Origin of the sequence: Candidatus Bealeia paramacronuclearis, from assembly GCF_035607555.1 — a bacterium.
Lineage (GTDB): Bacteria > Pseudomonadota > Alphaproteobacteria > UBA9655 > UBA9655 > Bealeia > Bealeia paramacronuclearis.
Map to the genome: position 1 here is coordinate 1 of NZ_JAVHWZ010000001.1, position 230,686 is coordinate 230,686.

224 protein-coding genes, 2 tRNA genes, 1 other RNA gene and 10 pseudogenes (1 of these 237 cut by a window edge) are annotated in these 230,686 nt (G+C 43.2%); 132 read left to right on the top strand and 105 right to left on the bottom strand.

Annotation, left to right across the window (positions count from 1 at the left end; genetic code table 11):
* Positions 1–58 precede the first annotated feature (58 nt).
* Positions 59–283, bottom strand: coding sequence for a hypothetical protein (locus Bealeia2_RS00005; RefSeq protein WP_331255129.1), 225 nt, complete (start codon positions 281–283; stop codon positions 59–61).
* A 183-nt stretch (positions 284–466) separates the two neighbouring features.
* On the opposite strand from Bealeia2_RS00005, the gene Bealeia2_RS00010 reads away from it, so the two are divergent.
* The 7 genes from Bealeia2_RS00010 to Bealeia2_RS00040 all read left to right on the top strand — a co-directional run bounded on the left by Bealeia2_RS00010 (position 467) and on the right by Bealeia2_RS00040 (position 5,762).
* Positions 467–1,474 carry an integrase core domain-containing protein gene (locus tag Bealeia2_RS00010; RefSeq protein ID WP_462346299.1) on the top strand — a complete coding sequence of 336 codons (1,008 nt, stop codon included), beginning with the start codon at positions 467–469 and terminating at the stop codon, positions 1,472–1,474.
* 70 nt (positions 1,475–1,544) lie between these two features.
* Complete coding sequence (meaB, locus tag Bealeia2_RS00015) at positions 1,545–2,540, top strand: methylmalonyl Co-A mutase-associated GTPase MeaB (RefSeq protein ID WP_331255131.1); 996 nt, start codon at positions 1,545–1,547, stop codon at positions 2,538–2,540.
* Between the two features lie 109 nt (positions 2,541–2,649).
* Entirely contained in the window at positions 2,650–3,630 is a 981-nt protein-coding gene (locus Bealeia2_RS00020; RefSeq protein WP_331255132.1) for a sensor histidine kinase, read from the top strand.
* A gap of 64 nt (positions 3,631–3,694) precedes the next feature.
* Positions 3,695–3,791, top strand: an RNA gene (ffs, locus tag Bealeia2_RS00025) — signal recognition particle sRNA small type.
* A 22-nt stretch (positions 3,792–3,813) separates the two neighbouring features.
* Positions 3,814–5,061: a DNA polymerase III subunit gamma/tau gene (gene dnaX / locus Bealeia2_RS00030; RefSeq protein ID WP_331255133.1), complete on the top strand. Its 1,248-nt coding sequence runs from the start codon at positions 3,814–3,816 to the stop codon at positions 5,059–5,061.
* Positions 5,062–5,066: 5 nt separating this feature from the next.
* The gene (locus Bealeia2_RS00035; RefSeq protein ID WP_331255949.1) at positions 5,067–5,435 is read left to right on the top strand and encodes a hypothetical protein; all 369 of its coding nucleotides are present in this window, start codon (positions 5,067–5,069) and stop codon (positions 5,433–5,435) included.
* Positions 5,436–5,762, top strand: coding sequence for a YbaB/EbfC family nucleoid-associated protein (locus tag Bealeia2_RS00040; RefSeq protein WP_331255134.1), 327 nt, complete (start codon positions 5,436–5,438; stop codon positions 5,760–5,762).
* 197 nt (positions 5,763–5,959) lie between these two features.
* On the opposite strand, the gene Bealeia2_RS00045 is transcribed toward Bealeia2_RS00040, so the two are convergent.
* Positions 5,960–6,319, bottom strand: a complete 360-nt coding sequence (locus Bealeia2_RS00045; protein ID WP_331255135.1) for a hypothetical protein — start codon at positions 6,317–6,319, stop codon at positions 5,960–5,962.
* Between the two features lie 123 nt (positions 6,320–6,442).
* On the opposite strand from Bealeia2_RS00045, the gene Bealeia2_RS00050 reads away from it, so the two are divergent.
* From Bealeia2_RS00050 to trxA, 10 genes and pseudogenes are all read left to right on the top strand, one after another.
* Positions 6,443–7,414 carry an IS701 family transposase gene (locus Bealeia2_RS00050; RefSeq protein WP_422388038.1) on the top strand — a complete coding sequence of 324 codons (972 nt, stop codon included), beginning with the start codon at positions 6,443–6,445 and terminating at the stop codon, positions 7,412–7,414.
* Positions 7,415–7,584: 170 nt separating this feature from the next.
* Entirely contained in the window at positions 7,585–7,797 is a 213-nt protein-coding gene (locus Bealeia2_RS00055) for a helix-turn-helix domain-containing protein (RefSeq protein WP_331255137.1), read from the top strand.
* A gap of 66 nt (positions 7,798–7,863) precedes the next feature.
* Positions 7,864–8,214, top strand: coding sequence for a transposase (locus tag Bealeia2_RS00060; protein ID WP_331255138.1), 351 nt, complete (start codon positions 7,864–7,866; stop codon positions 8,212–8,214).
* A gap of 205 nt (positions 8,215–8,419) precedes the next feature.
* A pseudogene (gene tnpA, locus Bealeia2_RS00065) lies at positions 8,420–8,827 on the top strand (IS200/IS605 family transposase); the annotation flags it as partial.
* A gap of 63 nt (positions 8,828–8,890) precedes the next feature.
* Positions 8,891–9,346 carry a tRNA (adenosine(37)-N6)-threonylcarbamoyltransferase complex ATPase subunit type 1 TsaE gene (gene tsaE, locus Bealeia2_RS00070; RefSeq protein WP_331255139.1) on the top strand — a complete coding sequence of 152 codons (456 nt, stop codon included), beginning with the start codon at positions 8,891–8,893 and terminating at the stop codon, positions 9,344–9,346.
* Positions 9,310–10,311 (top strand): aminoglycoside phosphotransferase family protein, encoded by a 1,002-nt coding sequence (locus Bealeia2_RS00075; protein ID WP_331255140.1) that lies wholly within the window; start codon positions 9,310–9,312, stop codon positions 10,309–10,311. The genes tsaE and Bealeia2_RS00075 overlap by 37 nt, the downstream gene beginning before the upstream one ends.
* Entirely contained in the window at positions 10,308–11,033 is a 726-nt protein-coding gene (locus Bealeia2_RS00080) for a nucleotidyltransferase family protein (RefSeq protein WP_331255141.1), read from the top strand. The genes Bealeia2_RS00075 and Bealeia2_RS00080 overlap by 4 nt, the downstream gene beginning before the upstream one ends.
* Positions 11,026–13,866: a PD-(D/E)XK nuclease family protein gene (locus Bealeia2_RS00085; RefSeq protein WP_331255142.1), complete on the top strand. Its 2,841-nt coding sequence runs from the start codon at positions 11,026–11,028 to the stop codon at positions 13,864–13,866. The genes Bealeia2_RS00080 and Bealeia2_RS00085 overlap by 8 nt, the downstream gene beginning before the upstream one ends.
* The gene (gene addA, locus Bealeia2_RS00090; protein ID WP_331255143.1) at positions 13,863–17,195 is read left to right on the top strand and encodes a double-strand break repair helicase AddA; all 3,333 of its coding nucleotides are present in this window, start codon (positions 13,863–13,865) and stop codon (positions 17,193–17,195) included. Before Bealeia2_RS00085 ends, addA begins: the two co-directional genes overlap by 4 nt.
* A gap of 81 nt (positions 17,196–17,276) precedes the next feature.
* Positions 17,277–17,597, top strand: coding sequence for a thioredoxin (trxA, locus tag Bealeia2_RS00095; RefSeq protein WP_331255144.1), 321 nt, complete (start codon positions 17,277–17,279; stop codon positions 17,595–17,597).
* A gap of 165 nt (positions 17,598–17,762) precedes the next feature.
* Here the strand turns inward: trxA and Bealeia2_RS00100 are convergent, their stop codons facing one another.
* The 4 genes from Bealeia2_RS00100 to Bealeia2_RS00110 all read right to left on the bottom strand — a co-directional run bounded on the left by Bealeia2_RS00100 (position 17,763) and on the right by Bealeia2_RS00110 (position 20,412).
* Positions 17,763–18,185 carry a hypothetical protein gene (locus tag Bealeia2_RS00100; protein WP_331255145.1) on the bottom strand — a complete coding sequence of 141 codons (423 nt, stop codon included), beginning with the start codon at positions 18,183–18,185 and terminating at the stop codon, positions 17,763–17,765.
* Complete coding sequence (locus Bealeia2_RS00105) at positions 18,178–18,357, bottom strand: hypothetical protein (protein ID WP_331255146.1); 180 nt, start codon at positions 18,355–18,357, stop codon at positions 18,178–18,180. The genes Bealeia2_RS00100 and Bealeia2_RS00105 overlap by 8 nt, the downstream gene beginning before the upstream one ends.
* Before the next feature lie 993 nt (positions 18,358–19,350).
* Positions 19,351–19,479, bottom strand: a complete 129-nt coding sequence (locus tag Bealeia2_RS10455) for a transposase (protein ID WP_414437812.1) — start codon at positions 19,477–19,479, stop codon at positions 19,351–19,353.
* 207 nt (positions 19,480–19,686) lie between these two features.
* Positions 19,687–20,412 (bottom strand): IS5 family transposase, encoded by a 726-nt coding sequence (locus Bealeia2_RS00110; RefSeq protein ID WP_331255147.1) that lies wholly within the window; start codon positions 20,410–20,412, stop codon positions 19,687–19,689.
* A 218-nt stretch (positions 20,413–20,630) separates the two neighbouring features.
* Between Bealeia2_RS00110 and Bealeia2_RS00115 the strand changes: the two genes are divergently transcribed.
* Positions 20,631–20,960: a hypothetical protein gene (locus Bealeia2_RS00115; RefSeq protein WP_331255148.1), complete on the top strand. Its 330-nt coding sequence runs from the start codon at positions 20,631–20,633 to the stop codon at positions 20,958–20,960.
* 199 nt (positions 20,961–21,159) lie between these two features.
* Here Bealeia2_RS00115 and tnpA (Bealeia2_RS00120) read toward each other — a convergent pair whose 3' ends face one another.
* On the bottom strand, positions 21,160–21,612 hold the full coding sequence (gene tnpA / locus Bealeia2_RS00120; RefSeq protein ID WP_331255149.1) for an IS200/IS605 family transposase: 453 nt from the start codon (positions 21,610–21,612) through the stop codon (positions 21,160–21,162).
* A 255-nt stretch (positions 21,613–21,867) separates the two neighbouring features.
* On the bottom strand, positions 21,868–23,397 hold the full coding sequence (locus tag Bealeia2_RS00125; protein ID WP_331255150.1) for an AMP-binding protein: 1,530 nt from the start codon (positions 23,395–23,397) through the stop codon (positions 21,868–21,870).
* A gap of 160 nt (positions 23,398–23,557) precedes the next feature.
* Between Bealeia2_RS00125 and rpmG the strand changes: the two genes are divergently transcribed.
* Both rpmG and Bealeia2_RS00135 read left to right on the top strand, forming a co-directional pair.
* Positions 23,558–23,725 (top strand): 50S ribosomal protein L33, encoded by a 168-nt coding sequence (gene rpmG / locus Bealeia2_RS00130; RefSeq protein WP_331255151.1) that lies wholly within the window; start codon positions 23,558–23,560, stop codon positions 23,723–23,725.
* A gap of 211 nt (positions 23,726–23,936) precedes the next feature.
* Positions 23,937–24,242, top strand: coding sequence for a hypothetical protein (locus Bealeia2_RS00135; protein ID WP_331255152.1), 306 nt, complete (start codon positions 23,937–23,939; stop codon positions 24,240–24,242).
* A 51-nt stretch (positions 24,243–24,293) separates the two neighbouring features.
* Here Bealeia2_RS00135 and rpsD read toward each other — a convergent pair whose 3' ends face one another.
* From rpsD to Bealeia2_RS00150, 3 genes are all read right to left on the bottom strand, one after another.
* Entirely contained in the window at positions 24,294–24,911 is a 618-nt protein-coding gene (gene rpsD / locus Bealeia2_RS00140; RefSeq protein ID WP_331255153.1) for a 30S ribosomal protein S4, read from the bottom strand.
* Between the two features lie 90 nt (positions 24,912–25,001).
* A complete protein-coding gene (locus Bealeia2_RS00145) occupies positions 25,002–26,270 on the bottom strand; it encodes an MFS transporter (protein WP_331255154.1) in 1,269 nt (422 codons plus the stop codon).
* Positions 26,267–26,998 (bottom strand): RNA methyltransferase, encoded by a 732-nt coding sequence (locus Bealeia2_RS00150; protein ID WP_331255155.1) that lies wholly within the window; start codon positions 26,996–26,998, stop codon positions 26,267–26,269. The genes Bealeia2_RS00145 and Bealeia2_RS00150 overlap by 4 nt, the downstream gene beginning before the upstream one ends.
* 192 nt (positions 26,999–27,190) lie before the next feature.
* Here Bealeia2_RS00150 and Bealeia2_RS00155 point away from each other — a divergent pair, with 192 nt between their 5' ends.
* Positions 27,191–27,895: a hypothetical protein gene (locus tag Bealeia2_RS00155; RefSeq protein ID WP_331255156.1), complete on the top strand. Its 705-nt coding sequence runs from the start codon at positions 27,191–27,193 to the stop codon at positions 27,893–27,895.
* A 42-nt stretch (positions 27,896–27,937) separates the two neighbouring features.
* Here the strand turns inward: Bealeia2_RS00155 and Bealeia2_RS00160 are convergent, their stop codons facing one another.
* A complete protein-coding gene (locus Bealeia2_RS00160) occupies positions 27,938–28,267 on the bottom strand; it encodes a hypothetical protein (protein WP_331255157.1) in 330 nt (109 codons plus the stop codon).
* 87 nt (positions 28,268–28,354) lie between these two features.
* Positions 28,355–28,822, bottom strand: a complete 468-nt coding sequence (locus tag Bealeia2_RS00165; protein ID WP_331255158.1) for an RT0821/Lpp0805 family surface protein — start codon at positions 28,820–28,822, stop codon at positions 28,355–28,357.
* 108 nt (positions 28,823–28,930) lie between these two features.
* On the opposite strand from Bealeia2_RS00165, the gene Bealeia2_RS00170 reads away from it, so the two are divergent.
* The 4 genes from Bealeia2_RS00170 to Bealeia2_RS00185 all read left to right on the top strand — a co-directional run bounded on the left by Bealeia2_RS00170 (position 28,931) and on the right by Bealeia2_RS00185 (position 34,443).
* Positions 28,931–29,800, top strand: a complete 870-nt coding sequence (locus tag Bealeia2_RS00170) for a cation diffusion facilitator family transporter (RefSeq protein WP_331255159.1) — start codon at positions 28,931–28,933, stop codon at positions 29,798–29,800.
* A 126-nt stretch (positions 29,801–29,926) separates the two neighbouring features.
* Positions 29,927–31,264: a hypothetical protein gene (locus Bealeia2_RS00175; RefSeq protein ID WP_331255160.1), complete on the top strand. Its 1,338-nt coding sequence runs from the start codon at positions 29,927–29,929 to the stop codon at positions 31,262–31,264.
* A 35-nt stretch (positions 31,265–31,299) separates the two neighbouring features.
* The gene (locus Bealeia2_RS00180; RefSeq protein WP_422388038.1) at positions 31,300–32,271 is read left to right on the top strand and encodes an IS701 family transposase; all 972 of its coding nucleotides are present in this window, start codon (positions 31,300–31,302) and stop codon (positions 32,269–32,271) included.
* A 33-nt stretch (positions 32,272–32,304) separates the two neighbouring features.
* Positions 32,305–34,443, top strand: a complete 2,139-nt coding sequence (locus Bealeia2_RS00185; protein ID WP_331255161.1) for an indolepyruvate ferredoxin oxidoreductase family protein — start codon at positions 32,305–32,307, stop codon at positions 34,441–34,443.
* Here Bealeia2_RS00185 and Bealeia2_RS00190 read toward each other — a convergent pair.
* The gene (locus Bealeia2_RS00190; RefSeq protein WP_422388038.1) at positions 34,440–35,411 is read right to left on the bottom strand and encodes an IS701 family transposase; all 972 of its coding nucleotides are present in this window, start codon (positions 35,409–35,411) and stop codon (positions 34,440–34,442) included. The genes Bealeia2_RS00185 and Bealeia2_RS00190 overlap by 4 nt on opposite strands.
* 436 nt (positions 35,412–35,847) lie before the next feature.
* Between Bealeia2_RS00190 and Bealeia2_RS00200 the strand changes: the two are divergent.
* Positions 35,848–36,857: pseudogene (locus Bealeia2_RS00200) on the top strand (integrase core domain-containing protein).
* A 137-nt stretch (positions 36,858–36,994) separates the two neighbouring features.
* The gene (locus Bealeia2_RS00205) at positions 36,995–37,687 is read left to right on the top strand and encodes a hypothetical protein (RefSeq protein ID WP_331255164.1); all 693 of its coding nucleotides are present in this window, start codon (positions 36,995–36,997) and stop codon (positions 37,685–37,687) included.
* Positions 37,688–37,963: 276 nt separating this feature from the next.
* Here Bealeia2_RS00205 and alaS read toward each other — a convergent pair whose 3' ends face one another.
* The 8 genes from alaS to tgt form a co-directional block, all read right to left on the bottom strand.
* Positions 37,964–40,600, bottom strand: a complete 2,637-nt coding sequence (alaS, locus tag Bealeia2_RS00210; protein ID WP_414437831.1) for an alanine--tRNA ligase — start codon at positions 40,598–40,600, stop codon at positions 37,964–37,966.
* 147 nt (positions 40,601–40,747) lie between these two features.
* Complete coding sequence (gene recA, locus Bealeia2_RS00215; protein ID WP_331255166.1) at positions 40,748–41,779, bottom strand: recombinase RecA; 1,032 nt, start codon at positions 41,777–41,779, stop codon at positions 40,748–40,750.
* Between the two features lie 625 nt (positions 41,780–42,404).
* Positions 42,405–43,403: a tryptophan--tRNA ligase gene (gene trpS / locus Bealeia2_RS00220; RefSeq protein ID WP_414437832.1), complete on the bottom strand. Its 999-nt coding sequence runs from the start codon at positions 43,401–43,403 to the stop codon at positions 42,405–42,407.
* Positions 43,404–43,414: 11 nt separating this feature from the next.
* Positions 43,415–44,956: a murein biosynthesis integral membrane protein MurJ gene (gene murJ / locus Bealeia2_RS00225; protein WP_331255168.1), complete on the bottom strand. Its 1,542-nt coding sequence runs from the start codon at positions 44,954–44,956 to the stop codon at positions 43,415–43,417.
* Between the two features lie 72 nt (positions 44,957–45,028).
* Positions 45,029–46,576, bottom strand: coding sequence for a murein biosynthesis integral membrane protein MurJ (gene murJ / locus Bealeia2_RS00230; RefSeq protein ID WP_331255169.1), 1,548 nt, complete (start codon positions 46,574–46,576; stop codon positions 45,029–45,031).
* On the bottom strand, positions 46,573–47,334 hold the full coding sequence (locus Bealeia2_RS00235; protein WP_331255170.1) for a hypothetical protein: 762 nt from the start codon (positions 47,332–47,334) through the stop codon (positions 46,573–46,575). Before Bealeia2_RS00235 ends, murJ (Bealeia2_RS00230) begins: the two co-directional genes overlap by 4 nt.
* On the bottom strand, positions 47,334–47,885 hold the full coding sequence (locus tag Bealeia2_RS00240; protein WP_331255171.1) for a hypothetical protein: 552 nt from the start codon (positions 47,883–47,885) through the stop codon (positions 47,334–47,336). Before Bealeia2_RS00240 ends, Bealeia2_RS00235 begins: the two co-directional genes overlap by 1 nt.
* A gap of 467 nt (positions 47,886–48,352) precedes the next feature.
* Positions 48,353–49,549 (bottom strand): tRNA guanosine(34) transglycosylase Tgt, encoded by a 1,197-nt coding sequence (gene tgt, locus Bealeia2_RS00245; protein WP_331255172.1) that lies wholly within the window; start codon positions 49,547–49,549, stop codon positions 48,353–48,355.
* 176 nt (positions 49,550–49,725) lie between these two features.
* Between tgt and Bealeia2_RS00250 the strand changes: the two genes are divergently transcribed.
* The gene (locus Bealeia2_RS00250; protein WP_331255173.1) at positions 49,726–51,414 is read left to right on the top strand and encodes a hypothetical protein; all 1,689 of its coding nucleotides are present in this window, start codon (positions 49,726–49,728) and stop codon (positions 51,412–51,414) included.
* Positions 51,415–51,515: 101 nt separating this feature from the next.
* Here Bealeia2_RS00250 and Bealeia2_RS00255 read toward each other — a convergent pair whose 3' ends face one another.
* The 10 genes from Bealeia2_RS00255 to tnpA (Bealeia2_RS10460) all read right to left on the bottom strand — a co-directional run bounded on the left by Bealeia2_RS00255 (position 51,516) and on the right by tnpA (Bealeia2_RS10460) (position 58,380).
* On the bottom strand, positions 51,516–52,211 hold the full coding sequence (locus Bealeia2_RS00255; RefSeq protein WP_331255174.1) for a DUF2497 domain-containing protein: 696 nt from the start codon (positions 52,209–52,211) through the stop codon (positions 51,516–51,518).
* Positions 52,208–53,629, bottom strand: coding sequence for a TolC family outer membrane protein (locus tag Bealeia2_RS00260; protein WP_331255175.1), 1,422 nt, complete (start codon positions 53,627–53,629; stop codon positions 52,208–52,210). The genes Bealeia2_RS00255 and Bealeia2_RS00260 overlap by 4 nt, the downstream gene beginning before the upstream one ends.
* 101 nt (positions 53,630–53,730) lie before the next feature.
* Positions 53,731–54,402, bottom strand: a complete 672-nt coding sequence (locus Bealeia2_RS00265) for a protein-L-isoaspartate O-methyltransferase family protein (RefSeq protein ID WP_331255176.1) — start codon at positions 54,400–54,402, stop codon at positions 53,731–53,733.
* Between the two features lie 70 nt (positions 54,403–54,472).
* Complete coding sequence (locus Bealeia2_RS00270; protein WP_331255177.1) at positions 54,473–54,889, bottom strand: VOC family protein; 417 nt, start codon at positions 54,887–54,889, stop codon at positions 54,473–54,475.
* Positions 54,886–55,809, bottom strand: coding sequence for an SAM-dependent methyltransferase (locus Bealeia2_RS00275; RefSeq protein WP_331255178.1), 924 nt, complete (start codon positions 55,807–55,809; stop codon positions 54,886–54,888). Before Bealeia2_RS00275 ends, Bealeia2_RS00270 begins: the two co-directional genes overlap by 4 nt.
* Before the next feature lie 34 nt (positions 55,810–55,843).
* Entirely contained in the window at positions 55,844–56,458 is a 615-nt protein-coding gene (gene nudC / locus Bealeia2_RS00280) for an NAD(+) diphosphatase (RefSeq protein ID WP_331255179.1), read from the bottom strand.
* Positions 56,459–56,707: 249 nt separating this feature from the next.
* Entirely contained in the window at positions 56,708–56,968 is a 261-nt protein-coding gene (locus tag Bealeia2_RS00285) for a Txe/YoeB family addiction module toxin (protein WP_331255180.1), read from the bottom strand.
* Between the two features lies 1 nt (position 56,969).
* On the bottom strand, positions 56,970–57,215 hold the full coding sequence (locus tag Bealeia2_RS00290; protein ID WP_331255181.1) for a type II toxin-antitoxin system Phd/YefM family antitoxin: 246 nt from the start codon (positions 57,213–57,215) through the stop codon (positions 56,970–56,972).
* A 66-nt stretch (positions 57,216–57,281) separates the two neighbouring features.
* On the bottom strand, positions 57,282–57,944 hold the full coding sequence (gene cmk / locus Bealeia2_RS00295; protein ID WP_331255182.1) for a (d)CMP kinase: 663 nt from the start codon (positions 57,942–57,944) through the stop codon (positions 57,282–57,284).
* Positions 57,945–58,179: 235 nt separating this feature from the next.
* Positions 58,180–58,380, bottom strand: a complete 201-nt coding sequence (gene tnpA / locus Bealeia2_RS10460; RefSeq protein WP_414437813.1) for an IS200/IS605 family transposase — start codon at positions 58,378–58,380, stop codon at positions 58,180–58,182.
* Positions 58,381–58,448: 68 nt separating this feature from the next.
* Between tnpA (Bealeia2_RS10460) and Bealeia2_RS00300 the strand changes: the two genes are divergently transcribed.
* On the top strand, positions 58,449–59,582 hold the full coding sequence (locus Bealeia2_RS00300; RefSeq protein ID WP_331255183.1) for an ISAs1 family transposase: 1,134 nt from the start codon (positions 58,449–58,451) through the stop codon (positions 59,580–59,582).
* On the opposite strand, the pseudogene Bealeia2_RS10465 reads toward Bealeia2_RS00300, so the two are convergent.
* Positions 59,567–59,689, bottom strand: a pseudogene (locus tag Bealeia2_RS10465) (transposase); the annotation flags it as partial. The gene Bealeia2_RS00300 and the pseudogene Bealeia2_RS10465 overlap by 16 nt on opposite strands.
* 393 nt (positions 59,690–60,082) lie before the next feature.
* On the opposite strand from Bealeia2_RS10465, the gene Bealeia2_RS00305 reads away from it, so the two are divergent.
* From Bealeia2_RS00305 to Bealeia2_RS00320, 4 genes are all read left to right on the top strand, one after another.
* Positions 60,083–61,312 (top strand): hypothetical protein, encoded by a 1,230-nt coding sequence (locus tag Bealeia2_RS00305; RefSeq protein ID WP_331255184.1) that lies wholly within the window; start codon positions 60,083–60,085, stop codon positions 61,310–61,312.
* Between the two features lie 59 nt (positions 61,313–61,371).
* The gene (locus tag Bealeia2_RS00310) at positions 61,372–61,584 is read left to right on the top strand and encodes an IS630 transposase-related protein (protein WP_331255185.1); all 213 of its coding nucleotides are present in this window, start codon (positions 61,372–61,374) and stop codon (positions 61,582–61,584) included.
* A 12-nt stretch (positions 61,585–61,596) separates the two neighbouring features.
* Positions 61,597–62,634: an IS630 family transposase gene (locus Bealeia2_RS00315; RefSeq protein WP_331255186.1), complete on the top strand. Its 1,038-nt coding sequence runs from the start codon at positions 61,597–61,599 to the stop codon at positions 62,632–62,634.
* A 217-nt stretch (positions 62,635–62,851) separates the two neighbouring features.
* Entirely contained in the window at positions 62,852–63,667 is an 816-nt protein-coding gene (locus Bealeia2_RS00320) for a hypothetical protein (protein WP_331255187.1), read from the top strand.
* A gap of 50 nt (positions 63,668–63,717) precedes the next feature.
* Here the strand turns inward: Bealeia2_RS00320 and Bealeia2_RS00325 are convergent, their stop codons facing one another.
* The 11 genes from Bealeia2_RS00325 to glmU form a co-directional block, all read right to left on the bottom strand.
* Positions 63,718–65,937: a cytochrome c-type biogenesis CcmF C-terminal domain-containing protein gene (locus tag Bealeia2_RS00325; protein ID WP_331255188.1), complete on the bottom strand. Its 2,220-nt coding sequence runs from the start codon at positions 65,935–65,937 to the stop codon at positions 63,718–63,720.
* Complete coding sequence (gene ccmE / locus Bealeia2_RS00330; protein WP_331255189.1) at positions 65,927–66,358, bottom strand: cytochrome c maturation protein CcmE; 432 nt, start codon at positions 66,356–66,358, stop codon at positions 65,927–65,929. Before ccmE ends, Bealeia2_RS00325 begins: the two co-directional genes overlap by 11 nt.
* Positions 66,355–66,477, bottom strand: a complete 123-nt coding sequence (gene ccmD, locus Bealeia2_RS00335) for a heme exporter protein CcmD (RefSeq protein WP_331255190.1) — start codon at positions 66,475–66,477, stop codon at positions 66,355–66,357. The genes ccmE and ccmD overlap by 4 nt, the downstream gene beginning before the upstream one ends.
* Positions 66,467–67,177: a heme ABC transporter permease gene (locus Bealeia2_RS00340; RefSeq protein ID WP_331255191.1), complete on the bottom strand. Its 711-nt coding sequence runs from the start codon at positions 67,175–67,177 to the stop codon at positions 66,467–66,469. The genes ccmD and Bealeia2_RS00340 overlap by 11 nt, the downstream gene beginning before the upstream one ends.
* The gene (locus tag Bealeia2_RS00345) at positions 67,174–67,830 is read right to left on the bottom strand and encodes a heme exporter protein CcmB (protein ID WP_331255192.1); all 657 of its coding nucleotides are present in this window, start codon (positions 67,828–67,830) and stop codon (positions 67,174–67,176) included. Before Bealeia2_RS00345 ends, Bealeia2_RS00340 begins: the two co-directional genes overlap by 4 nt.
* A complete protein-coding gene (gene ccmA / locus Bealeia2_RS00350; RefSeq protein WP_331255193.1) occupies positions 67,802–68,401 on the bottom strand; it encodes a heme ABC exporter ATP-binding protein CcmA in 600 nt (199 codons plus the stop codon). Before ccmA ends, Bealeia2_RS00345 begins: the two co-directional genes overlap by 29 nt.
* 24 nt (positions 68,402–68,425) lie before the next feature.
* The gene (locus Bealeia2_RS00355) at positions 68,426–69,454 is read right to left on the bottom strand and encodes a hypothetical protein (protein ID WP_331255194.1); all 1,029 of its coding nucleotides are present in this window, start codon (positions 69,452–69,454) and stop codon (positions 68,426–68,428) included.
* A gap of 115 nt (positions 69,455–69,569) precedes the next feature.
* Positions 69,570–70,937 carry a cysteine--tRNA ligase gene (gene cysS / locus Bealeia2_RS00360; RefSeq protein WP_331255195.1) on the bottom strand — a complete coding sequence of 456 codons (1,368 nt, stop codon included), beginning with the start codon at positions 70,935–70,937 and terminating at the stop codon, positions 69,570–69,572.
* A gap of 10 nt (positions 70,938–70,947) precedes the next feature.
* The gene (gene gltX, locus Bealeia2_RS00365; RefSeq protein ID WP_331255196.1) at positions 70,948–72,294 is read right to left on the bottom strand and encodes a glutamate--tRNA ligase; all 1,347 of its coding nucleotides are present in this window, start codon (positions 72,292–72,294) and stop codon (positions 70,948–70,950) included.
* A gap of 9 nt (positions 72,295–72,303) precedes the next feature.
* Positions 72,304–74,112, bottom strand: coding sequence for a glutamine--fructose-6-phosphate transaminase (isomerizing) (gene glmS / locus Bealeia2_RS00370; RefSeq protein WP_331255197.1), 1,809 nt, complete (start codon positions 74,110–74,112; stop codon positions 72,304–72,306).
* Positions 74,113–74,115: 3 nt separating this feature from the next.
* Complete coding sequence (glmU, locus tag Bealeia2_RS00375; protein ID WP_331255198.1) at positions 74,116–75,447, bottom strand: bifunctional UDP-N-acetylglucosamine diphosphorylase/glucosamine-1-phosphate N-acetyltransferase GlmU; 1,332 nt, start codon at positions 75,445–75,447, stop codon at positions 74,116–74,118.
* A gap of 208 nt (positions 75,448–75,655) precedes the next feature.
* On the opposite strand from glmU, the gene secB reads away from it, so the two are divergent.
* Positions 75,656–76,201, top strand: a complete 546-nt coding sequence (gene secB, locus Bealeia2_RS00380) for a protein-export chaperone SecB (protein ID WP_331255199.1) — start codon at positions 75,656–75,658, stop codon at positions 76,199–76,201.
* Positions 76,202–76,343: 142 nt separating this feature from the next.
* Here secB and dnaQ read toward each other — a convergent pair whose 3' ends face one another.
* The 3 genes from dnaQ to coaE all read right to left on the bottom strand — a co-directional run bounded on the left by dnaQ (position 76,344) and on the right by coaE (position 78,812).
* The gene (dnaQ, locus tag Bealeia2_RS00385) at positions 76,344–77,039 is read right to left on the bottom strand and encodes a DNA polymerase III subunit epsilon (RefSeq protein WP_331255200.1); all 696 of its coding nucleotides are present in this window, start codon (positions 77,037–77,039) and stop codon (positions 76,344–76,346) included.
* 132 nt (positions 77,040–77,171) lie between these two features.
* Positions 77,172–78,143: a hypothetical protein gene (locus tag Bealeia2_RS00390; RefSeq protein WP_331255201.1), complete on the bottom strand. Its 972-nt coding sequence runs from the start codon at positions 78,141–78,143 to the stop codon at positions 77,172–77,174.
* A gap of 33 nt (positions 78,144–78,176) precedes the next feature.
* A complete protein-coding gene (gene coaE / locus Bealeia2_RS00395) occupies positions 78,177–78,812 on the bottom strand; it encodes a dephospho-CoA kinase (RefSeq protein WP_331255202.1) in 636 nt (211 codons plus the stop codon).
* Between the two features lie 228 nt (positions 78,813–79,040).
* On the opposite strand from coaE, the gene Bealeia2_RS00400 reads away from it, so the two are divergent.
* From Bealeia2_RS00400 to Bealeia2_RS00435, 8 genes are all read left to right on the top strand, one after another.
* Positions 79,041–80,213 carry a hypothetical protein gene (locus tag Bealeia2_RS00400; protein WP_331255203.1) on the top strand — a complete coding sequence of 391 codons (1,173 nt, stop codon included), beginning with the start codon at positions 79,041–79,043 and terminating at the stop codon, positions 80,211–80,213.
* Between the two features lie 705 nt (positions 80,214–80,918).
* The gene (gene hemE / locus Bealeia2_RS00405; protein WP_331255204.1) at positions 80,919–81,944 is read left to right on the top strand and encodes a uroporphyrinogen decarboxylase; all 1,026 of its coding nucleotides are present in this window, start codon (positions 80,919–80,921) and stop codon (positions 81,942–81,944) included.
* Positions 81,923–82,957 carry a ferrochelatase gene (gene hemH / locus Bealeia2_RS00410; RefSeq protein ID WP_331255205.1) on the top strand — a complete coding sequence of 345 codons (1,035 nt, stop codon included), beginning with the start codon at positions 81,923–81,925 and terminating at the stop codon, positions 82,955–82,957. Before hemE ends, hemH begins: the two co-directional genes overlap by 22 nt.
* A 4-nt stretch (positions 82,958–82,961) precedes the next feature.
* The gene (locus tag Bealeia2_RS00415) at positions 82,962–83,414 is read left to right on the top strand and encodes a CopD family protein (protein ID WP_331255206.1); all 453 of its coding nucleotides are present in this window, start codon (positions 82,962–82,964) and stop codon (positions 83,412–83,414) included.
* 81 nt (positions 83,415–83,495) lie between these two features.
* Positions 83,496–84,752 carry a transcription termination factor Rho gene (rho, locus tag Bealeia2_RS00420; RefSeq protein WP_331255950.1) on the top strand — a complete coding sequence of 419 codons (1,257 nt, stop codon included), beginning with the start codon at positions 83,496–83,498 and terminating at the stop codon, positions 84,750–84,752.
* Between the two features lie 26 nt (positions 84,753–84,778).
* On the top strand, positions 84,779–85,348 hold the full coding sequence (rsmG, locus tag Bealeia2_RS00425; RefSeq protein ID WP_331255207.1) for a 16S rRNA (guanine(527)-N(7))-methyltransferase RsmG: 570 nt from the start codon (positions 84,779–84,781) through the stop codon (positions 85,346–85,348).
* Positions 85,349–85,351: 3 nt separating this feature from the next.
* On the top strand, positions 85,352–86,125 hold the full coding sequence (locus Bealeia2_RS00430; protein ID WP_331255208.1) for a ParA family protein: 774 nt from the start codon (positions 85,352–85,354) through the stop codon (positions 86,123–86,125).
* Positions 86,122–87,036, top strand: coding sequence for a ParB/RepB/Spo0J family partition protein (locus Bealeia2_RS00435; protein ID WP_331255209.1), 915 nt, complete (start codon positions 86,122–86,124; stop codon positions 87,034–87,036). The genes Bealeia2_RS00430 and Bealeia2_RS00435 overlap by 4 nt, the downstream gene beginning before the upstream one ends.
* Here the strand turns inward: Bealeia2_RS00435 and Bealeia2_RS00440 are convergent.
* From Bealeia2_RS00440 to rnhA, 11 genes are all read right to left on the bottom strand, one after another.
* The gene (locus Bealeia2_RS00440; protein WP_331255210.1) at positions 86,990–87,907 is read right to left on the bottom strand and encodes a DNA polymerase III subunit delta; all 918 of its coding nucleotides are present in this window, start codon (positions 87,905–87,907) and stop codon (positions 86,990–86,992) included. The two genes, Bealeia2_RS00435 and Bealeia2_RS00440, sit on opposite strands and share 47 nt — an antisense overlap.
* Entirely contained in the window at positions 87,904–88,410 is a 507-nt protein-coding gene (locus tag Bealeia2_RS00445; protein WP_331255211.1) for a hypothetical protein, read from the bottom strand. The genes Bealeia2_RS00440 and Bealeia2_RS00445 overlap by 4 nt, the downstream gene beginning before the upstream one ends.
* Positions 88,397–90,970 carry a leucine--tRNA ligase gene (gene leuS / locus Bealeia2_RS00450; RefSeq protein WP_331255212.1) on the bottom strand — a complete coding sequence of 858 codons (2,574 nt, stop codon included), beginning with the start codon at positions 90,968–90,970 and terminating at the stop codon, positions 88,397–88,399. The genes Bealeia2_RS00445 and leuS overlap by 14 nt, the downstream gene beginning before the upstream one ends.
* Before the next feature lie 24 nt (positions 90,971–90,994).
* On the bottom strand, positions 90,995–91,501 hold the full coding sequence (locus tag Bealeia2_RS00455) for a DUF3576 domain-containing protein (RefSeq protein ID WP_414437833.1): 507 nt from the start codon (positions 91,499–91,501) through the stop codon (positions 90,995–90,997).
* A gap of 85 nt (positions 91,502–91,586) precedes the next feature.
* Positions 91,587–92,234, bottom strand: coding sequence for a ribulose-phosphate 3-epimerase (rpe, locus tag Bealeia2_RS00460; protein ID WP_331255214.1), 648 nt, complete (start codon positions 92,232–92,234; stop codon positions 91,587–91,589).
* Entirely contained in the window at positions 92,231–92,653 is a 423-nt protein-coding gene (locus Bealeia2_RS00465) for a flagellar assembly protein FliX (RefSeq protein WP_331255215.1), read from the bottom strand. The genes rpe and Bealeia2_RS00465 overlap by 4 nt, the downstream gene beginning before the upstream one ends.
* 132 nt (positions 92,654–92,785) lie before the next feature.
* Entirely contained in the window at positions 92,786–93,586 is an 801-nt protein-coding gene (locus tag Bealeia2_RS00470; protein WP_331255216.1) for a hypothetical protein, read from the bottom strand.
* A 95-nt stretch (positions 93,587–93,681) separates the two neighbouring features.
* Positions 93,682–95,406, bottom strand: a complete 1,725-nt coding sequence (locus tag Bealeia2_RS00475) for an ABCB family ABC transporter ATP-binding protein/permease (RefSeq protein WP_331255217.1) — start codon at positions 95,404–95,406, stop codon at positions 93,682–93,684.
* A gap of 99 nt (positions 95,407–95,505) precedes the next feature.
* Positions 95,506–95,952, bottom strand: coding sequence for a xanthine phosphoribosyltransferase (gene gpt, locus Bealeia2_RS00480; RefSeq protein WP_331255218.1), 447 nt, complete (start codon positions 95,950–95,952; stop codon positions 95,506–95,508).
* 40 nt (positions 95,953–95,992) lie between these two features.
* Positions 95,993–96,547, bottom strand: a complete 555-nt coding sequence (locus tag Bealeia2_RS00485; protein WP_331255219.1) for a DedA family protein — start codon at positions 96,545–96,547, stop codon at positions 95,993–95,995.
* 93 nt (positions 96,548–96,640) lie between these two features.
* Positions 96,641–97,111 carry a ribonuclease HI gene (rnhA, locus tag Bealeia2_RS00490; protein ID WP_331255220.1) on the bottom strand — a complete coding sequence of 157 codons (471 nt, stop codon included), beginning with the start codon at positions 97,109–97,111 and terminating at the stop codon, positions 96,641–96,643.
* Positions 97,112–97,195: 84 nt separating this feature from the next.
* On the opposite strand from rnhA, the gene Bealeia2_RS00495 reads away from it, so the two are divergent.
* The 11 genes from Bealeia2_RS00495 to Bealeia2_RS00545 all read left to right on the top strand — a co-directional run bounded on the left by Bealeia2_RS00495 (position 97,196) and on the right by Bealeia2_RS00545 (position 106,676).
* Positions 97,196–97,441: a CDGSH iron-sulfur domain-containing protein gene (locus tag Bealeia2_RS00495; RefSeq protein ID WP_331255221.1), complete on the top strand. Its 246-nt coding sequence runs from the start codon at positions 97,196–97,198 to the stop codon at positions 97,439–97,441.
* 3 nt (positions 97,442–97,444) lie between these two features.
* Complete coding sequence (locus Bealeia2_RS00500; protein ID WP_331255222.1) at positions 97,445–97,951, top strand: hypothetical protein; 507 nt, start codon at positions 97,445–97,447, stop codon at positions 97,949–97,951.
* A gap of 365 nt (positions 97,952–98,316) precedes the next feature.
* Positions 98,317–99,309, top strand: a complete 993-nt coding sequence (dusB, locus tag Bealeia2_RS00505) for a tRNA dihydrouridine synthase DusB (RefSeq protein ID WP_331255223.1) — start codon at positions 98,317–98,319, stop codon at positions 99,307–99,309.
* Positions 99,306–99,590 (top strand): helix-turn-helix domain-containing protein, encoded by a 285-nt coding sequence (locus tag Bealeia2_RS00510; RefSeq protein WP_331255224.1) that lies wholly within the window; start codon positions 99,306–99,308, stop codon positions 99,588–99,590. The genes dusB and Bealeia2_RS00510 overlap by 4 nt, the downstream gene beginning before the upstream one ends.
* A gap of 171 nt (positions 99,591–99,761) precedes the next feature.
* Positions 99,762–100,034: a hypothetical protein gene (locus Bealeia2_RS00515; protein ID WP_331255225.1), complete on the top strand. Its 273-nt coding sequence runs from the start codon at positions 99,762–99,764 to the stop codon at positions 100,032–100,034.
* A 99-nt stretch (positions 100,035–100,133) separates the two neighbouring features.
* On the top strand, positions 100,134–100,334 hold the full coding sequence (gene rpmF, locus Bealeia2_RS00520) for a 50S ribosomal protein L32 (RefSeq protein ID WP_331255226.1): 201 nt from the start codon (positions 100,134–100,136) through the stop codon (positions 100,332–100,334).
* A 35-nt stretch (positions 100,335–100,369) separates the two neighbouring features.
* The gene (gene plsX, locus Bealeia2_RS00525) at positions 100,370–101,404 is read left to right on the top strand and encodes a phosphate acyltransferase PlsX (RefSeq protein WP_331255227.1); all 1,035 of its coding nucleotides are present in this window, start codon (positions 100,370–100,372) and stop codon (positions 101,402–101,404) included.
* Positions 101,401–102,363, top strand: a complete 963-nt coding sequence (locus Bealeia2_RS00530) for a beta-ketoacyl-ACP synthase III (RefSeq protein WP_331255228.1) — start codon at positions 101,401–101,403, stop codon at positions 102,361–102,363. Before plsX ends, Bealeia2_RS00530 begins: the two co-directional genes overlap by 4 nt.
* 11 nt (positions 102,364–102,374) lie before the next feature.
* Positions 102,375–103,370, top strand: a complete 996-nt coding sequence (locus Bealeia2_RS00535) for an aspartate-semialdehyde dehydrogenase (RefSeq protein WP_331255229.1) — start codon at positions 102,375–102,377, stop codon at positions 103,368–103,370.
* Between the two features lie 198 nt (positions 103,371–103,568).
* Positions 103,569–106,235, top strand: coding sequence for a valine--tRNA ligase (locus tag Bealeia2_RS00540; RefSeq protein WP_331255230.1), 2,667 nt, complete (start codon positions 103,569–103,571; stop codon positions 106,233–106,235).
* A gap of 6 nt (positions 106,236–106,241) precedes the next feature.
* A complete protein-coding gene (locus Bealeia2_RS00545; RefSeq protein ID WP_331255231.1) occupies positions 106,242–106,676 on the top strand; it encodes a GNAT family N-acetyltransferase in 435 nt (144 codons plus the stop codon).
* On the opposite strand, the gene xth is transcribed toward Bealeia2_RS00545, so the two are convergent.
* Positions 106,665–107,438: an exodeoxyribonuclease III gene (xth, locus tag Bealeia2_RS00550; protein ID WP_331255232.1), complete on the bottom strand. Its 774-nt coding sequence runs from the start codon at positions 107,436–107,438 to the stop codon at positions 106,665–106,667. The two genes, Bealeia2_RS00545 and xth, sit on opposite strands and share 12 nt — an antisense overlap.
* 108 nt (positions 107,439–107,546) lie before the next feature.
* Between xth and Bealeia2_RS00555 the strand changes: the two genes are divergently transcribed.
* Positions 107,547–108,371, top strand: a complete 825-nt coding sequence (locus tag Bealeia2_RS00555) for a hypothetical protein (protein WP_331255233.1) — start codon at positions 107,547–107,549, stop codon at positions 108,369–108,371.
* A 72-nt stretch (positions 108,372–108,443) separates the two neighbouring features.
* Here the strand turns inward: Bealeia2_RS00555 and Bealeia2_RS00560 are convergent, their stop codons facing one another.
* From Bealeia2_RS00560 to Bealeia2_RS00575, 4 genes and pseudogenes are all read right to left on the bottom strand, one after another.
* Complete coding sequence (locus tag Bealeia2_RS00560) at positions 108,444–108,944, bottom strand: IS630 family transposase (protein WP_331255951.1); 501 nt, start codon at positions 108,942–108,944, stop codon at positions 108,444–108,446.
* 22 nt (positions 108,945–108,966) lie between these two features.
* Positions 108,967–109,305 (bottom strand): IS630 transposase-related protein, encoded by a 339-nt coding sequence (locus Bealeia2_RS00565; protein ID WP_331255234.1) that lies wholly within the window; start codon positions 109,303–109,305, stop codon positions 108,967–108,969.
* 167 nt (positions 109,306–109,472) lie between these two features.
* Positions 109,473–110,096 (bottom strand): annotated as a pseudogene (locus Bealeia2_RS00570) (IS30 family transposase); the annotation flags it as partial.
* Between the two features lie 140 nt (positions 110,097–110,236).
* Positions 110,237–111,220: an IS5 family transposase gene (locus tag Bealeia2_RS00575; protein ID WP_331255236.1), complete on the bottom strand. Its 984-nt coding sequence runs from the start codon at positions 111,218–111,220 to the stop codon at positions 110,237–110,239.
* Between the two features lie 73 nt (positions 111,221–111,293).
* Between Bealeia2_RS00575 and Bealeia2_RS00580 the strand changes: the two are divergent.
* Positions 111,294–111,602: pseudogene (locus Bealeia2_RS00580) on the top strand (integrase core domain-containing protein); the annotation flags it as partial.
* A 138-nt stretch (positions 111,603–111,740) separates the two neighbouring features.
* Positions 111,741–113,819: a sodium-translocating pyrophosphatase gene (locus Bealeia2_RS00585; RefSeq protein ID WP_331255238.1), complete on the top strand. Its 2,079-nt coding sequence runs from the start codon at positions 111,741–111,743 to the stop codon at positions 113,817–113,819.
* 146 nt (positions 113,820–113,965) lie between these two features.
* Here Bealeia2_RS00585 and Bealeia2_RS00590 read toward each other — a convergent pair whose 3' ends face one another.
* From Bealeia2_RS00590 to Bealeia2_RS00600, 3 genes are all read right to left on the bottom strand, one after another.
* Complete coding sequence (locus tag Bealeia2_RS00590) at positions 113,966–114,754, bottom strand: type II secretion system protein (protein ID WP_331255239.1); 789 nt, start codon at positions 114,752–114,754, stop codon at positions 113,966–113,968.
* A gap of 7 nt (positions 114,755–114,761) precedes the next feature.
* The gene (locus tag Bealeia2_RS00595; protein WP_331255240.1) at positions 114,762–115,460 is read right to left on the bottom strand and encodes a prepilin-type N-terminal cleavage/methylation domain-containing protein; all 699 of its coding nucleotides are present in this window, start codon (positions 115,458–115,460) and stop codon (positions 114,762–114,764) included.
* 88 nt (positions 115,461–115,548) lie between these two features.
* Positions 115,549–116,682 carry an ISAs1 family transposase gene (locus Bealeia2_RS00600; protein ID WP_331255183.1) on the bottom strand — a complete coding sequence of 378 codons (1,134 nt, stop codon included), beginning with the start codon at positions 116,680–116,682 and terminating at the stop codon, positions 115,549–115,551.
* A 150-nt stretch (positions 116,683–116,832) separates the two neighbouring features.
* Here Bealeia2_RS00600 and Bealeia2_RS00605 point away from each other — a divergent pair, with 150 nt between their 5' ends.
* The 5 genes and pseudogenes from Bealeia2_RS00605 to Bealeia2_RS00620 all read left to right on the top strand — a co-directional run.
* Positions 116,833–117,240, top strand: a complete 408-nt coding sequence (locus tag Bealeia2_RS00605) for a hypothetical protein (protein WP_331255241.1) — start codon at positions 116,833–116,835, stop codon at positions 117,238–117,240.
* Positions 117,241–117,285: 45 nt separating this feature from the next.
* Positions 117,286–117,708 (top strand): IS1/IS1595 family N-terminal zinc-binding domain-containing protein, encoded by a 423-nt coding sequence (locus tag Bealeia2_RS00610; RefSeq protein WP_331255242.1) that lies wholly within the window; start codon positions 117,286–117,288, stop codon positions 117,706–117,708.
* Positions 117,645–117,992: an IS1 family transposase gene (locus Bealeia2_RS10470; protein WP_414437814.1), complete on the top strand. Its 348-nt coding sequence runs from the start codon at positions 117,645–117,647 to the stop codon at positions 117,990–117,992. The genes Bealeia2_RS00610 and Bealeia2_RS10470 overlap by 64 nt, the downstream gene beginning before the upstream one ends.
* A gap of 39 nt (positions 117,993–118,031) precedes the next feature.
* A complete protein-coding gene (locus tag Bealeia2_RS00615; protein ID WP_331255243.1) occupies positions 118,032–118,610 on the top strand; it encodes a hypothetical protein in 579 nt (192 codons plus the stop codon).
* Positions 118,611–118,652: 42 nt separating this feature from the next.
* A pseudogene (locus tag Bealeia2_RS00620) lies at positions 118,653–118,817 on the top strand (IS6 family transposase); the annotation flags it as partial.
* Positions 118,818–118,892: 75 nt separating this feature from the next.
* Here Bealeia2_RS00620 and accD read toward each other — a convergent pair.
* A complete protein-coding gene (accD, locus tag Bealeia2_RS00625; protein WP_331255244.1) occupies positions 118,893–119,747 on the bottom strand; it encodes an acetyl-CoA carboxylase, carboxyltransferase subunit beta in 855 nt (284 codons plus the stop codon).
* An 80-nt stretch (positions 119,748–119,827) separates the two neighbouring features.
* Positions 119,828–120,109, bottom strand: a complete 282-nt coding sequence (locus tag Bealeia2_RS00630; protein WP_331255245.1) for an integration host factor subunit beta — start codon at positions 120,107–120,109, stop codon at positions 119,828–119,830.
* Between the two features lie 256 nt (positions 120,110–120,365).
* Here Bealeia2_RS00630 and Bealeia2_RS00635 point away from each other — a divergent pair, with 256 nt between their 5' ends.
* A complete protein-coding gene (locus Bealeia2_RS00635) occupies positions 120,366–121,688 on the top strand; it encodes a sodium:proton antiporter (protein ID WP_331255246.1) in 1,323 nt (440 codons plus the stop codon).
* Positions 121,689–121,729: 41 nt separating this feature from the next.
* On the opposite strand, the gene Bealeia2_RS00640 is transcribed toward Bealeia2_RS00635, so the two are convergent.
* Entirely contained in the window at positions 121,730–122,737 is a 1,008-nt protein-coding gene (locus Bealeia2_RS00640; RefSeq protein ID WP_331255247.1) for an IS30 family transposase, read from the bottom strand.
* A 136-nt stretch (positions 122,738–122,873) separates the two neighbouring features.
* Between Bealeia2_RS00640 and Bealeia2_RS00645 the strand changes: the two genes are divergently transcribed.
* From Bealeia2_RS00645 to Bealeia2_RS00660, 4 genes are all read left to right on the top strand, one after another.
* The gene (locus Bealeia2_RS00645) at positions 122,874–123,251 is read left to right on the top strand and encodes a transposase (protein ID WP_331255248.1); all 378 of its coding nucleotides are present in this window, start codon (positions 122,874–122,876) and stop codon (positions 123,249–123,251) included.
* 54 nt (positions 123,252–123,305) lie between these two features.
* Positions 123,306–123,518, top strand: a complete 213-nt coding sequence (locus Bealeia2_RS00650; RefSeq protein WP_331255249.1) for an IS630 transposase-related protein — start codon at positions 123,306–123,308, stop codon at positions 123,516–123,518.
* Between the two features lie 12 nt (positions 123,519–123,530).
* Positions 123,531–124,568, top strand: coding sequence for an IS630 family transposase (locus tag Bealeia2_RS00655; protein ID WP_331255250.1), 1,038 nt, complete (start codon positions 123,531–123,533; stop codon positions 124,566–124,568).
* Between the two features lie 180 nt (positions 124,569–124,748).
* A complete protein-coding gene (locus Bealeia2_RS00660; RefSeq protein WP_331255251.1) occupies positions 124,749–126,902 on the top strand; it encodes a hypothetical protein in 2,154 nt (717 codons plus the stop codon).
* Positions 126,903–126,912: 10 nt separating this feature from the next.
* Here Bealeia2_RS00660 and mltG read toward each other — a convergent pair whose 3' ends face one another.
* The 5 genes from mltG to fabD all read right to left on the bottom strand — a co-directional run bounded on the left by mltG (position 126,913) and on the right by fabD (position 131,270).
* The gene (mltG, locus tag Bealeia2_RS00665) at positions 126,913–127,878 is read right to left on the bottom strand and encodes an endolytic transglycosylase MltG (protein ID WP_331255252.1); all 966 of its coding nucleotides are present in this window, start codon (positions 127,876–127,878) and stop codon (positions 126,913–126,915) included.
* A 20-nt stretch (positions 127,879–127,898) separates the two neighbouring features.
* On the bottom strand, positions 127,899–129,161 hold the full coding sequence (fabF, locus tag Bealeia2_RS00670) for a beta-ketoacyl-ACP synthase II (protein ID WP_331255253.1): 1,263 nt from the start codon (positions 129,159–129,161) through the stop codon (positions 127,899–127,901).
* A gap of 33 nt (positions 129,162–129,194) precedes the next feature.
* Positions 129,195–129,443 (bottom strand): acyl carrier protein, encoded by a 249-nt coding sequence (locus Bealeia2_RS00675; RefSeq protein ID WP_331255254.1) that lies wholly within the window; start codon positions 129,441–129,443, stop codon positions 129,195–129,197.
* Between the two features lie 141 nt (positions 129,444–129,584).
* Entirely contained in the window at positions 129,585–130,322 is a 738-nt protein-coding gene (fabG, locus tag Bealeia2_RS00680; protein WP_331255255.1) for a 3-oxoacyl-[acyl-carrier-protein] reductase, read from the bottom strand.
* A gap of 3 nt (positions 130,323–130,325) precedes the next feature.
* Positions 130,326–131,270, bottom strand: coding sequence for an ACP S-malonyltransferase (gene fabD / locus Bealeia2_RS00685; protein ID WP_414437815.1), 945 nt, complete (start codon positions 131,268–131,270; stop codon positions 130,326–130,328).
* A gap of 130 nt (positions 131,271–131,400) precedes the next feature.
* On the opposite strand from fabD, the gene Bealeia2_RS00690 reads away from it, so the two are divergent.
* The 7 genes from Bealeia2_RS00690 (at position 131,401) to Bealeia2_RS00720 (ending at position 135,736) form a co-directional block, all read left to right on the top strand.
* Positions 131,401–131,475, top strand: a tRNA-Val gene (locus tag Bealeia2_RS00690).
* A gap of 75 nt (positions 131,476–131,550) precedes the next feature.
* Entirely contained in the window at positions 131,551–131,715 is a 165-nt protein-coding gene (locus Bealeia2_RS00695) for a hypothetical protein (protein WP_331255257.1), read from the top strand.
* A gap of 42 nt (positions 131,716–131,757) precedes the next feature.
* On the top strand, positions 131,758–132,303 hold the full coding sequence (locus Bealeia2_RS00700; RefSeq protein ID WP_331255258.1) for a carbonic anhydrase: 546 nt from the start codon (positions 131,758–131,760) through the stop codon (positions 132,301–132,303).
* Positions 132,304–132,491: 188 nt separating this feature from the next.
* Positions 132,492–132,713: a hypothetical protein gene (locus Bealeia2_RS00705; protein WP_331255259.1), complete on the top strand. Its 222-nt coding sequence runs from the start codon at positions 132,492–132,494 to the stop codon at positions 132,711–132,713.
* Positions 132,714–132,745: 32 nt separating this feature from the next.
* Positions 132,746–133,084 (top strand): IS630 transposase-related protein, encoded by a 339-nt coding sequence (locus Bealeia2_RS00710; protein ID WP_331255234.1) that lies wholly within the window; start codon positions 132,746–132,748, stop codon positions 133,082–133,084.
* Positions 133,085–133,106: 22 nt separating this feature from the next.
* Entirely contained in the window at positions 133,107–133,607 is a 501-nt protein-coding gene (locus Bealeia2_RS00715; RefSeq protein WP_331255951.1) for an IS630 family transposase, read from the top strand.
* Positions 133,608–133,948: 341 nt separating this feature from the next.
* Positions 133,949–135,736, top strand: a complete 1,788-nt coding sequence (locus Bealeia2_RS00720) for a hypothetical protein (protein WP_331255260.1) — start codon at positions 133,949–133,951, stop codon at positions 135,734–135,736.
* Positions 135,737–136,009: 273 nt separating this feature from the next.
* Here the strand turns inward: Bealeia2_RS00720 and Bealeia2_RS00725 are convergent, their stop codons facing one another.
* Both Bealeia2_RS00725 and Bealeia2_RS00730 read right to left on the bottom strand, forming a co-directional pair.
* Positions 136,010–136,138, bottom strand: a complete 129-nt coding sequence (locus tag Bealeia2_RS00725) for a hypothetical protein (RefSeq protein ID WP_331255261.1) — start codon at positions 136,136–136,138, stop codon at positions 136,010–136,012.
* A gap of 102 nt (positions 136,139–136,240) precedes the next feature.
* On the bottom strand, positions 136,241–136,501 hold the full coding sequence (locus Bealeia2_RS00730) for a hypothetical protein (protein ID WP_331255262.1): 261 nt from the start codon (positions 136,499–136,501) through the stop codon (positions 136,241–136,243).
* Positions 136,502–136,675: 174 nt separating this feature from the next.
* Here Bealeia2_RS00730 and Bealeia2_RS00735 point away from each other — a divergent pair, with 174 nt between their 5' ends.
* The 12 genes and pseudogenes from Bealeia2_RS00735 to Bealeia2_RS00790 all read left to right on the top strand — a co-directional run bounded on the left by Bealeia2_RS00735 (position 136,676) and on the right by Bealeia2_RS00790 (position 146,844).
* Positions 136,676–138,238, top strand: coding sequence for an MFS transporter (locus tag Bealeia2_RS00735; protein WP_331255263.1), 1,563 nt, complete (start codon positions 136,676–136,678; stop codon positions 138,236–138,238).
* A gap of 233 nt (positions 138,239–138,471) precedes the next feature.
* Positions 138,472–139,479, top strand: coding sequence for an integrase core domain-containing protein (locus Bealeia2_RS00740; RefSeq protein WP_422388039.1), 1,008 nt, complete (start codon positions 138,472–138,474; stop codon positions 139,477–139,479).
* A 70-nt stretch (positions 139,480–139,549) separates the two neighbouring features.
* Positions 139,550–140,527: a methylmalonyl Co-A mutase-associated GTPase MeaB gene (meaB, locus tag Bealeia2_RS00745; RefSeq protein WP_331255265.1), complete on the top strand. Its 978-nt coding sequence runs from the start codon at positions 139,550–139,552 to the stop codon at positions 140,525–140,527.
* Between the two features lie 647 nt (positions 140,528–141,174).
* On the top strand, positions 141,175–141,513 hold the full coding sequence (locus Bealeia2_RS00750; RefSeq protein ID WP_331255234.1) for an IS630 transposase-related protein: 339 nt from the start codon (positions 141,175–141,177) through the stop codon (positions 141,511–141,513).
* 58 nt (positions 141,514–141,571) lie between these two features.
* A pseudogene (locus Bealeia2_RS00755) lies at positions 141,572–142,036 on the top strand (IS630 family transposase).
* 135 nt (positions 142,037–142,171) lie between these two features.
* Entirely contained in the window at positions 142,172–142,669 is a 498-nt protein-coding gene (ruvC, locus tag Bealeia2_RS00760; RefSeq protein ID WP_331255266.1) for a crossover junction endodeoxyribonuclease RuvC, read from the top strand.
* Positions 142,666–143,286: a Holliday junction branch migration protein RuvA gene (gene ruvA / locus Bealeia2_RS00765; protein ID WP_331255267.1), complete on the top strand. Its 621-nt coding sequence runs from the start codon at positions 142,666–142,668 to the stop codon at positions 143,284–143,286. The genes ruvC and ruvA overlap by 4 nt, the downstream gene beginning before the upstream one ends.
* Complete coding sequence (ruvB, locus tag Bealeia2_RS00770; RefSeq protein WP_331255268.1) at positions 143,287–144,318, top strand: Holliday junction branch migration DNA helicase RuvB; 1,032 nt, start codon at positions 143,287–143,289, stop codon at positions 144,316–144,318.
* Entirely contained in the window at positions 144,311–144,751 is a 441-nt protein-coding gene (locus Bealeia2_RS00775) for a YbgC/FadM family acyl-CoA thioesterase (RefSeq protein ID WP_331255269.1), read from the top strand. Before ruvB ends, Bealeia2_RS00775 begins: the two co-directional genes overlap by 8 nt.
* 12 nt (positions 144,752–144,763) lie before the next feature.
* Positions 144,764–145,495: a protein TolQ gene (tolQ, locus tag Bealeia2_RS00780; RefSeq protein WP_331255270.1), complete on the top strand. Its 732-nt coding sequence runs from the start codon at positions 144,764–144,766 to the stop codon at positions 145,493–145,495.
* Positions 145,496–145,498: 3 nt separating this feature from the next.
* Positions 145,499–145,972 carry a protein TolR gene (gene tolR, locus Bealeia2_RS00785; protein WP_331255271.1) on the top strand — a complete coding sequence of 158 codons (474 nt, stop codon included), beginning with the start codon at positions 145,499–145,501 and terminating at the stop codon, positions 145,970–145,972.
* 14 nt (positions 145,973–145,986) lie between these two features.
* A complete protein-coding gene (locus Bealeia2_RS00790) occupies positions 145,987–146,844 on the top strand; it encodes a cell envelope integrity TolA family protein (protein ID WP_331255272.1) in 858 nt (285 codons plus the stop codon).
* Positions 146,845–146,906: 62 nt separating this feature from the next.
* On the opposite strand, the gene Bealeia2_RS00795 is transcribed toward Bealeia2_RS00790, so the two are convergent.
* Genes Bealeia2_RS00795 through Bealeia2_RS00800 form a run of 3 tightly spaced genes read right to left on the bottom strand, consistent with a single transcriptional unit; the run spans position 146,907 to position 147,514 of the window.
* Positions 146,907–147,221 carry a transposase gene (locus tag Bealeia2_RS00795; protein ID WP_414437816.1) on the bottom strand — a complete coding sequence of 105 codons (315 nt, stop codon included), beginning with the start codon at positions 147,219–147,221 and terminating at the stop codon, positions 146,907–146,909.
* Positions 147,133–147,342: a hypothetical protein gene (locus Bealeia2_RS10475; protein ID WP_414437817.1), complete on the bottom strand. Its 210-nt coding sequence runs from the start codon at positions 147,340–147,342 to the stop codon at positions 147,133–147,135. Before Bealeia2_RS10475 ends, Bealeia2_RS00795 begins: the two co-directional genes overlap by 89 nt.
* Before the next feature lie 13 nt (positions 147,343–147,355).
* A complete protein-coding gene (locus Bealeia2_RS00800) occupies positions 147,356–147,514 on the bottom strand; it encodes a helix-turn-helix domain-containing protein (RefSeq protein WP_331255273.1) in 159 nt (52 codons plus the stop codon).
* Positions 147,515–147,883: 369 nt separating this feature from the next.
* Here Bealeia2_RS00800 and Bealeia2_RS00805 point away from each other — a divergent pair, with 369 nt between their 5' ends.
* Complete coding sequence (locus tag Bealeia2_RS00805; RefSeq protein ID WP_331255274.1) at positions 147,884–148,042, top strand: hypothetical protein; 159 nt, start codon at positions 147,884–147,886, stop codon at positions 148,040–148,042.
* 151 nt (positions 148,043–148,193) lie between these two features.
* Here the strand turns inward: Bealeia2_RS00805 and Bealeia2_RS00810 are convergent, their stop codons facing one another.
* A complete protein-coding gene (locus Bealeia2_RS00810; RefSeq protein ID WP_331255275.1) occupies positions 148,194–149,606 on the bottom strand; it encodes an FAD-dependent oxidoreductase in 1,413 nt (470 codons plus the stop codon).
* 180 nt (positions 149,607–149,786) lie between these two features.
* On the opposite strand from Bealeia2_RS00810, the gene Bealeia2_RS00815 reads away from it, so the two are divergent.
* Together Bealeia2_RS00815 and Bealeia2_RS00820 are read left to right on the top strand one after the other, a co-directional pair.
* The gene (locus tag Bealeia2_RS00815) at positions 149,787–150,113 is read left to right on the top strand and encodes a YggT family protein (protein WP_331255276.1); all 327 of its coding nucleotides are present in this window, start codon (positions 149,787–149,789) and stop codon (positions 150,111–150,113) included.
* Positions 150,114–150,127: 14 nt separating this feature from the next.
* Complete coding sequence (locus Bealeia2_RS00820; RefSeq protein WP_331255277.1) at positions 150,128–150,997, top strand: bifunctional 5,10-methylenetetrahydrofolate dehydrogenase/5,10-methenyltetrahydrofolate cyclohydrolase; 870 nt, start codon at positions 150,128–150,130, stop codon at positions 150,995–150,997.
* Here the strand turns inward: Bealeia2_RS00820 and ptsP are convergent.
* The gene (gene ptsP, locus Bealeia2_RS00825) at positions 150,994–152,787 is read right to left on the bottom strand and encodes a phosphoenolpyruvate--protein phosphotransferase (RefSeq protein WP_331255278.1); all 1,794 of its coding nucleotides are present in this window, start codon (positions 152,785–152,787) and stop codon (positions 150,994–150,996) included. The two genes, Bealeia2_RS00820 and ptsP, sit on opposite strands and share 4 nt — an antisense overlap.
* Positions 152,788–152,906: 119 nt before the next feature.
* On the opposite strand from ptsP, the gene Bealeia2_RS00830 reads away from it, so the two are divergent.
* On the top strand, positions 152,907–153,530 hold the full coding sequence (locus Bealeia2_RS00830) for an IS607 family transposase (protein WP_331255279.1): 624 nt from the start codon (positions 152,907–152,909) through the stop codon (positions 153,528–153,530).
* Entirely contained in the window at positions 153,514–154,710 is a 1,197-nt protein-coding gene (locus tag Bealeia2_RS00835) for an RNA-guided endonuclease InsQ/TnpB family protein (protein ID WP_331255280.1), read from the top strand. The genes Bealeia2_RS00830 and Bealeia2_RS00835 overlap by 17 nt, the downstream gene beginning before the upstream one ends.
* Here the strand turns inward: Bealeia2_RS00835 and Bealeia2_RS00840 are convergent.
* The 4 genes from Bealeia2_RS00840 to Bealeia2_RS00855 all read right to left on the bottom strand — a co-directional run bounded on the left by Bealeia2_RS00840 (position 154,687) and on the right by Bealeia2_RS00855 (position 157,683).
* Complete coding sequence (locus tag Bealeia2_RS00840; protein WP_331255281.1) at positions 154,687–155,154, bottom strand: GAF domain-containing protein; 468 nt, start codon at positions 155,152–155,154, stop codon at positions 154,687–154,689. The two genes, Bealeia2_RS00835 and Bealeia2_RS00840, sit on opposite strands and share 24 nt — an antisense overlap.
* Positions 155,151–156,176: an NAD(P)H-dependent flavin oxidoreductase gene (locus Bealeia2_RS00845; RefSeq protein ID WP_331255282.1), complete on the bottom strand. Its 1,026-nt coding sequence runs from the start codon at positions 156,174–156,176 to the stop codon at positions 155,151–155,153. The genes Bealeia2_RS00840 and Bealeia2_RS00845 overlap by 4 nt, the downstream gene beginning before the upstream one ends.
* A 15-nt stretch (positions 156,177–156,191) precedes the next feature.
* A complete protein-coding gene (locus tag Bealeia2_RS00850; protein ID WP_331255283.1) occupies positions 156,192–157,427 on the bottom strand; it encodes an aspartate kinase in 1,236 nt (411 codons plus the stop codon).
* A gap of 181 nt (positions 157,428–157,608) precedes the next feature.
* A tRNA-Gly gene (locus tag Bealeia2_RS00855) sits at positions 157,609–157,683 on the bottom strand.
* Positions 157,684–157,828: 145 nt separating this feature from the next.
* Between Bealeia2_RS00855 and Bealeia2_RS00860 the strand changes: the two genes are divergently transcribed.
* Entirely contained in the window at positions 157,829–158,962 is a 1,134-nt protein-coding gene (locus Bealeia2_RS00860; protein ID WP_331255284.1) for a hypothetical protein, read from the top strand.
* A gap of 486 nt (positions 158,963–159,448) precedes the next feature.
* Here Bealeia2_RS00860 and Bealeia2_RS00865 read toward each other — a convergent pair whose 3' ends face one another.
* Positions 159,449–160,174 carry a methyltransferase domain-containing protein gene (locus Bealeia2_RS00865; RefSeq protein ID WP_331255285.1) on the bottom strand — a complete coding sequence of 242 codons (726 nt, stop codon included), beginning with the start codon at positions 160,172–160,174 and terminating at the stop codon, positions 159,449–159,451.
* 119 nt (positions 160,175–160,293) lie between these two features.
* Here Bealeia2_RS00865 and mdh point away from each other — a divergent pair, with 119 nt between their 5' ends.
* From mdh to Bealeia2_RS00915, 10 genes and pseudogenes are all read left to right on the top strand, one after another.
* The gene (mdh, locus tag Bealeia2_RS00870) at positions 160,294–161,268 is read left to right on the top strand and encodes a malate dehydrogenase (RefSeq protein ID WP_331255286.1); all 975 of its coding nucleotides are present in this window, start codon (positions 160,294–160,296) and stop codon (positions 161,266–161,268) included.
* A gap of 23 nt (positions 161,269–161,291) precedes the next feature.
* Positions 161,292–162,461: an ADP-forming succinate--CoA ligase subunit beta gene (sucC, locus tag Bealeia2_RS00875; protein WP_331255287.1), complete on the top strand. Its 1,170-nt coding sequence runs from the start codon at positions 161,292–161,294 to the stop codon at positions 162,459–162,461.
* Positions 162,461–163,366 (top strand): succinate--CoA ligase subunit alpha, encoded by a 906-nt coding sequence (sucD, locus tag Bealeia2_RS00880; protein WP_331255288.1) that lies wholly within the window; start codon positions 162,461–162,463, stop codon positions 163,364–163,366. Before sucC ends, sucD begins: the two co-directional genes overlap by 1 nt.
* Before the next feature lie 10 nt (positions 163,367–163,376).
* Positions 163,377–166,244: a 2-oxoglutarate dehydrogenase E1 component gene (locus tag Bealeia2_RS00885; RefSeq protein ID WP_331255289.1), complete on the top strand. Its 2,868-nt coding sequence runs from the start codon at positions 163,377–163,379 to the stop codon at positions 166,242–166,244.
* Between the two features lie 12 nt (positions 166,245–166,256).
* Entirely contained in the window at positions 166,257–167,471 is a 1,215-nt protein-coding gene (gene odhB, locus Bealeia2_RS00890; RefSeq protein ID WP_331255290.1) for a 2-oxoglutarate dehydrogenase complex dihydrolipoyllysine-residue succinyltransferase, read from the top strand.
* Positions 167,472–167,476: 5 nt separating this feature from the next.
* Positions 167,477–168,886: a dihydrolipoyl dehydrogenase gene (lpdA, locus tag Bealeia2_RS00895; RefSeq protein ID WP_331255291.1), complete on the top strand. Its 1,410-nt coding sequence runs from the start codon at positions 167,477–167,479 to the stop codon at positions 168,884–168,886.
* A 118-nt stretch (positions 168,887–169,004) separates the two neighbouring features.
* Positions 169,005–169,340, top strand: coding sequence for a hypothetical protein (locus Bealeia2_RS00900; RefSeq protein WP_331255292.1), 336 nt, complete (start codon positions 169,005–169,007; stop codon positions 169,338–169,340).
* A 21-nt stretch (positions 169,341–169,361) separates the two neighbouring features.
* Positions 169,362–169,583: pseudogene (locus tag Bealeia2_RS00905) on the top strand (helix-turn-helix domain-containing protein); the annotation flags it as partial.
* Positions 169,576–169,851 (top strand): annotated as a pseudogene (locus Bealeia2_RS00910) (integrase core domain-containing protein); the annotation flags it as partial. The pseudogenes Bealeia2_RS00905 and Bealeia2_RS00910, both read left to right, overlap by 8 nt.
* A gap of 111 nt (positions 169,852–169,962) precedes the next feature.
* Entirely contained in the window at positions 169,963–170,439 is a 477-nt protein-coding gene (locus tag Bealeia2_RS00915) for a hypothetical protein (RefSeq protein ID WP_331255294.1), read from the top strand.
* A gap of 18 nt (positions 170,440–170,457) precedes the next feature.
* Here the strand turns inward: Bealeia2_RS00915 and Bealeia2_RS00920 are convergent, their stop codons facing one another.
* The gene (locus Bealeia2_RS00920) at positions 170,458–171,546 is read right to left on the bottom strand and encodes a substrate-binding periplasmic protein (RefSeq protein WP_331255295.1); all 1,089 of its coding nucleotides are present in this window, start codon (positions 171,544–171,546) and stop codon (positions 170,458–170,460) included.
* Positions 171,547–171,624: 78 nt separating this feature from the next.
* A complete protein-coding gene (locus Bealeia2_RS00925) occupies positions 171,625–172,698 on the bottom strand; it encodes a Glu/Leu/Phe/Val family dehydrogenase (protein WP_331255296.1) in 1,074 nt (357 codons plus the stop codon).
* 154 nt (positions 172,699–172,852) lie between these two features.
* Between Bealeia2_RS00925 and Bealeia2_RS00930 the strand changes: the two genes are divergently transcribed.
* The 4 genes from Bealeia2_RS00930 (at position 172,853) to Bealeia2_RS00945 (ending at position 176,605) form a co-directional block, all read left to right on the top strand.
* A complete protein-coding gene (locus Bealeia2_RS00930; RefSeq protein WP_331255297.1) occupies positions 172,853–173,830 on the top strand; it encodes a nucleoside hydrolase in 978 nt (325 codons plus the stop codon).
* A gap of 11 nt (positions 173,831–173,841) precedes the next feature.
* Positions 173,842–174,840, top strand: a complete 999-nt coding sequence (locus Bealeia2_RS00935; protein ID WP_331255298.1) for a nucleoside hydrolase — start codon at positions 173,842–173,844, stop codon at positions 174,838–174,840.
* Positions 174,841–174,939: 99 nt separating this feature from the next.
* Complete coding sequence (gene greA, locus Bealeia2_RS00940) at positions 174,940–175,416, top strand: transcription elongation factor GreA (protein WP_331255299.1); 477 nt, start codon at positions 174,940–174,942, stop codon at positions 175,414–175,416.
* Positions 175,403–176,605 carry an MFS transporter gene (locus Bealeia2_RS00945; protein ID WP_331255300.1) on the top strand — a complete coding sequence of 401 codons (1,203 nt, stop codon included), beginning with the start codon at positions 175,403–175,405 and terminating at the stop codon, positions 176,603–176,605. Before greA ends, Bealeia2_RS00945 begins: the two co-directional genes overlap by 14 nt.
* On the opposite strand, the gene Bealeia2_RS00950 is transcribed toward Bealeia2_RS00945, so the two are convergent.
* The 3 genes and pseudogenes from Bealeia2_RS00950 to Bealeia2_RS00960 all read right to left on the bottom strand — a co-directional run bounded on the left by Bealeia2_RS00950 (position 176,597) and on the right by Bealeia2_RS00960 (position 177,206).
* On the bottom strand, positions 176,597–176,755 hold the full coding sequence (locus tag Bealeia2_RS00950) for a hypothetical protein (protein ID WP_331255301.1): 159 nt from the start codon (positions 176,753–176,755) through the stop codon (positions 176,597–176,599). The genes Bealeia2_RS00945 and Bealeia2_RS00950 overlap by 9 nt on opposite strands.
* 9 nt (positions 176,756–176,764) lie before the next feature.
* Positions 176,765–177,050: pseudogene (locus Bealeia2_RS00955) on the bottom strand (transposase); the annotation flags it as partial.
* A 21-nt stretch (positions 177,051–177,071) separates the two neighbouring features.
* Positions 177,072–177,206, bottom strand: a complete 135-nt coding sequence (locus tag Bealeia2_RS00960; RefSeq protein WP_331255302.1) for a hypothetical protein — start codon at positions 177,204–177,206, stop codon at positions 177,072–177,074.
* 408 nt (positions 177,207–177,614) lie between these two features.
* On the opposite strand from Bealeia2_RS00960, the gene Bealeia2_RS00965 reads away from it, so the two are divergent.
* Positions 177,615–185,528: a calcium-binding protein gene (locus Bealeia2_RS00965; RefSeq protein ID WP_331255303.1), complete on the top strand. Its 7,914-nt coding sequence runs from the start codon at positions 177,615–177,617 to the stop codon at positions 185,526–185,528.
* Between the two features lie 245 nt (positions 185,529–185,773).
* A complete protein-coding gene (locus tag Bealeia2_RS00970) occupies positions 185,774–186,631 on the top strand; it encodes a hypothetical protein (RefSeq protein WP_331255304.1) in 858 nt (285 codons plus the stop codon).
* On the opposite strand, the gene Bealeia2_RS00975 is transcribed toward Bealeia2_RS00970, so the two are convergent.
* Positions 186,615–187,586, bottom strand: a complete 972-nt coding sequence (locus Bealeia2_RS00975) for an IS701 family transposase (protein ID WP_422388038.1) — start codon at positions 187,584–187,586, stop codon at positions 186,615–186,617. The genes Bealeia2_RS00970 and Bealeia2_RS00975 overlap by 17 nt on opposite strands.
* Between Bealeia2_RS00975 and Bealeia2_RS00980 the strand changes: the two genes are divergently transcribed.
* The 8 genes from Bealeia2_RS00980 (at position 187,567) to Bealeia2_RS01015 (ending at position 201,071) form a co-directional block, all read left to right on the top strand.
* Positions 187,567–190,989, top strand: a complete 3,423-nt coding sequence (locus tag Bealeia2_RS00980) for a VCBS domain-containing protein (protein ID WP_331255305.1) — start codon at positions 187,567–187,569, stop codon at positions 190,987–190,989. The two genes, Bealeia2_RS00975 and Bealeia2_RS00980, sit on opposite strands and share 20 nt — an antisense overlap.
* Positions 190,990–191,363: 374 nt before the next feature.
* Positions 191,364–194,567, top strand: coding sequence for a S41 family peptidase (locus Bealeia2_RS00985; RefSeq protein ID WP_331255306.1), 3,204 nt, complete (start codon positions 191,364–191,366; stop codon positions 194,565–194,567).
* 351 nt (positions 194,568–194,918) lie between these two features.
* The gene (locus Bealeia2_RS00990) at positions 194,919–195,467 is read left to right on the top strand and encodes a TlpA disulfide reductase family protein (RefSeq protein ID WP_331255307.1); all 549 of its coding nucleotides are present in this window, start codon (positions 194,919–194,921) and stop codon (positions 195,465–195,467) included.
* Between the two features lie 25 nt (positions 195,468–195,492).
* Entirely contained in the window at positions 195,493–196,092 is a 600-nt protein-coding gene (locus Bealeia2_RS00995) for a superoxide dismutase (protein WP_414437834.1), read from the top strand.
* Positions 196,093–196,410: 318 nt separating this feature from the next.
* Positions 196,411–197,094 (top strand): transposase, encoded by a 684-nt coding sequence (locus Bealeia2_RS01000; RefSeq protein ID WP_331255309.1) that lies wholly within the window; start codon positions 196,411–196,413, stop codon positions 197,092–197,094.
* Positions 197,095–197,134: 40 nt separating this feature from the next.
* A complete protein-coding gene (locus Bealeia2_RS01005; RefSeq protein WP_331255186.1) occupies positions 197,135–198,172 on the top strand; it encodes an IS630 family transposase in 1,038 nt (345 codons plus the stop codon).
* Between the two features lie 469 nt (positions 198,173–198,641).
* The gene (locus Bealeia2_RS01010; protein WP_422388038.1) at positions 198,642–199,613 is read left to right on the top strand and encodes an IS701 family transposase; all 972 of its coding nucleotides are present in this window, start codon (positions 198,642–198,644) and stop codon (positions 199,611–199,613) included.
* Positions 199,614–199,805: 192 nt separating this feature from the next.
* Positions 199,806–201,071, top strand: a complete 1,266-nt coding sequence (locus tag Bealeia2_RS01015; protein ID WP_331255310.1) for a glycosyltransferase — start codon at positions 199,806–199,808, stop codon at positions 201,069–201,071.
* Between the two features lie 201 nt (positions 201,072–201,272).
* Here Bealeia2_RS01015 and Bealeia2_RS01020 read toward each other — a convergent pair whose 3' ends face one another.
* Positions 201,273–201,896: a transposase gene (locus tag Bealeia2_RS01020; RefSeq protein ID WP_331255311.1), complete on the bottom strand. Its 624-nt coding sequence runs from the start codon at positions 201,894–201,896 to the stop codon at positions 201,273–201,275.
* A gap of 62 nt (positions 201,897–201,958) precedes the next feature.
* Between Bealeia2_RS01020 and upp the strand changes: the two genes are divergently transcribed.
* Positions 201,959–202,603 carry a uracil phosphoribosyltransferase gene (gene upp, locus Bealeia2_RS01025; protein ID WP_331255312.1) on the top strand — a complete coding sequence of 215 codons (645 nt, stop codon included), beginning with the start codon at positions 201,959–201,961 and terminating at the stop codon, positions 202,601–202,603.
* Here upp and Bealeia2_RS01030 read toward each other — a convergent pair.
* From Bealeia2_RS01030 to Bealeia2_RS01040, 3 genes are read right to left on the bottom strand one after another with little or no spacing between them, the layout of a single operon-like run.
* Positions 202,549–204,186 (bottom strand): cobaltochelatase CobT-related protein, encoded by a 1,638-nt coding sequence (locus tag Bealeia2_RS01030; RefSeq protein ID WP_331255313.1) that lies wholly within the window; start codon positions 204,184–204,186, stop codon positions 202,549–202,551. The two genes, upp and Bealeia2_RS01030, sit on opposite strands and share 55 nt — an antisense overlap.
* On the bottom strand, positions 204,177–205,115 hold the full coding sequence (locus tag Bealeia2_RS01035) for a MoxR family ATPase (RefSeq protein WP_331255314.1): 939 nt from the start codon (positions 205,113–205,115) through the stop codon (positions 204,177–204,179). The genes Bealeia2_RS01030 and Bealeia2_RS01035 overlap by 10 nt, the downstream gene beginning before the upstream one ends.
* Positions 205,112–205,414: a J domain-containing protein gene (locus tag Bealeia2_RS01040; RefSeq protein WP_331255315.1), complete on the bottom strand. Its 303-nt coding sequence runs from the start codon at positions 205,412–205,414 to the stop codon at positions 205,112–205,114. The genes Bealeia2_RS01035 and Bealeia2_RS01040 overlap by 4 nt, the downstream gene beginning before the upstream one ends.
* Positions 205,415–205,512: 98 nt before the next feature.
* On the opposite strand from Bealeia2_RS01040, the gene Bealeia2_RS01045 reads away from it, so the two are divergent.
* Positions 205,513–206,484, top strand: a complete 972-nt coding sequence (locus tag Bealeia2_RS01045) for an IS701 family transposase (RefSeq protein ID WP_422388038.1) — start codon at positions 205,513–205,515, stop codon at positions 206,482–206,484.
* Here the strand turns inward: Bealeia2_RS01045 and Bealeia2_RS01050 are convergent.
* The 3 genes from Bealeia2_RS01050 to Bealeia2_RS01060 form a co-directional block, all read right to left on the bottom strand.
* Positions 206,481–206,738, bottom strand: a complete 258-nt coding sequence (locus Bealeia2_RS01050) for a hypothetical protein (RefSeq protein WP_331255316.1) — start codon at positions 206,736–206,738, stop codon at positions 206,481–206,483. The two genes, Bealeia2_RS01045 and Bealeia2_RS01050, sit on opposite strands and share 4 nt — an antisense overlap.
* 31 nt (positions 206,739–206,769) lie before the next feature.
* Entirely contained in the window at positions 206,770–206,946 is a 177-nt protein-coding gene (locus tag Bealeia2_RS01055; RefSeq protein ID WP_331255317.1) for a hypothetical protein, read from the bottom strand.
* 100 nt (positions 206,947–207,046) lie between these two features.
* Positions 207,047–208,156 (bottom strand): leucine-rich repeat domain-containing protein, encoded by a 1,110-nt coding sequence (locus tag Bealeia2_RS01060; protein ID WP_331255318.1) that lies wholly within the window; start codon positions 208,154–208,156, stop codon positions 207,047–207,049.
* A 550-nt stretch (positions 208,157–208,706) separates the two neighbouring features.
* Between Bealeia2_RS01060 and Bealeia2_RS01065 the strand changes: the two genes are divergently transcribed.
* The 5 genes from Bealeia2_RS01065 (at position 208,707) to Bealeia2_RS01085 (ending at position 215,184) form a co-directional block, all read left to right on the top strand.
* Positions 208,707–208,883: a hypothetical protein gene (locus tag Bealeia2_RS01065; protein WP_331255319.1), complete on the top strand. Its 177-nt coding sequence runs from the start codon at positions 208,707–208,709 to the stop codon at positions 208,881–208,883.
* A 184-nt stretch (positions 208,884–209,067) separates the two neighbouring features.
* Positions 209,068–209,964, top strand: a complete 897-nt coding sequence (locus tag Bealeia2_RS01070) for a glycine--tRNA ligase subunit alpha (protein WP_331255320.1) — start codon at positions 209,068–209,070, stop codon at positions 209,962–209,964.
* On the top strand, positions 209,957–212,035 hold the full coding sequence (glyS, locus tag Bealeia2_RS01075) for a glycine--tRNA ligase subunit beta (RefSeq protein WP_331255321.1): 2,079 nt from the start codon (positions 209,957–209,959) through the stop codon (positions 212,033–212,035). The genes Bealeia2_RS01070 and glyS overlap by 8 nt, the downstream gene beginning before the upstream one ends.
* Before the next feature lie 2 nt (positions 212,036–212,037).
* Positions 212,038–214,728 (top strand): pyruvate, phosphate dikinase, encoded by a 2,691-nt coding sequence (gene ppdK, locus Bealeia2_RS01080; protein ID WP_331255322.1) that lies wholly within the window; start codon positions 212,038–212,040, stop codon positions 214,726–214,728.
* Between the two features lie 15 nt (positions 214,729–214,743).
* Positions 214,744–215,184, top strand: coding sequence for a cytidine deaminase (locus tag Bealeia2_RS01085; protein ID WP_331255323.1), 441 nt, complete (start codon positions 214,744–214,746; stop codon positions 215,182–215,184).
* Here the strand turns inward: Bealeia2_RS01085 and ygfZ are convergent.
* Complete coding sequence (ygfZ, locus tag Bealeia2_RS01090) at positions 215,109–215,987, bottom strand: CAF17-like 4Fe-4S cluster assembly/insertion protein YgfZ (RefSeq protein WP_331255324.1); 879 nt, start codon at positions 215,985–215,987, stop codon at positions 215,109–215,111. The genes Bealeia2_RS01085 and ygfZ overlap by 76 nt on opposite strands.
* Before the next feature lie 36 nt (positions 215,988–216,023).
* Between ygfZ and Bealeia2_RS01095 the strand changes: the two genes are divergently transcribed.
* From Bealeia2_RS01095 to hslU, 9 genes are all read left to right on the top strand, one after another.
* The gene (locus Bealeia2_RS01095; RefSeq protein ID WP_331255325.1) at positions 216,024–217,151 is read left to right on the top strand and encodes a glycosyltransferase; all 1,128 of its coding nucleotides are present in this window, start codon (positions 216,024–216,026) and stop codon (positions 217,149–217,151) included.
* Positions 217,139–218,896: an asparagine synthase (glutamine-hydrolyzing) gene (gene asnB / locus Bealeia2_RS01100; RefSeq protein ID WP_331255326.1), complete on the top strand. Its 1,758-nt coding sequence runs from the start codon at positions 217,139–217,141 to the stop codon at positions 218,894–218,896. Before Bealeia2_RS01095 ends, asnB begins: the two co-directional genes overlap by 13 nt.
* Positions 218,897–219,089: 193 nt before the next feature.
* Positions 219,090–220,616 (top strand): methionine--tRNA ligase, encoded by a 1,527-nt coding sequence (metG, locus tag Bealeia2_RS01105; RefSeq protein ID WP_331255327.1) that lies wholly within the window; start codon positions 219,090–219,092, stop codon positions 220,614–220,616.
* Positions 220,613–221,398, top strand: a complete 786-nt coding sequence (locus Bealeia2_RS01110) for a TatD family hydrolase (RefSeq protein ID WP_331255328.1) — start codon at positions 220,613–220,615, stop codon at positions 221,396–221,398. The genes metG and Bealeia2_RS01110 overlap by 4 nt, the downstream gene beginning before the upstream one ends.
* A complete protein-coding gene (locus Bealeia2_RS01115) occupies positions 221,395–222,159 on the top strand; it encodes an MBL fold metallo-hydrolase (RefSeq protein ID WP_331255329.1) in 765 nt (254 codons plus the stop codon). Before Bealeia2_RS01110 ends, Bealeia2_RS01115 begins: the two co-directional genes overlap by 4 nt.
* Before the next feature lie 122 nt (positions 222,160–222,281).
* Entirely contained in the window at positions 222,282–222,941 is a 660-nt protein-coding gene (locus Bealeia2_RS01120) for a zinc-ribbon domain-containing protein (RefSeq protein ID WP_331255330.1), read from the top strand.
* Positions 222,942–223,190: 249 nt separating this feature from the next.
* Positions 223,191–223,895 carry a response regulator gene (locus tag Bealeia2_RS01125; RefSeq protein ID WP_331255331.1) on the top strand — a complete coding sequence of 235 codons (705 nt, stop codon included), beginning with the start codon at positions 223,191–223,193 and terminating at the stop codon, positions 223,893–223,895.
* A 77-nt stretch (positions 223,896–223,972) separates the two neighbouring features.
* Positions 223,973–224,521 carry an ATP-dependent protease subunit HslV gene (hslV, locus tag Bealeia2_RS01130; RefSeq protein ID WP_331255332.1) on the top strand — a complete coding sequence of 183 codons (549 nt, stop codon included), beginning with the start codon at positions 223,973–223,975 and terminating at the stop codon, positions 224,519–224,521.
* A gap of 2 nt (positions 224,522–224,523) precedes the next feature.
* Positions 224,524–225,840 carry an ATP-dependent protease ATPase subunit HslU gene (hslU, locus tag Bealeia2_RS01135; RefSeq protein ID WP_331255333.1) on the top strand — a complete coding sequence of 439 codons (1,317 nt, stop codon included), beginning with the start codon at positions 224,524–224,526 and terminating at the stop codon, positions 225,838–225,840.
* A gap of 40 nt (positions 225,841–225,880) precedes the next feature.
* Here hslU and Bealeia2_RS01140 read toward each other — a convergent pair whose 3' ends face one another.
* The 5 genes from Bealeia2_RS01140 to Bealeia2_RS01155 all read right to left on the bottom strand — a co-directional run bounded on the left by Bealeia2_RS01140 (position 225,881) and on the right by Bealeia2_RS01155 (position 229,572).
* Positions 225,881–226,657, bottom strand: a complete 777-nt coding sequence (locus tag Bealeia2_RS01140) for an inositol monophosphatase family protein (RefSeq protein ID WP_414437818.1) — start codon at positions 226,655–226,657, stop codon at positions 225,881–225,883.
* Positions 226,658–226,776: 119 nt separating this feature from the next.
* A complete protein-coding gene (gene efp, locus Bealeia2_RS01145) occupies positions 226,777–227,343 on the bottom strand; it encodes an elongation factor P (RefSeq protein WP_331255335.1) in 567 nt (188 codons plus the stop codon).
* 11 nt (positions 227,344–227,354) lie between these two features.
* Complete coding sequence (locus Bealeia2_RS01150; RefSeq protein ID WP_331255336.1) at positions 227,355–228,281, bottom strand: class I fructose-bisphosphate aldolase; 927 nt, start codon at positions 228,279–228,281, stop codon at positions 227,355–227,357.
* 209 nt (positions 228,282–228,490) lie between these two features.
* Entirely contained in the window at positions 228,491–228,721 is a 231-nt protein-coding gene (locus Bealeia2_RS10480) for a transposase (RefSeq protein ID WP_414437819.1), read from the bottom strand.
* Positions 228,722–228,807: 86 nt separating this feature from the next.
* On the bottom strand, positions 228,808–229,572 hold the full coding sequence (locus tag Bealeia2_RS01155) for a 3-deoxy-manno-octulosonate cytidylyltransferase (protein ID WP_331255337.1): 765 nt from the start codon (positions 229,570–229,572) through the stop codon (positions 228,808–228,810).
* Between the two features lie 83 nt (positions 229,573–229,655).
* On the opposite strand from Bealeia2_RS01155, the gene Bealeia2_RS01160 reads away from it, so the two are divergent.
* On the top strand, positions 229,656–230,686 hold the 5' portion of the coding sequence (locus Bealeia2_RS01160; RefSeq protein WP_331255338.1) for a glycosyltransferase family protein. 130 nt of this gene lie beyond the right edge of the window; the window shows 1,031 of its 1,161 coding nt (coding positions 1–1,031); it begins with the start codon at positions 229,656–229,658; its stop codon lies off the right edge, out of view.

The following is a 230,686-nucleotide window of genomic DNA, read 5'->3' on the forward strand; positions in this document are numbered from 1 at the left end:
TGGCTGTGGTGCATAAATCAGAGATAAAGGCGAGTTTAGGTGAGGTGTGAAAAAACGATCAAGTTGAGGGTCTGGCTTTGGGCATGCCAAGGGACGCCATGCGATTGAGGATCTGCACGACGATCTGAACTTCGACTTCTTGGCTTTGAAAATGTTTGGCTCTGAGTTTTCCTCCGGTGAGTGATTTGTAAGGGTGCATACTGTTCTCAGCCCCAGCCCAGCGACCGTAACCGGTGAGCTCTTGCCACTTGTGTTTTCCTTTGTCTTCTATACCGCTCGGCAATGAAGAAGCCTTGTTAATCAGAGGAGTTGCCCGAGTTCAGATAGAAGTGAGACAAAATTGGGAGGGATGGAGATGAGCTGAGCGCGCCCCCAAATTGCGCTGTAGCGAGGCTCATCTCCATTGCCACACCCAAACCAGGCCTCAAGAATAGGAAATGTAAAAAACCTATTGATGGAGGACTGGATGAGGATCCACGGATTACATAAAAATATGCATAGGCTTTATGCATACGCGCTTACACAAGACTGTTTGGACGTCTATCGCAAACGCTATGAAGGAGGTGTAAGGCTCTGGGAAAAGTTGAAAGCTGAAAACGTTTGCGATTCCACGTGCCAAGAAATTTGCGACATGTCCCGCGCAACTTATTATCGCCACAAGAAGATCCTGAAGGACCTTAACAAAGGGAGTGTTCCCCCTTCAAAAAAGCCACGAAATCTCAACAAACCGCGCTGGGGAGAGGCAGAACTTCAGCTTGTGAGAGTGTGCCGCGAAAATCCCACCTATGGCAAAGAGAAAATCGCCATCATTCTCAAGCGAGACCATGGGCAAATCCTGAGTGAAAGCACCGTCGGCCGTATCCTGACCTCCCTCAAAAACAAGGGGCTTGTGCAAAAATCACCCTCCGCCCTGAGAACAAAAAGAAAAAGACAATTTAAAAGCCATGCAAAGCCCTGGACATTTAAGGATTATAAAACGATGACGCTTGGTGAGCGGGTGCAGATTGACCACATGACAGTCACCAAAAATGGTATCTGTTTCAAGCGCTTACAGACTTGGGAAAGAGGCTCGAAATTTATCTATGCGAGTGTGTATGCCCCTACCAAGAGCTCAAGCGCCAAACGCTTCTTGCTTGAGTTTGTAAAGCAGGCCCCCTTTAAAATTCAATCCATTCAAGTTGAGGGAAGATCTGAATTTATGGCGGAATTTGAGGAAGCCTGTGAAGAACTTGGAATTTCGCTGATTGTTCTGCCCCCCAAAAAGCCCACCTGCAACGGAGGTGTTGATCGGGGAAATCGCATATTCCGGGAGGAATTTTACAACCAAAACAACCTCCTGGCTGATTCCATAGCTTCTATGCGCTTTGAGCTCTCTCAAGCTGTCTCAAAGTATAATTCTTATCGGCCTCATCGCGCCGCGAAAGGCCTCACTCCTATGCACTATATTCACTCTCATATTCTCGAGGCCTCTTGAGTCTCATTCTATATGAACTCCTACAAAAAAGATTATACCCCTCATTTTAGGTTCGTGATAAATTAAGTGCATGATTATTTCAGAGCTCAAAGATAATCTCGTGAAAGGGGATAGGCGCGCTATTGCACAAGCCATGACTCTTGTAGAGTCCTCGCGTCCTGAGCATCAACACAACGCCCAAGCACTCCTTGCAATGATTTTGCCCCTTACGGAAAAATCTTTTCGTATTGGGATTTCGGGTGCGCCGGGGGTTGGAAAATCCACATTTATTGAGAGCTTTGGCCGTGATCTCCTCCAAAAAGGGCATCGCGTGGCAGTTTTGGCTATTGATCCCTCGTCTACCCTTTCTAAAGGATCGATTCTTGCGGACAAAACCCGCATGGTGACACTTTCCCAAAGTCCCGACGCATTTATTCGCCCCAGCCCTTCTGGTGGAATTTTAGGCGGCACTGCGCAACGCACAACAGATGTTATTCGTATCGCAGAAGCGGCAGGTTTTGATATAATTTTGATTGAAACCGTGGGCGTGGGCCAATCAGAGCTTGCCGTTTATGATCTTTCAGATATGGTTCTGTTGCTTTTGGGACCGGCTTTGGGGGACGAACTCCAAGGGATCAAAAAAGGTATTGTGGAGATTGCTGATTTGATTGTCATCAACAAGGCAGACTCAGGTCTTGAGGAAAGATGCCTCCAGACAGCACAAGCCTATCGTGGTGCCCTAGAGATGAGTCGCCCACGTCTTCAATCCTGGACACCTAAAGTTGAGGTAATTTCTGCGATAGAATCCAAGGGGTTCCAAGCTCTTTTCAAAGATATTGAAGATTATAAAGTGGTTACCCAAACATCTGGGGAGTGGCAGACACGAAGGCAATCCCAAGCGCAGCATTGGCTTGAGGAGGAAATGAAAGCACTATTGTGGCAAAAAATTCAAACGGCGTGGGATGCTGAAATTCAAAAATCCCTTACGTTAATCAAAGACAAAAAATCCACCCCCTCTCAAGAGGCGCAAAGAATTATTTGTGAAAATGAGGGGGCACATTCAAGTATGAAGTCCAACACGGTATAAATTTTCCTTGAAGGTATCGAGAGGAGCGAGCCACTTGAGGAATTTTTGAGGGATCGTGTTTTTCTTTTCTTAATGGATTTTTAACCATTTTTGTGTAAGAATTGCTATCATGATTAAAAAAATGCTCAATAACGAATTTTTACTTATTGCGACAAAAATTGCAGCAATAATTCTGATTATCGAATTATTAATTATGTATGTTTTGTCATTTTTCGAAGGGCAACTCAGCCCCACTTTTGAGATGCTGGTGGATCCTTTTACTCTCGTCCTCACTTCAACTCCCATTATCACTTACTATGTAATTTTGCCCTATATTCGCTATCGGGATAAGGTTGAAGTAACATTGAGTCATTTGAGTGAGGAGGCTTTGGCCGCTAATAAGGCCAAATCTGAATTTTTGGCAATGATGAGCCACGAACTACGGACACCCTTAAATGCCATTATTGGGTATAGTGAATTCCTCTCAGAGCAAGCTGAAGAAGACAATTTTCCAATATCGAGGGAGTTAAATCAAATTAATTCGGCAGGAAAGCATCTTTTGGCCCTCATTAATAATATTCTCGATCTCTCAAAGTTAGAAGCAGGAAAGACCGAAGTCTTTAAAGAAACATTTTCCCTTCAAGATATGGTTGTTAATGTGGCAAGCATGGTCGAAGCTTTAATGAAAATGAATCAGAATCAGCTTATTTTAGAAATCGATAAGAATCTGGGACTCATGCATTCAGATTTTGTCAAAATTCGACAAAACCTTCTTAATCTTCTCAGCAACGCTGCAAAATTTACGGAGAATGGAAAAATTGTTTTGACCGTCAAAGTTGAACCCAACGATTGGATCCTTTTTTCCGTTCAGGACTCAGGATGCGGGATCACATCCGAACAATTGGAAAAACTATTTAATCCCTTTATCCAAGCGGATTCTTCCACCACACGGAAACATGGAGGCACTGGATTGGGATTGTCTTTGTTCAAGCGCTACACTGAGCTATTGGACGGAACAACTTCCGTTGAAAGTATTCCAAATCAAGGCTCAACCTTTTCCATGCGGCTTCCCAGAGGGGACGTTGATGATATTTTGTTGAGCGAGGCTTGAGATTTTCCGGTTGTCCAATTAATTGTCTTGCCTTCCCCCCGGTGAAGTTTGCTATAAGGAGTGTGAGGAGTCGCTATGGGCGCTTTTCTCGCCAACCCGGTCAGATTCGGAAGAAAGCAGCCGTAACGAGTTCAAGGCGGGTCGTGGTCGGGCTCCTCACCTAACATTTAAGGATGATTTTCTGTGAGTCAGTCACAAACGCAAGAATCAACAGCATTGTTTCCTATAGAGGATGCGGCTCAGCCTTACCAAGTTCTTGCGCGCAAATACCGTCCAACAAAACTCAGTGAACTCATAGGTCAGGAGCTTCTGGCCACAGTCCTTCGCAAAGGTATTGAAAGCGGCCGTTTGGGTCATGCTTTTATTTTAACCGGAATTCGAGGAACGGGAAAAACCACAACGGCACGGATTATGGCGCGAGCACTTAACTGCACAGGCCCCGATGGAAAAAGCGGTCCCACGCCTGAGCCTTGCGGTATTTGTCCATCTTGTGTGGCGATTGCAACTGATCGCCATATGGACGTAATTGAAATTGATGCAGCCTCCCGCACCAGCGTTGAAGATATCCGGGAAATTATTGAAGCAGCACGTTATAAAGCCATTTCTGCACGCTATAAAATTTATATTATTGATGAAGTTCACATGCTTTCAAAAAGTGCATTCAATGCGCTTTTAAAAACGCTCGAAGAACCCCCTTCTCATGTGAAATTTATTTTTGCTACAACCGAAATTCACAAAGTCCCTCAGACAATTCTTTCGCGCTGTTTGCGATTTGATCTAAGACGCATTGATATTGAAACCCTCAAAACGCATTTTGCAGCTATTTGCCAAAAAGAAGGAATTGCCTTTGAGGAGGTGGCCCTTTTTCTAATCGCTCGCGCTGCTGAAGGCTCCGCCCGGGATGGTCTTTCCTTACTCGATCAAGCCATTACGCGTGCAACCAATGGAGAAACCCAGGCATATCTCAAAGCATCCGATGTGCAAGAAATGCTGGGACTTATGGATTTTGGACCGCTCTATGCACTTTTTGAAAATCTGGCGCAAGGTGAGATTCAAAAGGCCATCTCCCAATTACGCGAAATGATAGGACAGGGGGCAGACCCCGTGGCTCTTCTCAAAGATTTTATGAACATTGTACATCATTTAACACTTTTAAAAGCCACACCTGATTTAGAGCTTTTGAACGTACCTTTTGCAGAAGAAAAAGAGCGCCTAAGGGGTTTGTCACAAAATCTGGCGGTGCCCGCTTTGACACGCCTTTGGCAAGCTCTTTTAAAGGGTTATCAGGAGATTCTGAGCTCCCCCCATCCTATCCAGGCCCTTGAGATGCTTTTGGTGCGCATTTCGTATTTGTCGTCCTTGCCGCCTTTGGAATCCCTTATCAAAAATGTAGGCGGGCTTGAACCCGATGGCTCAAAAAAAAAGTCCTAAAACCCATTCAGACAACAACGTCCCTTGAAGATATTTGTAAGATTTTACATATTGCCCGCGAGCCTTTGCTGGAAGCGCATCTTGTCCATGATGTACATTTAGTTGACCTTCAAGACCATCACTTGATTTTACGTCTGACATCTAAGGCACCTTCTGATTTTACGCAACGGCTTGGAAAAATTCTTAACCATGCCACAGGTGCTATTTGGAAGATTGAAATTTCCAGCGAGATCGGTCAACTTACATTAGGTGAATTACGCGCGATTGCCCGTCAAAAGCGGATTGAGGACGCAAAATCATTACCCTTGGTTTCACAAGCGCTCAAGCTTTTTCCGGGGGCACACATTGATGACGTTATAGAAATGGAGAATTAAATGTTTGGAAATATTGGCGATTTAATGAAAAAAGCGCAAAAAATGCAAAAAGATATGGCAGACGTTCAAGACAAATTAGGTGAACTCACCGTTGAAGGATCCGCAGGCGGAGGCATGGTGAAGGTTGTGCTTTCGGGTAAGGGTGATTTGAAATCGCTTAAAATTGATCCCACTTTGGTGGATCCGAGCGAGATTGAAATGTTGGAAGATCTCATTATCGCAGCGGTTAATGATGGCAAGTCCAAAGCAGAAGCTTTGGGGGCTGAGGAAATGAAAAAAATAACAGGCGGGCTCAAGCTTCCCGGCGGCATGTCCCTTCCTTTTTGAGAGCTAGTTTCTTCTATTTGTGTTCCGCTCTTAACCTTTAGTCCCGGACTTGATCCGGGTCGCTTCAGGTTTTTTTGAAAAAGCTGTCATCAAAAAATGGCAAGAAAAATATCTTGGATATTAGATGGTTAGCATACATGCCCTTGCATCTCATCCTTGAATCCACGAACCATGTATTGAATGCAATAAATTTCTCTCTATCGGAGAAAATCACAGTCAAATCCTGGATAACTCTCACTCCCTTTAGAGGTGTCAAGCGTGGCTCCCTCTCCGGCGACGTATCCACATGCGTAATTTCCATCTGCGGTAGTTACTTTGCTTCTTCCAATTGTGCAACGTAACACACCACAATCGCAATTAATTTTTGCATTAACTCTCTGAAGGTCCCTCTGTGTGTTAGTACCTCCATAATTCATACCCCAGTGCCCTGTTTTCCCATCCGGGGTTTTACAGTAAACTATTTTGATCCCATCACATTTCCCTGCAGAGGTCATCCCCAGCTGAATCACGCATACAAGTGCAACTGCCGCGATATTTTTCATTGTTTCCTTTTTCATCAACCTGTCCCTTTCTTTTTTAATTTTTGATAAAGTTTAATTCTCATACACGAGTTACGCAGTTTGCAGGAGAAGAGAGAAGAGATAAGGTGAGAGGGAATATTTATTAAATGAGAAGAAATGATGTCTCGACACAAATGCACAAAATCACTTTATCGTTCATTTTTACAAGCCAGCAGTGTGCGCTATTCAGGGTTGGCACTTTCGGAGGTGTCACCGATTCCATTGTCGCATGACAGCGTCAATCGATGGTTGAGTTCTAGTGCATTGCGTCCGAGCGGAGTGTGGAATCTTACTCAATCTCTTATTAACAAGAAAGAACCTTGTTTTTTAGTATGTGACGATACAATTTTGGATAAAAATCGGAGCGAGAAGATAGAGCTTGTGCATTATCAGTATTCTGGGAATGCCCATGATGTTATTGCGGGGATAGGTCTTGTCAATTTGGTATGGCATGGCCTGAGGAGTCATGACTCTATTCCTGTTGATTATCGTATTTATGATAAAGCCAGCGATGGCAAAAGCAAGAATGACCATTTCAGGGAAATGTTAAAGCTGGCTCAAGACAGAGGGATAAATCCGGATGACGTGGTTGCAGACGCTTGGTACTCGAGCTTGAATAATCTGAAGGCCATTGAATCCATAGGCTGGACATGGGTGATGGGGTTGAAGAAAAACAGGAAAGTGAATCGTGGAGAAACTCTTGAAAAGCTGGACATTCCAGATGAAGGACTGAAAGTTCACTTACGCGGATATGGATGGATTACTGTTTTCCGGTTTGTTGCCAAAAACGGTCGCACGGATTATATCGGAACCAATAGGGATAATCCCTCTCGTGATCATATTGAACTGGTCATGAAATCGCGTTGGAAAATCGAAGTTTATCATCGGGAATTAAAGCAAACATGCGGTCTTGAACGCTGTCAGTCTCGCACGGGACGAGCCCAAAGAAATCATATATTTCTTGCCATTTCGGCTTGGATTCAAAGATTTAAAAGACGACTTGCTGGAGGCTTCTCTTTTTATCAGCAGCAGTGGGATGTTATTAAGCATGATATCTCTAGAGAAATAACAAAACTCATGTCTTTCGCTTAGATTCCCACCCTTTTGCTGCAAACTGCGTAACTCGTGTCATAATATACTGCACCAAATTTCTTTAAAATAAGTTAATTTTTTTCATTTTCAGAACTATACCGCTCGGCAATGAAGAAGCCTTATTAATCAGAGGAGTGAACGAAACAACCGTTGCGATTCAATAAAATTTTATGTATAAACAAGGCATGAAAATTGAACTGACAATTAAAGAAAAACAAGATCTAGAATTTCAGCACAGTAAAGAAAGAGATCGCCGTGTGGCTGATCGCATCAAAGCGGTTTTGCTAAATGCAGAAGGTTGGACTCAAAAACAAATCGCCCAAGCTTTGCGGATTCCCTATGAAACTGTTCAAGACCATCTCACTTCTCAAAACCCTCCTTGAGGATGAGCCGGTTGAGTTTACGGATGCCGTTCAATTTAGAAACCAGGAATGTTACCATTGCAGCCCATGAAACCATTGATAACAAAGCCATGGAAAAGCATTTTGCGGCTTTACGTAAGAAATATCCGAAGGCCCCAAAAATTCCCTTATACTATCAGCAAAGAAACAAAGCAGGCTGCCGAGGACTATGAAATTGTCCTGTATTATCTCCCTCCTTACAGCCTCAATTTGAATCCGATTGAGAGGTTATGGAAAGTGATGAATGAGTGCGTACGCAATAATTGTGTCTTTAAAAGTGCCACTGAATTTAGGAAAGCCCTTGACGAATTCTTTGCCAAATGGTCAAAAATCGCCAGCTCCAGGATAGACTGCATTAATGATAACTTTCAAATCCTCAATAAGGCACCTTCAAGTTAAAGGAGTAGATTGATTTACGAAAAGATTTGAAGCAATAAGTCATCCTCATGCTGAAATAAATTCAGCATGACGGTTTTGCGAATCGGGCCCCTCATTTATACGCGCGAAAAAACCACGGGGCTAGCCCCGTGGATGTAGCGCTCCCCCAAGCCTTCTTGCTATGATGCGAAGTATGCAGATAAGGAAGTAAGGACACTGCGCCTACCAATGTGAGTATCACCTGGTGATTGTGAGCAAATATCGACGGAAGATATTGAATGAAGGTAGTTTTGCGTATTTCACAGAAGTGATGAATCAGATAAGGGAGAAGATGCCTGAAGTCATCATCCTAACGATGAATCATGATAAGGATCATATTCACTTACACTTACACCTATCTATTCCCCCTAAGATAAGAGTTAGCGATGCAGTTCGAACCATAAAGTCCATGAGCGGCAAATTGTTGAAGAAAAAATTCGAGTATATGAGAAAAGCTTATTGGGGCGTGGATGGTATTTGGTCAGATGGTTATTTTGTATCCACAGTTGGGGTAAATGAGTACGCGATCAAGCGCTATATAGAGCATCAAGGGCAAGAAGACTTGGGGCAAGCGCAGCTTGTACTCGGCCTATAGGCCGACCGGGATACCACGGGGCTTGCCCCGTGGAGTGTTCACTTGAGAGTTGAAAGAAAACGAATGATCATAAATCTAACTACCGAAAATGAAACGGAAAACTTGGCAAAAGCGCTTGCCGAATGTGCGCACGTGGGCGAAGTTATTCTTCTTTTTGGAGATTTGGGCGTTGGGAAATCTACTTTTGCACGGGCATTTATTCGGGCTCTTACAAGCGAAAATGAGGATGTCCCCAGTCCTACATTTACACTAGTGCAAACCTATACTGCGCTAAGATTTCCGTTGTGGCATTTTGATCTTTATCGTTTGGAATCCCCCGAAGAAATTTGGGAATTGGGACTTGAGGAAATTTCTGAAGGTGTCGCCTTGATTGAATGGCCAGAGAAGATGGGACACCATATTCCAAAGGAATCCTTGCATCTTACCTTTGAGTATGGTGAAAAGGAGGGTGAACGACGACTTCAAATTGAGGCCCCTCTCTCATGGCACAAACGCATCGAGACATTGACTCAAACTTAAATACATTTTTAAAATTAAATGGCTGTAGCACGGCACTTTCCTTTGTAGCAGGCGATGCCTCACCTCGGACATATTATCGGGTTTCTTCCGAGGCGGAATCCCGGATCCTCATGATTTCAGAAGACGAGAAATCCAAAAATGATAGCTTTCTCAAAATTGCAAAAATTTTAAAGGCTGAGGGATTCCGTGCCCCTCAAATTTATGCTGAGGATTTTCAAAATGGATTTTATCTTCTTGAAGATTTAGGCGATCTGACTTTCAACCGAGCCCTTCAAGAGGGTATTTCAGAAAAAGATCTTTATCAATTGGGCATAAAAGGTCTCATTGAAATTCACAATAAATTTCAAGATAATTCTCATGAAATTCCTTCCTATAATTTTGATAAGTTTTATGAAGAAGCATCACTTCTGATTGATTGGTATGCGCCAGAAGTTTTGAAAAAACCCGTGCCTGAGGAAGCGCGAAACTCTTACAAAAGTCTTTGGAAGAATTTATATGACGCCCAACCGCACCTGCCTCAGACGCTTGTGTTGAGAGATTATATGGTCGACAATTTGATGTGGATCCCTGAAGAAATTGACATTCAAAAGCTGGGGATTCTTGATTTTCAAGACGCCTTGTGGGGGCCCATCACCTATGATTTGGTTTCCCTTTTAGAAGAAGTCCGAAGGGATGTGGATCCCCACATTGTCCAAAAGATGTTGGAAATTTATCTCACCGCCTATCCTTACTTCAATGTGGATGATTTTTATCACAGCTATTATTTATGGGGTGCCCAACGGAATTCCAAAATTATCGGAATTTTTATGCGTCTTGCCAAACGGGATGGAAAAACCAGATACATCGATTTTATTCCTCGCGTTTGGAGACTTTTAGAAAACGATCTCAACCATCCGGCATTAACTACAATGAAGAATTGGTTTGAGGAGAATCTTCCTACGCATTTGAGAGTGAGACCCTTATGACACCCTCTTCCGCCATGATTTTAGCCGCAGGAAAGGGTGAGCGCATGCGCCCTTTAACAAGCACGTGTCCCAAGCCTCTCATTGAGGTGGCTGGGAAAACAATGCTCGCGCGTGCTTACAAGCATGTTCAAAATGCCCACATTTTCAATTGCGTCGTTAATGCCCATTACCTAGGATCTCAAATTGAATCCGCCGCTCAAGGGTTTGCCAAAATCTCCCATGAAGTTGAACTTTTGGACACCGCAGGAGGCGTTCTTAAAGCCCTTCCATTGCTCGAGTCCGATCCGATTTTTGTATTAAATGGCGATGTCGTTTGGATCGATGCAACATCCTCCTACCTGCAAAAGATGTCATTAGCTTGGACAACTGAGATGAAGTCCCTTTTAATGCTTGTGCCTAAAAATGAAGCTTATGGATACGAAGGTCGGGGTGATTTTTTCTTAGATGAGGCAGGTCGATTGCGACGCCCTCAAGTGGGAGAAGATGCCCCTTACATTTATGGCGGCGTTCAGATTATTTCCAAATCAGCTTTTGAAGGTTATGCAATCGCACCTTTCTCTTTTAATAAAATTTGGAATCAGCTGATGGAAAAAGGCCAACTTTATGGAGCCCCTTTTGAAGGTCCTTGGTTTCACATCGGGACACCAGAAGCTCTTGACTCCTATGAGCCCATTATTCGGCAACTCGAGGAGGATCTTCAAAGGCAAAGAGCCCATGGGTAAACTTTACAATATACCTTTAGGTCATCATTTTTTAAAAACGTTGGCTCGTGGTGTTTTAGAGGAATTTTCTTGTGATCCTTTGGCACTTTCCCAAGTTCAAATTTTATTACCAACACGGCGGGCTTGCCAAGAAATCAAAAATTGCTTTTATGAAATTCAAAGCGGAAAGGCGCTTCTTCTGCCTCGGATTTCGCCTTTGGGAGAAGTGGGGAGCGAGCCCAACCCGCTACTCTACCCCGACCTTCCTTCACCTGGGGATCTGCGTGTCATCCCTCCTCTCATGCGTCAAGGACTTTTGCTCCAATTGGTAGAACGTTTTCAAAAAGAATCTTTAAAAGGGGTCCTTCCTAAATCGCTCTCTTTAAAGCTGACGCAAGATCTCATCAGCCTCATTGATCAATCCCAAATTGAGCGCGTCCCTTTGGAGCGCTTACACGATATTGTGCCCGAAACTTACGCAAGTCATTGGCAAATCACCCTTGATTTCCTCAAAATTCTATTTGAGTCCTGGCCCCAGATTTTGCGAGAAAATCACTATATCGAACCTTATGCCCACCACTGGGAATCCACCGATCATTTGGTGCGTTTTTGGGCGTCAAATCCGCCAGCATTTCCCATTATTGCAGCAGGTTCTACAGGAACCATGCCCGCAACACGTCTTCTTCTTAAATCCATTTTGTCTTTTGAAAAAGGTCGAGTAGTTCTTCCCGCTTATGACAATGAACTCGATCCTGAGGTTCAAGTGGAAAATACCCATCCGCAAGTATCCCTAAGACGATTAACCCAAGAATTGGATCAAGAGATTTTGCTTTGGCCATGGCTGGAAGCTTTGGATCCTCTAACGGAAGCCCGTGCCACCCTTTTTCGCAAAATGGTGAATCCAAAGAATAACGCGTCTTCTTTCCAGAATGACAATTTAAATGCCCTTCAAAATCTCAATCTTGTGGAATGCAAAACGCTTTCAGAGGAGGCGCTCACCATTGCGGTTATTTTGCGGGAAGTTTTGGAAGACCCGGAAAAAGCCGCCGTTGTGATTACTGCAGATCAAGAGCTTGAACTCCGCATTCGTGCGGAATTAGAACGCTGGGGCATTGAGCTTCCTCTTTCAAAAATGCTCCGGACGGAGCCTGAGGGAATTCTCGTCAATCTCATCGGTGCTATTTCAAATGATCATTTTGATCCTATCGATCTTTTGGGATTTTTAAAACATCCTCATGTCCGATGTGAAGGGGATATCACAGCGCTTGAGAAAAATGTTTTCCGAACGATTCAACGTGATTGGACGTGGGAGATGTTGCTACAAGTTCAGGATGACAAGGGGGAGATCTTCCCGAGGGCCCTCACTGAAATCCTTTCGCCGCTTCTCAATTCCCAAAAGGAAATACACCCCCTTCAGAGATGGACACAGAAATTAAAATCCGTACTTGAAAAAATCGCGCCCGAATTTGAAGAGTCCACAGATTTCCAAAGGCTCTCCTTCTTTTTAAATCAGTTAGAGGCGGCGTCTTCTGGATTTTCAAATCTTTCTATGAAAGATTATTTTGAAATTTTGGATGAATTGATGGGGCGGCAAAGTCATCAGGAAAAAGGAGAAGGGCCTGCTCGCATTCAAATTTTGGGTGTCCTTGAGGCGCGTTTTACTAAATGTGAACTTATGATTTTAGCAGGATTAAATGAGGGCAGTTGGCCCCCCGAAATTCATGAAGATCCCTGGCTCAGCCGTCCCATGCGTGCCTCCATGGAATTTCCCTCGCCTGAAAGGCGAATTGGCCTTTCTGCCCATGATTTTGGAAGTGCTTTTTCCTCCCCTCAAGTCATACTGACACGCAGTCTCAGAAAAGGGGGAACCCCCACTGTTCCCTCTCGGTTTTTAAATCGCCTTGAAGTTACTTTGAAAGGCGAAGAATTAAGGATGCCACGGGATGAGTTTTATAAAACGTTGGCCCAGGAATTGGACTCTTCACACACTGCAATTCCACTTGAAGCAGGGGCGCCAACACCACCTTTGGCAGCCCGTCCCACCCAATTTTATGTGACTCATGTAGAGATGTTGAGGAGAGATCCTTATGCCTATTATGCCAGACATATTTTGAAATTAAGGCCATTTGATCCCATTAATTATCCTCCAAGAGCTGCAGATCGGGGAAATTTATTTCACAAAATTTTAGAGACTATTTTTACGTCGTCCCTCGATCTTTTGGATATGGGGGCGTGGGATCACATTCAAAATTTAGCAAAAGGGGAATTCGATAAAATCTCTCTCGATTCGACAACACGCCTTTTTTGGTGGAATCGTTTTTTACGATTTGGCGTCTGGTTTTTAAAAACAGAACGGGAGTTGCGCACACACTATCCCGAGCTCAGGACGCATGTGGAAGCCGAAGGTTCTATTACCTTTAAAACGCCTTTGCGGAGTTATACCTTAAAAGCCAAAGCTGATCGTTTGGATCTTTATCCTGAAGGACGGGTGGCTGTGATTGATTACAAAACGGGAGTTCCCCCCACATCACAAGATGTAGAATTAGGATTTGCGCCCCAACTTCCTCTTGAGGCCGCCATTCTTCAAGAAGGGGGGTTTGAAACTTTGGGTGTGCGGGAACCTTTATCTTTGGCGTTTTGGTGGCTCAAAAACACAGGGGCTGGAGGCGAGATTAAACATATTAAGGAAGATGCACCACTTTTGGCCATCCAAGCTTTTGATGGATTTTTCAATTTGCTTGAGTTTTATGAAGATCCCAATCAGGGCTATGCCGCAGAACCTTTACCTGAAAAAGCATTGCAATATAACGACTACGAAGGCGTTTCTCGCGCCAAAGAATGGAGGCGTGGATGAATCGACTCGCACTCAAAGCCCAAGAATCCCAACGCCAAGCTTCCCATCCTGAGGCCAATGTGTGGGTTTCTGCTTCCGCAGGATCAGGCAAAACGAAGGTTTTGTGCGATCGTATTTTGAATTTGCTTTTGGATGGGGTGCCCCCTCAACGCATTTTGTGCCTGACGTTTACGAATGCGGCTGCGGCCGAAATGGCCAATCGTTTGCAAGCGCGCGTTGGTGAGTGGGCAGTTGCCGGCGAAGAAAAACTCAAATGCGATATAGAGGCCCTTCGCGATGGCACTATTTTGCCCGATCATCTCATCCGTGCACGCACCCTTTTTGATGTTGTTCTTGAAAGTCCGGGAGGACTTAAAATTCAAACCCTTCATGGATTTTGTCAATCTCTTTTGAAACGTTTTCCTTTGGAATCAGAACTTCCTCCTCATTTTCAAGTCATTGATGAAATGGAGTCGACGCTTTTGTTGAAAGAAGCTCAACGTCATTTGTTTGAGAATCCTCCTCATAGTGATTTCAAAAACGCCCTTGCGTTTTTGCTAGAAGAAATTTCAGAAGTTTCCTTTCTCAATTTGTCCGAAGATATTCTTTCGGAACGCGGATTGTGGGAAAAATTCTTCCAAAAATTTCCCGATGTTCTGTCTCAAGAAGAGTCTTTTCAAACTTTACTAGGCATTCAAAATGAATCTCAGTTTTATGTTTCTTCTTTTTGGGCAAGGTGCGAAGACTGTAAAATCCGGGAAATAACGCATCATTTAAGTCAGGGGAGTGCCACCGAAACCAAACTGGCAGGCCACATTTTACAAGGGTTTGAATCAAAAGATTTCGATCTCTATCAAAGTGGGTTTCTAACCCAAAAAGGCGAAATTCGTGCCCGCCTTTACACAAAGGCATTTTCAATTGCACATCCCGATGCAGCCCAGTTTTTAGAAGATGAAGCACGACGTGTTTTAGGATTTCAAGAAAGCCAAAAGGTTTTCCAAACTTATAGACGCTCCAAAGCCCTTGCCATTTATGCCCAAGGACTGCTTGAGGCTTACCAAAGGGCCAAGAAAAAGAAATGTGTTCTTGATTATGGTGATCTCATTTTAGAAACTCTTGCCCTTCTCGAAGCCCCGGGCAGCGCTCCTTGGGTCCTTTATAAATTTGATGGTGGTGTGGATCACATCATGATTGATGAAGCTCAAGACACAAGCCCCTCTCAGTGGGAGGTCATCAAAGCCCTGACAGAAGAATTTTTTTCCTCCTCCCTCAACAAAACCCTTTTTGTGGTGGGCGATGAAAAGCAATCGATTTATAGTTTTCAGGGCGCCGATCCTGAGACGTTTTCCAGGATGAAATCCTTTTTCAAAGCGCGCGCACTTGAAAAAGAGAGGAACTGGACCAAGGTGGGGCTTGGAATTTCTTTCCGGTCAGCGCCCGCCATTTTGGAGGCTGTTGATGCCGTATTTCAAAATATGCCTCTCTTACCAACAGAGGCTTTAGAAGAAATTCGCCATGAGGCATTCCGCTCTCATATCCCAGGACATGTGGAAATTTGGCCGCTTGCACCTCAGGGAGAAAAAAGCGAATTTGAACCGTGGGATATTGGCGAAGATCGCGAAAAGTCACTTTTACCCCGTACGAAATTGGCGCAAAAACTTGCTCGAACCATTAAAAACTGGCTACAAAACAATCGTTGGATGGAAGGGCAAAATCGAGCCATACGCCCTGGTGACATTCTCATTTTAGTTCGCAAACGCGGTGCTTTTGTTGAGGACATGATACACTTTCTCAAGAAAGAAAGTGTGCCCGTTGCGGGAATCGATCGCCTAAAACTGCATGAACATATTGTGACGCAAGATGTCATCGCTCTTTTGGAATTTATGCTTTTGCCTGAAAATGATTTGGCACTTGCAACTGTTTTGCGCTCCCCCTTCGTGGGAATGAATGACGAGGATTTATTCGAACTGGCATGGAATCGCGGCAAGGCATCCTTGTGGGAGCGTTTGCAAATACCAAAATTTGAGTCTCTCTTTCAGACTCTCTCTTTCATTCGGGCACAATCTCAAAAGCGAACGCCTTATACATTTTTGATATGGCTTTTTGGCCCTTACAAAATGAGGAAAAAATTCGTAGCGCGCATTGGGCTCGAATCTCAAGATGCCTTTGAGGAAATCCTGGCCTTATCTTTGCGCCATGAAAAAGATCAAATTCCCACATTTCAAGGATTTTTAAATTGGCTTCAGGCTGGAGAACTTGAAATCAAACGAGACCTTGAGGAACAGAATGAAGTCCGCGTAATGACTGTTCATGGCTCAAAAGGCCTCCAAGCTCCCATCGTCATTTTGCCCGATACCACGCAAATGCCCTCCGATTATCCGCCCTTTTCCTTTGAAGAGAGCTGTGGTCTTCCTCTCTGGCTCTCCCCTCAAACCGAGATTTGTTCAACAGCCGCAAATGTAAAAGCTCACATTCAAGAAAAACAGTCTCAAGAATACCGGCGTCTTTTGTATGTTGCCATGACTCGTGCTCAAGATGAACTTTATGTGGCGGGTTGGGAGACGGGGCGCACGACTCCAGAAACTTGCTGGTATAATCTCATTCAAAAGGGCGTAGCGCCGTTGTCCGAGATGTTTCCTTTTGAAGGGGATGCACATTGGAAAGGTGACAGAAGCGTTATTTCAGGAACGCTTAGCGAAAAAAGAGGAGAAACCGTTTTCCATCTTCCCAAACCACAAATTCCCAATTGGCTATTTGAAAATTATGAAACACAAGAAAAGGGGTCTAAAACTCTGAGGCCATCCCTCGTGAAATCCTCAGAAATTACCTCCTCAAAAGCCATTCAAAAAGGAATTTTGGTCCATTCTCTTCTCGAGCGATTGCCTGAATTATCCCCCGAAAATCGAATCTCTCACATTGAGACTGTACTTATTCAAGAGGGCTATGCGGAAAAAGATCGCGCAAAACTTTCCTCACAACTTTTAGGAGTTTTAGAAAACTATCCTGATCTTTTTGGCAAAAATTCTCGAGGGGAAGTCCCTCTTTTTGGCCAAATAGGTGACTGTAAAATTTCAGGACAAATTGATCGCCTGATTATCAACCCTGATCATATTCAAATTATTGATTATAAAACGGCAACCACACTACAAACTCTTCCTGAAAATTATGTTGTCCAATTAGCAATTTATGCGCGACTAATCCAAGATATTTACCCAAGTGCTCAAATTCAATGCGGTATTTTATGGATAGAAATTCCAAGGTTAGATTGGGTTTCTCCTGAACTTTTACGTCAAAAACAAGCTGAAATTTTGGCACAAACTTCCGTTGACGAATGGTCCCTTGCGTCCTAAATTGTTAACACTTTTTTAATACATTTTTTATATGTTGGGCACTTGAAAGGCTAAGTGCCAAAATTCAAACGAGGGGTCATTATGTCTATTATCAAATCATCCGATGCTACTTTTAAAAGAGATGTTCTCGAATCTGCAAAGCCCGTTCTCGTTGATTTTTGGGCGGAGTGGTGTGGCCCTTGCCGAATGATTGCCCCCATTTTGGAAGAAGTTTCCACAGAACTGGGAGATCAAGCCAGCATCGTCAAAATCAATATCGATGATAATCCCGACACACCAGCGATGTTGGGCGTCCGCAGCATCCCCACATTAATGCTTTTCAAAGGTGGGCAAATGGTGGGCATGAAAGTGGGCGTTCAAAGCAAAACTGCTTTGACAGAATGGATCCAAGCCAGCGCCTGAGACGTCTTTTTCGATCGGTTCTGTCGCATCTTTTAAAAATGAGTGATAAATTTTTTCCTTTTTAAAAGTGATTGTTTTGGATTTATGAAGGCAGAAAATAAAAAAGCCCTGAAATCTGACTTCCAAGGCTTTTTTGGGTTATTTAGTCGACTCTGAAGAATTGTTTTAAACGCAGGCTAACGACCTAACCTGATGATTGTCCGGCTGAGTTATCCGCATTGAGATTGCTAACCAAAGCATAAAAAAGGATATGATCTTTCTCAGGATCATCCTCAAATTATGGCCAACGGCACACAACAGGGCGTTGAAGGCATCCACAAGGATTGCTTTGAGGAAATTTCGACGTAGGTTTCCATCAGCTTTCATGTGCCCAATATGATGTTCAATGGCCGATCTGCGTTTTAGGCGTTTCTTGATGGCTTTGGTGACACCTCTGTTTTGGCCAGACATGTAGATCTTTGTATCCATGACACGATGGCCCTTGTATCCTTTGTCCACAAACTCCTCAACAATCTTGGCTCCCCAGATTTCCTCTGCTTTTCTGAGGCTCTTGTTAAGCGTGTGTCCATCAAATTCATTCTCAGGCAATGCCAGATGACAATGCCAATCCTTGTTTGTGCGTTAAAACCAATGACACCTTACACCCAAACTCATAAGGTTTGGCGGCCTTGCCCTTTGCGATACAATAGGTTTCAGGAGCATGCAGACTGTAGAGTTTGTTGGAGCTGTCTTTCTTTTGGACAAGAAGTCGATTTGCCATGCCCAATAAATCTGCAAAGGTCTCCTTTAACTCCAGAGATCCCTCAGAGGAATTGCATGAAATAAGTGTTGTATTCTCTGGGTTTTCTATTGCCTTTCGACTAAAATCTGAGGTTTATAGTGGCAAAACAGATCATTTAGTATGGAATCTGCAAAGTCTGAAAACCTTGTAAGTCCTATAAAAATAGGAAAAAATTTTCATGCAATTCCCCTGATGACCACATAGGAAGCATCTCGATTTTTGACTTATCTTTATAGGGATGGATTTTATTCATGACTTGCACTCAACCCTAACGATTGATAAGACATTATCACTTCCTTACCAATCTGTTAAGACGCTGTTTCAGTTATTATTGGCAACAATCGAGATGCTTCCGCTATGGAATTTTAAAACCGGAGTCTCTTTTTCAACGTCTCTTCCTTGATCTGCAGGGCTTCAAACGCTATGCTTAACTCTCATCAACTAAAAAGGGGAAAGAGCCAAAATTCTTTCATTCTTTTTTAAGAATTTATGTGATACATTTCTTTGCAAAGGGAAACAGGGATCCCTTTAACAATATAAAAAACAAAAGGAAAAATTATGACTTACAAAAAAATAATTTCGATATTCGTATTCACAGGATTTGCGGCTTTTGCAGGCTCTCTTTCTGCAGGGACAACTCTTGATTGCAAAAGTGGTTGTGGGCAGTGTCCGGGGCTTTTAACGTGTGAAAGCGGGACGTTGGAACCTGCTGGCATTCTTGCAACGCTTGATCCAGTGTGTGTTAACGCATGCCGTTGCAAATGTAAATAATTGGCTCTTTGCCCTTTCTAGTTGATGTGGTGTTGAGGGAGAATAACAGGGGAATTGCATGAAAATTTTTGAGAAAGAAAGGGTGCAATAAAGGATGATAGTGATATCAACTACTACCGGCTAAAGCCGGTAGTTTGATAAACGCTTGCAAAGCAGAACAACGCGTAAACGCTAGAATTCTGAAATTCTGAAATTCTAAAGTCACTCTCGTATCAGTTCTCTTGTCCGAGTCGCCACTAGCCCTGTCAGTACCCTAAACCGGTATTTTGTACAGAATAGAACGTGATACTTTAAATCGTATAGACTATGCGATCCTCTTCGATATTCCACCTCTTGATTATACTAAAGTCTTCGCCTAAAGGCGAGGGTGTTTACCCTATCCCCCAGGGCCACCTCATGAAAATTTTTTCCTATTTTTATAGGACTTACAAGGTCTTCAGACTTTTCAGATTCCATACTAAATGATCTGTTTTGCCACTATAAACCTCAGATTTTAGTCGAAAGGCAATAGAAAACCCAGAGAATACAACACTTATTTCATGCAATTCCCCTGAGAGATCCCTTGATCTTGCGCTCAATATCTCGGGTCACCCTCCCCAGATAGTTTTTCAGTTTTTTGACTTCTTTTCTCATTCTTTTAAATTGTTTCGCATGCGCATATTTGCCAGCATTGATGGCAGCCGTTCGCTCCGTTCTCTTGTAGGTTTGGCGCAGCTTCAAGCCATTTTTGGCGGCCATTGTCGTGAGATGTTCCCTTGCCCGATTCAGTAATTTTGAGTCCGTCGGAAAAGCAATGTTTTTCTCCATCACCGTTGTGTCAGTAATCACGGTTTGCAAATCCTTTGACAATACGGTTTCAGTTCTTAAAGCGACAACGATGGTTTGTGCTAAAATCTTTTCTAAACCTTCTTTCCCAATGCGTTTTCTCCACCTTGTCATGGAGCTCCCATCGGCAGGTATCTTCCACTGAAAATAATCAAAGCCACAAAAGTATTGCCAGTAAGGGCTCTGAACCCACTGCTTCACAACCTCTTCATCCGACAAAGCATTCATGTGTTGCAACATCATGAGCCCTAACATTAATCGAATGGGCTTGGGAGGTTGGCCAGGACCATCTGTAAATTCTGCGCCAAAGGATTCTTCAAATAATGACCAGTTGATTTGCCCCGCGAGAATAAACAATGGCTCTTGCGGGTTTAACTGATTGGACAGGCGTTCTCTAAAAAGTTCAGTTTGAGATGTATCTGTTTTTGACGGTTTCATATTGCAAGCTTTCGATCCGTTGATCCTCATTTCTTGCAATTATACTATCAAATTTTCAGCATAAAATTAATTTGATTCAACGTGTTAGGCAATATTTCAGGGGCGACTATTTAAATAAATTTTGGAAGGTCTTGAAATCAAATTCAGTGATTACTATATGTGGGAAAGGAGCCAATTGGTTTTTTTTAATTTTAACTTTATATTTTGAGGTGATGTTTATGAAAAAATTATCTTTAATGACAAAATTATCCACGTTAGTAATCGCAGTATCTCTATTGCCGCTTGCCCCACAAGTAGCACAAGCCAGTTCAAGCGATCAAGATATGACAGGATTATCTGTCTCGGCTAAACCATCAGCTGCAGATGCCAAGCTCAGGCGGGCAACGCTTTCAAAGCTGGTCAGTGACGAACTGCTTGCTCAAAAGAAGGAGGAAGAGGCAAAAGCTGCAGATGCCAAGCTCAGGCGGGCAACGCTTTCAAAGCTGGTCAATGCTCCAGAAATCAGGCGGGCAAAGCTTGCAGAACTTGCAAAGAAGTCGGATGAGTAGTCGGAAGTTTAAAGCTCTAACCTTCTATTGATTACATCCCCATCTCCAGCCCGCAAATTTAGGGCTGGTTTTTTCTATTTTTTTGCCGTATTTGCAAAATACGACTGTCCGAGTTCAGAGCAATCCAATCGGGTTCTGTCACATCTGTTGTCAGTTGAGTAAACCTCCACGGGGCAAGCCCCGTGGTATCCCGGTCGGCCTATAGGCCGAGTACAAGCTGCGCTTGCCCCAAGTCTTCTTGCCCTTGATGCTCTATATAGCGCTTGATCGCGTACTCATTTACCCCAACTGTGGATACAAAATAACCATCTGACCAAATACCATCCACGCCCCAATAAGCTTTTCTCATATACTCGAATTTTTTCTTCAACAATTTGCCGCTCATGGACTTTATGGTTCGAACTGCATCGCTAACTCTTATCTTAGGGGGAATAGATAGGTGTAAGTGTAAGTGAATATGATCCTTATCATGATTCATCGTTAGGATGATGACTTCAGGCATCTTCTCCCTTATCTGATTCATCACTTCTGTGAAATACGCAAAACTACCTTCATTGAATATCTTCCGTCGATATTTGCTCACAATCACCAGGTGATACTCACATTGGTAGGCGCAGTGTCCTTGCTTCCTTACCTGCATACTTCGCATCATAGCAAGAAGGCTTGGGGGAACGCTACATCCACGGGGCTAGCCCCGTGGTTTTTTCGCGCGTATAAAAAACTATCTAAATACTCCAATCAAGATAACCTATTCCCACTCTACCTAAAACTTGAAATTGAAATACTGAAAAACTATCAGATATTGAAAAAAACTGACGTCTCCTTGAGTGAACTCGAAATACAAAAAGACGCGTATCATTTTATACACCGCAGGAGAAAAACAACCCCTTCGAAGTGAATTCAAGGCTTACAAACAAGCCTCTCCGCTTGGTTCATTTTTTATCATCTCCTCAAGGTTTTTGTAATCAATTTTGCCTGTTGAAAGAAGTGGTAGACTTTCTCTAAATATAACGGATTTGGGTTGAGAAAGGTTGGAAAATCCAGCGCCACTTAAAGTGGCTCGCATGTCCTCTTTTGAAAGCGCGGGATGGGTTGTGAGAAGAATTAGCTCTTCTCCTTTTGTGGGGTGGGGTTGAGCCAAAACCGCATGTTTATACCCAGGCCATTTTGCCTCAAGTGCGGATTCAAGGGCACCCAAGGACACCATCTCTCCACCGATTTTAGCAAATCGTTTGGCGCGCCCCAAAATAAAGAGATATCCATCATAATCAATTTCGGCAATATCGCCCGTGTCATGCCACCCTTCTGGAGGATGCTGAATCGTTAAGTGATGCGAGGGTACGTAATACCCCACCATCACATTGGGGCCCTTGACAAAAAGGCGCCCTCCGCGTGCAACCCCAGGCTCTGGGCGAATGTCTGTAATAATATCTTTTAAGAGAGGGCCTACGGATCCTGGCTTGTGAAAGTATTCTACATTGACTGCAATCACGGGGGAGGCCTCAGTTACACCATACCCTTGGTAAACGGGAATATTAAATCGCGAATGATAAAGAAGGCGGGTTTCCTCCTGAAGTTTTTCAGCCCCTGCAAAAACCGCCCGCAAACTTTTGAGCATTTCTGGGGTACTTGTTGTGGCATAGCCTTTAAGGAATGTATTTGTTGAAAATAAAATGGTGGCCTGCGTTTCCTGTATTTTCTTAGGGATTTCTCTGTAATCAAGGGGCGAGAAATAAATGTAGGATTTAACGCCATAAAGAAGTGGCAAAATGAGTCCTGCCAAAAGCCCAAAGGCATGAAAGAAAGGCAGGCTTGAAAATAGAACGTCGTGCTCGGAAAAAGGAATTCTCTCAGAGATTTGATGCGCATTACTCAAGAGATTGTCATGGGACAAGATCACACCTTTGGGCTCCCCTTCCGAACCGGATGTGAAAAGAATTATGGCCGGATCATGAGAGGATTTAAGATGGCTTATCAAAGACACCCCTGTCCATCCAAGAATCCGATCTTTCAGCGTAATTGCTTTTTTAATGTCTTCAAGGTAAATAATTGTCAAACCTTCGCGGGCAAGTTTTTCGAAAGTTTCCGTCATATGGGCTTTTTCTAAAAACTTTCGTGATGTCAAAATGACTTTAAGTCCTGCCGTTTGTGCGGTGCTGATTAGTCCGCGATACCCGGTTGTGTAATTTAAAATGGCGGTGACTTTCCCCAAATACTGAAGGGCTATGAACACAATGCCAAAAGTTGCAGTATTGGGAAGGCATATCCCGATAGTATCATCATGGGGAATCACGTGTTTGAATGCATGCCCTAAAACCAAAGATTTGATCTCTAGTTTTCGATAGGTGAGCGATTCCCCAAATGCATCCTCCACAATGATTTTAGAGGGTGATTTTTTTGCGGCTTCGCGAAAGCTTTCAAAAAGGGAGTGATTCATGGTTCTTCTGATTTTGCCCTTAAAATAATATGTTCAACTTTAACACCTCTTGTGGAAAAAAGAAAATGCTAGCGATTTTTAGCTACCCTAAAAAAGTTTTTCTTGACAGTTTTGCAGGGCCTTGTATGGTGTGGCAAAGTTTTATTAAAGGATAAACATCATGGCTAAAGCCTCTACAATGACGATTAAGCTTTTGAGCAGCGCGGGAACAGGTTTCTTTTACGTCAAGAAAAAGAACCCTAAAACAAAACCGGAAAAGTTCAAGTTCCGCAAGTATGATCCTGTTGTGCGTAAGCATGTTGAATTCAACGAAGCGAAAATTAAGTAGTTTCTTTTGAAATTGAAAAACGAAGAGAGCCCTTGAGAAGTCAGGGGCTTTTTTTATGTCTCACCGATTTTTCTCAAAATCATTTCTTGAGCGTGAATTTCATTCTAATTTGAGTTATTATGAAGCTTATCCAAAATCAAGGAGAGCTGATCCCGTGTCAATTTCAAGCTTTAAGATGATTTTTTCTTGTGCCTTAATTATAGGGGTTGTGATGTTAAATTTTCCGCTTTCATCAGCAATCCTCCCTAAGGGTCCAGAAGGATGTCCTTCTATTGGAACCATCAATGCGCATTATCATGATATCCTTCAAGGGGAAAACAATGTTCTCACTTTGGAAAACAAGGAATACAAACTCACGCTCTTGAAACGTTCCGAACCCATACCCAGTTTTGAACTTTATACAAAAGCCGTGACTCATCCCGATAGCATTCCAGGAAAGACCTGTGATTATGACGCCCGTTTTCCGGATGGAGATTTCATAACTCACCATTTCAGGTTAGAGCCTGTGACCCCATAAAAAAAGCCCCACAAAATTTGCAGGGCTTTTGATTTTTCTTAGAAGGATGTCTTATCGTGAATAGAACTCGACCACGAGGTTGGGCTCCATTTGAACAGGATAAGGAACTTCTGAAAGGGTAGGAACACGAAGGTAAGTACCCTTTGTGCCTTTGGCATCGACTTCGATATAATCAGGAATATCACGTTCGCCGGATTTGATGGACTCAAGGACAATCAAAAGCTCTTTAGAACGATCTTTGACTTCAATCACATCACCCACCTTCACTTGATAGGAAGGAATATTGACGCGCTTGCCGTTCACCAAAATGTGACCATGGTTCACAAATTGACGTGAGGCAAAAACTGTGGGTACCAGCTTCATGCGATAAACAACGGCATCCAAGCGGGACTCCAAAAGACCAATCAAATTCTCACCAGTATCTCCACGACGACGGACGGCCTCTTGATAGACTTTGCGAAATTGACGTTCGTTAATATTGCCATAATAGCCTTTGAGCTTTTGCTTGGCATGGAGCTGAATTCCATAGTCAGACAATTTACCAGCACGGCGTTGACCATGTTGGCCAGGCTTGTAGTCGCGGTTGTTCAAAGGACTCTTTGGACGACCCCAAAGGTTTACGCCCAAACGACGGTTAATCTTATATTTCGCATCAATACGCTTTGTCATGCTCTCTCTATCCTTGGCTTAAAGGCCATATTTACAATAAACATTTGGGGCAAGCTATAATGATCCTCATGAAAATGTCAAATGATTTTCTTAAAGATTTCGCTTTTCCAAAGGAGATAATTGGAGAAGAATCGCTGTTGCGAGCTTTAATCCCGCAGGAAGCAAGGTAAAACAGGCCAAAAGATAAAATAAAGAATCTGGTGAAGTGATTCCTTTTTCGTAGCCCATGTGACTTAAAAAAGGAAAGATGAGCCCTGGCGCCAAGGCCGTTGAGAATTTGGCTGTGATATTCCAAACACCAAAATAAATTCCAGAAGGCGGTTTTGAGAGGTGCGTTTGCTCGGCAATCACATCGGCTAAAATTGAAGGAGGAAGGGCCAAATCTGCGCCAAAGGAGAGTCCTGCTAAAAAACAAATTCCATAAAAAGGAAGAATCATGTGGGGTTTTAAAAATATCGCAAATGCAAAGATGAAAACGCTGAGATAAAGGGAGGCTAATAAGGCTTTTTTCTTGCCCCACTTTTTAGAGATTGTCGTCCATAACATCATGCCTAAAATCCCTGAGACGAAATAGCTCATAAGAAAAAAACCCTCTTGCTGCGGTTCGCAAACGATATCAGAAGCGACAAACGCAAAAAGAGCGGTTGGGCACGAAAAGGCAAAAACATTGAGCATATGAAGACCTGCAATCCAAAGAAAATCTTTGTCTTGAAGGGCGGATTTTAGATCCTGCCATTTGATGCATTCACGTACATAGCGTGTAGGTGATGTTTTTGGTTTTGACTTGAGAAAAAGAAGATAAGCTCCCAAAAGGACGGCTATAAAAAGGAGAGAGAATTGTGAGAATCCTTCTTCCCGCCCCCACCGATTAACTAAAATTGTAGGGATTACGGCGGCCATCAAAAGCCCCACAATTCGAAAGGATTCTCGGAAGCTGGTGACCCGTGTGCGTTCATGATAATCAGGCGCCATTTCGGCCCCCAGTGAATAGTAAGCAATGATCATGGCACTATCTGCAAAATGCACACAAAAGAGCGTGAGCGCGAACCAAAAGATCAAAGAGGTGCCCTCCTCAGGCGGATTCCAAAGAAGATAAAATCCCAACGCCAAAAGTGGTGCAAAAAGGCCAATCATGAAAAAGCGACTGGCGGGCCCTTTGTAAAAATAATCAGCCGCATATCCTAAAATGGGATCTTTAAGTGCATCCAAAGATCTCACGACTAAAAGGACATAGCCAATGATAGCCAGATTCATTCCTTCTTCGGCATAAAATTTGGGCAAATTTACAAAAAGGGGAAGCTCTACAAACGCCAAAGGTAGTGCCAAAAGACTATAGAAAAAAAGCTGAGATCGTGTCATTTCGAAGATCCTTCCTCAAGGCTTCTGATGATACCGCGCAACGTCTGAATTTCCTGTTGAGTCAGATTCATACGGTTAAAAATATTTCGGATATTACGGATCATTGTAGGTCGTTTTTTTTCATGTCTTAAAAATCCAGATTGATCTAAAGACGCCTCAAGATGAGCATAAAATGAAAGTAAATCCTTCTGCGTGGCAATCTTCGTTTTTCCGGTTCGGAAATGAGAAGGGAGAGGGTTTTCAAGAGCCATCCGAAAAGCATAAATTACAACGCTGACGGCATGAGAAAGATTGAGGGACGAAAATTCAGGGTTGGTGGAAATCGTAATAATACCTTCGCATAAGGCGACATCGTCATTGTTAAGCCCACAGCGTTCGCATCCAAAAAGAAGGCCTACACGTGTGCCTTCTTTTATAAGGGGGGCCAATCTTTGGGCAGCACTTTCAGGACGTTCAATGGATTTGATCATGTCGTGATTGCGCGGCGTTGTGGCATAAACCAACTGAAGATCTGCAATGGATTCTTCAAGTATGGGGTAGATTTTGGCGTTCTCCAAAACCTGATCCGCGCCAGATGCATTAATAAGCGCGTCTGGATTGGGCCAGCCATCCCTGGGGTTAACGATACGCAATTCATGATATCCCAAATTGAGCATAATCCGTGCTACCGCACCTATATTTTGCCCTAATTGTGGTTCTACCAAAATGATAACAGGATAGGTCGACATAAAAATTCCAAAAATGAGGACGCATAAATTCTAAAACTAGCGGATGAGAGGAGGACTGGCAATATCCCCTGGAAACATGAATGATCAAACGATAAGTTTTTACAAGACCGCCCCGTATTTAGGGGTTGAACCTTGATGTGTTTTATGAAAATTTGTGAGAATCATCACTGAATTAAAGTACGGGAGTTTCCCATGAAAATAAAAAAACTATTTGTTGTTCTTATTATGGGGGCCTTATTTTCTTGTGTTTCACACAGTACGCAAGCTGAAAAGCTCATAAATCAAATTGAAAATGAGCTTGATGTTATAAATGATTATAGAACACGGATCAGTTCACAAAAGTTGTCTTTGAAAAAATTAGAACAGTTAAGGGAACAATTTCAATCTCCAGAGGAATTCCGAAAAGCCGTTGAGCCTTTGAAGTCAAAACTTCTGAAAGCCACAGAGGTGCTTATTGAAAGTTGTCTTCCTGAATGCGCATGTCCTGGATTTTGTCTTGTGGGATCACTTGGGAACGGACGTGGAATTGATCAAATCTTTTCCTTTTTGAGCCATTGGCCTCTTGAAAAAGACGACTTAAAAAGAGATTTGCACCAGATTATGATAGGAATGCGTTTCACAAAAACTTTTCCAGACTTACTGGATTTTGGAAAAGCCCAGTCCTACCTTACGATCTTAGAGTCGAAATTTGGAGAAGTTGACCCTTATGATTTAAGCCTCTTTCCTTGGAGTAAGGTGGCTCTTCTCAAAACCGCTGTCAAAATTTCCGATTGCATTGGGCCTTGCAGTTGTATTTTTCCAGCAATCGCAATAGGTTTTATGGGATTTTTGTCTTATGGGGTTTCTGCGCTAATATTGCCCCAACTGAGTGAAGACTTGAAGGGGTGGGCACACTAAATGCGATATCACAAAAGTGTGCCCTTCTTCTTTTAATAAGTATTATTTCTTGTTTTCAGTTTTGTTGATGTTAATTACGCAAGAATCGGAAGGAAAGGGCACATTTGAGGAGATATCATAGCTAGTATTATCCACAAAAGTTGCAGATACGGAACAACCTGTATCCATTCCAGGCGCCTTGTCTGGCACAGAAACCGTAATTGTATAGGTCCCTGCCGCAACGCTCATGGGGCCAACAGCAATTTCCGTATTGTTTTTTGAATCTGTTAAATAATACAGCATGTGATCTTTAAAATTTAAAGTGGAATTTGCAGAAAGATCAATTGAAAGCGCCAAAGATACTAAGAAAGAAGAAAAGATGGTTTTATTCATTTTGAGTCTCCATGTTAGGTTTTATTCTAATTATTCTAAAAACCACGGGCATCATTGCCCGTGGTATGGGTTAATTTTTAACAAAATTTATTTCACAATTTCCCAGCTGCCATCAGGTTGACGGCAAGCTGTACCATAACCGCGTTCTGTTTTCCCGCCTACAACGATGGTTTGTTGGAATTCGCGGCAATAATCACCGGTTTGGGTTTGATAAGTTTTAGTCGGTGTAATGGTTCCCGAGTGTCCAGAGTCAGGGTTTCTCCAGCTTGAAGTTTGGCCTGTTTTTGAGCTTTCAAAAGATCCTTGAGCTGTTTTTTTAGCAAGCTTCTCATCGGCCGCATCAAGTTCACGTCCGATCGTGCTACCTAAGAATGCACCCAGGACGGCGCCCACAGCAGTAGCGACTACGCGACCGCGACCACTTCCAATTGTAGATCCTGCCCAACCGCCCAAGGCACCACCGCCCAGCGTTCCAATAGCTTGCTTGGGACCCGTTTCACAACCGGTGGCTAAAATTGCCATAACAATACCTGAGGCAATGAGTTTTGTTTTCATATTTAAAAATCCTTATGATAGTATGGATAAAATTTGAGAGTTTTTGAGGGGAGCTCTCAAGTCAAAGCCAAGTGTAATCGCCCTATATACTTTGTCAATGGGATTCAGATGATACATTCAAACCAAATTCGATTGGCCACTTATGCCTCTGTATCGGTGGCTACATTTTTAATTGGATTTAAGTTATTTGCCTGGTGGATGACAGGGTCTGTAAGCCTTCAGGCCTCTCTTATCGATTCACTTTTAGATGCCTTTGCCTCTCTCATTAATGTATTTGCGGTGCATCATGCTTTAAAGCCTGCAGATCGAGAGCATCGATTTGGACATGGAAAACTCGAATCTTTGGCGGGTTTGGGACAATCTCTTTTTATTGGATTGTCGGCTCTATGGCTTTTGCATGAGGCTTGGAATCGCTTTTCAGAACCTCTTCCCATTGAGCAACCTGACTTTGGTATTTTGGTAATGGCTTTGGCCATTATCGTGACTTTTGCTCTTGTGACTTATCAATCTTACGTGGTACGGATTTCAGGCTCCACAGCCATTGCCGCAGACATGCTGCATTATCGCTCCGACCTTTTAATTAATGCGGCCGTTATCGTCTCTCTTTTGGGGTCACATTATTTGGGCGTGCACTGGATTGATCCTTTCTTTGGTATTTTGATTGGGGGCTATATTCTTTGGACCGCTTGGGTCATTATTTTACAGGCCTTTAATATTTTGATGGACCGCGAGCTAGACGATAAATTGAGACACCGCATCGTTGAAATTGCTTTGAGTCACAAGGAAGTCAAAGCCATTGAAGATTTAAGGACGAGGTCTTCAGGCTTGCAAAAATTTGCCCAGATGGAATTGATGATGGATAAGACTTTAAGTCTTGAGAAAACCTATCAAGCCGCCCTTGATGTTGAGGCGGAAATTCAAAAGGAATTTCCTAATTGCCAAGTTTTGGTGAAACCGGTGCCATTTGAAGGCTCGTGATGATGTGGCTTTTATCAGTATCTCTATTTTAAAAGTTGTTCATATTCATCCCACAAACTTACATTGCCAAAATTAATTAAAATCCAGTAAGATCGCCCCATAAAAACAAAAGAATCAGGGACGGTTATGGATCTACGAGATGTTCATTTAGACGATAAATATACACGCAATGAGGGTTGGGTTTATTTAACGGGCACACAGGCTCTTGTACGTCTTCCCATGCTGCAGCGCGCTTATGACCTCAAACAAGGCCTCAATACAGCAGGTTTTATTTCTGGATATCGTGGATCCCCATTGGGCGGATATGATCAGGCTTTATGGCGCGCCAAAGATTTTTTAAAAGAGAGTCACATTGAATTTATCCCCGGCATTAATGAGGATTTAGGCGCCACCGCCGTTTGGGGCTCTCAACAAACTCCCCTTTTCCCAGGCTGTCGTTATCAAGGCGTTTTTGGGATTTGGTATGGAAAAGGGCCTGGAGTCGATCGTACAGGGGACGTTTTCAAACATGCCAATGCTGCCGGAACGTCTCAATTTGGTGGTGTTTTGGCATTAGCGGGGGATGACCATTCTTGCAAATCCTCAACATTGCCCCATCAAAGCGAGTACGCATTTATGGATGCCTCCATCCCGAATCTAGTCCCCTCCAATGTCCAAGATATTTTGGATTTGGGACTTTATGGATGGGCACTCTCTCGTTATTCTGGGTGTTGGGTGGGCTTTAAAGTTATTGCTGATACCATTGACACCTCTGCCTCAGTTGAAGTAACGCCTGATCGCATTCAGATCATAACCCCGTCCGATTTTCTCATTCCTGAGGGAGGGCTCAATATCCGCTGGCCCGATGCACCATTGGAACAAGAAAAGCGCTTGCGGCTTTATAAACTCGAAGCTGCCAAAGCTTTCGTGCGCGCCAATGGCTTAGATAAACATATTTTGAAAAACAAAAAACCACGATTTGGAATTATCACCTGCGGAAAATCCTATCACGATGTGCAGCAGGCTCTTGAGGATTTAGGACTTTCTGGAAAAGACTGTAGTGAGGCTGGCATCGATCTTTATAAAGTTGCTATGAATTGGCCGCTTGAGCCCAAAGGAATTTTAGAATTTTCTAAAGGTCTTGAAGAGGTTTTTGTTGTTGAAGAAAAACGACCCGTTATCGAATCTCAGGTTCGCGATCTTTTATATGGCCTCCCTGAAAAAATTCGCCCTCAGGTCGTGGGGAAAATTGACGAAAAAGGAAGAACTCTTCTTCCTGAAATTTATGAACTCAATGTCCTCCAAATTGCCCTGGCTTTAGGTGAGAGGATTTTGCATTTCTTAAAATCAGAATCCTTTCAACAAAAAGTTTCGCATATCCGTTTACTTTTGGAAGAAAAGAAAAAAGAGGCTGATCTTCTGCGTCTGCCTTATTATTGCTCAGGCACGAGTTACGCAGTTTGCAGGAGAAGAGAGAAGAGATAAGGTGAGAGGGAATATTTATTAAATGAGAAGAAATGATGTCTCGACACAAATGCACAAAATCACTTTATCGTTCATTTTTACAAGCCAGCAGTGTGCGCTATTCAGGGTTGGCACTTTCGGAGGTGTCACCGATTCCATTGTCGCATGACAGCGTCAATCGATGGTTGAGTTCTAGTGCATTGCGTCCGAGCGGAGTGTGGAATCTTACTCAATCTCTTATTAACAAGAAAGAACCTTGTTTTTTAGTATGTGACGATACAATTTTGGATAAAAATCGGAGCGAGAAGATAGAGCTTGTGCATTATCAGTATTCTGGGAATGCCCATGATGTTATTGCGGGGATAGGTCTTGTCAATTTGGTATGGCATGGCCTGAGGAGTCATGACTCTATTCCTGTTGATTATCGTATTTATGATAAAGCCAGCGATGGCAAAAGCAAGAATGACCATTTCAGGGAAATGTTAAAGCTGGCTCAAGACAGAGGGATAAATCCGGATGACGTGGTTGCAGACGCTTGGTACTCGAGCTTGAATAATCTGAAGGCCATTGAATCCATAGGCTGGACATGGGTGATGGGGTTGAAGAAAAACAGGAAAGTGAATCGTGGAGAAACTCTTGAAAAGCTGGACATTCCAGATGAAGGACTGAAAGTTCACTTACGCGGATATGGATGGATTACTGTTTTCCGGTTTGTTGCCAAAAACGGTCGCACGGATTATATCGGAACCAATAGGGATAATCCCTCTCGTGATCATATTGAACTGGTCATGAAATCGCGTTGGAAAATCGAAGTTTATCATCGGGAATTAAAGCAAACATGCGGTCTTGAACGCTGTCAGTCTCGCACGGGACGAGCCCAAAGAAATCATATATTTCTTGCCATTTCGGCTTGGATTCAAAGATTTAAAAGACGACTTGCTGGAGGCTTCTCTTTTTATCAGCAGCAGTGGGATGTTATTAAGCATGATATCTCTAGAGAAATAACAAAACTCATGTCTTTCGCTTAGATTCCCACCCTTTTGCTGCAAACTGCGTAACTCGTGTCAGGATGTCCGCACAATACTTCCACAACTCATCTGCCCGAAGGAAGTCGTGCGGTTGCGGGAATTGGATGCCATTATATGGCAACCTGGATTGCTCACAACACAGCAACTTTTACACAAATGGGCGGAGAGGGTGTGACGTGGGTGGGGCAAGCACCCTTCACCGATGAACGTCATATTTTTGCCAATTTAGGGGACGGTACTTATTTTCACTCTGGGCTTTTAGCGATTAGAGCCGCTTTTTCCGCAAAAGTGAACATCACCTATAAAATTCTTTATAACGATGCTGTGGCCATGACTGGCGGGCAACATGTGGATGGGGAACTCACGGTTCCCATGATCACGCAACAATTGTACGCCGAAGGGGTGCGGAAAATTGTCATTGCAACGGACGAGCCTCATAAATATCCACTAGGTGCCGGATTTGCGCCCGGAGTTAAAATCCATCATCGTGATGAATTAGACGTTCTTCAAGACGACCTTAAAAAATGGCCTGGTGTTTCCGTTTTAATTTATGATCAAACCTGTGCGGCTGAAAAACGGAGACGTCGGAAGCGGGGACTTATGGAAGATCCCCAAAAGCGTATTTTTATTAATGAGAGAGTGTGCGAAGGATGTGGGGATTGTAGTGTTAAATCTAATTGTGTTTCCGTGCAGCCCATTGAAACGCCCTTGGGACGAAAACGCACCATCGATCAATCCAGTTGCAATAAAGACTTTTCATGTGTGAATGGGTTTTGCCCCAGTTTTGTAACCGTTGAAGGTGCCCGTCCCCGGAAAGCCAAAGCGTCCACGGGGAAAACGGCACATCTTGAGAATTTACCAGATCCCATTTTACCAACCCTAAATGCCCCCTTCAGTATTTATCTCACAGGGGTTGGAGGCACCGGAGTTGTGACCATTGGTGCTCTTTTAGGTATGGCCGCGCATCTTGAGAAAAAGGGGTGCTCAATTGTTGATATGGCAGGCCTGGCTCAAAAGGGAGGGGCCGTTGTCTCCCACATTCGCATTGCTCAAAAACCGTCAGATATTCAGGCCACCCGCGTTTCACGAGAAAGGGCAGATCTTATTTTAGGATGCGATATTGTGGTTGCTGCGGGTCCTGATGCGCTTGCCACAATTAAGACGGGGCACACTCAAGCCATCATTAATGAAAACCAAACGATTACGGGTCACTTCATTCATAGTCCCGATTACGACTTTAAGCACGAAAAACTCCGCCAAAATCTTCTTGAAAAATTGGGTGCCGAGCACACTGATTTTATTGACGCTACTCATTTGGCTACGCGCATTCTGGGGGATGCTATTGCTACCAACCTCTTTATTCTAGGTTATGCGTATCAAAAAGGTCTCATTCCCATTCATCACGAGGCCATTTTAAAGGCTGTCGAACTCAATGCTGTGGCCGTTGAATTTAACAAACTGGCGTTTCATTGGGGGCGCTATGCGGTTTTGGATTTTAAGGCCGTAGAAGATGCTGCCAACCTTGAATTTGAGAAAAAGGCGAAAGAGATCCCTCAAAGTTTGGAGGCGGTTATTAATCATCGCAAGCAGCATTTGACGGGATATCAAAACAAAGCGTATGCAGAGCGTTATGAATTATTCGTAAGAAAAATTGAAGCCCAGGATCAAAAATTAGGGCGCCAAGAGCTCTCCCTTGCTGTCGCTAAGTATTATGCCAAGCTTTTGGCCTATAAGGATGAATATGAGGTCGCACGTCTTTACACGGATGGCACCTATTTGAAGGAACTATATGATCAATTTGAGGGAAATCTCAAAATGAAATTCCATCTCGCTCCCCCGCTTTTGTCCTACAAAGATCCCAAAACTGGTCAGCTTAAAAAAAGCACTTATGGTCCCTGGATTTTCTCAGTCTTCAAAATTTTAGCAAAACTAAAAGGCCTGCGCGGCACAGCTTTGGATATTTTTGGATATACGCACGAGCGAAAAACAGAGCGCTCATTAATTGGGGGGTATGAAAATTTAGTGTACTCTCTTTTGCCGCATCTCTCCCTTCATAATTATGATGTGGCTGTGGAATTAGCCACCTTGCCCGAACATATCCGTGGATTTGGTCACGTGAAAGAATGCAATTTCACGAGTTACGCAGTTTGCAGCAAAAGGGTGGGAATCTAAGCGAAAGACATGAGTTTTGTTATTTCTCTAGAGATATCATGCTTAATAACATCCCACTGCTGCTGATAAAAAGAGAAGCCTCCAGCAAGTCGTCTTTTAAATCTTTGAATCCAAGCCGAAATGGCAAGAAATATATGATTTCTTTGGGCTCGTCCCGTGCGAGACTGACAGCGTTCAAGACCGCATGTTTGCTTTAATTCCCGATGATAAACTTCGATTTTCCAACGCGATTTCATGACCAGTTCAATATGATCACGAGAGGGATTATCCCTATTGGTTCCGATATAATCCGTGCGACCGTTTTTGGCAACAAACCGGAAAACAGTAATCCATCCATATCCGCGTAAGTGAACTTTCAGTCCTTCATCTGGAATGTCCAGCTTTTCAAGAGTTTCTCCACGATTCACTTTCCTGTTTTTCTTCAACCCCATCACCCATGTCCAGCCTATGGATTCAATGGCCTTCAGATTATTCAAGCTCGAGTACCAAGCGTCTGCAACCACGTCATCCGGATTTATCCCTCTGTCTTGAGCCAGCTTTAACATTTCCCTGAAATGGTCATTCTTGCTTTTGCCATCGCTGGCTTTATCATAAATACGATAATCAACAGGAATAGAGTCATGACTCCTCAGGCCATGCCATACCAAATTGACAAGACCTATCCCCGCAATAACATCATGGGCATTCCCAGAATACTGATAATGCACAAGCTCTATCTTCTCGCTCCGATTTTTATCCAAAATTGTATCGTCACATACTAAAAAACAAGGTTCTTTCTTGTTAATAAGAGATTGAGTAAGATTCCACACTCCGCTCGGACGCAATGCACTAGAACTCAACCATCGATTGACGCTGTCATGCGACAATGGAATCGGTGACACCTCCGAAAGTGCCAACCCTGAATAGCGCACACTGCTGGCTTGTAAAAATGAACGATAAAGTGATTTTGTGCATTTGTGTCGAGACATCATTTCTTCTCATTTAATAAATATTCCCTCTCACCTTATCTCTTCTCTCTTCTCCTGCAAACTGCGTAACTCGTGAATTTGAAAGACGTCAAAGCTAAGGAAATGAACCTTAAGGAAAAGTTTTTCAGGGGTAGGTAATTCAATTCGCCTCATCCTCATCTTTCGCTTGAGGCGCAAGACGATTCTTTGCCTATTCTTCCAACAAATGCGACAGAACTTTCATCAACTTTCATCTTATTATGTAATAGCTCTTTTTTTAAGCGTTCAATTTGTCCGAGTTCAGATAGAAGTGAGACAAAACTGTGAGGGATGGAGATGAGCTTCGCTACAGCGCAATTTGGGGGCGCGCTCAGCTCATCTCCATTGCCCTACCAAAACCAGGCCTCAAGAATAGGAAATGTAAAAAAATGTAAAAAACCTATTGATGGAGGATTGGCTGAGGATCCACGGATTACATAAAAATATGCATAGGCTTTATGCATATGCGCGTACACAAGACTGTTTGGACGTCTATCGCAAACGGTATGAAGACGGCGTGAGGCGTTGGAAAAGCTGAAATCTGAAAACGTTTGCGATTCCACGTGCCAAGAAATTTGCGACATGTCCCGCGCAACTTATTATCGCCACAAGAAGATCCTGAAGGACCTTAACAAAGGGAGTGTTCCCCCTTCAAAAAGGCCACGAAATCTCAACAAACCGCGCTGGGGAGAGGCAGAGCTTCAGCTTGTTTTGAGAGTGCGCCGCGAAAATCCCACCTATGGCAAAGAGAAAATCGCCATCATTCTCAAGCGAGACCATGGGCAAATCCTGAGCGAAAGCACCGTCGGCCGTATCCTGACCTCCCTCAAAAACAAGGGGCTTGTGCAAAAATCACCCTCCGCCCTGAGAACAAAAAGAAAAAGACAATTTAAAAGCCATGCAAAACCTGGGACTTTCAAGGATTATAAAACGATGACGCTTGGTGAGCGGGTGCAGATTGACCACATGACAGTCACCAAAAATGGTATCTGTTTCAAGCACTTTCAGGCGTGGGAGAGGTGCTCGAAATTCATCGATGCGAGTGTGTATGCCCATGCCAAGAGCTCAAGTGCCAAGCGCTTCTTGCTTGAGTTTGTAAAGCAGGCCCCCTTTAAAATTCACTCCATTCAAGTCGACGGTGACTCTGAATTTATGGCGGAATTTGAGGAAGTCTGTGAAGAACTTGGAATTTCGCTGATTGTTCTGTCGCCCAAAAAGCCCACTTACAACGGCGGCGTTGAGCGGGGAAATCGAATATTCCGGGGGGGATTTTACAACCAAAACAACCTCCTGGCTGATTCCATAGCTTCTATGCGCTTTGAGCTCTCTCAAGCTGTCTCAAAGTATAATTCTTATAGGCCTCATCGCGCCTTGAAAGGCCTCACTCCTTTGCACTATATTCACTCTCATATTCTCGAGACCTCTTGAACCTCATTCTACCTCTTGAGTCTCATTCTATATGAACTCCTACACGATAAAAAACTTGCCAAATTAAAACGTAACAACTAAATTAAATATGCGAAAAAATCGCATTTTTTATTAAAATTTATTGAAAAGGTGTTTTCATGTTATCTAATTTATTTCAAAAAAAACTTCTTATGTCAGCAGCACTGGCAGTCTTAATTTGCAGCCCAGTTTATGGAATGATCCAAGACGACAGTGACGATGATGATGGAAAATTTCCATCTTCCATCCCCAGCAAAAAACTGGATAATGGTAATACTTATATCAGTGCTAAACAACGTTTACAAAGTTGCCTAAAAAACTTTAACGACGTCAACAAAACCTCACTCCCAAATTTGTTGTCAAAAGCAGAAATTGGTGACACCGAAAGTATCCAAAAAATTGCTTTTTTTCAAACTCAATTATCTCGACTTGAACTTTTGGGATATAAACCTCAAGGTTCTAAAAAAGACAAAACCATATCAAAACTAAACGAATTTTTTGAAAAAAATAATAATAGAGTTCAAAAAATTTTCAGTACAAAATTAGAAGAAGAAAACAATCAGTATAAAAAAGCTCAAACTCTTCCTAACCCGCAACCATTAACGTTTTTAGCAACTGATGGTTTTAGACTCGAAGTTATAAATATAGCTCATGAAATGTGGAAGCAGACAAAACAATCTATAAGTGAAAACTTAAAATCCTATGGAACTAGTGTTTTGGAAAAAATAAAAATTGGAACAGATGAGGACAAGAAAAATTCCCTCTACTTAGAAAAAATCGTCGAGATATTAGAGGATGAGTTTGGTGCCTAAATAGGTATTGATGCTTGCTTGCCCCCGGCTTCAAATCGGGGGCTTATTTCTAATTTCCCACGCTCTATGGGCTCTTTCCCGTCGTTCTCTACGCGCATGGCAGCAAGAGAGAAACTTATACTCAATCAAAATGAAAATTGGTTATTGACACAAGTGCAAAAAATATAAGATTTAAAAAAATGATTCTATTTTTAATTGAAAGCTCCTACTTTTTTTTCTCTTATTAAAATAGAAATTGAAAAAATTATCTAGAAAAAGAAAATTAACGAAAATTCCTTAAGCCCGTAATCTTTCCTCAAGGCGTTTGAAAGCCTCAGGAATTCCTGACGCGTTAGGCCCTCCGGCTTGTGCTATATCAGCACGTCCGCCGCCACCTTGACCGCCCAAGGCAGGAGAGGCCTCGCGAATAAGATCCACCGCACTAAAGCGGCTTGTGAGATCCGCGGTTACGCCCACAACAAGGGAAACTTTGCCTTCCGCATCACTGGCCACAACCACAATCCCCGATCGGATTTCTTCTTTAAGACCATCCACGATAGGTTTTAAATCTTTAGCAGGAACGTCCTTGAGTTGACGGGAGACATAAGAAAAATCCCCAATTTTTTGAATGTCAGAACTACCTCCGGAAGCGCCGCCTTTGACGAGTTGTTGACGCATATTTTGAATATCACGCTCAAGCTTTTTCTTATCTTCCAAAAGTGCAGAGACTTTGGTTAGAACATCTGGAGTCTTCAAAATTTGGCAGAGGGAGGAAAGCGTTAATTCTTCCGCGCGGACGTAATCTTCGGCACGCTTTCCTGTCAGGGCCTCGATGCGTCTCACGCCTGACGCAATCCCAATTTCAGAGATGATTTTGAAATAACCAATATCACCGGTGCGATCCACATGTGTTCCGCCACAGAGCTCTGTCGAGTAAGATCCTTCTTCAGAAATACCCATGGAAATGACGCGAACTTCATCACCATATTTCTCTCCAAAAAGTGCCAAGGCTCCTGTTTCAATGGCTTCATCTGCAGACATAAGTCTCACCCCAACCGGCGCATTTTTCCGAATTTGCGCATTCACATTGGATTCGATTTCTTCAATGTCTTGAAATGAGAGTCCTTTGGGATGACTAAAATCAAAGCGCAAACGATCAGGTGCCACAAGAGAGCCTTTTTGTGTCACGTGAGATCCCAAAAGGGTACGCAAGGCTGTATGAAGCAAATGGGTGGCCGAATGATTGGCACGAAGAACACTACGGCGTTCAAGGTCGATGGAAAGATCCACAGATTGGCTGAGGCGAATTTCGCCTTCCAAAACGCGGCCCTGATGAACGATAAGGTCACCTAATTTTTTGAGTGTATCTGTAATTTCAATTTTTCCAGAATCAGCGATAATGAGCCCGGTATCCCCCATCTGACCACCACCCTCTCCATAAAATGGGGTTTGATTGGTGATGATTGAGATGATATCTCCAGCTTTAGCCGAATTGATTTCTTGGCCACCTTGGATGAGGCTTAAAATATTTGCACTGGCATGATCGCTCGCGTATCCTAGGAATTCAGTCGCACCATGCTTTTCGCGCAGATCAAACCAAAGTCCTTCGGTTTTGCTCTCGCCCGATCCAGCCCACGCCTTGCGCGCTTCGGCTTTTTGGCGCTCCATGGCATCTTGAAAGCTGATTAAATCTACATTCCGGTTTTGTGTCTTCAAAACATCTTGCGTTAAATCGAGGGGAAAACCGTAAGTATCATAAAGTTTGAAGGCGACCTCTCCAGAAAGATTTGCTCCAGATTTCAGCGTTGCGGTTTCTTCCTCAAGAAGTTTGAGTCCCCGTTCCAACGTCTGACGGAAGCGTTTGTCTTCCAAAAGTAATGTTTCCACAATAAGGGGGTAAGCGCGATTAAGTTCAGGATAGGCCATTCCCATTTTTTCGATAAGGACAGGCACCAATTTGGCCAAAAGGGCATCTTTGTATCCCATCATCTGAACGTGGCGCATAGCCCTTCGCATAATCCGCCGCAAGACATATCCACGCCCTTCATTGCTGGGAAGAACGCCATCAGCCATCAAAAAAGAAACAGCGCGTAAATGGTCGGCAATCACGCGATGGGAGGCCAAAGCAACGCCCTTTGCTTTCACTTTTGTAATTTCTTCAGAGGCTTCAATAATGGATTTGAAAATATCCGTATCATAGTTGTTGTGAACCCCTTGAAGAACAGCTGCGATGCGCTCAAGTCCCATCCCTGTGTCAATGGAAGGGCGTGGCAAGTTTACCAGTTCTTCAGGGGAAAGTTGCTCGTATTGCATGAAGACGAGATTCCAAATTTCAACGAAGCGATCCCCATCTGCGTCCGGACTTCCAGGAGGGCCTCCGGGGATGTGGGCTCCATGATCATAGAAAATTTCCGAGCAAGGGCCGCAAGGACCGGTGTCCCCCATGGTCCAGAAATTTTCGGCTTTGGAGGAAATCCGGATGATACGTTCATCATTAAGTCCTGAGATTTTTTTCCATAACGTGGCAGCATCCTCATCTTCCGCATAAACAGTCACAAGAAGTTTTTCTTGTGGAACTTTCCAGTCTTGAGTGATGAGATTCCATGCAAGAGAGATGGCCTCTTCTTTAAAATAATCACCAAAAGAAAAGTTGCCAAGCATTTCAAAAAAAGTGTGATGACGAGCGGTGTATCCCACATTGTCGAGATCGTTATGCTTTCCCCCCGCTCGCACGCATTTTTGAGCGGTCGTAGCCGTTTTATACTCCCGTTTTTCAAGACCTGTGAAGACATTTTTAAATTGGTTCATTCCCGCATTGGAAAACATCAATGTGGGATCATTGTGCGGAACAAGGGAACCTGAGGGTACAATGGTATGACCATTCTTTTTAAAGTAATCTAAAAACTGGCTGCGAATTTCAACGGTAGTGAGCATAGAAAACGATCCTGATAAATTGGGTTCCAACACATCATCCTGAGTTTTGTACTCAGGATTTTTTTGAGATGCTAAAATGATGAATTCAGCATGACAATGACAACATTCTAACCAACCCCAGAATGACTCCAGGGTTGGGATTCGTAATTAAGCAGCATCCTCATCCGCCACTGCGGCGGCTGTCAAGGCTTGCATCACAAGACCCGCATTCTCGCGGATTTTGTTTTCAATCTCTTGGCAGATTTTTGGATTTTCTCTCAAGAATGTCTTTGAGGCTTCGCGACCTTGTCCAATCCGTTGTGTACCATAGGAATACCACGCACCCGATTTTTCAACGATATCGGCTTTAACGCCTAAGTCCAAAATCTCACCAGTTTTAGAGATGCCCTCGCCGTACATAATGTCAAATTCAACAACCTTAAAAGGCGGGGAGACTTTGTTTTTCACAACCTTCACACGGGTTTGATTTCCAACGACTTCGTCACGATCTTTAAGGGCGCCAATGCGACGAATATCCAAGCGCACGGACGCGTAGAATTTGAGCGCGTTTCCACCTGTGGTAGTTTCTGGATTTCCAAACATGATACCAATTTTTTGACGAATTTGGTTGATGAAAATCACCATACAATGAGTTTTGGAAATCGAACCTGTGAGTTTCCTCAAGGCTTGGCTCATCAAACGCGCTTGAAGCCCCACATGGACATCGCCCATTTCTCCCTCAAGTTCCGCCTTGGGAACAAGGGCGGCTACTGAGTCGATGATCAAAACATCCACAGCGCCAGAGCGCACGAGGGTGTCGGCAATCTCAAGTGCTTGCTCACCAGCATCTGGCTGTGAGATTAAAAGCTCGTCCGTATTGACGCCCAATTTCCGGGCATAAACGGGATCAAGAGCATGCTCCGCATCCACAAATGCACATGTGCCGCCAGCTTTTTGCGCTTCGGCCACAACATGAAGTGCTAAAGTCGTTTTACCAGAGCTTTCAGGTCCATAAATTTCAATGATACGACCTTTAGGAAGCCCCCCAATTCCAAGAGCCATATCAAGGCCCAAAGATCCTGTAGAAACGGCCTCAATATCCAAAATAGTATCTTGTTGCCCGAGCTTCATAATCGACCCTTTTCCAAAGGCCTTTTCGATTTGACTGAGGGCGGCCTCAAGGGCGCGTTGCTTGTCCATAAACTCTCTCCTTATCGCAAAAATGCTTGAGTATATTTATTTCATACCTTGCCCCAGAACGCAACGGGGCGTGAAAGGGGAAAGTTACGATTACCTTATTTTATAGTCTCTAAAATGGTTCAAAACCCTTGTCTTCAATCAAAAAGCCTATGGACAGGAGGTTTCAAATTGTGTTTTAATAAAGAATAATAAAAAAATTACTTCTTCTCACGGCACTTGCTCTCTCTTTACCTCTCTCTCTCGAGGCAACACTAGACGTTATCTATGAGACTGATGGTCTGCTTGAAGATCATAGAATTCGGAAAATAGTCTTTTTGTTTATTCAAAACACAGAAAAAAATAAGCACAGATCAGACGTCTTTTTTGAAAATAAACTGAGTACACAGTCACAAACTCAAAGTGTAGATCTTATAAGAAACACAGAATATACAACTCTTGTAAATTTCCAGGTAGATCCCTCTTATGCACAAAAGTGGTGGCACTGCTCCCCTGCTATCGTGAAAATTAATGACAAAACTAAAGCCGTAAAATTTAAGATACGAAATGATGTTCCCGCGAAAAACTCTTGCACAGTTGAGGTTATTGAATAACAATCTATTACCTTAAGGCGTCAAGTATGGCGCCTTTATACCTTCTCAATACCAATAAGTTCATAAACATGTGTCATGTGGGTTTCGGCCAATTTTCGAGCATGAGCCCCTCCCCGCGCCAAAACTTGATCAATTTTTTCAGGATTCTCTAAAAGCTGAATCATTCTGGAGCGAATGGGAGAAATAACAGAAATCGTGAGCTCCGCCAAATCAGACTTCAGGGTTGAGAAAGAGGCCCCTTTGTATTTTTCAATCGTATCCTTTAAAGTCATCTCCGATAAGGCGCTATAGATGCTTAAGAGGTTTATGGCTTCAGGGCGTGCCTCCATGGATTCAACAGTGTCTCCAATGGGTTCGGGATCGGTTTTGGCTTTTCGAATTTTGAGACGAATCGTCTCATCGTCATCACTCAAATTGATACGAGAATAATCGGATGGATCTGATTTGCTCATTTTGGACGTGCCATCACGAAGGCTCATAATGCGGGCGGATTCAGGGGGAATTACGGGCTCTGGGAGGACAAAATATTCCTCTTCATAATTGCGATTGAAGGCGCCGGCAATATCACGCGCAAGCTCCAAATGTTGCTTTTGATCCTCACCCACAGGGACGTGGGTAGCTTGATACAAAAGGATGTCGGCGGCCTGAAGAACCGGATAGGCATAAAGGCCTAAATTGGCCATGTCCTTTTGCTTTCCTGCTTTTTCTTTGAATTGGGTCATACGATTGAGCCATCCCAAAGGCGTCCCGCATCCTAAAATCCACGCGAGTTCTGTGTGCTGCATCACGGCACTTTGCGGGAATATAAAACTTTTCTCAGGATCAATGCCTGAAGCCATATAGGCGGCCGCAACAGATCTCACCGAGGCTTTTAATTCAGAAGCCTGAGGATGAGTTGTTAAAGAATGCAAATCCACAATTAAAAAAAGACATTCTCCCTGATCTTGCATTTTGACCCAATTTTTAATGGCGCCCAAATAATTGCCGAGATGAAAGCTTCCGGTGGGTTGAACCCCTGAGAGTATGCGCATAATGATTCCTTAGTTTAAGAGGCAAAGCGTCCCTTGTAATCGTGAAAACGTGCAATTTTCAGAAGATAAGCTTGAATGAAAAAGGCTGCAAGCCCCGTAATTACAAGTCCCATCACAGCACTTGCGCGCATTAATTCACCACCTTCATAAAAAGGCGCGAGAATGTCATTGAGACCCTCCAAAATCAAACCCGTCCCAAGACACGCAAGTAAAAGACGAGGGAAGAACATGAGCAGTCGATTTTCAATCACGAGATGTCCTTTTCTCCATAATAAATATCCTAAAAGAAGAGCATTCACCCAGGCGGCGGCGGCTGTGGCCAAGGCAATTCCGATTTGCTTTAAACTTCCCATTAAAAGAAGGCTTAAGACGATATCCACCACAATTCCGGCTAAGGCCGTGTAAATTGGAGTTTTGGTGTCTTGGCGAGCGAAAAATCCCGTTGTGAAGACTTTAATCAAAACGTAAGCGGGAAGTCCTAACGCCAAGGCCATGAGAGTGTAGGCGGTTGAAAGAGAGTCCTCCGATCCAAAGGCTCCGCGCTCAAAAACGGCCGAAACCAAAGGATGGGCAATAAGAGTTAAGGCGAGCGTTGCGGGAAGGGTTAAAAACATCGAAAACTCAAGGGCAAGGTTTTGGCTCGCAGAAGCCTCATCCAAAGATCCCGCGCGAATTTGTTTGGACAAAAGCGGTAGAAGAGCTGTTGAAACCGCAACCCCAATCACACTTAAAGGCAATTGATTCAAGCGATCAGCAAAGTTGAGATAAGAAATGGCGCCGGTAGGAAGCCAAGAGGCAATCCAACTGCCGATAAAAAGATTGATTTGGACGATCCCTGATCCAAAAGCGGCGGGGCCTAAAACCACAAAAAATTTCCTGACCTGAGGCGTCATTTGGGGACGATGAAGGCGCAAATACATGCCTTTTTTAATAGCTGGGTATAAAACCCAAAGCCATTGGATCACACCACATGCCGTAACTCCAATCGCAAAAGCATAACCGGCTGAGGAAAATTGAGCATGCAATCCAAAGACAATGGCAATAATGGCTAAATTTCCAACCATGGGCGAGGAAGCGACGGCCGCAAATCGATCAAAGGAATTGAGGATTCCACTGTAAAGAGCCGTTAAGGAAATGAAGAAAATAAAGGGAAATGTGACGCGGCTAAATTCAATGGCGTAATAAAGTCGCTCTGGCGTTTTTTCAAATCCAGGAACCAATGCTGGCAAAAGGTAGGGCATGAAGAGCTCAACAATAAGAACCAGAACCAAAAGAATTGTGATTAAAAGGGTAAAAATTTGTTCGGCAAATGTCCTCGCCGCATCTTTGCCTTCTGTCGCAAGAAGCCCCGCAAAAAGCGGGACAAAGGAAGCATTAAAGGCCCCTTCTGCAAAAAGACGCCTGAAAAAAGATGGCAATTTAATGGCCACGACCAATGCATCCGAAGCCGCTCCTGCCCCCAAAAGCGAGGCCGTGAGAACCTCACGGACGAAGCCAGCAAGGCGGCTCCCCACTGTAAATCCACCAACAGTTAAAATGGAACGAATTAATTTCATGGAATAGAAAACCTTTAATTTAGTAAATTCGAGAGTGTTTTATCCCGCCATGTCCTAAGATGCAATTTTTTATTAACTCACCGCTTTGAAAAAAGATTTGATCTCGCTCATATCAATAGCCTTGATGAGATAGGAAATAATTCCAAAGATGATAAGTCCTGCGCTCACAAGAGTAATTAAAACCAAGAAGCGTGTAAAAAACACCCCTTCTAAAAATGACCAAAGGTGAACTTCAAGACCTATCAAAAATGCACCCATAATAAAGGTTGAAATGACAAGGCGGGGAATTCTTTCCCTAAGTCGCGTATCAATTTTAAAGCCCCCTGATTTATACAATTTTGTGGCCAAAAGTGTCGCATTAAACCAGGCGGCAATGGCTGTGGACAGCGCTAAGCCCACATAACTTAAAGATCCAATAAGAATGAGATTGAGGGTGAGATTCAAACCCACCGCCATCATAGCCACTTTCACTGGCGTTTTTGTATCGTGTCGCGCAAAAAAAGATGTCGAGAAAACTTTGATCATGACATAAGCGGGAAGACCTACGGAAAATGCTGCCAAAACATAAGATGTGGCGAGTGCATCTTCGGGAGTAAATGCGCCGCGCTCAAACAATATTTTCACCAAAGGATAAGACAAAACCATCAAAGACATAGCAGCAGGTAATGTGATGGCCAGGACAAACTCGAGCGCACGATTTTGCGTTTCGTGGGCTTCCTCGTGACTTCCGGATTTCAGTTGCTTTGAAAGCTCGGGCAAAAGGGCGGTTGAAACCGCAATGCCAATGACGCCTAACGGCAATTGGTTGAGCCTGTCTGCATAAAAAAGATAGGAGACTGCACCTGTGGGGAGAAGGGACGCCAAGATGGTATCGATAAAAATATTGATTTGCACAACGCCTGCACCGACTGCTCCCGGGATTCCCAAACGAATGAGTTTTTTAATATCAGGGGTCAGGCGTGGACGGGTGAATTTGATTTTAAAATCCTCACGCCATGTACTTAAATAAAGCCAACTCAATTGCAAAAAACCTGCCGAAAAAACGCCCATAGCCATCGCGTCTCCTGGGTTTAATGCCCAAAAGGCCACCGCCAAAACGGCCCCAATCATTGTGATGTTGAGGATAATGGGAGAAGCTGCCGCAGCCCCAAATTTTCCCATGGAATTTAAAACACCGCTCAGCATGGCCGCTAAAGAAATAAACAAAATATAAGGAAAAGTGATGCGAGAAAGTTCAATAGCTAATTGATATTTTTCAGGATCATTCAAAAAACCAGGGGCAATGAGCGTAATCACAAGGGGCATTCCCCCTTCAAATAAGAGTACAAACATGAATAGTATTAAAAAGAGACCGGAAAAGACTTGGTCCGCATAGGCTTTGGCTTGAATTTTTCCCGAAGTGACCAAAAGCCCTGAAAAAATAGGGACGAATGCCGCACTAAAGGCCCCTTCGGCAAAAAATCGCCGAAAAAAATTAGGAAGTTTAAAGGCCACAAAGAACGCATCCGTTGTGACATTTACACCTAAAAAAGCCGCAATCAAGGCGTCACGAACGAAACCCGAAATACGGCTTAAAAGCGTAAATCCACCAACGGTGGCAATGGACCGGAATAACTTCATGAAACGTAAACATTTCCTGGGTTTAAAAAGTAATCATCTTTTTCAATCTTTTTGATCAGATAGTCATAGTATTTAAGACCCATTTTCACACGCACCTGTTCCCAAACCTCTTCTGAAGGGGAGTCCAGTGGTGTTTCAAGATGCCCTCCCGTCGGACAAACCCTTAAATGATGTTCATTTAAGAAAACAATTTTGTGGGGAATATATCTCTTCTCTGTTAGATGGGCTTTTTTAATATTTTTATAAAAATTTTCGAATCCAGATTCCGGCGTTCGTGTGTGGCAATTTCCCAAAAGATACTCAAACTCACCTACAGACACTATGAAGGAATAAATCGAAGATGAGGGGGTTTCGGATAGTCTGACACAACAAAGGTCTTGAAGCATTCTGGTGGGATCACAGAGAGTTTCTTTTCTAAACCCAATTCTTTTCCAATCTCCAGGATTGGGGATCTGCGGCTCATCTTGAAACGCTTTTGTGAGTTCCTTAAAAACCCGACCCTGCAGTTCAGCATTGTGAATGTCTGCTTTTGAGAAGTGCTTTTTGAGAAGTTTTTTGTTCTCTTCTTCAAAAAGTTTCTGTCTGAGTTTCAGACTTTCAATCTTTTTTTTACTCTCCGTTGAAAATGATTTTTTGGCGGGGATTTGTTTTAAAACTTTCTGAAATTCGAAAGTGGATTTGAAGCGCATTGCCGTTGCCGTTTTGCTCAAAGCAATGATTGAAAGTGCTACAGTAAAACCTAAAAAGAAAATACGCATTAAAAGACCTCCTTCTTTGATTCGAGTCCCTGAATGTAAAGGTCATAGTGATGCAAGACACTTTTGACACGCGCCCTTTCCCAATCCTCTATAGTTGGTATAGGTAGCCGATTTTTAAAATGTCCCTGTGTTTTGTAAATATTGTATTGAGAATGAATTTCCATTGCTATTCCCAAAGCTAGCACATTAAAAACCTTCTCATTGGTCAAAATTCCAACATAAGCGGGAATCCATGTTTTATCGGTGGCATGAGTAAGGCCTGATAAAAGTTTTTGAACGCCGGCGGTTATATTATCTTCATTCATTGTGCCTAACTTATAATCCCATGGACCTTGTGTGGCAATGACATTGAGTCCAGAAAAGTTTTTTTCCAATCTCAATGTAAGCTTGGGTTTGGCAGTCAAAATAATATAAGGGGATGCAACGGGACGCATTTCCCAATCTTCATGATGTGGGGGCTGTTCAAATCCGCCGAAAGCCAGTTTAATTGATTTAAAAACAAGTTGTTGAGTGTGTGCAAGAGGGTCAAATAATTTTAAATCATCTTTCAAAAGACTCTCATTTTCCTTTGCAAAAAGATTCCGTTCTTTTTCAAATTTTCTAATGAGGCGTTGCGTGTGAATTTTCTCGGTACTGAAAGCTTGTTTCTTTGGAGTAAACTTTGAGGACTGTTTTAAAAATCCAAAGAGGGAGCGACTATTGGGACCTGCTGATGCCTTTTCGTTAAAACACAGGAGTGAAAAAATAAGTGTAAAACTTAAAAGGAAAATACGCATTAAGTGTGCCTCCGTTCGCATTTATTATGGAAGCCCAGAGTTTGCCATGATTTTTTTTAACACACAACTCTTGATATATGGATTTTGTTGAAAGGACTGCTTGTAAAATCATAAAGTCCCTTCTGAATTGAGGCCTTATGATTTTTCATTTGCGAGAGTCTCAATAAAAGTTTCCAAAGGATTAATAGATGGTTCTGATACAGTGTTAAGGGTCAAGTGGGAAAAGATGTGAGATTTTCAGATTATTCCCAGAACTTCACTTCGTCTTCATAACGATCTTCCTGAAGGGCGTTTCTCAGTGATGTCATCAGACGATTCATAAAATGAACATTGTGCGTTGTAATAGCGGTCATGGCCAAAAGCTCTTTGGCTTTTAAAAGGTGATGCAAATATCCCCTTGAGAAATGCTGGCAGGTGGTGCATCCGCAAGTAGAATCAATGGGATTGACATCTTCTTGAAAGCGGGCATTGCGGATATTGATATGTTCTTTATGAGGAGTCCCAAATTCATCACGCAAATGCCGTGGCACCAAAGCACCTCCGTGGCGGGCAATCCGAGTGGGATGAACGCAATCAAAGGTATCTATTCCCTGTCGAATACCGTTAATGATATCACTCACACCTCCAATGCCTAAGAGATGGATCGGGCGCTCAGGCGCAAGTTGGGAAGCCGTCATCCCGACAACGTCTGTCATTTGAGATTTGGAAGCCCCTAAAGATCCACCAATGGCATGTCCAAAGAAGCCATGATCATTTACAAATTGCGCGCTTTCTTGACGCAAATCTGGATAAACACCCCCCTGAATAATGCCATAAAGCGCTTGAACACCAGAAGCTCCACGTTGGAATTCTTCAAGAGACCGCAATCCCCACCGATGACTCATGCGCATAGAACGGGCCGTATAGGATTTGTCCACATGAAAAGGCGTACACTCATCAAAAACAACAATGAGGTCCGCGCCTAAATCCCGTTGGATCTGGATTGATTTTTCAGGTGTCAAAACTTGCTTTTTGCCGTCCAAATAAGATTTAAACGTAGCCCCTTCTTCTGAGATTTTCAGAAGAGTTTTGGGGCGCTCTGTGGATCTGCGGCCTTTAATCTCATCAGCTACCGACCCATACCCCAGGCTGAAAATCTGAAACCCCCCAGAGTCGGTCAGCATTGGTCCATCCCAACCCATGAACTTATGAAGCCCCCCCATTTTGCGTACAAGCTCAGCACCGGGTTGCAACATCAAATGATAGGTATTGGAGAGAATAATCTGCGATCCTTCCTCTCGCATCATCTGAGGTGTACCCCCTTTAATGGCGGCTTTTGTCGCACAAAAAATAAAGTTAGGCGTCTCCACAACACCATGTGGTGTGTAAATGCGCCCCAAACGTGCCCGGGACGTAGCGGCAATTTTCAAGACTTCAAAAGAAAAATTTGGGTAGTCCATTTTCATCAATCACTTTATTTCAAGACAAGGTTGGCCCGTCATACCAAGAATGTGTGGGGCTGTTAAGCAAAAAAGAGAGACCGTATACCAATTCTCTTTATTTTTTTATTTTATTGTTGCAATTAAAAACAAAAATTAATATATAAAGAATATGAATAAGTTTTTTTGGAGTTTTTATGATGTTAAAATATGTTTACAAAGCAATTTTATTGTCAACGGTTTGTGTTTTTAGTGATTTTTCCCTTTCCGCTATGGAGCGTTCCTCGGATCAAGAAGAGAAAAAATCGGGCAATGAAAATCACACATTTACATTTAAAATGCCTGTGACGCAAAGAGAGCTAGAGCTAACCGGTTGGCTTCAGCCCGAATCCTCATTAGAAAATAAAAAAGAACATGTTTTCCTTCCATTTATTGGAGAGTCAATGGAAGATGTTATTGCTGAGATTGATGAGTATCTCGAGCAACATATTGTAATGAAAACAAAAATGATGGAAGAGTTACAATCTATACTTGATCTGTCTCAAACGAATTTTAAAAAAGCACAACAAAAGTTTGAAAAACTCACTGGAATACAGCTATTGAGCGATGAGGAGACCCATCAAATCACTGGATTTTCATCAAAGGATAAACTTCGGGTAGATTTGAGTTTAAAAAAGGACCTCAAACACTATGCATCCACCCTCAGAGATACTCATAAAAGCCCCCTGATTTATAACGCGACAACATTTCGAAGAGATTTGTACGATCATTTAAGCGAAACAGATTTTAAATTGCCAAGAAATGAGGTTGGCGCATCGTTGATTTCTGCCTATGCCAACGAAGAAAAGAAGATGTATGAAGATGCGCTTGGTAAGCTTGCTGCAGAGGGGAAGCTCACACCTATCGTCCGAAAATTGTATAAGGATGAAGTCTCATTTTATCATGTTTTGCTTGCGAAAATAGGCCCTTATTGGTGGGGGAGAGATTCTGTTGACAGTGAAGGTCTTAGAGTTGAGGTGATACGTCAAAACGATGAATACAAAGTACGTTCCATAGAGGCTAAAATCAAAAAAGAACAAGAGGAATTAGAAAAAAAGAAGCTTCAGAAAACATCGTCAAAAAATTCCAAACAAAAAAAGAATTCTGGCAAAAAGAAGCCCTCCCAAAAACCTGTGCCAGAAAAGATGTCTCTTCAAGAGTCAAAGGAAGAAATCAAAGAAGAAATACAAATAAATCCCGTTGAAAAGACATTAACTTCGGATGTTGCCTTCAATCAAATCAAGGATTTTCCTAAAAGTATAAGCTCTGAAAAAATGCAAGAAAATATTAATTCAAAGCCTCTTCCTCAAGAAAAGGACAGCGTGACGATAACATTTTCTGAAGAGGAGGATTTTAATTTTGATCCAAAGGCTAACCATGAAAATTATGACAAACAAAAGAAAGAACTGATCAAGGAAAAAACGAAATCAAAAGAGACATCGTCCCTCCTTCAGTTTGAAACAGACCATATAAAGGCAAAATCGAGGAGCTTTTTTAAAAGTGTATTTGATAACAAATCAGAAATTGAATGGGACTCCCTTAAGAATTTAGTTCGAACTTCATTTAATGGAAAAATCTATGGAACCAGTGGATCCTCACGTCAATTTGCATTTTTCTTAAAGTTCACACTTGGACACAAAATTGAATTTATCTCGGAAGATGAATTTAATAAGCTCAGAAAGTCCAAGGCGTTTAAAGTAGAGCGACGCGTTGTTCATACCGAAGCGCCACATTCTCGTGGCGCGAGCACAAAGGGTCAGACTCGCTTTTTGTATCCGGCATTAAAAGTGCACCTTCAGGAATCCTTGAAAAAGATAGGGATCACCCCTGAAAGTTTAGGCTGGTAATAACATCGTCACCGCAAGCCCTCTTTTTAAAAAGTAAACCTATATTAAGCTTTTGAAAAAGAGGGCGAACGATAGATAGGGACCTGAAAAATAATGGCTTTTTACTCGTCCTTAAGACTTTGATTGTATCCTGCAGATTCTTGAACGATTTTTTCGACTTGTTCGGCCACAATCCACTTCACGAGGGAGGGAAGGTTGGCGTCAAGCCAGTCTTTTAAAAGGGGCTTCAAAATGCTTTTGACCAAATCTTCGACGGTCTGTTGTCCGTAAGGACCTTCCATGGAAGGTTCAGGAGAGAGGATTTGTTTTCTGACAAGCTTATTAAGTGCCCCCAATGAAGACGCTGCATCTTGAAGAACATTCTCAGAAATCAACGGGTTGCGAGGTGTGGCTTCAATCTCAACCTGAAAGTCATCTTCATCCTCATCTCCTAAAGTCGGTTGAAAATGAGTGTTTTCGGTTTCAAAAGTCGTCTCCGTTTCAGGTTGAGCGAACTCTTCACTATCGACTTCATTAACTGTCGTGTCTAGCGTAGATGTCATTACGACCTCCTCAACTTCATTATTATTTTCTGTATCTTCAGAAAGATCCAACGGATTCCCCTCTTCATCCACAAGTTCAGTTAATTCCAAAACATCATCTTGGGACTCAACAGGTTTAGACTTGAATTCTACAACATTTTCAGTGTGTTCTTGTGGGGCCCCATCAACATCATCTTCGGAAATAATTTTACGAATTGAGGCCAGAATTTCTTCCATCGAAGGTTCATCAGAGGACTGTGTCGCCGGCTGATTCATTGTGCTTCATCCTTATCTTTAACATAACGCTCATCTTCACCTTCCCAGAATTGAATTGCCGCCCACTTCACGTCATCATAATGTTTTTCTGGATTATAAGGTTTAACATTGAGTACTAACTCTTGTGCAGTCAACTGGCCCTGCGCTTGAAGGACTTGGTAACTCGCAACCATGAGGGCTTGCTCTGCCTGAATAAGACTGACTTGTGTGTCTATGTATCTCTTTTCTTGCTCAAGAACATCAAGGACTGTTTTAACACCGACGGTGGCTTCTTCTGTCACTCCTTCAACGGCCAGTTTTCCAGCCTTGACGCTTGCGATATATTGCTCAACGGACTTACGTGCCGCAATCAGACTTTCCCAGGCTTGAGTCACAAACTGGCGAACACTTCGACGTGCCCCTTCAAGTTGAACTTTGAGTTGTGCTACGGCTTGGTATTGTTGCCGCACTTGAGAGCTCACGATTCCTTGACTATAAAGTGGCATGGTTGCGGTGACGCCAACAGTTAAATCCGTATTTCGTGCATCACTTTGAAAAGAAGCCGATTGACGAACACGTGAATTGGATCCCGACACATCCACAGAGGGTAAAAGGCCAGCTTTTACAACATCAACTTGATGCTTTGCCGCCTCTAAAGAATGAAATGCGGCCTTAATGGTTGGGTTTTTAGCTTCTGCAGTTTTAATTGCATTTTCAAGGTCATCGGGCAAAGGCAACAACACTTTGCTGGGCATCGCTAATTTCCCAGCAGGACTTCCTACAACTTGGAAGAAAGTGGCATTGGAAACTTCAAAATCACCTTCTGCAGCAACACGTTGGGCAGAGGCTTCGGCATAACTAGCTTCTGCGGCAGCGACATCTGTTCTGCTCACTTCACCCACCTCATAACGGGCTTGAGTTTGCTCTAAAGTCCGTTTTAAGAATTGTTCATTTTTCTTTCGGGCTTCCACAGTTTCACGCTTGGCTATGACATCAAAGAAAGCTTGAACGGCTTGTAATAAACTCTTTTGCTCTTGATCAAAAAGACCAGCTCTACCTGCCAAAACATTGCTTTCCGCAGAACGTGTTGCTGCAATTGTTTTTCCACCGGCATAGATATTTTGATTGATTGTCGTTGTAACTCCAGTACTTGCCTTGTGTGTACGTCGTTGATGGTCTGGAAAATCCCAACTTTTATTTTGTTGGCCTTGAACTGTCACACTAGGACGCCATTGAGACACGGCTTGAGAAACAGTTTCATCGGTTTGCCGTAATTGTGCACGCTGTGCATCGAGATCCGTATTCTGCATATAGGTTCGAGACAGAGCATCTTCAAGACTTACAACAGGTGAATCTTGAGGGTTCGTAACAACCCTTTCTCCCGCCGAAGAAATTTCAGAATCTGAACCAGCCTGAAGCCCGAAACAGGCTGAGGACATGAGCAAAATGAAAAATGAATTTATGAGTTTTTTAGCAATCATTTTTTGACGATTCTTTGATAAATTAATGTTCCAAGCTTCGCACACTATATCGTTTTTTTTTAGTTTGTAAAAACAAATTCATGTAAAGCCTCAAACCCCTCAAGGTAAGGCGCATTAGCATAAAATTGAGGGATTTCCGTCAAAACACCTTGTTCTTTCTCAATTTTTACAACTTCTGTACGCCCTGAGGGCTGTTGCTTTATCGCAACTATTCGCCCTTCATTTCCCAATTGATCTAAAATCATGGGGGGAATGTGATCAATTTTTCCTTCGATAAAAATAAGAGAGTAAGGCGCCTGTTCTGACCATCCTTCTGAAAAGGATCCATTTACAATTTCGATGTTTTTTAAGTTTAGTTCTTTGATAACCTCCTCAGCCTGCTGACTTAAATCCGTATAAGACTCAAGGCCGATAAGAGAAGAACAGAGTGCTGATAAAATCGCAGGTCCATATCCGAGCCCACATCCAATATACAGCACGCGATCGGAAGTTTTGGGATCACCAAGGGAAATCATCCGTGCCAAAACTTGTGGTCTTAACATGAAGCGATTGTGAGATAAGGGAAACTCATCATCCATATACGCAATGCGCTTGAGTTGCCGTGGTGTGAATTTCTCACGGGGCAATTCTCCAAATAGCCGAAGAATCTCTTTTGATGAAGATGATGAAATATCACTGGGTTGAATTTGTGATTCCACCATGATTTGGCGCTGTTGTGATGAATCGAGCATAGGGCCTCCCTTTTTAATGACCTCAGCATAAAATGGATTCCACCCTTTATCCAGGAGAAATTCAATATACTCAAAACCACTCCACGTTTTTCCAAGTGCCTGGACTGGCCTTTTTAGAAGCTAATCGTGATTGCCAATCACCCACATGAATTTCGAGTTTGTGACCATTGGGATCACAAAAATAAAGGGACGCCCCTTCGGATTGATTATTTTTCCAAATGGGAGCACCTGAATCCTGAATGCATTTTGAGAGAATTTCAAAATCGTCAAGGGATACAGAAAACGCAACGTGAGTATAACAAGATAACGTTCCCACCCCCTTTCGTTCATGATCTTCAAAAAGACAAATCCAATCACATCCTGCCAAGAAGTAAGCACCTTCATGCCATTTGACGAGAGGTTTAAGTCCCAGCACATCCTTATAAAAAGAAAAGGAGGTCTCAAGGTCACAAACGGCCAGGTTAATGTGATTAATGTCCGTGATCATTTCTGCGCAATAACGGTTGGGAAAATACCTTGCGAATCATAGATAATCTCAACAATTTGAAATCCAGCTTCTTCCAATTGGGTGCGGGTTAAACCCTCGGGTCTCATGGCGCTCCATCGGGCATTCATAATATCCATGAAAACGGCTTTTTGTTTTTGGACATCTGCGGGATTGAAATTCTTCCATGTGGAGTTGGAATCAAGTTGCGGAGAGGGTGTTAAAAAGCTTGTCACAAGGATTCCGCCCTTACGCAACGCTTTGTAAAATTCTTTGTAGAGTGCCACGACTTTGGCATCATCGGACTCATAAAAATTAAGGCCATTACTGGTGATGATATCAAATTCATTTTCGCGTTGAAGATTCCACGCATCCCGCTTTTCAATATGAGAGGACTCGGATTTGCCGTGCGCTTTGGCGTTGCCTTTGGCCAAGGCAATGGATTCCTCGTCTAAATCAAATCCAAAAAGCTGAACTTCTGGGACGCTGCTATAATCAAGACGCAGTAAATCATCCATAAGACCGCAAGGAATGGAGGCCAATTTCATGCCAGGCTTTACGCGGTTTTGGATATGATGCGCAAAAATTTGATAGCGCTCCCGCGAGGCCATAAAAGCAGGGGCTCGATTAATCAACCAATCCTCAAGGGGATGATCCAAATTTTGCGCAGGCCCATGAATCAACCAATAGGCTGTCCAATAGCCACTAATTCCACCGTTTTTGAGCAAGAATCGCCCCAGTTCAAACTCCGTCATCTGATGAAGAATCTTGAGCTCTTCCTCAAGAGGGAGTGTGAGATTAGAAGCGGTTTCAAGGCGCGCTTCTATGTCCTTAATATCCTCAACGTTCAGCTGCGTCCGCGCCTCATCTTGATGCGTAATCAGATTTTCTGAAATTGCCGAAAGCATTGAGTTTTGTGTCATGAAAAGGCCTCCTAAAATTGCTATAATGATGAATTTATTCATAATGAGTCCATGTTTTATTTTTTAACAAAACGCTCTCGATTAATTTTCTGGAAATGCTCGAATGGGAAGGAAGTGCGGGGAGGTTATTTAAATCAAACCATTGAGCATCTTGAATTTCGTTTGCATCAATTTGGATAGCACCTCGTAAATATTGGGCCTTAAAAGCAATCATAAAGCTGTCTGGAAAAGGCCAACTTTGGGTCCCAAAATATTCTAATTCTCCAATTTCCACACCCACTTCTTCTTTTACTTCTCGATGCGCCGCTTGTTCAGCGGTTTCACCAATATCAATAAAGCCCGCCAAGGCGCTGTAAACGCCAGGTTTGAAGTGTGCCGATCTTCCTAATAAAACTTCATTTTCTCGTTGGATTAAGACCATAACAGCGGGAGAAAGTTTCGGATAAAAGGAGTGCTTGCAAGAGTCACATTTCTTTTCTGTGGATTCAAAAACTTTTTGAATTTTAGTGCCACATTTGCTGCAGTGCTGAAGCTTTGAGTCCCAAGTTAACCAATGAACTGCACGCAAAATGCACTGTTGTATTTTCTCATTTTGTAATGAAATTAAAAAAGACTTTGGGCTCTCAATATGAAATCCCTTTTTCATCATTTGATCAGGAGTTAAAAGGCTTTCACATGTGATAATGAAGGGTCTCTCTCCGTCTTCATACGCCTCATTGATGATGATTCCTAATTCTTTTACTATTTTTCCAAACTGCAGGAGAGGGGAAGATGTGTGAGAATTAACAACGATCCCTTCCTCCGTAAAAAATAATGCCGCATGTTTTTCATAATCCTTATTTGAAAAATCTTTTGCTATGGACTTCATTGAAGTATCTCCCTCTTCATTCTCGGGCGTTTATTCATAATGAGTCCACATCCTTAAGACTTTTATGAGTTTGGCATGTTCATCCACTTCGTACACCAATCGATGTTGAATGTTAATCCTTCGAGAAAAGCATCCCGCCAAATCACCGCAGAGTTTTTCATAAGGCGGTGGATCTTGAAAAGGACTATCTGCAATGGTTTTCAAAAGCGCTTGGCATTTTTCTTTAAGATAAGAATTTGCGAGCTTTTTGGCGTCCGTATGACATGGCGGTGCATAGAGAATTTTGTACACGTTACTCCCACTCAAGTTCTTCTCGATAATGTTGAAGGGGGGTGTTGCGAGCTTCTAAAATAGAATCCCGGATCCCGGGGACGGACACAATATGGAGGGCTTCAATGAGCGTTCGATAGTCTTCTTCCGCAATCATCACAGCTTTGTTGCGTTTGCCTAAAATATAAACGGGCTCATGAGAGGTTGCGACAAAGTCAATCAATTTATAGAGATTTTCTCGCGCTTTGCTCGCTTGGTAAATTTCCATAATACCTCCATTTTATATTTAACGGTACCACATTACGTACGAAATCTCAAGAAAAATAAACCCTTGTCACAGAGACGTTTTTAATTTTTCTGACACAAAGTCTTGAGCACACAAAAAGACTTCCTCAATATTGAGATGAGAGGTGTCAATTATCAAGGCGTCTTCTGCGGGTTTGAGTTGGGAGATTTTCCGGACTTCATCCCGCAAATCTCGCGATTGCATCTCTTCAAATATCGCCTCATAGCGGCTCTCGATGCCGCGTTCGTGCATTTCTTTAAAGCGCCTTTTGGCACGGATTTCAAGATCGGCAGTCACAAAAATCTTAGCTTGGGCTTCTGGCAAAATTACGGTTCCAATGTCCCGTCCATCCAAAACCGCACCCTTTTTAAAGAAGGGAGGATGTTGGGCAAAATGCCGTTGAAACTTAAGAAGGGCGGCTCTTACCCCAGGATAAGCTGAAATGAAGGAGGCCGCCCCACCCACAGCCTCATCCCGCAGCGCACTTTCTTTAAACGTAGCTGGATCCAAAGAACCCGCTATTTTTTCAGCGAGCTGAACGTCGGCCAAATCGTATCCGTTTTGGAGCATTTCATAGGCAATCGCCCGATACAAAAGCCCCGTATCGAGATAGGCAAAATCGTAGACTTCAGCCAAATGTTTGGCCAAAGTACCTTTGCCCGCCCCTGCAGGTCCATCGACCGCAATCATAAAGGGAATATGGGGATGCATGAATTATCCTTTCACCCTTGTGATAAATCATAGAGGAATTGAGATCAACCACGAAGGAGTTTTATGTTTTTCACGGGCACGATTATTGGCAAAGTTGACAACCTCTAAAGAGTAGGTTGATATCAACTACTACCGGCTAAAACCGGTAGTTTGGTAAACGCTTGCAAAGCAGAACAACGCGTAAACGCTAGAATTCTGAAATTCTAAAGTCATCTTTTTTGTGATGTTCTTCTTGCTACTCTAAATATTTTTGAACATCCTCTGCATTCACATTCCCTACAGTTACAGCAAAATATCCTCTTGCCCACAAATATTGACCCCAGTATCTCTTCCTAAGGTGTTCAAATTCTTGTAGCCGCTTTCTACTACTTTTTCCCTTAATATATGGGATGATTTTTGAAAGCGACACGCTTGGGGGGGCCGAAATCAGGGCCACCTCATGAAAAAAAAATAGCTAAGAGATAGAAAAAATGAGAGCCTACCTCAAAAAAACAGGAGGTAGAAATGGGAATAGAAGTTGAAATTAGTTTTTTAGATCATTTTAAAGATATAGAAGATCCAAGGTCTGAGCGTAATCGAGACTACACAATGTCAGAAATACGCCTTGTCACTCTGTGCGCTGTAATATCTGGAGCAGAAGGATGGCAGGATGTTGAAGACTTTGGAAAGGCAAAGATTGACTACCTTCGTCAATTCTTACCTTACAAGAACGGAATTCCCAGCGATGATACCTATCGTCGATTTTTTAGAGCAATAGATCCCAAGGAATTTCAAGAGCTGTTTCGAAGTTGGGTCGAAAGTCTTAAATCTCAAATGCAAAAGAAAGTTATTGCTATCGATGGAAAATCATCACGGCATAGCTTTGATGAGGGAACTGATATGTTACATATGGTTAGCGCTTATGCGTCAGAAGCCAGATTGGTGTTAGCGCAGGAAAAAGTCTCAGAAAAAAGCAATGAAATCACAGCGATTCCTAAGCTTTTGGAATGGTTAGACCTGAGAGGAACAACAGTCACCATTGATGCAATGGGATGTCAATATGACATTGCCGATCAAATCATTCAGAAAGAGGGAAACTATATTTTTTCTTTAAAAGGAAATCAGGGAACTCTTTGCGAAGATGTAACAACCTGCTTGAGTGATAGCGAATTGAAAACAATTAACAATATCAGCTCTTTTAAGGATTACGATAAAGGTCATGGCCGCCTTGAGACAAGGCAATGTTGGGTCACACATGATGTGGCCTGGCTGCGAGAGCGGCATCCTCATTGGAGCTCAATTCATAGTATCATTCGTATTGATTCTAAACGAGAAACCAAAGATAAAACCACTTACGAAACACGATATTATATCTCTTCTCTCCAAGAAACTCCTCAGAAGGTCCTGGGGGCTATTCGAAGTCATTGGGAGATAGAAAATAATCTTCATTGGGTTTTAGACATGTCTTTTGGAGAAGATCAATCTCGCATCAGGAAAGAAAACGCCCCTCAAGTTATGGCTATTATTCGACATATGGCTTTAAATCTTTTACAGCTTACCAAAGATAAAATGAAGCGTCAGTCTATTAAAAGGCTTAGAAAAATGGCCGGTTGGGACGACAACATCCTTTCCAATATCCTCACTCAAAAATTTTCATGAGGTGGCCCTGGGGCCGAAATTAGCAAATGTATGTGATCAGGACTCAAACTTCCGCTAACAATGTCTACGTAATTCGCAGCGCATATCTCTCCTATCAGTTCTCTCGTCCGAGTCGCACTGGCCCTGTCAGTATCCTAAACCGGTATTTTGTACAGAACACAACGTGATGCTTTAAATCGTATAGACTATGTGATCCTCTTCGATATTCCATATCTTGATTATACTAAAGTCTTCGCCTAAAGGCGAGGGTGTTAACCCTATCCCACCCAACTACATAAACTCCTCAGCCAATCTCTATCAATCTAACGGAGAAGTGCTATAGACGAACTTCTAAAAAAAATACTTGACTTATAAAAAAAATAATTATCTATTCTCAAAATGCATTTTATTTGGAGAATTGTAATGTTAAATTTAACTTCAAGATCAGCACATTTTATTTTTTTCTTTCAATTACTGTCTGCAGCACACTTCTTTTCGCAAATCCCATAAAAGAAGAGGCTTTGGCACGAAAAACAATCAATCTCGCACGGAAAACGCTTGAAAAAGTAGATCCTCATTCAAATAGAGTAAATGATACATCAGCTGGTACATCCGTTGGTATATCCTATTTAGAATGCACAACTTGTACTCCTGATCTGTCAAAAATGACAGAATTAGACTTGACACAGTTAATTGAGAAAAATGCAGATCCTGAGGGAAATCTTGGAATTTTAAGCTGGAGATTGGAACGACTCCAAGAGGCACCAAAAAATGTTGGAATGACTAATCAGCAGTATGCACTCATTTATGGCCCCCTTCCTAAAATTTCTTTTCTCTCCTCTCAAATGGCTCGGATGATGAAAGTTGAACAAACTTTCCCAAACATGTTCGCAATTTATTCATCTCACAATTCAGGTAACAGCCTTTTATATTCTATTTATGGAGAGATTAAGAACATACTAGGACTTAAAAAAAGTCCTCCAGCATGTTTTCGACTGTATGAAGAATTATCTTGTTTTGGGCCTTCAGATAAATATGATTATTTAAAAAATATAAAACGTTTACTTTATTGTTCTCAGGAAAGTATAATGTTCGAGGCCTATACTTGCGGAAGTTTTCACCCTTTTGCTGGGGGACCCGGTATGGAAGATGCTTATGATTTTTGGGTTAAAAACACAAATATAAGAGGGCTCAATGTATTTACTACGCTCCTTCAAGAACTAGAGCTCAATCATCTGAGGACAGATCCTATCCTCTTGTTTTATTACAAGGAAGCATTGAAACTTTCAATTTTGAAAGGAGCCCGCATGTTTCAATTTTTAATGAGTCCAGATACAATGGACAAATATACTTGGACATCAGCTAGGGGTGTAGAGGAACAGGTTATTGCGGGCATTCGAAATCCAGCCGTGCATCTTAAAAAATTTCAAGAGGATCCAAACAATTATACGGAGTGCATCTTTGCAAAGAAGAGCATGGCAAAGCTTGATGCTCAAGGACGAATTTATACACACCCCGATTTATTTCGTTTGCCGTCTGAAAAATTTCAAATTCGTGAATATCAAGCCTGTTCCACCAATGTATATCAAGATGCTGCCTATGAGGCTTTTGTAGAGCTGATTGCTGATCACCTTTTAGTTAAACATTTAACTTCTAAGGATCCTAAAATTCTCCTGAATAAAAATGGGCGCCAAGGCAAGAAAAAAGATCCTTTAGTCCTACTTCATGAAGAACTTAAGACCCAATCATGATATAGTCCTTCCCCTATAAATAGATAGATTTTTAGGAAAAGTTTAGGTATAAGGAGGGTATGGCAAAAGCATATTCGGAAGACCTGTGGAAAAAGGTCATCTCCTCCATTACGAGCGGCGACCGTAAGCGAGAGGCTGCAAAGGTTTTTAACGTTGGAGAAACCACGATCTATCGATGGATATGTCTTCATAAACAAGGGGATATTAAACCGAAAAAACGCACTTCTTATTACTCCGGCAATAAAACAGGAGACATGAGGAGATTAATGTGATAAGTAGAAGGTATGAAATTAGGAGATGCACGAAAGTTAACGCAAGACGCCCAAGAAAGCCTTCGTTTGAGGGGGATTAAGGCAGTTGTTGAAGGCGGGAAGACGCATGCGGAAGTGGGGCATTTATTGGGAGTAGCGCGAGGCACTGTCAGCCGATGGGTTTCGAGCTATCGAAGAAGGGGCCAGGCGGCGCTATTGAAGAAAAAACGAGGGCGCCGGGCTGAAGACATGGTGCGCTTGAAGCCCCACCAGTGCGCCAGCCTCGTCAAAATGATCACCGATCGTTGTCCCGACCAGCTAAAACTGCCCTTTATGCTCTGGACGCGAGAGGCTGTGGGAGAGTTGATCGAACGCACTTTTGGCATCCGACTCTCGATTCGCTCCGTGGGGAACTATCTGAAACGTTGGGGATTTACGCCCCAAAAGCCGGTGCGTCGGGCTTATGAACGTCGCGAAAAAGAAGTTCAGGCTTGGCTTAAAGAGGTTTATCCGGCGATTGCCAAGCGGGCGCGCCTTGAAAATGCCGAGATTCATTGGGGAGATGAGGCGGGCTTTCGTTCCGATCATCAGACGGGCACAACTTATAGCCCCAAGGGTCAGACGCCTGTGATTTCAGGAACGGGAAAACGATTTCGAATCAATATGATCTCGAGCGTCACGAATCAGGGCACGTTGCGGTTTATGCTTTTTGAGGAGAATTTTACGCGAGAGGTTTTTCTTAATTTTCTCAAAAGGTTAATCAAGTCTTCCAAGAAAAAAGTGTTTCTCATTGTGGACAATCACAAAGTACACCACGCCAAAGTGGTCGGTGAATTTTTGAAGGAAAACAAAGAAAAAATTGAGGTATTTTTTCTGCCCGCTTACAGCCCAGATTTGAATCCAGATGAGCTTTTGAATCAAGACGTGAAAAGCAATGCTGTCGGACGCAAACATGCCAAGTCATTGCAGGAACTCAAAACCAACATCACAAAATATCTTTTTGGCACCCAAAATTGCCCCGAGATCGTTCGCTCCTATTTCCTCAAAAAAGAAGTTACCTACGCCTCCTAACGTCATCTGTTTTATTACTGGAGTAATAACATCGTTCTTAAATCAATAATTAGCTAACAGTGTCTAGTCCTTCTGATTATCCCAAAGCTGTGGAACCTAAATGCTGCCAAAACGATTGAAAAAGAATTTAATTTTCTCCTTGCATAATCAACACAAAAACCTATCTTTTAAATAATAAGAAGTAAACGTTTTTGTATTTGTAAAAAGGAGCGTTATCATGAAAATCAATTTATCATCATCAGTTTTCGGTCTTATGGCTTTATCAATGGCTTTCAGTCTCAGCACACCCTGCACGGCTGGAAAATGGACAAAAGAACTCACAGAAAATGCAGATTGGGAAACTTTAGATAACGTTATAGTCCAAGGCATAAAAAAAGCTAATGAGACATCTCTAAATGCTAAAAAGCAACTTTGGCTTGAAAGGATGAAAGACCTTTATGCCGCCAAGCCAGAAAAAGGGTCAAAATTAGCCCAAGAAAAGTACACTGAATTTTTATTGAAGGCTTTAGAGTTAAAAGATCAAAAAGCCCAATCCGCTTTAACGCAAAAGACAACTGTCGTTCAGGAAAACATTCCTTCTCATTATAGCAATGCACTTTCCATACCTGATGAGAAAAAGAAATCTGTGGATACCTTATTAAAACAAGAAGATACCACATCAAAATCATCTTCTGTCATGATCAACCCTAAATCAGAGGATCTTGAGACTTGGGACAACTTGAATAAAACTGCGTCAGGGCGCATTCGTTTGCGTCAAGAAGCGCTATTATTAATCGAAAATGGCCCTTCCCTCGGAACAAAACCGAGTCAAAAACACGGCGGATTATTTGGGGGATTAGAAAATGCACTTGGTGGTGATAAAATTGCCATTGAAAATTTGAAAAAAGTTATCCATCTAGATCCTCTCCCTGAAGAAATCACTTGGGAACAATACGGATGTGCAAGAAAATGGGTAAAAAAATATAATCTCGCCCTTTTGGAAAAATTGAACAATACACTCAACGGCCCTATTAAAGAGAAGTATACAAAGTAAATCACCATGAAAGGAGTGAGGGAGGCATCTCTCACTCCCCTTCAAAAACTCTATCTTCTTCTCAAAAACCGAATGACAAATCCTCCCCCCACAAGAAAGACGAGCGCAAAAGGAGTCCCCCAAAGAAAATAGGTATTAGCATTGAAGGGGGGATTTAAAAGAATCCTCTCGCCATATTTTAAGACCAAGTTTTGTTTGATTTCCTCTTGCGAAAAACCCTTATTCAAAGACGTCTCAATGAAAGATTTTATTTCGAGAGATTCTTCAGATCCTGAATCTACAACGGATTGTCCTATACAAACGGGGCATCTGATTTCTTCAAAAAGAGCTCGTGCTTCTGGCGAAGTCGCATTGAGAGAAAAGAGGAAAAACAGGCTTGCAGTTTGCACTTTTAAAAAACAACGCGAAGGTAGACGCAAATTCGAAATCACCCAAACCAAAGCCCCCAGCGCCATAATAAGGCAGCCCATCCAAATGAAAGAGACGAAAGGATAAATTGTCGCACGAATCAGGCGTCCGCCACCCGGAAGCTCTTCATTCAATACAACATAAACGTCGGTGAAAACATTGCTCCAAATGGCCGTTTCATGAAGGGGGACATTGTTGGGCCAATAAAGGCGTCGCTCGGGCCTGAGGTAGCCTTTGAAATCTCCATTTTTCGAAAGAACGAGGGTCGCCTCCTCAAACACATAATTAGGCCCTTGTCCCCCTGTAATGCCTTGAAGCGTGAGCTCATAATGCCCGATCCGTGCGGGGACATTTTCTTGCAATGACAGCATAGTCGATTCTTTTCCAAGGGTCGATAACATCATCCCCAAGATGGAAATTCCAAAACCAAAGTGCGCAAAAGCGCCCGGGACTTTGAGTTGGGTAAGTTTTCCCCACCGCAAAGTTCCTGCAAAAAGCCATCCCAAAAGCGTGAGCCCCAAAAGCACCATCAAACTTTGAGGATGTACCCAAAAGAGACCGAGTCCCAGAAATATCAAAGCTCCAACCCCGCTATAAGAAAGATTTTGAAGATTTTGAGATTTCCCTGTCCAAGACATAAAAGGTAGCGCCCCCATGATGAGAAGAAGCGGCATCATCATGGGGACAAATGTGGCTTCATAAAAAGGTGGCCCCACAGAAATCTGAGACCCATTCCAGCTTTGCAGAATCAACGGATAAAAAGTCCCCCAAATGACGGTCAAAAGCCCCACCATCAAAACGAGACTATTAACGACCATCCATCCTGAATACTGGAGAAACGAAAGAGGAAGCGTTGAAATAAAGTTGCGCGCCCGTATCATCAAAAACCCCACCGCAAGCCCCATAACAACCAAAAGAATCGAGAAAATCCAAATGCCCCGCTCAGGATCAAGCGCAAAAGCATGAACAGAGGTAATAAGCCCTGATCGGACCAAAAAAGTGCCGAGCAAACACAAACCAAATGTGAGGATCCCCAGACTCAGTGTCCACAATTTGAGGCTTCCTGTATTTTGAAGCGTCCTTAACGTATGAAGAAAGGCAGTGGCCGAAAGCCAGGGAATGAGGGAGGCATTTTCCACAGGATCCCAAAACCACCATCCACCCCATCCAAGTTCATAATAGGCCCACCAGCTTCCCATAGCAATGCCAAGGGTTAAAAATCCCCACGCCCCCAAGGCCCAAGGTCGCAATGCTAAAGTCCAGTCCTTATCAATATCCCCCCGCCAGAGGGCTGCGAATGCAAAAGTATAAAGAGAGGCCATACCCACATATCCTGCGTACAAAATAGGGGGATGAAACGAGAGAGCCCGATCTTGAAGAAGGGGATTGAGGGATTCACCTTCAGGCAAGAGAAACGGTAACTTCTCAAAAGGATTTGAGGACAAGAGAAGAAACAGGAGGAACAAAAATGTAAGCATTCCTTGAATCGCCAAAAGGCGCGATAACCAAAGAGAACTTTTGAGTTGAAAAATGAACCCCACACCAATACTTGAAGAAAAAAGTGTCCAGAGCAAAAGGGACCCTTCATGATGCCCCCACACCGCACAAATCCTATATAAAAGCGGCATATCCCTGTGACCATGAAGGGCTACGGAATAAAGAGAAAAATCACTCACCACAAAGGCCCACATGAGAGTAAAGAAGGCCACGCCCAAAAAACTAAAACTGAGCATTTGGGAGACTTGTCCCAAAACCTCCCCCCGCCGTTGGCTTTTGACAACGCCCCAAAAAGAGCCAATCATTTGCGCGCCTGAAAAGCCTGTCGCCAAAACCAAGCACAATTCCCCAAGTTCACTCAGCATCTTGCCAACGTCCTGTTTTCTTCAAAGCGTCCACCACCTCGGGCGGCATATAATTTTCGTCATGCTTGGCCAAAACATCTTGGGCTTCGAAATGATCTTTTTTAAGATATCCCAAACTCACAACACCTTGGCCTTCCCGAAATAAATCGGGAAGAATTCCTTCATAAATCACGGGGAGTTTGGCAGATCCATCGCTTACAATAAAATGAACCTTTGTGCCTTCACGTTTCAGACTTCCTTTTTCAACAAGACCACCCAAGCGCACTAATTTTTGAGGATCTTTGACTTTGGTGTAAATTTCAGAAGGGGAAAAGAAAAAGACGATATTATCTTCCAAAGCACTCATCACAAGAAAAGCCGCAAGGCCAAAACACCCCAAAACGCCTGAGATCATTAAAAGTCGTTTATGTTTGGGTTTCATCGGTCCGATCGCATTACCTTTTGATAACTGAGATACGCGCCAATTAACATGCCAAGAAGGCCTAAGATGGCAAATCCATAGGCCCCTAAAATATAAAATGTATAAGGCTCAAATAGCATTTTGCGCCGCCATTTTTCGATTTTTCCAAAGGGCTTTTGCACGCCAAAAAAGGGCAATCACAAAAACCAAAACATAAACGGTGGCCATAAGCATGAGTGGTGCCATCATTCCCGGATGAATGGCAGAACCTTGCGCACGAAAAACACTCGCAGGTTGATGGAGCGTATTCCACCACTCCACAGAAAATTTAATGATGGGTAAATTGATCATTCCAAAAAGAGCGAGGAATGCGGAAATCCGACCTTTTAAATAAGGATCTTCAATGGAGGCCCTTAAAAAAAGATAGCCAAGATAAATAAAGAATAGAACCAATACGGAGGTCAATCGCGCGTCCCAAACCCACCACGTACCCCACATGGGTTTCCCCCAAATGGCACCTGTTATCAAACTCAAGGCCGTAAAAACTGTCCCCAGAGGTGCTATCGCTTCGGCCAAAATATCAGCCAAAGGATGGCGCCACACGAGATAAAAAAGGCTTGAAATTGCTAGCCCCGTATAAGCACCCAAAGCCATCCACGACGCCGGCACATGTACATACATAATCCGCACCGCCTCTCCTTGCTGATAATCAACAGGGGAAAGGACAAGGGCCTCATAAAGTCCCCACGGCGCCAAAATCATAAGCGCAATGAAAAGTAACGGCAAAAGAAAATCGCCGAATTTAAAAAATATCCGTGGTTTTGCGAGCGTATGTATCATCGTGCAAACACATCCCTCATCATGTATGACGCCATCCCCAAACTGAACGGTATCATGACGAGATTGAGCGCAAGAATCAAACGAAAAGATCCCATTAAACTTCCTTCTTCAATGACTTGAAGGGAAAGAAGCACGAGCGGTAATGTAAAGGGCAGAATCAAAAAGACAATAAAAAAACTGCCCGCTGTTTGGGATGAGGCGCCCAAGATGGATCCAAAAAGCACAAACGAAATCAAGAGCGGAAAACTCAATGCCAAAGTAATCCAAAGGAAGAAAAGACTTTCAGAGCCCATGTCATAAAGAAGGCTGAGACAAATTGTAACAAGAAGAAGCGGCAGTCCTAGCCCCAAAATAAGCGCCAGGCCTTTTGTACTCAAAATCATGAGAGGAGAAAAGGGAGTGGTTCTCAAAAGATCAATTCCGCCTTCATCTACATCCTTTTGAAAAATCTGGGGCATCACCATCAAAAAGATCATGAGACTCATCAGCCAAATAAAAGCAGGGCCTGCTTGCGCCAAAAGATGGGGCCAGGGGCCTAAAAGAAAGGGAAAAAGACTCACCATGAGGGCATAGGCGGCCATAGCTTGCAGACCTAATCCCGATTGAGATTTGAGAACCTGAAGTTCACGCAGCAAGAGTTTGAAAAACATCATGAGCCTTTACATCCAGGTTTAAAATTTGTGGGTAGCATTCAATTTGAGCTTCCTCATGAAGCGCTAAAATCGCAAGCCCCCCCGATTTGAGATGGACATTAAGATGCTCCCAAAAAAGATCTTTCATGGCATGATCCAGGCTTGCCATAGGTTCGTCCAAAAGCCACAAAGGCCGCTTTTCAAAATGAAGTCGGGAGAGAGCCACCCGTCGCTTTTGACCTTGGGAAAGATGACGCACTTTCGTTTTTAAAAGAGGTTCCAGTTGCCACAAGTTAATAATATTATTTTTTGAATTGTCTTCCGATAAACTTTCAAAGATCTTCAGGTTTTGTTCCACCGTTAGGTTTTCGATAAGCCCCAACTTGTGCCCCAGATAATGGCGTAGCATCGGAGGGATCATAATCGTACTCGGAATAAGGCCCGCTAAAATCCTCAATAATGTCGACTTCCCCGCCCCGTTGGCGCCTTTTAAAATAAGCGCTTCCCCAGGCAAAAGCGCGATGGCAAGAGAGGTAAATCCCCATCCATTTGTATCCTTCCATGTCAGATTTTCAATTTGAAACATCGTCATTGAAATAAAGAAGCAACATCCCTGTCATTTTTTCTGATTCTCCATTTGGTAAAGATGGGGCAAATAATCTTTGGGATCAAAATAAATTTTAGACTGGGGATCGGTTTTTTGAACAATCTGAAGACCACTCTCTACAAATTCACGTGTTTCTTTTTTATCGAGATAGGTTTTGGTTTGTGTCTCTAAGGAAATTTTAAGATTATGCTCGATGGTTTTATAAAGCCCTACAGGTAAAAATTTTAATTGTGAGTCAAGATTTTTTATGAGGGTTTCAACGTTCTCTTTAAAAAGAATTCCTTCAAGAGCACGTCTTGTAGTTATTTTAGGATTTTTCATCATCACTTCATCAATTTTTGATAAAATTCCCAGGCAATAATACGCATTATTGAGAGCAAACAAACCATCTGTTTTCAAATTAAAATAATATTTTTCTAACGGCTTGTCTTCTTGCCGAATATTTTTGAGATAGGACTCAACATCAAAAGTCGCCGTTTTCAATCGATCTACTTTTGGATCCAAGGGAACATGAACCTCTTCTCCATAATCAACATTTTCTGAACTATCCTCAAATAAAATGGCATGGGGAAATTGATCACCCAAAATTGAACGTAATGATTTTTTGGGAACGCCTTCATCAGAGGTTTTTTTTAAGTCTTTCGGATTTCCCCATTTTTTTTGAACTTCACTATAAAGATTAGGTTTTACGGGGTGTGGCCCTTTCACTATTTTTATATGCTCTCGGGTAAACAGTTGAAATTGGACTTGATCTTTTAAATTCTGAACTTTTTTATTAGGCCAAAAGGAGGTTACAAGATCATTCACAAACCCTTCACCCACCTCCTTATCTGCCGCTGTGAAAAATATAATTTTCCAATCATGCTCCAAAAGCCAATTCATCAAAACCTCAATATAAGGAATTGTAATATGGAAGAGATTATCAATAGCTGTGGGTAGTTTTTTTAGCGTGGGAATGTGAGGGCTTACACGATTAAATTCGTTTTCTCGCAATGGCCATGCCACTGTTCCATGAATATCAAAAATAGCTATTTTCACCGGGGGTGTAGTGCTTGGAGCATCATCCGTTATCATCCCAAAAAGAGGAGCAATCCTCAAAAAAACACTTAAAAAGAACAGGATCAAATAACGCATAAAAACTCCTACAATTGAGTTAACCCTTACGTTTCCATAAGGCCCCTTGAGGACTATCTTCAAGGATAATGTCTTTGGCTAAAAGAGCATCCCTAAGACGATCAGCCTCCGTAAAATCACGACGTTTGCGGGCTTCTTCTCGCGCTTCAATAAGGGAGATGATTTCATCATCTTGAAAGTCCCCTTGAAACCAAACTTCTGGATCTTGTTGCAAAAGCCCTAACACAAAACCTGTCGCTTTAAGTTCACTGGCGAGTTTGTTTTTCTCGTCCTCAGATTTGGATTTATTAATATTTGTGGCAAGTTCATGAAGATAGCTTATGGCCAAAGGTGTGTTGATATCCTCAGCCAATGCCAAAGCGAGGGGATGGTCAAGAGACAACTCTTGCTCTTGAATCACGCGTCCCCGAAGGGCATTATAAAGGCGGTCCAACCCACTTTTGGCTTGTGTGACAGCCTGATCATTCCAATCCAAAGCCTGCCGATAATGGGTAGAGAGAATCACAAATCGGATAAGTTCCCCAGGCATTTTGGAGAGCAAATCATCAACAGTAATAAAATTACCCAAGGATTTTGACATCTTCTCACCGCCCACAGTCAAGATGCCATTATGGACCCAATATCGGGCCAATGGGGCACCGTGATGGCATCCTTTGCTTTGCGCAATTTCATTTTCATGATGAGGAAAAATAAGGTCCTGTCCACCGCCGTGAATATCAAATGTCTGACCTAAATATTTCGAGGACATAGCCGAGCATTCAATGTGCCAACCGGGTCTACCATATCCCCAAGGACTTTCCCATCCGGGCATAATACCATCTTGAAGGGATGGCTTCCACAACACAAAATCCTCAGGATCTTTTTTATAAGGAGCCACTTCCACCCGGGCGCCGCTGAGCATTTCATCTTGATTCACCCCCGAAAGTTCACCATAAGACGGCAACGTTTTAACCGAAAAAAGAACATGTCCTTCCGCAGCATACGCATGACCTTTTTCAATGAGATCTTCAATCATTGAAATCATTTCGCTTACGTGACCTGTGGCGCGGGGTTCAATATCTGGTGCAAAATTGCCAATAGCCGCCATATCCTCGTGGAATTTCTGCGTTGTACGAAGGGTTAATTCAGAAATATCTTCCCCGTTCTTTTTTGCAGCATCCATAATTTTATCATCAATATCGGTGATATTTCGAACATACGTCACTTGTGGGTAAAGTCGCCTTAAAAGACGTACAAACACATCAAAGACCGTATAGGGACGGGCATTTCCAATATGAGCTCGGTCATAAACTGTCGGTCCACAGACATAAAGCCCCACGGATTCTAAGCTCAAGGGCGTGAATTTTTCACGTTTGCGAGATAAAGAATTGTGGAGATAAATGTCCATGATTGCCCTTTTAGTTTTTAGCGGTTTTTAATCTTTGGCTCACTTTGAGGCGTCCCATCAGAAGAATCAAGTCCTTGAGTTCAGGACCGTGATCAAGTCCTGTGAGTGCTTTACGTAAAAGCATAAACAAGGCCTTGCCCTTTAAGCCCGTTTCCCCTTTTAAAAGCCCAGCCCATTCTTGAAATGTGGAGTTATCCCAAGGATCTTCGGGCAGAAGCCCTAAAGCAATATCGATAAATTCAACTTCCTCAACAGAATTGGAGATATTTCCATAACAAATCTCCCACCAGGATTTCACGTCTTGGAGTTTTTCACAATTGCCTTGAATCACAGACCAAAATGGAGGAGTGATTTCGGGAAGGCCCAACGTCTTGAGTTCTTTTTCAATAACATCATAAGGCATCATATGAAGAATTTTGGCATTCATTTGCCAAAGTTCTTGAGGATCCAATTTAGGGGTGGACCTTCCAAATTTTTGAATATCAAATGTCTCGACCAATCCCCTCAAATCAATACTGGGTTCAACCGCGTCCGACGTTCCAAGACGCGCCAAAAGACTATTAATCGCCATGGGCTCCATGCCTTCAAATCGAAGCTCTCGCAAGCTTTGGCTTCCTTCGCGTTTAGAAAGTCCCTCTCCTTGAGCACCTGAAACAAGCGCTGTATGACCAAATTGAATTGTGCACGGTTTTCCTGAGAGAGCTTCTAAAAGCTGGATCTGAACGGCCGTATTGGTAACGTGGTCTTCTCCCCTTAAAATATGGGTGATGCCTGTGTCTTTATCATCCACAACAGAAGCTAATGTATAAACAGGGCTTCCACATTCTCGGATAAGAACGGGATCACTTAAATGTTGCCCCTCATAGCGGACAATACCCCGCACCATATCATTCCATTCGACAACACCGGGATCGAGTTTAAAACGCCAATGGGGTTGACGCCCCTCAGCGTCGTATTTTTCTTTTTCAGCATCCGTCAATTTTAAAGCGGCACGATTATAAATCGGCGGACGATTTGAAGAGAGCTGTATTTTTCGCTGAAGATCCAATTCCTCAGAAGTTTCATAACACGGATAAAGACGACCCATGGATTTTAACTCTTCTGCGGCCCCTTCATAACGCTTCAGACGATCAGATTGTTTGAAAAAATGATCATGGTTCAGTCCCAACCAGGCCATATCCTCAAAAATAGATTGGGCATACTCATCTTTTGAACGCTCGAGATCTGTGTCGTCCATACGTAAGACAAACTCTCCGCCATGGGCCCGAGCGTAAAGCCAATTAATTAAGGCCGTCCGCGCATTTCCTAAATGTAAATAGCCGGTGGGACTGGGGGCAAAGCGAAGCTTACATGACATTTTTGTCTCCTATTCCACCGTCACAGATTTTGCGAGGTTTCGTGGTTGATCCACATCTGTGCCCTTTAAAAGGGCTGTATAATAGGCCAAAAGTTGAACAGGAATCGTATAAATCAATGGACTTGTGAATAAAGTTGTTTCTGGCATCATAATCACATCCGTCACCATCTCATGCAGTTTGGCTTTTCCTTTTTCATCCGTGATGATAACGAGTTGAGCCCCTCGTGCAAGGGCTTCTTGCGCATTGGAGATTGTTTTTTCAAAAACATCATCAAATGGTGCCACAACAATTACGGGCACAGATTCGTCGATGAGAGCAATGGGACCATGTTTCATTTCGCCCGCAGCATAACCTTCGGCATGAATATAGGAAATTTCCTTAAGCTTAAGTGCACCCTCCATAGCAATAGGATAACTAACACCCCGACCCAGATAAAGAATATCACGCGCTTTGACCATTTTGTGGGCCAATTTTTCAATCTCAGATTCTTTCAAAAGGGCAAGCTCAATCCCTTGTGCAACACCTTGCACATCATGGCGATATTGCATGGCTTTTTCATCTGTGATCTGTCCTCTTTTCAACGCAATGGAAATGGCCAAATACGACAAAACGACAAGCTGTGTTGTGAACGCTTTTGTCGAGGCTACCCCAATTTCAGGACCTGCTTTTGTCAAAAGTGTGACATCAGAAGCCCGTGAAATCGAGCTTTCGGGAACATTCACGATGGAGAGAATATGTTGACCTTGTGATTTTGCATATTCAAGGGCCGCCAATGTATCAATCGTTTCCCCCGATTGGGAAATAAAGAGGGAAAGCCCCCCCGTTTCCATAGGAGGGGTCCGATAACGAAATTCAGAAGCAATATCTATTTCCACAGGCAGTCTTGCGATTTGTTCGAACCAATATTTAGCAACGAGTCCTGCGTAATAAGATGTTCCACACGCCACAATTGTGAGCCTTGGGATTTTAAGAAAATCCCAAGAAAGGTGATCTATGGTTTCTGCAACTTCTGCCAAAGTTTCCTCAATCACATCTTTTTGCTCATGAATTTCTTTAAGCATAAAATGGCGATAATTTTTCTTACTCAAGGACTCAAGAGAAACTTGGCTCGTCTTTTTGGGACGATCCACTTCCTCACCTACTTGATTATAAATAGTCACGCGTTTTGGACTTAAAACAACCCAATCCCCCTCTTCCAAATAAGAAAGATTTTTTGTTAAAGAGGCCAAAGCCATGGCGTCTGATCCCAAATACATCTCTTCATCGCCATAACCAACCGCCAGAGGACTCCCCCCTTTTCTGGCCCCAATAAGAAGATTATCATATCCCTCAAAAATAACACCCAAAGCATAGGCCCCTTCAAGTTCATGAAAGGCTTTTTGAGCGGCCTTTTGAGGTGGTAATCCTTCATCCAAATACGAGGTAATTAAATGAACAACGACTTCGGTGTCCGTATCACTCTCAAACGAAATTCCCTTGGCTTGAAGTGCCTTTCGAATCTCGGCATAATTTTCGATAATACCATTATGGACAACGGCGACTCGACCATTGGAGTGCGGATGCGCATTACGCTCAGAAGGTTCCCCATGAGTCGCCCACCGCGTATGACCAATGCCTGTATGCCCTTGCAAAGGTTCACTTTGAACAAGTTTATCAAGGTTAATTAGCTTACCTATGGCGCGTCTACGCTCAATTTTTCCTTGATAAACGGAGGCAATCCCTGCCGAATCATAGCCGCGATACTCAAGTCGCCCTAAGCTTTCAATGAGCCTTTGCGCAACGTTCTTGTTTCCAACAATTCCAACAATACCACACATAATTTAAGCTTCCTTTTTCTTTTGATGTTCGTCTCGAAAGAGCTTCGCTCGGCCTTCCAAATTCACTTGTCTGCCTCTGGCAAGGGCAAGGGTATCTTGAGGAACATCTTCTGTAATCACACTTCCGGCACCCACAATCGCGCCAGCTTCCACATCCACAGGGGCCACCAAAGTGGAGTTTGAGCCAATTAAAACGTGCGCACCAATTTTCGTTTTAAATTTTGAAAATCCATCATAGTTGGCCGTAATGGTACCTGCACCAATATTGGCTTTTTCACCCACATCCGTGTCGCCCACGTAAGACAAATGCTTTGCTTTAGCACCTTTGCGGAAGGTTGATTTTTTAACCTCAACAAAGTTTCCGACTTCAGCTTTTTCCTCTAATTTCGTTCCTGGCCTTAAATGTGCAAAAGGCCCCACAACCGCCCAAGGCCCGATGTGGGATTCAGAAATCCTACAATAGGGAAGAATTTCAGCCCCCGTTTCAATTTTAACGCCAGACCCAAAAACAACGCCAGGATGAATAGTCACATCATGAGCAATGTCTGTATCATAACTAAAATAGGTACTTGCCGGATCCCTTAATGTCACGCCTTCTGCCATAAATTTTTTCCGCCAGCGATTTTGAAGAATTGTCTCCACTTGCGCCATATCTTCTCGGGAATTAATTCCCATAAACTCATCAGGATGACCTGTGACATACCCGCACTTTCTCCCCGTGCTTCGGGCTAGTTTTACCAAATCTGTCAGGTAATATTCACCTTGGGCATTGTTAGGCGTCAATTTGGGCAAAAGGTCTTTTAAAAGGCCCCCTTCAACTAGCATCACACCGGAATTACAAATGCGGATATCTTTGTCTTTTTCATTGGCGTCTTTATCTTCAATAATCTCTTCAAGATATCCTTCTGAAGAAACCTTCAAGCGCGCATATCCCGATTGTGTTTCGGGTTCCATTCCCAAAACCAAAACGCCCAAACTTGAATCTTCTGATTTTTTTTGAATAAGACGATCTAACGTATCCTTCGTGACCAAAGGGGTATCCCCAAAAAGAACCAAGACATCTCCATTACAATTCAATTTTGGAAGTGCACATTTCACGGCGTCTCCTGTACCTTGAGGGGGATCTTGAAAGACAGTCGCACTTACGCGAGAAAAAGCATATTTCTCCAGAATGGGGCTTAAGACCAAAACCGTTTTTTGAGGTTTTAAGGACAAGGCCGTTTCAATTACATAATCCAAAATAGGTTTTCCGCCCAAAGGATGGAAAATTTTGGGAAGGACAGACCTCATACGTTTGCCTTGGCCGGCTGCCAAGATGACAACTTCAAGTTCCATAATATCGTCTTCTTATGTTAATAACCTGAGGCTCTTTAACACAAGATTTCACAATGATCCAGTGCTCACGAAAACATTGCAATTCATGTCAATTAAAGGATATCTCACAAATTTTAACGATTTCTTATCAGAAGTCATGTTATATATTGTAATTAGAGCCAATTGAATCCATGATCGTGGTTTCGTAAAATCATAAAGGAGTTGAAAAATGGCAAAAAAAGAAAAAATAAAAAATGGTTTGGACACAACAGAGGTAAAAGAAACAAATGGGCTTCATGAAGCTCCAGAAAGTGCAGAAGCCGCATTAACCGTTGTGGGTCAATATGTAAAGGATCTTTCCTTTGAAACACCTAATGCGATTAAGGCTCTTTTCCAGGGTGGTGATCGACCACATTTCGATATTAATATCGAAGCCCAAGCCAACCATGTATCAGAGAAAAATTTTGAAGTGGGTCTTCATGTGAAAGTGAATTGCCTGCGCGATAAAGAAAGCATCTTTATTTTAGAGCTTTTGTATGCTGGTCTTTTTACCATTGGCAAAGATGTTCCCGAAGAATATATCCGCCCCATTTTGATGGTGGAATGCCCGCGCATTCTTTTCCCCTTCGCCCGCAGCATTGTGGCATCCACAGTTCAAGAAGGTGGCTTCCCTCCTTTGATGTTGACCCCCATTGATTTTGCGAGCCTCTACCAACAACAATTAGCGCGCGAGAATCAAGAAGTCACACAACAAACCCAAGCAACAAACGCATAGAAAAAACGTCAGAAACAGGGGAGATGTATAAAGTCTCCCCTCTTGTCACAAGCGCAAAAAATTGCTGCTGGAGAGATAGTTATGAAAACAGCTACTCCGTCGCTGACCTGAACAGGGATTGTGCTCCTTCCATCAAATAATCCTACCCCTGTTTCCAGAGGGGTTCTTTGAATTTTTGAAGAAGGGCTTCGTGATTTTCTCTTTCCTCAGGTGTAAGAGGGAAATTCCGCGAGGGTAAAGGGTCTTTGCGTTTCCACACTTTTTCCTCTAAAGCTGCTTTTTCCTTAGAGGCACTCGCGAAACTAAATCCAGGCTGGCGTCCGCCTTTAAGTTCCAAATAAACTTGCGCTAAAAGCTCCGCATCCAAAAGGGCACCATGTTTTTCACGTCCTGAAAGATCAATTTCAAAGCGCTTACACAAGGCGTCTAAACTGGCCGGTGCCCCAGGGAACAAAGACCGGGCGAGTTTGAGTGTATCCAAAGCCCGCGTCATGGGTAAAATTTCACGCCCATGCCACCCTAATTCCGCATTTAAAAACTTCATATCAAAGCTAGCGTTATGAATCACCAAGGGCGCATCCCCAATGAAATCTAAAAAGGAATCCACATGTTTTTCAAAAATGGGGTGTTGACTTAAAAATGAACCGGAAAGCCCATGGATGGCTTGCGCTTCTGCGGGCATGTCTCGCTCAGGATTGATATAACAATGAAAAACACGTCCCGTGGGAATGAGATTATCAAGCTCAAGACATCCAATTTCCACCAAGCGATGTCCAGATTCCTTGGTTTTTCCCGGATCGAGTCCCGTTGTTTCTGTATCGAGTACAATTTCACGCATGCTTTGATATATTAAGGTTAGGTTCTCTTTCAATAAGAAATACAGCACCGTTTGCCATTAGGAAAGATATAAAAAGCATGGCCGCCTCATGAAAACTTGCGAAGACTAAAGGGTAAAGGGAGGAACCTCTTGCTACTTTGCTCCCAAGTTCCAGAGTGGCCATTCGAGATTTTCTTTCGTTGGTTCATTTCGTTTTTCTTTTTTCACTAGTAATTTCATATCACTAATTTGCCCAGCATAATTATTTCTAAAATCTATGGCGTCCTTAAAGAGCATTGTACTCCTATAATCCTCTAGGGTGGCACTTTTCAGAAAAGAGGAGACCGCATAAGAAGCTACAAAAATATTTGTTTCTTTTTGGTGAGAGGGCTGTATTTTATCATCAAAGAGACGATTTTTGAAAAGCCCTTCAAAGAATTTTTTTCTTAAACCCTTATTGAAATAAACACTTTCAATAGAAGAAATAACAGGATAATAAACACGCTCTCTTGTAAGCGCATTCGTATAAAGCCCAATGGCCAGAGCAACCGCCATATCATCACGAGGATCGTTCCGAATGAATGAACTTACTGCGTTGTAAAAACTATCTTTTAAGGACCATTTTTTCTCAATTTCTTGTGAGGAAGCTAGATCATATAACTTGGATTGTATGCCCTCATTTAGCTGAAAATAAGAATAGGGTGTTGCCCTCTGAGGAAGAATTTCATTCAAAGTGTCTATATTCCCAGGAACGTGCTTTAAAAACTCTAAGAATGCGAGAAATTCCATTGCAGTATTAGAATTATGTGGCCTTCCACATAGATAACCATTCACAAATGTTAATTTTTCTCTCTTAAATAAATTGGGGTTTTCTGAGGAAAAGTATGCGGCTAATTTATCCATAATTCTTTGAGGACTATCTTCACTATTATAAGAATAATTTATAGACGTGGAGATCTTGCTGTTCATGACCTTGAGTTCGTCCACAGGAATTTCTTTAAGAACAGGCACAGGTTTTACACCTATTCGAGAGTCTTTATCTTCCCCGATAGCCCACACAGGTGAGGTCAAAGCAAATGAGAAGAAGGTAGCAGTTAGTAATAACTTAGATTTGGCAAACAACATATGTTTTACTCCTTAAAATGAGGTAACCTAGTATTACTTCTTCCAGGCTAGGCCCCACCCGGGTCGCCAATGAGGTCGCCCTTTTTGAGGTAAACGGCTTAACATCACATTGATCTGAGGCAGCAAACTACCGCAGTTCAAGCCAGAATGCAAAATAAAATCAGACTTCCGCCTTCGCGTTTGATCATCCACTTGACGCTTGAGAACACCTTGAATCATCCCTTCTCTCATACCTGGTCGCCTTAAAATACGACGAATTCTCATGTTTTGAGGGGCAATTAACGAGGTCACACAATCCATACGCATCTGAGCCCCTGTTTCCAAAAGAAGCGGAACATCCAAAACCACCCACGGTGTCCGAAGACGAGCGTGCTTTTTTAAAAATCGCCTTTGTGCTACATAGACTTCCGGGAAAATAATGCGTTCTAAAATCTCTAAAGCCTCCTCATTTGAAAAGACAATATTTCCAAGAGCCCGCCGATTCACAGCCCCCCCTTGAATCACTTCTGGCCAATGGGACTTTATACTTTCAATCACGGTTTGAGTGTGCGCCATCATCTTGTGAACTGCTTGATCCGAACAGTGCACAGGAATTTTAAGATACGCCAAAAGACGGCTTGCTGTTGTTTTTCCTGCACCAATTCCGCCGGTAAGCCCCAAAATCCGCATTACCCACACTCCCTTGTGGAAAACCTCTGCATAACTCCTGATGAAATTCAGGATAAAAGACGTTTTTGTTAACTTTTGCCATCTTATCAGGTTTCATCCCAAATTCCAGCAGGGGATTTGAAGCTGTGATCAAAGTTATCCCAGGGTGTGAATGAAACATAATGGACTTTCATCTCTCCACAGATTTATCCCTTGACGGGGATTCCAAAAACTATTTTCCTGAAACACATGAAAATCAAAAAAATCACAGCAGGATCCTTTATGTGTTTTCGCCACCTTATGATCTGTACCTCATTCCTTGCCCTTTTCGGAGGAAATCTTCTCGCTGTAAACACCTCAGAAACTCCTGAAAATGAAGAGAAGAAAAATCAGATTACAGTCAAAAAAACCTCTATTTCCGTAGAGGATTGGGAAGAGCTTGATCCAGACAAAAGGTTTGAAATCTTTTGGAAATCAACACCTCAAGAACGTAATTATTTTTTTGAGTATTCACGTGAATATGGTTTTGATTTTTGGGATCCCCTCCTCTCCTCTTTTTTAAGTAAGCACTATTTAAAAGATCTAGGGACTGATGAAAAAACACAAATCCTGAGATTGTCTTATTCAGAGTCTTTCCGGACTGATGATTCCCAAAAACACACTTTACGTGTTGATTTCGATTTAATATCAAAACGACTTGAGACCCTCGCCCTTCTTTATACACAAAACAAAATCGCCAAAGGAAATTGGAATCAAGTCCTAGCTTTCATTTCGAATTTAGACATTCCAAAAATAAACTACTTTATCTATGGCCTCAAATTAAATGGGGGTGAAGGCGATTTATACTCCTATAATTTTATGCGATCTATTTCTCGATTGCTTCAAGGTTGCCCGCCCCCCGATGAGGATACGGCAAAATTACAAGGATTCATTTACGGCTATGAAATTAATAATCTTGAGAAACGAACACGTTATTTAACCCGGGTGGCTCTTCTTTATGATATGCTGGGTGATCACATACCACTCTCGAAGTTTTCTTCTCAAACAACTTATGTAAAAAAACATAACATTTTCAAAGGTTATCTCATCTTTGATGATGATCACCCTTTGGTCAAAGACCTTATTTTTGCGGAAAAGGAAGATTCAATTTTAATGAGCCCCCCTTTAAAGCTTCGTCATTACGCGGAAAAGCATTTGAGATCTCTTTTTCTAGAAGAACGCACTGTGATGAGGGTTTTTGAGATGATTGGATACTTCAGAAAATTGGGTGATCCCAAGGCTGAGTATGCCTCTCAAATTCTTAAAAAAATGGAAAACAAAAAAGTCCGTTGGGAGGAGAAAGAAAAGGTTTTGAAGTGGCTTAATATAACTCCTAAGCTTGATACAATTCCTATCGTTGAATATTTCTTTTCTAAAACTTAGCAAAAGGCCTTTTCCTCTTTTGAGAAAATAAAAAACTCTTAATGTAATACAGGATAAAAGGAAGAATTTTTCACAGAAACTGACTTTAGATATGTCTCCCAATCAACACATTTATTCAGCTCTAATGGATCACAAAAATTACAATAATCCTTAGTGGGTTTATTTTTACAGTCATCATTATTTGAACAACCCTCACCACATGCAGAAACTTGATAATTAAGAAAATTTAACATCAATAATAGTATATAGGATATATTTTTCATTTTACGCCCCCCTTATTTTTAAAACTTTTAATTCATCTTATCATTTTCTAAACTCTAATAATAGCAAGTATATTTGCGTTCCCCGATTTTTGTAAAGCCACCAAACTCACGAGTTCTTGAAGGTCGCATATAACTGTAGCACGCGTTGTTTTTGCAAGACTAATATATTTTTCAGCTGTCATCCCCCCCCCTTTGAAAACTCTTTCATTATACCGAAAGTGAGGCCAATCTTCTTACTGCCAATTCCATGTTACGAGTTATAGAAATCATTTTTATAACTCATCTCCAAATTTATCCCCATAATTCACAGGACTTTTCAAAACCCTATTGTGGATAAAATGAAAGTGTGGATAAAAAAGGGATGAAATTTGATCCCCACAATTCAGGGGTTCCTACTACTACTACAAAAGATTAATAAATAATTAATAAGGAAGAGGGTGATATGAAATTTTTGGACATATTTCAAAACAATCAAGGGATCCTTGAATCCCCTCCCTTGTGGCTCATGCGTCAGGCGGGTCGTTACCTCCCTGAATATCGTGCGTTACGAGAAAAGTCTCCGGATTTCATCTCATTTTGTTTCACCCCTGAGCTCACGATTGAGGCGACTTTACAACCCATTCGTCGTTTTGGATTTGATGCGGCCATCATTTTTTCTGATATTCTTGTGGTACCTCATGCGTTGGGTCAAAATGTTTGGTTTGAAAAGGGGGAAGGTCCTAAATGTGGACCACTTACATTGGATGAGAATTTTTTTAATCAAGATCAAGAGGAGTCCCTCAGTGCCCTTAAAACGGTCTTTGAGGCGATCAAGGGGGTGCGGGCCGACCTTCCTGAGGAAACAGCCCTTATCGGCTTTTGTGGGGCACCCTGGACGGTTTTGACCTATATGATCGAGGGAGGAAAGACCTCCGACTTTGCTTTGGCCTTAAAGTTTGTCCGTGAGGCGCCCGAGAATTGCAAAAAACTTCTCAATTTACTTTCTGATTTTTCTGCGCGTTATCTTGACGCTCAAGTCAAGGCTGGCGCTCAGGTTGTCCAGATTTTTGATTCCTGGTCTGGGGCGGTTCCGTGTGATCTTTTTGAAGAGTTGGTTGTAGGTCCTACAACCCGTCTCATTTCTCAATTTAAAGCCAGAAATCGCCATATTCCTGTGATTGGATTTCCCAAAGGCTCGACCGGATGGGCGCCTCAGTACGTTCAAACAGGAATCCAAGCCTTATGTGTGGATCAAGGGGCTAATCGTAGGGAAGTCGTTGAAAATACACCACCTGAAATCGTTCTTCAGGGTAATTTAGATCCAGACATTTTAATTCAAGGTGGGGACAGGCTTTTTGAAAACATTCAAAATATTCACCGTGATTTTCGATCTCGCCCCTATATTTTTAATTTGGGGCATGGTATTAAACCGGAAACTCCCATCGAAAACGTCGAGAAATTAGTCACATGGGTCAGGGATCTCAAATAAAACGGGTTGTTGTCCTCCTCAATTTAGGGGGGCCAACGTCTATGGCGGAAGTGGGGCCATTTTTGTTTTCCCTCTTTTATGACAAGGCGATCATCAATTTTCCCAACCCCTTTCGTTGGGCCTTAGCCAAGCTGATTTCCTCGCGGCGTCTTCAAGAAGCAAGCCATATTTATGAAAGTTTAGGCGGAAAATCGCCCCTTTACGAGGAAACGCTCAAACAAAGAGACGCTCTTTCACAACTGCTTGATCCAGAAACTCAAGTGTTTGTGGCTATGCGTCATGCTTTTCCGCGTACAGAGGTCGTATTTGAAGAGGTTCGAAAACTGAATCCGCAAGAGGTAATTTTACTGCCCCTTTATCCTCAATATTCCACAACAACAACAGGTTCAGCCCTCGAGATGTGGCGCGCTCTTGAGGAAAAATTTAACTGGCATCCCCAAACACGAGCCGTGTGTTGTTATCCCACCCTTTCTGGTTTTATTGATCCCATCGTCTCAAAGATTCAAGAAATTTATGCTGAGGCAGAACGTCATGGAAAACCTTATCTAATCCTCTCCGCTCACGGTCTTCCTGAAAAGGTCATTAAAGCGGGGGACCCTTACCAGATGCAGGTGGAAAAGACAGCCCAAGCCATTGTTGAAAAACTTAACATTTCTGACTTGGACTGGATAGTTTCTTATCAATCTCGGGTGGGTCCGCTTCCTTGGATTAAACCCTACACAGAAGAGGTTTTGAAAGCGGCTGCGCGTGCCAAAAAACCTATTATTATGGTTCCCATCGCATTTGTGTCTGAGCATTCAGAAACACTTTATGAGTTGGATCAAATGTATGGACAATTGGCGGAAACGGAAGGAGCTCCAGGTTATTACAGAGTTCCTACTGTCTCTACAGATTCCTCTTTTATTCAAGGTCTTTACGATTTGATGAGTGGAAACACACCGATTTTCAGTTGCCCTCAAACATTTCAAAAGTGTGGCCAAAAAGAATGCCCTCCATTTTGTAAAAGGAGTTAATGATATGTTTCAAGACTTTCTTCTGGAGAATTATCATCTCCTGAGAGCCCTCCACATCCTTGCGTTTGTGGCTTGGATGGCGGGTCTTTTGTATCTTCCCCGTCTTTTGGCCTATCATCATCGTTTTGAGCCACAAACACAAGCTTATGAGACGTTTTCGATGATGGAGCGAAGGCTTTTGAAAATCATTATGATCCCTTCGATGATTGCAGTTTTTACATTAGGTCTTCTTTTGGTCTGCGTGCCTGGAGTTGTTGATTTTCACCAGCATTGGTTTTCGGTAAAATTTCTTTTGGTTTTGGGCCTTGCTGGGCTTCAGGGATTTATGTCCAAATGCGCAAGGGAGTTTTCTCAGGGTCATCCCCCCTATTCGGAAAAGTTTTTCAGACTTTTGAATGAGGTGCCTTTTGTCCTTTTAATTGGGATTGTTTTTCTGGTTATTTTCAAACCTTTTTAGATTTCACTTGCTTTTTTTGAAAACTCATGTAAATGGTGGGGTATCACATCTGAAAGAACCCTCCGAAAATCCATGGAATCATTGAATTTACACGATCTGAAACGGAAATCTCCTTCTGAACTCCTCGTCTTTGCTGAGGAACTTGCAGTTGAAAACACAAGCACATTGCGCAAACAAGAAATCATGTTTGCCATTTTGAAAAAATTGGCTGAGCGTGACATCCCGATTTTTGCAGAAGGTGTGGTTGAGGTTCTTCAAGATGGATTTGCCTTTTTAAGATCGACAGAATCCAATTATTTAGCGGGACCTGATGATATTTATGTTTCCCCGAGCCAAGTTCGTAAGTTTGGGCTTCGCACTGGAGATACGGTGGATGGTGAAATTCGTGGACCTAAGGATGGCGAGCGTTATTTTGCACTCTTGAAGGTCAATAAAGTTAATGGTGACGATCCTGAACAATTGCGTCATCGTATCAATTTTGATAACCTCACCCCCCTTTTTCCTACTGAAAAACTCAAATTAGAATATGAAGATCCAACCATTAAAGATCTTATCCCCCGAGTTATTGAATTGGTTTCGCCTTTAGGAAAAGGGCAGCGCGCTTTAATCGTGGCCCCTCCCCGGACTGGTAAGACTATGATGATGCAATCGATCACCAATGCTATTGCCAAAAATCATCCTGAAGTTATTGTAATGGTTCTTTTGATTGATGAGCGCCCTGAAGAAGTGACGGATATGTCCCGCTCCGTTAAAGGAGAGGTCATTAGCTCAACATTCGATGAGCCTGCAAGCCGACACGTTCAAGTCGCTGAAATGGTTATTGAAAAAGCTAAACGTTTGGTAGAGCAAAAAAGAGATGTTGTAATTTTTCTTGACTCCATTACGCGTTTGGCGCGCGCTTACAACACTGTTGTTCCCTCATCGGGTAAGGTTTTAACGGGTGGTGTGGACGCGAACGCTTTGCAGCGTCCTAAGCGTATTTTAGGGGCAGCCCGCAATATTGAAGAGGGGGGGTCTCTCACAATTATTGCAACCGCATTGGTGGATACAGGGTCGCGCATGGATGAGGTTATCTTTGAGGAGTTCAAAGGAACCGGTAACTCAGAAATTATTTTGGATCGGAAACTTTCGGACAAAAGAACGTTTCCTGCGATTGATATTACAAAATCAGGAACCCGTAAGGAGGAGCTTTTGGTCTCTCCTGAAGTTCTTTCAAAAATGTGGATCTTGCGTCGTGTCTTGATGCCTATGGGTGTTGTGGATGGAATGGAATTTCTCCTTGATAAATTACGTACTACCAAAACTAACAATGACTTTTTTGATTCTATGAATTCCTGATGACTCAAATTGTTTCACGTGAAACAATGGATCGTTTTCAAATTTATAAAGTTCTTCTTTTGAAATGGCAAAAGGCGATTAATCTTGTTTCACGTGAAACAATTAAAGATCTCGAGAATCGTCATTTTAAGGACTCACTTCAACTTTTAGATTATATTTCAGAAGACTTAACTTCTCATCTAGATTTGGGATCTGGGGCCGGTTTTCCGGGACTCGTTCTTGCTATCGCATCATCGCGACTTCAAACAACACTTGTTGAAAGTGATCAACGTAAATGCGAATTTCTGAAAAATGTTTCACGTGAAACAAAAACACCCGTGACGATTTTGAATGTACGCATTGAAAATTTGGGAAATGAATCCAAATATGATCTTATTACCGCGCGTGCTTTAGCTCCCTTGATTGATCTTTTGAAATACTCTGAACCTTTAAGTCATGATGGGACTCAATTTTTGTTTTTAAAGGGTCGAGGTTTTAAAGAAGAAATTGAGGACGCAGAAAAAAAATGGAAATTTGACCTTGAAATTTTTCACAGTTCTACGCATTCTGAAGGTGTTATAATTCAAATCAAAAATCTCAAGAAAAAAGAAGGATAGACCATGGAAATCGTTGCCGTCGTAAACCAAAAAGGGGGGGTGGGTAAAACAACAACAACAATTAATCTGGCAACAGCTCTTGCCGCTGTGGGAAAAGAAGTCCTTGTTGTGGATTTGGACCCTCAAGGAAATGCTACAACAGGATTTGGAATTTCTTTAAAACGAGGACATGGCACCTATGAAGTTTTAATGGGGGATGTGCGAGCTGATTTTGCAGTTCAAAAAACGGCCATTCCTGGACTTTCTGTTCTTCCAGCCTCTCCTGATTTGTCAGGGGCTGAGATTGAATTGGTGCCTATGGAAAATCGAGAGTTACAGCTTAAAAAAGCCTTGAAATCTTTGTCACATAAATATGATTACGTCTTGATTGATTGCCCGCCCTCCTTAGGACTTTTAACTTTAAATGCCCAAGTGGCATCAAATTCCTTGCTTGTTCCTCTCCAATGTGAATATTATGCCCTTGAGGGATTAAGCCAGTTGTTAAATACACTTCAGCGGGTAAAGAAAAATCTAAATCCTCAATTGGAGTTAATGGGGATTATTCTTACGATGTACGACACGCGGAGCACCTTGAGTGCTCAGGTTGCACAAGATGTCAGAAGTCATTTGGGATCACGGGTCTTTAATACATATATCCCCAGAAATGTTCGTGTTGCGGAAGCACCTTCATTTGGAAAACCCGTTCTTCTTTATGATATGAAGTGCGTGGGATCCCAGGCTTACATCCAACTCGCAAAAGAAATATTGAGACGACAAGGAGCATTGTTAGCAGCATGATTGAAGATACGACCAAAAAAAGAGTTCTCGGTCGAGGACTTGCAGCCCTTTTGGGTCCTGAGAATGAAGACACATCATTTGCAGAAGATACTCCAAGACTGACACCGACAAATGAAGTTTCACTTCAGGAGATTGTCCCGTGCCCGGATCAGCCACGTAAATTTTTTGATGAAGACGAAATTATTCAATTGGCAGCTTCTATCAAAAGCCGTGGTGTCTTGCAGCCAATTTTGGTCAGAAAACACCCCACAATTGCCGCCCAGTATGAAATTATTGCGGGTGAAAGACGGTATCGGGCAGCCAAAATTGCAGGTTTGACCCAAATTCCTGTGGTTGTTAAAGATATTACAGACAGCGAACGTCTTGAAATTGCTCTTCTTGAAAATATTCAACGGCAAGATTTAAATGCCATTGAAGAGGCCGAAGGCTATCAACAATTGATGGAAAAATATAATTATACACAAGAAAATCTCTCTGAAATTATTGGGAAAAGCCGAAGTCACATCGCCAATACATTAAGGCTCTTAAAGCTTCCCACTGAGGCTAAACAACTTTTGATTGATGGAAAAATTACAGCAGGTCATGCGCGCGCAATTTTGGCTGCGGAAAATCCTGAGGATTTGACCGAAAAGATTGTAACCGAAGGTTTAAGTGTTCGTGCCGCAGAAACAGAGATGAAACCTAATACAAAACCTAGGCCAGGGACTAATTCTGATACGCACAGGAATGAAGATTTGATAGCTTTGGAAAGTTACCTCTCAACGTTATTGGGGCATACAACAGAGCTGAAATCACGAGGAACAGGCGGGGAAATTAAGATTTACTATCGGGATGCTCAGGACCTCGATGCTCTCATCCAAAAGTTTAATGGGATTCCGACTGAAGATAAGGTCGGATACTTTGTTGGATGATGTGTGGGTCGATATGTTTAAACTTCACATCGTTTTCAAGGCGTAATAAGGTCTTCAGTATCTCTTGGATTTGGGGCAGAGACCAATTTCTTTGGGCGCCTTGGAATAAGGGTTGGTCCTTAAAAAAAATAGGATAAGGTGGTGTTGAAAGACCGGCTTTTTGAGAAAGTAAAATCTCAAAACTACGTGCAAGTGATCTCAAGAGAGGAATCATGGTTTCAGGCTCAAATTCCGATTCGGAAGTTCGATCAAAAGCCTTGATATTTTTCTCGAAAATCGCTGGGAGAAGAAGAGAGAGAGGGCCTTTGTGAGAAATGGATTCTATGAGGGCTTTAAACTCTTCCTCATCACAGCTTTCATAAAGCGCTAAGACGAATAAGATATTAGAAAGCCCTTCAAAATCTAATTTAAAAGTCGTGTAAAGGGATCTTAGCTGCGTTTGGCTGAGAGTGAGACCTTTGGAGGTTGCCATAAACATCAATTCTTCAGGAATTAATGCGCATTCATAACAAGAAATTGTGCAAAGATCACTTTGGGATTGAGAGGCCATCACTAGGGAAGATTTGGCTCGCAAATTGGGTGCAATGAAGATTGCAATATTCGATCCTTGAGGGAATGCGGATTGAATTACTTTTTCTGAAGATGTTTTTATGACCGAGAGTGTGGGTCGAGGGGCGCTCTGAAATAAGGAGGGTTCATTGTCATGAATAGATCCTGGGGCATCCAAAAATTGAATAACGTGAGTTTTTTCATAAGCTTGCTTTAAATAGGATAAAGCCCTTTCAATAACACTTTCGTCATTTCCATAAAGAATATAAGTAGTGATTCCTGAAAGTTGCGATTTAAACAGGCGATCAAAGGAAATTTTCATGGGGTTTGATTGCCGAAGTATTCAGCTAAAATCAATTGAATTTTATAGGAAAGATCGCGAATTGCCTCCTCTTTCGCATAATCTTCGGTGACAACGTTGGTATAATAATTCGTATCCATAGCTGTGTATGTATTTTTGGAAGTTAATACTTTTGTAAGAACAATTTGTCCAGATTCAATATTGCGAAGATTCAAAAAGGCTGTTGCGACAAGCTCCTTACGGCTGGTGGTGGCATCACGTCTCACACCCACTTCAACGGATCCAGTTGTGAGTTTTGTGTCTAAAATATATTCAGGATGGCAAGGTACACCATAAGGATTCAAGAGATCTAAAAGGTGATTTCTGAGATTTTGCCCATCACGATCGGCAATGATCATCACTTTAATATTGGATAAGTCTTGTGTGGTTTTGAGTTGAGGGCCATAGAGCGGACGAAATCCACATCCAGAAAGAAGTGAAATCGCAAGAACGGAGAGAGCTCTCAGGGTTTTAGACAAGGACATTGACGATCTTCCTCGGAACATAGATGAATTTCTTAAGAGGTTTATCTTGAGTGTGTGATTTAATAGCAGCCAAGGTCAAGATATGAGCTTTGATATCAACTTCAGGCATTTCGGGATGAATCTCAATAGTTGTGCGCGTTTTCCCATTCACTTGTATCGGTAGTGTGATGAGATTATCCACAAGGAGGGAGATATCCACCTGGGGCCAGGATTCTGTCGTCAGAAGGGTTTGAAAGCCAAGCTGAGACCAAAGCTCCTCAGCCATGTGGGGCAGGGCAGGTGCCATAATTTGAATGAGCGTTCTAACAGCTTCGCCAAGGGCCCAATGATCGTTTGAGTCTTGACAGTCAAAAGCTTCAATCGCGTTCATGAGTTCACGCAAGCGTGCCATACATTTATTGTAGTGGAACTTTTCAATGTCGCTGGAGACGTCTTTGATAGTCTTGTGAACTTGACCTCGTAATTTAAGTGCAGAATCACAAAACGCATCAGGTTTGGCAGATCTTAGCGCAGCTTTATATTCGTTTACCAGTGGGTGATTTATGAGTTTCCAAAGGCGATTCATAAAACGCCAGCTACCTTCAATGCCGCTGTCCGTCCATTCAAGGTCACGCTCGGGAGGACTATCGGAAAGCATGAAGAGGCGTGCGCAATCCGCGCCATAATCATCAATGATGGTTTCGGCGGCTACTAAATTTTTTCGGGACTTACTCATTTTTTCAGAGCGCCCCACTTTGACAGGAGAGCCATCACTAATCTTAATGACTTTACCTTGATCATTTGTAGTGGTTTCTGTTGGATAAAGCCAAGAACCAGATTCATCGCGATAAGTTTCGTGACACACCATGCCTTGGGTCATCAGTGCTTTAAAAGGCTCAGAGACCGAAAGATATCCGCATTTTTTAAGTGCCATTGTGTAAAAACGAGAATAGAGAAGGTGCAAAATGGCATGCTCAATCCCGCCAATGTATTGATCGACTGGTAGCCAATAATTGGCTTTATCGGCCTCAAAGGCTATTTTAGAATGAGGGGAGCAAAAACGGGCAAAATACCAAGAGGATTCCATGAAAGTATCAAATGTGTCCGTTTCGCGTTCCGCGCGTCTCCCGCATTCGGGACAATTCACATGCTTCCAGGTCGGATGATGAGCAAGGGGATTTCCTGGGCGGTCAAAATTGACATCATCGGGAAGAGTCACAGGAAGTTGATCTTCAGGAACGGGCAAGATTCCACAGGTTGGGCAATGAATGATTGGGATTGGGCACCCCCAATAGCGTTGACGGGAAATGCCCCAATCACGGAGACGATAAACGGTTTGACGTTTGCCTGCCCCCAAAGATTCAAGTTTGCCAATGGCTGTTTCTATGCCTTCGGGAACGGAGAGATTATTTAAAAATTCAGAATGAAAAAGGGTGCCATCGCCTGTGTAAGCTTCGCCTTGAAGGGAAAAAGTTTCTGGATTTTCACCGTCAGGTAAGACGACGGGCACAATGGGGAGGCGATATTTTGTGGCAAATTCAAAATCCCGTTGGTCATGGGCGGGGCATCCATAAATGGCACCTGTGCCATAATCCATCAAAATGAAGTTTGCCACATAAACAGGTAAAGATTGATCGGGTTTGAAAGGATTTTGAACGGTGAGATTTGTATTAAATCCCCGTTTTTCTGCGGTCTCAAGATCGCGAGTACTGGTACCTGCGGCGTGGCATTCCGCAACAAAAGTTTTGAGAGCAGGATTATTGCGGGAGAGTTTTTCCACGAGAGGATGATCGGGGGCAAGACCAATAAATGAAGCTCCAAAAAGGGTGTCGGGACGAGTTGTAAAAACTTCGATATCTTCAGCAGTTTCATTGGTTTTGAAAAAGAGGTGTGCCCCTTGGGATTTTCCAATCCAATTGCGTTGCATCAAGCGGACTTGATCGGGCCATTGATCAAGATCATCGAGATCTTTTAAAAGCTCATCAGCAAAGTCCGTGATTTTTAAAAACCATTGGGAGAGTTTTCGACGTTCAACGGGAGCCCCTGATCGCCAGCCTTTTCCATCAATAACTTGCTCATTGGCCAAAACAGTGCCCTCAACAGGATCCCAATTGACGTAGGATTCCTTCCGGTAAGCGAGCCCAGCTTTCAAAAAATCGAGGAATATTTTTTGCTCATGCTGATAATATTCGGGAGAGCAGCTGAGGATCTCACGACTCCAATCATATGAGGCTCCCATGGCTTGAAGTTCAGAACGCATGACGCGCACATTTTCAAGGGTCCAAGTTTTGGGATGGATATTATTTTGAATGGCTGCATTTTCTGCAGGGAGTCCAAAGGCATCCCAGCCCATGGGATGAAGGACATTAAAGCCTAAGGCCCGCTTATAACGCGCCAAAACATCGCCTAAAATATAATTCCGAACGTGACCCATGTGGAGTTTTCCAGAAGGGTAGGGGAACATTTCAAGAACGTAATATTTTGGTTTTTCAGAGATGTCTTGGGCTTTAAAAACTTGGGATTTCTCCCAAGTCTCTTGCCATTTGCGTTCCACTTCTCGGAAATTATAAGGCTGGGCCATTGTGAGTCCTTTGTCGTCTGGGCTTTATTTTCCTGTACGAGAACGCAACTGGCGTGCACGAACTAAAATGCCATTCTCAAGATCTTGTGTTGTTTTTTTGTCTACAGCTTGATCAACCCAATGTGCTGATTTGTCTCGCGTTTGTTTAAAGATAGAAACTCGAAGGCCATCGGAGCGCAATTGGCGGTCAAGGATGTAAATAGTCATTTTAAAGCGCTCATCAGGGGTGGCTGTTGGAGAATACCAGTCCGTGATAATGACGCCACCAAAAGGATCAGCAGAGACAAGAGGCATGAAAGAAATGGTGTCTAAAGACGCACGCCAAAGAAAGCTATTAACACCCAAACCCGTTTCTTCGTCTTCTTTTTTCTTAGGTCCTCCAAAGGTAAAGGTCTCATCGCCCATAAGTTTTCCAAGGCCGCGATAAACTCGATCTTCGCGGTTTTCAGCTTTGAGTTCTTCCTTGTCATAGTCACTGGAACAGGACGTCAAAAGGGGTAATAAACTTAAAAATAAAAAGGTACGTTTCATCATCAAAAATCCTCTTAGATCAGATACGCTATAAGATATGCGCTGAGATTTAAAGCGCGTCAAGAGTGTGATCAATTATATTGAATTATCTCAGGCTTTGAATATTTTTGGCATAACTTTGAGGGCCGTCTTTAAAAATAGAGGTACCTGAAACCAAAACGTGGGCACCGGCCTCGCGGGATTTTTTTGCAGTTTCGGCTGTAATGCCACCATCAACCTCAAGGAGAATATCAAGGCCCTTATAATCAATCATCTTGCGGACAGCTTCGATTTTTGGGAGTTGGGAGTCTAAAAAGGTTTGGCCTCCAAAGCCGGGATTGACTGTCATGACAAGGATAAGATCAACTTCCTCTAAAAGAGGTTCGAGCATTTGAACGGGTGTTCCGGGGTTGAGGGCAAGTCCTGCTTTAAGACCCAATTTTCGGATGTGCTGAAGGCTTCTGTGGGGATGAAATCCGGCTTCAGGATGAAGGGTGAGAATATCCGCCCCCGCCTCAACAAAGGCTTCAATATAAGGATCTACAGGTGCAATCATGAGGTGGACATCCAAAGGGCGCGTTGTAAAGGGACGGATGGCTTTCACGAGTCTGGATCCAAAAGTGATATTGGGGACAAAATGACCGTCCATGACATCAACATGAATCCAATCCGCGCCCGCTTTTTCAAGTGCAGTAACTTCTTCTCCAAAGCAGCTCCAATCTGCGGAGAGAAGGGAGGGGGAGATGAGTATCATGAGGCCCTCTCGAGTTTTGCGAGCTCCACGGCCCCCCGAATTTCAATTTCCTCGAGTAAACTTTTGAGTTGGGGATCCTGAGAAGTCTTCCACTCTTCCCCGATATTATTTTTAAGACTTTCAAGAGTTGATGCGGAAATTTTTCCCGAAATTAAAGCCAATTGAAGTGCATCGAGATTGTTTAAGATTTTCTCAGAGTTTAAAATATGCTTGCGATCTTCAGGAGAAAGAGAAGGAAATTCCTGGATGGATAAAAGCCCAGGCATGGCCGAAAGTGAAGAAATATCCACAATTTCTTGAGGAAGGGGCGTCTCTGTGATGCTTAAATTATCGGCAAAAGTACCATCTGCTGGTGCTTTAGATTTGACACCTGATTTTCCAGCGGTGCGGCGAATCTGTGAGGTTGTATCGATTTTCATGAGTTTGTCCCTCTTTGACAATATCATATCGAATCTCTTGAAAAAGCGCCATATGTTCTTTGAAGAAAGTGTCGCCTCAATGTCGCCACCCTAAGCTTGCGGGTGACGACCTTGGGTTATTTTGCTCAAGTGCTAAAGTTTGACTTCAACGATCACTCGATCTTTATCGTAAAACTTACTGATCCACTCTCCCTTAACAACTGAAAATCCAGATTTTTCATAAAAAGGAAGAATCGGATCTTTGGGATCAACCAAGTTGAAAGCCCACGTGGCCTTGGCTTGTTCCCAGTCTGGAGCGTCAACTTTTCTTTCCCGAGGAAGAAGTTCGTCTGATTTTGAAAGTTCATGGGCAAATTCAAATGCAGCTTTTAAAGTTTCGACTTTGGACTCATCTAAAACACCTTCTGCAAAAACAGGAAGTATTGTTGCAATGCCTGAATTCTTAACACGCTCGAGATTGGTGTATTCAAAAGACCCGTTAGTATCTTTCTTTTTTGCAACACCCATAGAAATCCAATGATCCAAAATTTCCGAATGTTTTAAAGGATCGTATGGAAATGAAGGGGCCGCACCAAAAACGGGCATCCGACCCAAATGGATAACCCCGATGACTTTGTCTTCTTTGTTTTTTACAGAGTACAAATGATGTGCATTTGTTGTTGCCCCTGAAATGCGGGATTCATGTTGGTTTTTCCACCAATTATTAAGTTTTGTTTCTTCTGTATCAGGAAGACCTTCTTTAAAAGGAGCATTGAGAATCAGATTTAGGGCCGCTTCTTTTTCTTTCTCAGAAACTGTTTGAAAAAGAAAATTGGAGGGTGATTTCCAAGAAACAGTTAGTTGATCTTTTTCTCTTACGATTTTGGGAGGATCTGCCTTGAGAAAACTGGGGGACAAAATCGCAACTAACGATATTACAAGAACCTTACGCATGTGAGCACCTATCTCTTTAAGTTTACAAGATTTTTACAATAGGTGAACTTTCTCCCCTTTGAAAAGTTGTTTTTCAGTAGTGCTTTAAAATTGTATTACTGCTGAATGAGCTCTTGCAGTTTTTCTTCGTGCTGTTGACGTTTCCACATTTCCGCATAAAGCCCCTTTACATGAAGAAGATCTTTATGAGATCCGCGCTCAACAATTTGACCTTCTGACATCACCAGAATCTCATCGGCATGGATGATGGTGGACAGTCTGTGGGCAATGATGAGGGTTGTGTGGCGAGACGAAATACTTTGAAGGCAGGTTTGGATTTCTTTTTCCGTATGGGAATCAAGTGCGGATGTGGCTTCATCAAACATAAAGATATAGGGTTTTTTCAAAAGCGTTCTTGCAATGGCTACCCGTTGTTTTTCCCCGCCTGAGAGCTTGAGGCCTCGCTCCCCCACGAGCGTTTGATATCCTTCAGGAAGCTTTTGAATGAAGGCGTGAATTTGGGCAGCTTTGGCAGCCTCTTCAATTTGTTCGGTTGTGGCTGTGGGGTTGCCATAGGCAATATTGTAATAAATGGTGTCATTAAAAAGGACTGTATCTTGAGGAACAATTCCAATGGCTTGACGCAAACTTTTTTGTGTTATCTTTCGGATGTTTTGATCATCGATCAAAACTTGGCCCTTTGTTACATCATAAAAACGGAAGAGAAGTCTTGAAATGGTTGATTTTCCAGCGCCACTCTCCCCCACAATTGCCAATGTTTTGCCAGAAGGAACCGTAAAGGAAACATCTTTTAAAATGGTGCGATTGGGATTGTAGGCAAACCCCACATTGCGAAATTCAATTTTTCCTCCTTTGAAAACGTAATCTTTTGCATTTTTAGCATCTTGAACTTCAGAGGCTTGATCCAGAAGGGAAAACATTTCCTCCATATTAATGAGGGCTTGCTTTGTTTCGCGATACGCAAATCCAATGAATCCTAAAGGTAGAAAGGCTTGTAAAAGGTAAGTGTTCACAAGAACAAAATCACCCACGGTTAAAATTTTCAAGCTCACATCATAAGCTGCCAAAATCATAATGAGGGTGAGCCCTACGGCGACGATCATTCCTTGCCCAAAGTTCAGGAAGGCTAAGGCGTACTTGCTTTTTGTGGCAATTGCTTCATACCCGCGGGCAAGTTTTTCAAATTCTCGAATTTCGTGGGACTCGTTGGTAAAATATTTTACCGTTTCATAATTTAAAAGGGCATCAATCGCGCGGGCATTGCCTTGAGAATCCAAGGTATTCAATTGTCTTTGGATTTTTGCCCGCCATTCCGTGAAAAGAAACGTGAAAAGGATATAGGACATGATTGTCGCAAATGAAATCAGGGCGTAAATCCAATCGTACAAAAACCACATGGCAATGGTTACAAAAACAAGCTCGAGGAATGCGGGGAGGAAAGCGCTTACGGTAAACCATAAAAATGTCTCAATGGCTTTAACACCACGCTCAACGGCACGGCTTAATCCGCCTGTTCTGCGATCAAGATGAAATCGCAGGCTTAAATCCTGAAGGTGGGCGAAGACTTTCACACCAATGGTGCGCATGGCTTGTTGCTCGACAGGGGCAAATGCAGCAACTCTGAGCTCATTAAAAAACGCTGTTAAAATCCGAAAGATGCCATAGCCCAAAAGAAGGAGGAGAGGAAATCCCAACCAGGCTTGGGTTGAAACAGCGCCCAATTCATCCACGACCCTTTTAAAAACAAGAGGGATGGCAAGGCCTGTGAATTTGGAAATCACAAGGGCGCTTAATGCGATTAAAAATCTGAATTTGAGCATACGAGAGTCTTCCGGCCACAAAAAGCCGAGAAGTCTTATAAGCGTTCGATCAGAAAATTTAGAATTTTTATGAGGCATCATGAAAGTAAGTTTGCCTTATTATTCCTCCCAAGGAAAGACAATCCATGTATCTTGAGAAACTTCCGTCATATAGCTATCGATAGCGTCCTTGCCCAGAGGCTTGGCATAGATAGCTGCAATGTGAGCTTTGGGAAAAAGACGCCGCGCAATTTTGGCGGTTTTTCCTGTATCTGAAAGATCGTCAATGATGAGCCACCCTTCGCCATCATGGTCAATTTGAGGAATTTTGAGAGTTTCTGCATCAACCTGTTGATCGTCTTCATCGCCATAACTGGCAATACATAGTGTATCAATCAAGCGAACCCCAATTTCGCGGGCTACAATGGCAGAGGGCACTAATCCACCGCGCGTAATGGCAATCATACCTCGCCATTTGGCTGTGTCTTTAAGGCGCCATCCTAGAGCTCGCGCATCGCGATAAAATTCTTCCCAAGTGACATAAAAACGATGATCAGATCCGGACATTGAAAGATTCCTCATTGAAAGAAAAAAAGTTAAGAGAAGTTTAGACCTTTGGCAAGGATTTCTTCTTTCGAAAATGAAAATAAAGGTAAATCACCGCACCTGCGCCAATGGCCATGCCTAAAATAATTTTTGGCATCTGATCCAATTGATCCATAAAAAGATGGCCTAGAAAATATCCTGCTGAACAGCTGAGAATCGCCCAGACGGCTGCGGCCAGGACATTATAAATTGCAAAGCGCTTGGGCGGAATTCCGCTCATTCCAATGACAACGGGGCTGATGATACGAATCCCATAAATGAATCTAAAACTCATCATAAAAATGGCATCCCATTTATGGAGAAGTTTAAATGCACGTTCAGCCTTTTCCCTCAATTTTGGGAATTTATCAAGCACGCGCTCGCCATAAGATCTGCCTAGAAAATAAAGGAGTTGGTCCGCAATGAGCGTGCCTATGAATGAAATCATGATGATTTTTGGAAGGGATAAATATCCCTGATGCGCCAAAAAGCCGGCCGTTAAAATCACAGACTCCCCTTCAATGAGAGAACCCAAAAAGACAGCCACATATCCCCAAGTTTGAATAAATTCTTGCATAGAAAATCAATAGAAGTGTTGAGGTATCTTTATGTCATAAACGATTTAGGGAAGAAGTTCAAATAAATCACAATTCGGGTTTCTGAAAAAAGCTCAAGTGTGGTGTGCCAAGGTCTCTAACCCCAGATCAATGGCTTCATTTGCCAATTGATCGACGCGGTCGTTTTCAGGATGGCCGGAATGACCTTTCACCCAATGCCAAGAGATGGTGTGGTTTTGAGAAAGTGCCTCTAATTCCTGCCACAAATCTGCATTGGCAACGGGTTCTTTTTTGCTGTTCTTCCAGCCTTTGGCTTTCCAGCCAGAAATCCATTCCGACATCCCTTTTTTGACATATTGGCTATCCGTATAAAGCTCAATACGTGTAGGTTTTTTCATGGCTTCAATGGCGCGGATGGCGGCCATAAGTTCCATGCGGTTGTTGGTGGTACGTGTTTCAAAGCCGGAGAGTTCTTTTTCAACGCCTTTGTAACGTAAAAGTGCACCCCATCCTCCCGGGCCAGGATTGCCGCGGCAGGCGCCGTCTGTATAAATTTCAACAACGTCAGTGTGATCTTTTTTCATGACGGCAATTTGAACGGCTTCTGCCCTCTTGTCGAGAGACAATTCTTAGACTACGTTTCAAAACATAATTGAAAGGATTATCTCATGCAAGTTCCCCATTGTGCGCAAGCGTCCCCTTATGAAATCGACGTTGAGGCAGGAAAATCTTACTATTGGTGCACCTGTGGGCTTAGTGAAAAGCAGCCTTTTTGTGATGGTGCGCACAAAGGCTCGGGTATGAAATCTCAGTGCTTTACAGCAGAAGCTTCTGGTAAAGTCTGGCTTTGTGGCTGCAAGGCCACAAAAAATCCCCCTTTTTGTGATGGATCCCATAGCGATCTTGGAGATTAACCTATGAAAAAACTCTTATCTCTTTGCCTTTTAAGCGTTCTTTCAGGATGTACGACTGAAACGGCTTCTGAAATCAAATGCCCTAAAATTGTGATTGCCTCTGACCTTAATAAGGCGGTTATGTTTGATCCTGAAGGCGGGGCGCCATTGCTTCGAACTGAAATGGACAGCGTTCGTCCCAAATGCGACATAATGAAGAAAGCTATTGAAATTGACATGGTGTTGCGTATGACAAGCTTTCGGAAAGCCGGCTCTACAAAGCCTCTTCATGGTAATGTCTCTTATTTTGTAGCCGTTGTGGACGGGCAAGATAGGATTCTCAAAGCCTCTGATCATCAAGTGCGAATCGATTTGGATGAGAAAAAATCCAACAAAATTTCTCTCGAACGGATTGAAGAGAAAATCCCTCTTTCCGGATACGAAAATCTGAAAGTAATTTTAGGATTCCACCTTTCTGATGATCAAGTGCTGTTTAATCGTAACGCACGAAACAAAAAAGTGGGAAATTAAAAATAAGCCCCCGGTTTGAAGCCGGGGGCAAACAAGCATCACTATGAAAAATTAGCAACACTCTCTTTCTATACCGCTCGGAAATGAAGAAGCCTTATTAATCAGAGGAGTGAACGAAACAACCTTTGTAATTCAATAAAATTTTATGTATAAACAAGGCATGAAAATTGAACTGACAAATAAAGAAAAACAAGATCTAGAATTTCAGCACAGTAAAGAAAGAGATCGCCGTGTGGCTGATCGCATGAGAGTGTTCAACTAACTGTGTCAGCGGTTAACTATATGAACTCCTACACGATAAAAAACTTGCTTTGAAATTAGAGAATGTGTAGTTTTTTCACGTATTCATAAGGTGTATTTTTAAAATGACAATTCAAGTTGGAAATATCAATCTTAAAGGACGCGTCATTTTAGCGCCGATGTCTGGTGTGACTGATATGCCATTTCGTAGGCTTGTCAAAGCGCATGGAGCCTCTCTTGTGATTTCTGAGATGATCGCCAGCCAAGCTATGATTCGTCTTACCCGCCAATCTTTACGAATGTCCTCCCATGTTCCTGAGGAATTCCCCATGTCCGTACAACTTGCTGGGTGCGAACCTGAAGTCATGGGTGAGGCTGCAAAACTCAATGTCGATCGTGGAGCCCAGATCATTGATATTAATATGGGGTGTCCTGTTAAAAAGGTCGTCAATGGTCATGCGGGATCATCACTCATGCGGGATGAAACTCTTGCCGCCAAAATTTTGGAAGCGACTGTCAAAGCTGTGAATGTCCCCGTGACGTTAAAAATGCGAACAGGATGGGATGATAAAAATCGCAACGCCCCCCGTTTGGCCAAAATCGCTGAAGACTTAGGTGTTCAAATGATTACCATTCATGGTCGCACGCGCTGCCAACTGTATAATGGCCGTGCGGATTGGTCCTTTATTCAAAGTGTAAAAGATGCCGTGAAAATTCCCGTGATTGGAAATGGAGATGTTGTCACAGAAGAAGACGCCCAAAATCTTCTCAAACAATCTGGCGCTGATGGTGTGATGGTAGGACGCGGCGCCTATGGCCGTCCTTGGTTTTTAAATCAAATTGATCATTATTTAAAAACAGGTGAGAAACTTCCCGACCCCGGACTTTCGGAAAAAAAAGACATAATGTTGGCACATTTTGATGATATGATGTTGCATTATGGCGAAGAGACAGGTATTCGCATGGCAAGGAAGCACATGGCGTGGTATTCTAAAGGCCTTCCGTCTTCTGCTGACTTTCGGGTGGCTGTGAATCAAGCAGCACTTCCCCAAAACGTTCGAGATTTAATTCAGTCATATTTTGATCCTCTCCTCGAGAGTCAAGAAAGGAGTTTATGAAACCGACAACACATTTTTCCACTTTACCAGAAGGTGGCCTCAGGCTCGCCGTTGAGCGATTTATAAAACACTATTTTGACCTTCATGGCGACCATGATTATGGCTCAGGGCTTTATGCGCAAGTTCTCCAAGAGGTTGAAATTCCCCTTATTACAGAAACATTAAAAGCAACAAAAGGTAATCAATTAAGAGCCGCACATATCTTGGGCCTCAATCGAAATACCTTACGCAAAAAAATTAAAGGGTTAAAAATTGAGTTAGGGTTTTTGGATAAAAGTTAATCCCTTCTGGTGAATTCACATCCAATCAAAATGGATATAAATGACACGTATTTTCTAAGAAAATCCCAACACACCCAATTAATTACAAATACACCTTTCCTTATGGGCAATTGAAAAAATTGATTTTTTGAATAAAATCATGTAGTCTTAAATATAAGCTGGGGGATGTTTATGAAAAATCAAAATGAAATTCGCGAGAAATTATTAGAAGACTTGGAGGAAACTTATATACGCGCCACAGAAAAGGGGAATTATTCTGCGGCCCTTAAAGCCAAAGAGCTCATTGGAAAAGAAATGGGATTTTTTGAAGGCGGAAAAAAGGGGGCTAAAATAACTTCCCTTAAAGAAATGGATCTCAAAACCCTCTCAGATCAAGATCTTGAACAATTGATTTCAACCCTTCAAGAGGTCATTTCTCAAATGGAAACAGAGCTTGAAAAATAAGTTTTTAAACTTCTTCACCAAAACACTTGCTGAAAAGAGAGTTTTCGTTTAATAAGCCATACTAAATCATCATATCCTGAAGAGTAAGGTAGGTTTAAAATGGCTGTTCCAAAGAGAAAAACAAGTCCGTCACGTCGCGGAATGCGTCGAGCACATGACTTTTTGAAAGTGCCCGCAGCGGCTGAATGTTCCAACTGTGGAAATATGAAGCTTCCCCATCACATTTGCCAAAGTTGCGGCCATTATAAAGGTCGCCAGGTTTTTCACGACAAAGCGTCTGAAACATCCAAAGTTTTATAGTTTTTTAGTAAATCACTGAGAAGAAGGGGTGGAGTGTGGGCGTCACTCTTGCAGTCGATGGAATGGGCGGAGATCAAGCACCTCAAATGGTGGTAGATGGTCTTGCGCTCGCCTCAATTCGGTATCCAACAACCTCTTTTATCCTTTTTGGGGATGAGAAAACTTTAAGCGCCCTTGTGGCGTTGCATTCTCATCTCAAAGATCATGTCACCATTGTGCACACTGATGAAGTTGTGACTTCTGAGATGAAACCCAGTGCGGCTATCCGCGGACTTCCTCAATCAAGCATGCGTTTGGCTATTAAAGCCGTTGCTGAGGGCAAGGCTCAAGGTGTTGTCTCTGCAGGCAATACAGGCGCCTATATGGCCCTTGCTAAAATGGTTCTCAAAACCCTTCCTGGAATTGAACGCCCAGCCTTGGCCAGCCTTGTTCCCACCCTCAAAAGCGAAAGCGTGATGCTGGATTTAGGCGCTAATGTGGAATGCAATGCGCGTAATTTAGAACAGTTTGCCTTAATGGGCGTTATGTTTGCTCGCTATGTTTTAAGTCTTTGTAAGCCCAAGGTTGGCGTTTTGAACGTAGGCTCTGAGGAAATGAAGGGTCACGCTTATGTGAAAGAGGCGGCCGATCTTATTCGCGCTGGCTCCATTGGCAGCTCTTTCCATGGATTTATTGAAGGTGATGATATCACCAAAGGTACAGTTGATGTAATTGTCACCGATGGATTTACAGGAAACGTTGTTTTGAAATCCGGTGAAGGTGTCATGCAATTGGCAATGACTTACGTGCGCGAAGGATTCAAAAATTCTATTTTTGCAAGTTTAGGTTATTTCCTTGCCCGTCCCATGCTTGAGAAATTAAAATCCAGACTGGACCATCGCCGTTATAATGGTGGTATTTGGCTGGGACTCAATGGCGTTGCCATTAAAAGCCACGGTGGAACAGATGCTCTCGGGTTTTCCCATGCAATTGCCTTGGCTATTGATATGGTGACTTCGGGCGTAAACGAGCACATCGTTGCAGAGTTCAAATCAGAAGAGGCTCACCTCAAGAAAAAGGCCGCTGTATGACGTTGCGTTCTGTTGTGTGTGGTACGGGAAGTTATCTTCCTCAAAAGTGTTTAACCAATTACGAGTTGCCGGCTCATCTTGAGACATCTCATGAATGGATTATGGAACGCACCGGAATTGCAGCCCGACATATTGCAGCTCCCAATGAAACAACCTCAGCTCTGGCGGTGAAGGCTGCCTTAAAAGCACTTGAAGCCGCAGGAATGGATCCGCAAGACATTGATCTCATTATTTTAGGAACTTGTACGCCGGACAATACCTTTCCCTCAACAGCAACCCTCATTCAATCACGTTTGGGTATTCACAAAGGCTTTGCTTTTGATGTGAATGCGGCATGTAGCGGTTTTGTCTTTGCACTCGCAACTGCAGACAATTATCTCAAAAACGGCATGGCCACAAAAGCCCTTGTGATTGGTGCGGAAACCATGACTAGAATAGTCGATTGGAAGGATCGCACTACAGCCGTTCTTTTTGGAGATGGCGCAGGTGCTGTTGTTTTAGAAGCTCAAAAAGATACAGATCGTGGAATTATTGGAAGCCTTCTCCGAACTGACGGCCAAGGTTATGATCAACTTTACGTGACAGGTGGACCTAGTACAACGCAAACTGCCGGAACCATTTACATGAATGGCCGTGATGTCTTTAAAAATGCTGTACATTGCCTTGAAGAAGCCGTTGAGGATATTTTAAAACTTTATCATACCGACCAATCTGAAATTGATTGGCTCGTGCCCCATCAGGCGAATAAGCGCATCATTGATGCCACTGCAAAGAAACTCAATCTTTCAGATGAGAAAGTTGTCCACACTGGATCTCTCCACGCAAATACTTCCGCTGCCTCCATCCCCTTGGCGCTGGATACTGCGGTTCGGGACGGTCGCATTAAGCCGGGCCAATTAATTCTTTGCGAAGCTTTTGCCGGCGGCTATGCTTGGGGTTCTAATTTAATTCGCATGTAAGAGAGGTTATCATGGGTTTTCGTATTGCCGTCATTGGTGCAACCGGCAATGTCGGGCGTGAGGTTTTGTCGACTCTGGCTGAACTTGAGTTTCCAGTAGAAAAACTCCATGCTGTGGCCTCCTCCAGATCTTTGGGATCTCAAGTTTCATTTGGCGAAGATGATGTTTTAACTGTTGAGTCTATTGAGAGTTTCTCATTTAAAGGAATTGATCTGGCATTCTTCTGCACCGATAGCAAAGTCTCAGAAACTTATATCCCCAAAGCCCTTGAAAAAGGGTGCAAGGTGATCGACAAATCAACTGCTTTTCGGATGAAATCGGACGTGCCTTTGGTGGTGCCTGAGGTGAATGGCGATATTTTAAATGCGGACATTCAACTGGTGGCCAATCCCAATTGTGTTGTGATTCCCGTTGTTATGGCTTTAAAGGCGTTTGAAGAGCCGGGCCTTAAGCGGGTAGTTCTCTCAACCTATCAATCGGTTTCAGGCGCCGGACGCGAGGCTATGGACGAGCTTTTCAATCAAACGCGTGCTGTTTACGTGAACGATGTTTCAAAACCCGAACATTTCCCCAAACCCATTGCTTTTAATGTGATCCCTCAAATTGGCAACATCAACACCCACGGTCACACATCTGAAGAAGTGAAAATTAGGGAAGAAACTCAAAAAATTCTCTCAACAGAATTACCGATGGCTGTCACTTGCGTACGTGTGCCTGTTTTCATCGGTCACAGCATCTCGGTAGCCGTTGAATTTGAGTCCCCCTTAGCTCTCGGGGAAGCCTTAAGTCTTTTCCGCGAGATGCCGGGCCTTTCCATCGTTGATCATCGTGTAGATGGTGGGTATGTGACCCCTACGGAATGTGTAGGCGAAGACAATGTCTTCATTAGCCGCGTCCGCCAAGACAAAAGCGTTGAGAATGGACTTCTTTTCTGGCTTGTTGCTGATAACTTAAGAAAAGGTGCCGCCCTCAATGCGGTTCAAATCGCAGAAAAATGGTTGGGGTGAAAAAACGTCATTGAGGCAACTCTCAATTGCCACACCCTAAGATCTGCAATGATGAAACAATAAGCCTAGTCATTTACGCGGCAGAGGTCCGCGCGCACAAAACTTGAAACCCGAAAAGTATTTTGAGATGTCTCTCTTGAAAATATCGTGTATACCTGGGGTCAGATGACTCAATTTGAACTGTGAAGTGTGCTCACAATGTTAGACAAAACTTATTCTCCTGCAACGCTTGAAGATAAATTTTATGATGCTTGGGAAAAATCTGGTGTCATGGAATGCGGCCGAAAGCCAGAGGCTCAGCCTTTCACGCTCATGATGCCGCCCCCCAATGTGACGGGGCGCCTGCATATTGGGCACGCCCTCACCTTTTCCCTGCAAGATTTTCTGGTGCGTTATTATCGCATGAAGGGACGGGATGTTCTCTATCAACCGGGCACGGATCATGCCGGAATTGCCACTCAAATGATGGTGGAGCGCGAACTTCAAAAAGAAGGCAAAACTCGTCACGATCTCGGGCGCGCTGAGTTTTTAAAACGCGTGTGGCAATGGAAAGAAGAATCTGGAAATACAATTGTCACACAATTAAAAAAATTGGGAGCAAGCCCCGATTGGAAGCGGGAACGGTTTACCCTAGATGAAGGTTTGAGTCATGCGGTTCGTAAAGTCTTCGTCGATCTTTATAACCAAAAATTAATTTACAAAGACAAACGCCTTGTGAACTGGGACGCTGTTTTGCAAACAGCCGTCTCCGATCTAGAAGTTGAGAACAAGGATTCAAAATCAAACCTTTGGGTCATTGCGTATCCTTTGGAAGATGAAAAAGATAAATTCATCCACGTGGCCACAACCCGTCCTGAAACGCTTTTAGGCGACGTCGCAGTGGCTGTTCATCCTGAGGACGAACGCTATAAAAATTGGATTGGAAAACGTGTGCATTTGCCGCTCACGAATCGCCTGATTCCAATTGTGGGGGATATTCATGCTGACCCAGAAAAGGGTACCGGCGCAGTTAAAATCACACCGGCTCATGACTTTAATGATTTTGAAGTAGGAAAACGCCAGGGTTTGCCTATGATTAATATCATGGATTCTTATGCGCGCTTGAATGAAAATGTCCCTGAGGTCTATCAAGGTCTGGATCGTGAGTCCGCACGCAAGAAGGTTTTGGAAGATCTTGAAGAACAAGGTCTTTTGATTGAGATCCAAGAAACGCAAAATACACTTCCTTATAGTGAACGTTCCGGGGTTTTGATCGAGCCTTGGCTCACGGATCAATGGTATGTGGATGCCCATACTTTGGCGCAACCCGCTCTTAAAGGGGTACGGGAAGGGAAAACAACCTTTACGCCAGATTTTTGGGACAAAACGTACTTTGATTGGCTTGAAAATATTCAACCTTGGTGCATCTCACGTCAGTTGTGGTGGGGACATCAGATTCCCGCCTGGTACGGACCTGATGGCCATGCCTTTGTTGCCATGAATGAAGAAGAAGCTCAAAATCAAGCACAAATTCATTATGGAAAAACTCTATCCTTAACTCAAGATGAAGACGTTTTGGATACGTGGTTTTCCTCTGGTCTCTGGCCGTTTTCAACATTAGGATGGCCTAAAGAAACGTCAGAATTCAAACGCTATTATCCAACAGATGTTCTGATTACAGGTCATGATATTCTCTTCTTTTGGGTGGCCCGCATGATGATGATGGGACTTCATTTTACAGGTGAAGTTCCATTTAAAAAGGTTTGCATGCATGCTTTGGTTCGCGATGAAAAAGGACAAAAAATGTCTAAGACCAAGGGCAATGTCGTAGATCCGCTTGAGATGATCGAACAATACGGTGCGGACGCCATGCGTTTTAGTTTGGCCACATTGGCTGCTCCCGGACGTGATCTCAAATTCTCAAAAACCTTTGTTGAGGGTGCCCGAAATTTTGCTACAAAACTTTGGAATGCGGCCCGCTATTGCGAAATGAATGCCAGCACCTATCAGTCAGATTTTGTACCAAGTTCTGTAACTCTTCCTTTGAACCAATGGATCATCAAAAGCGTGGATGATTTGGGATTCAAAGTCGGTGAGGCCATTGAAACTTTTCGCTTTAACGAGGCATCTCAGTCCCTTTATCAATTTATTTGGGGCACGTTTTGTGATTGGTATTTAGAATTTTCAAAACCCTATTTACAGGACGAATCCGCGCCCGAACGTGCCGAAACACAAGCCACAATCGCATGGGTTTTGGATCGCTTGCTGCGGATGCTTCACCCCTTCATGCCTTATGTGACAGAGGCCCTGTGGCAGCATTTGCACGTAACTGAAGACCTTCTGGCAGGATCAAGTTGGCCTGAAGAGCCCGTTCGTTTTATCCAAGATGTGACCCCTGCTTTTGAGGATATCTCTTGGATTATCGAAGTGATTTCCGAAATCCGGAGTTTGCGTGCAGAGATGAATATTTCTCCAGCCGCAAAACTGCTTTTGAAAATCTATGATGCGGGTCCTGAAGTCCACCGCAGAGCCCGTGATTTTGAAGCACTTCTTCTTCGTTTAGCTCGACTTGAACACCTTGAAGTTTTCTCAGAGCATGCACAAAACGGAGATACCAAAGGGGCAGTACAAGCTCTCGTCAACGACGCCAGTCTCATTATTCCCCTTCACGGTGCCATCAACATTGAGGCCGAAATGGCACGTCTTCAAAAGGAGATCCTGAAATTAGATTCCGAACATCAAGGACTCTCAGGTCGTCTCAATAACCCAAGCTTCATCGAGCGTGCTCCTGAAGACGTTGTGAATGAAGCCAAAGGGCGGCTGGATGAAATTAACCTTCGCAAGGGCAAATTGAACTTGGCTTTAACAAGGTTGAGTGTTTCGTAAAAAACGATGGTGATCAAAAATTTTAATGAGCTCTCTTTAAGCGAACTCTATTCCATTTTAAAATTGCGGCAAGATGTTTTTGTCCGCGAGCAAGACTGTATTTTTGAGGATATTGATCTCAAAGATCAAGATGCCATTCATCTTTTACAAAAAGAGGGAGACATCCTTCACGCCTATGCGCGCCTTCTTTTTGAAGAAGATAAAATTACCATCAGCCGCATTGTAACCCCTCTGCACCTTCGAGATCAGGGAATTGGAAAGGCCTTTATTCTCAAGATTATTGACTATGTACGGGAAAATTATTCCACCTTTAGAATCCGCATTGATGCCCAAACCCGCCTTGAGAAATTTTATGAAAAACTGGGATTCAAGACCGTGGGGCCAGAGTTCTATTTTGAGGGAGACCCTATACTTCACGTCCCGATGGAATTAGAGTTTTAACTCACACCATACCGGGGCATGATCGGAAGCTTTTTCCCAACCACGCGGGCCTTTATTCACTTCACAATTTTTTAAAACATCTGCCGCCTGGGGTGAGAGAAAAAGATGATCAATCCGAAGCCCTTTATTCGAAGGCCAAGAGACTCCCCGATAATCCCACCAGGTATAAAGATTCTCTTCATCGGGATACAAATCCCGCAAAGCGTCTGTGAATCCTAAATAAAGAAGACGTCTTAAATGTTCGCGCTCAGGTGTGGAGCACAGAATTTTTTCATGCCAACTTTTGGGGTCATAAACATCGAGATCTTGAGGAGCTACGTTATAATCGCCCCCCATTACAAACTTTTCATCATAAGACAAAAGGGTTTGGGCATGTCGGGTTAATAGGTCCAAAAACTTTAACTTATAGGCATATTTGTCTGTACCCGGTGCCTCACCATTGGGGACATAAACGGAGGCCACACGCACGCCATTTGTCACCGCCTCAATATAGCGTGCTTGGGAATCTTCATCGTTTTCAGGAATCCCTCTTTGAATATCCTCAAGAGGATATTTTGAGAAAATTGCGACCCCATTAAAGGTTTTTTGACCCCAAATAGCGATGTTGTATCCTAGCGTTTCAATCTCCTCGATGGGGACCTGTTCTTCAAGCGCTTTGAGTTCTTGCAATAACACAACATCAGGTTGATCGTCTTTTAGGACTTGAAGAAGATGTTCAAGTCTTGACCTTATAGAATTCACATTCCATGTCATAATTTTCATTTTTTATTTTCCTATTGTTTTAATAATCATAAAATTTAATCAATTTTTAAACTATTTCACGCTATAATAAAATCATATAGAATCTTTTGGTTAAATTGGAGGTCTAAAATGGAACAAAATTTTAAAATCTGGCAAACTTCAAGGGAATCCTTTGGATTTGTCTATCATAACTTCGGTGCGTGGATGAAATTGGCATCTGCTCCCCTTCTCATCATGATCATTGCAGGACTTCTTGTTTTTGCCATGGGCGGCACAGCCCAGTATGCCATGGGAAATGAGGCGGGAAATGTTGCGGGTGTCAACATGGAAATGGCTGGCGCTGGCATTGGGATTCTCCTCGTTTCTATTATTGGGAGCATTATCGCATTTCTAATTTTTGCGGTGAATGCTTATCGCTATGCTATGTTTCAAGAAGGCGGTGAGAAATGGCTGGAATTTCGATTTGATCACTATATGTGGAAAGTCTTTAAATTCTCCATTGTAGTCTCATTGATTCTCATGCTTGTAGGAGGCGTTGGTGCCGGGGCTGTCTTTTTGATTGGAAGCATGGGAATAGGATTATTAACAGGGGTTGTCGGGGCAGTTGTTGCACTTTTTGTGTTTTATCTGGCTATGCGAATGAGCTTTGTGATCCCTTTTGCAGCCATTGGTATTGAAAAACCTATTAAAGTCAGCATGGAAATCTCAAAAGGAAAAGTCTTGCGGTTATTGGGACTTGTAATCGTTCTTGGACTTTTATTTTTCCTTCTTTCCTTTGTCGTTATGTTTGTCCTAGGATTGACTGCAGGACTGATGGCCGTATCACAAGTCCTTATCGTTCAAAGTACGGGTGCTGTTCTTATGATTATTGGGCAAGCGCTTGTGAGCCTTTATACACAAGGTGTTATGATGACAGCTATTGTTTTGGCTTATAAAAAGATTGCGGGAAAGTAAGTGTACGGGTTCATATCAAATGAGACTCAAGAGGCCTCGAGAATATGAGAGTTAATATATAGTACTTCTCCATTATATGGATAGACATTGGCTGAGGAGTTTATCAAGGAGTTGATGAAGGTTTTCTGGGTTTTGCTGGACGAGGGGGCGGAGGATGGATTTGATTTTGTGCCACCAATGTTCGATAGGATTGAGGTCAGGAGAGTCAGTTGGGAGAAAGAGGAGATGGCAGCGAAATTTCTCAATCAAATCTTTCGTTTTTGGCGATTTATGAAAGGCGGCATTGTCCATAATCAGGGTGGTATTTTTTGATAAACCCGGCAATAAAACCTCCTCAAGCCAAGCATTAAAAAGATCTGCATGACATCCACCTTGAAAGGTGAAAGGCGCCACGAACGCACCCTTCATGAGACCGCCAATGATACTGACATGCTCTCTTTTTTGGCCCGGGATCTCCGCGTAAACCTTTTGTCCGCGCGGCGCCCAGGCATGCTCTCGATAAAGGCGATTATCAATCCCAGCTTCATCAATCCACACGATTGTTTCAGGATCTATTTTCTCAAGCTGTTTTATAAATTCGGCCCGCTTGTCTTCGTTACGTTCTTTGTAAAGCGTCGTCTTTTTTTCGTGTAATGTTTAAACGTTTAAGCCATTTACTCACGTTTTGGAATCTCAACCCCAAAGCTTCGGCGATTTGTTTGAGCGTATGATCCGGATTTTGAGCGACGTAGTCTCTGAGTTTTTGCTCATCGACTTTACGCGGATAAGAAGTGCGTTTTTTCGGTTTAATATCCCCTTGTTTATGAAGACATATCCATCGATAGATCGTGGCTTCTCCAACGTTAAAAACCTTTGCAGCCTCCCGCTTACGGCCGCCGCTCGTAATGTAGGAGATGACCTTTTTCCGCAGGTCTTCCGAATATGCTTTTACCATTCCCTCCTTATACCTAAACTTTTCCTAAAAATCTATCTATTTATAGGGGAAGGACTATATAATACACGTTTCAGGCACCATTAGTCAAAGTTTTAAAGTAAAGCCAGTGGTTCGTGAATACGACCTTTTGAAGGCAAATTTTATCACATGGAAAAACACCTGTGGATTCAAGGATGAGGTGCAATGCCCTTATTGAATAAGAAGACAATAGCGCGATTCAGGTGGCTTGCCAATGACTCAAGTGGAGATTTTCCATTCAACACCTTCCTTGGCATGAGGTTATGTCCCAGCACAATTTGCTCCAGTTCCTCCTCAGGCATATTCAACAGATCGGTTTTGCGTGGGAGATCACGCCTAAATCTTCCATTCATATTTTCAATGCCTCCTTTCTGCCACGAAGAATAGACATCGCAAAAGTAGGTTGGAACTCCAAGCTGCTGTGTGATTTCCTTGTGTTTCGCAAATTCCATCCCATTGTCAAAAGTGACGGATTTTAAAAGGTTGTCAGGAAGACTTTTAAAGAAGCACAAGAGAGCAGCTATTGTCTCAGAGGCTGTTTTGCTTGCGAGCTTAATCGCAACAGTATAGCGTGTCACTCGTTCATGAACCACCAGCATGTGCTGTGAGTTTCCTCGAAAAGACATCAGGTCCGCTTCCCAGTGACCCACTTCTTTTCGAGCCTCCACGACCTCAGGCCTGTCATGAATAGAGGTGCGATCAGGTATACGCCCTCTATGGACTCTTTTCCGTCGCCCTCTACGCGCATGGCAGCAAGGAAGAAACTTATAAAGAAAGGCCATTGCATAATTAATAAAAATTCCAACTGAGGTCCTGAAAAGCTAATTTTTGAGTTTTTTAAATTGAGGGGGATGATATTTTTCTTCGTCTCTTTGTTCTTTTTTTGCTCAAATACTCACTTAACTCGCCTGATTTATCCATAAGCAACCTTATTTGTGGCCTTTAAGAGGTTAAAGGCTATGGCTTTTAGGGCCATTTGTCCTTGAACTTTGGGTGTTGTAAAATAGGATGCTCTCGTGAATTTGAATTTTCGTTTTAAGGTTCCAAATCCTTGTTCCACCCTATATCGAATCTTCGAAATCATCCGGTTAAATACTTTTTGCCAATGGGTTAAGGGCTTATTTCTTTTCGCTTTCTCCATCAACCCGTTCTTAATCCCCTTAGACCTCAGCAAGTCTTTGTTTCCTTGGGAAGCATACCCTTTGTCTCCATAAAGCCTCTTATCTCGACGCTTCTTCACAACCTCTTCCAACTCTCTCACTTCAGAGACATGCGCAGGCGTCACGTGAACCTGATCAATATATCCGTCCTCCTGGTCAATGACCATAAAGCCTTTGTACCCAAAATAGCTCCGTTTCCCCTTCTTAAGCCATGTGGCATCTGGATCTTTGGAAAGGGTTACCTGCTCTTCAACAGCATATTCCTTGTCTTCTTCACGATCAACAGCCATCCCCTCCATTTCTTTCCGAGGACGTGCCGCTGATTCGATAAGCGTCGCATCTATAATCGCTCCTTGGGATTCTTTCACTTTTAATCCCTTTTGTTCTAGTTGATAATTGATCATTGCAAGGAGGTATTCCCAAAGGTTTTGACTGATCAACAAGTTGCGAAATCGACAGAGCGTCGTATGATCAGGCACCTTTTCCAACCCCGTGATGACCATAAAGTCCAACCGAACCCTCAAGGCTTCTTCCAACCCCTCATCGCTTAAGCTATGCCAAGCCTGCAAAATCAACGCCTTCAGTAAATTGACTGGTACGTACCCATTGGGGCCATAGCCAGATCTTCCTAGTTTCCCCATATTTTGCTTTACACTCTCCCAGTCGATAAGGCTAAAAGCTTGGATAAGTTGACTGTTCTTTAAACGCTCTCTGGCTTCACGATTTAAAAAGGACATTTTCGATCACTCCTGCTTTTCGGACTTTCCTCAGTATATCCTTTCTCTCCTCATCCCTCAATTATGCAATGGTCTTTCCATTCAAGTTGATGGAGGATCTGAATTTATGGCGGAATTTGAGGAAGCCTGTGAAGAACTTGGAATTTCGCTGATTGTTCTGTCCCCCAAAAAGCCCACTTACAACGGCGGCGTTGAGCGGGGAAATCGAATATTCCGGGAGGAATTTTACAACCAAAACAACCTCCTGGCTGATTCCATAGCTTCTATGCGCTTTGAGCTCTCTCAAGCTGTCTCAAAGTATAATTCTTATCGGCCTCATCGGGCCGCGAAAGGCCTCACTCCTATGCACTATATTCACTCTCATATTCTCGAGGCCTCTTGAGTCTCATTTGATATGAACTCCTACACGTTTTTCTTCCACCTTGCGGAAGTTTCTCTTTTCTGGCATCTTGCCCGGGCTAAATAAAAAATGCCTCTCCTTGGGGAGGTCTCTTATTTTATAAAAACAAAGGATTAATCAATGTCACAGATCTATATGTACATCCTGATGTGCGCGGGCTTGGCGCTTTTGTATGCGCTTTATGCTGGCCGCAAGGTTTTCTCGGCACCTGCTGGAACAGAACGCATGCAAGAAATTGCAGCAGCCATTCAAGAAGGTGCGAATGCTTATTTAAATCGTCAATACACCACAATCGCCATGGTTGGTGTGGTTGTCGCCGCTTTCTTAGGCTGGGTTTTGGGTCTTCACTCTGCTATTGGATTTGCCTCAGGGGCGATCCTCTCAGGACTTGCCGGATACATTGGTATGAACGTGTCTGTCCGTGCGAACGTGAGGACAACGGAAGCCGCACGAAGTGGTTTGACACAAGCTTTGGATATTGCCTTTAAAGCCGGTGCCATCACAGGTCTTCTTGTGGTGGGCTTAGGACTGATGGGGCTAACGCTTTACTATATGTATTTGCGTGATCTGGGGATCAGTATCCGTGAAATTATGGTGGCATTAATCTCTTTGAGCTTTGGTGCCTCGTTGATTTCAATCTTCGCCCGTCTAGGGGGGGGTATTTTCACCAAAGGCGCGGACGTCGGTGCGGACCTTGTGGGTAAGATTGAAGCGGGAATTCCTGAAGATGATCCTCGCAACCCTGCCGTAATTGCCGATAACGTTGGTGACAACGTCGGTGATTGTGCGGGTATGGCAGCTGACCTTTTCGAGACTTATGTGGTGACAATTGTGGCGACCATGCAATTGGCCGCACTTTTCTTCACACATGCACAACAAGAAGTTATGATGGCTTATCCGTTGGCTATCGGTGGTGTTTGCATTATCGGATCTGTGATTGGAACGCTTTTCGTAAAATTGGGATCCACGAACAACATTATGGGAGCTCTTTACAAAGGTCTTTTTGCAGCAACAGTGATTTCTGCAGGTTTGATCATAGTGCTCACCCATGAGATGATTGGAATTCATTCCGTCATGACCGCTAATGGCGTGACCTTCACAGGAATGAACATTCTCTGGAGTGCTTTGACAGGGCTTATCGTGACTGGTCTTTTGGTCTGGATTACGGAGTACTATACTTCCACATCTTTCCGTCCTGTGAAAAGTGTAGCCGCAGCCTCTGAGACGGGTCATGCGACCAACATCATTCAAGGTTTGGCCGTCTCCATGGAATCAACAGCCCTTCCTGTGCTCGTTCTTTCCGGGGGTATTATTGTGGCCTTCATCAATGCCGGACTTTTCGGAATTGGTATTGCAGTGACGACTATGTTGGCTTTGGCCGGTGTGATTGTGGCACTTGATGCGTATGGCCCCGTAACTGACAACGCTGGCGGTATTGCTGAGATGTCAAATTTGCCCAAGGAAGTTCGTGTAGTTACAGACGCCCTTGACGCTGTTGGAAACACCACAAAAGCGGTGACAAAAGGCTATGCCATTGGATCTGCGGCTTTGGCAGCATTGGTTCTTTTTGCGGCTTACACGGAAGATCTTCAAAATTTCTTCCCGCAACTGCAACTTCGCTTTGAACTTCAAAATCCTTACGTCGTTGTGGGACTTTTTGTGGGAGGTCTTTTGCCGTACCTCTTTGGAGCTATGGGCATGATGGCCGTGGGTCGTGCAGGCGGTCAAGTTGTAGTCGAAGTGCGTCGTCAATTCCGCGAAATTAAAGGCATCATGGAAGGTACTGCCAAACCAGAATACGGTCGCGCTGTTGACCTTTTGACGAAAGTTGCCATTAAGGAAATGATTCTGCCTTCAATGCTTCCCGTTTTGGCGCCCGTGGTTCTCTATTTTGTGATCAACGCCATTGCGGGTCAATCTGAAGCCTTCATTTGCTTAGGCGCAATGCTTTTGGGAACCATCGTAACTGGCCTTTTCGTAGCTATTTCCATGACCTCCGGTGGAGGCGCTTGGGATAACGCCAAGAAATACATCGAAGATGGTCATCATGGTGGTAAAGGTTCAGAAGCTCACAAAGCGGCTGTAACAGGCGACACTGTTGGTGATCCTTACAAAGACACTGCAGGTCCTGCTGTAAACCCGATGATTAAAATCATCAACATCGTAGCGCTTCTTATTTTGGCGATGCTCGCCCACTAAGAAGTTGTGATCAATAAAAAAGCCCATGGGGGGGTATTTCCCATGGGCTTTTTTTATGGTTTGAGAACGGACAAGATTCATCTTGAACCGCAAATTGTGAAGCTTTATATGTTTGTTTTTAATCTGAATTTTTTACTTTGAAAAAATCAAAGCTTATCTTCTGTTGTCTCGGGAATGTCTTGGGGAGTTGGTGTCTTTTTCTTCTCCTCTACCTTTGTTTTTGAGTTTGAAGCACAGGGTAATCTGACATAATGAGCCATAAATTGGTTCCGACTTTCCCATCTTAAAATATCGTCAAATTCTTCGTCTGCCGATTTGACAAACTCTGAAAATGTTAAGTCCCCATTAGCGTTTTCAAGCTTTGCCCCTTGAAGAGTTTTTATGTTGATTCTGGACAATGATCCTTGGCCCTGAAATGCCCCATTCCCCGAAGGGCCATGGCTCACAAGAACGATCCCTATAAAATCATGCGCTTTGGCAGAAATAACGTCATTCCCAAGGGCTTCTTGTAAACGAAGGGCACCTTTCTTTTCAGCACACACAGTGTGGTCTTCTTGGTATTCGGTAAGGAATTTTTCTTCAGGAACGTAAGTCATATAATGGCCAAATCCATCCTTTGTCCATTTTTCTGAAATTCCCAAGGTTCGAAAAGGGATGAGACCTTGATAAAGTTTTTCTTTAAGACAATTTTCTTCTGCCAATCCAAATTGATCTAATTTTGCCTTGGGATTGGCCGGGCATGGTAAGTTTTTATGCTGGAGGTAATAACTAGCAAGTGCGTTCAAAATGTATTCTTGATTTTCCCGCGTTTTTAAAACGCTTGTTCTTTGATTCTGAAGTGTCAAAAGAGGTAACGTCATTCCAGAGACAAGACCCACAATAATGAGCACAATGGCCATCTCAAGGAGTGAAAAGCCATTACTAAGGTGCGTCATTTTTTCTCTAAATTTGGAAATACATAACACAAACGGGACCCTCGTTTTCGAGATTAAAAGAGCCATCGGGTTTGACACAATCGCCCGAAGATGCGTCTGATCCATCCATCACGCGAACTCTACCAGAATTCGCTTTTCCATCATCCATTTTTTGATCAAGAGTGAACGCTTGTGTGGGCGTTAAAAGGCCGCCATCCCCATGTTTTCCATTTTTATTTCCAAGGATAATCCAATGACCTTTCAGATTTTTTGGATTAGATTCAATAGTAAATCCACCGCCTACCGAAGAGGAAGGGGAGCCTTTTCCAAATTCGGCCGTCCTCTCTTTTGTATCAATCTTTTCATAAAAATGGGATTCTGCAAGATGCGACCATGCGGCAAAAGCTTCACTGCTTGTATCCAAACCATCACCACCAATTATGCCGTCTCCATTTCCATCTTTAAGATCAGATTGGATCAAAAGTGAGGCCTTTTTAAAATCCCCAGGAAGGGCTTCGAATTTATCCAAAAAGGAGCTCATGGCAACTTGAATTTCATGAACTTCAGAAATAACACGTTTCAAACGTGCATTTTCAATGAGGTCTCGGCCTTTTAAAACTCCGGCCACAATAATGCCAATAATTACGAGAACAACCGCAAGCTCCACAAGACTAAACCCATCCCGTAGCTTGAGACACTTTTCAGAAAGCGTTTCTTTTTTTGTCATAAATCCCTGTGTTTTTTTATTTTTAGTATACATAAACTGCGAATCATAGGAAATAGTCAAGTAGAACCACCTCAGAGCCAGGGCCACCTCATGAAAATTTTTGAGTGAGGATATTGGAAAGGATGTTGTCGTCCCAACCGGCCATTTTTCTAAGCCTTTTAATAGACTGACGCTTCATTTTATCTTTGGTAAGCTGTAAAAGATTTAAAGCCATATGTCGAATAATAGCCATAACTTGAGGGGCGTTTTCTTTCCTGATGCGAGATTGATCTTCTCCAAAAGACATGTCTAAAACCCAATGAAGATTATTTTCTATCTCCCAATGACTTCGAATAGCCCCCAGGACCTTCTGAGGAGTTTCTTGGAGAGAAGAGATATAATATCGTGTTTCGTAAGTGGTTTTATCTTTGGTTTCTCGTTTAGAATCAATACGAATGATACTATGAATTGAGCTCCAATGAGGATGCCGCTCTCGCAGCCAGGCCACATCATGTGTGACCCAACATTGCCTTGTCTCAAGGCGGCCATGACCTTTATCGTAATCCTTAAAAGAGCTGATATTGTTAATTGTTTTCAATTCGCTATCACTCAAGCAGGTTGTTACATCTTCGCAAAGAGTTCCCTGATTTCCTTTTAAAGAAAAAATATAGTTTCCCTCTTTCTGAATGATTTGATCGGCAATGTCATATTGACATCCCATTGCATCAATGGTGACTGTTGTTCCTCTCAGGTCTAACCATTCCAAAAGCTTAGGAATCGCTGTGATTTCATTGCTTTTTTCTGAGACTTTTTCCTGCGCTAACACCAATCTGGCTTCTGACGCATAAGCGCTAACCATATGTAACATATCAGTTCCCTCATCAAAGCTATGCCGTGATGATTTTCCATCGATAGCAATAACTTTCTTTTGCATTTGAGATTTAAGACTTTCGACCCAACTTCGAAACAGCTCTTGAAATTCCTTGGGATCTATTGCTCTAAAAAATCGACGATAGGTATCATCGCTGGGAATTCCGTTCTTGTAAGGTAAGAATTGACGAAGGTAGTCAATCTTTGCCTTTCCAAAGTCTTCAACATCCTGCCATCCTTCTGCTCCAGATATTACAGCGCACAGAGTGACAAGGCGTATTTCTGACATTGTGTAGTCTCGATTACGCTCAGACCTTGGATCTTCTATATCTTTAAAATGATCTAAAAAACTAATTTCAACTTCTATTCCCATTTCTACCTCCTGTTTTTTTGAGGTAGGCTCTCATTTTTTCTATCTCTTAGCTATTTTTTTTTCATGAGGTGGCCCTGGCCTGGGGGCTTGAATTTTTTTTATAATGTTATACAATATATAAATTGTTTTTTATATGTTTGGAGTGTAACGATGTTAAAAAAGAAATTACCCTTAGTTTTTATTTTTTTTGGGATATTGTGTTCCCCTGCGGTTCAGGCTATGTGTGATAGGGTTTCCAACAATAATAATGCTGTTCCCAAGTCAACGGGGATTGTGGCACTGCGGAAGAAGCAAGCAGAAGCCTGGAGTGTCGCTAAGAATTCTAACAACAATGCTGAACCCAAGCCAACAGGAACGGTTGCGCTGCTGAGAAAAAAATTAGAGAGCAGGTCGGATTCGACAGAAAAAGCACCTGACTCTACTTCTCCGCATAATTTTGTGAATATTCCTAACGAATTGATTTTGGAGATCGCTTTCAAGCTTGCAGAGAGTTCAAATGCGACGAAGAATATTCTCAACCTGGTCAGAACAGTAAAAAAATTTGAGACACTTAACTAAAGATAGATAACGTGATAAGATGGCTTATTTAAAGGGGGATAGGCCATGGAATGCAAGAAATGTAATTCAGTTCAGTATGTTAAGAATGGAATGGTCAGAGGGATCCAACGCTACCGCTGTAAAAGCTGCGGCTGCAACTTCACAAATACACCTAAGCGCGGAAAGCCAGAGGCCATGAAAGCCTTGGCAATCCTTTTATATACATTGGGAAATGCAAGCTTTGGAATGATCGGAAAGGTTCTTAAAGTCAGTAATGTCGCTGTTTTGAAGTGGATTCGAAAAGAGGCAAAATCATTGGAAAGGCCTGCCGTTCCATCTGACCTTAAGCTCGTTCAAATCGACGAGATGTGGCATTACGTGAATGGAAAAAAAACAAAATTTGGATCTGGAAAGCCTTTGACCCTGTGTCAGGGCGAGTTATCTCCTGGACTTTGGGTCGCCGTGATGATCGAACAGCCAAAAGCTTAATCGACGAAATCGGCACGAGGGATCTCACTTTCATCACGGACGATTGGGAGGGATTTCATCGTCTAATTCCTGAACATCAACTTTTTACTGGCAAGGATTTAACCTACCCAATCGAGCAGGATAACAGCAACACACGTCATTATCTCGCGCGCTTTCGAAGGCGCTCCAAGGTCACGTCTCGAAGCCATGAAATGGTAGATCTTTCCTTACTTCTTCTTTACCATCTCTCCAATCCTGAAGTCTTCAAAAAATATCTGGACTCTTTCTTATCTATCTTTAGTTAAGAGTCTCAAAAATTTAAACAACTTCTTTATGATAATGGGATGCTTTGGAAGAAAGTAATGGGTCCTGGGTTGGCTGATGTGGCCAGCGCATTGAATCAACCTTTAAGAACGTTTTGGATTGCAAATTGCAAGGATCCCATTTGGTGTGTCATTGAAGACAAGTTGGGAGAGAGCGACAGCAAAATTGAAGTGGATTTTACCTATGGTTGTCGGTCACCACTCAACTTTGATTTCATAGTTAGCGCTTTGGGCCAGTTTGATACCATCAAGAGTCAAAATGGAACCTTTCATTTGCTCACCAAGAAGGACTTTCAAGCGGCCACAGAAAAAAATCTGAAAAACCAAAACCACCGTAATGAAGCCATCTTTATTCATAAAATTAAAATCTCTAAAGTGATCCTGCCTTGGGGAGACGTTGAGTCCAAGAACATTCAAAAGTTTTATGGAAAAAAGGAGGAGGGAAAAGAAAAGTTTAAAGGCATTGAGGGCGACTACAAGTGCTATCAGAATAACAAAATTGTTCTCGAGAAAGCGGTAAGTTCTATTTCTAATGAGACTTTGTCTCTAGGTGGGACTGTTGTTGATCTAAACCAAATAACTTATCAAGATTATCTCTGAAATAGATCTGAAGAAATTGCAAAGAGCCGCTCCTTTGATGTTTTTATCAAGCAACGAACGTGTCCCGCTCTCGGATTCAAAAACTTCCATTCCGCCAAAATGACTATTTCTGTCCTTGAAAATATTCGCATGATTCAAAAAGGACAAATCAGAGGACAAACACGTTCACACTCTGCTTTTCACAATTTCGTCGACCTTATGGCGTAACCCTTCTAGAGGGGCTCGTTTTCTGCGTTCTCTGCGTATTCACCCAAGAGATGTGACAGAATCGAAAATCTCTCTTTATTTTTTGCTCATCAAGAAATTTAAAATTCTCCCCACAGTGTCTTTCATTTCCCGCCTGTCGATCACCATATCCACCATGCCATGATCCAGTTGGAATTGAGCACTTTGGAATCCTTCGGGAAGGGTACTGCGGATAGTTTCTTGTATGACGCGTGCCCCTGTAAATCCAATAACAGCACCAGGTTCAGCAATAGCAATATCACCGAGCATTGCAAAGGATGCAGAAACGCCCCCTGTTGTGGGGTTGGTTAAAATTGTCATATAGGGAAGACCTGAATCTTTGACCATCTCAACGGCAATCACGGAGCGGGGCATTTGCATAAGGGATAAAATTCCTTCCTGCATCCGTGCGCCACCAGAGGAGGGAATTGTAATATAAGCCGCTTTGGTTTGAACGGCACGTTCGGCAGCAAGAACCAAACCTTCGCCCACAGCCATCCCCATGGACCCCCCAATAAACCTAAAATCAAAGGCGGCAACTACAGCTTTTTGTCCCCCGATCGTTCCTTCGGCCACGATGATGGCATCTTTTTCGCCTGTGTCTGTGCGTGCGGTCTTAAGGCGATCTGGATATTTTTTAGAATCTTTAAATTTTAAAGGATCAAGCCACACATCGGGGAGAGGAATGCGTGTGTAATAGGCCTTATCAAAAAGAGCTTCCAATCTTTCTTTGACCGGAAATTTCATGTGGAAATTACAGTGTTTGCAAACGTATTGCTCGCTCACAAGGTCGCGATGAAAAATCATCTGCTCGCACGACGTGCATTTATCCCAGAGATTATCAGGAATCTCTTTTGTGCCGCGCATCAGCGCATTTAATTTTGGACGTACAAAATTCGTGAGCCAGTTCACAATAACCCCCTTGGGAAGGACTTGAAAAAGTCTCGGAGTTCTAGCAGAGATTAAGGCACTGTGGCAAGAAGAGGATTAACCTACTTCTGATTGAGGCGATCCTTAAGGCCTTTTCCTGCTTTAAAGAAAGGCACACTCTTGGCGGGGACTGTGACAGTTTCGCCTGTTCTTGGATTGCGTCCCATACGACCTTCGCGTTTTCTTACTGAAAAAGCCCCAAATCCTCGCAATTCGACACGACCACCTTTGGCCAAGGTTGTGGAGATCTCATCAAAAATGATATCGACAGCTTGTTCAACATCACGTTTTGTAAGAGAAGAAAATTTTTCAGATAATTTTTCAACTAAGTCAGATCGTGTCATGATAATTCCTCTGCATCATATTATTTACATAGACTATACTCAAATTTTACCCTCCTCACAAGGGCCATTCAATTTTTTATCACAGATACGATAATTGACCGAGTGAATGAGTACTTAAGCCCAGCTTAACCTCATTGTGCTGAAATGATTTTTCCTTTATTTTGAGGGAAATCATAAAACATGAAAAGCAACAGTGCTCTATTTCGCATTCCTTATCTTCACCCTCTTCATAACCTCACCCCTTCAGGCGAGTGGATTGGAGGGTGCGCATTTGGGAGTTCTATGGGCGTTACCTTTTGGGGGGCTTTTGCTGTCCTTAGCCTTGATGCCACTTCTTTTGAATCACATTTGGCATCATCATTATGGAAAAATTGCCTTTGGGTGGTCTTTGGGGGTGATTGTGCCCCTCTTGATTTTGTTAGGATGGGGAGAGACTTTAACGCTCATTCTTGAAGTGATCTTCCATGAATATCTGCCTTTTATTATTTTGGTGGGAGCCCTTTACATCATCAGTGGTGGGATTTTGGTAGATATTCGGGGGCAGGTTTCCGCATCTGCCAATACATTTTTGCTCGGGATTGGAACGATTTTGGCGGGATGGATTGGTACCACAGGCGCCTCCATGCTCATGATTCGACCTCTTTTAAAACTCAACAAAGATCGCCAAAACAAAACGCATCTTATGATTTTTCTCATTTTCCTTGTGGCCAACATTGGTGGATCGTTAACGCCATTGGGCGATCCCCCGCTTTTTTTAGGATTTCTTCAAGGTGTGGATTTTTTCTGGACATTGAAATTTTTGGCGCCCGAAACCTTTTTTATTTCAGCCGCTCTTTTAATCCTATTTTATATTTATGATCAAAAATTGCTATACCAAGAAGGTGTTTTAAAAACATCAGGAAAACTCAGTTTTCAAATTGAGGGATGGTCTAATTTTATGGCGCTTTTGGGGGTAATTTTTTTTGTGCTTTTAAGTGGTATTTGGGACCCACAAATCACCCTGAAATTTTCAGGTGTTGAGTTAGAGTTTCAAAATATTTCGCGCGATTTAGGACTCTTGATTTTAGGGCTTTTGTCTTATTTCCGAACCCCTCATAAAATTCATCATCACAATGAATTCTCCTGGGGGCCTTTACAGGAAATCGCCAAATTATTTTGGGGAATTTTTATTACCGTCATGCCTGTGATTGCCATTTTAAAAGCGGGGCAAGAGGGTGCGTTCTCTCCCCTTATTCAGATGACAGAAAATGGAGGGGCCCCAAGTTCCACCGTTTATTTCTGGCTCACGGGCTGGCTTTCTGCATTTTTAGATAACGCGCCTACGTATCTTGTATTTTTGAATATGGCCGGCGGCGATGTTTCATTTCTCATGACAGAAGGTCACCTCATCTTGGAAGCACTATCCTTAGGCGCCGTTTTTATGGGAGCTATGAGCTATATTGGAAATGCTCCTAATTTTATGGTCAAATCCATTGCCGAAGAAAACGGAATCCCCATGCCCACCTTTTTTGGCTATATGAAGTGGTCATGTGGAATTTTGTTACCCTTATTTTTGATTTTGACGTTTTTTCATTTCTGAAGCGAAAATCATTCACCTTTGCCATTACCCGTAGTGTGGATTCAAGGATGAGGTGCAATGCCCTTATTGAATAAGAAGACAATAGCGCGATTCAGGTGGCTTGCCAATGACTCAAGTGGAGATTTTCCATTCAACACCTTCCTTGGCATGAGGTTATGTCCCAGCACAATTTGCTCCAGTTCCTCCTCAGGCATATTCAACAGATCGGTTTTGCGTGGGAGATCACGCCTAAATCTTCCATTCATATTTTCAATGCCTCCTTTCTGCCACGAAGAATAGACATCGCAAAAGTAGGTTGGAACTCCAAGCTGCTGTGTGATTTCCTTGTGTTTCGCAAATTCCATCCCATTGTCAAAAGTGACGGATTTTAAAAGGTTGTCAGGAAGACTTTTAAAGAAGCACAAGAGAGCAGCTATTGTCTCAGAGGCTGTTTTGCTTGCGAGCTTAATCGCAACAGTATAGCGTGTCACTCGTTCATGAACCACCAGCATGTGCTGTGAGTTTCCTCGAAAAGACATCAGGTCCGCTTCCCAGTGACCCACTTCTTTTCGAGCCTCCACGACCTCAGGCCTGTCATGAATAGAGGTGCGATCAGGTATACGCCCTCTATGGACTCTTTTCCGTCGCCCTCTACGCGCATGGCAGCAAGGAAGAAACTTATAAAGCTTCTCCTTCTTCTTAGCAGGCTGGTAGAGCCACTGATAAATGCTTTCATGACTGATATAGGAAATCTCTTCCAATTCGCCATAAGTCTTCAAGCGCAGCGCAATAAGCTCTGGAGTAAAGCCCTCATGGAACCGTTCCAGGATATAAGCTTTTAAGCTTGCATCTCTGTCAATGCGCTGTGGCTTCTTACGACGGGACAAATAGCGTCTCCTAGCCGTATCAGGTCTGTATGCATCTTTGTTAGAGTTTCTGCGGATCTCACGCGAGATAGTGGACTTATTTCGTCCAAGACGGCGGGCCATTTCCCCAATGGATATCCCATTATCATGATAATGGGATATCAGAGTTCTTTCTACTTGGCTCAAATGCTTATATTTTTTCATCACAACGTCTCCTTTTGATCAATGCTAATTAGCATACAAGACGTTGCACCTCATCCTTGAATCAAATTAATTTTATGCTGAAAATTTGATAGTATAATTGCAAGAAATGAGGATCAACGGATCGAAAGCTTGCAATATGAAACCGTCAAAAACAGATACATCTCAAACTGAACTTTTTAGAGAACGCCTGTCCAATCAGTTAAACCCGCAAGAGCCATTGTTTATTCTCGCGGGGCAAATCAACTGGTCATTATTTGAAGAATCCTTTGGCGCAGAATTTACAGATGGTCCTGGCCAACCTCCCAAGCCCATTCGATTAATGTTAGGGCTCATGATGTTGCAACACATGAATGCTTTGTCGGATGAAGAGGTTGTGAAGCAGTGGGTTCAGAGCCCTTACTGGCAATACTTTTGTGGCTTTGATTATTTTCAGTGGAAGATACCTGCCGATGGGAGCTCCATGACAAGGTGGAGAAAACGCATTGGGAAAGAAGGTTTAGAAAAGATTTTATAGTCCTTCCCCTATAAATAGATAGATTTTTAGGAAAAGTTTAGGTGTAAGGAGGGTATGGCAAAAGCATATTCGGAAGACCTGCGGAAAAAGGTCATCTCCTACATTACGAGCGGCGGCCGTAAGCGGGAGGCTGCAAAGGTTTTTAACGTTGGAGAAGCCACGATCTATCGATGGATATGTCTTCATAAACAAGGGGATATTAAACCGAAAAAACGCACTTCTTATTACACCGGCAATAAAACAGGAGACATGAGGAGATTAATGTGATAAGTAGAAGGTATGAAATTAGGAGATGCACGAAAGTTAACGCAAGACGCCCAAGAAAGCCTTCGATTGAGGGCGATTAAGGGAGTTGTTGAAGGCGGGAAGACGCATGCGGAAGTGGGGCATTTATTGGGAGTAGCGCGAGGCACTGTCAGCCGATGGGTTTCGAGCTATCGAAGAAGGGGCCAGGCGGCGCTATTGAAGAAAAAACGAGGGCGCCGGGCTGAAGACATGGTGCGCTTGAAGCCCCACCAGTGCGCCAGCCTCGTCAAAATGATCACCGATCGTTGTCCCGACCAGCTAAAACTGCCCTTTATGCTCTGGACGCGAGAGGCTGTGGGAGAGTTGATCGAACGCACTTTTGGCATCCGACTCTCGATTCGCTCCGTGGGGAACTATCTGAAACGTTGGGGATTTACGCCCCAAAAGCCGGTGCGTCGGGCTTATGAACGTCGCGAAAAAGAAGTTCAGGCTTGGCTTAAAGAGGTTTATCCGGCGATTGCCAAGCGGGCGCGCCTTGAAAATGCCGAGATTCATTGGGGAGATGAGGCGGGCTTTCGTTCCGATCATCAGACGGGCACAACTTATAGCCCCAAGGGTCAGACGCCTGTGATTTCAGGAACGGGAAAACGATTTCGAATCAATATGATCTCGAGCGTCACGAATCAGGGCACGTTGCGGTTTATGCTTTTTGAGGAGAATTTTACGCGAGAGGTTTTTCTTAATTTTCTCAAAAGGTTAATCAAGTCTTCCAAGAAAAAAGTGTTTCTCATTGTGGACAATCACAAAGTACACCACGCCAAAGTGGTCGGTGAATTTTTGAAGGAAAACAAAGAAAAAATTGAGGTATTTTTTCTGCCCGCTTACAGCCCAGATTTGAATCCAGATGAGCTTTTGAATCAAGACGTGAAAAGCAATGCTGTCGGACTCAAACATGCCAAGTCATTGCAGGAACTCAAAACCAACATCACAAAATATCTTTTTGGCACCCAAAATTGCCCCGAAATCGTTCGCTCCTATTTCCTCAAAAAAGAAGTTACCTACGCCGCCTAACGTCATCTATTTTATTGCCGGAGTAATATCTCATGAGGACACCCTCTCTCCTCTCTCTTTTGTAGGTCGGAGGTGAATTTTGATTATCTCAAAATACTTGCTTGAGTTTTTAATAAATTGTAATTATATAATAATAGAATTTTAATTTAATATGGGTTTTTTATGTTGTTGAGTTTTAATATGAAGAAATTTTCTGCCTTTTTGTTGTGTGCGTCTTGTTTGTCAGCAGAGTCCTTCGCAATGATGGAGCCGTTGGAAGAAAAACAAATCGTATCGTCTCGTCAAAGTTCTGAGAAAGAGGAAGCGAGTGAAAAGGAAACACCCTCCCCTCAAACTCTAGTTTCTCAATTCGCACAACGTGCTCAGCTGAGTGTGAGACTTTTCAAAGAAAATGGTATTCCTATCAATTTTGAATCTTTCATAAAGGCGTGCCCAAAAATTGATGAAAATATGCCAGATGAGGATGTTTTTCAAATCTTAGGAAATATAATACACGTTTCAGGCACCATTAGTCAAAGTTTTAAAGTAAAGCCAGTGGTTCGTGAATACGACCTTTTGAAGGCAAATTTTATCACATGGAAAAACACCCTTAGTTTTTTAAAAAATAAAAACTCTCAATTTTCAAAGAAAGGAGTGAAAGATTTAGCTCAAGACGTATTTCAATTTGAAACCAAGTTCTTTGATTTTTATCAAAAATATGGTGATATTAAATTTGTGACTCCTGAAGAATATGTCATTAAAATGCAACTTTTAGCAGATCAAATGAACGAGATCGGATCTCAAGCGTTCTCCAGTTTTAAGAAGAGAGAACTTTTTTCCTCCTCAGCCCCAACCTCAGAGCAAATCAAAGCTATTGAATTGCTCGCTGGATTCTACTGTATTCAAGGTCGTTATTTGCGCAATGTATGGAGCTCCGTATTAAGTCAATCTAATCCGCTTCTTAAACCTCAACAGATAGTAGCATGTTTAAGAAAAAATATAGAATCTCTTGAACGCTCTTCAGAACTTTATGAGATTGTTTTTGGGATGAATCATGATAATGAGACTGAAGAAGCCAATGCGGACATAACGGTTAATATACTCACCGTATTTGGACAATTAGATGTTTATTGCACAACTCATAACATCACTCACCCATTTACACCTCAGAATAAAAAAATAAAAAAACAGTCTTTAAAAAATAAAATTAAATTATTTAAACAAAAAAAAGATCGTATTCGTTTTCTAAATGAGCAATTTGAAAAAATGAAAATGATGACGTCTAATCATACTTCTGAGAAAAATAAATTAGAGGCAAAAAAGGATGTGCTTCAACATCTTCAAAACACAAATGATAATACTTCAAGTCTTGAGGCTCCTGCCTCTTTAAAATTAGCTTACCATTATGTCCCTAAAATTGATGACACTGCTAAAAGTATAGAAGATGTTCTCAATTCCACTACGATGATTTTATTTTATGCTGGAGAATATGATAAAGCACTCGTGCGTTTTAAACTCTATGAAGAGGAAATGAAGGAACAATTGGAACCTGATGCCTTAATTTTCAGGGCATTTCTCAAGTCTTTTACAGGTGATAGCTCTGAAATTATTGCACTGCATAATGATCTTAAACAAAAGAGAAAAGCAGCAAACGCACGTCAACGACAAAAAATGATCTCTACCATCAAAGATCGAATAGAAAGCTCAAAAGACGATGTCAATCCCGACACGGAGATAAAGGTACCTCGTCGGATTTTGCCTGCAAAAACAACATCTGTGATCTCAAACAATAACAACTTATTATTGGAAGATTCAGCGCCTTCCTACAAAGAAAGCAAAGATAAAAAGAAAAAACGCCATGAAGAAAAATTAAAGGAAAAAGAGGAAAATAGCTCAAGTGATGATGAAACGTCATTACAGGTAGATACAGCTCAAAAATTCTTAAAGAAAGAAGAGTCCTTTCCAAAAATCCAACCGCAATTTTATCTCACAAGCACGGCTTGGCGCGTTCATTTGTCCATAGAGTCCAGTGAATGGAAATTTACCAAAGACGAACTGAAAACGTATTTTGAGGCTTTGGGATGTCGTGTCAAAGAAAGTCGCGGAAAAGGGGGACATCAAGGTGCAGAACTTCCCACGCGATTGGTGATTAAAGATGCCACTGATACTGTTCTTTTCATCATTCCCATCGGCGGTTTTTTTACGCTGCCTGCTTGGGATCAAGCTTTCGTGCCGTTTTATTTGCGCAAGGAAATCTCAAATGTGCGCGCAAAATTTGGCGCTTTTGGAGGGAATGTTCATGAAGGCCAACGCCCCATCGAAGATAAACAAAAGATATTTGCGGAACACGAATAGAGAGACTTCTCTATTTGTTGCGTATTTTTCGCCAAGCTTGATGATTTTTTTGATGGGCCTGTAAGGTTTCTGAAAAGTGATGCCCACCCGTGCCGTCGGCCACAAAATAAAGGTAGGCCACAGGCGCTGGATTAAGAGCTGCTTTTAAGGCGGCAATGCCGGGATTGGCAATAGCGCCGGGAGGAAGACCTTTATTAACATAGGTGTTGAGGGGATGCTCGACTTTGAGATCGGCACGGCTGAGCTCTCGGTCCAACTTTCCCGTCCCATTAGAAATCGCATAAACAACCGTCGGATCACATTGCAACGGCATCCCTAACTTTAGGCGATTGTAAAAAACAGCGGACACAAGGGGACGTTCAGGTGCTAGAGCCGTTTCTTTTTCAATGAGGGCTGCAAGGCTAATCATTTCCTCACGGGATTGAAGAAGAAGGCCGGGATTGCGATTTTCCCAGAGTTGAGTCGTTAATCGTGTCATTTCTGTCTGCATTTTTTGAATGAGTGAGCCCCGTGCTTCCCCTTTTTTATAGGCATAGGTAGAGGGAAAAAGTGAGCCTTCATTGGGAACTTCTGAAATTTCCCCCTCAAGTTTGGGAAGGGTTTTCAGCCTTTCCACAATCTCATAACTCGTAAGGCCTTCTGGCATAGTGATTTGATAAACAACGACTTCACCTCTGGTGATTTTTTTGACCGCATCCAAAAAAGAAGCGTTTTTTGAAATCTCATATTCGCCGGCTTGAAGGGACCTCAAGTTTCCAAAAAGGGTGCCTCCCAAAAGACAGACCCAAGGGTGGGGTGTAATTTGAGCCTCACTTAAAATCTCACAGGTCTTTTGAGCTGAGGTTCCTTTGGGAATCTCGAGAATCTCATCTTGGGTCCGGCGACCCTCAAAATTCACACTGTAATACAAAGAAGCTATGCCTATTGACAAGAGTATGAGCCCTGCAGACACCATAAAAATTAGGTAGGGCTTCATTCGTGCAAAGAGGTTTGACGTTATTGGAACGCTCCCATCACAAGAGAAACATTTGTTCCTCCAAATCCAAAGGAATTGGAAAGAGCATATTTGAATTTACGCTCTTTGGCTTTGTGGGGCACAAGATCCATATCTTCCGTACCCTCAGAGGGATTATCAAGGTTTAATGTGGGGGGGATTATCCCATTATTCATCGCTAAGATGGTGAAAATCGCCTCAACGCCGCCTGCAGCCCCCAAAAGGTGACCAATCGAAGATTTTGTGGAGGACATACTGACATCCCCTGAAGAGTTGCCCAAAAGGCGCTTGACGGCCCCAAGCTCAATCATATCTCCCAAAGGTGTCGATGTTCCATGGGCATTGATATAGCCTAAATCAGAGGGGGAAATTCCTGCGCGTTTTAACGCATTGCGCATCGCACGGAATCCGCCGTTTCCATCTTCCGCAGGAGCGGTAATGTGATAGGCGTCTCCGGATAATCCATAACCAATAACTTCGGCATAAATTTTAGCGCCGCGCTTTTTCGCGTGCTCAAGTTCCTCCAAGACCACAACACCGGAACCTTCACCAATTACAAATCCATCACGGTCGCGATCCCAAGGGCGCGACGCCCGTGTGGGCTCATCATTGAAGTTTGTTGAAAGGGCACGCATAGAGGCGAATCCTGCGACACCGAGTTCGCATACAGCGCCTTCAGCGCCGCCCGCAACCATCACATCCGCATCTCCCATTTGAATGAGACGTGCGGCATCCCCAATGGCATGACCACCTGTGGAGCACGCAGTCACCACAGAGTGGTTCGGCCCTTTAAATCCATGGCGAATGGAGACGTGACCTGAGACTAAGTTGATTAGGGAAGATGTGATAAAGAACGGACTGATTTTCCGCGGTCCACGCTCTTTTAAGATTTGTGCTGCCTCGCAAATAGTAGGAAGTCCTCCGATGCCAGATCCGATCATGACACCTGTCATCTCACGTTCTTCATCGGTTTGTGGCGCCCATCCTGAATCTTTAATGGCTTCATCGGCGGCTTTTAAACCAAAGAGAATGAACTTATCCATTTTCTTTTGATCTTTGTGCGGAACAACTTCATCCATATTAAATTCAAGAGGTCCAGATCCTAAGGCTATTTCCCCGGCCACTTTGGAGGTAATTTCGTCTGTCGGGAAATATTCAATGTGGCGTACGCCCGATTCAGCATTGATCAGACGTCGCCATGAAGTTTGAACATCTGGTCCTAAAGGCGTCACAAGGCCTAAGCCGGTAACAACAACGCGCCGCATATGCAATTTCCCTTCAGATAAAATAAAATAAGCTTAGGCTACGCTCTTCGTTGCATTTTGTTGAACGTAATCAATAGCATTTTTAACAGTCAGAATTTTTTCTGCAGCATCATCAGGAATTTCACAACCGAATTCCTCTTCAAATGCCATAACGAGTTCAACTGTGTCGAGACTGTCAGCGCCAAGATCATCAATGAAGCTGGCAGTATCTGTGACTTTTTCTTCGTCAACGCCCAAATGGTCTACAACAATTTTCTTAACGCGTGCTGCTACATCGCTCATTTCATATTCCTCTTCAATTTCGTTTCATAAAATTTCTATAACGTAAGAACTAGCTTGTCTCAATTCTTAGCACAATTGAGGGTGCTATCATACTCTTTCTCGATTGACTAGCCAAGACTGAGAAAAAAATCAAGAAAATCTTTATACCATTACCATTCCGCCATTGATATGAAGGGTTTGACCAGTAACATATTGTGCCTCATGGGAAGCGAGATACACGACACCCGCGGCAATATCTTCAGGAGATCCCATCTCACCTTTGGGAATTTCACACAAAATTTTGCCTTTGACCTTATCATCCAAAACTTCCGTCATTGGAGTTCCTATAAAACCTGGTGCCAAACAATTGACCGTTATGCCACGAGTGGCGACTTCTTGAGCTAATGATTTTGAAAATCCAATGAGACCTGCTTTTGAAGCGGCGTAGTTGGCTTGTCCTGGATTTCCGGTCACGCCTACGATTGAGGTAATATTAATAATACGTCCCCACCGTTGCTTCATCATCAGGCGAATAGCCTCCCGCGAAAGACGGAATGCGGAGGTTAAATTAACTTCGATAACTTTGAGCCAATCTTCATCTTTCATGCGCATCATGAGACCGTCTCGAGTCAGTCCCGCATTATTGACGAGAATGTCCACACCCCCCACTTCTGTTTCAATTTTTGAAATCAATTCCGCCGTAGACGCCGGGTCGGAAAGGTCGCAAGGCATAACTGTTGTATGACCACCCAGCTCTTTGGCCAAAGTTTCAAGGGCGTCTTTTCGCGTGCCTGAAAGAATGATATGGGCACCTTGGGTATGAAGTGCTTTTGCAATCGCACCGCCAATGCCGCCTGACGCTCCTGTAACGAGCGCTTTTTTACCATCGAGTCTAAACATAAATTAAAACATCCCTTCTAAATCTTCCGGTGAGTTAATAGCTGCCGAAATCACATCTTTATCGATACGTTTTGTCAAGCCTGTCAGGACCTGCCCTGCACCAATTTCAATAATTTGAGTGACCCCCAAAGACGCCATTTTTTGAACACTTTCTCTCCACCTTACCATACCGGTGACTTGCTCAACCAAAAGCTCACGAATTGTCTCAGGATCTTCACAAGGTGTAGCCCTCACGTTGGTGATAACTGGAACAAGAGGCTTTTGAATTGTCACGTCTTGAAGGGCGGCTTTCATGCGGTCTGCAGCTGGCTGCATTAAAGGACAATGAAAGGGTGCACTTACGTTTAAAAGAATGCTGCGTTTGGCGCCCAATTCTTTGGCGAGGTCAATGGAGCGTTCAACGGCTTCTTTGTTTCCACTAATGACGATTTGTCCAGGGCAATTGTCATTGGCCACAACACATACCTGATTCAAGGCCGCTTGGGACGCCAGGCTATGAACATCTGTAATCTCTAATCCTAAAATAGCCGCCATAGCGCCTTGCCCTACAGGCACAGCCTTTTGCATGGATTGTCCGCGAATTTTAAGAAGGCGAGCCGTGTCACCAATGGAAAGCGCTTTTGCAGCAGCTAAAGCTGAGTATTCTCCCAAGGAATGACCTGCAACATACTGGACCGCATTGGCAAGGCTCACGCCGGCATCTTTTTCAAGGGCCGCCATCATGGCAAGGCTCACGGACATCAAAGCAGGTTGGGCATTTTCAGTTAAGACTAAATCTGATTCCGGTCCTTCAAAAATGATTGTACTGAGTTTTTGGCCTAAAGCCTCATCGACTTCCTCAAAGACCTGACGGGAGGAGGCAAATGTGTCATAAAAAATCTTGCCCATACCGATAGCCTGAGATCCTTGACCTGGAAAAACGAAAGCTTTCACAAGGTTTCCTTTCATTCAAAAACAATAAGTCCCGGCCTTATAGCACATTCCAAAAGGGGCGGAAAAGCATTCTTTTGAGACGAGCAATTATAAAACTTGCAAGAATCAAGAAGCTCTTTTATACACTCTTTTGTATTTAAGTTAAGGGCGTATAGCTCAGCGGTAGAGCACTACGTTGACATCGTAGAGGTCACAGGTTCGATCCCCGTTGCGCCCACCATTTTTCTTTTTAGAATTGTCGAAATTGTCAATTGTGATATCCTCTATATGTAATTAAAAAACAGGGGGTGCTTTCATGACTTTCACAAAAATACTTTTTTCCATATCATTGCTGACATTTTCACTTTCGGCGAACGGTCCTCAAGGTGTCCTCTCCAAAGATATTGAGAAAAAAACGGAAGGCATCCTTGAAAACATTGTAACGGATAATGGTAAATACGCCAGAAAAACACCTAAATGACAATTTCAAGCTTATAAAGATTCTCAACATCCACGCGCCACGATGATTCTGTGCTCTGATTCCCGCGTCCAAATGGAGAGTTTTGATTTCACGCCAGAGAATGACATTTTTACCGTACGTAACATCGGCAATCAAATTGCCACTACACCAGGTTCCGTCGAATACGGAATCAATCATCTGAACACCCCTGTGCTTTTTATCGTGGGACACTCAGGATGTGGTGCGGTTAATGCGGCTTATGGTGATTATTCCAAGGAATCTCCAGATATTCAAAAAGAATTAAATACAATCCAAATTAAGTCTGCTCCTGATGTGAAAGCTGCAATTCTTTTAAACATCAATAATCAAGTTGACGCTGCCCTGAAGAAATTTGATGATAAAATTAAATCTGAACGGCTGACTGTTGTCGGTGGGGTCTATGATTTTCGGGATGATTATGAGCGTGGTGATGGGCGCTTTATCATTACCAATTTGAATGGCGAAACAGATCCTCAAAAAATTGAAGCCTCACCCCTCTTCAAAAAGATTAAGGAAGCTCATATTGGAGTTGCTTCGGTGCACAAGCAGGAAAAACAGAAGACGAATTAACCTAAATCTAGATTTACCCCTACCAAAAAATCGTGAAAAGTGCTGTCCGAGTTCAGATAGAAGTGAGACAAAATTGGGAGGGATGGAGATGAGCTGAGCGCGCCCTCAAATTGCGCTGTAGCGAGGCTCATCTCCATCGCCACACCCAAACCAGGCCTCAAGAATAGGAGAATGTAAAAAACCTATTGATGGAGGACTGGATGAGGATCCACGGACTACATAAAAATATGCATAGGCTTTATGCATATGCGCGTACACAAGACTATTTGGACGTCTATCGCAAACGGTATGAAGACGGCGTGAGGCGCTGGGAAAAGTTGAAAGCTAAAAACGTTTCCGATGCGATATGCCAAGAAATTTGCGATATATCTCGCGCAACTTATTATAGTCATTCCCCTATAAATAGATAGATTTTTAGGAAAAGTTTAGGTATAAGGAGGGAATGGTAAAAGCATATTCGGAAGACCTGCGGAAAAAGGTCATCTCCTACATTACGAGCGGCGGCCGTAAGCGGGAGGCTGCAAAGGTTTTTAACGTTGGAGAAGCCACGATCTATCGATGGATATGTCTTCATAAACAAGGGGATATTAAACCGAAAAAACGCACTTCTTATCCGCGTAAAGTCGATGAGCAAAAACTCAGAGACTACGTCGCTCAAAATCCGGATCATACGCTCAAACAAATCGCCGAAGCTTTGGGGTTGAGATTCCAAAACGTGAGTAAATGGCTTAAACGTTTAAACATTACACGAAAAAAAGACGACGCTTTACAAAGAACGTAACGAAGACAAGCGGGCCGAATTTATAAAACAGCTTGAGAAAATAGATCCTGAAACAATCGTGTGGATTGATGAAGCTGGGATTGATAATCGCCTTTATCGAGAGCATGCCTGGGCGCCGCGCGGACAAAAGGTTTACGCGGAGATCCCGGGCCAAAAAAGAGAGCATGTCAGTATCATTGGCGGTCTCATGAAGGGTGCGTTCGTGGCGCCTTTCACCTTTCAAGGTGGATGTCATGCAGATCTTTTTAATGCTTGGCTTGAGGAGGTTTTATTGCCGGGTTTATCAAAAAATACCACCCTGATTATGGACAATGCCGCCTTTCATAAATCGCCAAAAACGAAAGATTTGATTGAGAAATTTCGCTGCCATCTCCTCTTTCTCCCAACTGACTCTCCTGACCTCAATCCTATCGAACATTGGTGGCACAAAATCAAATCCATCCTCCGCCCCCTCGTCCAGCAAAACCCAGAAAACCTTCATCAACTCCTTGATAAACTCCTCAGCCAATGTCTATCCATATAATGGAGAAGTACTATAGCGCTGGCGATAGACGTCCAAACAATCTTGTGTACGCGCATATGCATAAAGCCTATGCATATTTTTATGTAATCCTTTGATTTGCATTGAGCCCTCCAGTCATAGGGTGTTAGCCGTCCTATTCTTGAGGCCTGGTTTGGGTGTGGCAATGGAGATAAGCTTTGCTAAAGCGCAATTTGGGGGCGCGCTCAGCTCATCTCCATTCCTCCCAATTTTGTCTCACCTCTATCTGAACTCGGACAGCGGAGTAATATTAATTTCTTCTTGAAATAATGATATTAAATTGATATTTGTAAATTAAATTTTAATCTATTTGTGGTGAAATTATGAATAAGTTTATTTTTTCAATGTTTATTTCCTTCTCGATCTTTTTTAATAACTCAGTTCAATGTTCAAAAGAGGACAAGGATGAATTTGAAAATAGCGTTCGCATTATAAAGGAAAAAAGCGACAAGTACAAAAATAATGATTTTAAACATAATGAAGATTATAATCTCATAAAGTTAAGTTATATTTTCAATCTTTTGGATGAAAAATTTAATTTTTGTTTAGGATTGGTGCGGTGGGAAAAACTAGAAGAAGGTTGGGGCAACTCATATATTAATACTTTATTTTATGAGTATGTTAGAAATATCTATCTTATAAAAGCGTTAGAAGTTATTAAAAAATCTGAATTCCAATCAGATATTGATGATGTGCTAACCGCCACATCTGTATTTACCAACATCTTGGATCGTTATAAATTTTTACTTCATGATTTTTTAGAGATAAGAGAAACAGGAGAGTATGAGCTCGTAAATGGAGGAGGGCAAGAAAGTGCAACGCACAACAATAAAAGAAATAAAAACAATTTAATACCAGTTTTTAGAGTGAGCCTGAACTTTTATCCAGAACACTATGAAATAAGAAGAAAAGCAATTTCTTTATTGAAAAAAAATGAATACAGCATTTATATGTTAAATTTTTGGTTAAAAAGTGAGAAGGATGAAGATATAAATTTGAGAATAAAAAAAATTATAAAAGAAAGAGAGACTCGCGTCGAATATTTAAATAAAAATTTTATAAAATCAAAAGCAGATTTATCTTTTGATAAAATCAGGATGATCCGAGAATTTGACCTATTCAAAAAAAACTTGAATATAGATCTTCCCCTGCGATTGCCGCTCCTGACACAGCTGTATGATGACGATATGAGGGTGTTTCAAAAAATAGAGAAAATAATTTTAAAAAATGTCCTTTCAGCTCTTGAGCTTCCTATGGAAGAAGAAAAAAACGTATCTCATTCGAAAGCTATATGTAAAACTGATCATAAAAAAAGTAAAAATTCCAATAAAAATAAAAAAAAGAAAACATCTAATACGTCTAAAATTTTGACGTCTACCCAAGATGAAAAAAAATCTTCAGACGAAACGGTGGAATCAGTAATGATGGAGAAAAGATTTGGAGAGATAACCTTTTCAGATGTAAAAAAAGAACAGACACACCCTCTTGATGAAAATATCAATCCGGTTAAAAATGAATCTAAATCATTAGAAAATGAATTAAGTAATCAAATTTTTAAGTTTGATTCCAATGTTAATAATGATGAAGAAGAGTCTGATCCTATCAAAGATATTAATAATTGGCTTCAACAAATTATAGATCAAGCTGCCAATGTCAATGGAGCAGAGATGTTTACAATCTCAAGTAAGTCAAAAAATCTTATGAGAGTTTTAAAAAAGAGTCCAAATTTACTTGAGCAAATTCAAGATGCTACTTCAAAACTTGCCGTTCAATTATCATTAAAGAAAAATACTTCTACTCTAGTAAAACAGCTGCTCATTCCTGAACGATATATAAACGGTTATGAATACTTTATGGAAACTGAAATGACATTTATTAAAAACATACGTTTTAGTAAGGTGACTCCGTTATTAACAGGCTTGGGAATTAAAATAGATCGTAGTCGAAAAGGATCCCGTATACACTTGAGTTTTAAAACGAGTAATAAAAATATTGAAACAAGTCTCCATCTTCACGATCCTTACGATGGAGAAGTTGACGGCGGACGTATTTCGTCTTTACGCAAATTCCTTTTAGATTGTGGATTTGTGATGGAATTGAAATCGAATTGATCGAAGTATAACTTCTCAGTTATATTGATAGAGATTGACTGAGGAGTTTATCAAGGAGTTGATGAAGGTTTTCTGGATTTTGTCGGACGATGGGGCGGAGGATGGATTTGATTTTTCCTAAAAATCTATCTATTTAGAGGAGAAGTGCTATAGTCTCCCGATGTTGGCATTGAGTTTTTGGATTTCATTGTCATAAATCGTGTGTGAAGGTTTATGAGGACGCTCGAATAACTCAGCCCCTTACTCCAAAAGAAGGCGTTTCCATCTGTGAATTTAAGCCGGAGGAACCTCATACCGTGAGGCAAGTTCCCCGATGGTCATATCGCCCTTCAAAGCTTCGATCGCTGTTTTCACCTTTAACGACGCACTGACATTTTTCTTCATTTTCTCTTCTTTTTTCATTGAGTCCAACTTTATCAAATTTTCTCGAAAAAATGCTCCACTTCTTGAGGACATTACACTCTTCAAACTTAAAGTTCGGAGGTAGACACAAACTTTGCCCCCTCACACTTGAATGTCGACCTCATGATCTTCCGGCGTGATTTCGCCTTCAAGGGACTGCCTTTTGGGATTGTGACGCCTTAAAGATTTATTTTTCTCGGCTTGTGTCAAGGCACGCCTTTGCATCTCTGTTTTTCCAACGGCCACCACATCTTGAGGAAGACTTTGGGCGTTTTGCGACAATAAATGGGTGTTTTTCGCTGTCTCCGCTGAGGAGAGGAAAGTTGCAATTTTTTGAAGAATGGGCAAATGAGGAACCCGCATTTCGTCCCCTTTTTCTGTGACCTTCACTACATGACTACAGGAAAATTTATCCTCTTGCAAATCGGATGCTTTTTTGTTTAGACTTCCCTTGTTGATAATCCCACCACAAGGCCTCCACTGATTTCATATGTGAACTCAGGCTCTTTTTCTTAAATTCAATTACGGAAATTTAAAATGACTCAAAAATCTAACGCGATTCCGCTGAAGACGTGGCTTGTCTTGATAGCCGCAGGAATCTTAGTACTTTTAATGAATATTGATTACACGGCCGTGAATCTCACATTGGTTCCAATTTCGTTAGAGCTCAATGAAGATCTTAATAACCTGCAGTGGCTTTTGAGCGGTTACGTTCTCATCTGGGCCGCATTTGTTATTCCAGCGGGACGTATGGCCGATATTTACGGCAAACGCAACACCTTGATTGGAGGCCTCCTCCTTTTTATGTTGGGATCTTGCTTGACGGGACTTGGTCAAAATCTAGAGACACTAATTTTAGGGCGTGTGATTCAAGGCTTTGGCGCAGCCATTTTCACGGCTCCTTGCTGGGCTCTGATTTTCACAAGCGCACCTCCTGAAAAGCAAGGTTTTGTGATGGGAATTATTCTCTCTTTTTCTGGCGTAGGACTTGCCATTGGACCGACTTTAGGCGGATACATTATCGAAACTCTCGTGTGGCGTTGGATTTATTATATCAACATCCCCATTGGAATTGTGGTGATTATCATTCTTATGCTTTTTTCTAAAAATGACCGCATTGAAAATTCCCAAAAGATCGATTACATAGGCGCACTTTTGCTCGCATCAGGCCTCTGTCTCAGCGTTTTTGGACTCAACCAAATTGAGACCTGGGGAATCCACGATGTGAGACTTTGGGTCGTAATGGGGGCAGGAGTTGGGATTGTGCTTGGCTTTTATCTTCATGATCGCAAGCAAAGTTTTCGCATGATCCCAAATGATCTCATGAAGAATAAACCGTTCTTGGCGGCCACCTTTGGTGAATTTTTCATGGCAATGAACTTTTCATTAATCCTCGTTTTAATGGGACTTTATTTGCAAAATACGCAAGGCTACTCCAGCTATGAAACGGGATTGGTGTTTTTTGCCATGACCATCTCCATGGGGCTTCTTTCGCCTTTTGGAGGCAAAATGGTAGATCATTTTGGGCTAAAACTTCCCATGCTTTTTGGGTGTATTGCCACAGGAATAGCTACCTTTTTATTCTCAGGCTTAGGGGTTGGATCCTCGCTCTATTTCATTTTGGTAGCTCTCTTTTTGGTGGGGGCTGGGATGGGTGCCTATTTCACGGCTTGCAGTACGGCCATGATGCGCGCGGTTCCACAAGAAGATCTCAATGTGGCCTCTGGTGTTTTCACCATGTGGATGATGGTGGGAAATACACTCAGCATTATTCTTTCAACAAGTTTGGTCGTTTTGTTTGGACGAGCCTCGCTTTTTGAGAGACTCGAAACCCACAAAGTTCTTCTGACGCCTTTGCAAAAAGACGAGCTTGCGGAAGTCATTGCCAAAGTCGAGCATACGCCCGACCAACTAGCAGCATTCCCACAAGACCAAATCCCTGTCTTTTTGGAGTGGATCACAGAAGCCTTTGTTCATGGATTTTCCATCAACATGATGTTGGGGACTCTTTGGGCGATTTTGGCAACGGGGCTCACACTTTGGGGAATTAAAGGGTTAGATCAATCCTCAGGCAAAGTGGCAGCACCTTTGGGACATTAAGATCTCATAAAACACCTCAGACGATGTGCAAATATTTTTTGTAAGTCGTCTGAGGACCACTTTGTATTGTCCGAGTTCAGATAGAAGTGAGACAAAACTGTGAGGGATGGAGATGAGCTTCGCTACAGCGCAATTTGGGGGCGCGCTCAGCTCATCTCCATTGCCCTACCAAAACCAGGCCTCAAGAATAGGAAATGTAAAAAAATGTAAAAAACCTATTGATGGAGGATTGGCTGAGGATCCACGGATTACATAAAAATATGCATAGGCTTTATGCATATGCGCGTACACAAGACTGTTTGGACGTCTATCGCAAACGGTATGAAGACGGCGTGAGGCTCTGGGAAAAGCTGAAATCTGAAAACGTTTGCGATTCCAGGTGCCAAGACATTTGCGCCATGTCTCGCGCAACTTATTATCGCCACAAGAAGATCCTGAAGGACCTTAACAAAGGGAGTGTTCCCCCTTCAAAAAAGCCACGAAATCTCAACAAACCGCACTGGGGAGAGGCAGAACTTCAGCTTGTGAAAGTGCGCCGCGAAAATCCCACCTATGGCAAAGAGAAAATCGCCATCATTCTCAAGCGAGACCATGGGCAAATCCTGAGCGAAAGCACCGTCGGCCGTATCCTGACCTCCCTCAAAAACAAGGGGCTTGTGCAAAAATCACCCTCCGCCCTGAGAACAAAAAGAAAAAGACAATTTAAAAGCCATGCAAAGCCCTGGACATTTAAGGATTATAAAACGATGACGCTTGGTGAGCGGGTGCAGATTGACCACATGACAGTCACCAAAAATGGTATCTGTTTCAAGCGCTTACAGACTTGGGAAAGAGGCTCGAAATTTATCTATGCGAGTGTGTATGCCCCTACCAAGAGCTCAAGCGCCAAACGCTTCTTGCTTGAGTTTGTAAAGCAGGCCCCCTTTAAAATTCAATCCATTCAAGTTGAGGGAAGATCTGAATTTATGGCGGAATTTGAGGAAGCCTGTGAAGAACTTGGAATTTCGCTGATTGTTCTGCCCCCCAAAAAGCCCACCTGCAACGGAGGTGTTGATCGGGGAAATCGCATATTCCGGGAGGAATTTTACAACCAAAACAACCTCCTGGCTGATTCCATAGCTTCTATGCGCTTTGAGCTCTCTCAAGCTGTCTCAAAGTATAATTCTTATCGGCCTCATCGCGCCGCGAAAGGCCTCACTCCTATGCACTATATTCACTCTCATATTCTCGAGGCCTCTTGAGTCTCATTCTATATGAACTCCTACAAAAAAGATTATACCCCTCATTTTAGGTTCGTGATAAATTAAGTGCATGATTATTTCAGAGCTCAAAGATAATCTCGTGAAAGGGGATAGGCGCGCTATTGCACAAGCCATGACTCTTGTAGAGTCCTCGCGTCCTGAGCATCAACACAACGCCCAAGCACTCCTTGCAATGATTTTGCCCCTTACGGAAAAATCTTTTCGTATTGGGATTTCGGGTGCGCCGGGGGTTGGAAAATCCACATTTATTGAGAGCTTTGGCCGTGATCTCCTCCAAAAAGGGCATCGCGTGGCAGTTTTGGCTATTGATCCCTCGTCTACCCTTTCTAAAGGATCGATTCTTGCGGACAAAACCCGCATGGTGACACTTTCCCAAAGTCCCGACGCATTTATTCGCCCCAGCCCTTCTGGTGGAATTTTAGGCGGCACTGCGCAACGCACAACAGATGTTATTCGTATCGCAGAAGCGGCAGGTTTTGATATAATTTTGATTGAAACCGTGGGCGTGGGCCAATCAGAGCTTGCCGTTTATGATCTTTCAGATATGGTTCTGTTGCTTTTGGGACCGGCTTTGGGGGACGAACTCCAAGGGATCAAAAAAGGTATTGTGGAGATTGCTGATTTGATTGTCATCAACAAGGCAGACTCAGGTCTTGAGGAAAGATGCCTCCAGACAGCACAAGCCTATCGTGGTGCCCTAGAGATGAGTCGCCCACGTCTTCAATCCTGGACACCTAAAGTTGAGGTAATTTCTGCGATAGAATCCAAGGGGTTCCAAGCTCTTTTCAAAGATATTGAAGATTATAAAGTGGTTACCCAAACATCTGGGGAGTGGCAGACACGAAGGCAATCCCAAGCGCAGCATTGGCTTGAGGAGGAAATGAAAGCACTATTGTGGCAAAAAATTCAAACGGCGTGGGATGCTGAAATTCAAAAATCCCTTACGTTAATCAAAGACAAAAAATCCACCCCCTCTCAAGAGGCGCAAAGAATTATTTGCGAAAATGGGGGACACATTCAAGTATGAAGTCCAACACGGTGTGAACCTCCACGGGGCAAGCCCCGTGGTATCTCGTTGGCCTAAAGGCCAAGTTCAAGCTGCGCTTGCCTCATATCACTAATTATATGAGGGGCGCTTCATCCATGGGACAAGCCCCATGGTTTTATGCGCGTATAAATTATGCACACTTTTGCAAGGTTTCTAACCTTAGGATCTCTTGTTTTTGGAGCAGTTGCTTTGCAAGCTACAAATCCTAATCCTGTCCCTATCAATAACAAGAGTTTTTTAATTACATGTAAAAATTGTAATATTAGATCCGATAGTTTTTTGAACTGTGAATGTAAAAGAAAAAATCAACAAAATGCTGACTCAAGTCTTAATTTGAGTAATTTCCATACTCCAGCAGGATCAGTATCTGACCTATGGAAAGCGTTGAGTCTTCAAGTTCAGAACTGTGATGGAATCTTAACAATTACCGAGTCATGTCCTTAAACTGATATTCCCACAAAAAAATAATCACGATTTCTAAATTCAAAGCCACGAACGTAGTTCGTGGCTTTTATTATGTCCAATCAAAATGAAAATTGGGTGTTCTATAACGCTCCCCAGAGAAACTATAGTCCTTCCCCTATAAATAGATAGATTTTTAGGAAAAGTTTAGGTATAAGGAGGGAATGGTAAAAGCATATTCGGAAGACCTGCGGAAAAAGGTCATCTCCTACATTACGAGCGGCGGCCGTAAGCGGGAGGCTGCAAAGGTTTTTAACGTTGGAGAAGCCACGATCTATCGATGGATATGTCTTCATAAACAAGGGGATATTAAACCGAAAAAACGCACTTCTTATCCGCGTAAAGTCGATGAGCAAAAACTCAGAGACTACGTCGCTCAAAATCCGGATCATACGCTCAAACAAATCGCCGAAGCTTTGGGGTTGAGATTCCAAAACGTGAGTAAATGGCTTAAACGTTTAAACATTACACGAAAAAAAGACGACGCTTTACAAAGAACGTAACGAAGACAAGCGGGCCGAATTTATAAAACAGCTTGAGAAAATAGATCCTGAAACAATCGTGTGGATTGATGAAGCTGGGATTGATAATCGCCTTTATCGAGAGCATGCCTGGGCGCCGCGCGGACAAAAGGTTTACGCGGAGATCCCGGGCCAAAAAAGAGAGCGTGCCAGTATCATTGGCGGTCTCATGAAGGGTGCGTTCGTGGCGCCTTTCACCTTTCAAGGTGGATGTCATGCAGATCTTTTTAATGCTTGGCTTGAGTAGGTTTTATTGCCGGGTTTATCAAAAAATACCACCCTGATTATGGACAATGCCGCCTTTCACAAATCGCCAAAAACGAAAGATTTGATTGAGAAATTTGGCTGCCATCTCCTCTTTCTCCCAACTGACTCTCCTGACCTCAATCCTATCGAACATTGGTGGCACAAAATCAAATCCATCCTCCGCCCCCTCGTCCAGCAAAACCCAGAAAACCTTCATCAACTCCTTGATAAACTCCTCAGCCAATGTCTATCCATATAATGGAGAAGTACTATAGGGCTCAACAAAAAAGCAAATGAAATCGGACTAGGCATAGAGAATCTTTTTCTCACGTGAATATCAGCTTCCTTACAGGCCACACTTGACCTCATGGGAGGATCATGATCGAATGAGGTCATGTCACATTTGATTCGCATTCTTGGAATTGACCCCGGGCTCACCACAACAGGATGGGCCCTCATTGACGTTACTGGTTATCATTTGTCCCCCTTGAATTCAGGGGTTATTCGATCATCTCCGTCGTTGCCCCTGGCCAAAAGGTTGGGAGATCTTTATGATGAGCTTCAGACAATTTTGGAAAAGTATGCTCCCCATGAGGTTGCTGTGGAAGAAACATTTGTGAATCAAAATCCGGCATCAGCCCTCAAGCTCGGCCATGCCCGCGGGATTGCTTTGGCGGCCCCCGCCCGCTGGGGACTTCCCGTTTTTGAGTATGCTCCCAATACCATTAAAAAGGCGGTTGTAGGTGTGGGGCATGCGGAAAAACAGCAAGTTCAGCATATGGTTTCTATTTTACTTTCGGGCGCCAAATACAAAAATGCAGATGAAGCGGATGCCTATGCCATTGCCATTTGTCATGCCCATAATCGATCCGCAAAAGGAGCTGTGGCATGATTGCTCGACTGAAAGGAATTCTTGAAGAAATTGGATCTGACTCTCTCATTTTGGATGTAAATGGGGTTGGATATTTGGTCTCGTGCTCGCAAAAGACATTGGGCGCCTTGGGCCCCAAAGGGGCTCCCGTAAGCCTTTGGATTGAAACTCTGATGCGGTCTGAAAGCCTTCAACTTTATGGATTTTTTGAAAAAGCGGAGCAAGCCTGTTTTTTAAAACTTCTGACCGTTCAAGGGGTGGGATCACGTATGGCCTTATCACTTCTTTCCACAATGACACCGGAAGAACTTATTCGCGCTATTGCTTTTCAAGACAAAGCTCTTCTGACCCGTGCCGATGGGGTTGGCCCAAAACTAGCCAGTCGCCTTGTGACTGAGCTCAAAGACAAGTTTGAAAAAGGTTTTGAAGGCATTGAGCTCAAACCTGCCACCTCTACCCACTTAGGAGGTGTTTCTTCGGCATTTGAAGATGCGATTTCGGCCCTTGTCAATTTGGGATACCGGAAAGGGGACGTCACAGAAGTTCTTATTCGCGAGCGTAAAACTTTACCTGAAGATGCCACTCTGCAGGATTGGATTCGTCTTGGGCTTTCTCATTTGGCCAGGGCGGTGGCGTAAATGGAAAATCGTATGCTTCAACGTGAAGCCCTTGAGGACGATGAAGATTTGACTCTGCGCCCACAGGGCCTTTCATCTTTCGTAGGGCAAGCCCAATTGCGGGGGAACCTCAGCATTTTTCTCGAGGCTGCCCGTGCCCGGGGCGAGGCCATGGATCACGTGCTTTTTTTTGGCCCCCCAGGTCTTGGTAAGACAACCCTAGCGCAAATTGTTTCTCGTGAGCTGGGTGTGAATTTCAAATCCACCTCCGGTCCTGTGATTGCCCGCGCTGGAGATTTAGCGGCATTACTCACAAATTTACAAGAACGTGATGTTCTTTTTATCGATGAAATTCACAGATTGAATCCCGCCGTTGAGGAAATTCTCTATCCTGCTATGGAAGATTACAAACTCGATATTATGATCGGGGAAGGGCCTTCTGCACGTTCGGTCCGCATTGATTTGCCGCCATTCACATTAGTGGGTGCAACTACTCTATCGGGCCTCATCTCCTCGCCCCTCAGGGATCGTTTTGGAATTCCCTTGCGGTTGGTGTTTTATACCCCTCAAGAATTGCAATCTGTGCTTTTACGCGGTGCTGATGTTTTAAAAACCACAATTTCTCCAGAAGGGGCTTTTGAGATTGCAAAACGATCTCGCGGCACACCGCGTATTGCGCTCCGTCTTTTGCGGCGTGTTGCGGATTTTGCCCTTGTGCAAAAGTCGCCCTTGATTACGCCTGAAATCGCTCACGAAGCCCTTATTCGTCTAGATGTCGATCGTGAAGGATTGGATGCCTCTGATAGACGGTATATGATGTTTCTTGCTGAGAATTATCAAGGAGGGCCTGCGGGAATCGAAACACTTGCAGCGGCATTGGCCGAACAACGGGACACTCTTGAAGATGTGATAGAACCCTATCTTTTACAGCAAGGATTTATTCAAAGAACGCCACGAGGAAGAATGATCACCGCAAAAGCTTATGCGCATTTGGGCTTTGTGCCCCCCTCCAATTACGTCACACCCTCACTTTTTCCGGAAAACGATGACTAACTTTTTATCCGGATTTCAAAAAGGACACTTTCATATTCTCCCCTTGCGAATTCAAATGGAGGATACGGATGCGGGTGGCATTACTTATTATGCCAACTATTTAAAATTTGCTGAAAGAGGACGCGCGGCAGCATTGGTGTACCTTGGATATCCTCACAAAAATATCATCGACAGATGGGAGATTATGTTTGTTGTGCGTAAGTGTTCTGTTGACTATTTGGTCCCGGCTTGCTTAGATGAAGATCTAGAAATTGTAACGACTTTTACGCCTTTAAATCGCGTGAAAGTTGAAGTTCATCAAGATGTCATACGCCAAGAGCAGTGTCTTGTGCGCCTGGAAACGACATTAGTGTGTGTTGGTAAAAATTTAAGACCTGCCAAAATTCCTGATGAGCTGATAGAAAAGTTGAAGACATTTTCGAAAATTGAGTAAGGAGTTTTAAGAATGCCCACAGCACCCGCAGCCCTTGGATCCGTCACCGCAACCCAATTTGGTGTTGATGCTGTCGCCCATGATCTTTCCATGTGGGGGCTTTTTATGTCCGCCGACCTGATTGTGAAGGTCGTGATGATTGCTCTTCTTTTTGCCTCCTTCTGGACTTGGACAATCATTATTAACAAAACCATTCTTATGCGAAAACTTAATCGCCACGCGAATAATTTCGAGGATGCTTTTTGGTCGGGCGGATCTTTAGACACCTTGTTTGAACGGGTAGGCACACGTCCCCGTGATCCCATGTCAGCTATCTTTGGGGCAGCCATGCGGGAATGGCGTCGCATTGCCGGGAAAAACGGCGTAAAGGCCACTTTGCAAGAACGCGTTGATCGGGTTATGCAGGTAACTTTGGGCCGCGAGATGGACAAACTTGAGCGCAGTATGACATTTTTGGCATCTGTCGGATCCAATGCACCTTTCGTAGGACTATTTGGAACGGTATGGGGGATTATGAATAGCTTTTCTTCCATTGCCGCCTCCAAAAACACAAGTCTTGCCGTTGTGGCCCCTGGTATTGCTGAAGCTCTTTTTGCAACAGCTTTGGGTTTGATTGCAGCTATTCCCGCATCCATTGCCTATAATAAGATTTCCTCTGAGCTCAATCGTTATGGGAATCGGCTTGATTCGTTTTCCAACGAATTCGGATCAATCATTGCCCGTCAATTGGACGAGGAGCGTTAAGCCATGGCTGGTGCCTTAAAACCCTTATCGGGAAATCGAGGTCGAGGACGTCGCGGATTTCAAGCCGAGTCCACCATCAACATAACACCACTTGTTGATGTGATGCTGGTGCTTTTAGTGATTTTCATGGTTACAGCCCCTTTAATGACTGTGGGCGTTCCCGTTGATCTTCCTAAAACAAAAGCTTCTACCATGACTGAAAATGACGAACCTTTGACGGTGAGTATTGACGCCAAAGGCGTTGTCTATCTCCAGGAATCTGAGATTGCTATGGACGCACTTGTGGCACGACTTGTGGCAATCACGGGAGCTAACCCTGAAGCACGTATTTATGTGCGGGGAGATCAATCCATTCCCTATGGTCGGATAATGGAAGTCATGGGAGCTTTGAACTCCGCCGGATTTTCAAAAGTGGCCCTTGTTTCAGAAATGCCGCAAACGGCCTCCACGGGCCCAAAACTCAAACCCAAACCGTAGTTGGTGATGTAAAGATGGATATGCGCAAAAGCGCACTTTTTTCAGGTCTCGCCCATCTCCTTGTGATCATTTTGATGCTTGTGGGACTGCCCAAGCTTTTTCAAAAAGATCTTCTTCCTCCTGCTCCCATTCCCATTGAAGTTGTGAATATTGCCGATATTACCCAAGCTAAAGCGCATAAAGTAAAACCAAAAGATAGCGGACCTAAACCGGTTGAGGAAGAAAAGCCCAAACCCAAACCTCAACCCCCCAAGCCTGAGGAAAAAGTCGACGAGAAAAAACCTGATCCCGAACCCGAACCTAAGCCAGAGCCAAAACCCGAGCCGATTGAAGATGTTTTGGCGGAGGTAATCGAAAAGGTTGAGGAAAAACCAAAACCTAAGGACGAGAAGAAAAAAGACAAACCCAAAAAAGATAAAAAGAAAGATAAACCAAAAAAAGATTTTATGGCCCTTTTGAATAACCTGGAGGATTTGGACTCTTCAGAAACGTCTCCTGCACAAAAGGATGTGGACGAAGCCGCAACAGAAGATCAGGCGGCTGAGAATATTGGTGAAATTTTGAGCGTCACTGAGATGGATCTCATTCGTCGTCAAATGCGGGAATGCTGGAATGTTCCTTCTGGTACAAAAGGTGTTGAAGGCATGGTCGTTGTGATCAATATCGAAATGAATCCAGATGCAACCGTGAGATCCGCAAAGCTCGAGGATGCAGGTCGTTATAGTTCAGATCCCCATTTCCGCGCTGTTGCGGATTCAGCTTTAAGGGCCGCTAAAAATCCCCACTGCAATCCTTTAAAGCTGCCCTTGGATCGCTACAACGATTGGAAGTCTTTCACATTCCGTTTTGATCCCAAGGATATGTTTCAGTGAGTAATACCAATCACAAGAAATAGATATGATAATTTAGCCCAGTGACGAGAGCATATACTCCTTTAACTTGAAGATGCCTTATTAAGGATCTGAAAGTTATCATTAATGCGGTCAACCATAGAGCTGGCGATTTGAGGCCATTTGGCAAAGAATTCGTCAAGGGCTTTCCTAAATTCAGCGGCACTTTTAAAGACACGATTATTGCGTACGCACTCATTCATCACTTTCCATAATCGCTCAATGGGGTTCAAATTGGGGCTGTAAGGAGGGAGATAATGCAGGACAATTTCATAGTCCTCGGCAGCCTGCTTTGTTTCTTTGCTGATAGTATAAGGAAATTTTTGGGGCCTTCGGATATTTCTTACGCAAAGCCTCAAAATGCTTTTCCATGGCTTTGCTATCAATGGTTTCATAGGCTGCAATAGTCACATCCATCGTTTCCAAATTAATGGAACCCAAGAGATTAACCCGTGTACGAGAGGCAATGGTCGAGATCAACTTATCTTTCCCTTTATGAATCCACCCATCGGCTGACAGTGCCTCGCGCTACTCCCAATAAATGCCCCACTTCCGCATGCGTCTTCCCGCCTTCAACAACTGCCTTAATCCCCCTCAAACGAAGGCTTTCTTGGGCACCTTGCGTTAACTTTCGTGCATCTCCTAATTTCATACCTTCTACTTATCACATTAATCTCCTCATGTCTCCTGTTTTATTGCCGGAGTAATATACGAAACAATAAATTGGATACTTACGGCTTTGGGCTTTGGCGCACAAATCAGGGGCAGGGAAATTGCATGAAGCTGAAATCTCATAAAGCCCTTAGGGCTGAGAGACTGCCTGGTAAAACAAAAATATGATAAGTCAAGCGGATAAATGAAAAAATGAGGAATTATAATGTGTTCAAGCGACTTAAAAGACGAAGAATAGAATCAGATTGAGGTGTTTTTTCAAAAAAGGGATCTACGAGGCTGTAACCCAAAGCAGCATCTCTTCTGCCATGCGACGAACTTATCAGACACAAAACAAGCCTGTGCTGTGATGGACCGGCGTGTTGATAAATATCCCACCATCCAAGCCTATGCCGCTGATGATAGCTATAGAGGGACTGCCGTCCAACACGCCCAAACTCAACAAGGGCGTTTCCTTGAGGTTGTCGTGGGTCTCACAGGTCCTTATGTTCCCATGGCCAAACGCTAGGTCGTGTATAGAACGTTTGGCTGGATGCCTCATTTCAGAAGGCTTGCCCAGGATTATGAAATAATCCCAGGCAATTCTGAAAATATGGTTCGTATCTCTAGGGTGAAAATTATGCTTGCAAAACTCATTTGATTTTTTTCCAGACAGTCTCTCAATCTTTGAAATATTTTTCAACAAGGCTGTCGGCATGACGAATGACGCCATCAACAATATCAAAATCATAAGACGCGCCTGTGAAATATAATTTTCCATCATACATTCCTTGCATCCCTGAGAATGTTTTTGCCATGGATTGCATGAGATCAGGATACTGAGGATGAGGATAATATTTTACATAACGTTGGCTTAAAACCTTTACGTCTTCAGGTTCAATTGCAAACCGAGAGGAAAGCAAATTTTTTAAGGCAACTGCGCTGTTATCGTAGTTTTTCTGATCAAGACCCTTGACGTAATTATAACTGATCCAAACGGGATCATTTTGAAACTTGTTGAGGAGCAGGGCAGGCTCATATCCGCTATATTCAAAATTGCCATACTGACGTTGTGGAATGCGTTTATGAGCTTCTTCCGAAAGTTCAAAAATCGTCGTTCCATAATAGTTGTATTTGAGGTTTAAAATGGCCTTTTTCTGGGATGAAGATATGCCCTCGATTGTCAGATCTGTCATGTTCCCGGGGGGAATGGTGCAAATAAGTGAGTCGCAACTATAAATTTGATCTCCAAAAAGACGAACCTTGCCAGATCCTTGTGAATAAGAAACGCTCTCAATTCGATCATTGAGATAAACGACCCCGCTTTGAAGGGATTCTTCATAAATTTTTGAATAAAGTTCTTCAAATCCCTCTTGAATAACGTATTCAGGTGTGGAGAAAAAACGACCAATAAGGGGGAGGCCATATCTCATAATCTGCGCAGACAAACTCGAGGAGAAAACTTTTACCGTATGGGCCATGGGGACTTCGTTTAAAATTGATAATTCAGAATTGGTCTCTCGATATCCATGACTGTATCCGTACAACGGAAGAACCACTCTTAAAATCCGCTCCATGGATTCAATTTTTTGGTCTTTTAAGTAGTCCCACGTACCTGAGGAAAGAATGGATTCGGTTGCCGCCTGTTCATATCCGGGCGATTGGTGAGGATAATAGGATGTCAGATACGTATATTTTCCAATATCCTTAATGGTTTTTAAGAATCCATAATCGTTTTTTGTGGAATTAAATAAACTAAGCCCATTTTTAAGATCGTAAATGGGTGGGACAGGGAGCATGGTCAGGTTATATTTTTTTACAAGGGGAATAACGTAATCGTAATGTCCGCCGACGGCCGTTGCACCATGATCATATTTTTTTTCCTTGTATGAAAATGACTTTATGCGCCCTCCACCATTCTTATCCGCATCGATGACCGTGACTTTATGTCCCAGTTTGGAAAGTTTTGCGGCCGTATAAGTGCCTGTGACGCCATTTCCTAAAACGATGATATTTTTGCCAACGCCGTTTAAAAGGGGAGATGCGCATAAAAGAATCAAAAAAGATCTTGCGATTACAGCTGAGAAATTCACAATACAGGCTCCTTGTTTTTAAATTATTTATTTTTACATTAAAAACAATACGTCATAATTTGTTAAATTTTTGCTAATCAATAATTAAAAAGACCTTAATGAGGTTTTTTATCTCCACTTGCATGCAACTCTGAGGTGTATTAATTTGAGAGAAGAAAAAAGAATAAGGACAAAAGACCGATGGACATCATTTTGATTCCGCTACTTACAATTCTGGATAAAATCATCGAGCTTTATGTTCTGTTGATTTTTGTTTCGGTGATTATGAGCTGGCTTATGGCGTTTAATGTCATTAATCGCAGCAATCAATTTGTGCTTATGGTGAGTGAATTTTTGTATCGCGTGACCGAACCTGCACTTCGTCCTTTGCGGAAAATCATTCCTAATTTAGGGGGAATTGATCTCTCTCCTGTAGCACTTATCTTTATTCTTTATTTTCTACAGATGGTCATCGGCATGGTGATTATGCGTTTGATCGTGGCAGTCCCTGCTCAATTAATTCATTAACTCTCAAATTCAAGGTGAACGCTTTTATTATTAATGGCCTTAAAGAAGCTGAAAAAGTTAAGTCTGAAATTTTAAACGAAGTTGACTCTCTTCAAAAAACATATGGCCTTCCCCCGGGTCTTGCTGTTGTGCGCGTAGGTGACGATCCTGCCAGTGCCGTTTATGTTGAGAAAAAAGGGCAGGATGCTCGTGCCATGGGGTTTTATTTTGAAGAGCATTATTTGGATGGCAATGCTTCCCAAAATGACGTTTTAAAAACCATTCAATCGATCAACGCTAATCCTCAGATCCATGGACTTATTCTGCAATTACCCGTACCGGCTCATCTTAATCCTTTTAAGTTGGTGAATGCCATTGATCCTCAAAAAGATGTGGATGGATTACATCCTTTAAACACAGGGCTTCTAGCTCAAGGTCGCGATGAAGGGTTTATTCCTTGCACGCCTTTGGGATGTCATCATTTAATTGAAACTGTAACAAAAGATCTTGCAGGCCTTAAGGCCGTTGTTGTCGGAAGATCTATTCTTGTGGGGCGCCCTATGGCCCTTCTTTTGATTCAAGAAGATGTGACCGTCACATTAACCCATGCCAAAACGCAAAAATTGCCCAAACTTTTAAAAGAAGCCGATCTTGTGATCGCCGCCATGGGAGCCCCTCGATTTATTAAAGGGGAATGGTTGAAAGAAGATGCCATTATCATTGATGTAGGGATCAATCGTATCCAGGATTCTTCTGGAAAAATGAGTCTGACCGGTGATGTGGATTTTGAAAGTGCACAAGAGCGTGTTCGCGCGATTACCCCAGTTCCTGGCGGTGTGGGGCCCATGACACGCATTTATCTTTTGAAAAATACGATTAAGGCTTTTAAGGAAAAATTGAATTAGAGGAGATGAGGGGGAAGCAGTCCATTCTCAGTGGCAAATTTCTTTAATCCCTCACGCAAGGACCCTTTTGAAGTCCCCAATGCATTTTCCATATAGGCCTTAAAGTCAGAGAGATTTGTATTTCGTACCAACCTCTTGATTGCGGGAATTGAGGATACATTCATCGAAAAGGATCTGTATCCAATACCCATTAACGCCAGAATCTCAAGAGGATTTCTGACCATTTCCCCGCAAACGCTAAGGGGAATCTTGTAAACCTCAGCCTGATTTAAAATGAGTCTCAAGAATCTCAAATAGCCCAAACTTAAAACATCATACCGATGTGCTAAATTAGGGTTGGTTCTATCACACGCAAAGAAAAATTGAAAAAGATCATTAGTGCCTAAAGATATAAAATCGACCTCAGAGGCAATCTGATCCAGTTCCCATACAATGGAAGGGGTTTCCACCATAAGCCCTACCCGAACATTTTTGGGCATGATTTCCGATTTAGATTTGGCACGCTCCATTTCCTCATTCAAGAATTTTTTGGCACGCAGATATTCTTCCGCCGTTGTGATGAGCGGAAACATCACATTAAGGTCGCGATCACTTGCTGCTTGAATAAGGGCTCGAAGCTGTTGTTTGAGTAAGGCAGGTCTATCCAAAGAAACGCGAATAGCGCGCCAGCCCATGGCAGGATTTTCATCCGTAACACGCCACATATAGGGTACGATTTTATCTCCGCCTAAATCCAATGTCCGAAATACGACGGGTTTGCCTTTGGCATGATCGAGCACATCGGCATAAAGTTGTGCTTGAACTTCCACATCTGGAAACTTAGAGTGCATCATGAAAGGGATTTCGGTGCGATAAAGACCAATCCCTTCTACTTTAGAATCATGAATGTATTGAAGATCAATCATCAGGCCCGCATTGAGCTGAAGATGGATAAGCATCCCATCTTTTGTCTCCGTGGGTAGGTTGGCCAAAGCCTTTAATTCTGTTTTCCATTTTGAAAACGTCAGGCTCTTTTTCTGAGCTTCTTCAATTTGAATCGGATCTGGATTAAGAGTAATTGTGCCCTCTTCCCCATCAACAATGATTTTTTGTCCAAGCTTTAAATTTAGGAGCAAGTTGTGAATTCGCCCTACAACGGGAATTCCCATAGCGCGCGCGACAATTGCCATATGAGAGGTATGAATACCTTCTTCCAAAATGACGCCCCTTAAATTGCGCTGATCGTAATCGAGAAGTTCGGCGGGCCCCATCTGATGGGCAATTAAAATCATGTCCGAAGGAAGATCTTTTTGAGGAAAATCCTCGCCGGTTAAATGTGCAATAAGACGATTGGCAAGGTCTTCAAGATCCGCCAAATGGCCCTTTAAATATTTGTTCCCAATTTGAGCATACTTATCGCGACTTTCCCGTCTCACAGCATCCACTGCCGCTTCTGCAGTTAATCCCGTTTGGATTTGAGCTTGAATTTTTTTGATCCATCCACGGTCTGCGGCAAACGTTTTGTAGGTTTCTAAAATTTCCTGAGGATCTCGATGCGCGCTTGTGACATGATCTTTTACCATATCATCAATTGATTCCATCATCTCACGGATGGCTAATCTCAGGCGATCTCTTTCATAAGAAGTGCTGTTAGAAGATCTGAAATGACTCCAACTTCGGGGCTGATGAAGAACAATTTCGCCAACCCCCACACCGCCACTAAAACTGATGCCTTCAATGGTGAGGGATTCATGGTAGGTGTCATCTTGAACGGTAAATGTTTTTTCCAATTCATTAAGTTTTGAGAGCATCTCAACATAGGCCTCAAGCGCTTTTAAAGTACCCTCATGAAAGGGATGGTGTACGGAATTTTGAAGGGTTAATAACTGCTCTTTAAAACCTATCTAAACTTGTATATAGTTATCCAATTATGGATAAGTTATTGAGTATCAGAGAAGCCAGTCGTATTCTTGGAGTGTCAAATGGCACATTAAGGCGATGGGAAAAAGAGAGTCGCCTTGTTCCCGAAAGAACAGCGGGAGGACAAAGACGTTATCCTTTATCTGCCTTGCGCCCTCATCTTGTTCGCACTGAAAAGATAGATAGAAAAACGCTTTGCTATGCTCGTGTTTCCAGTCACGATCAACGGCAGGATTTGGAAAGACAAAAACAAGTCCTTGAGATGTATTGTGCAGCTCAAGGTTGGAAGTTTGAGACCATTGCGGATCTTGGCAGTGGTATGAATTACAACAAAAAGGGTCTGAAGATCCTGATTAGTGCCATTTTAGACAGAGAAGCAGGTCGATTGGTTTTAACCCATAAAGACAGGCTGTTAAGATTTGGAGCAGAATTAATCTTTTCCATTTGTGAGATGAATCAGGTAGAAGTTGTGATTATCAATCAAGGGAAAGAACCCTCTTTTGAAGAGGAACTCGCCAAAGATGTGTTGGAAATTATCACTGTTTTTTCGGCCAGATTGTATGGTGCGAGAAGTAAAAAGAACAAGAAATTATTGGAAGGTCTGAAAGAAGCCTACGATGCTGTTAGTTCATAAAGTAGAATTGAAGCCAAATAATAAGCAGGCGACTTATTTTAGAAAAGCCTGCGGTGTTGCACGCTTTGCTTATAATTGGGCTTTAGATCAATGGAAGAAACAATACCAGAATGGTGAGAAGCCTACAGAAATAAGCCTGCGTAAACTTCTCAATGCTTGTAAGGCGGAAGAATATCCTTGGATGCAAGAGGTCACTAAAAATGCCCCTCAACAAGCCATCAAAAATTTAGGATCAGCTTTTAACCGCTTTTTCCGCAAACAGGGAGGATATCCCAAGTTTAAAAAGAAAGGAATCAGGGATAGCTTTAGAGCGGACAATGGTCCGCCCCAAAAAGGAGAGTCTGCCATTCGTGTGACAGGTAAAAAGATTCAAATTCCTTGTTTGGGATGGGTCAAAATAACAGAGAATTTGAGATTTCAAGGACAAATAAAATCCTTGACGATCTCAAGAGTTGCAGACCGATGGTTTGCATCCATCAGTGTTGAAATAGACAAACTGCCTCATGTACGCAAGAACCAAGGTATTGTGGGTGTGGATTTGGGTATTACAAAACTGGCAACTTTATCCAATGGCATGGTTGTTGAGGGAGCAAAGGCACATACCGCTTTGCTGAAGAAGTTAAAACGATCTTCTCGACAGCTATCTCGTAAAGATAAAAAGAGTATGAATTTTAAAAAGCATACTCAAAAACTGGCACGTCTTCACGCCCGAATCGCTAATATCAGACGTGATTATCTCCATAAGGCAACAACCGATATTGTCCTGAATCATCATGAAATTGGCATTGAAAACCTAAATGTCAAAGGTATGTCAGCGAACAGAAAATTAGCTCGACATATTTTAGATCAGTCTTTTTATGAATTCAGGCGTCAATTGGAATATAAGGCAGGTCTCTATAATGCTCAAATTTTTGTTGCTGATCGGTTCTTTCCGTCAAGCAAGCTCTGCCATAGCTGCGGATGTGTTTATGCGGATTTAAAGTTGTCGGAGAGACATTGGACGTGTCCACATTGCAACCAATCTCATGACAGAGATGTGAATGCAGCCCTTAATTTACAACGTTTATGTACGGGCAGCTCGCCCGAAACTTATGCCTGTGGAGTGGGAAGCTCTGGCTCATTTGCTCGTCAAATAAGTGAAACTACCTGCGTTGAATCAGGAATACAACACCATGCGTAACTTTAGTAAAATATGGTTAGGTTTGGATAAGTTTGTAAGAGCGGTCAAAACGCCCACACGTCCTTTGGAAGTCACAATTGGATATCCGACCAGGGCCAAATAAATATAATCGGTGGCCCCTGGGCGATACACAAAATTAGGATGAGTTGTGAGATTGTCGATCATTGCAGGCTTACCTGTGGAGAGGATATAGCCTAAAACACCTTCGCCCACGCGAAATTTGGATTGAGGTTGGGCTCCCTCATCGCGATCATAATAAACGTAAGACTCAAGAAAATAGTCATCGTTTAAAAGGTAAATACCAGAAGAGCGAGCATTAAACTCATGGGCCAAGAATTTGACAAAATCGAGAAGTCTTGACCGCAGAGGCTTTGGTGCAGAAAGAAGCTGCTGTACATCCTCAAGGGTGTTAGAAATAAAGTTTAGTTTTTGATTTTTTTTCACGAAACCTCTGTGTTTATATGACCATTACGGCTCTTTAAGGCCGTTAAAGCTTGAGTAATAAGATCTTGAATGATCTCTTGTGCCGGCTGCAATTGTGTCACCATTCCAACGCTTTGACCAGCCATAAGAGACCCTGTTTCAATATCTCCTTCAATGACCGCACGTCTTAAAGCCCCGGCCCAATAATGTTCAATTTCAAGTTGAGCAGACTTTTCGTCAAGTTCACCTTTGTTGAATTTTTCAATGACGTGCCGTTGGTGGTCCATGAATTTTTTGGTGCCGTCATTCATAATGGCACGAACAGGAATCACGGGGAAACGTGCATCTAATTGAACTGTCGTTACCGCATCGCGAGCATTGGCACGGAGGAAAGAATTTTTGAATTTCGGATGTGCGACGCATTCATCAGCGCACACAAATCGAGTTCCCAATTGGCATCCGGAAGCTCCCATTTCAAGGTAGGATAAAATAGCATTCCCCCGTCCGATTCCACCGGCGACAAAAATCGGAACTTCTTTAATTGTGGGGAGAATTTCTTGGGCAAGAACGCTTGTCGATACGGGACCAATGTGACCTCCCGCTTCAGAACCTTCGATCACAAGAGCATCAACACCTTGACGAATAAGACGCTTGGCTAAGACTAAAGCAGGCGCAAAGCACATGACTTTAATGCCCAATTCCTTTAAGCGTTGAATTGCAACGGTGGGGGGGAGACCGCCCGCCAAAACCACATGGGAGACTTTTTCTTCTCCACAAATTTCAACAAGCTGATTTAAATCAGGGTGCATTGTGATGAGATTTACACCAAATGGATGTGAGGTGAGTTTTTGTGTGGCTCGAATTTCTTCACGCAATTTTTCAGGTGGCATAGCGCCACAGGCAATCACTCCAAATCCACCGGCATTGGAAATAGCAGAAACAAGATTTCTTTCAGATACCCATGTCATTGCTCCTGCCATAATGGCGTAGCGAGTGCCTAAGAATTCCCGTCCTCGTCCCCAAAGTTGATCCAATTGTTTCATAGCCTTATCACTCATTTAACGTTTACCTTTATCATCTAACTCATAAATTCCGTGAAGCGCTGAAACAGCTTTTTCAGTCTCATTCGCTGGAATCAACACACTCAGCTTAATATCAGAACATGAAACCAGAGACACCTTTATATGATCTTCAGCAAGCTTCTTAAACAACTTTCTTGCGACATGTGAATAATACTTTAGCCCAGATCCGACAATAGATATTTTTGCGACATTATTATTTCGTAATAAATCATAAAAATTGAGTTTTTTTTGAGATAATTTCAAGATTTCTTCTGTGCGATCCAATTCTGCTTTTAAAGCCGTAAAATGGCAATCCATTAAGCGTCCACAAGGTAAAAGGTCTTGGGTCAGCATATCGATTTCAATTTGGGCCGTCTTCATCATCTCGTGAAAAAGGGTTAGAATTTCAGGTTTGGCGGGCAGGCCCTTTAGCGTGATCTGCCCCTCTTGTAACGTATGGGCTACACCGCGAATGGCTTGAGGACTTGTTTGAATTTCATGGTCTCCTGTGATCAAAGTCCCTGAGGGACGTTCTGCATGGGCGGATAAAACGCGAAGTCTCACGTTATGGCGCATAGCAAATTCCACAGAATCCCGTTGCAAGACTTTGGCGCCGTGTGAGGCCAATTCCAGCATTTCATGATAGGCAATTTGATCAATTTTCCCCGCTGAAGAGACCGTGCGTGGATCTGCTGTATAAACACCATCCACATCGGTATAAATGTCACAGCGCTCTGCCTTCAAAGCGGCTGCCAGTGCTACAGCTGTTGTGTCCGAGCCCCCGCGCCCCAATGTTGTAATGCGTCCTTGTGAAGATAAACCTTGAAATCCCGCAATAACGGATACCACACCTTTTTTAAGATCTTGGAGAAGGCTTGCTGTGTGAATCTCTAAAATTTTCCCGTGAGCATGGGTATCTGAAGTTAAAATGGGAATTTGCCATCCTAGCCAAGACCGCGCGGGAACTCCTATATTTTGTAGCGCCAATGCTAATAGCCCTGAGGTGATCTGTTCTCCAGATGAGGCAATCACATCGTATTCTGTGCGATCGTAGGTGGTGGTGATGTTATGAATGTGTTCGATTAATTGATTCGTGACCCCAGACATGGCTGAAACCACAACGACCACCTGATGCCCTTGATCCACTTCGTATTTAACGCGTAGTGCGACCTTGCGAATCAAATCTACAGTGCCAACAGAAGTTCCGCCAAATTTCTGAACGATAATTGCCATAGCATCCTGAATTTTTTGCACCCAGAAATCCTATACCTTGTTTGATCGTCTCCAGCAAGTTTTATACCGACACATCCCAGGACCAAATTCGTCACAGAAGTGTCAAGCACATCAGTTTTACTCAGGAGAAAATTTTACACTTGGAGTGTTTTAAAAAGGAAATAGTGAAACAATAAGAAACTGGAGCGGGCGAAGGGATTCGAACCCTCGACCCCAACCTTGGCAAGGTTGTGCTCTACCCCTGAGCTACGCCCGCGTCACCAGTTTGAATGCGCGCATCATAACCATCGCACCCTATTTTGCAAGAGCCTTTTTTAAGATTTTTTACAATTGCATTTTTGATTGCGCTTTTGCACAACTTGGGCAACGATGGGCTGAGTTATTTTTTAGGGGATTTATTTATGATACGTCATTATCTCATTCGCATGAGCGGAATTGTATTTGCTGTGGCTTTACTTTCAGGCGCCCTTTGGTCGTCTTTAAAACCCATTTTGAAAACGAACATCCCTCTTAATTGCGCGATTCTTGCGGTGATGGGAATTGGGGTTGTTTATTCCTTTTACCTTGTTTTACGCCTTAAAAAAGAAATGGCTTGGGGCGAGGCATATCAATTAGGACGTCCTCGCGCTTGGGCCGAATGCCAACCCAAACTCTTGAGTCCTCTTGCTCAAGTTTTGGAGCAAGAAGGCCTGCACTATCAACCCTCGCTCATTCGTTTGCAATTAGAGGCTGTGTGGAGCACACTTGAGGAAAGCCGTAGTTTGCTGCGCTATAGCGTAGGGCTTCTTGTGTTTATGGGGCTTTTGGGAACATTCTGGGGACTTTCGGGGACTATTGCAGGGATTGCCCAAATGGTTCAAAATTTGCCTGTGGATATGGCCGCCTCTACTCAATTTTTTACCCAATTAAAAACCGGAATTGAATCGCCCTTAATGGGAATGGGAACGGCTTTTGGATCCTCTCTTTTTGGCCTTGCAGGATCATTGGTTGTCGGAATTTTGGCCCTTCAAGCAAGCCACGCGGAAAACCGATTTTTCCAAGAGCTGGAAGGCTGGGTTATCCCTTTAACGGAATCCCCTACACAATTTTCATCTGAAAACACGCTGCCCCCTGCTCTTTTACAGGCGATGGTGGGAGAGCTCACACAGAATTTGGTTCAGCTTACAAAGTTAGTAGATCGAGGACATACCAAACAAACATCCATTGAAACGCAGCTCAAGGCTTTGGTCAGTAATTTGGCGAAGTTGAGCGACCAAATGCGGGTTGAACAAAATCTTCTTATGAAATTAGGCGAGGGACAACTCGAGCTTCAAGAAATCCAAACGCGTTTGCGCAAAGCCATTGAGCAAAATGAACTCGGCATTGACGAGATCACAAAACAACATTTGCAAAATATGGATCTTTCTCTCCAATCCATTGCTCGTGAACTTCCTCAAGGCCAAGCTGAACTTATGTCCCATTTGGGCCAAGAGCTGCGTATGATGTCTCACGTGATCTCTAAGCCAGGGGTTACGTCCTTAAAAAAGGCGGGTTAGATTCTCAATCTGCCATTGACGATTTTCTGGAAGCTTACCTTGGCGCAAAAGTTCATCTCTTAAGGTTTTGAAGAGCACTTATTTTTTACGCAATCCTTATAGACACTAGCTGCATGAGAGTAACACATCCTTATTTTCTCAATATCATGTTCATAGTGTGCTGAATTTTCTCTAATCTTTAGACCTTTACATTTATGTAAATTTGTATTTATGATTTTTATGTTCTCGTTTATACAGCTTTTTTTGCACTCATCTTCAGCGCGTACGGTTTGGATTCCAACGCAAGAAGCTATCGCGATGACAGAGCTCATAAGAAATAGTTTACCCATAATATTTATCCCTATCTGTTTAAGTTTTGTATTTATCCTTAAGGAAATTTTTCCTTCGGAACAAGAGTGCTGCTAGCCTCTCTTTTGAAAACCTAAATCATCATAGATTAATAAATGATTAACAAAAAAGGCAGCATGACAATTTAAGGGGTGATTTTCACTCTGCAACTATGGGTTTTGTGATACGCACTTTTTTACCTGCAACCGCTGCTGCCTCTGTTAAGGCGCCGGCATAAATTTGTTTGGAGGCCTCCATAAGAATGACACCCGACATTTTGTGAAACCATCGATGTCCCAAACTTTCCCATGCCATCGAAGTACTCAGAATAAAGCGGGATTTGAGAGGGGGTACATAAAGAGCATGATCGGATTGGATGGGTGTGAAAAGGTTGTCCCGCAAAAGCCTTGAAAGTTGGGAAAGCGTAAAAGGATGACCTTGCCCAAAAGGTGTCCGGTCTACACGTGCCCAAATACTGGTACGATTGGGAACGACCACAAGGAGACGTCCTCCGTCTTTTAAAACGCGCCAGACTTCTCGTATCATATGGCGATTGTGATGACCATATTCAAGGGCATGAATGAGAAGAACACGATCAATGGATTGATCGGCCAGGGGAAGTTGCGTTTCGCCCGAAAGGATTACAATATTGGGTTTTGAATTTGACCAAGAGAGGGCCCCTTGTTCGGCGGGCATGATGGCCATCGTATTTCGGGCTTCTTCTCGATATTGACGTAAAAAAGGTGTGGGATAGCCCAAAGCCATCATCCAATCCCCTTTAACATCGGGCCAGAACTCTCTGATTTTCTTGCGAATCAGACGGCGAACAACATTTCCCAAAGTTGAAGAATAAAAGTCTCGCATATCCACAACATCAGGCCACATGAGATCTTTTTCCCCATTTTTATTGCCAGTCTTAACGAGATCTTAACCCTATTGCCTTGTGATATCTAGTGAAAAGGAGTAAAACTTTTGGACAAGATCATCAAAGGAAGGAAAATAAGATGGCACGATCTAAGATTTCGCTTATAGGCGCTGGAAATATTGGTGGAACACTCGCGTATTTGGTGGGACTGAAGGAACTCGGGGATGTTCTTCTCTTTGATATTCAAGAAGGTGTTCCTCAAGGAAAAGCCCTTGATATTGCGGAATCTGCTCCTGTTGAAGATTTTGATTCCCATCTCAAAGGATCGAACGATTATAAAGATCTTGAAGGATCTGACGTTGTGATCGTAACCGCAGGGCTTCCCCGCAAACCCGGGATGAGCCGAGATGATCTTCTCGATATTAATAGTAAAATTATTCGCCAAGTGGGAGAAGGTATTAAAAAGCATTGTCCTGAAGCCTTTGTGATTGTGGTCACAAATCCCCTCGATGTTATGGTTTGGGTCATGCGAGAAGCGTCAGGACTTCCTCATTCCAAAGTGGTCGGAATGGCTGGCGTTTTGGACAGTGCCCGCTTTAGGTATTTTCTTGCGCAAGAATTTAACGTCTCCGTTGAAGATGTTCATGCCTCCGTTTTGGGTGGTCATGGAGATACGATGGTGCCTCTCATTCGCCATTCTACGATTGCCGGAATCTCCCTTCCAGAGCTTGTGAAAATGGGATGGACGACCCAAGAAAAATTGGACATCATTGTCAAGAGAACTCGTGAGGGCGGTGGCGAGATTGTGAACCTTTTAAAAACAGGGTCCGCATTTTATGCTCCTGCATCCTCTGCCATTGCCATGGCCGAATCCTATCTTAAAGATAAAAAACGCATCTTCCCCTGTGCTGCATGGCTCACTGGGCAATATGGTGTTAAAAATCTTTATGTGGGGGTTCCTACAATTATTGGCGCAAACGGGATTGAAAAAATTATCGAGATCGATTTGAATGCAGACGAAAAAGCCATGTTTGATCATTCCGTTTCTGCCGTTCAGGAGCTTGTTCAAGCGGTTCAAAATCTGGGGCAAAACCAAAAAGCAGGTGCTGCTTAAAAATTTAAAGGACAGGATATCAGATGAATATACATGAATATCAAGCCAAAGCCTTAATCTCAAAATTTGGGGCCCGCATACCCAAAGGTGAGATTGCATTTACGCCTCAAGAAGCCAAAGAAGTAGCTGAAACATTGGCTGGTGATGTATGGGTGGTGAAAGCCCAAATTCATGCCGGTGGTCGCGGCAAGGCAGGCGGTGTGAAAGTTGTTCGCAGTGCTCAGGATGTTTATGATACGGCAAGCGAACTTTTGGGGAAAGTTTTGGTCACCCATCAAACAGGACCTCAAGGCAAAGAAGTGAACCGCATTTATGTGGAACAAGGCTGCGCCATTGCCAAAGAATATTATCTGAGCTTTCTCGTGGACCGTGGTGTATCCCGCGTGACCGTTTTGGCCTCCACCGAAGGTGGGATGGACATTGAAGAGGTTGCCGAAAAATCACCTGAGAAAATTGTGAAATTCTCTATCGATCCTTTAATAGGATTTATGCCATTTCATGGGCGAAAACTTGCTTATGCTTTGGGATTCACAGGCGCTCAAGTCAATGACGTTGTAAAATTTTCAACGGCGATTTATCAAGCCTTCGTTCAGCTGGACGCAAGTATGCTTGAGATCAACCCCATGGTCACGACAACCGAAGGGGACGTGATGGCTCTCGATGCCAAGATGTCATTTGATGACAATGCCCTCTTCCGCCATTCCCTTTTGAAAGATCTTCGTGATGAAACGGAAGAAGATCCCATGGAACTCAAAGCCGGTCAACATGAGCTCAGCTATGTGAAGCTCGATGGAAACATTGGCTGCATGGTTAATGGCGCAGGTCTTGCGATGTCCACAATGGATATTATTAAACTCTCCGGAGGAGAGCCCGCAAACTTCTTGGATGTGGGCGGAGGCGCTACGCGTGAACGTGTTACGGAAGCCTTCAAAATCATTCTCTCAGATCCCAATGTGCAAGGCATTTTGGTGAATATCTTCGGCGGAATTATGCGCTGTGATATTATCGCAGAAGGTATTGTTCATGCGGCACGGGATGTGAATATTAACGTGCCTTTGGTCGTTCGACTTGAGGGTACTAATGTTCAATTGGGAAAAAAGATCCTCGCTGAATCAGGGCTTCCGATTATTTCCATTGATGGCTTTTCAGAAGCTGCACAACGTATTGTCCAAGAAGTGAAGGAGGCCGCATAATGTCAGTTCTGGTTGATAAAAACACAAAGGTCATTTGCCAAGGCTTTACAGGTGCTCAAGGCACATTTCACTCAGAGCAAGCTATTGCTTATGGAACCAAAATGGTGGGCGGTGTGACCCCAGGTAAAGGGGGCACCAAGCATTTAAACCTTCCAGTCTTTAATACCGTTCAAGATGCTGTGAAAGCTACAGGTGCCAATGCATCCGTAATTTACGTACCTCCACCTTTTGCCGCGGATGCCATTTTGGAAGCCATTGATGCAGAAATCCCCTTGGTTGTTTGCATCACGGAAGGCATTCCTGTTTTGGATATGGTCCGCGTTAAGCGCGCTCTTGAAGATTCTAAAACGCGCCTCATTGGTCCAAATTGCCCAGGGATCATCACACCCGGTGAATGCAAAATTGGTATTATGCCAGGATATATTCACCAGCCCGGATCCATTGGTATTATCTCACGTTCTGGTACATTGACGTATGAAGCGGTTGCACAAACAACAGCTGTTGGTCTTGGCCAATCCACATGCATTGGTATTGGTGGAGATCCTGTCAAAGGCACCAATTTCGTTGAATGTTTGGAGATGTTCTTGAAGGATCCCAAAACCGAGGCCATTGTGATGATCGGCGAAATCGGCGGAAGCGATGAAGAATCCGCTGCTCACTATTTGAAAGACATGAAAATGCCTAAACCCGTGGTGTCCTTTATCGCAGGACGCACGGCCCCCCCTGGTCGACGTATGGGTCATGCGGGCGCTGTGATTTCAGGATCTCAAGGCGGTGCGGACTCGAAAATTAAAACATTGCGTGATGCTGGCGTTGTTGTGGCCGAATCTCCAGCTATGATTGGTGAAACGCTTTACTCTTTGATTCGAGAGGGCGTACCGCAAAAGAAAACGATTAACCTGTAGGATGAATTTCATGGAACAATCGCATCCGCAACCGATAGATGCTTCGACTTTTTTGGTTGGTGATAACGCCATTTATGTGGCGCAACTTTATGCCAAATATCTTGAAGAGCCCACATCCGTATCTTTGGAGTGGCGTCATTATTTCTCAAGTTTAGGGGATGAAGCGACATCCATTCTTGCGGATGCGTGGGGACCATCCTGGGCCAAGCGTACGATTATAAAAACGCCTCAATCTGAGACAAAATCTCAAGCTTTAAATGGGGGTGATTCCCGCCAAGCTGCGGAAGATTCTATTCGAGCTTTGATGCTCATTCGTGCCTATCGGGCCTGTGGGCATATGAAGGCAGATTTGGATCCTTTAAAATTAACACCAGTCAAAAATCATCCCGAATTAGATCCGGCCTCTTACGGATTTAAACCTGAAGATTGGGATCACCCGATTTACATTCACGATGTTTTGGGAATGAACACGCCGACTTTGCGTCAAATTATTCAAAAACTGGAATCCGTTTATTGCCGCTATGTGGGCGTTGAATTTATTCATATTCAAGACCCTGAGAAAAAACAGTGGGTCCAAAGTCACATTGAAGGTGAGGGTGAAAAACCAGGATCAATCCAAGATCGCTATGCCCCAGAAACCCAAAAGACCATATTGAAAGAAGTCACCGAAGCTGAAAGTTTTGAGCAATTCTTGCATGTGAAATTTCCCGCTGCTAAACGTTTTGGTTTGGACGGTGGTGAAAGTTTGATTCCAGGTATTTTGTCGGCTTTGAAAACCTCTGCAAAATTAGGCGTCAAGGAAACAGTTCTTGGAATGGCACATCGTGGGCGTTTGAATGTTCTTGTGAATATCATGGGCAAACCTATGCGCTCCATCTTTTCCCAATTTCAAGGGGCCTCCTCCAATCCTGATGATGTTCAAGGCTCTGGAGATGTGAAATACCATTTGGGAACGTCATCAGACCGGGATTTTGACGGACACATGATGCACTTGTCTTTAACAGCCAACCCTTCCCATTTGGAGGCGGTGGATCCTGTTGTCCTTGGAAAGGTCCGCGCCAAACAAAACCAACTCAATGATCGTGATCACAAGCAAGTCATGGGGATATTATTGCATGGAGATGCGGCTTTTGCAGGGCAAGGACTTGTGGCAGAAACCCTGAGTTTATCAGAACTGCATGGATACAGAACCGGTGGAACAATCCATATTGTGGTGAATAACCAAATTGGATTTACAACCTCTCCCGTTAATGCCCGTTCGTCATCCTACTCGACGGATATTGCGATGATGATCCAAGCCCCCATTTTCCACGTGAATGGCGATCATCCTGAGGCGGTTGCTCGCGTTATGGAATTTGCAGCCCAGTATCGTCACAAGTTTGGTTCCGACGTTGTGGTGGATATGATTTGCTATCGTCGTTTTGGCCATAACGAGGCGGATGAGCCTGCGTTTACACAACCTTTGATGTACAAAGCCATATCCGAGCACTCCACAACCCGTAACATTTATGCCCAAGTCCTTGTCAAAAAAGGAAACCTAACAGATGAGGATGTGATTAAAATTAAGGCCGGAGTTGATCAACATTTGGCAGACGAATTTGAAGCTGCAACGCATTACAAACCCACAAAAGCCGATTGGCTTGAGGGGCGTTGGAAGGGTTTTAGTTCAACGGCTGATCACGACATGGTGGTGGACACGGGGCTTTCTAAAGACATGCTTTTGAACATTGGAAAAGCGTTGACCACGGTTCCCCAAAATTTCAACCTCAATCCCAAATTAAAGCGATTTTTATCTCAGCGTAGGGACGCAATTGAGAGGGGAAAAAACATTGATTGGTCCGCAGGGGAAGCGCTGGCGTTTGCAGGACTTCTTTTAGAAGGTAATCGCGTTCGTTTGAGTGGTCAAGATGTGGGACGCGGGACATTTACACAACGTCATGCGATTTTGCGGGATCAAGTGACGGAAGAAAAATATCTTCCCCTCAATCATATCTCAGAATCCCAATCTCATTTTGAAGTTATCGATAGCCCCCTTTCTGAAGCGGCAGTCTTGGGGTTTGAGCTGGGATATACTTTGGCCGAACCCCATGCCCTGGTCATGTGGGAAGCGCAATTTGGGGATTTTGCCAATGGTGCTCAAGTCATTGTTGATCAATTTATTTCCTCAGGGGAAAGTAAATGGTTGCGTATGTCAGGTCTTGTGATGCTATTACCTCATGGTTATGAGGGGCAAGGTCCTGAGCACTCCTCAGCCCGCCTTGAGCGCTATCTCCAACTTTGCGCGGAAGACAATATGCAGGTTGCCAATTGCACAACACCTGCCAATTATTTTCATATTTTGCGTCGGCAAATGCACAGGCCTTTCCGTAAGCCTCTCATTATGATGACGCCTAAATCTTTGCTTCGTCATAAAGATGCGGTTTCTACATTGAAGGATTTCGAATTAGGATCCCATTTCTTGGCTGTCATTCCCGAAACTGGAAAAATTGCCGCTAATAATAAAATTAACCGCGTTGTGATTTGTTCGGGCAAAGTCTACTATGATTTACTCGCCCGCAGGGAAGAATCCAATACCCAAGATGTGGCCATTCTTCGTCTTGAGCAATTCTATCCCTTCCCTGGAAAATTGTTAGAAGCGGAGCTCAAAAAGTACCCCAACGCTGAAGTCATCTGGTGCCAGGAAGAACCAGAAAATATGGGGGCCTGGACATTTTTGGATAGAAGACTTGAGTCTGTCTTAATGAAGACAAAAAACAAAAATACGCGCCCTCTTTATGCAGGCCGAAAAGAAGCGGCTTCCACGGCCACAGGTCTTTTAAGTCGTCATAAAACAGAACAAGATCATGTCGTTAACACCGCCCTTGGGCTCACAAAATAAGTAGAGGATATTATGAGTGCACAAACCTCAAAAGCTATACAAAAAGACATCGTCGTTCCTCCTATGGGGGAATCCGTCACAGAAGCAACTATCGCCCGTTGGATGAAAAAGACAGGGGAGGCGGTTACGATGGACGAACCTTTGGTTGAGCTTGAAACTGATAAAGTCACTCTTGAGGTAGGAGCGCCAGTCTCTGGTGTGTTGGGGGTAACTCATTTTAACGAAGGTGATAACGTCACCGTCGGTGCGATTTTAGGATATGTTTTGGAAGGGGCAACTACAACCGCAACTACGGCGGCATCCGCCCCGGTTTCAATGCCGCAACCCACCTCTCAACCGGCTGCTGTGGCTCCTCAAGTTCTCTCCCCTGCCGTGAATCGTTTAGTGACCGAACACAATCTCAACCCACAATCGGTTTCCGGCACAGGGAAAGACGGACGCATCACCAAAGGCGATGTTTTGACATTGGTTAATACACCCGCTCTTCAAAAAGCAGCCCCTGTTGTGGGACCTGCCCGTGAAGCGGGCCTTCGGGAAGAGCGCGTGAAGATGACGCGTTTGCGTCAACGCATTGCCGAACGACTTAAGGAAGCACAAAACACAGCTGCAATTCTGACCACTTTTAACGAAGTGGACATGACGAATATTATGCAACTTAGAAATTCGCTTAAAGATAATTTTGAGAAAAAGCATGGCGTGAAATTAGGTTTCATGTCCTTCTTCGTCAAAGCCGTTCTTGTGGGGCTTAAAGAAATTCCTGCGGTTAATGCGGAAATCAGTGGCGATTCCGTGATCTATAAAAACTATTATGATATTGGAGTGGCCGTTGGAACTGAACAAGGGCTAGTCGTTCCAGTTTTGCGTAATACGGATAACCTCAGTTTTGCGGAAATTGAAAAAGGCATTTCAGATTTGGGCAAAAAAGCTCGCGATGGAAAACTCACTATGGAAGACCTCCAAGGAGGCACTTTCACAATTTCCAATGGCGGAATTTACGGATCCCTCATGTCGACCCCGATTTTAAATACACCGCAGTCCGGTATTTTGGGCATGCACAAAATCCAAGAACGGCCTATCGTCGTCAATGGTCAGATTGTGGCGCGTCCCATGATGTATATTGCCCTGTCTTATGATCACCGCATTATTGACGGCAAAGAAGCCGTTACCTTTTTGGTGCGTGTTAAAGAATGCCTCGAGAATCCTGAACGCATTCTCTTGGAGGTGTAATTGAGATGGCGCAACATCAAGCGGATTTAGTTATTGTCGGCGGTGGTCCCGGCGGGTACGTCGCGGCCATCAAAGCTGCGCAATTAGGACTTCAAGTTATTTGCGTGGAAAAGCGCGAAGGCTTGGGCGGGACATGCCTTAATGTCGGTTGTATTCCCTCCAAAGCCCTTTTGGAATCTTCTCATAAATTTGAAGAAGTTCAGCATGGACTTTCTGCACACGGCATCAACGTGGGAAAAATCGAACTCGATTTGAAGGAGCTTTTGGCACGCAAAACAAAAGTTGTGGAAGACCTCGTCAAAGGTATCGATTTTTTGTTCAAGAAAAATAAAGTCACTCGCATTTTGGGTGAGGGCCGTATTGTGTCTTCTACTCAAGTCGCTGTAAAATTAAATAACGGCGGTGAGGATGTTATTGACACCAAACGTATCGTTATTGCCACCGGTTCTGAAAGCGCTGTCATGCCCGGAATTGAGATAGATGAAGAAATTATTGTCACGTCTACGGGTGCACTCTCTTTGAAGAAAGTGCCTAAGACGATGGTCGTTGTGGGCGGTGGTTACATCGGCCTTGAGATGGGTTCCGTTTGGCGCAGACTTGGATCTGAAGTTACCATTATTGAATACATGGATCGTATTGTGCCTACCATGGACCATGAAGTGGGTAACGCTTTGATGAAGACTCTTGCTAAACAAGGCCTTAAATTTAAACTCTCAACAAAAGTCCTCGAGATCAAAGCCAAAAAAGATCATGCAGTCCTGAAAATTTCTCCCGCCCAAGGCGGCGCTGAGGAAGAAATTAAGACCGATGTCGTCCTTATTGCCACGGGTCGCAAACCCTATATTAAAGGGCTTGGTGTTGAAGCTTTAGGGCTTCAAATGAACGAACGGGGCACTATTGCAGTCAACGCCCATTATGAAACTTCTGTTCCTGGAATTTACGCTATTGGTGATGTTATACCTGGGCCCATGCTTGCACACAAAGCTGAAGAAGAAGGTGTGGCTGTAGCCGAACATATTGCAGGCAAAGTTGGACACGTAAATTATGGCGTAATTCCTGCTGTGATTTTCACGTCCCCCGAAGTGGCCACTGTTGGCGCTACAGAAGAAGAACTCAAAGCCCAAGGTATTGCTTATCGTGTGGGTAAGTTCCCCTTCGTGGCCAATAGTCGCGCCAAAGCCATTGGGGAAACGGAAGGCTTTGTCAAAATTTTGGCGGATCAAAACTTCGACCGCATTTTGGGATGCCATATCATTGGTCCCGATGCAGGCACTATGATTGCCGAAATTGCGGTTGCTATGGAATTTGGAGGCTCAGCCGAAGATGTGGCGCGCACCTGCCATGCCCACCCCACTTTGAGTGAAGCCGTCAAAGAAGCGGCCCTTGCCGTTGAGATCGGCGCGATTCATATGTGAGTTGTTATACTCTGTGTGCTCCATGAACTCCCACAATAGCAGAGAATAACAACGCGGTCCGGGAAATAATTTAGATTTAATGAAATTGGTATAACCAGTATAATAAGTGACGTAAAAAATGTTGAAATTTTTAAATATTGAATTTAAAATTTTTTATTCCTTATTCTCTCGTGCTTTGAAAATAAACATTCAAGTGAGTATTTTAACTTTTTTATTGGTTTTTACATATGCTATTTTTGTTAATAATAATTTTTCATTTAACTTTGCAAATGATTTTGAAATAAGTGAGGTGCTTTACACATCTAATAGTTTTGAAATCATTCAATTTATTGCCGCTTGGTCTGATAAGGTAAATGGTTTTTATTTTTTTATCTTTTTTATATTTATACCTCTCGCCAATGAAGAAACCTTATTAATCAGAGGAATGAACGAAACAATCGTTGTAATTCAATAAAATTTTATGTATAAATGGGGCATGAGAATTGAACTGGCGCATAAAGAAAAACAAGATCTAGAATTTCAGCACAGTAAAGAAAGAGATCGTCGCGTGGCTGATCGCATCAAAGCCGTTTTGTTAAATGCGGAAGGTTGGACTCAAAAGCAAATCGCTCAAGCTTTGCGGATTCGCTATGAAACTGTTCAAGATCATCTTAACGATTACAAGAATAGCAGGAAACTGAAACCTGAAAATGGCGGAATTTGAGGAAGCCTGTGCAGAACTTGGAATTCCGCTGATTGTTCTGCCCCCCCAAAAGCCCACTTACAACGGCGGCGTTGAGCGGGGAAATCGAATATTCCGGGAGGAATTTTACAACCAAAACAACCTCCTGGCTGATTCCATAGCTTCTATGCGCTTTGAGCTCTCTCAAGCTGTCTCAAAGTATAATTCTTATCGGCCTCATCGCGCCGCGAAAGGCCTCACTCCTTTGCACTATATTCACTCTCATATTCTCGAGGCCTCTTGAGTCTCATTCTATATGAACCCGCACAATTTCGTAAGACAGATTGACCTTAAAAGAAAGAGTGTCTAGAATTTTTGAGGTCAATCTAAGAAAATAAAACTGAATTGAGCGCGCATGAGAAAATTATGTTTTGCCACGGCGTTGTATTTGGCCACAGTCTCTATTTCCACCACCATAGAGGCAAAAAAGCCCTATGACCAGATGGATCCAGAAAAACGAAATGCTGAAATTCAACGAAAAACGAGATTTTTTAATGAGCTCATTGAAGGTATAAGACCTCTGCCCTGTCTTTACAGGGGCAAAAAGCCGGATGATTTACTGTTTTACCTTAAGGATTTTAAAGAGTATTTGGAAGAACGTTTGCTCGCGCAGGGTTTTAAAGCTGAAAAGTCAAGGCGAGTGGTCTCCACTAAAAGGCCTATTGATTATTGGTTTTATGTTTTAGCAGCAATTAAAGTTGTTGAAGTTACAAATCCAACACACCCAACTTTGGCATTTCACAACCTTGAACAGTTTGTAACATTAAAAGGACGGAAGGCTTTTTACCGCAAACTCAACAAGGATAAAACACGACCCCTCTCAAAATATTAGCTCCACCTCTTGCCACGCTTAAAGGCAGCCTGTCACACTTTTGGAAAGATAATTTTTACAAATTCCTTGAGATGACCCATCGATATGAAATTGAACAAGTGCTTCATTAACTTGTTTTTTAAGGGACCCTTCTTTAGGAAAAGCAAAAGAATAAAGAAGGTACTGAATTGTCACAGGCGCCAAAAAAAGCTCCTGATTTCCAGACTCGCGCAAATAATAATCTGCATGAGAGCTTGTGACAATCAACGCGTCTGCACGATTATTTTCAAGTTCTAAAATAGCATCTTCGAAAGTGTCCATTTTTCGAGGCGACAACCCTGCACTCTGTGCAATAATCGTAGAAAGCCTGTTTTTTGCAGCCACCAAACGAATTTTCTCAAGGTCTGAGATCTTTAAATATCTGGCTTGATAGTTTTGTAAATTCGATGTCATAAAAGAAATGAAACTTGAGCTGACCAAAAGCATGGAAATATAGCTTCCAAGAATCCAACCTATTAGAGATACTTTCCCCCACTTTGTCTCAGGAACTCCACCATGACCTCTCGATAAATGTAACCATATTGTATAATGAATGCCTTTTAAAAAAGTCGTTGGCAATTGTGTGGGAGGAGCATCATGAATGCGTTCACGCTCAAATTTCCACCAGATCATGACATAAAGCACAAAGAGAAAACTTAAAATCAAAACCCAAAACCCAACGCTTGCGGCAAGCATTTTGAGAGTAATAAAAATAAAATGGGAGAGCGATTTATTTTCAAGTGCACCAATTGTATCCACAAAATAAGCACGTGAATAACTGACCCCCTCCAGGGATTTTGCTTTTTTGTATTGATGAATCGTAGGTGTGACACTGCCTAAAAGAACATCGTATTGCTTTTCAATCAAAGCATCAAGCGCCACCATGGGGTCTTTAGTCGGGATGGGATAGTACGTGTATTGGATTCCCAAAGAAGCCGCAACCATCTCCCATAAATCGATGGAAATACCTGAATACTTTCCATCTTGAATCACGACAAAGGGAGGATCATCAAAAACGGCAACTTTGTAATTTTGTTTTACAGTTTCCGTTGGAGATGAAACCTCTTTTTTATCCTCAGCAAAACTCATGACTGGGTAAAAAAACAAACAGAAGAGGATGCACAATCTATAAAACATATCGATTTTCCTCCTGGTGAGTTTTAAAAATTAGCTGGCTTTTTTTGAGGATACCTCAGATTTGACTCTTTTAAAACGTTCTTCCGCCAATAGATCCGCAGCATCACTTGTGGAAATTCCACGCTCTTCAGCTTTGCGGAAAATAACGAGCAAGGTATCGTGAATTTCTTCGACATGACGTCTGACGACGTCCGGATCAAAATTGGGTCCCTCATAAGAAACGCTGATAAGTCCTCCTGCGTTCACCACGTAATCGGGGGCATAGAGAATACCTTTTTCTGTGATAATCTCCCCATGTTCCGCTCTGGCCAACTGATTGTTGGCAGCCCCTGCAATAATTGGAAATTTAAAGAGGGGAATGGTTTCATCATTAATGACAGCCCCCAAAGCACAGGGTGAGAAAACATCTGCTTGAATCCCATAAATTTCGTGAGGGGCCACTGTTTTAGCTTTAAATTTTTCAGCGCAAATTTTAAGAGATTCGGCATCAATATCTGTGATGATGAGGTTAGCACCAGCTTCTTTCAAAAGCGCACAAAGATGCTGCCCCACGTGACCCAAACCTTGGACAGCAACGGTCACTCCCTCAAGAGAACTTTGCTCCAACTTATAGGCAACCGCGGCCTTAATACTTTGAAAAACACCAAGAGCCGTTAAAGGGGAGGGATCTCCGCTTCCACCTTGAATGGAGAGATCAAGGCCTACTACATGAGATGTTGTGTCATGGATATAAGACATATCTTGAACGGAAGTCCCCACGTCTTCAGCCGTGATATAATCTCCACCGAGTCTCTCGACAAAACGTCCAAAAGCCCGGAAAAGTTCCGGAGATTTATCTCTTTTAGAATTTCCAATAATAACTGCTTTCCCTCCCCCTAATTTGAGATTGGCAATGGCAGCTTTATACGTCATGCCTCGTGAAAGGCGCAGTGCATCTGTAACTGCTTCTTGCTCATCCACATAATTCCACATCCGGCACCCCCCCAGAGCAGGGCCTCGATTTGTGTTGTGAATAGCAATAATCGCTTTCAGACCAGTCTCCTCATCGTTACAAAAAACGACATTCTCATGGTTATCAAAATCACGGGCATAAAAGACAGTCATGTAGTAAATCTCCCAAAAATCTGTAGTGAAGCCAAAATTATTTTTTATGTGGGCCATTTGAACATAGAGCCTGCACAAAATGCAATCATGTCTTGCAGTTTTTTTTTCGATAGGTTAGGGAATGTCCTAGAGTCTTATGCAAATAAAGTGAGATATGGCTGACAATTTAAACCCACGTTCTTTGATTATTGACTGTGATCCAGGCGTTGATGATTTCGTTGCGCTCATGATGGCCTTTGCAAGACCCGAGCAATTGAATGTTTTGGGAGTCACAACCGTTGCTGGAAATGTCGCCCCCGAATTTACACAAACCAATGCACGGCGGGCTTGTGAAATTGCAGGTCGAATGGATGTTCCTGTTTTTGCCGGATGTCCCCGCCCCATGCTCAAAAAATTGAAAACTGAAGAGGTCGTTCATGGCATCTGCGGTTTGGGAGGTGCAGATTTGCCCTCACCCACAATGCCACTTCAAAAAACACATGCTGTTGATTTTATAATCGATACGCTCATGTCCACCAAAGCGCCCATTACAATGGCAACCACGGGTCCCATGACAAATTTGGCCACAGCCATTGTGAAAGAACCCCGCATTCTTCACAATATTGATGAGATCGTGAGCATGGGCGGCGCCATGACATTGGGGAATATCACGCCTGCTGCTGAATATAACTTTTTCTGCGATCCCCACGCCGCTCGTATTGTTTTTAGCTCGGGCAAAAAAATTAAATTAATGTCTCTTGATTTAACCCACAATGTAGTCACAAGTCGCGATTGGCTTGAATGCATTCATGACCTTGGCAATCCCGTGAGTCGCGCCGTTTATCAAATGCTCTCATTTTTCCATGTCTATGACACCGAACATTTTGGCACAAGCGGGGGCGTCCTTCATGATCCTTGCGTCATTGGATATTTACTCGCACCCAAACTTTTCCAAGGCAAAGATGTTCATGTCGAAATTGATACGACGGATGGCATCACAGGCGGTCGATCCATCATTGATTTTTGGGACAGACGGGGCCTTGAAATCAATGCCCATGTTTTCGACAAAGTCGATGTTCATGGATTTTTTACGCTTTTGACAACTTTGATTGAAAGTTATGGGAAGACTAAAAAATTACAACAGGCTTCATAAGGGAAAATAAAATGACACAAAAAATTATTATTGATTGTGATCCTGGCGTTGACGATGCGGTCGCCATTTTGATGGCATTAACTTCTCCCGAAGTTGAAGTTTTAGGCGTCACGACCAATGTTGGAAATGTGTCTTTGTATAAAACCCAACTCAATGCCCGCAGAGTTTGTGAAGTTGCGGGAAGATTAGACATGAAAGTTTTTGCAGGATGCCCGCGCAGCCTTTTCAATCGATTTGCCCCTGAAAGCGTTGAAGACACAGCATATACGGCCGCAGATATTCATGGCGAGTCAGGCCTTGGTGGATCTAAACTTCCCGCCCCTACTATGCCTTTGCAAGATGAACATGCCGTGAATTTTATTATTCGCACCCTTGAAAATTCAACGGGCGATATCATTATGGTCTGCACGGGGGCCCTTACGAATATGGCCACCGCTTTGATTATGTCGCCACAAATTGCCGCTAAAATTCAGAAAATTGTTTTAATGGGGGGCGCAATTGGGCTTGGAAATATTACGCCCGCGGCCGAATATAATTTTTATTGCGATCCTGAGGCAGCCCACGTCGTCTTTACCTCCAAAATTCCCATCGTCATGTTTGGATTGGATGTGACCCGCCAAACCGAATTTGATAAAAAGTGGGTAGATGAAATTGAAGCTTTAAATTCGCCTGTGGCGCAAGCTTTGGTGGACATTCTCTCTGATGCTTTCAAACCCGGCGCCTATGCTGAACCTGGCACGAAGGGGACTGGAAAGGTTCTTCATGATGTGAATTGTATTGCGTATTTGATTAACCCTTCCCTTTACGAAGGGCGTAATGTTTATGTTGAAATCGACACCTCAGATACGATCAACTCTGGACGCTCGACTGTCGATTGGTGGAATAAAATTGGAAAAGAGCCAAATGCTCTTGTCATGAACAAAGTCAAACATGAGGCCTTCTTCGCGCTTTTAACAGAACGCATTTCTCGATACCCGAAGTTTCAAAAATCTGCCAACGGAACGCTTTAGTCTCTCAAAAACTAAGTCTTGCATCTCAAATTTCCTATGTTAGAGTTCTTTTCAGAAACGAACTCTAACTTGATTTGATTGATAAGGAATACGTGTTTTATGGAAAAGGCCCCAATGACCGCAAACGGCCTACAGCGTTTGCAGGATGAGCTTCATTATTTAAAATCTGTTGAGCGCCACGCCGTGATTAAAGCCATTGCGGATGCCCGCGAGCATGGGGATCTTTCAGAAAATGCGGAATATCACGCGGCAAAAGACAAACAAGGTTTTATTGAAGGGCGCATCCAAGTTCTTGAGGATAAAATTTCTCGGGCACAAGTCATTGATGTGGCCAGTCTCAGTGGTCAGGATGTGAAATTTGGCGCAACAGTCAAAATGGTGGATGACGAAACAGGAGAAGAAATCACTTATCAAATCGTGGGGGTTGATGAAGCCGACCTTAAATTGGGACTAATTTCTAACACCTCTCCTTTGGCACGCGCAATTATTGGAAAATCTGTAGGCGATACGTGCGAGGTCTCAACGCCAGGTCGAGGAATGCGCTCTTATGAAATCCTTGAGGTTGTTTACAAGTAGATTTTCAAAGGTTTCAATTTTAGCCACCATCATTTTGATGGATCTTTTGGCCGGGACAGAATTTGATCTTTTTGTCCCCAGTTTTCCTGAACTACAAAGTCATTTTAATCTCTCTCCATTTTGGGTTGAAGCCTTACTCTCCATTAACTTTGCAGGCTATTGCCTAAGCCTCTTTATTGTGGGAGGGCTTGCTGATCGCTATGGCAGAAAACCCATCATCTTACTGGGTCTTTTGATTTTTATTATTGGAAGTCTCCTATGTTTAGGGACGGGATGCTATCCATTACTTCTTGGTGGAAGATTTCTTCAAGGCATAGGCATTGCTGCACCTGCAATCCTCAGCTTTTTAATTATTGCGGATAGTTATCCCCTCAAACAACAACAAGTCTTAATGGCGATCTTAAATGGCGTCATGAACGCCTCTGTGGGGGCAGCACCTGTGCTGGGGAGCTATATCACTCTCTATTTTCATTGGGAGGGAAATTTTACTGCGCTTCTTATTTTAGGGCTGTTGGTGTTCGTAATGACTGTGTGTTTTATCCCTCATCATAAACAATCTGAAAATAAAGCCCCCCTCTCCCTTCAAGGATATATACCGATATTCCAATCAAAACCCCTCATGCTTTTGATCGTGAATTTTGTCTTTTTATTTGTGCCCTATTGGATTTTTGTGGGGATGTCACCCCTCCTTTATATGGAAGATTTGGGAGTCAGCCTTTCCCACTTTGGTTATTATCAAGGGGGATTGGCCTTGGTTTTTGGGCTCGGAAGCTTTCTTTTGGGTTTCATTATATCACGCTACGATCAGAAGAAAATGCTCACCCTTTCCAACCAAATCTCTATCATCGCTTTCATTTGTGTGGCTTGGGTCGCTTTTCTGGAGACCCCAGGTCCACTTCTGATTACACTTGCTTTTGTCCCCTTTATTATCGGCCAGATTATCCCCAGTAATTTACTCTACCCCTTATGTCTTAATATGAAGCCACAATTCAAGGGACGAATAACCGCTGCCATTCAAGGGGGGCGCCTTATTTTTGCATCACTCAGTCTTCAGATTGCGGGCTATTTTTATCAAGGGTCCTTTGAAAATATCGGAATCATTATCGCAGGCTTTATTTTTCTGAGCATCGTGACTCTCTTTTTAATCATCAAAAAGGTGTACGGGTTCATATATACTCCTTTAACTTGAAGATGCCTTATTAAGGATCTGAAAGTTATCATTAATGAGGTCAACCATAGAGCTGGCGATTTGAGGCCACGTAGCAAAGAATGCGTCAATGGCATCCCTAAATTCAGCAGCACTTTGAAAGACACGATTGTTGCGTACGTACTCGTTCATCACTTTCCATAATCGCTCAATTGGATTCAAGTTTGGACTGTATGGCGGCAAATAATGAAGAACGATCCCATATTTTTCAGCGGCGCTTTGTGTCTTTGCTGATGTTATAAGGGCCCCTATCTAAAATCTGGTGAATTTTTGGGGCCTTGGGATATTTCTTTCGCAAGGCGGCAAAATGCTTTTCCATGGCCTTGCTATCAATGGTTTTAGGGGCTGCAATAGTCACATCCATCGTTTCCAAATTAATGGAACCCAAGAGATTAACCCGTGTACGAGAGGCAATGGTCGAGATCAACTTATCTTTCCCTTTATGAATCTACCCATGGGTTATTTTTGTTGCCATTGTGGGGTGGACGGCATCGGCAAACTCAACGGGTTCATCCTCAGGAAGATGATTGAGAAGATCTTCATAATATTGGATAAACTGAGAGTGTTCAACTAAGTGCGTCAACGATTAAACATAGACCTCAGTTGGAGCCTTCCTTCAAAATATATGTTGAACTGAGAAATCGCCAAAGCCCCATTTTGCAAAGGCGCTGTCCATTTTTCAGCAATTTTTTGAATTGCACAATAAATCAGCTTAAAAAGCGTCTTTTGTTTTGGTAAATTTGGAGTGATCCCTCGAAAATTCCTCAAGTGGCTCACTCCTCTCGAGGCCTTTAAGAAAAATTTATACCCTGTTGAACTTCATCCTTGAATGTGATCCGTCCCCCATTCACGTCAATTTCAACAAATAATATACAAAAAAATATAATATTTAAACATTAATAATTTTTTAACCGGATCTATGTAGAATAAAAAGATGAGATTAGAAAGTTAATCTATTTTTTGTTAATTTTATTTAATGTGAGGTGGTATTATGTCTAAGAAATCTGGTTCCGATAAAACGCGCTCTCATCAAACTCTTCCTTCTAATTCAACGCCAGGGGGCAAAACAAACTGTACGCCCTCGGCCACGAAACCTGCGAGTAAGCCAGCTCCGGCGTTACCTTCCAAAAATACTGCTCCTGCAGCTCTCCCATTTAAGGATGGAGATGAAAAAGTTTCTCTCACGAGTCATTGCTTGACTTTGGATAATTTAATTAAGAATTCAGAGGGCGGGAATCATAATTATGGGATCAAGTCCGTTGATTCCTGTAAAATTGTTAGCACATGTGGAAAGACGATTACCACCGATTGGAAATCTCCCAAGGTATTCGATTCAAAAAATCATGAGGCTTGCATTAAGGTCTACGTGGATAATGATCATACAAAATGCGCCACGTTGACAATTAAGAATGACGGATGCCAGACGCTTTCTGATCCTAATCATCTCTTTGACTCCATCGATAAAGGAAACGTCCAATGCATTGTTGGCTATACAGTTCAGGATGGCCAAGGGCATAAAGACTGCTCAACACAAACAATTACAATTACAGGGTCAAACCAATGTCACGTGGCTTTGTCGGATGGGAATGAGTCAAAGACACTTAATGAAGATCAAGTTTATAATATTACAACACATTCTGTGGGCTTAACCAATCTTCTTCTCAATACATCAGGAGGAAGTGGCAGTGGATATCAAGTCAAGTCCATTGATTCTGTAACTATTACCACAAGCTCAGGAGAAAAGACGGTTACAACAGATCTTACTTCCCAAAAACTTTTTTCCAACAATCCCTCTGGAATCAACATCAAAATCTATGCCGGGGGCGATACGAGCCAGTGGGCAACTCTTCACATTGATGCCAACGGCAATGAGACCTTCTCAGATCCCAATCATCTTTTCAATTACCTCAGGGGCGGAGACAAAATACAGCTCGTGGTGGGATATACTGTGAAAGATTCTCTAGGAAATACAGATATCTCAACGGATACCCTCACGATTACGGGATTAGATGATTGTCCCGCTGTTGTTGCGAATCAAAGTCAACTCTCTCAAGGAACAAATGAAGATGCCACAACGCCAGTGATGGGAAAAATCGTCTTTTCGGATCCGGATTATGGCGAGAATCCTGTGACAATTGATAGCGTCACTTTGGCAAGTTCTTCTGTTCCTTCGGGAGCCACGGCCTTGAGTGTGACTTCCGCGACGAGTTCTCAGATTGTGACGAACTACGGAACGCTCATCATGGGGAGTGACGGGAGTTATAAATTTACTGTCAACAACACAATTGCCAATCAATTGGCGCAGGGGGACAAAGTCATTCTTAAGTTTAACGTCGATCCTCATGACAAAGGCGAGGTCGTTGCTGGCTGTGATGGTGCCGGAGGTAGCTGCCCTCCTGGCGTTTTAACTATCACAATTGATGGGAAGGATGATTGTCCCGCTGTTGTTGCCACTCAAAGTCAACTCTCTCAAGGAACAAATGAAGATGCCATAACGCCAGTGACTGGAAAGATCGTCTTCTCTGACCCCGACCATGGTGAAAATCCTGTGACAATTGATGGCGTCACTTTGGTGGGAGGGAAGGTAAACAACTCCCCCATTTCCGTTTCAGATTCAGATCCGAACGGACTTGTGGTGAAGACGGCCTATGGTACATTGACCATGAAACCCGATGGGACCTATAGCTTTTTGGTGGACAATGCCGGGACAAATTTCCTGAATGACGGAGATAAGCTCGTCCTCACATTTAACGTCGACCCTCATGACAAAGGCGAGGGCGCTGCTGGTTGTGATGGTACCGGAGGTAGTTGCCCTCCTGGCGTTTTAACTATCATCATTGATGGGAAGACAGACTGTAAGATTACATTCGATTGTGGAGACGGATCTGGAAAATTGGCTCAGGGATTAGATGATGAGTCAACCAGCATGGCAACGGGAAATCTGATTGCAGATTCTCATGCCCATGATAGTGACGCAGATCCTCTTCAGGTGCAGAGCGTGACCTTGGGCACAGTTAGTAATTTCACTTCCACCTCCTTAACTACGGGCGGTGTTGAGACAATTAAGATTTTTGACATCCACTCCAATCTGGTGGGAACTTTGGCGATCACCCTTTCAGGAATAAATGCTGGACATTATGCGTGGACGAATGGACCTGCCGCTGAAGATCTTTCTGTTGGAGCTCATGTATTTGATTTTAGTTACGTCCTGGCCGATAGCGCAGGGACTAATGCGTGTACCGCAACTGGTGACTTAAAAGTCACCGTTACAGGCGATGATCAATGCCAGATCAGTTTTGGGAACTTTGAGGGGAGAGATGCGGCGCCTCTTGATTATTATAATGGTGCCATTTATGGGGCTGTGGATGATGAAGCGGGTAGCAATGTTTCTGGTAACGTGATTACAGATTCCGGCGCTAAAGACAGTGATAATAATCCTGTTCAGGTGGCCAGTGTAACCCTGGTTGCCCCGACTGCCACCAATGGTCTGACAACAGGATTTACGGCCAGTCTGGATGCAACTCAACCTGCAGGTCATCAAGTGTTGGATGTGTTCTATAATACGGTTTTGATCGGCAAGTTGGATGTGACGCTTTCTTCGGGAGATTATGTCTGGACGAACACAGCGGATGCGGAAGGGTTGCCTGAAGGTGCCAATAAACTAGGCTTTACCTTCAATCTCAATGATGGCTCTGGCTCGGACGATTGCACCGCCAGCATTCAATTAAACGTTGCAATTAATGGAGATGCACCTTGTGTGATGACGCTGAAGAGTGAGAATCTTGGCGTCTCAACGGATGATGATATCCACCAGGGGACCGATGGTGTAACAGTTATTCCCAACATCAGCGGGAACTTCATCACCGATTCAGGCGCTGTGGATAGTGATCCTACGGATCAGATTGTTGTTCAGTCTGTGGCCTTGAGTTCGACATTGCCCTCTGACTTAAGTCAGTCGTCCGCGGATTCGACCAATACCACGACAGGTGATGCGATTCACACGATTACGATCTCCGATGTCAGTGGTGTTGTGGGAACGCTTTCGGTCGATATGAAAACCGGGGATTATAATTGGGTCAATGGACCTGAGGCCGAGAAGTTGCCTGAGGGCGCCAATGCATTTGCCTTTAAGTATGTGGTGGCCGATGCCAATGCCAACGCCGACGATTGCAATCCTGTTGAAGGATCGATGAACATCACGGTGACCGGGGATGCACCTTGTGTGATTACGTTGGGCAAGCCCGGGAGTGAGGTTGATGATGAGAACGGATCAACGGCTTCTGGAAACTTCCTGACAGGTGCCAGTGACAGCGATAATGACTTTGTTGTGCTGAAGTCAGTGGACTTGAGCTCGACATTACCCTCGGGTTTGAGTCAGGAGACCTTAGATTCGACCGATAGCAAGACAGGTGATGCGATTCACACGATTACGATCTCCGATGTCAGTGGTGTTGTGGGAACGCTTTCGGTCGATATGAAAACCGGGGATTATAATTGGGTCAATGGACCTGAGGCCGAGAAGTTGCCTGAGGGCGCCAATGCATTTGCCTTTAAGTATGTGGTGGCCGATGCCAATGCCAACGCCGACGATTGCAATCCTGTTGAAGGATCGATGAACATCACGGTGACCGGGGATGCACCTTGTGTGATTACGTTGGGCAAGCCCGGGAGTGAGGTTGATGATGAGAACGGATCAACGGCTTCTGGAAACTTCCTGACAGGTGCCAGTGACAGCGATAATGACTTTGTTGTGCTGAAGTCAGTGGACTTGAGCTCGACATTACCCTCGGGTTTGAGTCAGGAGACCTTAGATTCGACCGATAGCAAGACAGGTGATGCGATTCACACGATTACGATCTCCGATGTCAGTGGTGTTGTGGGAACGCTTTCGGTCGATATGAAAACCGGGGATTATAATTGGGTCAATGGACCTGAGGCCGAGAAGTTGCCTGAGGGCGCCAATGCATTTGCCTTTAAGTATGTGGTGGCCGATGCCAATGCCAACGCCGACGATTGCAATCCTGTTGAAGGATCGATGAACATCACGGTGACCGGGGATGATCAATGCCAGATCAGTTTTGGGAACTTTGAGGGGAGAGATGCGGCGCCTCTTGATTATTATAATGGTGCCATTTATGGGGCTGTGGATGATGAAGCGGGTAGCAATGTTTCTGGTAACGTGATTACAGATTCCGGCGCTAAAGACAGCGATGGAGATGCGGTTCATGTGGCCAGTGCGTCTGCGACAAACTTGCCAACAGGATTTACGGCCAGTCTGGATGCAACTCAACCTGCAGGTCATCAAGTGTTGGATGTGTTCTATAATACGGTTTTGATCGGCAAGTTGGATGTGACGCTTTCTTCGGGAGATTATGTCTGGACGAACACAGCGGATGCGGAAGGGTTGCCTGAAGGTGCCAATAAACTAGGCTTTACCTTCAATCTCAATGATGGCTCTGGCTCGGACGATTGCACCGCCAGCATTCAATTAAACGTTGCAATTAATGGAGATGCACCTTGTGTGATGACGCTGAAGAGTGAGAATCTTGGCGTCTCAACGGATGATGATATCCACCAGGGGACCGATGGTGTAACAGTTATTCCCAACATCAGCGGGAACTTCATCACCGATTCAGGCGCTGTGGATAGTGATCCTACGGATCAGATTGTTGTTCAGTCTGTGGCCTTGAGTTCGATATTGCCCTCTGACTTAAGTCAGTCGTCCGCGGATTCGACCAATACCACGACAGGTGATGCGATTCACACGATTACGATCTTCGATGCCAGTGGTGTTGTAGGAACACTGACGGTGGATATGACTACCGGGGCTTACAACTGGGCCAATGGACCTGAGGCCGAGAAGTTGCCTGAAGGCGCCAATGAGTTTGATTTCAAATTCGTGATTGGGGATAACCAACACGACGATCCTTGCAGTGCCAACGGGACATTAAAAGTCACCGTTACAGGAGATGACCAGTGCCAGATTACCTTTGGGAACTTCCTCGAGGGTCAGATAAACAGTAACCTCAACGGCGATACTTTCACAGCGCAAGTTAATGACGACGAGCTGGGCAGTGGTGGTTCCGGCAACCTGGTGAACTTTTTTGGTGCCAGCGACAGCGATGGAGACACGATCCACGTGGGCGACATCAAGTTCAATGGGGCGACTGGATTCACCTCAAGTGTCGGTACTTCTACAAATCCGTCTGGGGATTCGATCAAGACAATTCTAGTTTACGACAGTGCGACACAAGATGCGAGCCATTTGGTGGGAACGCTGACAGTGGATTTGACAACAGGTGCTGCCAGCTGGGCCAATGGGGCTGGGGCGGAGGATCTTGCCGTCGGCGCCCATGTCTTTGGTTTTGATATTTTCTTCAACGATGGTTCTGGATCGGACGACTGTACGAAACACGGGACTTTGGATATCAAGATTACAGGAGATGAGGCTTGTGTGATGACGCTAACGGCGGATACGCTTAATGTCTCAACGGATGATGATGTAGCGACCGCGATCAATGGTCACAACATCGATGGGAATCTAATTGTCGACTCAGGCGCTGTGGATAGTGATCCTACGGATCAGATTGTTGTTCAGTCTGTGGGTTTAACCTCTGCCGTGCCATCAGGTTGGAGTGTAACACCATCCGATTCAACCGATACCACGACAGGTGATGCGATTCATACAATTACGATCTCCGATGGTAGTGGTGTTGTAGGAACACTGACGGTGGATATGAAAACCGGGGCTTACAACTGGGTCAATGGACCTGAGGCGGAGAAGTTGCCAGAGGGCGCCAATCCGTTCCACTTTGCTTTTGTGATTGCGGATAACCAACACGACGATCCTTGCAGTGCCAACGGAACATTAAAAATCACGGTCACAGGCGATGACCAGTGCCAGATTACACTGGGGAACTTCCCTCCTGCGACAGCCTCCTCTGTTTACAGTGATGGTGTGGTTTCGGATAAAGCCATCGAGGACGAGGTCACCAGTGGTGTTTCCGCCAACTTCATTGCTCAGTCCGGCGCCCAAGACAGTGATGGAGATGCTGTTCATGTGGCCAGTGTAACCCTGGTTGCCCCGACTGCCACCAATGGTCTGACAACTGGATTTACAGCAACTATGGATCCAATTCAACCTGCAGGTCATCAAGTGTTGGATGTGTTGTATAACTCGGTTTTGATCGGCAAGTTGGATGTGACGCTTTCTTCGGGAGATTATGTCTGGACGAACACAGCGGATGCGGAAGGATTGCCTGAAGGTGCCAATAAACTAGGCTTTACCTTTAATCTCAATGATGGCTCTGGCTCGGACGATTGCACCGCCTCGGGTCAATTGAACATCACAATTACGGGAGACAACGATTGCCCTGTTTTGGATCCCAACAATACAACATTAACGAACTTTGGACCCGAGCATCTTGCGGATGGGACAAACTCGGCCATTAGTAAAAATAATCTTTTCTCCAATATCACAACACCTTCTGAGCACCCCAATTTGACAATTTTGAGTGTCAATGGGATTACGGATGGAGGGCCTGGGGATACGAATTCTAGCATGGACGGCCACATCAAGTTTGATGTCTTCCTCAACGATCCACTTTCTGGACATCCAATTGATGCGGGAACGGTAGACTTTAATACAACCGTCGGGACTTACACATTTAACGTCAACTCTTCGGCCATTGCTTTCTTAAATGGTGGAGACAATCCTTCTTGGACCTTCAATTATGACGTCACGAATGGATTTATCGAAAACGGAGCACCTTGCACAGTCTTTGATACGCTGATTTTAAGTGTGAATGGTATTACAGATAACAATTCCACCTTCCCACTTTATCACTCCGCTATGAATTTCTTGCCTACAGGATTCCCACTTCAAGGCGGGTTGGCAACTGTTCACACGGTTGAGCAGGCTGGAAGTTACTTTGCAGGATACTCTCTCAACAACTATTCCACTCCCTTTGGGATGGGTGGTTTCATACATGACCATTATTTCTCAGGGGGCTATCAGACATCTGGAAATGGAACCTCTGAAAATGACATCATTTATGCCCATGATGCCACAACCGTTCATGGCAACGGAGGAAATGACTTCTTGGTAGCGTTGCCTGGCGGAACTTCTGGAGTGATCCTTTACGGAGATTCTGGAAATGACGTCTTAATTGGAGGGGCAGGGGGAGACAATCTGTACGCTGGGACGGGGGGATGTTTCCTTTCTGGAGGTGCTGGAAATGATACTCTTCATGGTGGGTCCGGAAACGATATGATGTTGGGAGGTCTAGGCAACGATGTGCTCTTCGCCGGGGCTGGTGTAGATACTCTTGATGGTGGTGCCGGTAATGACTACATCGTTGGATCTCAGAGCGCTACCGGTCATGATCTCTTTTATGGTGGCGTTGGGAATGATTTAATGGTTGGAAGTTCCTCCGGCAATGATGTGTTTGTTTGGGACGTTCGAACACCATTCTCAAGCACTCTAGGAAGTCTTCCCAGCACGACCGTTATGCCCGGGACTAGTTTTTCTGAAACCAGCGACGTTATTAATAATTTCAATGCGTCTAATGATCTTTTGAGATTTGAGGATGTATTCGATAATAGTGGCGTAAATGCCGGGGGCTCTGTTTTGGATGACTCTGTGAATTATAGCTTTGGAAGTGCTAATGGATATCAGATTGAAGAAGGGACCCTGGATACCTCTAATGGAAACTTTGCCGTTAGTTCTACAGGCGCTGATCTCAAGCTTGATTTTGGTGTTCCTGCTACTCATGGCTCGGTCATTATTCAAAACCTTGCTCACACGTTGAATTGGGATTCGACACCTTCTACTACGTTGAGTTTTGCAAACTTGGATGCTGCGCTGGTGGCTCAGGGAGGGCACCATCTTGATGTGATACTTTAAGGAAAGCTTCGGCTCGTATGAAGTTTTTAGCCCATAACCCCGGGGGAATTCAAATTTCTCCGGGGTTTTTTCTCGTTTGTCGAATAAAGGCATCACATTAAATTTCTCTTTTCAAAAAGTAACTGGCAGAGAGAATTATTTTTCACGCACTTCACATATTAACTATTTTTTAATAAATAAAGAGCATAATAAAAAGATCATGGTGATTAATATTGTTCATCAGTTTTTTTATGGGAGTAGGTGTCATGTCTTTGGTCACAATTGGAAATACCGTTATTGATACGGTCTCGGTTTCAACGTCTATTATTCAAAATCTGATTGGAACGTTGGGGAATAAATTTATTATTGTTTATTCTCCTTATGGAGATACCTTTTTTGTAGATGAATCCGGGGGTGGAAATATTGTTGAAGGTTTAGGCGCCGCCAATTTGACCGTGGTTTTCCACGCCACAGACGTTGCGTACTTTGGGTTTAGCTCTGGCTTGAATACATTGGATGTGTCAGACGTGGCTATTGGCACGGCGGCGGCTTCACAAAACACGATTGATCTGCGGGGCAGTGTTGCCCATTCAGGTCCCCTTGTTTTTGGGTTTGACGTTCTGGATTTGACCAATAACGGTATGAACACCAAAGCACATACCGTCCTTTTGGATGCTCAAGGCGTTGATAATTTCAGTGATGGATGTGTCAACTCTATCACCCATATGGCCAACAGTATGGTGATTAAGGCCGGTCAAAATGACATTATTAATATGGGATCTCTTGCAGGTGGTATGATGAGTACGGGTGGTTGGACACAAGCCGCTGATAAAACCTTTGGGGGAATTGTTTATCACGATTATGTGCAAACCTTCCTTGAAGGATGCACAAATGAGACCGTCAATCTTTTCATTCAAAATCGAGCCCCCATAGCTGTTGTGAATACCACAACCCCCACATTTAATGAGCACGACAGCAGTATGAACGTTAATATGTCGAATGTGTTAACAATCACGGATGCTGATCTTGGTGATCATCCCGTCATTACGGGGATAGTTTATAATTCTTATACACGAGTTACGCAGTTTGCAGCAAAAGGGTGGGAATCTAAGCGAAAGACATGAGTTTTGTTATTTCTCTAGAGATATCATGCTTAATAACATCCCACTGCTGCTGATAAAAAGAGAAGCCTCCAGCAAGTCGTCTTTTAAATCTTTGAATCCAAGCCGAAATGGCAAGAAATATATGATTTCTTTGGGCTCGTCCCGTGCGAGACTGACAGCGTTCAAGACCGCATGTTTGCTTTAATTCCCGATGATAAACTTCGATTTTCCAACGCGATTTCATGACCAGTTCAATATGATCACGAGAGGGATTATCCCTATTGGTTCCGATATAATCCGTGCGACCGTTTTTGGCAACAAACCGGAAAACAGTAATCCATCCATATCCGCGTAAGTGAACTTTCAGTCCTTCATCTGGAATGTCCAGCTTTTCAAGAGTTTCTCCACGATTCACTTTCCTGTTTTTCTTCAACCCCATCACCCATGTCCAGCCTATGGATTCAATGGCCTTCAGATTATTCAAGCTCGAGTACCAAGCGTCTGCAACCACGTCATCCGGATTTATCCCTCTGTCTTGAGCCAGCTTTAACATTTCCCTGAAATGGTCATTCTTGCTTTTGCCATCGCTGGCTTTATCATAAATACGATAATCAACAGGAATAGAGTCATGACTCCTCAGGCCATGCCATACCAAATTGACAAGACCTATCCCCGCAATAACATCATGGGCATTCCCAGAATACTGATAATGCACAAGCTCTATCTTCTCGCTCCGATTTTTATCCAAAATTGTATCGTCACATACTAAAAAACAAGGTTCTTTCTTGTTAATAAGAGATTGAGTAAGATTCCACACTCCGCTCGGACGCAATGCACTAGAACTCAACCATCGATTGACGCTGTCATGCGACAATGGAATCGGTGACACCTCCGAAAGTGCCAACCCTGAATAGCGCACACTGCTGGCTTGTAAAAATGAACGATAAAGTGATTTTGTGCATTTGTGTCGAGACATCATTTCTTCTCATTTAATAAATATTCCCTCTCACCTTATCTCTTCTCTCTTCTCCTGCAAACTGCGTAACTCGTGTTATAGTGTAATTTCGACCGCGTCCGGATTTTCTCTGGGCAGTGTTAATGCATCCTTCTCCAATGGTGTACTTAGTATTGCACCTGGTCAATTTACAGCCTTAGATGCGGGAGACAAATTAACGCTTAACTTTACAGCCACAATCTCTGACGGACACGGTGGAATTATCACAAAGGCTTTCAGTGTCTTAATTAATGGACAAAATGATGTGGCTACAATTTCCGGAAATGCCACAGGTGCCATCACAGACAGTGCTACACCTGCAGCTGTTACAGGCGCTCTCACTGTTTCTGACCCTGATCATGGGCAGAGTATGTTCAGCACACCTTCAGAAACGGTACAAGGGCAATACGGTACGTTCATATTTTCACCCAATGGCAACACAGGTGCCTGGACGTACAATCTCGATCACAGCAAAGCAATCGTTTTGGCGGCCAATGAAACAGCAGTTGACTCCCTGACTGTCAATTCTCTTGATGGCACGGCCTCTCAGACGATTAATGTGACCGTAACTGGCGTGAATGATCCTGCTATTATAGGGGGCCAAGACACAGGTGCCCTTCAAGAAGATGTCAATGTCAATATTAATGGTGATTTGGTGGCCACTGGCGCCCTGACGGTCAGAGATCCAGATTATGGACAAAATTCTTTCCAAGTCATTACATCTGCAAGCCCTTTATTGGGGTCTTACGGATCTTTAACGCTAGATTCTGTGGGTAACTGGGTTTATACAGCCAATGACCAACAAAGCGCCATCCAAGCGCTTTCAGTGGGGCAAAGTCTCACTGACACGCTCACGGTGCGTTCCTTTGACGGCACAACTCATCAGATTATGGTCACGATTACAGGCACTAACCACGTACCCGTCCTGACAATTGATGAAGCCGGAAATCCGGATGGATCTTATGATATTCAGGTTTTTGAGAATACGGCAGGGGCACTTGTTGACCTTTCAAATGCGGGAATGGTGACCGCCGTTGCCAATTTAACACCAACTCAAATTGGGGCTTTGACACCAACTCAGATTGGGGCTTTGAGCACAAGTCAAATTGGGGCTTTGAGTGGTGCTCAGGTTGGGGCTTTGACACCAACTCAATTTGGGACTTTGAGTGATGTTCAGGTTAGCGCTTTAACGAAAGATCAGATTGGGGCCTTGAGTGGTGCTCAGCTTGCGGCTTTGAGCGGTGCTCAGGTTAAAGCTTTAACAACAGATCAGCTTGGGGCTTTGAGCGGTGCTCAGGTTGGGGCTTTAACAACAGATCAGGTTGCGGCTTTGAGCGGTGCTCAGGTTAAAGCTTTAACAACAGGTCAGCTTGGGGCTTTGAGTGGTGCTCAGGTTGGGGCTTTAACAACAGATCAGGTTGCGGCTTTGAGCGGTGCTCAGGTTAGCTCTTTAAAGCCTGCTGCTGCTCCTGCCCCTGCTGCTGCTCCTGCCCCTGCTGCTGCTCCTGCTGCTCATGCTGGCCCCGCGCATGGAATTACAAGTGTTTCCACAACAACAGCGGCAGATCTTGCTGCAAAAGCGGGTGCAGTTGCAGCGTCGACCACGCATACGGCTCTTTTTACAGTTACAGATCCTGACGTTGGGGATACGCACACTTATAAGGTTTTTGGAAGTGATGGCGTAACAATTGACTCTCGTTTTCAGATGGTCAGTGATGGTCAGGGGCATGATATTCTTGAACTTCTTCCCGCCGTGAAATTGGATTCTGAAACAACACCCACAATTGCTCTCAAAATCGTAGCTTATGATTCCCATGGTGCTGTTTCTAATACGATGGCTTTGAATCTTCATGTCAATAATGATCCCACAGAAATGCCCACAGCCAACGCAGCCCTTCAAATTGCAGATCAGATGGTTGTTGGAGGGGCCGTGTCTACTCAAACGATTAATGTGCCTGCAGGTCTTTTTGCTGATCCTGATGGAGATGCGCTTAGTTATTCTTTGCTTTATAAGGGAAGCACCAATTTACCTTCTTGGCTCAGTCTTCAAACAAATCCGGATGGCTCTCACTCTATTCTTATCACCAACGCGCCAGCCGCTGGAGAAGCAGACGCCATCAGCGTGGTTGCGACCAATGCAGAAGGTAATCAGGTCATAGATACCTTTAATTTGCTGGTCAATCCTGCAGTCAGCATTGATAGCGCCTTGGTGATTCCGGAGCAATCTGTTGGTTTGTCTCTTGGTAATGGAGGAGGAGCGTTTGCAGGGGACGGTGCTGCTGTGGGAAATCTCTCACAAGCAGGGCTTGTGATCGCAAATGATCCAACGGGCGCATTTGAAATTGTAGGTAACGTCTTAAAACTCCTCCCTGGATCAGGGCTTCAGGCTTCAAATTTTGATCCTTCAGGGCACATCACTCTTCAAATGCAGGATAATTTGGGGAATCTTGAGAATTTGGTCTTAAGTGAGAACTTAACACCAAACCTTACACACACAAGCGTTACGACCCAGATTACGACGCTCCAGTGGGTTAACTTCACTCAAATTCTTGACACAGATACACAGGCTACAAATTTATTTGTAGGTCAGGATATTTCGGGAAGTAATATGATTTATGACATGGCGATTGTGCCCAAAGGGGCAATTGAGACGATTTATGGTGGCAATATCCTTGGCGGCGACAGTAACTCCTATACCATGAACAGCGCAGGATCCTTGTCTGGCCTTGTTTTTTATGGAGGAAATGTAAAAGATGGCGCGACCAATGCCTCATACACCATGGGAATTGAGACCGCTGGTAATATCATCTTTTACATGGGCCATTTATGGCAAGATCCAAATAATACAAACGGTTATACAGTGGTAGGAGGCCAAGGTGATGACGTGATTCACTTCGGAATGAACACCAGTTTTGTCGGGATGAATATTGATGGCGCGTCAGGCATGAATACGTTCGTAACGGATTCAAGTTTGAGCTCGGATAACTTACATCCGTTTTCATTTGACAATGCCATCGGTCATTTATTGAATATTGATCACTTGAATGTCCAGACTAAGGGGGATACGGTTAATGCTGTCCTGTTGAATGCTAAGGATGTCTTTAGCATAGGGCATAATGATACTCTTTTTCTAGAGCACAGCAATGCTGACACAGTGCTTGTAGATTCTAGCCTCGCGGACCAAAACGTTGCAGAATCGCTCAATGGCATTACTTACGAAAAGTGGCAGGGAACCTTCACTGACTCAAGCGCTGTCACTCATACAGAAACTCTTTGGGTGGAAACAGCGTTCCACAACCACGGGAACATATTACAACCAGCAGGAAATGCTATTCTCGCTCAACCCAATCAACTGCCCGGAGGAATATTAGATCTTTTGCATTGATTATTTTTTCAAATATTTGCCTCAAAAATTGCTCCGAATCATGTCTTTCGGGGCTTTTTTTGTGAGCGTGCGGCCTTCACTTTGATGTCTCTCTGAGAGAGTGATTTGCGACCACAAGGAGCTCGTTTCTCAGAATCTTTTACTTGCCGCGCCATTTTTAAGGAGATCCTGAAGTAAATTCAGGATGACGATTCGGGGGTTTTCTGTTTTTCATGGGGTGGCCCTATTTTTTCCTCCAAAGATTTGTTTCCTTTTTGACTCACCTTTTTTATTTTCTAAAAATTTATCACGATGGGTGGCTGATTTTTAACCTTCTGTGTTTATGATCCCCTTTTAGAAAATGTTATCCCTTATCAAGCGCAAAGGTGTCCCTCATGTCACACAAAGGTTATTATCGCAGTCCTGCTCTTTTTCAAGACCAACTCATTTTTGTGAGTGAGGACGATTTGTGGCGGGTTTCCAAAGAAGGTGGTAAGGCCGAAAGGCTGACCAATGGGTTGGGACAAGCCTCAAACCCAGCGATTTCACCCGACGGAAAATGGATTGCTTTTACGGGTCAAGAGGAGGGGCACGCGGAAGTGTATCTCATGCCTGCACAAGGGGGGCCGCTTGAGCGCTTGACCTATATTAATGAAGGCGCCGTTGTTATTGGCTGGCGCGAGGATGGCAAAATTATTTACGCAACGCAAAGGCCTGCAGCACCGCTTTCCCTACCTCATCCCTGGGTGAAGCATCTTTATCTTTTGAACCCTCTTACAAAAGTGTCTGAACGTATTCAATGCGGTCCCGCCGAATCCATTTCCTTTTACGGATCTGCTCATGTGATTCAACGACATGGCTATGGATATGTGTCCTGGAAGCGCTATCGCGGCGGCTCTAAAGCCGAATTGTGGATTGATCAAAAGGGACAAGGCAATTACGAGAAACTTATTGATTTGCCATCCAATACTCTCCAGCCTTTATGGCTTGGGGGGGAGATTTATTTTCTCAGTGATCATGAAGGAATTGGGAATGTTTATGGCATTTTACCCAATGGTAAAAACTTACGCGCGATTACAACTTCAAAAGATTTCTTTGTAAGAGATGTAAAAGGATGGGGCCGAGAGCTTGTCTATATGGCGGGAAGCGATCTTTATCACCATGACCTTGATTCTGGAAAAAGTCGAAAAGTGGAGATTCTTTTTCCTTCCCAACGCACACAACGCCAACGGAAATTTGCAAGCCCCCAAAAATATTTCAAATCCTATGATCTTGATAAAAAAGGACAGCGTCTAGGGATCATTTCCCGTGGTCGTCCTTTTGCATTTGGAAATTGGGAAGGGGCTGCGAACCAATACGGAATCCGAGATGGTGTCAAATACAATCATCTGATTTTTAGATCTGATGAAAAGCATGTCCTCATGACCCGTGATCATGAAGGGTCTGATGTTTTAGAAGAGCATCTCCTGGATCACAGCGCACCTGAAAAAAGATTTTCGTTTCAAGACTTGGGAAGGATTAGTCATATTCAAGAGGCCCCTCAAGGGGATCTTGCGGCCATTACCAATCATCGTTGTGAGGTAATACTTTTAAATTTGAAGACCCAAAAGAAAACCCTTCTGGGAAGAAGTCCCCATGGTCTTATTTATGGGATCAGCTGGTCTCCTGATGGGCGGTACTTGGCCTATGATTCGACGATTTCTCCTCTTTTGCGCGCTGTGTTCATTTATGATGTAAAGACCAAAAAAACGCACCAAGTCACAAAACCGGTTTTGGAAGACGTGCGGCCTGCTTTTGATCCTGAAGGTAACTATCTCTATTTTCTCTCCAAACGCATTTACAATCCCGTGATGGATACTATGCAATTTGATTACAGTTTTCCAAAAGGCATGAAACCTTATCTTTTGACGTTGAGAAAGGATGTAAACTCTCCATTTATTCCCATCTTACATCTTGAAACTAAAAAAGACGAAGGTGAGGAGAAGAAGAAAAAAACGGATGAAAAAATAAAACCCATTGTGATCGATTTTGAAGGCATTGAAGATCGCATTCTCGAATTTCCCGTCTGTGAAGGGGATTATAAAACTATTTGTGGTATACACGGAAAAGCCCTTTATACAACGGCACCTCTTGAAGGAACGTTGGATGAAGGAGACGAGGAAGACACCGCATTCACACTTCGTGCGTATGATTTTGCCAATCAAAAAGAAGAACTACTCGTTTCACGCTTATCCTCATTCTCGCTTTCTGGAGATAGAACTCAGCTCGCTTATGTGAGTCAGAAAAAAATCCGTGTCATTAAGGCCGGGGAGAAACCATCCGAACATGATCATTCTTACAAAAATGGAGGATGGATTGATTGGGGGCGAATTAAGATTTCCGTCGATCCTGCTCTTGAGTGGCGACAAATGTTTGAGGAAGCCTGGCGCCTTCAAAAAGATTTTTATTGGACGGCAGATATGTCTAAGGTTGATTGGAATGGCGTTTTTAAAAAGTATGAACCTCTTTTAGATCGCATTTCAACCCGCGGCGAACTCAACGATTTAATCTCGGAAATGCAAGGAGAGTTAGGTTGTTCTCACGCCTATGTTTATGGCGGGGATTTAAGGTTTCCTCCGAATTATCCCATCGGAGAACTTGCATGTGATTTTGAGTGGGACGAAAAAGCCCAAGGGTATCGCATCACGAATCTAGCCAAGGGTGATCCTTGGATTAAGGGCGCAACCTCACCTTTAAGGCTTCCCGGAGTTCAATTAAAAACGGGGGATTTTATCACCTCTATTAATGGCCAAAAACTGTCCTCAATGCTCACCCCCCAGCAATTACTTGTGAATCAAACAGAGAATTTTGTCGAATTGGGAGTTTTGCCTAAAGGCCACAAAAAACATCGAAAAGCCGTTGTGAAAACGCTCACCTCTCAAAGTCAGGCCCGTTATCGTGATTGGGTTGAGGAAAATCGTAAGATTATCTCAGAAAAAACCCATGGTAATGTCGGCTATATCCATATTCCCGATATGAGTTCGCGGGGATTTTCCGAATTCCATAGGTCATTTATGGCAGAGCTCGATCGTCCGGGCTTGATTGTTGATGTGCGATATAATGGGGGTGGACACGTCTCGCAAATTCTTCTTGAAAAGCTCGCACGGCGTCGTTTGGGTTATGATGAAACCCGTTGGTTTGGGCAGATACCTTATCCCGCCAATGCGCCCATGGGGCCCATGGTGGGGCTTACTAATGAATATGCAGGATCGGACGGAGATATGTTTTCTCATGTCTTTAAAGTCATGAAATTGGGGCCTCTGATTGGCAAACGAACGTGGGGGGGTGTGATTGGAATTTGGCCACGGCACCCTTTGCTGGATGGGGGAGGAACAAGTCAGCCTGAATTTTCAGCTTGGTTCCCCGAGATTGGATGGAGCATTGAAAATCATGGGGTCGATCCTGACATTGAAGTTGAAATCACCCCTCAAGATTATGAGAAAGGGTTTGATCCGCAACTAGAGCGCGCCATTTTAGAAGTTGAAAAAATCAGGGCTGAATTTGAGCCCTTGAAATTGGATCTTTCAACGCGCCCCAATTTGGAAAAATTGGGCCGATGAATTCTCAACCTTTAACGATTTATCTCATTGGGGGTTCTGTCGCATCTGTTGAGTAAGTATGCAGAGAGAATGCTTCTTAATTTAACAGATAGGTTTTTGTGTTGATTATGCAAGGAGAAAATTAAATTCTTTTTCAATCGTTTTGGCAGCATTTAGGTTCCACAGCTTTGGGATAATCAGAAGGACTAATGATAATTGAATCTTCAGGCGCGCGGGGAGGTTCTTTGAGGCCGCAAGCTGTGAGCATTATCGCCATAAAAGATAAACATAAAGCCATGTTGAAAAGGGAAGACGAATTGGTCATACTGAGCTCCATAATTAAAATTGACGATGGCAGTATAAGAGGGTTTCATGAATTTTTGGAAGAAAAGTGAGAACTGGATTTTAACATCAATAGTTCTCTTGTTTTTTATGGGCCTTGCGGTTTGGAACTTTGCGCCCAATTCTATGTCTTTGTTCTCACCCGTCAGGGCTGATCCGATGACCATTCCTTTTGTGGATAAAGATCAGAAAGTTCTTACCCTTGATGATTTTAAAGGCAAGCCCACGGTTGTGAATTTCTGGGCCACGTGGTGCCCTGTATGCGTGAAAAAGATGGACACGCTCAATACCTTTGCGGGAAAATTCCAAGAAAAGGGTGGGCAAGTTTTGGCACTCTCTCATGATCGTACGGGAATTGGAACGGTCAAGGCGTACTATCTTAAAAATGGATACACAAACCTTCCCATTTATTTAGAAACGTCAGGTTCGATGCTCCATGCCTTTGGCGGCACAGGACTTCCGACCGCAATTCTCATTAATGCCAATGGTGAAGTGGTTGCCAAAGTTCCCGGTGGGTTTGACTGGGAAAGTAGTGACGCCAATGAATTGGTCGAAACTTATTTTGGCATTAAACTCTAATCTTTTAACGTAACTCAAGAGGTCTATTATGTTCGAACTTCCCCCCTTGCCTTATGCTATGGATGCTTTGGCGCCCCATTTGACGCAAGAAACTTTGGAATATCATTATGGCAAACACCATCAGACGTATGTCACGAATTTGAATAATCTGATCAAAGATTCGCCTTATGCAAGTTTGACTTTGGAAGAGATCATTCAAGATACCTCTCAAAAACCTGACAAAGTTGGAATTTTCAATAACGCTGCCCAAATTTGGAACCATACATTTTATTGGAATTCGATGAAGCCCAATGGTGGCGGAAAACCCACCGGCAAGATTTTAGAAAAGATCGAGTCAGATTTTGGGAATTACGAAGCCTTCCGTGACACCTTCAAGCAAGCAGCCACCACCCAATTTGGAAGCGGTTGGGCCTGGCTTGTGCAGGGTCAAGATGGCAAACTCAAGGTCGTAAAAACCGGCAATGCAGACCTTCCTCTCGTTCATGGTGAAAGAGCTATTCTCACTTGTGATGTGTGGGAGCATGCCTATTATATTGATTTCAGGAATCGCCGCCCGGATTACGTGGATGTCTTTTTGAATCATCTTGTGAATTGGGACTTTGCAGAAGCGAATTTAGGGAAGTAGCTTTATTAATAAAAAGAGTTGGTGGTAAAATGATGACAAGAAAAGAGGCTCTTTAAGAATCGTTGTTGCAAACAAATGTTTAAAAGTATATGGAAAACAAGTATTTAAACAGAGAATGGTGTTTTTATGATTTCCCAAAATACGAACAAATTGAACATTACAGAAGAGCTGTTGGGCATTTCTGATATTCGGGTAGTTTCATCAGAGATGGACAGAAATGGGCATATCATTGTTCGTGTAGAAAGTACTGTTGAAAAGATTCCGTGTCGTTAGTGTGGGAAGTCAACTCGTCCCCATGGGCGCAGCGTAATCTGTCGCATGAAACACTTGCCAATTTGTGGGAGGCCAACATTCATCGAAATCACACCAAGACGTGGGAAATGCGAAGATTGTGATGGCGGCGCCACAACGACACAGCAAGCCAACTGGTATGAGCGCAACAGCGAGTATACAAAAGCTTATGAAAAGCACGCCGTGATTTCCCTCATCCATAGTACGATTGCGGATGTTGCCATCAAGGAAGATCTGAGCTGCGCTGCCGTACAAGGGATCATTGACCGGCATGTGGTCACAGAGGTGAACTGGGATCAAATTAAGAAGATTGGTCTATTGGGGATTGATGAGATCAGCCTGAAAAAGGGATTCCGTGATTTTGTGACGGTACTGACCGCGAAAACAGAGGCAGAGGTCCAGATGTTGGGCGTGCTCAAAGGTCGTGAAAAAGCAACAGTTACGGCCTTTCTCAAGACAATGCCCAAGAGATTGCGCCGGACAATCTCAGCAGTCTGTACAGACATGTATGAAGGATTTATTAATGGGGCACGGGAGGCATTGGGACAAGACATTCCTGTGATTATCGATCGATTTCATGTGGCGCAGCTTTACCGTAAAGGGTTTGTGCAGATTCGAAAATCTGAACTCAAACGCCTCCAAAAAGAGCTAAGTCGGGAGGAGTATCAGCGATTAAAACCAGCCATTGCTGTGTTATTACTCCGGCAATAAAACAGGAGACATGAGGGGATTAATGTGATAAGTAGAAGGTATGAAATTAGGAGATGCACGAAAGTTAACGCAAGACGCCCAAGAAAGCCTTCGTTTGAGGGGGATTAAGGCAGTTGTTGAAGGCGGGAAGACGCATGCGGAAGTGGGGCATTTATTGGGAGTAGCGCGAGGCACTGTCAGCCGATGGGTTTCGAGCTATCGAAGAAGGGGCCAGGCGGCGCTATTGAAGAAAAAACGAGGGCGCCGGGCTGAAGACATGGTGCGCTTGAAGCCCCACCAGTGCGCCAGCCTCGTCAAAATGATCACCGATCGTTGTCCCGACCAGCTAAAACTGCCCTTTATGCTCTGGACGCGAGAGGCTGTGGGAGAGTTGATCGAACGCACTTTTGGCATCCGACTCTCGATTCGCTCCGTGGGGAACTATCTGAAACGTTGGGGATTTACGCCCCAAAAGCCGGTGCGTCGGGCTTATGAACGTCGCGAAAAAGAAGTTCAGGCTTGGCTTAAAGAGGTTTATCCGGCGATTGCCAAGCGGGCGCGCCTTGAAAATGCCGAGATTCATTGGGGAGATGAGGCGGGCTTTCGTTCCGATCATCAGACGGGCACAACTTATAGCCCCAAGGGTCAGACGCCTGTGATTTCAGGAACGGGAAAACGATTTCGAATCAATATGATCTCGAGCGTCACGAATCAGGGCACGTTGCGGTTTATGCTTTTTGAGGAGAATTTTACGCGAGAGGTTTTTCTTAATTTTCTCAAAAGGTTAATCAAGTCTTCCAAGAAAAAAGTGTTTCTCATTGTGGACAATCACAAAGTACACCACGCCAAAGTGGTCGGTGAATTTTTGAAGGAAAACAAAGAAAAAATTGAGGTATTTTTTCTGCCCGCTTACAGCCCAGATTTGAATCCAGATGAGCTTTTGAATCAAGACGTGAAAAGCAATGCTGTCGGACGCAAACATGCCAAGTCATTGCAGGAACTCAAAACCAACATCACAAAATATCTTTTTGGCACCCAAAATTGCCCCGAGATCGTTCGCTCCTATTTCCTCAAAAAAGAAGTTACCTACGCCTCCTAACGTCATCTGTTTTATTGCCGGAGTGATAAGATGAAATTTCACATCTTGAAACTTTTCAAGCATCGTGGGCGATTCCATTTATACGCGCATAAAACCATGGGGCTTGTCCCATGGATGAAGCGCCCCTCATATAATTAGTGATATGAGGCAAGCGCAGCTTGAACTTGGCCTTTAGGCCAACGAGATACCACGGGGCTTGCCCCGTGGAGGTTCACACTCAAAATCGCCCACTTTTAACGGGACGGCTCCCAAATCTTAGGGCAGCGAATTTTCAAGCAAAACAAACTATTGACGGCCGTTTAATCTGCAACAACGATTCCGAAAGAGCCAAAACTTTTCATGCAATTCCCCTGCTTGAAAGGCCTCACTCCTTTGCAGTATATTCACTCTCATACACGAGTTACGCAGTTTGCAGGAGAAGAGAGAAGAGATAAGGTGAGAGGGAATATTTATTAAATGAGAAGAAATGATGTCTCGACACAAATGCACAAAATCACTTTATCGTTCATTTTTACAAGCCAGCAGTGTGCGCTATTCAGGGTTGGCACTTTCGGAGGTGTCACCGATTCCATTGTCGCATGACAGCGTCAATCGATGGTTGAGTTCTAGTGCATTGCGTCCGAGCGGAGTGTGGAATCTTACTCAATCTCTTATTAACAAGAAAGAACCTTGTTTTTTAGTATGTGACGATACAATTTTGGATAAAAATCGGAGCGAGAAGATAGAGCTTGTGCATTATCAGTATTCTGGGAATGCCCATGATGTTATTGCGGGGATAGGTCTTGTCAATTTGGTATGGCATGGCCTGAGGAGTCATGACTCTATTCCTGTTGATTATCGTATTTATGATAAAGCCAGCGATGGCAAAAGCAAGAATGACCATTTCAGGGAAATGTTAAAGCTGGCTCAAGACAGAGGGATAAATCCGGATGACGTGGTTGCAGACGCTTGGTACTCGAGCTTGAATAATCTGAAGGCCATTGAATCCATAGGCTGGACATGGGTGATGGGGTTGAAGAAAAACAGGAAAGTGAATCGTGGAGAAACTCTTGAAAAGCTGGACATTCCAGATGAAGGACTGAAAGTTCACTTACGCGGATATGGATGGATTACTGTTTTCCGGTTTGTTGCCAAAAACGGTCGCACGGATTATATCGGAACCAATAGGGATAATCCCTCTCGTGATCATATTGAACTGGTCATGAAATCGCGTTGGAAAATCGAAGTTTATCATCGGGAATTAAAGCAAACATGCGGTCTTGAACGCTGTCAGTCTCGCACGGGACGAGCCCAAAGAAATCATATATTTCTTGCCATTTCGGCTTGGATTCAAAGATTTAAAAGACGACTTGCTGGAGGCTTCTCTTTTTATCAGCAGCAGTGGGATGTTATTAAGCATGATATCTCTAGAGAAATAACAAAACTCATGTCTTTCGCTTAGATTCCCACCCTTTTGCTGCAAACTGCGTAACTCGTGTCATATTCTCGAGGCCTCTTGAGTCTCATTTGATATGAACCCGTACAGTGCAAAATTAGCGATGGACGGACTTTGCTTGAGATTATATAAAGAAAAATTAAAAATTATTTATTTGCGAGAAAGTTTATGTTCATAAAATTCTTTATCTTTTTATTTATGGCGCAGCTCAGTTGGTCGTCATTATTTGCTAAAAATGTAATTTTTGTTGTAACCAGCGAAACTGTTGGAGGCAAAGGAGTTTTTGAGCTTTATGATCAGATGAAAAAAGATGGTCATGATGTTACTCTTGTCGCTATTCCATCCTTTTACGATGGAGAACTTTTAGCTGAAATTGATAAGGATTTTATAGAAAAATTTGATTCTAAAGATGTTATTTTTCCGTGCGGAGAGCGCCCACCCTATAAACACTGCGCGGATGTAAGCCATTATCGATCAAATATTGATGTTATCTTTGTTCAAAATCCTTACGATAGCTATAAAAACTCAATTCTTGAGCCAAATTATTTAACATCGACACTGAAACCCAAGGCCCAATACTTAATGTATACAATTTATGGGCCTCATATATTTCATCAAGATACAATAAATGATGTTAATCTGAAAAATTTAGTAGATCATGTTTATGTTGATTCGGAAAGTACGAAGGATATTTACATAAAACGTTATAAGTTCCCCCCAAATAGAGTCCATGTTTCAGGTTATCAGACATATAAGAATGTTCGAGATCGAATGTCCGAATCTCAAGATCAATCAGGAACTGATAAAAAAGAAACTATACTATGGCTTCCTCGTTGGTATTTATCTTATGCAAATAAAAGTCTTTTTGAAGGGGGCTCAACTTTCTTATCTTATCACTATTTTTTCTATAATTATGCGAAAGAGCATCCCGAAATAAATTTTATCATAAGGCCACATATTTTGCTTTTTTCATTTCCAGTACAACAAAAGTTTTTGTCTCAAGAAGATTTTGATGCAATCTTTGAGAGATTGGCAAGCCTTAAAAATGTAACGATCTCGAGACATGATAATATTCCACTAATTAATGATATTTTGAAATCAGACATAGTTATAAGTGATGGTACTTCTGCTTTGGCTGAGGTTGTTGTTGCAGATAAACCCATCATTTACCTTAGTAATGGGTGGAACAACGAATTCAATAGCAATCAATTATCTCGAGAATTCAAGAATTATATATATTTTGCGTATAGTCCTCCAGAAATTTTTTCATTCATTGAGGAAATTAGAATGAATCAGTACAAGCCGTTTTCTGAGAGAAATTGGAATGAGAGCATGCGCTCGCGTCTTGGATATCTGAAGCGAATTCTATTAGGTCAAACTGTAAGCCGAGAAGAGTTTAAAAAAATGTTGGACCCTGTGGAAAATCCTGCAAAGTTCATTTCCACCCATGTCAACGGGTTGTAATGACTCATTTGGGTGGTTTTCTAATCGTTGGCTTAGGCGGTGCATTGGGGGGGCTATGGTGGGCTCTGTCGCAAATTTTTGGTTCTCCTGGAATCGGCTTTGTTTTTGAGCTCAGGGGAATTGCATGAAACTCAAATGCACTGGGCTCCTCAAGATTTTAATTTGAAAACAAAGGGTCTCACCAAGAATCGTTGTTGCAAATTAAGCGAGCTCTAAGGCTTGGTTTTGCTTGAAAAAGTGGTATCCCGAGATGTCGAGGAAGGCTCTTTGAAAGAGGTGATTTAGGTTCCAAATGCCATAACAGCGACGCTTTAAAACTTTCAATTTGTTATTAATGCCCTCTACAAAACCACTGCTGTAGCGGTTTTTAAAATATCCCACAATCTCAGTCTGGTATTTCTTGAGTGTCTTGATAAATGTATTGAAACAGGTGAGTTCAGAAGCCTCAACAGCTTGGATCCATTGTGTAATCTGTTCGTGAGCCTCCTTCACACTTAAGTGGCTGTTATAGATTTTTGTAAACTCACACGTGAAGCGATGTGCGGCTTTCAGTGCTGGGGAATGTTTGAAAAGACGTTTTAAGAGCTTTTTTTCATCGGCAGACGGGAATGGATTCTTGCGACATAACACAGCAATGGCTGGTTTTAATCGCTGATACTCCTCCCGACTTAGCTCTTTTTGGAGGCGTTTGAGTTCAGATTTTCGAATCTGCACAAACCCTTTACGGACTTGTTTTCCATATACTTTTAAACATTTGTTTGCAACAACGATTCTTAAAGAGCCGTACAAAGACTCCCACGGGAAATGTTTTTTTGAAACAAACAAGAAATTATTCCTTGCCGTTGGGAGCTCTCCTCGATAAAAGAGAACAAATAAGGAAAGCGCCAATGATTCATAATTTTCCCAACCTTCGCATTATAAAGCACCCGCTCATTCAGCACAAGCTGACCCAAATGCGAAAAAAGGAAACGAACAAGAAAGACTTTCGAACGCTTTTACGAGAAATTTCTTTACTCATGGGATATGAAATCACACGCGACATGCCCATCCGTGAAATTGAAATTGAAACGCCGCTCATGTCCATGAAAGCCCCCACAATTGCAGGCGAGATGGTCGCCATTGTGCCTATTTTGCGCGCAGGACTTGGCATGGCCGATGGGCTCTTGGAATTAATGCCAACTGCTTATGAAGGGCATATAGGGCTTTACCGCGACCCTGAGACAAAAAAACCTGTTGAATATTTGGTCAAGCTTCCGTTTGTTGATGATCGTATGTTTATTTTGGTGGATCCAATGTTAGCCACCGGAAATTCGGCCGTTTATGCCATAGATATTTTGGTGCGGCATGGAGTTGCTCTTGAGAAGATTAAATTCTTGGCACTGGTTGCGGCCCCTGAAGGGATTGAAACCTTCAATAAAAGCTATCCCACTATTCCAATTTATGCGGCCGCCTTGGATGATTGCTTGAACGCAAAAGCTTATATTGAGCCAGGTCTTGGGGATGCCGGGGATCGTCTTTTTGGGACATATTGACCCGACAAAAGATCCAAAACTTTTTGAAAAAGGGTTTCTCCCAACTCTTCGGCGGAATTAATGACGGTAGATTTTGTGTAAAATTTATTAACCTCATGCCCAATGCCAATGGCAAAAAGTTCAACCTTATTTTGAGTCTCAATCGTTTTTGTGACTGACCTTAAATGAATATCCAAAAAATCCATGCCATTTGTGGAAAGCGTCGAGTCATCCACAGGCGCTCCATCGGAAATTACAATCAGAACTTTGCGTTTTTCCGGTCGCGTTAAAAGTCGCTCATAAGCCCAAATGAGAGCTTCTCCATCAATATTTTCTTTAAGCAAACTTTCTTTCAGCATGAAGGACAAGTTGCGGTGGGTTTTCCGCCAGGAAAGGCGTGAAGGTTTATAGACAATATGAAGAAGATCATTCAGCCGCCCCGGATTCTCTGGCTTTCCTTTTTCAACCCACTCATGACGGGAATGACCACCCTTCCACTCTTGAGTTGTGAATCCTAAAACTTCAAAGGGGATAAAGCATTTATCCAAAAGCATTCCCAATCGATACGCGGCCAAACTCGCAAGCAAAATGGGGCGCCCCCGCATAGAGCCAGAATTGTCAATCAAAAGCGTGATAGTAGTATCTAATCTGGGTCTGATTTCTTCTTCAAAATAAACCAGTGGTCGCAAAGGAGATGTTAATAATCGGGCCAATCGGGGGGTGTTTAAAATTCCTTCTTCTTGATCGAGATAACGAATAATTTCCGTGCGGCTTTCTAAAATATGTTTCAGTTTAACAGTCGCATCATGAAAGCTTTTGTGGCTAGGATCTTGAGCATGAAGGGCATCTGAGAGCGTTTGCCAAAGTTTTTGAGATTCCTCTCCCGAAGCCAAGTCTTGGGCATGGAGAACCTTATCAAAAGCATTAATGAAAACTTGATAGTGGCGCGCATAATAAGCATGTACGTGATGCGTTGAGGAAATGGAAGATTTTGAAGATTCCGCCGCATTTTTTTCTTGGACCTCTCTTCCTTCGCTTGAGGTGGCCTTTTGAGAAAAGGAGGCGTCGTCTTCAATTCCAGACGATTCGGCTTCTGAATCTTGGAGCACAAATTCATCTTCTGATATTTCCAAGTCTTTGTTTTTTCCAGCTGTTGATTCTGATTTTGTCTCAACTTCTGGAAAACGCATCCGGAGAATTTTGAGCGCTTCTTCCGCAAACTCTTTTTGGTTTTCCAAATGGTTTTGAAGGAGGAAAAAGTCCGACTCTTTTTTGGAGTTCAAAAGCGCTTCTCGAATTTCTGTTCGTAAATCTTGTTCTAAAAGAGAGGGTCTAAAATCTTTTAAATTATGAAAAGCTCCCAGATAACGTTTAGCCCCCAAAGACAGGCACCGCTCCTCCTCACAAATTGTCAAATAGGGGTAAAGAGCACTCTTGAGGTAAGACCTGTCCAAAGAGTCATCGTGATATCCGTGCCAGAATCCCTCAAAATCTGCCTGTCCCCGAGATACCAAAGATTCTGACGTCTCATCAAAACCAGGGTCTTGAGAAAGCGCACGTGCGGTTGCCTGAAGTTGATCTGATGAGGGTGGTTTTAATTCCATTCTTCGCCAAAACAGCGTTGATAAAATTCATGCAAAAGGGAACGCTCGAGATCCTCGCATCGATTAATAAAGGAGAGTTCAAGTCCGCGTTTGAGACTTCCAAAGATCTCGATATTTTCTGCCCAATTCAAAACGGTCCGAGGTGACATTACCGCGGAAATATCTCCTGCCATAAACGCGGTTCGAGTCAATCCCGCATACCGAATCATAGAGGCACCAAGTTCAATATTGTTACCTTCCTGATAGCTGGGGAATCGCGCTTGAAGAATTTTGAGCTCTTGAGAAAGCTCCAAATAATTCAATTGAACAATGATGTTCCAGCGATCAAGCTGACCCTGATTTAAAAGATTGGTCTCATGATAAAGACCCAAGGTATCACCCAAACCTAACGTATTGGCCGTTGCAAAAAGTCGAAAATGGGGATGAGGTTCAAGAATGCGATTTTGATCAATCAAAACCAATTTTCCATTGTTCTCCAAAAGACGTTGAAGAATGAACATAATTTCAGGACGACCCGCATCATATTCATCGAACACCAATGCCACGCCATGTTCAATGGCCCAGGGAAGAATACCAGGAACTAATTCCGTGACCTGCATGCCATCTTTAAGGGTGATGACATCACGTCCCAGAAAATCAAGACGACTAATTTGACCATCCAAATTAATTCGGACCAACGGCCAATTGAGGCGTGCGGCCACTTGTTCGATGTGAGTGGATTTTCCCGTGCCATGGAATCCCTGAACCAAAACACGCTTGTTGTGCACAAATCCGGCTAGGATCGCTTCTGTGGTTTTAGGATCGAATTGGTAGGCTACATCCCGATCTGGCACATAAGAAGTTACATGTTGAAACGGCGTCACCGACTGAATGGCTAATCCCATTCCAAAAAGGGTTTCTGTGGAGACGGGTTCTTGCATTTGGGTCATTTGAAAAACTTCTTTAAGGTGGCATAAGCCTGATTAATCTTTTTAAGTTTATCTTCAGCTTCTTTGGCTCCCCCATGTTTATCCGGATGATGATTTTTGACAAGCTTTTTATATATCTTTTTCACCTCATCCCATGTAGCTGGAAAGGTCAGATCGAATTCCTGAAGCGCATCCTTCAATTCTTTGGGGATAGCCTTGGGTTGGGGACGATGGGCATTAAGATCAAGATCGGCTGCAAATGTAAAATTCAAATTTAACTTATTAGCACCTAAGGGCCAAGACGGACGATCCCAGGTCATGGCGGAAATGCGACTGAGCTCAACACGAGTTACGCAGTTTGCAGGAGAAGAGAGAAGAGATAAGGTGAGAGGGAATATTTATTAAATGAGAAGAAATGATGTCTCGACACAAATGCACAAAATCACTTTATCGTTCATTTTTACAAGCCAGCAGTGTGCGCTATTCAGGGTTGGCACTTTCGGAGGTGTCACCGATTCCATTGTCGCATGACAGCGTCAATCGATGGTTGAGTTCTAGTGCATTGCGTCCGAGCGGAGTGTGGAATCTTACTCAATCTCTTATTAACAAGAAAGAACCTTGTTTTTTAGTATGTGACGATACAATTTTGGATAAAAATCGGAGCGAGAAGATAGAGCTTGTGCATTATCAGTATTCTGGGAATGCCCATGATGTTATTGCGGGGATAGGTCTTGTCAATTTGGTATGGCATGGCCTGAGGAGTCATGACTCTATTCCTGTTGATTATCGTATTTATGATAAAGCCAGCGATGGCAAAAGCAAGAATGACCATTTCAGGGAAATGTTAAAGCTGGCTCAAGACAGAGGGATAAATCCGGATGACGTGGTTGCAGACGCTTGGTACTCGAGCTTGAATAATCTGAAGGCCATTGAATCCATAGGCTGGACATGGGTGATGGGGTTGAAGAAAAACAGGAAAGTGAATCGTGGAGAAACTCTTGAAAAGCTGGACATTCCAGATGAAGGACTGAAAGTTCACTTACGCGGATATGGATGGATTACTGTTTTCCGGTTTGTTGCCAAAAACGGTCGCACGGATTATATCGGAACCAATAGGGATAATCCCTCTCGTGATCATATTGAACTGGTCATGAAATCGCGTTGGAAAATCGAAGTTTATCATCGGGAATTAAAGCAAACATGCGGTCTTGAACGCTGTCAGTCTCGCACGGGACGAGCCCAAAGAAATCATATATTTCTTGCCATTTCGGCTTGGATTCAAAGATTTAAAAGACGACTTGCTGGAGGCTTCTCTTTTTATCAGCAGCAGTGGGATGTTATTAAGCATGATATCTCTAGAGAAATAACAAAACTCATGTCTTTCGCTTAGATTCCCACCCTTTTGCTGCAAACTGCGTAACTCGTGTCAATTTCCTCAGGTGGCATGTCCTTATAATAATCCCAAGATTTGTTATAATCACGAATGTGCTCCAAACAAAACCAGTAGTACTCTCGAAGATTGTGAGGACTTTTGGGCGCCCGATATTCACCCTCCTGTTCGCATCCCCCATGATCACACAATCGCGTCTTTTGAGGCGTGGGATTAAAATCGTGAAGATCAATATGAGGGCGCATTTTTTTCATGCTTTCATATAGGCGAAAAAAAGAGCTTTGTTCAAGTGTGAAGAAAGGCATGTATTTTGCAATTTGACGATTCAATCAACTCAGAGTTAAAAACGGGAATACTCAAGTCATCGAGAAGGGCTTTAAAATGAGAAAAAATATTTATCAAGTTTATGTGCTTTTGGTTTTCTGTTTTGCCTACATTTTGGAAAAATTCTTCAACATCCATGTCATTTCGCCAAATTCATTGCAAAATCTTTAACTGAAATTGTTTTGAGCAAAATTATGATCAAGCTGCCTTTTGGAAAACTCCAAAAAGTAGCAAGTTGTTAAAGAGACTCAAGCTTTAGCCTAAATCCAGGCTTATTCTTCTTAATATAAAGTATCAAATCTTGTACCGCATTTCCTGTAGATACAAACTGTTGTTCTTGTTTTTGGGACTGATTCTTTTTGAGGGTGAAAATTGTTTCCTCAGCCTTACGTTTATTTTCTAGCTTCTTTTTCACGGCACTAAGCTCATTTTTTAACTGACCGATACGAAAAATCGCACGAACCCTTTTGTTTCCCATTTTGCGTTTGTTTCCGTTTGATTTTTCAGTTTCGCTTAAAAGAATCTTTAATTGTTTTATTTCTTGAGATAATCTTCTTTTCTTTTTAAGTAAACCATCATTACGTTTTGAATTAAAAACAGTCTCATTGATCTTTAAAGGTGAATCTACCATTTCTATTATTTCTTGCGTAATCTCCACGCCCTTTAAGGTTAAGGATTTAAGAGTGGAATTCTCCTTCAGGGCTTGTAAAAGATTTTGGATGGTGGCCTCTTGAAAATGAATCTTTTGTGAACTGACCCAATTGACGGGAAACTCCATTTTAAAACTTTTAAGAGTACGATTGGTTTCTAAGTCTTTTGATACAGCATTAAGATTTTCGTCTGTTAGTAAGCTATTCCATACCGTAAATGACTTAATACCAGAGGCGTTAACCTTTTTCCAAATATCACAAAAATTTTTACTTTCTGCCTTTTTAAGTGTTTTTCCTGGGGAAACAGTTAAAGACACCACTTGGCTATTTTTTTTGATCAACTCAGCTAAAGCTTTTACAGAATCCTCAAAAAGAATCGTCCCTGCGAATGATAAAGAGGTGATCCCTGGGTTGTCCTTTAATTCACCTGCCAATGTATTAATTGCCATTGGTAACATATTATATTGCGTATCTGTTTCCCATTTATTCCAATCTAAATGCAGCTGATTACATTTTATTGCGTTGCTCTCAATTCTTTTTTTCAGACCACGAACAGCGCCAAAATGCTCCAATCTTATTGTTTTTGGCGAAACCTCATAATCATTCCCCAATTCATAACCCACAGCATTAAGGGGCAAAATTGAAGAAAAACACAAAAGCACTGCTTGGAAAATTGATTTGTTTTTAAGACACATCATAAAAAAAATCTCCTTAATTAACACTTTGATCTTACTACACGTCCTTTATTATAAGGCATTGAAAGTCAAGAGCGGCAATAGGATGCTAAAATTCAATAAAAAAGAGGATTTTAACATACAAAAACTCGAGCTCCTGAGTTAAAAAACAACGAAGCATATTATAACTCCATCTGTCAACGAAGAAACGCTAATCACCCAGGATTGCCTCATTTAAAGAGAAAAGCTGTGGTGTAAGATTTTGATAAGCTGAGCGTTATCCCAGGCTGTTGTTTTTCTAAGGAGCTTAATCGAGTCCCGTTTTTCTTTTACTTTTGAAGTGACCCCGAAAATTCGGACAGGATGTTAAGCTATACCCATCGCGAATGAAGATTAGAGATAAAGGTTTGAAAAACATGTGGAAATGGTTCAGCAAAGAAAGAGGAAGAATTTTTTGACCCCAAAAGAAAGAGCCAGTCTAAAAGGCCAACAGCGTCGGGAACGTGATCGACGTGTCTGTGGTCGGATTAAGGCCGTGCTCTTGAGTGATGAGGGGGGGGGGGGGACATATCCGATGATTGCCAAAGCACTTTTACAAGTAAATCTGCGTTTTTTTAACCTAATTTATTGTGCAATTCAAAAAATTACAGAGAAATGTATAGCGCCTTTGCAAAATTGGGCTTTGACGATTTCTCAGCTCGATGTATATTTTGAAGCAAGGCTCCAACTGGGGTCTATGTTTAACCGTTGACACTGTTAATTGAACACTCTCAACGGAGCGAACTATTCATTGTCAATGCACGTTTTAGAATTTCCTCTATCATGACAACAATCCTACTGTAAAAGGAGCCTCTGCCCAACCCTATTCTTTTCCTTGACCTTGGGGGATTTTCTTAGGTAGCTTAGCGTCAAATAAACTTAAGTGTGGGATACGAATGCGCCTTGATTTTCAATCCGTCATTTTAAAACTTCAAGAGTTTTGGTCTAAACAAGGCTGTGTGATTTTACAGCCCTATGATGGAGAAGTGGGAGCTGGAACATTTCATCCCGCAACCACATTAAAATCCTTAGGTCCTAAGCCCTGGAGATGTGCTTATGTTCAACCATCCCGCCGCCCTACGGACGGGCGTTATGGAGAAAACCCTAATCGTTTGTATCGCCATCATCAATATCAAGTTCTCTTAAAACCTGCCCCACACAATATCCAAGATCTCTACCTTCAAAGCTTGAAAGAAATTGGCATTGACACAAACCTTCATGACCTTCGTTTTGTCGAAGATGATTGGGAAAGTCCCACTTTGGGAGCGGCAGGTTTGGGCTGGGAAGTCTGGTGTGATGGGCAAGAAGTGACCCAATTTACATACTTCCAACAAATGGGGGGATTCCCTTGTGAATCGACTCCTGTTGAGCTCACCTACGGTTTGGAGCGCCTCATTATGATTCTTCAAGGCGTTGAAAATGTCTATGACCTGGATTGGAATGGCGCCGAGGGGGACAAAAAAATGACTTATGGGGATGTGTGCCATCAAATGGAGGCAGAATTTTCGGCTTTCAGTTTTGAGCATGCGGATGCGCCCATGCTTCTCCGTCATTTTGAGGATGCGGAAACGATGTGCCTCAAACTTCTTGATGTCAAACTCGTTTTGCCCGCGTATGAATATTGTCTAAAGGCCAGTCATCTTTTTAATCTTTTGGATGCCCACGGTGTTGTGAGTGTCACCGAGCGTGCCAATTATATCGGCCGCGTCCGGACGCTGGCACGGACGTGCTGCGAACTCTGGATGGAAGGCGTTTCTCAAAATCAAAATACATTAAAGGTGGCTCATGGCTGAGTGGTTATTTGAAATTTTATCGGAAGAAATTCCCTCCCGGATGCAGCGTGGCGCACAAGATCAATTGGCCCGTTTGGCCAGTCAGTTTTTGGAAAATGCGGGACTCAATTTTTCCTCGCTCAAAACATTTGTGACACCACGACGATTGGTTCTTGTGGTGGAAGGCCTTGCTTTGGAGCAGCCCGCACAAAAAGAAGAACGCAAAGGCCCACGCACGGACGCGAATGAAATGGCTCTTCAGGGGTTTATGAAGTCCACAGGACTCACATTGGATCAATGTGAAGTTCGGGAAGTTGGGAAATCAGAATTTTACTTTGCCGTCATTGAAAAATCCGGTCAAAAAACAGCGGACGTTTTGCCGGACGTGGCTTTGCGAATCTTAAAAGAATTCAAATGGCCTAAATCCATGCGCTGGCAAGGACCTGAGACGTGGGTGCGACCTTTGCGCGGGCTTCTCTCCGTTTTTGAAGAAAAAACGCTGCCCATGACTTATGTAGGAGTGGCATCAAGCGGCTCAACTTTAGGACATCGCTTTTTAAGTTCTGGAGATTTCACCGTCTCCAATTTTGAAGATTACAAAAAGAAACTTTTAGAGAATTCCGTCATCTTCGATTTTGAAGAACGCCGCAAGACAATTGAAAAGGATCTTCACAAACTTGCACAAAACGAGAATGTAAAACTTTCTGAAGATGTGACTCTTTTGGATGAAGTGACAGGCCTTGTAGAATGGCCGGTAGTGCTCAAAGGATCGATTGATCCTCAATTCATGCATTTGCCCGAAGAAGTTTTGATAACGCCCATGCGCGTTCATCAACGTTATTTTCCCTTAAGAAATCACGAGGGAAAACTCGCGCCTGCATTTTTATTTGTGGCCAATACAACCACAAAAGATCAGGGGAAAACTGTTGTGATTGGAAACGAACGCGTGCTTCGTGCGCGGCTTTCCGATGCAAAATTCTTCTATGAGCAAGATCTCAAAAAACCTCTCCCCTCTTATAATGCATCTTTGCACCAACGCCTTTTTCATGCCCAATTGGGCACGATTGCACAAAAGGTTGAGCGGCTCCAAAAACTGATGGCGTATTTGGCACCCATAGGTGGGTTTGAAATTCAAGAGGGGGATCGCGCAGCTCTCCTTTCCAAATCAGATTTGGCCACCCAAATGGTTGGTGAATTTTCAGAACTTCAAGGCATTATGGGGCGTATTTATGCCCTTCAGCAAAAGGAAAAAACTGCGGTAGCTCAAGCCATCGAAGAACATTACTGGCCTAAAGGCAGTGGTGATCAAGTTCCCGAAAATGCATTAAGTATTGCTTTGGCAATTGCCGATCGTATTGACAGTCTTGTCGGATTTTTTGGCATCAACATCACGCCCACAGGGTCGAAAGATCCATTTGCTTTAAGACGTGCGGCTTTGGGCTTGATTCAGCTAATTTTAGAAGCTCCCTTTGCGCTTGATTTAAAAGCGCTCTTGAAAATAGCTTATCAGGGATATGCCTGGGGCACACCTGAAAAACTCAATTCTCAAGACGAAACACTAGGTCTTGTTTGGGTGTTTTTGATGGAGCGTCTCAAATTCTTCCTTCGCGACCAAGGGGGAAGTGCGTATGATCATGTGGATGCAGTTTTGGCCTTGGCTCAAGAGGAAGGTGATTTGACACGCCTTGCCAAACGCGTGCGAGCTCTCGATTCTTTCTTGGTGACTGAAAACGGAGAAAATCTCGTAAGCGGATTTAAACGTGCCACGAATATTCTCAAGATTGAGGAAGGCAAAGATAAGACTTCTTATACGCCAACGCCTCAGCCTCATCTCTTTTTAGAGCTTGAGGAGAAAACACTGTTTGGAGCCCTTGAGGATTTGAAACCTGAGCTCGAGCAACTTATGAATGATGCGCTTTATGATACGGCAATGTCCCGATTAGCCCGACTGCGCGTTGAAATTGATCACTTCTTCGAGCGTGTAACCGTCAATGACGCCAATCTTGAGATTCGGCAAAATCGACTGAAACTTTTGGCGCTTATTTATCATGCGCTCATCCAAGTGGCAGACTTCTCAAAACTGGAGGGATAAAAATGACAAAATGGGTTTACGGATTTTCTGAAGAACTCCCCTCAACCATCACAGATAAAAGGGGATTTTTAGGCGGCAAAGGGGCCGGACTTTGCGAGATGACCCAATTGGGACTTCCAGTTCCTCCGGGATTTGTTATCTCAACGGAAGTCTGTTCCTATTTTTATAAAAATAAAAAATTTTATCCTTCTGATTTAAAAGCCCAAGCGGACACCGCCCTCAAAGATATTGAAAAACAGGTCGAGGCAGAATTTGGAAATCCAAAAAATCCACTTCTTGTTTCTGTAAGATCCGGAGCGCGGGCTTCCATGCCCGGCATGATGGATACAGTTTTGAATTTGGGCCTCAATGATGAGACCGTCAAAGGTTTAGCCGAATTAAGCGCAGATGCCCGATTTGCCTATGACAGTTATCGTCGCTTCATTCAAATGTATGGTGATGTGGTTCTTGAAATTGATATTCACCACTTTGAGACGATTCTAGCCGAATATAAACGCGTGCTTCATGTAAAAGACGATGGAGAATTAAAACCTGAAAATCTTCAACACATCATTGAGGCGTATCAAGAAAAAGTTCTGGCCTTAACAGGAAAGCCCTTCCCTCAAGATGTGCATGATCAACTTTGGGGTGCTATTAGCGCTGTTTTTGGAAGCTGGAATAATCAACGCGCTGTCACTTACCGCAGACTCAACAATATCCCTGAAGATTGGGGAACTGCCGTTATCGTTCAAGCCATGGTATTTGGAAACCAAGGCAACACTTCGGGTACAGGCGTGGGTTTTACCCGCAACCCCTCCACAGGTGTGAAAGAATTTTTTGGAGAATATCTCATCAATGCGCAAGGTGAGGATGTCGTCGCAGGAATTCGCACACCTGCTCATATTATTGCAGATTATGATCCAGTATTAGCAGAACGTTCAATGGAACGCGTTATGCCAAAAGTCTTCAAGGAATTGATGACTCTTCAAGATCGCCTTGAGAAAAATTATTGCGATATGCAAGATATCGAATTCACTATTCAAAAGGGTAAGCTCTGGCTTCTTCAAACGCGCAATGGAAAACGCACCGCAGAAGCCTCCCTTAAAATTGCCGTAGATATGGTCCAAGAAAGACTCATTGATAAGGCAGAAGCCATCCGAAGATTTGATCCAGAAACACTTGAGCAACTTTTACATCCGGGGATTGCGCCCAACGCGGAGCTTCCTCTTTTTGGAAAAGGCTTACCAGCTTCTCCCGGTGCTGCAGTGGGTCGCGTTTATTTTACGTCAGAAGACTGCGAGCAAATGGCTAAGGATGGCGTTCCCGTTATTTTGGTGCGTCCTCAAACCAGCCCTGAAGACATTCACGGCATGCATGCCGCTCAAGGGATTCTCACCACTTGCGGCGGCATGACAAGCCATGCGGCCGTGGTCGCCCGCGGAATGGGGCGCCCTTGCATTGTGGGCGCTCAAGACATCAACATCGATGTCGAAGACAAAGTCATGACTTCCGGTGGCGTCAAAATCAAAGAGGGTGATTTTATCACTTTAAACGGCGCCAAAGGTGAAGTCTTCATCGGTGAAGCTGAACTTGCAGAAGCGAAACTCTCTCATGATTTTGAAACTTTAATGGGATGGGCGGACGAGCTCCGCCATCTTAAAGTACGCGCAAATGCGGACACACCTCATGATGCGCTACAAGCTCGAAAATTGGGAGCCGAAGGTATTGGCTTATGCCGAACTGAGCACATGTTCTTTGATGCAGATCGTATTTTGTGGGTCCGTGAAATGATTCTCGCCAAAGACTTGGAAGCACGGAAAAAAGCTTTGGACAAACTTCTCCCTATTCAACGCGATGACTTTGCGGCCATTTTTGAAGCCATGGAAGGGCTTCCTGTGACCGTGCGCCTTTTGGATCCTCCTCTTCATGAATTTTTGCCTCGCAGTGACGTTGAGATCGCGCAATTAGCTAAATCTCTTCACATGTCCGAATCTTATATCAAACAAAGAGTCTCAGAACTTCATGAAGAAAACCCCATGCTGGGGCACAGAGGCTGTAGGCTGGGCGTCACTTATCCTGAGATTTATGAAATGCAAGTTCGGGCTCTTTTTGAAGGCGCAGCTTTAGCTCAAAAGACAACAGGAAAATCCGTTCAACTTGAAATCATGATTCCTTTGATTGCTCTTGCCGGTGAGTTCAAATATTTAAAAGCGCTTGTCTTAAGAGTGGCAGAAGAGGCTGAACGTGATTTGGGACAAAATTTTACCTATCTCATAGGCACAATGATCGAATTGCCACGGGCAGCACTCAAGGCTGGCAAAATTGCGCTTGATGCTCAATTCTTCAGTTTTGGAACGAACGATCTTACACAAATGACCATGGGAATTTCCAGGGATGATTCTGGAAGTTTTGTTCCGCAATATCGAGCACTAGGAATTTTGGATCGAGATCCGTTTTCCTCCCTCGATCAAACGGGAGTGGGAGAGCTTGTGAAATTTGCCTGCCAAGAAGGTCGCAAAACAAATCCAGCACTCAAATTGGGCGTCTGTGGTGAACATGGTGGAGATCCGCTCTCCATCAACTTCTTTGAAAAGACGGGGCTAGATTATGTCTCTTGCTCCCCTTACCGCGTTCCCATTGCACGATTGGCGGCTGCAAAAGCTGCGATCGGATTTGGACGCATCACCGAAGGCTTATCTGAAAAAGTCGCATAGAAAGGATTTTACTTTATGGTCGACCCTAAAATTTGTGAACAACTCATTTCTCTGGCACGCGAAACGCAAAAAAATGCATACATCCCCTATTCCAAATTTGCAGTAGGGGCAGCCCTCATTACAGAAGATGGCGATATCTTCACAGGATGCAATGTTGAAAATATTTCCTATGGCCTTTGCAATTGTGGAGAAAGGACTGCTATCTTTTCCATGGTTGCCAAAAAAGGACCCACCGCACGCATTAAGCACATTGCAGTTACAACCGCGGCTGAGATTGCCTGCTCCCCTTGCGGTGCCTGTCGTCAGGTCATTCAAGAGTTTGGACCCAACTGTACCGTCACTTACAAAAGTGAAGAAGGTTTTATTGATGTAAAAATATCTCAGCTATTGCCCGGCGGATTTTCCGACTTTGTGGATTCCTCTGGAAAAGTGAAGTCCATCCAATCAGGACAATAAGGAAAGAGTCTTGTCTCTTGATAGGTGAAGGGTTCGCCTTTTTCTTGAAATTTCTGAAAGGCCTCAAGCCGAATGAGCGCGAGGCCTTTTTCATTTTGAGAAGATCGCATTTCACCAACCTCGTCTCCTTCATAGCAAATTTTCTCACCAAAGGCTGGGGCTTCTCCTTCAACTCTCAACGGAAAAAGGCGCTTTCTCACAAGTCCACGATAGCGCGTACGGGCGGTCAATTCTTGTCCCATATAACAGCCCTTCTTCCAATCAATGGCCTGAAGTTCATCCATCCCATTTTCAAGAAGGATAGATTTGTCTGGAATGAGATCAACAGATCCATCGGGCACGCCCAAAGAAATCCGGTGAGCATTATACAAAACAATGTCATCCTGGACTTGCCCCAGCATCTTTCGTACCGGAACCACCCCCCTTATCCCCAAATCGGGAAGTCGGGGATCCTCATTAAAATAGGCCTCAAGTCCTGGCACAGGAGCCCCCACAATAATATCATAGTCTGAGGACACATCCTCAAATACAACTTGAGATCTCAATTTATAAAGGGAGAGTTTTTTCATAAGCTCAGGCAAACGACCTTCTTGGCATTCCAAAAGAAACACATCACCTTGAGCATAAACAAAAAAGTCAAATAAGAACTTTCCTTGTGGTGTTAAAAGCGCAGAATAGATGATGGGAACATTTTCCAGCTTATAAATATCATTGGTGATAATTCCTTGCAGAAATAAAAATCTGTCCTTTCCTGAAATTTTCAGAAGACCGCGACTAGGAAGGCGTGTGGACAAAAGTTCCATAGGAGTTCTCATTGCATTACATTCAAGAATTGTTTAATGATGAAATCATATCATACAAGTGCTGGAGTTTGTGTCTATGGCCATTCTGATGTTTTCTTCTCAAAGGATTTCATAATGCGCGTTCTTCATCTCATGGCAGGAGCATCTCAAGGCGGAGCGGAAGTTTTTTTCGAAAGGTTGGTGACTGGCCTTCATCAAAAAGGATTGCCTCAACATCTTGTGATCCGCGGAGAAGAGGCACGTGAAAAACGACTACGTGCCTCAGGGCTCTCCCTTTCAACGGCCCCTTTCTGGAAACCTTATTTTGACATCAAAACACATTTGGGAATTCACAAAGCACTCAAAAATTTTCAGCCGGATATCGTCATGTCCTGGATGAGTCGCGCGGGCGCATTTTGCCCCACGGGGAACTTTGTGACAGTGGCCCGATTGGGTGGCTATTACGATTTGAAATACTACAAAAGCTGCGAATATCTCATAGGCAATACCCAAGGTATTCGGAAGTACTTTTTAGAAAAAGGAATCAGAGAAGATAAAGCTTTTTATTTGCCCAATTTCGTGCGTGAAGAAAAGGCGCAGCCCCTTTCTCGAAAGACTTACGACACTCCTGAAAATGTCCCGCTTCTTTTAGCATTGGGACGACTTCATGATGACAAAGCTTTTGATGTTTTGATTCGCGCACTTCCCAAAATTCCAAACGCACATCTCTGGATTGGAGGCGCAGGTCCTGAGGACGAAAAACTGAAATCTTTGGCCCGAGAAATGGGAGTTTTCGATCGTATTCGTTTTTTGGGTTGGGTCCAGGATCCTTATCCCCTTTATGCGGCGTGCGACATTTATGTGTGCCCCTCAAGGATTGAGCCTCTAGGAAATGTGGTACTTGAGGCCTGGGTCAATGAAAAGCCAACCGTTGTGTGTGCCTCAAAAGGCCCTGCAGAACTGATCCGAAACGAAGAAAACGGACTCATCGTACCTTTGGAAGATCATGACGAATTAGCAACTGCCATTAACCGTATTTTGAATGATAAGATTCTCTCAGGCAAAATCGTGAAAGGTGGTCTTCAAAGTTATCACTCTGCCTACTCTCAAGATCGTGTTCTTGAGATCTATCTCAACTTTTTCCAACATATTATAGAGGAAAGACAAAAATCATGTGCGGCATAGCGGGACTTTGGTTAAAAAATGGTATTCCCCAAGACTCAGTTTTAAATACGATGCTTGCGGCTTTAAGCCACCGCGGACCTGATGGCCATGGCGTTCATATTGAAGAAGGACTCGCGCTTTTGCATACACGACTAGCCATTATCGATGTTATAGGTGGCCATCAGCCCCTTTTTGATGATCGTGGAAATTGTCTTGTGGTTAATGGTGAAATTTATAATTTTGTGGAATTGCGCACGCAATTCAAAACATATCCTTACAAAACTCATTCTGATTGCGAAACCATTTTTCCCCTTTATCAAAATTATGGCCCCGATTTCGTGACCCATTTGCGGGGCATGTTTGCAATTTCTCTTTTTGATAAGTCCACAAAAACGCTTTATTTGGCACGAGACCCTTTTGGAATTAAGCCTCTTTATTATGCAATCCTGCCGCAAGGATTTATTTATGCGTCTGAACCGCAAGCGATTCTCGCCTCAGGATTGGTATCCAAAGAACTTCATGAAGGCGCCCTTTCGGATTTAATGCACTTGCGTTACACAACCTCTGCTGAGACCATTTACAAAGGCATTTATCGGATACTGCCTGGGGAAATGTTGGTTATCCAAAATGGCAAAATTATCGATCGCTCTCACCAAGAGGCACTTCCCAAAGGTCCTCCTCAAAAAATGACTTATGACGAGGCTTTTTCAACATTAGACCAGATCATGCGAGATTCCCTCAAAGTTCATTTAAGAAGCGATGTACCTTATGGACTTTTCCTTTCAGGGGGAGTGGACTCCTCAACACTTCTGGCTCTGATGCATGAGGAAGTCGGATCTGGGATCCGCACATTTACCGTAGGCTTTCCAGGCACCCAAGTTCATGACGAGCGGGCGATGGCACTTCGGGTTTCACAAAAGCTGGGGACCCATCACAAGGAGATTTCTTATTCAGAAAATGATTTTTGGAATGAGACACCTCAAGTCATAAAAGCCCTTGACGATCCAACCCTCGATTTTGCAACTTTGCCCACTTATCATATGTCAAAAGTTGCAGCTCAAGACGTCAAAGTTGTTTTATGTGGAGAAGGTGGAGACGAGATTCTCTCCGGTTATGCGCGCCACAGACGAGCACGGTTTTTCGGACGCATCTTAAATATATTCATGAAGAAACGGGGCCTGATGGACCGCGTCCCTATTTTAAAATATGATCAATCCGAGTGGAAGACCAAGCGCCAAGAGGACGAAAAACTGGCAAAATTGAACCATTATTCTCCCCTTCAACAAAACCAGTTTTTGGATACACGCAATTGGCTTCCTGATGATTTGTTGATTAAAACCGATCGGTGTCTGATGGCCCATGGCATTGAGGGACGCACACCCTTTTTGGATAAAGTCGTAGCCCAGGGCGTTTTTAATTTTCCTGATGATCTTAAAATTCAGGGCAAAAAAACAAAATGGATTATGCGCAAATGGTTGGAAAAACATCTTCCTGAATCTGAACCTTTTGCAAAAAAAAGAGGTTTTACAGTTCCTGTGGGCGAATGGATTTCTACGCGTGGAAAAACATTGGGCGAGCTTGTGGCTCGACAAAACGTTATGAATGAATATTTCTTGAAAGATAAAATTCCAGCGCTTTTTAAATCTTCCGACAAGCATCAACTGGCAACATCCTGGAATCTTTTGAGTTTTGCATTATGGTACAAAATTCATTTTGAAGACGCCTCCGCACAAGGGTCGATTGAAGAAGTTCTCTCCAGCTCTTGATTTGAACGCACAAGAAATTTAAAAAAAGAAACGGTTACGTCATTTTTGTTGCAAGAGATCGTACATAAAGATTCTTACAAGCTTCCTTTAAGAGACTTTATACCTATGCTGCGCGCTTAAAATAACCCCCTTTCTACGATCTTCTTTTTATGCGATAGATGAAGAAAGAATACCGCTGCCAAAGGATAATTTCATGACAACCCGTTACATTACGACCCCTATTTATTACCTCAATGCGGCCCCCCATTTGGGTCATGTGTACACAACGGTGGCCGGAGATGTCTTGGCACGCTTTTGGAGACTTCACGGTGCTAAAGTGAAGTTTTTGACAGGCACGGATGAACATGGACAAAAGATTGCTCAGGCCGCAGAAGCTTTAGGGAAAGACCCCAAAGTCCACGTAGATGAAATGGCGGAAGTCTTTCGGAGAATGACGAAAGATATTGGGGCGACCCCTGATGTTTTTATTCGCACGACAGAAGAGCGTCATTATAAGGCTGCGTCAGCGCTTTGGGGCCGCTTGATTGAAAGCGGAGATATTTATCTGGGATCTTATTCCGGATGGTATGCGGTTAGGGACGAGGCCTATTATGATGAATCCGAAATTGTGGACGGCAAAGCGCCCACGGGTGCCCCTGTGGAATTTATGGAGGAACCTTCTTATTTCTTTCGTCTTTCCAAATGGGAAAATGCGCTTTTAAAATACTATGAAGATTTTCCTCAAGCCATCGCACCTTTGAGTCGTCATAACGAAGTCATCAGTTTTATTAAGGGGGGATTGAAAGATCTCTCCATCTCACGCACGAATTTTACCTGGGGCGTGCCCGTTCCCGGAGACAAGGATCATGTGATGTACGTCTGGATGGACGCACTTACCAATTACATCACAGCGTTGGGATATCCAGATTCAGATACGGAAAACTTCAAAGATTTCTGGCCAGAAAGCATTCATCTCATGGGAAAAGACATCTTGAGATTTCATGCGATCTATTGGCCTGCTTTTTTGATGGCTGCAAAATTACAGCCGCCTAAACGCATTTTTGCCCATGGTTGGTGGACGGCAAATGGACAAAAAATGTCCAAGTCTTTAGGGAATGTGGTTGATCCTTTCAAGTTGATTGAGACCTATGGGTTAGATCAATTGCGCTATTTTCTCATGCGGGAAGTGCCCTTTGGTCAAGATGGCGATTTTTCGAATGCGGCCATGATTTCCCGCATTAATAGCAACCTTGCCAATGATCTTGGAAATCTTGTCCAACGGGTTTTGTCTTTTGTGGCAAAAAATGCGGGGGCTAGAATCCCAACACCTGGCGATTTTACCGATGAAGATCGGGAGATGCTAGCCGCAAGTGCCCAGCTTCATGATATTTTGATCGAGGACATGAACCAGCAGCTCCTCCATAAATATTGCGAACATATTGGCGATGTGGTTGTTAAAGCCAATCGTTATATCGATCAGCAACGCCCTTGGTCTTTAAAGAAAACGGGACGTCCTGAAGACGAAAAACACATGGAGACGATTCTCTATGTTCTTCTTGAAACCATCCGCCATGTAGGCATTTATTATCAGCCCGTCATGCCGGAGACAATGGGGCGTCTTCTGGATCAATTGGGACAAGACCTGCGCACGTTTGAGGATTTAAAGACACCTTTAAAATCGGGAATAACTCTGCCTGCGCCAGAACCTCTCTTTCCCCGCATTGAAACTGAAGCTGCATGACGCTGGTTGATAGCCATTGTCACCTTGATTATGCGCCTATGATAGAGGACGTATCGGGAACAATTGCACGTGCTGAAAAAATGGGTGTGGGTGGATTCCTCACCATTTGTACAGAACTTGAAAAAATCCCAACCCTTATCAAAATTGCAGAATCTGCACCCAATATCTGGGCCACAGTGGGAACGCACCCCCATGAATCCGAGCCTGATTTAAAGCATTTTGAAAACTTAAAAAAGATTCTAGAAGAAACACTCCTTCATCCAAAAATGGTGGGATTGGGAGAAACGGGGCTTGATTATTATTATGAGCACTCTCCAAAAGAACCTCAAAAGAATTGCTTTGCGAAACACATTGAAGTGGCCGTTCAAAAAGATATTCCTTTAATCGTTCATACGCGTGATGCGGAACACGATACCATGGATCTATTGAAATCACTGGGACAAGGAAAAGTGCGTGGTGTGATGCATTGTTTTTCAGGATCGGAATGGCTTTTAAAAGAAGCGCTGGATCTTGGATTTTACATTTCTTATTCTGGAATCATCACCTTTAAAAAGGCCGAAGAATTGCGTCGATTGGTTGGAATAACACCTTTAGAGCGAATGCTTGTGGAAACGGATGCACCCTATTTAACACCTGAACCTCACCGTGGTAAGCCCAATGAGCCAGCCAATGTGGTTTTTACGGCCGAACGTGTTGCTGCAATCAAAGATGTGAATCTTGATCTTGTGGCTTCAAAAACAACCGCAAATTTCTTTTCCCTTTTCACGAAAGCCAAATCATGAAAGTCACCATTTTGGGATGTGGCGCTTCAGGCGGCGTTCCGCTTTCAACAGGAGAATGGGGATCGTGCGATCCCACCAACCCTAAAAATAGAAGACGCCGCGTCTCCATTGCCGTTCAAGACCAAGACTCAACATTGATTGTGGACACCTCCCCCGATTTTCGGGCCCAAGTTCTGGATGCAGGAATCACGAAAATTGATGCGGTTCTTTATACTCACGATCATGCGGATCATTCCCACGGCATTGATGATTTAAGGCCTTTCTTCTATGGTCACGGAAAATCCATTGATGTGTATACCGATGAGGGTGCATTAAGAACTCTCAAAGAAAGATTCGCTTATATCTTTCGTGCGCGTCCCTCAACGCCCGATTTGTACAAACCTTTTTTAAAACCTCATGTCATTAACGGACCCTTTAAGGTCGGCACTATTCCCGTGACATCTTTCTGGCAAGACCATGGATATAGTCGCACATTGGGGTACCGTTTTGACAAAGTCGCCTATTCCACGGATGTCTTGAATCTAGATGAAGCGGCCTTTAAGGCCCTTCAAGGCGTGAAAGTTTGGATCGTCGATTGCTTGGCGTATGAGGTCAAACCCACCCATTCCCATTTGGCAAAAACACTCGCATGGATTGAGCGCGTAAATCCTGAAAAAGCTTATCTCACTCACATGAATCATACCCTTGATTATGAGGAAGTCAAAAAACGCCTCCCCTCTAATGTCGAACCCTCCTACGACGGCTTAGTTATTGAGGTTTAAAGACTTCGGTATGTATTGGGGCCAAATGACGTGATGGATTCCTCTTCAAAGTTTTATTGCAATTTTTGGTGGTTTGGCGCATATATTAAGTCAATCTATTTTTCATTTTAGTCTTTGAGATTATGATCGTTCGTTGCCCAGAGTGCTCTAAACGTTATGCCATTGATGACAAGGCGTTATTGCCTTCTGGTCGGAGTGTCAAATGTGCGTCTTGTGCTCATGTCTGGCACCAAGCTCCTGATGTGACTTACGAGATTGCAGAAAATCCTGCTATTCAAAACTTAAGAGATGTTACATTACCCCCTCAACTTCACAAAGGACATTGGCCAGCGTGGGTTGGTTGGGCTTTTTTTGGAAGCATTGTTGTTGTTTTTCTCACAACTTTCATTTTTACCCGCAATGCGATTGTCTCTTTCTGGCCCCAATCAGAAGCGCTTTACGCCATGGTGGGATTGCCTGTGGAACTTCCCGGCATGGGCTTGACGCTCGCAAATACTTCCACAGAAGAAAAAGAGGAAAATGGCGTTGCCATGTACATTGTTCAAGGGGAGATTATGAACACCTCGGATCGCGTTAAAGATTTGCCAGTTCTCAAAGTGTCTCTCGTGGGCACATCAGAAAAAGGGAAATGCCTTCAGGTCATTGCCAAGGATAAGTGTCTTCTTGACAAGTGGGAACATCATCTCGCCAAATCACATCTTCTGCCGGGAGAACAAGTTCATTTTGAGACCTCCCCACGTCCCAGAATTCAATCTGCCAACTCTGTAATTGTGGCATTTTAAAAGTGTTTTTCTTCTAAAATTCATTTCCTCCAAAATCCCGTTTCATTTAAATTCTATCGAAAATTCAATTTACTGCTTTGCGAAAATTGAATGATGATTGGTGTCAATTACACTCTACATTCAAGAGTGAAAATGACTACAAACCGGAGGTACTGAAAAGGTATGCAATCATCATCTAAACCACTAGGAAAAATTAATCCCCCTCAAGAAACAAAAACGTCGAGGAATCCACTTCTAAAAAATCAAAAAATGACAATTGATGAATATGTGGGGCAAAAACTCAGAGATTATCGTGAAAAAGTAGGCCTCACCCTTTTAGATCTCTCAGAAAGGGTTGGTGTTTCTCACCAGCAAATCCATAAATATGAGATTGGACAAACTAAAATTTCAATGGGAGCATTGTATAAATTTTGCAAAATATTTTCTGTGAATCCCAATTGTTTTTTTGAAGGCTTCCCTTTTGATGAAGAGGATGATGGCACTCTATTAGGCAATGATATTGCTGAGAATCGGCGGTTTGATAAAATTAATGTGCTATTGATCGAAGATAATTCAGAAGATCAGTTTTTGATTCGCAGGGCTCTTGAGGAATTTGAATCTAAAATTAATTTTTACTGCTTCTATGACGGTGAGGATTTTCTCAATTTTATCAAACGGAAAGTGAACATTACATCCATTCCCATTCCCGATATTATTTTTATGGATCTTAATATGCCCAAAATGAGTGGGGGAGAAATCTTAAAGTCCATCAAACAAAACAGAGAGTTGCAGTATATTCCTATTATCATCGTCACAGGAAGTATCAGTCGACAGGACATTATCAACGCTTATAAAAATTTTGCGAGTGGTTATATACGTAAATCCTTTGAGTTTGAGACTTTTAAGAAAAACCTAAAAACAGCTCTTGAATACTGGACGGAGGCCGTGGTTTTGCCGCATCAAGCCATTTTGTGAGTCTTTCTCAAGACAACAGATGACAGAAAGATTGTCTCCTTCTATAATTCATCTAAATGAATTTGAAGGTTAAGTCGATGGAACATAAATCTCCCGAAACGTGGTATGGCACCACTATTCTTTCTGTACGCAAAGGCAAAGACGTGGTTATCGCAGGTGACGGCCAGGTCTCTTTAGGACAAACGGTTTTAAAAGGCAATGCGAAAAAAGTTCGCAGAATCGCAAATGGAAACGTTATCGTTGGATTTGCAGGCGCCACCGCTGATGCCTTTACACTTTTTGAACGCCTTGAGGGCAAGCTTGAACAATATCCCGCACAATTAACACGCGCATGTGTGGAGATGGCCAAAGATTGGCGAACGGATCGCTATTTAAGACGCCTTGAGGCCATGATGGCCGTGGCCGATTGCGATACTTCACTTATTCTCACAGGAAACGGGGACGTTTTAGAGCCCGAAGATGGTATCATCGGGATTGGCTCGGGGGGCGCTTATGCCCTTTCCGCAGCCCGTGCTTTGATTGATATTCCAGGTCTTTCCGTGCGTGAGATTGCCGAAAAATCCATGAATATTGCCGCTGATATCTGCGTTTACACCAACAAAAACTTTGTCATTGAGAGCTTTTAAATATGTCCTTATCCCATTTTACCCCGCGCGAAATTGTCTCTGAATTGGACCGTTTTATTATTGGACAACACGATGCCAAACGGGCCGTGGCTATTGCCCTCCGCAATCGTTGGCGGCGCCAACAATTGGAAGACAATTTAAAAGACGAAGTTCTTCCTAAAAACATTCTTATGGTTGGTCCCACGGGTGTTGGGAAGACGGAAATTGCACGACGATTGGCGCGTCTTGCAGAAGCTCCTTTCCTGAAAGTAGAAGCAACAAAATTTACCGAAGTAGGATATGTAGGCCGAGATGTTGAACAAATCATTCGCGACCTTGTCGAAATTTCAATTAATTTAATGCGTCAAAAATTACGTAAGGAAGTCCAAGCCAAAGCTGAAATTCAGGCGGAAGAGCGCATTCTCGATGTTTTGGTGGGAGAGGGTGCCACCGATGAAACCCGTCAAAAGTTTCGGAAAATGTTCCGCGAAGGTAAAATTGATGATCGCGAGATTGAGATCCAAATCAACGATAATTCCTCTCCCCAAATGCCCACCTTTGATATTCCGGGAATGCCGGGAGCTCAAATGGGAATGCTCAATTTAGGTGATATTTTTGGAAAAATGGGAAGCGTCAAAACCGTTCAAAAAAAGCTTTCTGTGAAAGATGCCTATACGGCGCTTTTGGCAGAAGAAAGTGATAATCTTTTGGACCAAGATCGCGCAATCAAAGAAGCCCTTTATGCGGTCGAGCAAAACGGAATTGTCTTCATTGATGAGATTGATAAAATCTCCGCACGCTCCGAAAGATCCGGCGGCGACGTGAGCCGTGAGGGAGTCCAACGTGATCTTCTGCCTCTTATTGAAGGCACCATGGTTTCCACAAAATATGGAACGATTAAAACCGATCATATTCTCTTTATTGCCTCTGGCGCTTTTCATTTGGCCAAACCCTCAGATCTTTTGCCAGAATTACAAGGCCGTTTGCCTATTCGGGTTGAGCTCAAAGCACTTTCCAGTGATGATTTTGTGAAAATTCTCACAGAACCTGAAGCCAGCCTGATTAAGCAATATATTGCCCTTTTGGCGACGGAAGAAGTTATTCTTAAATTTACAGAAGACGGCATTCAAGAGATTGCAAAACTGGCGGCAGAGGTCAATCAGAACGTCGAAAATATTGGCGCACGTCGTCTTCACACGGTGATGGAACGACTCCTTGAGGATATTAGTTTTGAGGCCTCAGACAAAACCCACGAGACGTTCACCATTGATGGAGACTACGTCAAGAAAACCGTGGGCGAGCTGGCGAAAAACACAGACTTGTCCAAATTTATTTTGTAGGCAAAGATGGCAGGGAAGAGGAGCGATAAGCCCCTCCTCTCTACTTCGCATAAATGGCTTTTAGTGTCTTTTCCAGTTCAACCTGAAGACCTTCGTTCGTGGCCAAAATTGAAGAGTCTCCAAGAACATCTGTGCCACCTTTAAGATCACGCACAAACCCGCCTGCTTCTTTAACGATGATAATACCTGCAGCCACATCCCAAGAAGAAATAGAGCCTTCCCAATAGGCCTCATAGCGCCCAGAGGCCACATAAGCTAAATCAAGTGCTGCAGACCCCATGCGGCGGATTCCTGCGACTTTTGGCATCAAAGCTTGAAGGGACTGAGTAAATGTTTTTTGATCTTTTTCAGCAGTTGACGCAAAAGGAATCCCTGTCGCCAAAAGAGAATCTGCCAAATGTGTGCGTGCAGAAACGCGGATGCGTCGATCGTTTAAGAAGGCCCCACCACCGCGTTCAGCATAAAACATCTCGTTTTTAATAGGGTCATAAATGACACCCGCGATAATTTCATTACCCTTCTGAAGTCCAATGGAAATTGAAAAATGAGGAATACCATGAAGGAAATTCGAGGTACCATCGAGAGGGTCAATAATCCACGTGTGATCCTTGTCCTTATTCTCGATACGCCCCGATTCTTCCATCAGAAAACAGAAGTCAGGACGCGCTTTTTTGAGTTCTTCAAAAAGAATTTTCTCCGATTTTTTATCAGCCACTGACACGAAATCTCCAGGTCCTTTCCGGGAGACTTGAAGATGTTCAACCTCACCAAAATCCCTAACCAGCCCACGAGCGGCTTTAAAGGCTGCATTGATCATAACATTTAGCAAAGGGGACTTTGTCAAAGCCCGGACGTTTCGTGTTGTTTCTCTCATATTCCCAATTCCTTTAACCACATTAAAAAGCCCTGAAATAAGTCCAGGATGACAATTGCATCTTATCCTTTTGCGCGTTCAACGTAAGTTGAATCTCCGGTATTCACCACAACCTTCGTGCCTGATTCAATATGAGGGGGCACCATAATCCGAACCCCATTTTCAAGAATTGCAGGTTTGTAAGAAGAAGATGCCGTTTGCCCTTTAACCACAGGATCGGCTTCCACAATTTGCATCACAACGGTATCGGGCAGTTTGACACCAACAACTTCGCCTTCGTGAGAGACAACCGTGATCATCATCCCATCGATCAAAAAAGGAAGTCCATCTCCAAACAATGTTTTGGGAATACTGACTTGTTCGAAACTTTCTTGATCCATGCATTCAATATTGTCGCCATCTTCATAGAGATATTGAAAGTCTTTTTCATCCAAACGCACGCGCTCAACGGATTCAGCAGAGCGAAAACGTTCGTTCAATTTCGTGCCATCACGAATATCTTTTAGTTCGACTTGCAAATACGCACCACCTTTTCCAGGTTGCGTATGTTGAATTTTAACAGCAACCCACAGACGATTTTTGTGCTCAATGACATAGCCGGGGCGAATTTCGTTTCCACCAATTTTCATGGGAGATTCTCCTAAAGTTTTCCTTGATAAATTTTGATAATGGTATCGAGCATCATTAATGCCTCATTTTTCGGTCGACGGAAAGCATTTCGTCCAATAATCGATCCATTTCCTCCGCCATCACGAATGGCGCGTGCATCGTCATAGACGCCTTCGAGATCTTTAGCGTCCCCCCCTGAAAAGACAACCAAACGGCGGCCTTGAAAGCAAGTTTCAACGACATGACGCACGCGGGCGGTTAGTGTTGAGATATCAATTTTCTGAGCGAGATATTCTTTTTTAGCCGCTTCATTTTCGAGATAATCACTGGGGAGTTTGACCTTGATAACATGCGCACCTAAAAGGCAGGCCATATGGGCACCATAAGCAATTGTATCAATTCCGCCTTCGCCGGCTTTGGACATATTACCGCGGACATAAGACCACACAATAACGGCAAGACCGCAGGATTTAGCTTCCTCGGCAATCTCGCGCAGTTCTTCGAACATGTCATGGGTATAGTTGGATCCGGGATAAATCGTAAATCCGATGGCAGAACAGCCCAATCGCAATGCATCCGCAACCGATCCGGTAACCGCTTGATTGGCGTCATCACCTGAGGGTGTCAAACTATTTGAACTATTGATTTTCAAAATTGTGGGGATGGCCCCGGCAAATGTATCTGCACCTGCCTCAAGGAGTCCTAAAGGCGCTGCAAAGGCCGAAAGACTCGCATCCACAGCCATTTGATAATGATAATGAGGATCATAGGCCTGAGGATTAATCGCAAAACTTCTTGCCGGACCATGCTCGAACCCTTGATCGACGGGCAAAATAACCATGCGTCCTGTACCACCTAATTTTCCATGCATCAAAATCCGCGCTAGATTTCCCTTTGTTCCCGGATTATCCGACTCGTAATGACTTAATATTTTTTTTATGCGTTGGTTGATTCTCATACCTCATTCCCTTCACAAAAAAATTTCTTCCCAAAGACATACCTGAGGATTCATTTTTTTTCAATGCAGGTGAGAATCTTTTCCAAAAGCGAGGAATCTCACAGCAAACTGTAATGTCCTCAAGAAGTGGAGCATTTTTTCGAGAAAATTTGATAAAGTTGGACTCAATCAAAAAAGAAGAGAAAATGAAGAAAAATGTCAGTGCGTCGTTAAAGGTGAAAACAGCGATCGAAGCTTTGAAGGGTTACAATGAGGAAAGGCTTCATAGCTCCCTCACATACAAACGGCATCTTCTCCCTTATCTGATTCATCACTTCTGTGAAATACGCAAAACTACCTTCATTCAATATCTTCCGTCGATATTTGCTCACAATCACCAGGTGATACTCACATTGGTAGGCGCAGTGTCCTTGCTTCCTTATCTGCATACTTCGCATCATAGCAAGAAGGCTTTGGGGAGCGCTACATCCACGGGGCTAGCCCCGTGGTTTTTTCGCGCGTATAAATATAATTGATTTGCGGGACGTTATTCAAATTTCAATTTCTTATCCAAAATCGCAATCGCACGATCGAGATCACTTTGCGTATCTACACCAAAGAGAACCTCTCCGGAAATAACTTTCACATGAATAGTCATGCCGTGTGCAAGCGCGCGGAGTTGCTCAAGGCGCTCATGGGACTCCAAAGGATGAACAGGAAGGGTGACATAGCGATTTAAAGCCTTACGGCTATACGCATAAAGGCCCACGTGATGGTAATGGGGCCCTTCCCCTGAAGGCACAACATTCCGGCTAAAATAAAGGGCACGTCCTATATCAGATCCTGCTTCCAGTCCCAGCGCAATTTTGACGACATTGGGATCTGCAAGTTCATCCGTTTCCTGAATTTCAGTAGCCAAAGTGGCGATATCCAAATTGGGAGCGATCAGAAAGGGATCAAGGCATGCACGTAAAAGCTCAGGATCCAACGTGGGAACATCCCCTTGCACATTAATGATGTGAGAGTAAATTCCTTGAGGGTCAAAAATATCCACCGCGGCTTTTACCCGATCGGATCCTGAAGGCAGGAGCGGGTCTGTCAAAATCGCCATCCCTCCAAAACCCATCACAACTTCGTAGATCTCTTGATCCCCACACGCCACAATGACAGGTCCTAAATGGGCTTGAAGCGCCCGTTCCCACACATGGATGATCATGGGTTTTCCCAAAATATCCGCAAGCGGCTTATTAGGAAGTCGCGTTGCGGCAAGGCGCGCGGGAATCACAATAAGAGGAGTTTGCATTAAGGACATGAGGAGATCCCTTGATAAAAATGATTTCATAATGTTATCATTTTTCTTATAGATTATTTCAATAGATTTAAAGGAGAAAATCAATGCGGCGTTGGATCATATTTTTTCTCATTATTTTTATTTTCACTCCCCTTTCCATTTTGCGCGCGGATGTTTCCGTTCTCTTTTTAATTTACAATATGGGAGAAGGTGAACCCTTCCGAAAGGTGGCCGAAAAGCTCACTGTCGATTATAAAATTGTAGGCATTGGGGTGGGTGCAGAACAATTCAAAGATGATGCACATTTCGTATATCTTAATTCAGATCTTTATTCTGAAGCTCGTGTCAATGTCGCTCCCCATGATAAGGATCACAATCGCAACCGATTATTAAAGTCAGAAATCGTGCAAGCCATTTTAGACTTAGGGCCAAAGGTTGTGATTTCAGGTATGTCTTCTGCGTGGCAAGCGCAAGTTCTCAATTCTCTTCATGAGCGTAAAATTCCAACGATTGCGTTTTATGACAACATGAATGGAAGACTGGTAGATCAAGAGTACGTCAAGCCCTTTTTAGCCGAACTTCAAAATGGGGCTGTCTCAACATGGCTGATTCCTGGTGAGGCCTATAAATCTGGATTTGACGGTAACATCATTGTGTCAGGAAATCCAACCCTTGAGCAATGGGATGAAGCCTTTGAAAGGTCGGATGCTCGTATTTTGAAAAGGCTTGACCTGAAACCAGGGCAAAAACTGCTTCTTTTTGCAGGCGGAAACGATACTACTTATCCTCAGTATTTAAACGAAATGGTCAAAGCCGTTAAGAGACGGAAAGATTTGCTCTTGGTAATCACCCCTCATCCTGCGCGAAAAGATAATATTGAAAATAAAATTTTCAAAAAGAATGGCCACCCTGAAAACGTTAAAATCGTCAAAGATATGAAAACTCTGGATATTGCCCCCTTTGCCTCCATCTTTGCGGTGCACAAATCTGGGATGGCCGCACACGCCTTGTCTCATGGTCTTCCCGTCCTTTTTGTGGGACCTAAAAAAGACTATAAATCTCTTCTTGTTGTTGGAAAAGGCCTGGGCATTGTGGCTGAAAACAAGAAAGAAGCCCAACACGCTATTAACAAATT

Excerpts from the sequence above, each read along its gene's own strand:
- tnpA (WP_331255149.1), bottom strand. The coding sequence starts at position 21,612 with ATGATGCGAAGTATGCAGGTAAGGAAGCAAGGACACTGCGCCTACCAA.
- fabG (WP_331255255.1), bottom strand. The coding sequence starts at position 130,322 with ATGTTTAGACTCGATGGTAAAAAAGCGCTCGTTACAGGAGCGTCAGGC.
- Bealeia2_RS00915 (WP_331255294.1), top strand. The coding sequence starts at position 169,963 with ATGAGAAAATTATGTTTTGCCACGGCGTTGTATTTGGCCACAGTCTCT.
- Bealeia2_RS00205 (WP_331255164.1), top strand. The coding sequence starts at position 36,995 with ATGTTATCTAATTTATTTCAAAAAAAACTTCTTATGTCAGCAGCACTG.
- Bealeia2_RS01085 (WP_331255323.1), top strand. The coding sequence starts at position 214,744 with ATGGTCGACCCTAAAATTTGTGAACAACTCATTTCTCTGGCACGCGAA.
- Bealeia2_RS00645 (WP_331255248.1), top strand. The coding sequence starts at position 122,874 with ATGAAACCGTCAAAAACAGATACATCTCAAACTGAACTTTTTAGAGAA.
- Bealeia2_RS00440 (WP_331255210.1), bottom strand. The coding sequence starts at position 87,907 with ATGAAAATTTCCTTTGATCGCCTGTTTAAATCGCAACTTTCAGGAATC.
- Bealeia2_RS00920 (WP_331255295.1), bottom strand. The coding sequence starts at position 171,546 with ATGAGTTTTGCTGAGGATAAAAAAGAGGTTTCATCTCCAACGGAAACT.
- Bealeia2_RS00845 (WP_331255282.1), bottom strand. The coding sequence starts at position 156,176 with ATGAAACAATTGGATCAACTTTGGGGACGAGGACGGGAATTCTTAGGC.
- ccmA (WP_331255193.1), bottom strand. The coding sequence starts at position 68,401 with ATGACGATGTTTCAAATTGAAAATCTGACATGGAAGGATACAAATGGA.
- Bealeia2_RS01050 (WP_331255316.1), bottom strand. The coding sequence starts at position 206,738 with ATGAAAAAAATGCGCCCTCATATTGATCTTCACGATTTTAATCCCACG.
- Bealeia2_RS00465 (WP_331255215.1), bottom strand. The coding sequence starts at position 92,653 with ATGAAAATCGATACAACCTCACAGATTCGCCGCACCGCTGGAAAATCA.
- Bealeia2_RS01040 (WP_331255315.1), bottom strand. The coding sequence starts at position 205,414 with ATGACCTGGGATCGTCCGTCTTGGCCCTTAGGTGCTAATAAGTTAAAT.
- greA (WP_331255299.1), top strand. The coding sequence starts at position 174,940 with ATGGAAAAGGCCCCAATGACCGCAAACGGCCTACAGCGTTTGCAGGAT.
- Bealeia2_RS00265 (WP_331255176.1), bottom strand. The coding sequence starts at position 54,402 with ATGCTCGATTCATCACAACAGCGCCAAATCATGGTGGAATCACAAATT.
- Bealeia2_RS00105 (WP_331255146.1), bottom strand. The coding sequence starts at position 18,357 with ATGGCAAATCGACTTCTTGTCCAAAAGAAAGACAGCTCCAACAAACTC.
- Bealeia2_RS00965 (WP_331255303.1), top strand. The coding sequence starts at position 177,615 with ATGTCTAAGAAATCTGGTTCCGATAAAACGCGCTCTCATCAAACTCTT.
- tolR (WP_331255271.1), top strand. The coding sequence starts at position 145,499 with ATGGCTGGTGCCTTAAAACCCTTATCGGGAAATCGAGGTCGAGGACGT.
- Bealeia2_RS00455 (WP_414437833.1), bottom strand. The coding sequence starts at position 91,501 with ATGAAACGTACCTTTTTATTTTTAAGTTTATTACCCCTTTTGACGTCC.
- Bealeia2_RS00535 (WP_331255229.1), top strand. The coding sequence starts at position 102,375 with ATGGGTTTTCGTATTGCCGTCATTGGTGCAACCGGCAATGTCGGGCGT.
- Bealeia2_RS00575 (WP_331255236.1), bottom strand. The coding sequence starts at position 111,220 with ATGTCCTTTTTAAATCGTGAAGCCAGAGAGCGTTTAAAGAACAGTCAA.
- ruvC (WP_331255266.1), top strand. The coding sequence starts at position 142,172 with ATGTCACATTTGATTCGCATTCTTGGAATTGACCCCGGGCTCACCACA.
- Bealeia2_RS01045 (WP_422388038.1), top strand. The coding sequence starts at position 205,513 with ATGTCTCGACACAAATGCACAAAATCACTTTATCGTTCATTTTTACAA.
- mdh (WP_331255286.1), top strand. The coding sequence starts at position 160,294 with ATGGCACGATCTAAGATTTCGCTTATAGGCGCTGGAAATATTGGTGGA.
- fabD (WP_414437815.1), bottom strand. The coding sequence starts at position 131,270 with ATGAAAGGAAACCTTGTGAAAGCTTTCGTTTTTCCAGGTCAAGGATCT.
- Bealeia2_RS00060 (WP_331255138.1), top strand. The coding sequence starts at position 7,864 with ATGAAACCATTGATAACAAAGCCATGGAAAAGCATTTTGCGGCTTTAC.
- Bealeia2_RS00850 (WP_331255283.1), bottom strand. The coding sequence starts at position 157,427 with ATGGCAATTATCGTTCAGAAATTTGGCGGAACTTCTGTTGGCACTGTA.
- tolQ (WP_331255270.1), top strand. The coding sequence starts at position 144,764 with ATGCCCACAGCACCCGCAGCCCTTGGATCCGTCACCGCAACCCAATTT.
- alaS (WP_414437831.1), bottom strand. The coding sequence starts at position 40,600 with ATGCTCACTACCGTTGAAATTCGCAGCCAGTTTTTAGATTACTTTAAA.
- Bealeia2_RS00790 (WP_331255272.1), top strand. The coding sequence starts at position 145,987 with ATGGATATGCGCAAAAGCGCACTTTTTTCAGGTCTCGCCCATCTCCTT.
- Bealeia2_RS00270 (WP_331255177.1), bottom strand. The coding sequence starts at position 54,889 with ATGATCACGGACATTAATCACATTAACCTGGCCGTTTGTGACCTTGAG.
- Bealeia2_RS00135 (WP_331255152.1), top strand. The coding sequence starts at position 23,937 with ATGTTAAATTTTCCGCTTTCATCAGCAATCCTCCCTAAGGGTCCAGAA.
- Bealeia2_RS01070 (WP_331255320.1), top strand. The coding sequence starts at position 209,068 with ATGCGCCTTGATTTTCAATCCGTCATTTTAAAACTTCAAGAGTTTTGG.
- Bealeia2_RS00650 (WP_331255249.1), top strand. The coding sequence starts at position 123,306 with ATGGCAAAAGCATATTCGGAAGACCTGCGGAAAAAGGTCATCTCCTAC.
- Bealeia2_RS00255 (WP_331255174.1), bottom strand. The coding sequence starts at position 52,211 with ATGAATCAGCCGGCGACACAGTCCTCTGATGAACCTTCGATGGAAGAA.
- Bealeia2_RS01125 (WP_331255331.1), top strand. The coding sequence starts at position 223,191 with ATGACAATTGATGAATATGTGGGGCAAAAACTCAGAGATTATCGTGAA.
- Bealeia2_RS00775 (WP_331255269.1), top strand. The coding sequence starts at position 144,311 with ATGACTAACTTTTTATCCGGATTTCAAAAAGGACACTTTCATATTCTC.
- odhB (WP_331255290.1), top strand. The coding sequence starts at position 166,257 with ATGAGTGCACAAACCTCAAAAGCTATACAAAAAGACATCGTCGTTCCT.
- Bealeia2_RS01005 (WP_331255186.1), top strand. The coding sequence starts at position 197,135 with ATGAAATTAGGAGATGCACGAAAGTTAACGCAAGACGCCCAAGAAAGC.
- gpt (WP_331255218.1), bottom strand. The coding sequence starts at position 95,952 with ATGTCCGGATCTGATCATCGTTTTTATGTCACTTGGGAAGAATTTTAT.
- Bealeia2_RS00610 (WP_331255242.1), top strand. The coding sequence starts at position 117,286 with ATGGAATGCAAGAAATGTAATTCAGTTCAGTATGTTAAGAATGGAATG.
- sucC (WP_331255287.1), top strand. The coding sequence starts at position 161,292 with ATGAATATACATGAATATCAAGCCAAAGCCTTAATCTCAAAATTTGGG.
- Bealeia2_RS00750 (WP_331255234.1), top strand. The coding sequence starts at position 141,175 with ATGGTAAAAGCATATTCGGAAGACCTGCGGAAAAAGGTCATCTCCTAC.
- Bealeia2_RS10480 (WP_414437819.1), bottom strand. The coding sequence starts at position 228,721 with ATGATGCGAAGTATGCAGATAAGGAAGCAAGGACACTGCGCCTACCAA.
- mltG (WP_331255252.1), bottom strand. The coding sequence starts at position 127,878 with ATGAAGCCCTACCTAATTTTTATGGTGTCTGCAGGGCTCATACTCTTG.
- murJ (WP_331255168.1), bottom strand. The coding sequence starts at position 44,956 with ATGAAATTAATTCGTTCCATTTTAACTGTTGGTGGATTTACAGTGGGG.
- Bealeia2_RS00640 (WP_331255247.1), bottom strand. The coding sequence starts at position 122,737 with ATGAAAAAATATAAGCATTTGAGCCAAGTAGAAAGAACTCTGATATCC.
- Bealeia2_RS00530 (WP_331255228.1), top strand. The coding sequence starts at position 101,401 with ATGACGTTGCGTTCTGTTGTGTGTGGTACGGGAAGTTATCTTCCTCAA.
- Bealeia2_RS00075 (WP_331255140.1), top strand. The coding sequence starts at position 9,310 with ATGGCACAAACGCATCGAGACATTGACTCAAACTTAAATACATTTTTA.
- Bealeia2_RS00475 (WP_331255217.1), bottom strand. The coding sequence starts at position 95,406 with ATGCTCAAATTCAGATTTTTAATCGCATTAAGCGCCCTTGTGATTTCC.
- cysS (WP_331255195.1), bottom strand. The coding sequence starts at position 70,937 with ATGGACATTTATCTCCACAATTCTTTATCTCGCAAACGTGAAAAATTC.
- Bealeia2_RS00485 (WP_331255219.1), bottom strand. The coding sequence starts at position 96,547 with ATGCAAGAATTTATTCAAACTTGGGGATATGTGGCTGTCTTTTTGGGT.
- Bealeia2_RS00735 (WP_331255263.1), top strand. The coding sequence starts at position 136,676 with ATGACTCAAAAATCTAACGCGATTCCGCTGAAGACGTGGCTTGTCTTG.
- asnB (WP_331255326.1), top strand. The coding sequence starts at position 217,139 with ATGTGCGGCATAGCGGGACTTTGGTTAAAAAATGGTATTCCCCAAGAC.
- Bealeia2_RS01000 (WP_331255309.1), top strand. The coding sequence starts at position 196,411 with ATGAAACACTTGCCAATTTGTGGGAGGCCAACATTCATCGAAATCACA.
- Bealeia2_RS00885 (WP_331255289.1), top strand. The coding sequence starts at position 163,377 with ATGGAACAATCGCATCCGCAACCGATAGATGCTTCGACTTTTTTGGTT.
- Bealeia2_RS00050 (WP_422388038.1), top strand. The coding sequence starts at position 6,443 with ATGTCTCGACACAAATGCACAAAATCACTTTATCGTTCATTTTTACAA.
- glyS (WP_331255321.1), top strand. The coding sequence starts at position 209,957 with ATGGCTGAGTGGTTATTTGAAATTTTATCGGAAGAAATTCCCTCCCGG.
- hslU (WP_331255333.1), top strand. The coding sequence starts at position 224,524 with ATGTCCTTATCCCATTTTACCCCGCGCGAAATTGTCTCTGAATTGGAC.
- Bealeia2_RS00615 (WP_331255243.1), top strand. The coding sequence starts at position 118,032 with ATGCTTTGGAAGAAAGTAATGGGTCCTGGGTTGGCTGATGTGGCCAGC.
- rpmG (WP_331255151.1), top strand. The coding sequence starts at position 23,558 with ATGGCTAAAGCCTCTACAATGACGATTAAGCTTTTGAGCAGCGCGGGA.
- dnaQ (WP_331255200.1), bottom strand. The coding sequence starts at position 77,039 with ATGCGTGAAATTGTACTCGATACAGAAACAACGGGACTCGATCCGGGA.
- rnhA (WP_331255220.1), bottom strand. The coding sequence starts at position 97,111 with ATGAAAAAAGATCACACTGACGTTGTTGAAATTTATACAGACGGCGCC.
- Bealeia2_RS01030 (WP_331255313.1), bottom strand. The coding sequence starts at position 204,186 with ATGGAATTAAAACCACCCTCATCAGATCAACTTCAGGCAACCGCACGT.
- Bealeia2_RS00815 (WP_331255276.1), top strand. The coding sequence starts at position 149,787 with ATGGACATCATTTTGATTCCGCTACTTACAATTCTGGATAAAATCATC.
- sucD (WP_331255288.1), top strand. The coding sequence starts at position 162,461 with ATGTCAGTTCTGGTTGATAAAAACACAAAGGTCATTTGCCAAGGCTTT.
- Bealeia2_RS00340 (WP_331255191.1), bottom strand. The coding sequence starts at position 67,177 with ATGATACATACGCTCGCAAAACCACGGATATTTTTTAAATTCGGCGAT.
- Bealeia2_RS00970 (WP_331255304.1), top strand. The coding sequence starts at position 185,774 with ATGTCTTTGGTCACAATTGGAAATACCGTTATTGATACGGTCTCGGTT.
- Bealeia2_RS01035 (WP_331255314.1), bottom strand. The coding sequence starts at position 205,115 with ATGACCCAAATGCAAGAACCCGTCTCCACAGAAACCCTTTTTGGAATG.
- tgt (WP_331255172.1), bottom strand. The coding sequence starts at position 49,549 with ATGGACTACCCAAATTTTTCTTTTGAAGTCTTGAAAATTGCCGCTACG.
- Bealeia2_RS00555 (WP_331255233.1), top strand. The coding sequence starts at position 107,547 with ATGGAACAAAATTTTAAAATCTGGCAAACTTCAAGGGAATCCTTTGGA.
- gltX (WP_331255196.1), bottom strand. The coding sequence starts at position 72,294 with ATGTCATGTAAGCTTCGCTTTGCCCCCAGTCCCACCGGCTATTTACAT.
- Bealeia2_RS00390 (WP_331255201.1), bottom strand. The coding sequence starts at position 78,143 with ATGTTGTTTGCCAAATCTAAGTTATTACTAACTGCTACCTTCTTCTCA.
- Bealeia2_RS00830 (WP_331255279.1), top strand. The coding sequence starts at position 152,907 with ATGGATAAGTTATTGAGTATCAGAGAAGCCAGTCGTATTCTTGGAGTG.
- Bealeia2_RS01110 (WP_331255328.1), top strand. The coding sequence starts at position 220,613 with ATGACGCTGGTTGATAGCCATTGTCACCTTGATTATGCGCCTATGATA.
- hemE (WP_331255204.1), top strand. The coding sequence starts at position 80,919 with ATGAAATTTTTGGACATATTTCAAAACAATCAAGGGATCCTTGAATCC.
- Bealeia2_RS00150 (WP_331255155.1), bottom strand. The coding sequence starts at position 26,998 with ATGTCGACCTATCCTGTTATCATTTTGGTAGAACCACAATTAGGGCAA.
- Bealeia2_RS00595 (WP_331255240.1), bottom strand. The coding sequence starts at position 115,460 with ATGACAAAAAAAGAAACGCTTTCTGAAAAGTGTCTCAAGCTACGGGAT.
- Bealeia2_RS00675 (WP_331255254.1), bottom strand. The coding sequence starts at position 129,443 with ATGAGCGATGTAGCAGCACGCGTTAAGAAAATTGTTGTAGACCATTTG.
- Bealeia2_RS00300 (WP_331255183.1), top strand. The coding sequence starts at position 58,449 with ATGGGAATAGAAGTTGAAATTAGTTTTTTAGATCATTTTAAAGATATA.
- ygfZ (WP_331255324.1), bottom strand. The coding sequence starts at position 215,987 with ATGGAACTTTTGTCCACACGCCTTCCTAGTCGCGGTCTTCTGAAAATT.
- Bealeia2_RS00430 (WP_331255208.1), top strand. The coding sequence starts at position 85,352 with ATGGAAATCGTTGCCGTCGTAAACCAAAAAGGGGGGGTGGGTAAAACA.
- Bealeia2_RS00495 (WP_331255221.1), top strand. The coding sequence starts at position 97,196 with ATGCAAGTTCCCCATTGTGCGCAAGCGTCCCCTTATGAAATCGACGTT.
- Bealeia2_RS00315 (WP_331255186.1), top strand. The coding sequence starts at position 61,597 with ATGAAATTAGGAGATGCACGAAAGTTAACGCAAGACGCCCAAGAAAGC.
- Bealeia2_RS00800 (WP_331255273.1), bottom strand. The coding sequence starts at position 147,514 with ATGAAATTAGGAGATGCACGAAAGTTAACGCAAGGTGCCCAAGAAAGC.
- Bealeia2_RS00950 (WP_331255301.1), bottom strand. The coding sequence starts at position 176,755 with ATGAACGAGTACGTACGCAACAATCGTGTCTTTCAAAGTGCTGCTGAA.
- Bealeia2_RS00600 (WP_331255183.1), bottom strand. The coding sequence starts at position 116,682 with ATGGGAATAGAAGTTGAAATTAGTTTTTTAGATCATTTTAAAGATATA.
- ruvA (WP_331255267.1), top strand. The coding sequence starts at position 142,666 with ATGATTGCTCGACTGAAAGGAATTCTTGAAGAAATTGGATCTGACTCT.
- Bealeia2_RS00020 (WP_331255132.1), top strand. The coding sequence starts at position 2,650 with ATGATTAAAAAAATGCTCAATAACGAATTTTTACTTATTGCGACAAAA.
- tsaE (WP_331255139.1), top strand. The coding sequence starts at position 8,891 with ATGATCATAAATCTAACTACCGAAAATGAAACGGAAAACTTGGCAAAA.
- Bealeia2_RS00055 (WP_331255137.1), top strand. The coding sequence starts at position 7,585 with ATGTATAAACAAGGCATGAAAATTGAACTGACAATTAAAGAAAAACAA.
- Bealeia2_RS01155 (WP_331255337.1), bottom strand. The coding sequence starts at position 229,572 with ATGTCCTTAATGCAAACTCCTCTTATTGTGATTCCCGCGCGCCTTGCC.
- Bealeia2_RS00540 (WP_331255230.1), top strand. The coding sequence starts at position 103,569 with ATGTTAGACAAAACTTATTCTCCTGCAACGCTTGAAGATAAATTTTAT.
- Bealeia2_RS00930 (WP_331255297.1), top strand. The coding sequence starts at position 172,853 with ATGGCTGACAATTTAAACCCACGTTCTTTGATTATTGACTGTGATCCA.
- Bealeia2_RS00145 (WP_331255154.1), bottom strand. The coding sequence starts at position 26,270 with ATGACACGATCTCAGCTTTTTTTCTATAGTCTTTTGGCACTACCTTTG.
- Bealeia2_RS00720 (WP_331255260.1), top strand. The coding sequence starts at position 133,949 with ATGAATAAGTTTATTTTTTCAATGTTTATTTCCTTCTCGATCTTTTTT.
- glmS (WP_331255197.1), bottom strand. The coding sequence starts at position 74,112 with ATGTGTGGTATTGTTGGAATTGTTGGAAACAAGAACGTTGCGCAAAGG.
- Bealeia2_RS00175 (WP_331255160.1), top strand. The coding sequence starts at position 29,927 with ATGGATCTACGAGATGTTCATTTAGACGATAAATATACACGCAATGAG.
- Bealeia2_RS00190 (WP_422388038.1), bottom strand. The coding sequence starts at position 35,411 with ATGTCTCGACACAAATGCACAAAATCACTTTATCGTTCATTTTTACAA.
- Bealeia2_RS00935 (WP_331255298.1), top strand. The coding sequence starts at position 173,842 with ATGACACAAAAAATTATTATTGATTGTGATCCTGGCGTTGACGATGCG.
- rsmG (WP_331255207.1), top strand. The coding sequence starts at position 84,779 with ATGGATCGTTTTCAAATTTATAAAGTTCTTCTTTTGAAATGGCAAAAG.
- Bealeia2_RS00160 (WP_331255157.1), bottom strand. The coding sequence starts at position 28,267 with ATGAATAAAACCATCTTTTCTTCTTTCTTAGTATCTTTGGCGCTTTCA.
- Bealeia2_RS00445 (WP_331255211.1), bottom strand. The coding sequence starts at position 88,410 with ATGTCCTTGTCTAAAACCCTGAGAGCTCTCTCCGTTCTTGCGATTTCA.
- Bealeia2_RS00860 (WP_331255284.1), top strand. The coding sequence starts at position 157,829 with ATGATACGTCATTATCTCATTCGCATGAGCGGAATTGTATTTGCTGTG.
- Bealeia2_RS01065 (WP_331255319.1), top strand. The coding sequence starts at position 208,707 with ATGATTGCCAAAGCACTTTTACAAGTAAATCTGCGTTTTTTTAACCTA.
- Bealeia2_RS00655 (WP_331255250.1), top strand. The coding sequence starts at position 123,531 with ATGAAATTAGGAGATGCACGAAAGTTAACGCAAGACGCCCAAGAAAGC.
- hemH (WP_331255205.1), top strand. The coding sequence starts at position 81,923 with ATGGGTCAGGGATCTCAAATAAAACGGGTTGTTGTCCTCCTCAATTTA.
- upp (WP_331255312.1), top strand. The coding sequence starts at position 201,959 with ATGATTCATAATTTTCCCAACCTTCGCATTATAAAGCACCCGCTCATT.
- Bealeia2_RS00345 (WP_331255192.1), bottom strand. The coding sequence starts at position 67,830 with ATGATGTTTTTCAAACTCTTGCTGCGTGAACTTCAGGTTCTCAAATCT.
- lpdA (WP_331255291.1), top strand. The coding sequence starts at position 167,477 with ATGGCGCAACATCAAGCGGATTTAGTTATTGTCGGCGGTGGTCCCGGC.
- Bealeia2_RS00320 (WP_331255187.1), top strand. The coding sequence starts at position 62,852 with ATGAAAATCAATTTATCATCATCAGTTTTCGGTCTTATGGCTTTATCA.
- Bealeia2_RS00710 (WP_331255234.1), top strand. The coding sequence starts at position 132,746 with ATGGTAAAAGCATATTCGGAAGACCTGCGGAAAAAGGTCATCTCCTAC.
- hslV (WP_331255332.1), top strand. The coding sequence starts at position 223,973 with ATGGAACATAAATCTCCCGAAACGTGGTATGGCACCACTATTCTTTCT.
- Bealeia2_RS00310 (WP_331255185.1), top strand. The coding sequence starts at position 61,372 with ATGGCAAAAGCATATTCGGAAGACCTGTGGAAAAAGGTCATCTCCTCC.
- Bealeia2_RS00975 (WP_422388038.1), bottom strand. The coding sequence starts at position 187,586 with ATGTCTCGACACAAATGCACAAAATCACTTTATCGTTCATTTTTACAA.
- Bealeia2_RS00545 (WP_331255231.1), top strand. The coding sequence starts at position 106,242 with ATGGTGATCAAAAATTTTAATGAGCTCTCTTTAAGCGAACTCTATTCC.
- Bealeia2_RS00260 (WP_331255175.1), bottom strand. The coding sequence starts at position 53,629 with ATGTCCTCAGCCTGTTTCGGGCTTCAGGCTGGTTCAGATTCTGAAATT.
- Bealeia2_RS00630 (WP_331255245.1), bottom strand. The coding sequence starts at position 120,109 with ATGACACGATCTGACTTAGTTGAAAAATTATCTGAAAAATTTTCTTCT.
- Bealeia2_RS00325 (WP_331255188.1), bottom strand. The coding sequence starts at position 65,937 with ATGCTGAGTGAACTTGGGGAATTGTGCTTGGTTTTGGCGACAGGCTTT.
- Bealeia2_RS00045 (WP_331255135.1), bottom strand. The coding sequence starts at position 6,319 with ATGAAAAAGGAAACAATGAAAAATATCGCGGCAGTTGCACTTGTATGC.
- Bealeia2_RS00700 (WP_331255258.1), top strand. The coding sequence starts at position 131,758 with ATGATTCTGTGCTCTGATTCCCGCGTCCAAATGGAGAGTTTTGATTTC.
- rpmF (WP_331255226.1), top strand. The coding sequence starts at position 100,134 with ATGGCTGTTCCAAAGAGAAAAACAAGTCCGTCACGTCGCGGAATGCGT.
- Bealeia2_RS01015 (WP_331255310.1), top strand. The coding sequence starts at position 199,806 with ATGGCGCAGCTCAGTTGGTCGTCATTATTTGCTAAAAATGTAATTTTT.
- trxA (WP_331255144.1), top strand. The coding sequence starts at position 17,277 with ATGTCTATTATCAAATCATCCGATGCTACTTTTAAAAGAGATGTTCTC.
- Bealeia2_RS00400 (WP_331255203.1), top strand. The coding sequence starts at position 79,041 with ATGAAAATCAAAAAAATCACAGCAGGATCCTTTATGTGTTTTCGCCAC.
- Bealeia2_RS00500 (WP_331255222.1), top strand. The coding sequence starts at position 97,445 with ATGAAAAAACTCTTATCTCTTTGCCTTTTAAGCGTTCTTTCAGGATGT.
- Bealeia2_RS00730 (WP_331255262.1), bottom strand. The coding sequence starts at position 136,501 with ATGCGGGTTCCTCATTTGCCCATTCTTCAAAAAATTGCAACTTTCCTC.
- Bealeia2_RS00080 (WP_331255141.1), top strand. The coding sequence starts at position 10,308 with ATGACACCCTCTTCCGCCATGATTTTAGCCGCAGGAAAGGGTGAGCGC.
- Bealeia2_RS00250 (WP_331255173.1), top strand. The coding sequence starts at position 49,726 with ATGATGTTAAAATATGTTTACAAAGCAATTTTATTGTCAACGGTTTGT.
- Bealeia2_RS00155 (WP_331255156.1), top strand. The coding sequence starts at position 27,191 with ATGAAAATAAAAAAACTATTTGTTGTTCTTATTATGGGGGCCTTATTT.
- metG (WP_331255327.1), top strand. The coding sequence starts at position 219,090 with ATGACAACCCGTTACATTACGACCCCTATTTATTACCTCAATGCGGCC.
- Bealeia2_RS00990 (WP_331255307.1), top strand. The coding sequence starts at position 194,919 with ATGAATTTTTGGAAGAAAAGTGAGAACTGGATTTTAACATCAATAGTT.
- Bealeia2_RS01095 (WP_331255325.1), top strand. The coding sequence starts at position 216,024 with ATGATGAAATCATATCATACAAGTGCTGGAGTTTGTGTCTATGGCCAT.
- xth (WP_331255232.1), bottom strand. The coding sequence starts at position 107,438 with ATGAAAATTATGACATGGAATGTGAATTCTATAAGGTCAAGACTTGAA.
- rpe (WP_331255214.1), bottom strand. The coding sequence starts at position 92,234 with ATGATACTCATCTCCCCCTCCCTTCTCTCCGCAGATTGGAGCTGCTTT.
- Bealeia2_RS00725 (WP_331255261.1), bottom strand. The coding sequence starts at position 136,138 with ATGAAAAAAGAAGAGAAAATGAAGAAAAATGTCAGTGCGTCGTTAAAG.
- Bealeia2_RS00115 (WP_331255148.1), top strand. The coding sequence starts at position 20,631 with ATGAAAAAATTATCTTTAATGACAAAATTATCCACGTTAGTAATCGCA.
- Bealeia2_RS00925 (WP_331255296.1), bottom strand. The coding sequence starts at position 172,698 with ATGACTGTCTTTTATGCCCGTGATTTTGATAACCATGAGAATGTCGTT.
- Bealeia2_RS00515 (WP_331255225.1), top strand. The coding sequence starts at position 99,762 with ATGAAAAATCAAAATGAAATTCGCGAGAAATTATTAGAAGACTTGGAG.
- meaB (WP_331255265.1), top strand. The coding sequence starts at position 139,550 with ATGATTATTTCAGAGCTCAAAGATAATCTCGTGAAAGGGGATAGGCGC.
- Bealeia2_RS00510 (WP_331255224.1), top strand. The coding sequence starts at position 99,306 with ATGAAACCGACAACACATTTTTCCACTTTACCAGAAGGTGGCCTCAGG.
- Bealeia2_RS00165 (WP_331255158.1), bottom strand. The coding sequence starts at position 28,822 with ATGAAAACAAAACTCATTGCCTCAGGTATTGTTATGGCAATTTTAGCC.
- coaE (WP_331255202.1), bottom strand. The coding sequence starts at position 78,812 with ATGCGGATTTTGGGGCTTACCGGCGGAATTGGTGCAGGAAAAACAACA.
- Bealeia2_RS00565 (WP_331255234.1), bottom strand. The coding sequence starts at position 109,305 with ATGGTAAAAGCATATTCGGAAGACCTGCGGAAAAAGGTCATCTCCTAC.
- ruvB (WP_331255268.1), top strand. The coding sequence starts at position 143,287 with ATGGAAAATCGTATGCTTCAACGTGAAGCCCTTGAGGACGATGAAGAT.
- dusB (WP_331255223.1), top strand. The coding sequence starts at position 98,317 with ATGACAATTCAAGTTGGAAATATCAATCTTAAAGGACGCGTCATTTTA.
- meaB (WP_331255131.1), top strand. The coding sequence starts at position 1,545 with ATGATTATTTCAGAGCTCAAAGATAATCTCGTGAAAGGGGATAGGCGC.
- Bealeia2_RS01140 (WP_414437818.1), bottom strand. The coding sequence starts at position 226,657 with ATGATCAATGCAGCCTTTAAAGCCGCTCGTGGGCTGGTTAGGGATTTT.
- Bealeia2_RS00435 (WP_331255209.1), top strand. The coding sequence starts at position 86,122 with ATGATTGAAGATACGACCAAAAAAAGAGTTCTCGGTCGAGGACTTGCA.
- Bealeia2_RS00585 (WP_331255238.1), top strand. The coding sequence starts at position 111,741 with ATGTCACAGATCTATATGTACATCCTGATGTGCGCGGGCTTGGCGCTT.
- Bealeia2_RS01060 (WP_331255318.1), bottom strand. The coding sequence starts at position 208,156 with ATGATGTGTCTTAAAAACAAATCAATTTTCCAAGCAGTGCTTTTGTGT.
- Bealeia2_RS00695 (WP_331255257.1), top strand. The coding sequence starts at position 131,551 with ATGACTTTCACAAAAATACTTTTTTCCATATCATTGCTGACATTTTCA.
- ppdK (WP_331255322.1), top strand. The coding sequence starts at position 212,038 with ATGACAAAATGGGTTTACGGATTTTCTGAAGAACTCCCCTCAACCATC.
- Bealeia2_RS00110 (WP_331255147.1), bottom strand. The coding sequence starts at position 20,412 with ATGAAACCGTCAAAAACAGATACATCTCAAACTGAACTTTTTAGAGAA.
- Bealeia2_RS00170 (WP_331255159.1), top strand. The coding sequence starts at position 28,931 with ATGATACATTCAAACCAAATTCGATTGGCCACTTATGCCTCTGTATCG.
- Bealeia2_RS00290 (WP_331255181.1), bottom strand. The coding sequence starts at position 57,215 with ATGGAAATTTACCAAGCGAGCAAAGCGCGAGAAAATCTCTATAAATTG.
- Bealeia2_RS00125 (WP_331255150.1), bottom strand. The coding sequence starts at position 23,397 with ATGAATCACTCCCTTTTTGAAAGCTTTCGCGAAGCCGCAAAAAAATCA.
- addA (WP_331255143.1), top strand. The coding sequence starts at position 13,863 with ATGAATCGACTCGCACTCAAAGCCCAAGAATCCCAACGCCAAGCTTCC.
- Bealeia2_RS00705 (WP_331255259.1), top strand. The coding sequence starts at position 132,492 with ATGGAGGACTGGATGAGGATCCACGGACTACATAAAAATATGCATAGG.
- Bealeia2_RS01055 (WP_331255317.1), bottom strand. The coding sequence starts at position 206,946 with ATGGATGTTGAAGAATTTTTCCAAAATGTAGGCAAAACAGAAAACCAA.
- Bealeia2_RS00470 (WP_331255216.1), bottom strand. The coding sequence starts at position 93,586 with ATGCGTAAGGTTCTTGTAATATCGTTAGTTGCGATTTTGTCCCCCAGT.
- Bealeia2_RS00010 (WP_462346299.1), top strand. The coding sequence starts at position 467 with ATGAGGATCCACGGATTACATAAAAATATGCATAGGCTTTATGCATAC.
- fabF (WP_331255253.1), bottom strand. The coding sequence starts at position 129,161 with ATGCGGCGCGTTGTTGTTACCGGCTTAGGCCTTGTGACGCCTTTAGGA.
- Bealeia2_RS00900 (WP_331255292.1), top strand. The coding sequence starts at position 169,005 with ATGTTGAAATTTTTAAATATTGAATTTAAAATTTTTTATTCCTTATTC.
- nudC (WP_331255179.1), bottom strand. The coding sequence starts at position 56,458 with ATGATGAAAAAGGGATTTCATATTGAGAGCCCAAAGTCTTTTTTAATT.
- Bealeia2_RS00985 (WP_331255306.1), top strand. The coding sequence starts at position 191,364 with ATGTCACACAAAGGTTATTATCGCAGTCCTGCTCTTTTTCAAGACCAA.
- Bealeia2_RS01010 (WP_422388038.1), top strand. The coding sequence starts at position 198,642 with ATGTCTCGACACAAATGCACAAAATCACTTTATCGTTCATTTTTACAA.
- Bealeia2_RS01115 (WP_331255329.1), top strand. The coding sequence starts at position 221,395 with ATGAAAGTCACCATTTTGGGATGTGGCGCTTCAGGCGGCGTTCCGCTT.
- ccmD (WP_331255190.1), bottom strand. The coding sequence starts at position 66,477 with ATGCTATTTGAGCCTTATACATTTTATATTTTAGGGGCCTATGGATTT.
- Bealeia2_RS01150 (WP_331255336.1), bottom strand. The coding sequence starts at position 228,281 with ATGAGAATCAACCAACGCATAAAAAAAATATTAAGTCATTACGAGTCG.
- secB (WP_331255199.1), top strand. The coding sequence starts at position 75,656 with ATGGCAAAAAAAGAAAAAATAAAAAATGGTTTGGACACAACAGAGGTA.
- Bealeia2_RS00415 (WP_331255206.1), top strand. The coding sequence starts at position 82,962 with ATGTTTCAAGACTTTCTTCTGGAGAATTATCATCTCCTGAGAGCCCTC.
- efp (WP_331255335.1), bottom strand. The coding sequence starts at position 227,343 with ATGAAAATTGGTGGAAACGAAATTCGCCCCGGCTATGTCATTGAGCAC.
- glmU (WP_331255198.1), bottom strand. The coding sequence starts at position 75,447 with ATGGAACTTGAAGTTGTCATCTTGGCAGCCGGCCAAGGCAAACGTATG.
- Bealeia2_RS00590 (WP_331255239.1), bottom strand. The coding sequence starts at position 114,754 with ATGACGCACCTTAGTAATGGCTTTTCACTCCTTGAGATGGCCATTGTG.
- Bealeia2_RS01120 (WP_331255330.1), top strand. The coding sequence starts at position 222,282 with ATGATCGTTCGTTGCCCAGAGTGCTCTAAACGTTATGCCATTGATGAC.
- Bealeia2_RS00180 (WP_422388038.1), top strand. The coding sequence starts at position 31,300 with ATGTCTCGACACAAATGCACAAAATCACTTTATCGTTCATTTTTACAA.
- Bealeia2_RS00085 (WP_331255142.1), top strand. The coding sequence starts at position 11,026 with ATGGGTAAACTTTACAATATACCTTTAGGTCATCATTTTTTAAAAACG.
- Bealeia2_RS00835 (WP_331255280.1), top strand. The coding sequence starts at position 153,514 with ATGCTGTTAGTTCATAAAGTAGAATTGAAGCCAAATAATAAGCAGGCG.
- Bealeia2_RS00040 (WP_331255134.1), top strand. The coding sequence starts at position 5,436 with ATGTTTGGAAATATTGGCGATTTAATGAAAAAAGCGCAAAAAATGCAA.
- rpsD (WP_331255153.1), bottom strand. The coding sequence starts at position 24,911 with ATGACAAAGCGTATTGATGCGAAATATAAGATTAACCGTCGTTTGGGC.
- ptsP (WP_331255278.1), bottom strand. The coding sequence starts at position 152,787 with ATGCTCTCAAAACTTAATGAATTGGAAAAAACATTTACCGTTCAAGAT.
- Bealeia2_RS00275 (WP_331255178.1), bottom strand. The coding sequence starts at position 55,809 with ATGACACAAAACTCAATGCTTTCGGCAATTTCAGAAAATCTGATTACG.
- ccmE (WP_331255189.1), bottom strand. The coding sequence starts at position 66,358 with ATGAAACCCAAACATAAACGACTTTTAATGATCTCAGGCGTTTTGGGG.
- leuS (WP_331255212.1), bottom strand. The coding sequence starts at position 90,970 with ATGGCCCAGCCTTATAATTTCCGAGAAGTGGAACGCAAATGGCAAGAG.
- cmk (WP_331255182.1), bottom strand. The coding sequence starts at position 57,944 with ATGCATCCCCATATTCCCTTTATGATTGCGGTCGATGGACCTGCAGGG.
- Bealeia2_RS00805 (WP_331255274.1), top strand. The coding sequence starts at position 147,884 with ATGGACCGGCGTGTTGATAAATATCCCACCATCCAAGCCTATGCCGCT.
- Bealeia2_RS00865 (WP_331255285.1), bottom strand. The coding sequence starts at position 160,174 with ATGTGGCCTGATGTTGTGGATATGCGAGACTTTTATTCTTCAACTTTG.
- Bealeia2_RS00605 (WP_331255241.1), top strand. The coding sequence starts at position 116,833 with ATGTTAAAAAAGAAATTACCCTTAGTTTTTATTTTTTTTGGGATATTG.
- Bealeia2_RS00235 (WP_331255170.1), bottom strand. The coding sequence starts at position 47,334 with ATGCGTATTTTCTTTTTAGGTTTTACTGTAGCACTTTCAATCATTGCT.
- Bealeia2_RS00660 (WP_331255251.1), top strand. The coding sequence starts at position 124,749 with ATGAAGAAATTTTCTGCCTTTTTGTTGTGTGCGTCTTGTTTGTCAGCA.
- murJ (WP_331255169.1), bottom strand. The coding sequence starts at position 46,576 with ATGAAGTTATTCCGGTCCATTGCCACCGTTGGTGGATTTACGCTTTTA.
- recA (WP_331255166.1), bottom strand. The coding sequence starts at position 41,779 with ATGGACAAGCAACGCGCCCTTGAGGCCGCCCTCAGTCAAATCGAAAAG.